Genomic DNA, 225,345 nt, shown 5'->3' with positions numbered 1-225,345 from the left:
CACCGGCTACGAGCTGAACGTCGTCGCCGCGGCCGTCGTCGGCGGGGTCGCGGTGTTCGGCGGCAGCGGCTCGGTCTGGGGCGCCGGCCTCGGCGCGCTGCTGCTGACCGTCATCGGCAGCGCCCTGGCCGTGCTCGACATCAACCAGTTCTGGCAGCAGGCGATCGTCGGCGCGCTGATCCTGCTGGCCATCGGCGCCGACCGGCTGGTCGCGGTCCGGGTCCAGAAAACACTGTCAAGGCGCTCAGTGTCACAGAAGAGGGACGCTCATGTCTGACCGACCGAACCCGCTCGGGCGGCTGCTCGGCTGGGACGCCGCCGTCGTGCTCGTGACGGTGCTCGTGCTGATCGTCGCCTCGGGCGCCGTCGAGAACTTCGGCACCAGCCGCAACTTCACCTTCCTGCTGCTCGACCTGCTGCCGATCGCACTGGTCGCGCTGCCGATGACGTTCATCATCGTCACCGGCGAAATCGACCTCTCGGTCGCGAGCACGCTCGGGCTGACGTCCGCGGTGATGGGCTCGCTGTGGGACGCGGGCCTGTCGATCGAGACGATCATCCCGCTCTGCATCGTGCTCGGCGCGGTTCTCGGCGCCCTGAACGGCTTCTTCGTCACGGTGCTGAAGCTGCCGTCGCTGGCGGTCACGATCGGCACCCTGGCCCTCTACCGCGGCCTGGCGTTCGTGGTCCTCGGCGACGGCGCGGTCGCCGACTTCCCGCGCGACTACACGAGCTGGGTCACCGGGACCATCGGCGACGGCCCGATCCCGAACGTCCTGGTCCCGCTGGCCGTGGTGGCCCTGATCTTCGGCGTCGTGCTGCACGCGACGCCGATCGGCCGCGGCGTGTTCGCGGCCGGCGCGGGCGAGCAGGCGGCCCGGTTCGCCGGGATCCGCACCGGGCGGCTCAAGTTCTGGCTGTACGTCGTGAGCGGCGCGGTCGCCGGGATCGCCGGGGTCCTGTGGACCCTGCGCTACTCCAGCGCCCGGGCCGACAACGGCTACGGCATCGAGCTCGCCGTCGTGGCCGCCGTGCTCCTCGGCGGCGTGTCCATCTTCGGTGGCAAGGGCACGCTGCCCGGCGTGCTGGCCGGGGTGGTCCTGCTGGCGTCGCTGCAGAACGCCCTGCGCCTGCAGGACGTGTCCAACGAGGCGCTCAACATCGTGACCGGCGTGCTGCTCATCGTGTCGGTCCTGCTCCCCAACATCGTGACTTCGGCCCGCACGGCAGTGCGACGCCGTCGGCAAGCGGTAACTCCGGAAAGGTGACGAAGATGTCCCGACGGTTCCTCACCGGCGCAGTGTCGGCCGGGCTGGTGCTGGTCCTGGCCGCCTGTGGCGGTACGACCAAGAACGACTCCGCGGGCTCCGGTGCCCAGCAGTCGACGGCCACGGCGAACCCGAACGCCACAGCCGCGACCGGGGTCAAGATGGCCTTCCTGCCCAAGCAGCTCAACAACCCCTACAGCGACATCGAGGTCAGCGGCGGCAAGGCGGCGCTCGAGGAGCTGAAGGGGGAGTACAAGCTGGTCGGGCCGAACGACGCCAGCGCGTCCTCGCAGGTCAGCTACATCAACACGCTGATCCAGCAGCAGCAGGACGTCATCGGCATCGCCGCGAACGACCCGAACGCGGTGTGCCCGTCGCTGAACCAGGCCCGCAGCGCGGGCATCAAGGTCGTCGCGTTCGACTCCGACGCCGCCAAGGACTGCCGCGACGTCTTCATCAACCAGGCCACCACCCAGGGCATCGGCGAGGCGCTGGCCAAGCAGGCCAAGGACCTCTCCGGCGGGTCGGGTGAGATCGCGGTGCTGTCCGCTACGCCCAACGCCACCAACCAGAACGCCTGGATCGACGTTCTCAAGAAGGAGCTGGCCAAGCCGGAGTACGCGGGCCTGAAGCTGGACAAGATCGCCTACGGCAACGACGACGACCAGAAGTCGTTCCAGGAGGCCCAGGGCCTGCTGCAGTCGTTCCCGAACCTGAAGGTGATCGTCTCGCCGACCACGGTCGGCATCGCGGCCGCCGCGCGGTACGTCAGCACGTCGAGCTACAAGGGCAAGGTCGCGGTGACCGGGCTCGGCACGCCGAACCAGATGCGCGCGTTCGTCAAGGACGGCACGGTCAAGCAGTTCGCGCTGTGGAACCCGGCCGACATCGGCTACCTCGCCGCGTACGCGGGCGTCGCCCTCAAGTCGGGCCAGATCACCGGCAAGGAGGGCGAGACGTTCAAGGCGGGCAAGCTCGGCGACTACAAGATCGGCGCGAGCGGCGAGATCGTCCTCGGCCCGCCGACGACGTTCGACGCGAACAACATCGACAAGTTCAACTTCTGACGGTTTTCGCCTGAGCCGGGCCGGATCGCCGCCCCGGCCCGGCTCAGGCGAGTCCACTAAGGACGGACAGTGCCCCGTTACTGCTTCTGCCTCCAGGTGAAACCCGACCGGAAGGCCGAATACGCCGAGCGGCACCGCGCGGTGTGGCCCGAGATGCGGCAGGCCCTGCACGACACCGGCTGGCGCAACTACTCGCTCTTCCTGCGCGACGACGGCCTCCTGATCGGCTACGTCGAAGCCGACGACCTCGGGGCCGCGCAGGCGGCCATGGCGAAGACCGAGGTCAACGGCCGCTGGCAGGCCGAGATGGCCGGGTTCTTCACCGGTCTCGACGGTGGCCCGCCCGACGAAGGCTTCCGGCTCCTCGAAGAGGTCTTCCACCTCGAACCCCCCACCGTCGCGGAAGGACAGTGATCGCCATGGCTGAGTTGACAGCCGTCAAAGCGGCTTTGCGGGCCCAGCGCATCGAGACGCCGTCGTGGGCGTATGCGAACTCGGGCACTCGGTTCAAGGTGTTCCCGCAGCCGGGTGTGCCGCGGACGCCGGAGGAGAAGATCGCCGACGCGGCGACCGTGCACCGGTTCACCGGGGTGGCGCCGAGCGTGGCGCTGCACATCCCGTGGGACAAGGTCGACGACTACGGTGCCCTGACGGCGTACGCGCGGGAGCAGGGCATCGAGATCGGTGCGATCAACACCAACGTCTTCCAGGACGAGGACTACAAGCTCGGCTCGGTCACCAACCCGGACCCCGGGATCCGCCGCAAGGCCACCGACCATCTCCTCGAGGCGATTTCCATCATGGACGCCACGGGCTCGCGCGACCTGAAGCTGTGGTTCTCCGACGGCATCAACTACCCGGGCCAGGACGACATCCGCGACCGGCAGGACCGGCTCGCCGCGGCGCTTCGCGAAGCCTACGACCGGCTCGGCGACGACCAGCGGATGCTGCTGGAGTACAAGCTGTTCGAGCCGGCGTTCTACGCCACCGACGTCCCGGACTGGGGCACGTCGTACGCGCACTGCGTCGAGCTGGGGGAGAAGGCGACCGTCTGCATCGACACCGGTCACCACGCCCCGGGCACGAACATCGAGTTCATCGTGGCCTTCCTGCTGCGGGCCGGGAAGCTCGGCGCGTTCGACTTCAACTCGCGCTTCTACGCCGACGACGACCTGATGGTCGGAGCGGCGGACCCGTTCCAGCTGTTCCGGATCATGTACGAGATCGTCCGCGGCGACGCCCTCGACCCGGCCTACGGCATCGCGTTCATGCTCGACCAGTGCCACAACATCGAGGCCAAGATCCCGGCGATCATCCGGTCGGTGATGAACGTCCAGGAAGCGACCGCGAAGGCGCTGCTCGTCGACCGGCCCGCGTTGCGCGCCGCCCAGCAGTCGGGTGACGTGCTCGGCGCGAACGCCGTGCTGATGGACGCCTACAACACCGACGTGCGGCCGCTGCTGGCCGAACTGCGGGAAGAGTCCGGGCTGGACCCGGATCCGATTGCCGCGTACCACCGCAGCGGGTACCAGGAGAAGATCGTGGCCGAGCGGGCCGGCGGCACGCAGGCCGGATGGGGAGCATGAGCATGACCGTGCCGGAGCAGCTCATCGCGCGCAGCAACGCGCTCGGGGCCGACCCGCGCAACACCAACTACGCCGGCGGCAACACCTCCGCCAAGGGCGCCGTCACCGACCCGGTGACCGGCGCGCCGACGGAGGTGCTGTGGGTCAAGGGTTCCGGCGGCGACCTCGGGACGCTCAAGGAGTCCGGGCTCGCCGTGCTGCGGCTCGATCGCCTGCGTTCCCTGGTAAACGTGTACCCGGGCGTCGAGCGCGAGGACGAGATGGTCGCCGCGTTCGACTACTGCCTGCACGGCCGGGGCGGGGCGGCGCCGTCGATCGACACGGCGATGCACGGTCTCGTGGAGGCCCCGCACGTCGACCACCTGCACCCGGACTCCGGCATCGCCCTGGCCACCGCGGCCGACGGCGCGGCGCTGACGAAGGAGTGCTTCGGCGACCGCGTCGCGTGGGTGGACTGGCGGCGGCCGGGGTTCCAGCTGGGCCTGGACATCGCGGCGGTCAAGGCCGCGAACCCGCAGGCCATCGGCGTCATCCTCGGCGGGCACGGCATCACGGCGTGGGGCGCGACCTCCGAGGAGTGCCAGCGCAACTCCCTCGACATCATCCGCACGGCCGAGAAGTTCCTCGCCGAGCGAGGGAAGGCGGAGCCGTTCGGTGCTGCGGTGCCCGGCTTCGAGGCGCTGCCTTCGGAGGAGCGCCGGGCGCGGGCGGCCGCGTTGGCGCCGGTGATCCGCGGGCTGGCCTCCACCGACCAGCGGCAGGTCGGCCACTACACCGACAGCGACGTCGTCCTGGAGTTCCTGTCCCGGGAGAAGCTCGCGCCACTGGCCGCGCTGGGCACGTCCTGCCCGGACCACTTCCTGCGCACGAAGGTTCGCCCGCTGGTCGTGGACCTACCGGGTTCTGCGCCGCTCGAGGACGTCGTCGCGCGGTTGAAGGAGCTGCACGCGGAGTACCGCGACTCCTACCGCGCCTACTACGAACGGCACGCCACCCCGGACTCGCCGGCGATGCGCGGCGCCGACCCGGCGATCGTGCTCGTCCCGGGCGTGGGGATGTTCTCCTTCGGCAAGGACAAGCAGACCGCGCGCGTGGCGGGCGAGTTCTACGTCAACGCGATCAACGTGATGCGCGGCGCGGAAGCCGTCTCGACGTACGCCCCGATTCCGGAGAGCGAGAAGTTCCGGATCGAGTACTGGGCGCTGGAAGAGGCGAAGCTGCGGCGGCTGCCGAAGCCCAAGCCCCTCGCCGGGCGGATCGCGCTGGTCACCGGCGCCGGTTCGGGCATCGGCAAGGCCATCGCGGTGCGGCTCGCCGCGGAAGGCGCGTGCGTGGCGATCGCCGACCTGAACGCCTCGGCCGCCGCGGAAACGGCGGCGGAGATCGGGAACGCCGACAAGGCCATCGCGGTCACCGCCGACGTCACCGACGCCGACGCGGTCCAGGCCGCGATCGACGCCACCGCGCTGGCGTTCGGCGGGGTCGACCTGATCGTCAACAACGCCGGGCTGTCCATCTCGAAGCCGCTGCTGGAGACCACCGAACGCGACTGGGACCTGCAGCACGACGTCATGGCCAAGGGCTCGTTCCTCATCGCCCGCGCGGCGGCGAAGGCGATGATCGACCAGGGCATCGGCGGCGACATCGTCTACATCTCGTCCAAGAACTCGGTGTTCGCCGGCCCGAACAACGTCGCCTACGGCGCCGCCAAGGCCGACCAGGCCCACCAGGTCCGGCTCCTGGCCGCCGAACTGGGCGGCCACGGCATCCGCGTCAACGGCGTCAACCCCGACGGCGTCGTCCAGGGCTCCGGCATCTTCGCGGGCGGCTGGGGCGCCCAGCGCGCCGCGGTCTACGGCGTCGAGGAGTCGAAGCTCGGCGAGTTCTACGCCCAGCGGACCATCCTCAAGCGCGAGGTGCTGCCCGAGCACGTCGCGGCCGCGGTGTTCGCCCTCACCGGCGGCGACCTCACCCACACCACCGGCCTGCACGTGCCGGTGGACGCCGGGGTGGCCGCCGCGTTCCTGCGTTAGGAGTTCCGATGACCCTCGACCGCATCACCCCGCGCCGGACCCGCGTCGGCCTGGTCGCGGGCGGCCTCGGCGCGTACTGGCCGCAGTTCCCCGCGTTGCTGCCCCAGCTGGAAGCTTCGGCGCGACGCGTCGCGGAACGGCTGTCCGGAATGGACTGCGAGGTCGTCGACGCCGGGTTCGTCTCGGACGCGGTCGAAGGCGCCGCCGCGGCCGAGAAGCTCCGGGTCGCCGGCTGTGACCTGATCATCGGGTTCCTGACGACGTACCTGACGTCGAGCATGCTGGCCCCGGTCGCGCAGCGCTCGGGCGCGCCGGTGCTGCTGCTGAACCTGCAGCCGACCGAGGCGATGGACCACGAGTCGTTCGACACCGGCGCGTGGCTGGCCTACTGCGGGGCCTGCCCGCTGCCGGAGATGGCGAACGCGTTCCGCCGCCTGGGTGTCGAGTTCCGCTCGGTGTCCGGCTACCTCGAGGACGCCCGCGCCTGGACGAAGATCGAACGCTGGATCAAGGCGGCCGGGGTGCGCGCGGCCCTGCGGCACGGGCGCCACGGCCTGCTCGGGCACCTCTACCCGGGCATGATGGACGTGTCTACCGACCCGACGCTGGTGTCCGGGCAGCTCGGCGGGCACGTCGAGGTCCTGGAGATCGACGACCTGCGGGTGCGCGTCGAGAAGGTCTCCGACGACGAGACGGCGGCGCGCGTCGCACTGGCCCGCGAAGTGTTCACTGTGGACGAGTCCGTAGTGGACGATGACTTCGCCTGGGGTGCGAGGGTTTCGGTCGCCCTCGACCGGCTCGTCGAGGACTTCTCGCTCGACTCACTGGCCTACTACCACCGCGGCCTGGACGGCGAGACGCACGAACGCGTCGGCGCCGGGTTCATCCTCGGCGCGTCCCTGCTGACCGCGCGCGGCATCCCGGCCGTCGGCGAGTACGAGCTGCGGACGTCCCTGGCCATGCTGGTCATGGACCGGCTCGGCGCGGGCGGCTCGTTCACCGAGCTGCAGGCGCTGAACTTCCGGGACAACGTCGTCGAGATGGGCCACGACGGCCCGGCGCACCTCGGCATCAGCGCGCGCAAGCCGCTGCTGCGCGGCCTCGGCGTCTACCACGGCAAGCGCGGCTGGGGCGTGTCGGTCGAGTTCGACGTCAAGCACGGCCCGGTGACGCTGTGCGGGCTCGGGCAGCGCCGCGACGGGACGTTCACGCTCATCGCCTCCGAAGGCACGGTCGTTCCCGGGCCGCTGCTGCGGATCGGCAACACGACGTCCCGCGTCGACTTCGGCTGCGACCCGGGGGAGTGGACCGACGCGTGGTCGGCCAGCGGCATCGCGCACCACTGGGCGCTGGGCACCGGCCACCGCGCCGGCGAGCTGGCGGCCGTCGCGGACCTGCTCGGCCTGGAGCTGACCGTGGTGAACCCGTGAAGCGGGTGGCCGCGGTCGACCTGGGCGCGTCCAGCGGGCGCGTGATGGCCGGGACCGTCGGCCCGTCGGTCCTGGAGGTCGCGCAGGTACGGAGGTTCGCCAACGGCGGGGTCCAGGCCGGACCGGTGCTGTACTGGGACGTCCTGGGGCTCTACCGCGAGACGTTGACCGGCATCCGGGAAGCCGGGGCCGTCGACGGCGTCGGCATCGACTCGTGGGCGGTCGACTACGGCCTCCTGGACGAGCGGGGCGCGTTGCTCGGCAACCCCGTCCACTACCGGGACCCGCGCACGGCCGGGATCACCGTCCCGGTGCCCGATCGGGAACTGTACGACGTGACGGGGTTGCAACAGCTGCCCTTCAACACGCTGTACCAGCTGGTGGCCGAAGGCGAGCGGCTCGAGGCGGCGCGGACGATGCTGCTCATCCCGGACTTGCTGAACTACTGGCTGACGGGGGAGATCGGGGCGGAACGCACGAACGCGTCGACCACGCAGCTCTACGACGTGCGCGCGCGGACCTGGGCCGACACGCTCGCGGCCCGCGTGGGGATCCCGTCGCGGCTGCTCCCGCCGCTGCGCGATCCCGGCACGGTGGTGGGCAAGGCCCGCGAACTGTCCGGCATACCGGTGATCGCGGTCGGCTCGCACGACACGGCGTCCGCGGTGGTCGCCGTCCCCGCTTCGCCGGGAACGAACTTCGCGTACATCTCCTCGGGAACGTGGTCGTTGGCGGGCCTGGAGCTGCCGGCGCCGGAGCTGAGCGACGCGGCGCTGGCGGCGAACTTCACCAACGAGGGCGGCGTCGACGGCACGATCCGGTTCCTGCGCAACGTGATGGGGCTGTGGGTGCTGTCGGAGACGCTGCGGACGTGGTCCACTTCGGACCTCCCGGGCCTGCTCACGGCGGCGGCCGCCGCGCCCGGGCTGGCGGCGGTGGTGGACATCGACGCACCGGAGTTCCTGCCCCCGGGCGACATGCCGTCGCGGATCGTCGCGGCTTGCGAGGCGACGGGCCAGCGCCCGCCGTCCTCACGCGGTGCGCTGGTCCGGTGCATCCTGGACAGCCTGGCCCTGGCGTACCGCCGCACGCTCCGGGCGGCGGCTTCGATCACGGGCCGCACGGTCGACGTGGTCCACATCGTCGGCGGCGGCGCCCGCAACGAGCTGCTGTGCCGGTTGACGGCGGAGGCGTGCGGGGTCCCGGTCCTGGCGGGCCCGGTCGAGGCGGCGGCACTGGGCAACGTGCTCGTCCAGGCCCGCGCGCTGGGGGAGGACGTGCCGGACCTGGCGTCGATGCGGGCGCTGGTCCGGGAGACGCAGGAGGTCCGCCGCTACGAGCCGTCGGGTGCCGGCGACTGGGACGCGGCGGAGGCCCGGCTGCGCGCGAACGCCTAGCTCGTCACCGGGCGGCTGCGGCCCCGCTTCAGCTCGAAGAACCCGGGCGTGCCGGTCACGAGCAGCACGCCGTCCCACAACCGGCCGGCCTCCTCGCCGCGCGGGACCGGGCTGACCACCGGGCCGAAGAACGCGTTGCCGTCGACGTGGATCGCCGGGACGCCGAGGTCCTCGCCGATCGGGTCGAGCGCCGCGCGGTTGCCGGCGCGCAGGTCGGCGTCGAGGTCCGGCGAGTCGGCGGCGTCCGCCAGGGACGCGGGCAGGTCCACCGAAGCCAGTGCGGCGACGATCGTTTCGCGCGAGACGGGCTCGGTGTCGCGGTGGAAGCGCGTGCCGAGCGCGGTGTAGAGGTCGCGCAGCACCTCGTTGCCGTGCGCCCGCTCGGCGGCCAGCGCCACGCGCGCCGGGCCCCAGCGCTCGTCGAGCCAGCCGCGGTACCACTCGTCCACTTCCCGCCCTTCGTTGTGCACCGGCAGGCTGAACACGTGGAACCGCGTCCGGACTTCGCGGACGGCCTCCACCTCCAGCAGCCACCGGGAGGCGATCCACGCCCACGGGCACACCGGGTCGAACCACAGGTCAACGGTTTTCACCCGGCCAACCTAAGGCGGCGATCGGCCCGGCGGAAGATCCAATTCCGGCACACTGGACCGGGCCAATCAGAGCCAGCCGCGCTCGTCGGCGATGCGCACCGCCTCGACGCGGTTGCGTGCGCCGGTCTTGGCGATGGCCGCCGACACGTAGTTCCGGACCGTGCCTTCGGACAGGTACAGCCGCGACGCGATCTCGGCGATCGTGGCGCCGGTCCGGGCGGTGACGAGCACGTCCCGCTCCCGCGCGGTCAGCGGCGACTCGCCCGCGGCGAGCGTGGCGACCGCCAGCGCCGGGTCGACCACCCGCTCGCCCGCCCGCACGCGGCGGATCGCGTCGGCGAGGACGTCGGCCGGGGCGTCCTTGACCACGAAGCCGGCCGCGCCCGCCTCCATCGCGCGGCGCAGGTACCCCGCACGGCCGAACGTCGTGAGCATGACGACGCGGCAGCCCGGCACCTGCGCGGCGAGCACCGCCGCGGCGGACAGCCCGTCGAGGCCCGGCATCTCGATGTCCAGCAGCGCCACGTCGGGCCGGTGCTCGCGGGCGGCGTCGACGACCTCGTCGCCGCGGCCCACCGACGCGACCACCTCGAAGTCGTCCTCGAGCGCGAGCAGCGCGCACAGCGCCTGGCGGACCAGCTCCTGGTCGTCGGCGAGCAGCAGGCGGATGGTCACACCGTCACCCGCAGCCGCCAGCCGCGCGGCCGCACCGGCCCGGCCCGGAACTGCCCGCCGGCGGCGCGGACGCGTTCGCGGAGCCCGGCCAGCCCGGAGCCTTCCTCGGGCGAGCCGCCCACGCCGTCGTCCACGACCTCCACAGTGGACTCCGAGACGGTGACCGTGCAGCGGGTCGCCCGGGCGTGCCGGGCGACGTTGGTCAGGCCTTCCCGCACGACCCACCCGAACAGCTCCTGGTGCGCCGGGCCGACGACGTCGGTCGCGGTCGGGAGGTCGGCTGCTACACCGCACGCGCGCAGCAGTTCGCGGCCGCGGGCCAGCTCGCCGGCCAAGGTGACCTCGCGGTAGCCGGACACCGCCGCCCGCACGTCGGTCAGCGCCTGGCGGGCCAGGGTTTCCACGGCGGTCATCTCCTCGCCCGCGCGGGCGGTGTCGGCGTCCACGAGCCGCCGGGCCAGCGTGCTCTTGACGGTGATCGCGGTGAGCGAGTGGCCCAGCAGGTCGTGCAGGTCCCGGGCGATGCGGGTGCGTTCGGCCTCCGACGCCAGCCGCGCGACCTCGGCGCGCGCCTCGACGAGGGCGGCGTTGGCCCGGACCGCCTCGGCGAAGACGTACACCACCAGCACGGTGAAGACGAGCGCGACCGCCTGCGTCCACCCCGCCGTGCCCCACAGCACCCACGGGACCACCAGCGCGGCGACGGCGGCGACGACCACGAGCGCACCGCCGTGCCGCGGCAGCCGCGGCACGGCCAGGGAAACGACGACGATGGCGAGGAAGAACGCCTCGGCGTGGGCGAAGGGAAGCGTGGCGGCGAACAAGGCGGCCAACACCCCCAGGAGCGGCCAGAACCGACGCGTCGCCCGTCGCGCCGCGGCGCGCGCCGCGAGGAGGTAGCAGCCGGCGAAGACGGCGACGAGCACGCACCCGGCGGCAGCGGCGCGGCCCGCCGAGTGCTGCAGCACGCCGGGCACGGTCACCGCGGGGTAGACGAGCATCCCCGTGTCGAGCGCCATCACCCGCCAGCCGCGCACCCAGCGCTGCACGTCGGCCGGTTCCGTCCTGTCCACCTCCGGCACGCTACCGGGCCCGCGCCCGCCGGCCGTTGACGAGCACCGTGACGGCGAGCAGCAGCAGGCCGCAGCCGGCTTGCTCGATCCGCAGCCACGCGGGGAACAGGCCCGGTAGGGCCACGACGACGGCGATCGCCACGAGCATCACGGCGGCGACGATCCGCAGTCTCAGCAGGCCCTTGCGCGACCCGCGGGCCGCGCCGCGGGCGAAGGCGAACGTCAGCAGCGAGCTGGCGGCGACGAGGGTGGCGCGCACCCAGACGGCGTCGGTCACCAGCGCGTGGTCGTTCCGGAGGAGCACGATTGCGCCGAGCGTGAGCACGCTGAGCACGGCGTAGCCGCCGGTGAGCAGGAGGACGGGCCGGAAGCCGGTCGTGGTGGGAGTGGTCATGGCGGAAATGCTCGTCGCGCGCCCGCCCGGCGGGCAGTGCCGTCCCGCACCGGCCACCCATGACATTTGTCAGCGGCGCGGGACTGGGAGAGCGCTCTCACAGCGTGCTACAAAGAAGGGGTGACGACGCACCCGCCCTCGGCGCCGCCGACCCTGGAGGACGTCGCGCGGGTCGCCGGCGTCTCGCGGGCCACGGTGTCCCGCGTGGTCAACAGCGTGCGCAACGTCGACCCGAAGCTGCGGGAGACCGTCGAACGCGCGATCGCCGCCACCGGGTACGTGCCGAACCGGGCGGCCCGGTCGCTGGTGACGCGCCGCACCGGCGGCGTCGCGCTGGTGGTGTCCGAGCCGGACCGGCACATCGAGGCCTTCGGCGGTGTGTTCGGCGACCCCTTCTTCGGGCGGGTGGTCGAGGGGGTCGTGGCGCACCTGCGCCCGCTGGGGCTGCACCCGCTCCTGATGCTCGTCGACAGCGACGAAGAGCGGGAGAAGCTCGTGCCGAAGCTGCGGCAGGAGCAGGTGAGCGGGGTGCTGCTGATCTCGCTGCACCCGGCCGAGGACCCGCTGCCGCGGATGCTGACCGACGCGGGTGTCCCGACGGCGTTGTTCGCGCGGCCCGGCCGTCCGGCACCGGTGAGCTACGTCGACGTCGCCCACCAGGACGGCGCCCGCCTGGCGGCGGACCGCCTGGTGTCCCGCGGGTGCCGCCGGGTGGCGACGATCGCGGGCCCGGCCGGGACACCGGCGGGCCAGGACCGGCTGGCCGGCTTCCGCGACGCGATGGCCCGCCACGGCCACGCGTACGTGGCGGTGGCGGAGGGCGACTTCACCGAGCACGGCGGCGAGCGCGCGATGGAACGGCTGCTGGCCGAGGAACCGGAGCTGGACGGGCTGTTCGTGGCCAACGACCTGATGGCCTACGGCGCGTTGACCGTGCTGCGCGAGGCCGGCCGGCGGGTCCCGGACGACGTGGCGGTGATCGGCTTCGACGACAGCCGGGTGGCGTTGAGCTGCCGCCCCCGGCTGACGACGGTCCGCCAGCCGGTGGAGGAGATGGGCGCGGCGATGGCCCGGATGGTCCTCGAGCGCATGGGCGACCCCGAGCGGCGCGCGGAGTCGGTGATCTTCGACCCGGAGCTCGTGGTCCGCGACTCGGCCTGAGCACGCGCGATCCGCGCCGTACCACCCGTGGCACCGGTTCGTCCCGATGCTCCGCCCGCGTGGCCTGCCGGGCACGGACTCCGGCCTGTCCGGACAGTTCCGCTCGCCGGTCTGGACACGTACCCACCCGTTGTGCTCAGATCGAAAACGCCTTTTCCAACGTTGTAAAACTGGTCCCCAGACCGGAACGGAGCTCCGCCGTGCGGCCGAGAGCAGTGAGAACCCTCCACCTGGTGAGCGTCCTGGCGGTGGCCGCCGGGATCGTCACCGTCGCGGCACCCGCCGATGCCGGGCCGGCCGCGCGCCAGACCGTCACCGCCGGGAACGCGCGCTTCCAGGTCCTGTCCCCGACCCTGATCCGCACGGAGTACGCGGGCGACGGCCGGTTCACCGACGCCGCCACGTTCAACGCCGTCGGCCGCGGCTCGTTCACGCCCCCGCCGTTCACCGCCACGACGTCGAACGGCGTCCTGACCATCCGCACGAGCGCGACGACCCTGACCTACAAGGTGGGCTCCGGCCCGTTCGACTCCGGCAACCTGCAGGTCAAGACCACGGCGGGCGCGCCGGTGACCGCGGCGCCGTGGCGGCACCTGACCTGCGCGACCGGCGCGCTCTGCGAGGCCGAAGACCTGACCGCCGACGGGCTGGGCGTCGCCACCGACCACACCGGCTACACCGGCGAGGGCTTCCTGGCCGGCTTCGAAAGCACCGGCACCTCGGCCACCGCCGACGTCTCGGCCGCCACGGCCGGGACGTACACCCTCACCGCCCGCTACGCCAACGGCACCGGCGGGGACGGCCAGCACGTCACGCGCACCCTGAGCGTGTCCGTCGACGGCGGCGCACCGCAGAAGCTGACCCTGCCCACGACGGCCGACTGGAACAGCTGGGCCACCGCGTCGGTGCCGGTCACCCTCACCGCGGGACGCCACAACCTCCGCCTCGAGCGGACCGCGAGCGACTCCGGCAACGTCAACGTCGACGCGATCGCGGTGCTGCCGTCCGGCGCGTCCTTCCCGCCGGCGTCGGCCCGCGCGTTCACCGGCTGCGCCCTGGATGTCAGCTGTGAAGCCGAGTCCGGCCTCCGCGCCGGGTCCGCCGTCGTCGCGACCGACCACGCCGGGTACGCCGGCCGCGGGTTCGTCGCCGAGCTGAACCGCGGCTCGTCGCTGACCCACCGCGTCGTCGACGTCCCGGCCGCCGGCACGTACCAGCTGGACGTCCGCTACGCCAACGGCACCGGCGGCGACGGCCTGCACCAGACGAGGACCGCGACGGTCGGCTCGGCGGGCGTGACGCGGACACTGTCGATGCCGGCCACCGCGAACTGGGACACCTGGGGGACCGCGTCGGTCCCGGTCGACCTGCGGGCGGGCACGAACGACGTCGTCCTCGGCTGCCCCGACGACGCGAGCTGCCACGTCAACCTCGACACCGTCGCGGTGACGCGCACCGGGGCGGCGGTCCCGCAACCGCACCTCACCCTCGGCGGCTACCGGCGCGGCCTCGACGGCGTCAACGGCGACAACGGCACGCCGTCGCTCACCGAAGGGCTCCTGCACTCCGACGGCTGGTACCTGCTCGACGACAGCCCGTCCGCGCTGTACGACACCGCCACCGAAAAGGTCACGCAGCGGCCGTCGCACGGCGGCAACCCCTACCAGGACGGCTACGCCTTCACCTTCGGCCACGACTACAAGGCGGGGCTGCGGGACCTGGCGACCCTGACCGGGCCGTCGGAGCTGCTGCCGCGCTGGGCCTACGGCGTCTGGTACTCCGAGTACATCGACCGCACCGCGGCCGACTACCGCGACAAGATCCTGCCGAAGTTCCGCAGTGAGGGCGTCCCGCTGGACGTCCTGGTGACCGACACCGACTTCAAGGCGCCGGACACGTGGAACGGCTGGCAGTTCGACACGAACAAGTTCCCCGACCCGGCGGCGTTCTTCGCCTGGTCGCACTCGCAGGGCCTGCACAACACGCTGAACATCCACCCGAGCATCATGGGTTCGGACCCGCAGTTCGCCCGCGCGCAGGCGACGGCGAAGGGCAAGCTGGCGAAGTCGAACTGCGGCACGGACTGCTACGTCTTCGACTGGGGCGACCCCGACCAGCTCAAGGCGTACCTGGACCTGCACGGCCAGATGACGAACCAGGGCAACGACTTCTGGTGGCTCGACTGGTGCTGTGACGGCTCGAAGTCCAGCCTGCCGGGCGTCACGCCGGACTCGTTCATCAACCAGAAGTACGCCGACCTGTCCGCACCGGCGATCGAGCGGGGCTTCGCGACTTCGCGGGCGTACGGCTCGTTGCAGGCCGGCGGGTACGGCGGCCCGGTCGGGCTGTCGACCGGCCCGTGGGCCGACAAGCGCAGCACCGTCCACTTCACCGGCGACACGTCGTCGACGTGGGGCACGCTGCGGATGGAGGTCGGGATCACCCCGGCCGAGTCGGCCGCGACGGGCCTGTCGCCGATCAGCCACGACATCGGCGGCCACAACGACACGACCGGGTTGCGCGGCAGCGAGACCTACACCTCCGGCGGGCAGCAGCACCAGACTTTCAAGCTGCCCGACGACCTGTACGCGCGGTGGGTCCAGCTCGGCACGTTCCAGCCGATCGACCGGCTGCACAGCAACCACAGCGACCGGTTGCCCTGGCAGTACGGCGACGCGGCGAAGGCGTCGGCGACGAAGTTCCTGAACCTGCGCGAAAACCTCGTGCCCTACACCTACACGCTGGCCCAGCAGGCGGCGACGACGGGCGTGCCGGTCGTGCGGCCGACGTACGTGGAGTACCCGGACGACCCGGCGGCCTACGCGGCGGCGGCGAGCGAGTACTTCTACGGGCCGGACATGCTGGTGGCGCCGGTGACGTCCCCGGGAACGTCGGCGACGACGTCGGTCTGGTTCCCGCCGGGGCAGTGGACGGACTACTTCAGCGGCAAGGTCTACCAGGGCGGATCGACCCAGCAGGTGACGTCCGACCTCGGGACCATGCCGGTGTTCGTCCGGGCGGGCGGCATCACCGTGACCCGCACGGCGGACGTGCCCAACGACGTCCAGAACCCGCTGAACCGCGCGACGGTGACGGTGGCGCCGGGCGCGCCGGGTTCGTTCTCGCTGTACGAGGACGACGGGAGTTCGTCGAAGCACAGCTCGACGACCCGCATCACGTACTCGGAGCGGAGCGGCGCCCACACGGTGACGGTCGAGCCGACGCGGGGCCGCTCGCAGGTGGCCTCGCGCGAGTGGACGGTGAAGTTCCTCGGCGTGGCGTCGGCGCCGTCGCGGGTCCGGGTCGGCGAGGGCTGGGCGCCGTCGCAGAGCTGGAAGTGGGACGCGGCGACCCAGACGCTGACCGTGACGGCCCCGGCGGGACGGGGCCCGGTGACGGTCACGTACTGAGAGCCGCCGGCGGGCGGAGCCGGTGAATGCCGTCGGGGCCACCACGTGGGGTGGTGGCCCCGACGGCGCCGGCCCGGCCACCTTGTGGGGAGGTGGCCCCCACGGCCCGAAGCTCGGGCCGAGTCGTGTCCGATCGCTCCGCATCGAACGATCAATCCGCTTCACGCGCCCGACGGGTGGCAGCACGCCGCCGCCCCTCGCCGCGCATGGTCGAGCTGGTTCAGGGCCTCTCGTGCCGTGCGCTCGCCCTTTCCCACGGCGGTCGCTGGGGCCGGCGAATCAGCCCAGCCCGGCCAGCGCCGTCTCCTGCCGCGTCCCCTCGGCGCCGACCTCGCCGGCGAGTTCCCGCGTCTCCGCGTCCCCGCCCGACGTCTGCTCACCCCGCGCCAGCACCACCAGCTGCGCCGCATGCCCCCGCAGCAGTGCCACCAGCCGCCGGTCGAAGTCCGGCCCGGTCCCGGTCCGCAGCGCGACCAGGTCCGCCGCGGTGACCATCCCCGGCATCCGGTGTCCACTGTGGACGTCCCCGGCCGGGAGCCCCGCCCGGTCGCGGGTCGCGGTCAAGCGCGCCAGCAACCGCTCGGACGGTGCCGCGACCGAGTCGGCGGCCGCGCGCACCGCCGGGCTCGTCGCGTGCGACGGTGCCAGCCGGGCGGCCACCAGCGCGTTCTCGGTCATCGGCACCACCAGCTGCAGCCACGCCACGTCGGTGGGGTTGAAGGGCGAGGCGGTGGGGGCGGGGCCGGTGGTGGCGCACCCGCCCAAGGTCAGCGCCACCACCGCCGCCCCCAGGAGCGGCCGTCTCACGGACGGCCGGGCAGCCGGTAGTTCGGCCCGAGCACCGTGCCGCGGTCCGGCTTGTAGAGGTCGAACCCGCGCGGGTCGCACTGCAGGCCGCCGTTGATGCAGTGCTTGACCAGGGCCTCCAGCGTCGGCGGGTCCCACGCGTTGAAGAAGTCGTAGTGCCACGAGTACCCGCGTCCGCTGGCCAGGTGCACCCCGGACATGTCGCCGCTGACCGGGAACGCCATCTTGAACTCGAGCATCGGCACGGCCACCGGGTGGTCGGCCGGGCACGTCAGGGTCGTCCGGTCCGGGTACGCCAGGTGGCTCTTGTGGTCGGCCGAATCGAGGTGGACGCCGTCCCAGCAGCTCGGGGCCTGGTAGCGGATGTTGAGCTGGCTGCCCGCCACGCACTGGACGGGGATGTCCCAGTTGTGGAAGCTGTCGCCGCACTCCCAGCCCTCGATCGCGCCGGGCGCGTGCTGGAACTCGTCCTGGGTGGCCGTGACGCTGCCGGCGACGTACCGCAGGCCGGGCGGGAACGGCACGACCTTCGTGTAGTCGAGGATCCCGGACTTGTAGTAGACGACCTGCGCGAAGTTCGGCAGCACCACCTGGTTCCCGTTGTAGACCGTCGGGAACCAGTACGCCGAAAGGTCGTCCGGCGCCAGGCACGTCGTGTTGCCGACGCCCGCGCCCTGCAGCGACTGCAGGGTCGTCGCCGCGTTGGTGGTCTTGTTGCCGAGGAACGTGTGGTCGTGCGACGCGCCGGGCAGCCCGGGGAAGACGATCGGGTCGTCCGGCTGGTGGTGGCTGGGGGAGCAGTTGACCTGGAACTCGTGGTGGGTCACCAGATCGTCCGCGCCGGCGGGCGACCAGGTGGCCGTGGTGAGGAAGGCGCCTGCCAGCACGGTGGCGGCGGTGCAGGCGAGGAGCGCGATTTTCGATGCCAAGGGTCCTCCACGGTGAGGTGCCAAGGGTGGGAGAGCGCTCTCCCACAGCATGCGCAGCCTGCCCCGGCCCTGTCAAGGAGTACCGGGATCGCCCGTCGGACAGTCATTGTCGGGTTCGCGAGCCCGTCTTGACAACGCGGGGGCGCGTGCCGAACCATCGATCGCGCCGGAGAGCGCTCTCCGTCTCCGTTCCCCTGTCGTACGGGAGTCATCGTGGACCGACCGTCGCTCCTCCGTGCCGTCCCGGCGCTGGTGGCCCTGCTGGTGCTGGGCCTGCTCGCCGGCCCCTCCCCGGCACACGCCGCCACGCTGCTGTCCCAAGGAAGACCCGCGACCGCGTCGAGCAGCGAGGGTGCCGGCACCCCGGCGTCGGCGGCCGTCGACGGCGACACCGGAACACGCTGGGCGAGTGCCTGGAGCGACCCGCAGTGGCTGCAGGTCGACCTCGGCGCGCCCGCCGACATCACCCAGGTGACCTTGAACTGGGAAGCCGCCTACGCGACCGCGTACGAAATCCAGGTTTCGGACGACGCCGGTACCTGGCGGACGGTGTACAGCACGACGACGGCGGGAGGCGGCATCCAGAACCTCGCCGTCACCGGCCACGGCCGTTACGTGCGCTTCTACGGAACCCACCGCGTCGGCGGCTACGGCTACTCGCTGTGGGAATTCCAGGTCAGCGGCACGCCGGGAACGCCGACGCAGGACGGCCCCGGCGTCACGCGCGTGACCGGGTCGCAAGGGAACTGGCAGCTGACGGTCGACGGGACGCCGTGGACCGTCAAGGGGCTGACGTGGGGCCCGCCGGTGAGCGAGGCCGGAACGCGGATGCCGGAGCTGCACTCGATCGGCGTCAACACCGTCCGCACCTGGGGCACCGACGGCACCAGCCGGCCGCTGTTCGACGCCGCCGCGGCCAACGGCATCAAGGTCGTCGCCGGCTTCTGGCTGCAACCCGGCGGCGGCCCGGGCAGCGGCGGCTGCGTCGACTACACGACGGACACCACATACAAGAACTCGATGCTCGCCGAGATCCAGAAGTGGGTTACCGCCTACAGAACACATCCCGGCGTGCTGATGTGGAACGTCGGCAACGAGTCGATCCTCGGCATGCAGAACTGCTACTCCGGCACGCAGCTGGAGCAGAACCGGATCGCCTACACCCGCTTCGTCGACCAGGCCGCGCAGGCGATCCACGCGATCGACGCGAACCACCCGGTCACCTCGACCGACGCCTGGACCGGTGCGTGGCCGTACTACAAGGCGTACGCGCCGAGCCTCGACCTCTACTCCGTCAACTCCTACGCCCAGGTCTGCCAGGTGAAGCAGGACTGGCTCAACGGCGGCTACACGAAGCCGTACATCATCACCGAGACCGGCCCGGCGGGCGAGTGGGAGGTGCCGAACGACGGCAACGGCGTGCCGGCGGAGCCGACCGACCAGCAGAAGCGCGACGGGTACGTCAACGCCTGGAACTGCGTGCTGGCCCACCCGGGCGTGGCGCTCGGCGCGACGCTGTTCCACTACGGCACGGAGGGCGACTTCGGCGGCGTCTGGTTCAACATCACCACCGGCAACGAGAAGCGGCTCTCCTGGTACGCCGTCCGCAGGCTCTACAGTGGACAGACGGGTGGCAACACGCCGCCGGTGATCTCGTCGATGACCCTCAGCCGCGTCACCGACGTCCCGGCCGGTTCGACGTTCACCCTCACGGCGAACGTGTCCGATCCCGACGGTGACCCGATCACCTACACCATGGGCTACAACAGCAAGTACATCAACAACGCGGCCGGCCTGATCCCGGCGCAGTTCACCGGGAACGGCACGTTCACCGTCACCGCGCCGCAGCAGCTGGGCGTCTGGAAGATCTACCTCTACGCCCGGGACGGCCACGGAAACGTCGGCATCGAGACGCGGTCGCTGCGCGTGGTCGCCCCGCCGGTGCCGGGCACGAACCTGGCCCGCGGCAAGGCGACCACGGCGTCGACCTACCAGGCCGACGGCCCCGGCGCGCCCTACCCGCCGCAGGCCGCCACCGACGGCGACACCGCGACGCGCTGGGCGAGCGCGTGGGCCGATCCGCAGTGGCTGCAGGTGGATCTGGGCAGCAGGCAGGCGTTCGACCACGTCCAGCTGATCTGGGAGGCCGCCTTCGGGAAGGCGTACGAGATCCAGGTCAGCGACGACGCGGCGAACTGGCGGACGGTGTATTCGACGACGTCCGGCGACGGCGGTGCCGACGACCTCGCGATCGCCGGCACCGCCCGGTACGTCCGGATGTCGGCGACCCAGCGCGGCACCGCGTACGGCTATTCGCTGTACGAGTTCGGCGTGTACCGGTCCTGATCAGGCCGGGACCAGGCAGAAGAGGTGGCCTTCGGGGTCCTGCAGCACGACCCAGTCGGCGCCACCGGGCTGGAAGTCCGGCTTGGTGGCGCCGAGCGCCTCGAACTCCGCGACGGCGGCGGTCAGGTCGTCGACGCGGAGGTCGAGGTGGGCGTGCTTGGCGTCGTCCGGCCAGGACGGACCCCGGTAGCCGGCGACGCGCTGGAAGCCGAGGAGGCCGAGCTGGACGGTGTCGTCGTCCTCATAGGTCACCTCCAGGCCGAGGGCCTTGGCGTAGAAGGCGGCGAGCGCGGCCGGGTCGGCGCAGTCGAGGACGATCGTCGTGAGTTCCGCGGGCATTTCCCGACTCCTTTCGTTCGGTGCCCACCCTTCCGCGTGCGCCGGGCGCGGTCTTGAAGATCCTTGCGGAAACTGTCGGACCCCCGGCGTAGCGTCCGAGCCGTGTTGGAAGCGGTGGAGGTCGCGGCGGGCCCGGGGTACGCGGTGAGCGTGGTGAAGTGCGCGGAGGACCATCCGGGCTGGTCCCCGCCCGAGGTGGCGGACGGCCACCGGATGGTGCTCGTCCGCCGCGGCCGGTTCCGCCGCCACGCGCGCGGGATCGTCGCGGACACCGACCCGGCGGTGGGGTACGTCGCCGCGCCGGGGGACGAGGAGCGGTTCGCCCACCCGGCGGGCGGCGACGTCTGCACGTCGGTGACGTTCGGGGAGGAGCGCTGGCACCAGCTGGCCGGGCCGTCCCGTCCGACGGTGTACGTCGACGCCCGGCTCGACCTGGCGCACCGGCGGGTGGTGGCGTCGGTCGCCGACCCGGACTACGCGCTGGCGGAGGGCTTGCTGGAGCTGGTGGGCCGCGCGCTCACCCAGGCGGCCGGGAAGCCGACACCGGCATCCGCCGGCCGGGGCGGCGACGGTGCGTTGGTGGCGCGCGCCCGCGAGGCCATCGCGGCGGACGTGCCCGCCGCGGCGGGGTTGTTTCCCCTGGCCGAGATGCTGGAGGTGTCGCCGTACCGGTTGAGCCGGGCGTTCCCCCGTGAGGTGGGGGTTTCGCTGACGCGGTACCGCAACCGGGTCCGGGTCGGCCGGGCGCTCGACCGGCTGGAGGCGGGGGAGCGGGAGCTGGGGGTGCTGGCGGCGGAGCTGGGGTTCGCGGACCAAGCCCATTTGACGCGGACGGTCCGCGAGCACACGGGAGCGACGCCGGCCGTCCTGCGGCGCCTGCTCTCCGAGGAGCGAACGGGAGGTGCCTGCTTGGCCGAGTGAGCTGCTCTCACGCGCCGGACCACCGGCCGAAGTCGCTTGCGACGGCGGTACTTTTGCCGAACCGCGCCACCACCCGCCCCGCTACCTTCTCGCCACGGCGGACACGACGACCCGGGCGGTCCCGCACCGACGCCGTCCCTGGCCACGGCCAGGAGAGTGGGCTGAGGTGGGGCGGCGCGGCGGGAACACGGTGCGGCGCGTGGCCACCCCCAGCGACCACGTGACACCACCCTGCGGCCGCAGCGCCACCCCGGGATCCGGTGTCCTGTTTTCGAAACACCGAACAGGGGTATCGTAGTCTTTACGGGACAGCCTGTGTCAAGTTTTCAGGACAGCTAGGCTGACGGTTGTCACGTTTCCTGGCCGAAGGTGGTGTGTGGTGAGCGACGAGCGCAGTTTCGCGGAACGGCTGGCGCACTTGATCGCGACCGTGCACCCGCCGGACCGCAAGCCGTACTCCTATCGGGAGATCGCGCACGGCGTCGCCGAGCAGACCGGCGTGACGATGTCGGCGACCCACGTCCAGCAGCTGGCCGTCGGCGCGCGCAAGGACCCCAAGCGCTCGCACATCCAGGCGCTCGCCCAGTTCTTCGGCGTGCCGGTGACCTACTTCTTCGACGACGAGGTCGCCGGGCAGGTCGACCGCCAGGTCGAGGACGTCGTGGCGTGGCGCGACAGCGAGGCGCGCCACCTGGCGCAGCGGGCCATGCGGCTCTCCCCGCGCGACCGCGAAACCGTGACGGCGCTGCTCGACCAGCTGGCCGGCTACGACGAAACCCGGCACCGCGAGGGCCGGCGCCGGAAGCCGGAGTGACCGCGCGCGGTCGGCTACGATGACCTCGTCCGTGATCGCGCCCCGGTGCACCCGGCTGGCGCCCGGTGGCCGGGGAGGACTCATCGACGAGCGCGGCTTGACGAACCTCCGGGCCGGCGCCCGGGAGCGGGTGCGCGCGCTGCTCGTTGCCGTTCCGGTGCCCCGTCCGTGGTCGATGAACGCCTGGGTGGACCGCCTCGAAGCCTGGCGCGGGCGCGAAATCGACCTCGTCCCGGTCGAATACCGGCCCGGCCGCCCGTCCGGCGCGTGGCAGGCCCGCCCGGACTACGACCTGATCGCCTACGTCGAGCACACGTCGGCGCTGCACCAGGACCACATCATCGCCCACGAGCTCGCCCACATGCTGTGCGCGCACACGGGGACCTGCCAGATGTCGGAGTCCGAAGCCGCGCGGCTCGCCCCGGACCTCGCGCCGCAGGCTCTGTCCCACCTGCTCACCCGCGTGACGACCGGCACCGACGAGTACGAGGCCGAGCTGATCGCCGTGCTGCTGATGAGCGCCGCGACGAGCGAGCCGCCCGCCGTTCAGCCGGGCGCGTCCGGCCGGGCGGCGGAGCAGGCTAGGCGGCTGGCGGCACTCCTGGGATAGTGCCGTCTCGTGATCGACATTCTGTTCGTCGGGGTCGGGCTCTTCGCGTTGGCGGTCGGGATCTGGCGCGCGGTCCGCGCCCGGCGCACCGGCGCGGGGGCCGGGCTGGCCGTCTCGCTCATCGCGCTGGGGGCGGCGTTCTGCTTCCTGTCCAACCGCGCGCAGCTCTTCGAGAGCGAGCTCTACCCGAGCCTCGGCCGGCTGCTGTCGAACCTGGCGACGATGATCGCGGCCTACGGCATCGGCCTGACGGTCGCGGAGATCAGCGGCACGCGCGACCGCGGTGGCCGGCTCCGGCTGGGTGCGCTCGGCGTCGCGCTGGTCCTGCTGACCGTGATGTTCTTCAGCACGCCGGACCTGCCGCGCGGCATCGGCGTGTTCGACGAGCTGTACCGCACGCACCCGACGTTGGTCGTGTACGTCTTCGTGTACACCGTCTACCTCGGGTTCGCGGTCATCGACATCGGCGTGGTGTCGGCGGTGACGATCCGCGCGAGCGGCGGCGCGCTGCGCACCGGGTTGACGTTGCTGCTGCTGGCCTCGGCGTTCGCGGTCGCGTACCTCGCGGGCAAGGTCGTCGCGACGATCGGCGCCCTGCAGGCCGACCACCCGGTGAAGGCGTTGTGCCGCGGGCCGTTCTCGACGCTGCCGTGCACGCTCGACGTCGGTTTCCCGGCGGTCTCGGTGCTGCTGATCGTCGTGGGGTTGACGATCCCGTCGGTCCCGGGCCTGGTGGCCGGTCGCCGCGACGCGAAGACGCTTCGCCTGCTTCGGCCGTTGCGGACGCACTTGACGCGGCGGTTCCCGGAGATCGTCCGCATCGACCCGGGCGGGCCGTCCCGGCGCGAGCGGCTGCTGACGGCGATGAGCGAGACGAACGACGGCTTGATCCTGGCGGGGGTGACGCCGGAGCTGCCGGCCCCGGCGGCGGCGCGGCTGGTGCGCGACCTTCCGGACGAGCCGACTGAGGAGGAGCCGCCGGCCGCGCCGGCGGAGCCGTTCGCCGCCGACGTCGCCCGGTTGCGGGCGATCGCGCGCGCGTACCGGAAGCTGGACGGCGCGGCGGTCGGCGGAGTGACTCCGCAAGTGCAGCGATAAAGAACGTGTAGTCGCTACACCTTCGCGGCCATGAAGAAAGTGTAGTCGCTGCACATCCGCAGTGACTGAGCTTGGGTAGGCACTACGCGGACGTTCACCCGCCGAATGGTGCCTCCAGCCGAGGCTCCCACCCGCGATCGGTCAACGCGACGAGCTGGAGGGCTTCGGCGCGGCCGGTCACCGGCAACAGCGGCCGGACTTCGGCGGCCACCCGCGAGAGGGTCTCGTCGTCGCCGCCCATCGCCACGGTCACGTGCGCGGGCGGTCGCGGCCCGAACCGCCCACCGTACGGCGGGATCTCCGGCCAGCGAGCGCACACCGCGTCGGCGACCACCTGGAGCGACGGAGCGGGCAGCGCCAGGAACCCGGGCGCGACCAGCACCTCGGCCAGTCGGACCGAGACCGGCGAAACCCCCGCGGCCAGCGAACGAACGGCCGCCGTGACCTCATCGGTCAGGGAGGTGTCGGGGAGGAACGGGTACAACGCGGTCACGTGGGCGGGCAAGCCGGGCCGGACCAGGCCGGGGGAGATCCGGCGGGCCGCGTCGAGCGCGGGCTCGGCGGCGGGCAGCAGGATCACCAGCGCGGTGGTTCCGGTGTCGGGCACCCCGGCATCATGGCAGTCCCGGGACGGCGGTCCCCGGGAACCCTCACGCGACGGCGGTCTCCGGGAACCGTCCCGCGTGGGCCAGCGCCAAGCTCCGCCGGCACAGCGCCACCAGTTCCAGGTTGGCCCGGCTGCGCGGGCTGCGGCCGCAGAGCCCGCAGTGGATCGCGACCTCACCGGTCAGCTCGTCCACCGCCACCAGCGCCTGGTGGTCGCAGCGGCGGCACCAGCGGTAGCCGATCGCCGGGTTGGTGTGCACCGGCGACGAGACGCAGTCGTGCAGCCACCGGCGGTGCGTGCGGCACGTGACGCGGCCGGTCGGGTCGAGCCGGCCGGCGTCTTCGTCGCGGTCTTCGCCGGCCAGCGTCGTGGCCAGCAGCGGCTGCCGCGCCGCGGCCGGCCGGTCGTCGGGATTCGGGCTGGCCCACGCGTGGTGGTCGCCGCATCGGCACTTCTCGGACATGTCGCCCCCAGTGGTCGGGCTGATCGATCCGTCGAGTGTGACCGGGGCAACAGAGCGGCGACAACCGGGAAAACGCTCAGTTTCGCCCGGCGGCAGGGGTGCCGCGGCGGACGGATGAGCGGACTTCGGCGCCCGCTTATGCGAACATATGTTCTATGACCGTCCCCGAGGGGCCCATCCTCCACGCCGACCTCGACTCGTTCTACGCGTCGGTCGAGCAGCGCGACGACCCGGCGCTGAAGGGGCGCCCGGTGATCGTCGGCGGCGGGGTCGTCCTGGCCGCGAGTTACGAGGCCAAGGCCTATGGGGTGCGCACCGCGATGGGCGGCGCGCAGGCCCGGCGCCTGTGCCCGCACGCCGTCGTCGTGCCGCCGCGGATGTCGGCCTATTCGGCCGCGAGCAAGGTCGTCTTCGACGTCTTCCACGACACCACGCCGTGGGTGGAAGGCCTCTCGATCGACGAAGCCTTCCTCGACGTCGGGGGGTTGACGAGGATCGGCGGACGGCCGCGCGACATCGCCGAACGGCTGCGCGCCACCGTCGCCGAGCGCGCCGGGCTGCCGATCACGGTAGGGGTTGCGCGGACGAAGTTCCTCGCGAAGGTCGCCAGCCGGGTCGCGAAGCCGGACGGCCTGCTCGTCGTCCCGCACGACGCCGAGCTCGAGTTCCTGCACCCGCTGCCGGTCGGCGCGCTGTGGGGCGTCGGCAAGGTCACCACCGAGAAGCTGCGCGCGCGGGGCATCACGACGGTGGGTCAGCTGGCCGCGTCCGAGCCGGTCGACCTGGTGAGCATGCTCGGCCGGGCGGCCGGCGGGCACCTGCACGACCTGGCGCACAACCGGGATCCGCGCCGCGTCGAGGTCGGCCGCCGCCGGCGGTCGATCGGCGCCCAGCGGGCCCTCGGGCGCGGCAGGCGGACCCCGGCGGAGCTCGACGTCGTGCTCGTGGCGCTGATCGACCGGATCGCCCGCCGGCTGCGCGCCGCCCGCCGGGTCTGCCGGACGGTGACGATCCGCCTGCGCTTCGCCGATTTCACCAGGGTCACCCGCTCGCACACGCTCGCCGACCCGACCGCGGGCACCGGCGTGCTGCTCGCGGCGGCGCGGGAGCTGCTCGTGGCCGCGCTGCCGATGATCGCCGACCGCGGTCTGACGCTGCTCGGGGCGGCGTTGTCCAACCTGGCCGACGAAGACCCGTTCCAGCTGGCGCTGCCGTTCGAGCGCCGGCGGGCGACTCAGCTCGACACGGCGCTGGACGCGGTGCGGGACCGCTTCGGCAAGGCGGCGGTCACCCGGGCGATCCTGCTCGGCCGCCCGGACGACCTCGAAGTGCCGATGCTGCCGGATTGACCGGAAAACCGGCCGGATTCACGGCGATCCGGGAATGCGGGCGTGGGCCAGCGCGGAAAGCGCGGCGGGGCGCAGCGCGTCGGTGCGCTTCCACAGCTCCGGGGCGATGCTCTCGCGCTGCCCGGCCTGTTCGACGACTTCGAAACCGGCCTCGCGCAGGAGGCCGGCCATGGCCGCGGGGGAGAGGAACGTGCGCCACGGCTCGCCCTGTTCCGCCGCGACCGGGCCGACGGCTTCGGCGTAGCCGTTTCCCGCCGCGTCCCGCAGTTCCGCGGGAACCAGGTGATCGGTCACGATTTCCGATCCCGGTGCGAAACCGCCGAGATCCGTCAATGTGGCGAGAATCGCCTTCCGGGTCAGGTAGACGGTGACACCGAGCCAGCTCACGAACACGGGGCGAAACGGGTCGAGTCCACTCTGGACGAGCCGTTCCCGGAGCGGATCGGCCTCGAAGTCGACCGGGACGAAGGTGACCGACGCGGGGACGGCGACGCCGGCGCGGTCGAGCAGTTCCCGTTTGACGGCCTGGGTTGCCGGCTGGTCGACCTCGAACACGCGGAATCGGCCGGGTGCGCTCCGATAGGCGAACGAATCCAGCCCGGCACCCAGAATCACATACTGGTCTATACCGGAATTGTCGCGAAGCAGCCGGTCTTCGGTGAACCGGCTGCGGCACACGGCTTGGGCGCGGGCGCCGGCCAGGACCGGATGCGTGCCGTGGACGTGGTGGTAGGCCAGGAGTTCCTCGGCGCGGTCGCCGAGGAGCGGCGCGGCGAGGGGGTCGGAGAAGATGACGGGGCCGGTGTCGACGAGCAAATGTGCCGCGCGCGCGGCGGCCGCGGTGAAGGCGGTGCGGCTGGCGCGGGGAGCAATACCGGGAAAGTCGGCGGTGGTCATGCGGCCACGGTACCGATTTGATTTCAAGCATATCACAAAAACAAATATTCGACAAGACGGCGCGCATTCCGGCTCGGTTGCGGTCACTCTGGACGAGGGCGACGCGGTCGCCCGGGCGGCCATTGTGGACGCTTCACGGGTGTCGCGCGTGCCGGACGGGATTCGACAGGTTAGGGTCTGTCCGACCGTGTTCTGGAGAAGATGAGGAACGACGAACCATGGCGCAACGGGTGCACGTCGAGATGGTGGACGACCTCGACGGGAGCGAGGCTTCGCAGACCGTCCCCTTCAGCCTCGACGGGGTGACATACGAAATCGACCTGTCCGAGGACAACGCTTCCGCGCTCCGTGACGAACTCGCCCGCTACGTCGCCGCGGCGCGGCGGACCGGCGGCCGCAAGGTGCGCCTAGCGACCGGCCAGTCGCTGTCGGGCTCGTCCGGCTCGGGCACGGACCGCGAGCGCAACCGCCAGATCCGCGAGTGGGCGCAGGCGAACGGCTACGAGGTGGCCGAGCGCGGCCGCCTGTCGAGCGAGATCATCGCGGGCTTCGAGGCCGACCAGGCCGCGGCCGCCGAGCCGGCCGAAGCCAAGCCGGCGCGCAAGCGCGCGACGCGCAAGAAGGCCTGACGCCGGAACCGGTTGCCGGAGAAGGAATGCCTTCGCCGGTCCCGCCACGTGGGGTGGACCCATGTGGTGTTCGGCTGGTTTCGCGCGCCCGGAGCCGGGGGAGCTCCCGGCGCGCGAAATGGGGTTGGCGGGCCGGAAGCCCGCGCGGGCAGTGCTGTTGCGCCGGAGGCTTCGTCGAATCCGCGCGCGATCGGCAGCTCGGCCGAACCGGCGCGCGGCAGTTGCCTGGCTCGTAGGCCGCGCGGGCAGAGGTGACGTGACCCTCGTCCGCAACCCCTCGCGGCCGGTCTGCATTGCGCGCTGTCGCGTGTGGATCTTCGCCCGAACCCGGACCACTCGGTAGCCGGGTGTCACGCGCCGTCGTCCTGGTGCGAAAAAGCCACCGCATGCGGACATTTCCCCGCCGGTAAAGCTTGTCGGAGGGTGGCTCCGATCGCCAGACTGTCAGTGCTCCGCGCGGCCGGTACCGCGCCGGAGCACGGCCCGGTGGCCGCCTCCTCCCTCGATGGCCACCGGGCCGCCTCCAAGCCCGCGAACACGGGAAGCACCGCCCAGTGGCGTGAAGCGTTCCCCCTCCGATCGGGCCCAGCCTGTAGACAAGCGGCCGCGACAAGCGCACACTCAGACTACTCCATACTGCATACAATCTTCAGTCGAGGGTTCTGAGGAGGCGGTCACCATGACCGAGGTCCGCGAGCTCCGGGACGTCTACGGACGGCGCTACCGCGTCGGCGAGTCCGACCGGGAGCTGCTCGGCCGCCCGCGGACGTGGATCACCTGGCTGGCCGGGGCGGCGATGCTGACCGCCGGGGTGCAGCAGTACGGCTTCGGCGCGCTCGTCCCCGCACTGACCCGGGCGCACGGCTGGACGTTCGGCGCCATCGCGCTCTCGCTCGCGGTCTGGGCGATCTGCCAGGCCGGAGTCGCTTTTCCGACGGCGTGGCTGCGCGAACGGGGCCTGCTCCCCGCACCCGCGGCGATGGCCGCCGGCGCGGTGCTCTGCGCCGCCGGGCTCGTGACGCTCGGCCACGCGACCAGCCTGCTCACCGTCTTCCTCGGCTACTCCGTCCTCGGCGGCCTCGGCACCGGCCTGGTCTACGCGACCTGTGTCGGCGCGGTGCTGGCCTGGTTCCCGGACCGCACCGCACCCAGCGCAGGCATCGTGAGCGGCGCGTTCGCCTACGGGAGCGTGCCCTTCGTCGTGCTCGCCGCCGCCCTGCCGGCCGCGCGGCCGGTGCTCCTCGACGCCACCGCGGGCGTCGTCCTCGTCGTGATCGCCGGGTGCGCCCTGCTCCTGCGCTACCCGCCGCGGCACTGGTGGCCCGCGACGCCCGAGCCGCGCACGTGGGCCCTCGACCGGGTGCACAACCGGCGCCCGGCCGTCCGCCACTACCGGCCCGCGGAACTGTTCCGGTGCGGGACGACCCTCGCGCTGTACCTGGTCGTCGTGCTCGCGGCCGCCGTGCTGCTGTTCGACCTCGCCTACCTCGCGACGTTCGTCGCCGAGCGCAGCGGGCCCGGGCTCGCCGCGGCCGCGCTGGCGCTGCTCGCCGCGGCGACCGGCAGCGGCCGGGTGCTCATCGGCAGGCTCGCCGACCGGCTCGGCCGGCACCGGATCCTCCGGTTCGCGCTGTTCGCGGGCGGCGTCGCGCAGTTCGTCCTCTTCTACTCGGGCGAGCACCGGCACGCGGCCGGGCTGCTGCTCGGCGTCGCGCTCGCCGGGCTCGGCAACGGCTGCTGCTACACCCTGCTGGTCGGTCTGGTGCGCGAGTACTTCGGCGAAGAGTCGGCCGCGCAGAACTTCGGGATCCTGTACTCCGCCAAGGCCGTCGGCGCGGTGGTCGGGATCGGGCTCGCGGCGCTCGTCGTGACGTCGCACGGATTCGCCGGCGCCTTCGCCGCGGCGGGCGTGCTGAGCCTGGCCGGCGCGGTGCTGTCGGGGCGGCTGACCCAGCCGGGCCGGCCCAAGTCGCTGCTGCCGGCGGCCTGACGTGGGACGGATGACGAGCCGGCGCCGGGTGCTGCGCGTCCACGACGGCGGGCACACCGCGCGGCCGGACACGCTGACCGTCGAAGAACCCCTCGAGATCCGGGTCGCCGGGAAAGCGCTGTCGATCACGATGCGGACCCCCGGCGACGACTTCGACCTCGCCGCCGGGTTCCTGGTCGGCGAGGGCGTGGTGCGGTCCGCCGTGGACATCCACTCGATCCGCTACTGCGCCGGGGCCACGGCCGACGGGAGCAACACGTACAACGTCCTGGACGTCGTGCTCGCGCCGGGCGTCGCGCCGCCGGACGCGTCGGTGGAGCGCAACTTCTACACGACGTCCTCGTGCGGGCTGTGCGGCAAGGCGAGCTTGGACGCCGTCCGGACCACGGTGACGTGGCCGGTGGCCGCGGACCCGTTCGGCACCGACCCGGCGACGCTCGCCGGGTTCCCGGACGAACTCCGTGCGGCGCAACGGGTCTTCGACCGGACCGGCGGGCTCCACGCAGCGGGGCTGTTCGACGCCGACGGCAAGCTGCTGTGCCTGCGCGAGGACGTCGGCCGCCACAACGCGGTGGACAAGGTGGTCGGCTGGGCGGCCCGCGAGGGCGGGCTGCCGCTGTCGGGGACGGCGCTGATGGTGAGCGGGCGGGCATCGTTCGAGCTGGTGCAGAAGGCGGCGATGGCCGGGATCCCGTTGCTGGCGGCGGTTTCCGCGCCGTCGTCGCTGGCGGTGGACCTGGCGGCCGAGCTGGGGCTGACGCTGGTGGGGTTCCTGCGGGGCACGTCGATGAACGTCTACACGCGACCCGACCGGCTGGGCCTTCAGCCGAGCTGAGCGAGCAACGCGGCGACGGCGGGGGAGACGTCGGTCCGGTGCACGGCACCGAGCCGCCAGACCGGCGGCCGGTCGAACCGCCGGACGGTGAGATCGGGAAACCGCGCGGCGGCGGAGGAGGGCAGCACGCAGGCGGCGAGGCCGGCCCGCAGCAGCCCGGCGGCCACGGCGAGATCATCGACTTCCAGGGAAAGCCGCCGGCCGGGGAAGGCGCGGTCGACGGCCTCGCGAACGGCCCAGCCGGGCGGGAAGTCCACGAGGGACAGCTCGGAGAGGTCGGCGGGCGCCGAGGGGGAACCACCCGGCGCGGTGACGAGGACGAGTTCTTCACACGGCAGAGGGGCGATGGCCAGCCCGGGCCCGAGCGGGCGGGCAGTGCCGGCGGCGATCGGGGAGACGCCTGGGATGAGATCGGAGGTGGCGGGCGCGGCTTCGGGACGCCGGCCGCGAGAGGCAGGTCCCGCGGCGGTGCCGGGATCGGCCGGGGTGAGGTCGGGCGTGGCTTCGCGATGCCGGCCGCGAGCGCCGGGTCCCGCGGTGATGCCGGGCTCGGCTGGGGCGAGGTTGGGCGTGGGTTCAGGATGCCGGCCGCGAGAGGCGGGTCCCGCGGTGGTATCGGGATCGGCTGAGGCGAGGTCGGCCGCCCCGAAGCCGTTCTGCGCCGAGTCGCCCTGGCGGATCGCCTCACCGCAAGCACCCTCCGCAACCGCCGTCAGCACCACATCCACTGTGGACTCCGCGACCGCCCCAGTCCCGTCGCACGCCGGGACCTGCCGGACCTCCACCGCCAATCCCGGGTGCACGTGCCGCAGCGTGGCGAGCACCCGGTGCCAGTCCGCCAGCAACCCCGGGCACACCCCCAACCGCACCCGGCCGCTCACCGGTGTCACGGCCGCCCGTGCGCGGGCGGCCGCCTCCAGTGCCGCCCGCGCGGCGGGCAGGAACGCCTCGCCGGCGGGCGTCAGCTCCACCCGGTGGGTCGTGCGGTGGAACAACGGTGTCCCCAGGTCGCGTTCCAGTGCGCGGACCACTGTGGACACCGTCGACTGGACCGTCCGCAGCCGGTGGGCGGCCGCCGTGAAACCGCCTTCCTCCGCGACCGCCACCACCACTGCCAGCTGACGGAGTTCCATCAGCCGAGCACCTCGTCGAGCGTGCCGGTCCGCTCGTCGAGGACGTAGCCGCGCACCGTCTCCGTGTGCCGCAGGAATGGCGAAGCCCGCAGCCTCGCGATGCACTGGCGGACGTCCTGGGCCGGGTCGGTGAACGCCTCCGCCGCCCAGCCCGGCCGGACCCCCGTCGACGATTCCAGCCGCCGGGTGAAGTCGGTGTCCGTGAACCTCCGCATCCCGCAGTCCTGGTGGTGGATCAGCACGATCTCCCGCGTGCCCAGCAGGTGCTGGCTCACCGTCAGCGACCGGATCGCGTCTTCGGTGACCGCGCCGCCCGCGTTCCGGATCACGTGCGCGTCGCCCTCCCGGAGGCCGAGCAGCCGGGAGACGCTGATCCGCGCGTCCATGCACGCGAGCACCGCCAGCTTCAGCCGCGGGATCGCCGACGTCATCCCAGTACCTCGCGGGCCAGCGCCGCCGTCTCGCTCGGGGTCCTGCCGACCCGGATGCCCGCCGCTTCCAGGGCTTCCTTCTTCGCCGCCGCCGTCCCGGCAGAACCGGAGACGATCGCGCCCGCGTGGCCCATCGTCTTGCCCTCCGGCGCCGTGAAACCCGCGACGTACCCGACGACCGGCTTCGACACGTTGGCCCGCACGAACTCCGCCGCCCGCTCCTCCGCATCGCCGCCGATCTCGCCGATCAGCACGATCAGGTCCGTCTCGGGGTCCTTTTCGAACGCTTCGACGGCGTCGATGTGCGTGGTCCCGATGATCGGGTCGCCGCCGATGCCGACACACGTGGAGAACCCGATGTCGCGCAGCTCGTGCATGAGCTGGTAGGTCAGCGTGCCGGACTTGGACACCAGCCCGATCCGGCCCGGGCCGGTGATGTCGGCCGGGATGATGCCGGCGTTGGACTTGCCGGGGGAGATGATGCCCGGGCAGTTCGGGCCGATGATCCGGGTCCGCCCGCCCGCCGCGACGGCGTGGGACCACAGCCGGGCGGTGTCGTGCACCGGGACGCCCTCGGTGATGACCACCGCGAGCCCGATGCCGGCGTCGACCGCTTCGATGACGGCGTCGGCGACGAACGGCGGCGGCACGAACAGCACGCAGACGTCGGCGCCGGTGGACGCCATCGATTCCGCGACACTGCCGAACACGGGAAGGTCGGCCGAGCCGATCGAAACGTGCTGCCCGGCTTTGCGCGGGTTGACGCCGCCGACGACGTTCGTGCCCGCCGCCAGCATCCGCCGGGTGTGCTTGGCCCCTTCGGAGCCGGTGATGCCGGAGACGACGACCCGGCTGTTCTCGTCCAGGAAGATGGCCACGGTTCAGACCTCCGCGATCGCGAGCTTCGCCGCCTCGCGGGCGGCGTCGTCCATGGTGGCCACCACGGTGACCAGGGGATGGGCGGCGTCGGCGAGGATCCGCCTGCCTTCGGTGACGTTGTTGCCGTCGAGCCGGACCACCAGCGGCCTGGTCGCCCGCAATCCCAGGATCTCCAGCGACCGCACGATCCCGGTCGCGACGGCGTCGCACGCGGTGATGCCGCCGAAGACGTTGACGAACACGCTGCGCACCTGCGGGTCGCCGAGGATCACGGTCAGCCCGTCGACCATCACCTGCGCCGACGCGCCGCCGCCGATGTCGAGGAAGTTCGCCGGGCCGCGTGCGCCCGCCTCGGCGGCGGCCGCCGCCACGACGTCCAAAGTGGACATGACCAGCCCGGCGCCGTTGCCGATCACGCCGATGTCGCCGTCGAGCTTGACGTAGTTGAGGCCCTTCGCCCGCGCTGCCCGCTCCAGGGGATCGCCGTCCGAAGTGTCGTCGAACGTCGCGGACCGCCGGAAGGAGGCGTTGTCGTCCAGGGTGATCTTGCCGTCCAGCGCGACGATCCCGGCCGACGTACTCGCCAGTGGGTTCACCTCGACCAGCGTGCAGTCCTCGGCGACGAACACGTCCCACAGCTTCTCGACGACGCCGGCGACCTCGCCGCGGACGTCGGCCGGAAACGCGGCGGCGACAGCCGCCGCGTCGACACCGACCAGGGGGTCGACCGGCACGCGGACCAGGGCGTCCGGCCGGGTCGCCGCGACCTCCTCGATCTCCATGCCGCCTTCGGTCGACGCCATGGCGAGGAACGTGCGCCCGGCGCGGTCCAGCAGGAAGGACAAGTAGTACTCCTCGGCGATTTCGCTTGCCTCGGTCACCAGGACGCGGTGCACGGTGTGGCCCTTGATGTCCATGCCGAGGATGTCGTCTGCGGCCTGTTCGGCGTCGTCGGGCGTGCGCACCACGCGGACGCCGCCCGCCTTGCCGCGGCCGCCGGTCTTCACCTGGGCCTTGACCACCACCGGGCCGCCGAGCTCGGCGGCCGCGGCGCGGGCCGACGCGGGGTCGGCGGCGACCCGGCCGCGGGGCACCGGCACGCCGTGCTTCTCGAAGAGATCGCGGGCTTCGTGTTCGAAGAGGTCCATGCGGGGGCGTCCTTTCCGCGACGGGGCAGGGCGAAGGGCGTGGAGTGGTGGTCCGCGGGGGCCGGTTTCGAGTCCGGAAAAACCCTGCGGATGGCCCTGGACACGGGCTGCTTGAAGAGTGACTATATGCCTACCCCATACGGTATGCAATCTACAGTCTGCCGCGAAGAGGTCGCTGACCTCGACGGACGCCGGTGACGGCGACGAGCGGACCGGAGTACGCACCGCCGGACAAGAGAGATCCGGCGGCGAACCAGAGGAGTTGAGCAATGGCGCTGACAACGACCGGCACCACCGCGGGGGAGAGTGCCGCGGCGACGAACGGCGCCGAGCCCGCGCCCGCCGAAATCTCGGGCGGCCACCTCGTGGCGAAGGCGCTGAAGGCCGAAGGGGTCGACACGATCTTCACCCTCTGCGGCGGCCACATCATCGACATCTACGACGGCTGCGTCGACGAAGGCATCCAGGTCATCGACGTCCGGCACGAACAGGTCGCGGCCCACGCGGCCGACGGCTACGCGCGGATCACCGGCAAGCCCGGCTGCGCGGTGGTCACCGCCGGGCCCGGCACCACCGACGCCGTCACCGGGGTCGCCAACGCCCTGCGCGCGGAAAGCCCGATGCTGCTCATCGGCGGCCAGGGCGCCCTGACCCAGCACAAGATGGGGTCCCTGCAGGACCTCCCGCACGTGGACATGATGGCGCCAATCACCAAGTTCGCCGCCACCGTCCCGCACACCGCCCGCGTCGCCGACCTCGTGAGCATGGCGTTCCGGGAGGCCTACGCCGGCGCGCCCGGCCCGTCGTTCCTGGAGATCCCGCGCGACGTCCTCGACGCGCGCGTACCCCTGGAGCAGGCACGTATCCCCGAAGCCGGCCGCTACCGCGCGTCGACGAAGAACGCCGGCGACCCCGCCGACATCGAGAAGCTCGCGGACCTGCTGGTGCACGCGAAGAAGCCGGCCATCCTGCTCGGCAGCCAGGTCTGGACCACGCGGGCCACCGAGCCGGCCGTCGACCTGGTCCGCACGCTGAACATCCCGGCGTACATGAACGGCGCCGGCCGCGGCACGCTGCCGCCGGGCGACCCGCACCACTTCCAGCTCTCGCGCCGGTACGCCTTCGACAACGCCGACGTCATCGTCATCGTCGGCACCCCGTTCGACTTCCGGATGGGCTACGGCAAGCGGCTGTCCAAGGACGCCACCGTCGTCCAGATCGACCTCGACTACCGCACGGTCGGCAAGAACCGGGACGTCGACCTCGGCATCGTCGGCGACGCCGGCCAGGTCCTCGCCGCCGTCGCCGAGGCCGCGTCCGGCCGCGGCGACAACGGCGCCGTCGGCCGCAAGGCCTGGCTCGAAGAACTCCAGGCCGTGGAGGAAAAGGCGAAGCAGAAGCGGCTGCCGCTGCAGCACTCCGACGCAAGCCCGATCCACCCGTACCGGCTGGTCCACGAGATCAACGAGTTCCTCACCGAGGACTCCATCTACATCGGCGACGGCGGCGACATCGTCACCTTCTCCGGCCAGGTCGTCCAGCCGAAGTCGCCCGGCCACTGGATGGACCCCGGTCCACTCGGGACACTCGGCGTCGGCATCCCGTTCGTCATGGCGGCCAAGCACGCCCGGCCGGACAAGGAGGTCGTCGCGCTCTTCGGCGACGGCGCGTTCAGCCTCACCGGCTGGGACTTCGAGACGCTGGTGCGGTTCGACCTGCCGTTCGTCGGGATCGTCGGCAACAACTCGTCGATGAACCAGATCCGCTACGGCCAGGCCGCGAAGTACGGGCTGCCGCGCGAGCGCGTCGGCAACACCCTCGGCGACGTCCGCTACGACGAGTTCGCGCGGATGCTCGGCGGCTACGGCGAAGAAGTCCGCGACCCGGCCGACATCGGGCCGGCACTGCTGCGGGCGCGGGAGTCGGGCAAGCCGTCGCTGATCAACGTCTGGGTCGATCCCGACGTGTACGCCCCCGGAACCATGAACCAGACCATGTACAAGTGAGCGGAGGCCAAGGCATGGGTAAGGCACTGGAGGGCGTCCGCGTCCTCGACATGACGCACGTGCAGTCCGGTCCGTCGTCGACGCAGCTGCTCGCCTGGCTCGGCGCGGACGTGATCAAGCTCGAGACCCCCGGCCGGGGCGACATCACGCGCGGGCAGCTGCGCGACCTGCCCGGCGTCGACAGCCTCTACTTCACGATGCTGAACGCCAACAAGCGCAGCATCACGCTCAACATGAAGAGCACCGAGGGCAAGGAAGTCTTCGAGAAGCTCGTGTCCGGAGTGGACATCCTGGTCGAGAACTTCGGCCCGGGCGTCGTCGACCGGTTCGGCTACCCGTGGGAGAAGCTCGCGGCGCTCAACCCCCGGCTGATCTACGCCTCCATCAAGGGGTTCGGACCGGGCCGCTACGCCGACTTCAAGGCCTACGAGGTGATCGCGCAGGCCATGGGCGGCGCGATGAGCACCACCGGGTTCGAAGACGGCCCGCCGACCGCGACCGGCGCGCAGATCGGCGACTCCGGCACCGGCATCCACCTGGTGGCCGCCATCCTCGCCGCGCTGTACCAGCGGACCTCCACCGGCCGCGGCCAGCGCGTCGCGGTCGCCATGCAGGACGCCGTGCTCAACCTCTGCCGGGTCAAGCTGCGCGACCAGCAGCGCCTGGCGCACGGCCCGCTCGGCGAGTACCCGAACGACCAGTTCGGCGACGAGGTCCCGCGCTCGGGCAACGCGTCCGGCGGCGGCCAGCCCGGCTGGGCGGTCAAGTGCGCGCCCGGCGGGCCGAACGACTTCATCTACGTGATCGTCCAGCCACCCGGGTGGGCACCGCTCGCGCGGCTGATCGGCAGGGAGGAGCTGGCCGAGGACCCGGCCTGGGCCACCCCGGAAGTCCGGCTGTCCAAACTGGACAAGATGTTCGCCCTCGTGGAGGAGTGGACCGAGAAGCACACCAAGTGGGAAGTGATGGAGAAGCTCAACGCCCACAACATCCCGTGCGGCCCCATCCTGTCCACGAAGGAGCTGATCGAGGACGAGACCCTGGCCGAGCTCGGCTCGGTCGTGGAGGTGGCGCACCCGGAGCGCGGCACCTTCAAGACCGTCGGCTGCCCGCTGAAGCTGTCCGACTCGCCGGTGGAGATCGAACGGTCGCCGCTGCTCGGCGAGCACAACGACGAGGTGCTGACCGAACTCGGCTACAGCGCGGCCGAGCTGGACGAGTTCCGCGCCGCGGGGGTGATCTGAGTGGGGGATCGCGCGGCGGTCGAAAAGGTCCTCGCCGAGGCGGCGGCCGAAGGCCGGTCCTCGCTGACCGCGCCCGAGGGGCGTGCGGTCTGCGAGGCCTACGGCATCCCGACGCCGGCCGAGCGGCTGGCGACGACGGCCGAGGAGGCCGTGACGCACGCGGAAGCCATCGGGCTGCCGGTGGTGCTCAAGATCGTCTCGCCGGACATCCTCCACAAGACCGAGGCCGGCGGCGTGCTCGTCGGCCTGCGGGACGCCGAGGCGGTGAAGGCGGGGTTCACGAAGATCGTCGAGAACGCGAAGGCGTACAACGCCGACGCGCGCGTCCTCGGCGTCCAGGTGCAGCAGATGCTCACCGAGGGCCAGGAGGTGATCATCGGCTCGGTCACCGACCCGACCTTCGGCAAGGTCGTCGCGTTCGGCCTGGGCGGTGTCCTCGTGGAGGTGCTCAAGGACGTCACCTTCCGGCTCGCGCCGACGAGCACGGAGGAAGCGCTCTCCATGATCGACGGCATTCAGGCGGCGGAGATCCTCCGGGGCGTCCGCGGCGCGGACCCGGTCGACCGGGATGCACTGGCCGCCGTGATCACCGGGCTGGGCGAGCTCGTCTCCGACTTCCCCCAGCTGTCCGAAGTGGACCTCAACCCGGTGCTCGCGACCCCGCACGGCGCCATCGCGGTCGACGTCCGGATCCTGGTCGACCCGGCCGCGGCGAAGGAGCCGCACCGGTTCACCCAGGAGGAGATCCTCGCCTCGATGACCCGGATCATGAAACCGGCGTCGGTCGCGGTGATCGGGGCGTCGGCCGAGGCCGGCAAGATCGGCAACTCGGTGATGAAGAACCTGGTCAACGGCGGCTACGCCGGGGAGATCCACCCGATCAACCCCAAGGCCGCCGAGATCCTCGACCGCAAGGCCTACGCGAGCATCACCGACGTCCCCGGCGACGTCGACGTCGCGGTCTTCGCCATCCCGGCGAAGTTCGTCCCGGCGGCGCTGGAAGAGGCCGGCCGCAAGGGCGTGGCGGGCGCGATCCTCATCCCGTCCGGCTTCGGCGAGACCGGCAACGTCGAGCTGCAGGACGAGGTCGTGGCGATCGCGCGCCGGCACGGCGTCCGCATCCTCGGGCCCAACATCTACGGCTACTACTACACGCCGGAGAACCTGTCGGCGACGTTCTGCACCCCGTACGACGTCAAGGGCGGCGTGGCGCTGTCGTCGCAGAGCGGCGGGATCGGGATGGCGATCCTCGGCTTCAGCCGCTCGGCGAAGATGGGCGTGTCCTCGATCGTCGGCGTGGGCAACAAGGCCGACATCGACGAGGACGACCTGCTCACCTTCTTCGAACAGGACGACAACACCCAGCTCGTCGCGATGCACCTCGAAGACCTCAAGGACGGCCGCTCGTTCGCGGAGACGGCGAAGCGGGTCTCGAAGCGCAAGCCGGTCGTCGTCCTCAAGGCCGGGCGGACGTCGCAGGGCGCCAAGGCGGCCAGCTCGCACACCGGCGCGCTGGCCGGCGACGACAAGGTGTACGACGACATCCTCCGCCAGAGCGGCGTCATCCGGGCGCCCGGGCTGAACGACATGCTCGAGTACGCCCGCGGCATCCCGCTGCTGCCCACGCCGAAGGGCGAGAACGTCGTCATCATCACCGGCGCCGGCGGGTCGGGGGTGCTGCTGTCGGACGCCTGCGTCGACAACGGGCTCGGCCTGATGGAGATCCCACCGGACCTCGACACGGCGTTCCGGAAGTTCATCCCGCCGTTCGGCGCCGCGGGCAACCCCGTCGACATCACCGGCGGCGAGCCACCCTCGACCTACCGCAACACCATCGCGCTGGGGCTCGAGGACGACCGCATCCACGCCCTGATCCTGGGCTACTGGCACACCATCGTCACCCCGCCGATGGTGTTCGCCGAACTGGTCGCGGAGGTGGTAGAGGAGTACCGCGCGAAAGGGATCCACAAGCCTGTTGTCGCGTCGCTGTCCGGCGACGTCGAAGTCGAGGAGGCGAGCGACTACTTGTACGACCGCGGCGTCGTCGCGTACCCCTACACCACCGAGAAGCCCGTGGCGGTGCTCGGTGCGAAGTACCGCTGGGCGCGAGCCGCCGACCTGCTGCCGAACCTGAGTCAACGCTGACGAAGGAGAACCTTCATGACCGCAGCCACTTATCAGGAGATCACCGACGAGAACGGAAGAGTCTACCGGGTGGGCGAGTCCCCGCAGGACATCATGGGGCGCTCACGCAGCTGGATGGTCTGGCTGCCCTGGATCGCCATGATGGCGGTCAGCGTGTTCGAGTACGGCTGGGGCGCCGTCGAGGGCACGCTGGAAGAGAAGTACGGCTGGACGCTCTCGGACGCGTTCTGGCTGGCGAGCATCTGGGCCGTGTTCCAGGCCGGGGTCGCGTTCCCGGCCGGGCGGCTCCGGGAACGCAACGTCGTCTCGGCGAAGACGGCGATGCTGCTCGGCGCCGTGTTCAGCGGCATCGGCTACTTCACCATCGCGCACAGCGGGAACCTCACGCTGGCGTTCATCGGGTACTCGGTCCTCGGCGGCACCGGCGCCGGGCTCGTGTACGCGACCTGCATCAACATGGTCGGCAAGTGGTACCCGGAGAAGCGCGGCGCGCGGACCGGGTTCGTGAACGGCGGGTTCGCCTACGGCTCGGTGCCGTTCATCTACCTGTTCAGCGCGTTCCTCGGGCACGAGAACGTCACCGGGGTGCTCGACGGCATCGGCCTGTACATGCTGGTCGTCGTCGGCGTGTGCGGGTTCCTGTTCAAGGACCCGCCGAAGAGCTGGTGGCCGAAGGAGGTCGACCCGATCTCCTGGGCGAAGGGCAAGACCGGGGTCAGGAGCCTGGCGAAGAACCCGCCGGCGGTCCGCCAGTTCACGCCGATGGAGGCGATCCGGACCGGCATGCTCCCGCTGATGTGGGTGTGCCTGGTGATCATCGGCGGGGTCTCGCTGTTCGGCATCAACTTCCAGGTGCCGTTCGCCAAGGAGAGCCACTTCGGCGCGTTCGTCGCCGCTTCCTCGGCCGGCGTGCTGGCCATCGTGAACGGCACCGGCCGCGCGGTCGTCGGCTGGGCGTCGGACAAGATCGGGCGGCGTCAGACGCTGACGCTGGTGCTGGTGATCGCGGCCGGCGCGCAGTTCGGCGTGCTGTACGCCGGGAACACGCACAACCTGGTGCTGTTCATGGTGTTCGCGTTCCTGACCGGGTTCGGCGGCGGCGCGTTCTACCCGCTGTTCGCCGCGCTCGTGCCGGACTACTTCGGCGAGAACAACAACGCGTCGAACTACGGCCTGGTCTACAGCGCGAAACTGGTCGGTGGCGTCGGCGGCGGCGGGCTCGCCGCGGGCGTCATCAGCGCGTGGGGCTACACCGGCGCGTACGTCCTCGCCGGGTGCATCGCGCTCCTGTCCGCGGTGCTGACGCTGTTCCTGCGCCAGCCCGGCCGGACACGCCACCAGCTCGCCGAAACCGAGCTGGTGGCGCGGCCGTCGGCCGCGGCCGGCGGCTAGTCCGGTTTCCCGCTCCCCGGTCCTGCGGCAATCAGGATCGGGGAGCTTCCGGACGTTCGTGGTAGGCCTGGCGGGTCCGTTCGGTGTGCTTGGCCATGATCTGTTCCGCGGCTTCGGTGTCGCCGTCGGAGATCGCGTGGATCAGCTCGTCGTGCTCGTTCCACGCGTCCCGCCCGCGCGGCCGGGCGATCGGCGTGTAGTACCAGCGGACCCGGCGGTCGACCAGGCCGATCAGCTCCGCGAGCACCGCGTTCCCCGACAACTGCGTGATAAACGCGTGAAGGGCCGCGTTGGCCGCGACCAGGCCTTCGGTGTCCTCCGCCTTCAGCGCCTCGACGCCCACCTGCTGCAGCTCCCACAGGCGGCGGACGTCGTCGGCGGTCGCGTTGCCGGCGGCGAGCTTGGCGGAGTGCGTCTCCAGCACGCTGCGGACGCTCAGCAGCTGGTCGGCCTCCTCGTCGGTCGGGAGGTGGACGAACGCGCCCTGGGCCGGCCGGAGGTCGACCCAGCCTTCGCTCTGCAGGCGCTGCAGGGCTTCGCGGACGGGCTGCCTGCTGACGCCCAGGTACTCGGCCAGGTCGGCCTCGACCAGGTGCTGCCCGGGCTCGAGGGTGCGGTTGATGATCAGCTCGGCGAGGGCCTCGTAGACGACCTGCCGCAGCGGCGCGGGCCGTTCGACGCGCTTGGCGGCGGTCGAGCTGAGCGAGCCCTTGGCCGTGCGGCGACCGGTCGGGCCGCGGTCGGGAAGGGGAGAAGCGGGCTGGCTCACGGGACACCTCGAAGGGGAGAGGAACGCGACGATCTCTGATCAGGATACAGGTTTTGGTATGCAAAATCCCAGAACCTCACCCTGTCGGGAGTTTCACGGTCTCTCCGGGCGGTAAGGCCTGGTCTCGTGAGCGGATCCAGGATACTGTATGCAATCGAGTCCTCGACCAGGGAGGCACATCATGAAGGTGGCTGTTCTCGGGGCCGGGGCGATCGGTGCCTACGTCGGCGCCGCGCTGCACCGCGGCGGGACCGAGGTGCACCTGATCGCCCGGCGCGCCCACCTCGCCGCGATGCGCGAGCACGGCGTCCGCGTGCTCAGCCCGCGCGGCGACTTCACCGCCCACCCGCACGTCACGGACGACCCGGCCGAAGTCGGCCCGGTCGACTTCGTGTTCCTGGGCCTCAAAGCGAACTCCTACGCTTCCTGCGGGCCGCTGCTCGCCCCGCTGCTCGGCCCGGACACCGCGATCGTGGCGGCGCAGAACGGCATCCCGTGGTGGTACTTCCACGGCCTGACGGGACATCCGCTCGAAGGCAGGCGTGTCGAGACCGTCGATCCGGGCGGCTCGGTGACCGCCGTGCTCGAGCTGCGCCGCGCGATCGGCTGCGTCGTCTACTGCTCCACCGTCATCGAGGAACCGGGCGTGATCCGGCACCTGGAAGGCACGCGGTTCTCCCTCGGCGAGCCCGACGGGGAGATCTCCGCGCGCTGCAAGGTACTGAGCGCGGCGATGATCGCCGGCGGGCTCAAGGCGCCGGTCGAACCGCGGCTGCGCGACGACATCTGGATCAAGCTGATGGGCAACGTCGCCTTCAACCCGCTCTCGGCGCTGACTCGGGCGACCATGGCCCAGATGTGCGAGCACGACGACACGCGCGCGCTCGTCGCCACGATGATGACCGAGACCCTCGAAATCGCCCGCGCGGCGGGCAGCGATCCCGGCGTCTCGGTCGAGAAGCGCATCGACGGGGCCTGGCGCGTCGGCCACCACAAGACGTCGATGCTGCAGGACCTCGAAGCGGGCAAGCCCCTCGAGATCGACGCGATCATCGGCGCGGTCGTGGAGCTGGCCGGCCTCACCGGCGTGCCCGCGCCCGCGCTGCGGCACGTCCACGCCGCCATCTCGCTGCTCGACCACACCAGCAACCCGCCCGTCCCCGTCGGGGCGCACTGAACCGGAGGTGCCCGTGAAGCGCAGGAACACCGAGCCGTACGTGCGGCTCACCCAGCCACTGGTGCGCGACTCCGGTGTGCTGCGGCCGGCGACCTGGGAGGAGGCCCTCGACCGGGCCGCCGCCGGGATCCGCCGGACCCTGGAGACCAGGGGACCCGAGGCCTTCGGGATGTTTTCGTGCGCCCGCGCGACCAACGAGATGAACTTCGTCGCCCAGAAGTTCACCCGCGCGGTGATCGGCACGAACAACGTCGACTCGTGCAACCGCACCTGCCACGCGCCGAGCGTCGCGGGCCTGGCCCGGGTGTTCGACAGCGGCGGCGGCACGTCGTCGTACCAGGAGATCGAGGACGCCGACGTCATCGTCATCTGGGGCGGCAACCCCCGCGAAGCACACCCGATCTTCTTCCAGCACGTGCTGAAGGCCGTCCACAAGGGAGCGAAGCTCTTCGTCGTCGACCCGCGGCGGACCAGCACCGCGAGCTGGGCCCATCGGCAGCTGCAGCTGGAAGTCGGCACCGACATCCCGCTGGCGCACGCGATCGCCCGCGAGATCATCCACTCGGGGCTCGCCAACACGACGTTCGTCGAGCGCGCCACCGAAGGGTTCGCGGAGTTCGCCGCGTCGGTCGAGCCGTGGACCCTGGAGGTCGCCGAGAAGACCACCGGAGTCCCGGCCGGGCTGATCCGCGAGCTGGCCCACGCCTACGCCCGCGCCGACCGCGCGCAGCTGTCGTGGACCCTCGGCATCACCGAGCACCACAACGGCACCGACAACGTCCTCGCGCTGATCAACCTCGCGCTGCTGGCCGGACAGGTCGGCCGCTACGGCGCCGGGCTGAACCCGTTGCGCGGTCAGAACAACGTCCAGGGCGGCGGCGACATGGGCGCCATCCCGGACCGGATGCCCGGCTTCCAGGACGTCCTCGACGCGGAGGTCCGGGCGAAGTTCGACGCCGCGTGGGGCTCGTCGATCCCGCCGCACAAGGGCCTCAACCTCACCCAGATGCTCGACGCGATGGAACGCGGCGACCTGACGTGCGTGTACATCATCGGCGAGAACCCCGTCCAGTCCGAAGCGGACTGCGAGCACACGATCAAACGCTTGTCCAATGTGGACCACCTGGTGGTGCAGGACATCTTCCTCACCAAGACCGCGCAGCTCGCCGACGTCGTGCTGCCGGCGTCGGCGGCCTGGTGCGAGAGCGACGGCACGTTCACCAACTCCGAACGCCGCGTCCAGCGCGTCCGCAAGGCCCTCGAGCCGCCGGCGGGCGCGCGCGACGACATCGAGCTGCTCTCGGAACTGGCCCGCCGGCTCGGCCACGACTGGCACTACACCGGCGGCGAGGAGGTCTGGGACGAGCTGCGTTCGCTGTCGCCGATGCACGCCGGGATGTCGTACGCGCGGCTGGAAGAGCTGGGCGGCATCCAGTGGCCGTGCTACTCCGAGGACACCCTCGAACCGACCTTCCTGCACGGCCGCCTGTGGGCCGACGACCCGGCCGAGCGCGGCCGCCCGGCGCCGTTCACGGTGATCGAGCACAGCCCGCCGGTCGACCTGCTCACCGAGGAGTTCCCCATCCGGCTCACCACCGGGCGGCGCCTGGACTCCTACAACACCGGCGTCCAGTCCGGCGGGTTCCCGTCTCCGCTGCGGCAGGGCGAGACCCTCGACCTCTGCCCGGAGGACGCTCGTTCGCTCGGCGTCGCCCCGGACGAGCTGGTCCGCATTTCGTCGCGGCGCGGGGAGATCGTCGCCCCGGTGCGGCTCGACAAGGGCCTCAAGCCCGGGCTCGCGTTCATGACCTTCCACTTCCCGGACGAGGTCGACGTCAACGTCATCACCATCGAAGCGACCTGCCCGATCGCCGGGACCGCCGAGTACAAGGCCGCGGCCATCCGCGTCGAGAAGCTCTCGGCAGCGGGAGTCTGAAGTGGACCTCAAACTCCTGGACGCCGTCGCGTCGCGTGCAGAACGGGCGGCGGTCGCCGGTTTCGAGGGCGGTGGCCGCGACCAGCTGCTGCCCGCGCTGCACGCGGTCAACGACCGGGTCGGCTGGATCAGCCAGGGCGCCCTCAACCTGATCTGCGAGGCGCTGCACGTGCCGCCCGCCGAGGCCTACGGCGTGGCCAGCTTCTACTCGTTGTTCGCGCTGGAGGAACGCCCCGAACGTGTGGTGCACGTGTGCACCGACCTGGCGTGCCGCCTCAAGGGCGCGGACACGGTGTGCGACGTCCTCACCGAGCACGTCGGCGCCGCGGGGAAGGCGCGCGGCGGGGTCACGTGGCTGCGCAGCCCGTGCCTCGGCGTCTGCGAACGAGCCCCCGCGGCGCTGACGTTCCAGGCCGGCGACCCGGCCACCACCGAACTGCTCGCCCCGGCGACCGGCGCGTCGGCGGTGCTGGCCGCCCAGCGGGAACCTGCGGGCGACGGGCCGCCGCCGGTGCTCCACCAGAAGGAGGGACTGCGGCTGCTGCGCCGGGTCGGCGTCGTCGATCCGTCCAGTTTGGACGACTACCGCGCGGCCGGTGGCTACGCCGCGCTGCGCAACGCCCTGCGCATGGGCGAGGCCGCGGTGATCCGCGAGGTCACCGACTCCGGCCTGCTCGGCCGCGGGGGCGCGGCGTTCCCGACCGGGCGCAAGTGGGCGGCCACGGCCGCGCAGCCCGCCGGCCCGCACTACCTGGTGTGCAACGCCGACGAGAGCGAACCCGGGACGTTCAAGGACCGGGTGCTGCTCGAAGGCGACCCCTTCGCGCTGGTCGAGGCGATGACGATCGCCGCGTTCGCCATCGGCGCCCGGCAGGGGTACGTGTACCTGCGCGGGGAGTACCCGCGAGCGCTGCGGTTGCTGCGCAACGCGCTGGAGGTCTGCCGGGAACGCGGGTTCCTCGGCGTGGACGTCATGGGCCACGAGGGGTTCTCGTTCGACATCGAGATCCGGCGCGGCGCGGGCGCGTACATCTGCGGCGAGGAAACCGCGATCTTCAACTCGATCGAGGGTTTCCGCGGCGAGCCGCGCTCGAAACCGCCGTTCCCCGTCGAGCAGGGGCTGTTCGGCAAGCCGACGGTCGTGAACAACGTCGAGACCCTGGTCAACGTGCCGTTGATCCTGACCGAAGGCGCGGCCGCGTACCGTGCCCTCGGCACGGAGGCGTCGGCCGGACCGAAGCTGTTCTGCCTGTCCGGCAACGTCGAACGGCCGGGCGTCTACGAGGTGCCGTTCGGCACTTCGCTGCGTGAGCTGCTCGCGCTGGCCGGGGGAGTACCCGAGGGCCGCTCGCTGCGCGCGATCCTGCTGGGCGGCGCGGCCGGCGGGTTCGTCCGGCCGGACGAGCTGGACCTGCCGCTCACCTTCGAGGACGCGCGGGCGGCGAAGACGACGCTCGGCTCGGGCGTCGTCCTGGTGCTGGACGACCTGGCCGACCTCGGCGGGTTTCTGCTGCGGATCGCGGAGTTCTTCCGCGACGAGTCGTGCGGGCAGTGCGTCCCGTGCCGGATCGGGACCGTCCGGCAGGAGGAGGCGATCCGGCGCGTCCTCGCGACGGGCTCGGAGGAGCGGCCGCTGCTCCGGGAAGTGGGCGGGGTGATGCGGGACTCGTCGATCTGCGGCCTCGGCCAGACGGCGTGGAACGCGATCGAGTCCGCCATCGACCGGCTGGGAGCACTGCAGTGACCAGCGACGACACACGCTTCCCCGTGGAGGAGCAATGACCACAGTGGACATCGGAATCCCGAAGCGGCTGGTCGAGTTCACTGTGGACGGCTCGGTCGTCCGGGTCCCGGAGGGGTCGACGATCCTCGACGCGTGCACGGCGGCGGGCAAGGACATCCCCACGCTCTGCTACGGCGACACTCTGGAACCGGCGAACGCCTGCCGGGTCTGCATGGTCGAGGTCGAGGGCTCCCGGACGCTCGTGCCGTCCTGCTCCCGCAAGGCCGAGCCGGGGATGGTGGTGCACACGGATTCGGAGCGGACGCGCACGAGCCGCAAGGTGGTGCTGGAACTCCTGGCGTCGGCCACGGACCTGTCGACAACGCCGGGCGTGGCGGAGTGGCTGGCGGAAACCGGCGCCGACCCGGACCGCTTCGGCCCGGACGCGGCGACGGTCGCCCAGCCGGCCCTGGTGGACAACGAGCTGTACGTCCGGGACTACGGGAAGTGCATCCTCTGCTACAAGTGCGTCGACGCGTGCGGCGACCAGTGGCAGAACTCGTTCGCGATCAGCGTGGCCGGCCGCGGGTTCGACGCGCGGATCTCGACGGAGTTCTCGAACCCGTTGCCGGACAGCGCGTGCGTGTACTGCGGCAACTGCGTCGAGGTCTGCCCGACCGGGGCGCTGAGCTTCAAGCGCGAGTACGACAAGCGCGCGGACGGCACCTGGGACGAGTCCCGCCAGACCGAGACGACGACGGTGTGCACGTTCTGCGGGGTGGGCTGCAACCTGACGCTGCACGTCCAGGACAACGAGATCGTCAAGGTGACTTCCCCGCACGAGAGTTCGGTGACCCACGGGAACCTCTGCATCAAGGGCCGCTTCGGCTGGCAGCACGTCCAGAACCGGTAGCGGCACCCGTTCGCCCGAAGGCGCCGCGGCTCGTCGAGCCGCGGCGCCTTCGTCGTCGGTGCCCGCCGGCCCGGCTCAGGCGAACCGGACGGTGAACCGCTGCTCCGGCGGATGCGCCGCGTCGCGCTCCATCACCTCGACGAGGAGCGCGGCGATGCGTCCGTACAGCTCCTCGCCGAGGTGTTCCGCGCTGGTGGCGGCGTCTTCCCACACCAGCTCGACGGGCCGGGGCACGTCCCGGTAGAGCCGGTCCCAGAGGGCGTCGAGGTTGCGGCCGTAGTACGGGCCGAAGTCGAGTGGACCGGCCAGCCGGTCGTGCAGGTCCTGCTCGGACCGGATGGTCTTCCCGTCGAGGACGACGCGCATCGCTCACTTCCCGTCGGCAGCCGGACCGGCCGAACCTACCGCGGAGGCGGCCGCTCGCCGTTGACCCCGAGCCCGGCGACCAGCTATTCTCGATATGCGAAAGAAAGATTCCGGATAGCGAAATTTGAGGTCGCGATGCCAGAAGAGGGGCACTCCCTGCCGTACGTCGCCAACCTGTCGATCCTGTTCAAGGAGGTACCGCTGCTCGAGCGGGCCGCCGCCGCGCGGGAGGCCGGGTTCACCGACGTCGAGTACTGGTGGCCGTTCGACACCGCGGTCCCCGCGCGCGAGGAGGTCGACGCCTTCGTGCGGAGCCTCGACGGCGTTCGCCTGCGCGGGCTGAACTTCTACGCCGGCGACATGGCGGCGGGGGAGCGCGGCCTGGTGTCGTGGATCGGCCGCGAGGCCGAGTTCGCCGACAGCCTCGTCGTCGCGCTCGGGATCGCCGAACGCACCGGCTGCCGCAGCTTCAACGCGCTCTACGGCAACCGGCTCGACGGCGAAGACCCCGCCAAGCAGGACGACCTGGCGCTGGTCCACCTCGCGACGGCCGCCGAGGCCGCCGCGAAGATCGGCGCGCAGCTGGTCCTCGAACCGCTCTCCGGCGCGGACCGCTACCCGCTCAAGACCGCCGCGGACGCCGTGGCCGTGCTCGACGACCTCGGGCGCGACAACGTGCGGCTGCTGGCCGACCTGTACCACCTGGCAGTCAACGGGGACGACCTGGACGCGCTGGCGGCGAAGCACATCTCCCGGATCGGGCACGTGCAGATCGCCGACGCTCCCGGCCGGCACCAGCCCGGCACCGGCTCCCTGGACATCGACGGGCACCTCGCGAAGCTGCAGAACGCGGGCTACGCCGGGTTCGTCGGGATCGAGTACGTCCCGGAGCCCGACACCGAAACGTCGCTGACCTGGCTGCCGAAGACCCGAAGGGGACGAGCATGAAACTGGGATTCATCGGACTGGGCGTGATGGGCGCCCCGATGGCCGCGCACCTGGTCGCGGCCGGGCACGACGTCAGCGGCTACGACGTCCACCCGGCCGCGGGCGAGAAGCTCGCGGCCGCCGGCGGGCGGGCCGCGACCGGCGTCGCCGACGCGGTCGCCGGCGCGGACGTCGTCATCACGATGCTGCCGAACCACCCGCAGGTCGAAGAGGTCGTGCTGGCCGCGGGCGGGGTCCTCGACACCGCCGAGCCCGGCGCGCTCCTGATCGACATGAGCACCATCCGGCCCGAGACGTCGATCGCCGTCGCGGAAGCCGCGCGGGACCGGAAGATCCGCGTCCTGGACGCGCCGGTGTCGGGCGGGCAGGCCGGCGCCGAGCAGGCGTCGCTGTCCATCATGGTCGGTGGCTCGGAAGAAGACTTCGAGGCCGCGAAGCCGGTGTTCGACGTGCTCGGCAAGACCGTCGTGCACGTCGGCCCGCACGGTGCCGGCCAGGTCGTGAAGGCGGCCAACCAGCTCGTCGTGGGCGGGATCTACGGGCTGGTCGCCGAGGCGATCGTGCTGCTCGAAGCGTCCGGAGTGGACGCCGCGACGGGCCTCGACGTGCTCGCCGGCGGCCTCGCGGGCAGCCGGATCCTCGAACTCAAGCGCAAGTCCATGGTGGACCGGCAGTTCGCGCCCGGCTTCCGGATCGACCTGCACCACAAGGACATGGGGATCGCGCTCGCCGCCGCCCGGCAGGCCGACGTCGCGCTCCCGCTCACCGGGCTGGTCGCCCAGCTCGTCGCCGCCGGCCGTGCCATGGGGTACGGCTCCCTGGACCACTCGGCCTTGCTGAAGGTCGCCGAACAGTTGTCGGGCCGCGCCCCGGCGGAGGTGTGACATGCCCAGAATCCCCGCGATGCAGGCGGTCGTCGACGTCCTGGAAAGCGAAGGCGTCGACACCGTCTTCGGCTGCCCGGGCGCCGCGATCCTCCCGCTGTATAACGCCCTACAAGGCCGGGCGATTCAGCACCTGATCGTCCGCCACGAAGAGGGCGCGACGCACATGGCCGACGGCTGGGCCAGGACGAACGGCAACGTCGGCGTCGCCATCGGCACGTCCGGCCCGGCCGGGACGAACATGATCACCGGGCTCTACACCGCGCACGCGGACTCGATCCCGATGATCTGCATCACCGGCCAGGCGGCGTCGAACAAGCTGCACACCGAGGCGTTCCAGGCGGTCGACATCGTCGAGATCGCCAAGCCGGTGACGAAGTGGGCGGTGCAGGTCAAGGAGGCCGCGCAGCTGCCGTGGATCTTCCGCGAGGCGTTCCGGATCGCCCGCTCGGGCCGGCCCGGCCCGGTGCTCATCGACCTGCCGATCGACGTCCAGAAGCAGGACATCGAGTGGGACTCCTCGATCGACTCGCCGCTGCCCGTGACGGCGGTGAAACCCGCGCCCGCGCGGGTCGAGCGGGCGCTCGACATGCTGCTGGCGGCCGAACGCCCGATCATCCTGGCCGGCGGCGGGGTCGTCCTCGGCGAGGCGAGCGAGCAGCTGCGGGCGGCGGCCGAGCGGCTGGACGTCCCGGTGCAGGTGACGCTGATGGGCAAGGGCTCCTTCCCCGAGGACCACAATCTGTTTGCCGGGATGGCCGGCATCCAGACCTCGCAGCGCTGGGCGAACGCGGCCTTCCTGGAGTCCGACCTGGTGCTGGCGCTGGGCGCGCGGTTCGGCGACCGGCACACCGGCGAGCTGTCGGTGTACCGCGGGGACCGGAAGTTCATCCACGTCGACATCGAGCCCACCCAGCTGGGCAAGGTCTTCGGGCCGGACCTCGGGATCGTTTCGGACACGCGGGAGTTCCTCGACGCGCTCCTGGCCGCGCTGGACCGGCGGTCGGTGCCGCCTCGGCGTGCGTGGGTCGGCCGGATCGCGGAGCTGAAGGAGGCGCTTCCCCGCCGCGACGACTTCGACACCCTGCCGATCAAGGCGCCGCGGGTCTTCAAGGAGATCAACGAAACCTTCGGCGAGGACACGTACTTCGTCACCGCGATCGGGCTCTACCAGATCTGGTCGGGCCAGTTCCAGAAGGCGCACAAGCCGCGCCACTACCAGGTGTGCGGCCAGGCCGGCCCGCTCGGCTGGGAGATCCCCGCCGCCATCGGGGTCAAGAAAGCGCGCCCGGACGCCGAAGTCGTCGGTGTGGTCGGGGACTACTCGTTCCAGTTCCTCGTCGAGGAACTGGCGGTCGCCGCCCAGTACGACGTCGGGTTCGTGCTGATCATGCTCAACAACGAGTACCTCGGCCTGATCCGCCAGGCCGAAACCGGCTACGACATGAACTTCGAGGTCGACATCCACTACGACTCGAACGGCACGGACAACGTCAAGATCATGGAAGCCTACGGCTGCTCGGGCACCCGCGTGCTCGAACCCGGGGAGATCCGGACGTCCCTGGAGTGGGCCCGCAAGGAGGCCGAGCGCACCAGCCGGCCGGTCCTGGTGGAGATCATGATCGAGCGCGAGGGCAACGCCGCCATGGGTGCCGCCCTGGACGCCGTGAAGGAGTTCGAGCCCGCGTAACACCCGCGTGACCACGGCCGCCGCACGAGACCTGACCTCGTGCGGCGGCCTTTCCGCGTCCGCGATCGGGGTGTTGTCGGAAAGTACAAAGCGGGGCCGGAAATTCACCCGTCTTTCAGGGGTTTTGCCGTGGTCCCGGCCACACCCGAGCGTGTGTACTCCTTGCCGAAGCAGCCCCGAAAGGACGTCCACAGTGGAATTCCTCCGACCCGCCTCGCTGGCCGACGCGCTCGCCGCGCGTGCCGCGAACCCCGGTGCGGTCCCGATCGCCGGCGGCACGGACGTGATGGTCGAGCTCAACTTCGACCACCGCCGTCCGGACTCCCTGCTCGACCTCGGCCGTGTCGCCGAGCTGCACGAGCACGGCACCGACGGCGGCCGGATCCGGCTCGGCGCGGCCGTGCCCTACACCCGGATCATCGCCGAGCTCGGTACGCGGCTGCCCGGCCTGGCGATGGCCGCGCGGACCGTCGGGTCCCCGCAGATCCGCAACCGCGGTTCCGTCGGGGGCAACCTGGGCGCGGCTTCGCCGGCGGGCGACTCCCACCCGGCGCTGCTCGCGGCGGACGCCGAGGTCGAGATCGCCTCGGTCCGCGGCACCCGGGTCGTCGCGGCGAAGGACTTCTACGTGGGGGTCAAGCGCAATGTCCTGGCCGAGGACGAGCTGATCACCGCGGTGCTGCTGCGACCGGCCACCGGACCGCAGCAGTTCAGCAAGATCGGCACGCGCAACGCCATGGTCATCGCGGTCGCGGCCTTCGGGCTGGCCCTGCACCCGGAGGAGCGTCGGGTGGGCACGGGCGTCGGCTCGGCCGCCCCCACCCCGCGCCGGGCGTTCGACGCCGAAGAGTTCCTGGCCGGCGAGCTGGACTGGGAGTCGCGCCGGCCGGTGACCGACTCGGCCAAACGGCGTTTCGGCGACTTGGTCGCCGCGGCCGCGTCGCCGATCGACGACGTCCGGGGCAGCGCGGCCTACCGGCGCCATGCCCTGGGGGTCATGGCGCGCAGGACGCTGACCTGGGCCTGGACCGAATACTGCGGAGGGAGCGCGAAGTGCGCGTGAACGTCACCGTCAACGGCGAGTCCCGCCGGGCGGACAACGTCTGGGAAGGCGAGAGCCTGCTCTACGTGCTGCGCGAGCGGCTCGGCCTGCCCGGCTCGAAGAACGCCTGTGAGCAGGGCGAATGCGGTTCCTGCACGGTCTACCTCGACGGCGTGCCGGCGTGCGCGTGCCTGGTCGCGGCGGGGCAGGCCGAGGGCCGGGACGTCGTCACCGTCGAGGGCCTGGCGGAGGGGGACGACCTCGACCCGGTGCAGGAGTCGTTCGTCGAGAAGGGCGCCGTCCAGTGCGGGTTCTGCACGCCCGGCCTGCTGGTCGCCGCGCACGACCTGATCGAGCGCGTCCCGGACCCGAGCGACGTCGAGATCCGCGAGGCCCTGGCGGGGAACCTCTGCCGGTGCACCGGCTACGAGAAGATCCTCGACGCCGTCCGCGACGCGGCCGCGAAGAAGGCCGTCCGATGAGCGCCCCGGCCCGCTCCCCGCAGGAGCTGCACGACACGATCGCCGGCGGCATCGGCGAAAGCCCGCTGCGCCCGGACGGCACGCTCAAGGTCCGGGGCGAGTTCGCCTACTCGTCTGACCTGTGGCACGAGGACATGCTGTGGGGCGCCACGCTGCGCAGCCCGCACCCGCACGCCCGGATCGTCCGCCTCGACGTCTCCCGTGCACTCGCGCAGCCCGGCGTGCACGCGGTACTGACCCACGAGGACGTACCCGGCGAGAACGTCTACGGCCTCAAGTACCAGGACACCCCGGCGCTGGCCGACGGCCTGGTCCGCTACCAGGGCGAGCCGATCGCCATCCTGGCCGCCGACCACCCGGAGATCGCGCGGCAGGCGCTCAAGGAGATCGTCGTCGAGTACGACGTCCTCGAGCCGATCACCGACCCCGAGCGGGCCGCGCACGACGACACTCTGCCGAAACTGCACCCGGGCGGGAACCTGGTGCGCCACCAGCGGATCGTCAAGGGCGACCCGGCCGCGACGGCGGACGTCGTCGTCTCCGGCGTCTACGAGATCGGCATGCAGGACCAGGCGTTCCTCGGGCCGGAGTCCGGCCTGGCGGTGCCGGCCGAGGACGGCGGCGTCGACCTCTACCTGGCCACCCAGTGGCTGCACGTCGACCAGCGCCAGACGGCGAAGGCACTCGGCCTGCCGCTGGAGAAGGTCCGGCTGACGCTGTCGGGGGTCGGGGGCGCGTTCGGCGGCCGCGAGGACCTGTCGATGCAGATCCACTCGTGCATGCTCGCGCTGCGCACCGGGCGTCCGGTGAAGATGAGCTACAACCGGCTGGAGTCGTTCTTCGGGCACGTCCACCGCCACCCGGCGAAGATGTACTACGAGCACGGCGCCACCCGCGACGGCAAGCTCGTGTACGTCAAAGCGCGGATGTACTTCGACGGCGGCGCGTACGCGTCCAAGACCCCGGTCGTGGTCGGCAACAGCACCACGCTCAGCGTCGGTCCGTACGACGTCCCGAACGCACACATCGAGGGCTGGGGCGTCTACACGAACAACCCGACCTGCGGCGCGATGCGCGGGCTCGGCGCGGTCCAGCCGACCTACGCCTACGAGTCCCAGATGGACAAGCTGGCGTCCGCTTTGGACATGGACCCGGCGGAACTGCGGATCCGCAACGCGCTGAGCGAAGGGTCCACTGTGGTCACCGGCCAGGTAGTCGACTTCCCGGCGCCCGTGGCCGAGCTGGTGCAGCGGGTGCGCGACCTGCCGTTGCCGCCCGAGCCGACGGGGGAACGCGACATCCGCGAACTGCCCGGCGGCGCGTCCAACACCACCCACGGCGAAGGGGTCGTGCGCGGTGTCGGCTACGGCGTCACCATCAAGAACATCTCCTACGCCGAGGGTCTCGACGACTACTCGACCGCCCGCGTCCGCCTGGAAGTCCTCGGCGGCGAGCCGGTGGCCATGGTGCACACCGCGGCGGCCGAGGTCGGGCAAGGGCTGGTGACCCTGCAGCAGCAGATCGCCCGCACCGAGCTGGGCCTGACCCGGGTCAGCGTGCACCCGGCCGACACGAGCGTCGGCGACGCCGGGTCCAGTTCGGCGTCGCGCCAGACGTACGTCACCGGCGGCGCGGTCCGCAACGCGTGCCGCGCGGTCGCGGAGGCCGTCTACGCGCGGCTCGGGGTGCCCGCCGAGGGCATGTCCCTGGTGGGTGGGAAGGTTGTGGCGGCCGACGGCGAAGTCGTCGCGGACCTGGCCGAGCTGCTGGGGGACACCGCGATCGAGGAGACCCGCGAGTTCCACCACCGCCCGACCTACCCCCTGGACCCCGAGACCGGCCAGGGCGACGCCCACGTGCAGTACGGCTTCTCGGCCCACCGCGCGGTGGTCGACGTCGACCTGGACCTCGGCCTGGTCAAGGTCGTGCAGCTGGACTGCGCCCAGGACGTCGGCAAGGCGATGAACCCCGACGCGGTCGTCGCCCAGATCCAGGGCGGCTCGGCGCAGGGCCTCGGCCTCGCCGTGATGGAGGAGATCCTGGTGCAGGACGGCAAGGTGCGGAACCCGTCGTTCACCGACTACCTCATCCCGACCATCCTCGACATGCCGCCGATGCGCGTCGACGTCCTCGAACGCCCCGACCCGCACGCGCCCTACGGCGTCCGCGGCGTCGGCGAACCACCCACGATCTCCGCCACGCCGGCGATCGCCAACGCCATCCGCGCGGCCACCGGCCTCGAGCTGCCGTGCGTCCCGATCCGCCCCGAGCACATCACCGGAGTCTGAGATGACCACGTCGATTTCCGCCGAGACCGAATGGCTCGACGAAGCCGTCCGCATCGCGGAGACCAACGTCGCGAACGGCGGCGGCCCGTTCGGCGCGCTGATCGTGAAGGACGGCGAGGTCGTCGCGACCGGCGTCAACCGCGTCACCGCGAACCTCGACCCCACCGCGCACGCCGAGGTGGTCGCGATCCGCGCGGCCTGCCAGGCGCTCGGCACGTTCAAGCTCGACGGCTGCGTGCTCGTCTCCAGCTGCGAGCCGTGCCCGATGTGCCTGTCCTCGGCGCTGTGGGCGCGTGTCGACAAGGTCCTCTTCGCCGCCGACCGCGACGACGCGGCCAAGGCCGGCTTCGACGACCGCGCCTTCTACGAACTGTTCGACCGTCCCCGTGAAACGTGGACGGTGCCCGTGACCCGACTGTCCACAAAGGATGGGTTCGCCCCCTTTGCGGCCTGGCTCGACAAAGCCGACCGCACCGACTACTGACCCACAAGGCCAGCTGACCGGAGCACAACCGAATCGAACGTCCCGCTCGGCCAGGCACGGCGTGGTGCCTGGCCCTGGCCGAGCACACCCGATGAGGATTATTCAGCCGTCGCCCGGCGCAAAGTCCCTGTTGGGTTGCACGCGCAAGTCCGTTGCGCCGGGCTAGCCCGAATAACCCTCACCGGCAAGGGCAGGACGCATGACCCAGACCGAAGTCCCCACCCCAGTAGTCGACGAAGTACCCGCGCAACGCCGATCGCTGCTCGACAGGCTGTTCGAACTACGCGCCCGGCAGTCCACGATCGGCCGCGAAGTCCGCGGCGGCGTCACGACGTTCGTCGCGATGGCGTACATCGTGCTGCTCAATCCGCTCATCCTCGGCGCCTCCGCCGACATCACCGGCGCCCGGCTCTCCGCGGCGCAGGTGACCACCGCGACGGCGCTGGCCGCCGCCGTGATGACCGTCCTCATGGGACTCGTCGGCAACGCGCCCCTCGCGCTGGCCGCCGGGCTCGGCATCAACGGCATCGTCGCCTTCCAGATGGCTCCCTCGATGACCTGGGCGCAGGCGTTCGGGCTGGTCGTCCTCGAAGGCGTCTGCATCGTCCTGATGGCCGTCAGCGGCGTCCGCGAGCGGATCATGAACGCCATCCCGCGGCCGCTGAAGATGGCGATCACCGTCGGGATCGGGCTCTACATCGCCCTGGTCGGGCTGGTCAGCGCCGGGTTCGTGACCCGGATGCCGGACGCGGCGCAGACCACCGTCCCGGTGCGCCTCGGGGCGAGCGGGCACCTGCACGGCTGGCCGATCGTCGTGTTCTGCTTCGGGCTGCTGCTGATGATCGTGCTGATGGCCCGCAAGGTCCCGGGCGCGGTGCTGATCAGCATCGGCGTGGCGACGGTGTTCGCGGTCGTGCTGCACGAGGCCTTCGGCGTCGGCGGCTGGGGCCTGACCACCCCGGCCCTGCCCGACCACGTCGTCGCCGCCCCGGACTTCGGGCTCTTCGGCCACATCGACCTGTTCGGCGGGTTCGCCTCGGCGGGCGCGCTCGCGGCCACCGTCTTCCTGTTCACGCTGGTGCTGTCCGGCTTCTTCGACGCGATGGGCACGATCACCAGCGTCTCGGACGAAGCCGGGCTGTCGAAGAACGGCAAGGTCCCCCGGATGGGCCGGATCCTGCTGGTCGACGGCGCGGGCGCGATCGCGGGCGGCGTCACCGGCTCGTCACCGAACACGGTGTTCCTCGAGTCCGCGGCCGGCGTCGGCGAAGGCGCCCGGACGGGTTTGGCGAGCGTCGTCACCGGCCTGCTGTTCGCCGGGACGCTGCTGTTCACCCCGCTCGCCGGGGTGGTCCCGGCCCAGGCGGCGGCGCCTGCGCTGGTCGTCATCGGCGGCATGATGGTCGCCCAGTGCCGCAACATCCCCTGGAACGATCCCGACTACACGATCCCGGTGTTCCTCACCGCCGCCCTGATCCCGTTCACCTATTCGATCACCAACGGCGTCGGCGCCGGCCTGATCGCGTTCGTGCTCATCAAGATCGGCCGCGGCAAGTGGCGCGAGGCCGGCTGGCTGCTGTCCCTGCTGGCGCTGGTGTTCGCGGTGTACTTCGCCGTCGACGGCGTCGAAGCTCTCTTCCGCTAAGGAGATTCCCGTGGCCCTGATGTTCTTCAACGGCGGCGCCATGCGCGGCGAACCGCTGCACCACCTCCTCGACGGCTCGCCGTTCGTCGGCACCGCCCGGACGGCGGCGAAGTACCGCTTCTACGCCGTCGGTTCGCAATGCCCGGCGCTGTACCCCGTTTCGCACGGCGGTGCCGAGGTGACCGGTGAGGTGTACGACGTCTCGCTGGACGACCTGCGGGACAAGGTGCTGCCGTCCGAGCCGCACGAGCTGGAGCTGGGGGTGGTGGAGCTGGCGGACGGCAGTTCGGCGTTCGCGATGCTGCTGCGGCGGCCGTACACCTCGCACGTCGCCCTGCGGGACATCACCGAGATCGGCGACTGGCGGGCGTACAAGGCGAGCGCGTGAAGGTCCTGGTCGCGCCGGACAAGTTCAAGGGGTCGCTGACCGCGGCCGAGGTGGCGTCGGCGGTGGCTGCGGGCCTCGCCGACGCCTCGCTCGAGGTCGCCACCCTCCCGGTGGCGGACGGCGGCGACGGCACGGTCGACGCCGCCGTCGCCGCCGGGTACGAGCGGGTGACGGTCCCCGCCCGCGGCCCGACGGGTGTGCCCGTGACGGCGTCCTACGCGGTTCGCGGGGACACGGCGGTGGTCGAGCTGGCGGAAGCGTCCGGCCTGCACCGGTTGCCCGGCGCGCCGGCGCCGCTCACGGCGACGAGCGTGGGAACGGGCGACGTCATCGCGGCGGCGGTGGTCGCCGGGTGCCGCCGGATCGTGCTGGGCGTGGGCGGCAGCGCGTGCACCGACGGCGGTGCGGGCTTGCTGACCGCGCTGGGGGCCCGGCTCTCGGACTCCTCGGGTCGTGAACTTCCGTTCGGTGGTGCCGCCTTGGCGCGGCTGGCGTCGTTGGACGTGTCCGGTCTGTCCAGAGTGGACATCGAGCTGGCGTGCGATGTGGACAATCCGCTGTACGGGCCTTCCGGGGCCGCAGTTGTTTATGGGCCGCAAAAAGGCGCCTCACCGGCGGACGTCGAGACGCTCGATTCGGCCCTGCGGCACTGGGCGTCGGTCGCCGGGCCGGAGTTCGCGGACCGGCCCGGGGCGGGGGCCGCCGGGGGAGTGGGGTTCGCGGCGATGGCGGTGCTGGGGGCGCGGATGCGGCCGGGGATCTCGTTGTTGCTCGAGCTGCTCGGGTTCGAGTCCGCGCTGGCCGGGGCTTCGTTGGTGATCACCGGGGAGGGATCGCTGGACCGGCAGACGCTGTCGGGAAAGGCACCGGCCGGAGTGGCGCGGGCGGCGGCGGCCGCGGGGATCCCGTGCGTCGCCGTTTCTGGGCGGTGTCTGCTGTCGGCGTCCGAGCTGGCGAAGGCGGGCATCTCGGCCGCGTACGCGCTGACGGACCTGGAACCGGACCCGGCGCGCTGCATGGCGGAGGCGGCGCCGCTGCTGCGCCGCCTCGCGCGTCGCGTGGCGACCGACTACTTCTCGCTGTCCAGGTGAACGAGCTGGGCGGCGGCGTACCGGCCGCCGGCGGCGGCCCCAGCCGGGACGGCGGCCTCGATCTCCGCCAGGTCGGCGTCGGAAAGCTCGACGTCGGCGGTGCCGAGGGACTCGGCCAGGCGCGCCCGGGTGCGGGCGCCGACCAGCGGGACGATGTCGTCGCCCTGCGCGGCGACCCAGGCGATGGCGAGCTGCGCGGTCGTGACGCCCTTGCCCGCGGCGAGCTTGGCCAGCGCGTCGGTCAGGGCGAGGTTGCGGTCGAGGTTCTCGCCCCGGAACCGCGGGCTGTGGCCGCGGAAGTCGCCGGCGGCCAGCTCCCGCGACGGCGTCCAATGGCCGCTGAGCAGGCCGCGCGAAAGGACGCCGTACGCGGTGACGCCGACGCCGAGCTCGCGGGCGGTGGGCAGGATCTCCGCCTCGATCCCGCGGGAGAGCAGCGAATACTCGATCTGCAGGTCCGAGATCGGGTGCACGGAGGCGGCGCGGCGCAGGGTGCCCGCGCCCACTTCGGACAGTCCGATGTGGCGGATGTAGCCCGCCCGGACGAGGTCGGCCAGGGCGCCGACCTGGTCTTCGATCGGCACGGCGGGGTCGAGCCGCGCGGGGCGGTAGACGTCGACGTGGTCGGTGCCGAGGCGGCGCAGGCTGTAGGCGAGGAAGGTCTTGAGCGCCTCGGGCCGGCTGTCGTAGCCGAGCCAGGCACCGTCCGAGCCGCGCAGCGCACCGTACTTGACGCTGATCACGGCCTTCTCGCGAGCGCGGCCGCGGAGGGCGTCGCGCAGCAGCAGTTCGTTGTGGCCCATGCCGTAGAAGTCACCGGTGTCGAGCAGGGTGACACCGGCGTCGAGGGCGGCGTGGATCGTCGCGACGGACTCGGTGTCGTCGGCGGGGCCGTACAGGTCGGACATGCCCATCAGCCCGAGGCCGAGGGCGCCGACGGCCGGACCGGTCCGGCCGAGGGTGCGGGTGCGCATGGATTCTCCCGTGTTTCCGTTGATACGTGAATCAACGTATCACCGATACCGAACGAGTGCTACTGAGGATTTGTTATCATCGGAACCATGGCAACGAAGACGGCGACGGACACGCGCGAGCGCATCCTCGAAGCGGCGGCGGCACTGCTGGCGGCAGAGGGGCGCGACGGTCTGTCGACGCGCGCGGTGAGCGCGGCGGCGGGCGTCCAGCCGCCGGCGTTGTACCGCCTGTTCGGCGACAAGGACGGCCTGCTCGACGCGGTGGCGGCGTACGGGTTCGACGAGTACCTGACGAGCAAGCGAGCACTGGGTTCGACGGGCGACGCGGTGGAGGACCTCCGCCGCGGCTGGGACTTGCACATCGAGTTCGGTCTGTCCCGCCCGGAGTTCTACGTACTGATGTACGGCGACGCCCGCCCAGGCCGAACGTCCCCGGCAGCGCGCGAAGCGGAGGCGATGCTGCGAAGCATCGTCGAGCGAGTGGCGGAGGCGGGCAGGCTGCGGGTGAGCGTCGAGCGGGCGGCAAGACTGGTCCACGCAACGGGGATGGGCGTGGTCCTGTCGTTGATCGCAACACCGGAGGAGGACCGCGACGCGGAGCTGTCGCAAACGGCCCGCGAGACGGTGTTGGCCCGAATCCTGACGGGCACGGAGGAGCAGGCAGGCTCGGAACTGCCGGAGCGGGCAATAGCGTTGCGGGCGGGTCTGGAGGGCACGACAGCGCTGACCGAGGCAGAGCGGGTACTGATGGCGGAGTGGCTGGACCGCATCGCCAACGCGTAAAAGCAGGGGGCCAGCCGCCAGGGAACCGGCGGCCCCGGGCAAAACCCGGCCCTCTTGGGACCCAGGGCTCCCCGCAACCCCGATCCGAAGCCAGAACACGGCCGGCAGCGCCGGGTCAAGGCACGCTTTCCCGCCTTGACGCGGTGTTGCCGGCCGTAGTCACAATCGGCGTTCGGGGTGGCGGCGTTCGGGGTGGCGGCGTTCGGGGTGGCGGCGTTCGGGGTGGCGGCGTTCCCAGAGCTAACGAGCGCGAAGACCACGCAACCCGCCACCGACCACTAGCCCATCCACCCCAGGGCTGGATCGATAAAGTCCGATCGGACATTGCTTGCCACCCACCGGTACTCCAATATGTTGCGGCCAACAACATATAGACGACAACGCCGTCGGAGGCCCCCAATGATCAGGTGGAAAGCGGTCCTGGCCTGCGCGGGAGCAGCAACCCTGCTCAGCGCGGCAATCCCGGCGACAGCCCAAGCGAGCGGCACGGCAACGGACTGCTGCGGCGGCGGAGCATCCTGGGCGACAGGCAACAAATCCGCCCTGGGCACCTCGACGACCACCGCCAGCCCGGTCTGGTTCACCGTGGCGAACGGCGTGACCTCCGAGGTCTTCTACCCCCGGGCGGACGTCCCGAACACGCAGGACATGCAGTACGTCGTCACCGACGGCAGCACGTTCGTGGACCTCGAACGCGACGCCACGAACCACGTGGTGACGATGCCGGACGAGAAGGCCCTGCAGTACACGGTCACGAACACCGCCAAGAGCGGGAAGTACCGGATCACGACGGACTACGTCACGGACCCGTCCCGGGCCACGCTCGTCACGAACACGCGCTTCCAGTCCCTCGACGGCGGCACCTACCGCCTCTACCTCCTGGCCAACCCCTCCATGGCCGGCGGCGGAGCGAACGACAACGCGTGGTGGGACGGCAGCGGCCTGCTGGCGAGCGGAACCGAGACGCTGTTCGGCGGCACGGCCACCACGGTCGTCCAAGCCCTCCGCGTCTCGACCGGCTTCACCGCGCACGACAACGGCTACAGCGGCGCGGGCAGCGACTGCCTGACCGACCTGCGCGCCGACAAGACCCTGAACAACCAGTTCGACAACCTCTCCGGCACCGGCAACGTCGTCCAGTGTGGACAGATCCCGGTCGGGACGGACACGACGTTCACGGTCGCGCTCGGCTTCGGCAGCACGGCTGCGGCGGCCACCTCGAACGCGACCGGCTCGCTCGGCAGCGGGTTCAGCGCCGTCTCGAGCTCCTACCGCGGCGGCTGGAACTCCTATGTCGCCGGCCTGAAACCCGCGCCGGCGAGCGTCTCGGGCGACACGCAACGGCGTCGCGCCTACTACGTCGCGGCGATGGCGCTGAAGACGGCGGAAGACAAGCAGCACCCGGGCGCGAGCGTCGCGGGCCTGGCCACCCCCTGGGGCGACTACACGAACGGCGATCACCTCAACGACGGCTACCACCGCGTCTGGGGCCGCGACCTCTACCAGCAGGCCACCGGTCTCCTCGCCGCCGGCGACGGCGCGCAGGCCAAGCGGATGGCCCAGTTCCTCTGGAACTCCCAGTGGATCGGCAGCCCCACGGCCGGCGACGGCACGACGTACCCGGCAGGCTCCTTCCCGCGCTACAGCCCGGTTTCCGGGGTCGCCGGCGCCAGCGCGCAACAGCTCGGCTGCTGTGAACAGCTCGACCAGGACGCCGACGCGATCCTGCTCGCCTGGCTGACCGGGCTCACCGACGCCTCGACCTACGCCAAGGTCAAGACGACGGCGAACCACATCGTCTCGACCGGACCGGACACCACGGAGCGGTGGGAGGAGCAGTACGGCAAGTCGCCGTCGTCGGTGGCCGCCGAGATCGCCGGCCTGATCGCGGCGGGCGCGCTCGCGCGGGCCAACGGGGACACCGCGAGCGCGACGTCGTGGGAGTCCACAGCGGACTCCTGGCGCACCTCCCTGGCCGGCTGGACCGTCACGACGTCCGGCTACTGGGGCGGCCACACCTACTACGAACGCCTCGACCGCGCCGGCAACCCCAACGACGGCGCGACGATCTGCTTCGACGAAGGCTGCTTCTACGAGCACGACGTCACCGACTTCGGGTTCCTCGACCTCGTGCGGCTCGGCATCCGCCCGGCGGGCGACGCGACGATCGCGAACTCGGTCGCACCCACCGCCGCCGCGTCCGACGGCAACTCGCAGGTGCAGGTGACGCTGCCCAACGGCGACGTCTACTTCCACCGCTACCCGCACGACAACTACGGCGAGAGCACCGGCAACTGCAGTGGCTGGCCGGCGAACGGCAGCCAGCGGTTCGGCCGGCTGTGGCCGGTGCTGTCGGGGGAGCGGGGGCAGTACGAACTGGCCAACGGCCGCTCGGCCGCGGTCTACCTGAAGTCCATGGCGGACTCGGCCAACGACGGGTACTTCGTGCCCGAGCAGGTGTGGGACCGCGCCGACGTCGGCTGCTTCGGCCTGGGCCGCCCGACGGGCAGCGCCGGTCCGCTGATGTGGGCCGAGGGCCAGTACCTGCGGCTCGCGCAGAACATGGACGCGGGCCGCAACCTCGACACGCCGTCGATCGTCAAGTCCCGCTACGGCACCTGACGCGATCCCGGCCCGGCACGCCCCCTCGGTGTGCCGGGCCGGGATCACTTCACCAGGCGGACGGTCTTCGCCGCCGGGACGAACGTCGCCGTCTGGCCGCGGGTGAGGGCGACCGCGTCGGTCTCGAGGCCGTCGCCGAACGCCACCAGGCGGTCGGACTCGACCTCGACCGTCAGCGGCGCCCGCGTCAGTTCCCCTTCGGTGCACGAGGTTCCGGTCGTCGGCGACGGCCAGGCCTCGCGCACGAACCAGACCAGCCGGGCCTCACCGGGCGCGGGCAGGCGCAGCGCGCTGCCGCGTTCACGCCACACCGACCCGCACCAGCCGGTGGCACCGGTGCCCGTCCCGACGAGGATCCCCGACGACGCCTGGCGTTCCGCCGGCCCGCCACCGACCCCCAGCCGGTAGCGGGCCGTCTGGTGCCCGGCGTGCCCCAGGTAGATCTCGTTGAGCGCGAGCAGCTGCTGGCCGTCGTCCGCGGTGAGCTGGGCCATCGTCCGGTGCTCGACGTCGCCGGTGGACCGCACCAGGTCCGCGACCGCCGCCGGCGGGTGCCGCACGAGGACCCCGGGCGCGCCCGGGGCGATCCCGACCACCGGCTGCCCGTCGAGGTACTTGGCGACGTTGGCGACGAGCCCGTCCTGGCCGACCACCACGACGACGTCCTCGGGGGTGAACAGGAACCGGTCGAGGTCCGCCCGTTCGACGTCGCCGCGGCGCCAGTCGAGCGGGATCGCCGCCGATGCCGCGGCGAGCGCCGCCCGCACGGCGGCGTCCGCCTCGGTCACCTCGGCCAGGTCCCGCCCGCGCGTGCGCAGGAAGAACTCGGCCTGGCCGCGCGTGCCGTGCCGGGCGAGCAGCTCGGCCAGCTCGGTGCGCCGGTGCACCAGCACGACGCGCGGGGCGAGGCTCACGACCGCACGCCCAGCTTCGTCAGCAGCGGCGCGAGCAGGTCCGGGGTGACCGTCAGGCTGTCGATCTGCGGCAGGTTCCCCGCCAGTTCCTTCAGCGCCAGACCGGTCAGGACGCCCTCGGGCAGGTCGCGGTACGCGGCCAGCCGGGCGGCTTCCCCGGCCGCTTCCGCCTCGCCGAGCGCGCGCTTGCCTTCGGCTTCCACGAGCGTCAGGCGTTCCTTGCGCGAGGCCTGCGCTTCGGTCTCGATCCGGCTCGCGGCCGCGGCCTCTTCGGCTTGCCGGCGGGCGTTCGCCCCGCGCTGGGTCAGCAGCTGTTCCTCGCGGCGAGCCAGCTCGATCTGGTTCTGCAGCTCGTTTTCGCTGATCGCGCGTTCGCGTTCGACGGCGAGCGCCCGGCGTTCGTAGGTCGCCCGGTCGGCCTCCTGCTGGACCTTCTCCCGCGCGGTCGTCTGCAACGCCTTCTCGACTTCCGGCTCGGCCCGGATCGCGACGACGCGGACGTCGACGACGGCCGAGCCGGTCTGCGCGAGCCGGGTGTCCTCCTCGGCGAGCCCGGCGCGGATCCGGTCGCGGACCGCGCTCACGCCGTCGACCAGCGCCGTCGCCAGGTCGATGCGGGTCAGCACCTCGACCGCGTATTGCTGGACGTTCTCGGTGAGCAGCCCGCTGATCTGGGCGAGGGGATCGCTTCGCCAGCGCCCGGTGTCCGGGTCGATGGAGAAGTCGATGCGCTGCGCGGCCAGCGCCGGGTCCTCGATCCGGAAGGTCAGCGCCAGCTGGACGGTGACGTCCTGGAAGTCGGCCGTGCGGGCGTGGAACAGCAGCGGCAGCTCGCGGTCGTCGACCGGGACCTCCGAGACGACCGCCGTCAGCGGCCGGTACCAGAACGACAGCCCGACGCCGTCGTGCGCGAGCTTGCCGCGGCGGTAGTGGCGGATGTGCACGGTGGGTGCGCCGCGCAGGTGGCGGAACCCGAAGCGGCGGTCGATGTCGGCCATGAGCCCTCCTCTTATCGTCGGGGTGACGATATGCGGACGGACCGCTAATCGTCAAGCTGACGATTAGCGGGTAGGGTGGTGGTATGGGCCACCCGCCGTTCGCCGTCACCGTCGACCTCGTCGTGCTCACCCTGACCGGGGACGAGCTGTGCGCCCTCGTCGTGCGCCGGGGAGTCGAGCCGTACCTCGGGGAGTGGGCGCTGCCCGGCGGGTTCGTCCGCGAAGACGAGGACCTCTCGGACGCGGCGCGCCGCGAGCTGGCCGAGGAGACCGGGCTGGCGCCGGGGACCGTCCACATCGAACAGCTCGCCGGCTACGGCGCGCCGGACCGGGATCCGCGGATGCGCGTGGTCACCGTCGCCTACCTGGCGCTGGCCCCGGACCTGCCGACGCCGAGCGCGGGCACCGACGCGGCGGAGGCGCGCTGGGCGCCGGTGCGGTCACTGGCCCGCGAACACCTGGCGTTCGACCACGACCGGATCCTCGCCGACGGGGTGGAGCGCGCCCGCGCGAAACTCGAGTACTCACCGCTGGCCACGGCGTTCTGCGCGCCGGAGTTCACGGTCGCGGAGCTGCGGCGGGTGTACGAGCTGGTCTGGGACACGCGGCTGGACCCGCGCAACTTCCACCGCAAGGTGACCGGCGCCGAAGGCCTGCTGGAGCCGACCGGTCGCACGACCACCCGCGACGGCGGGCGGCCCGCGCAGCTGTACCGGCGCGGGAAGGCGGAACTGCTGTACCCGCCGATGCTGCGCGCGTGAGCAGTCTGCCGGGGGCGGGATGGTCGTCCTGCGGCTGGTGGTCAAGCGGCGCGGGTGGGGGTCAGCCGCCGGGCGGCGGTGACCAGGGGCAGCAGGCGCGTGCCGAAGTTGCGGATCGCCAGGCCGCCGCGGGTGGCCGGGATGAGCAGGGCCGCCGCCGTGGACACGGTGCGCTGCTTGGGTTCCACCAGCTTCCGGTGCGCCGCCTCGTACCGGCGGAACGCCGCGGCCGGGTTGCCCGGGGTCCGGCCCAGCTCCGCCGCCAGGGTGTACGCGCCGGCCATCGCCAACGTCGAGCCGTCGCCGAACAGGGACACGCACGACGCCGCGTCGCCGGCCAGCGCGATCCGTCCGGACGACCAGCCGGCCATCGTCACCCGGCTCACCGAATCCAGGTACAGGTCGCCGGCCTCGCGCACGCGCTCCAGCAGCTCCGGCACGCGCCAGCCGGCGCCCTCGTACGCCTCGGCGAGCATCCGCTTGTGCAGTACCACGTCCCGGTGGTCGAACCCCGGGACCGCCGCGCCGCGGAACAGGAACGCGGCGATCGCGCGGCCGCGCGACGGGTGCACCGCCACCGCCCGGCCGGGCGAGTTGTACATCACCAGCTCGGTGCGGTCGGCGGGCGGCTCGGCCAGCGGCAGCGTCGCGACGTAGACGCCCATGTGCTCGACGAACGCGTGCTCCGGCCCGAACGCCAGCCGCCGCACGCCCGAGTGCAGGCCGTCGGCGCCGAGCACCAGGTCGAAGCGCCGGGGAGCGCCCCGCTCGAACGTGACGTCGACGCCGCCGGCGTCCTGGTCCAGCTCGGTGATCGAGTCGTGGAAGACGAACTCCGCGTCCTCCCGCGCGGCTTCGTACAGGATCGCGGCGAGGTCGGTGCGCGGCAGCTCGATGCCGCTGCCGCCGCTCATCGCGACGCGGCCGGTCCGGCGCCCGGCGTCGTCGACGAACTTCAGCGACGTCACGGCGGTGCTCGCCGCGCGCAATTCGGCGGTGATGCCCATCCGGTCGGCGACGCGCGAGGGCGGCCCGCGGACGTCGACCGGGCTCCCGCTCGAGCGCAGCCCGGCGGCGCGCTCGACGACGGTCGGCCGGAAACCCGCGCGCGCCAGCCAGTACGCCAGCGTCGGCCCGGCGACGCCCGCGCCGGAGATCAGCACGGTCTGCTCGGTCATGGTGAAACCCCCATCGAAGTACTGACCATCGGTCAGTCCCGACCGTACGCTCCTGTCCACCGGTCAGGCAACCGGCTAGGCTCGGGCGATGACCGACGACACCCGCGCCCGGATCCTGCGCGCCGCGCTCGAGGAGTTCTCCGAGCGCGGCTTCCACGCGGTGTCGGTCCGGGAACTGGCCGAACGCGTCGGCGTCACGAAAACCGCGGTGCTGTACCACTTCCCCGGCAAGGCGGACATCGTGACGGCGCTGGCCGAGCCCCTGCTGGCCGACCTCGAAGCGGCCATGACGAAGGCCGCGGACGCCGCCGACCCGCGCGCCGCGGCGATCGAAGGACTGCTCGACGTGTGGCTGAGCCACCGCTACCTGCTCCGGATGAACCTGCGCGACCTCGGGCTCACCGCGTCGAAGGCGGTGTTCGACCGCTTCCGCGACGGCATGCTCACGGCGAACCACCTGGTGGCGGGCCCGGACGCGGACCTGCCCGGCCGGGTCCGCGCGGCGCAGGCGATCGCGATGCTCAGCGACCCGGTGGTGCTGTTCGCCGACGCGCCGGCGGACGAACTGCGCGCGGCCGTCCTCGACGGCGTCGACCGGCTGTACGCGCTCGCCGAACCGGAGGCCAGGCCCCGCGGCCGCCGCGGCAGGCCGCCGGTGATGAGCCCGGAGACGATCGAGGCGGCCCGCCGGCTCTACGACGCGGGACACGCGCCGGCCGACATCGCGACGGCGCTCGGCGTCTCCCGCGCCACGATCTACCGGCACCTGCCGGGCGCGGAATAATGAGACGCATTAATGAGACTTATTGAGACGTGACCTCGATCGACGGCAATTGCGCAAGCTGGGCGGGTGTCAGCTTCGACGCCGCCGCGAAGACTTTCTGCTGGTGGTCCTTGATCCGCTCGTCCACCAGCCGGCTCAGCTCGAAGGCCAGCCGGCCGGTCTGCTTCACCGTGACGTCGTCCACCAGCGGCCGCGCGGACGACGTGATGACCACGCCCGAGGCTTCTCCCGTCGGGGATTGGGCGACGCCCACCGCGTAGGCCTCGCGCGGGTTGACCGGACCGTCGATCGAGAAGTCGCGGATCCGGCCCAGCAGCGCGTGCCACTCGGCGACTTCGCCCGGAACGCCGGTGGCCGTGACGTCGTCGACCGTCAGGTGCAGGCCGCGGTCACCGGTGCGGAAGCAGCGGGCGTAGGAGTTGAGCGCCGACACCCACAGCGCCTCGACGAGCACCGCGTCGACCCGCGGGCGGCCCAGCTCGGCCACCAGCCGTTCGCAGCATTCGAGGGTGAACTGCAGATCGTCGAAGAGCGCGACGAGATCGGCCAGGCCCAGCGCACCGGGCGTGGTGAGCTGCCGGGCGCTCGTGGGGGTCGTCGTGGAACGGGTCATCCGGGACGCTCCTGTCGGCGGTCGGACCTCCACGACACCGCATCCGGGAGCGTCCCGGGGTCTCAATTTGCGACACCACCCGCCACGGGCCGGAAGGACAGGGTGAACGACGTCTTCTGCGGCACCAGCCGGTACGCCGGCAGCACGCCGGGCCCGCAGGCGGCCGTGCCGAGGCCGTGCTGGGCCGCGTCCAGCGTCAGGTACACCAGGGAGCCCGACTCCAGCTCGTCGGTGTGCCGCGCCGCCTCCAGGGCCGCCGCCGTCCAGCGGCGAGCCGTGAAGCCGAACACCGGGTCGCCGTCGATGCGGAGGCCCGTCCCGTCGGGGGTGGTCAGCCGGGCCCAGCGCACGTCCGTCCGGTGGCCGTTCTCCTGGGGGAAGACGTAGGGCGTCTGCAGGCCGTCGACGCTGCTGGAGAACCGCCCGATCCGCACCGCCTGTCTGCTGTCCGGGTACGCCTCGCCGGGGCCGCCGCCGAACCACTCGGCCGAGCCGAACGTGCCCGGCACCGCCATCGTCAGGCCGAGCCGGGGGAGGGTGCCGGGGAACTCGCCGTCGGGGGTGACGTCCACGCGCAGCCGCAGGCCGCCGTCGAACGCCGTCCACGTGTAGTCGGTGAACAGGCCGAACGGCTGCGCGGGCGGGGCGACCCGGGTGTGCACCACCAGCTCGTCGCCGTCGGCGTCCACCGCGATCACCCGGTGCTGCATCCGGTGCAGCCCCGCCGCCCGCCACTGCGACGCTTCGGACGGCCCCGGCGACGAGCCCCGGTCGTTGTCCGTCGTGGCGCGCCAGACGTCCAGCCGGGGCCCTCGCAGCGGATGCCCGTCGAGCGTCGTCAGCGTGCCCGTCGCCGCGTCGAACTCGCCCGCGCCGAGGACGAGCCGTCCGGACGTGCGGAACACCGGACCCCGCGCCGGCGGCACCGGCCGGGCGGGAGCCGGCGAAACCGGCAGCTGGCCCCAGCCGACGACATGGCCGGCGGGAGCCCACGCCGTTTCGGCCGTCAAAGACGCCGTGACGGTCAGCCACGACTCGCCGCGGGTCGGCGGCAACGGCGGCAGCGGCACCGAAACGCTGTGTCCGGAGTGGACGATCGGGACGTCGATAATGCCTTGGCCGACGGCGATTCCCTCGTCCTCGAGCACCCAGGCGAACGTCAGGTGCCCGGTGTCGACGAAGTCGTAGTGGTTCGAGACGCGGATGCCGGACGCGTCGGCGTCGATCCGGACCGGCTCGATGATCTTCGCGAACTCCGTCAGCCCCGGCGACGGCGTCCGGTCCGGGAAGAGCAGGCCGTCGATGACGAAGTTGCCGTCGTGGATCGGCTCGCCGAAGTCGCCGCCGTAGGCGAAGTGTCCCGGTGCCGCCAGGCCGTGGTCGATCCACTCCCACACGAAGCCGCCCTGGCAGTTCGGGTACCGCTCGAACAGCTCGCGGTACTCGAGCAGCCCGCCCGGCCCGTTGCCCATCGCGTGCGCGTACTCGCACAGGATGAACGGCAGATCGCGGCGACGCTCGTTGTCGTCCTCGCGGCGCCCGATCCGCTCCACTTCGGACGGTGTGGCGTACATGCGGCTGTGGACGTCCACATAGGCGCACTCGTGGTCGCCTTCGTAGTGCACCGGCCGGCTCGGGTCGCGCTCGTGCACCCACTCCGCCATCCGCGCCAGGTTGTCACCGGTGTGACTCTCGTTGCCCAGGGACCAGAGGATCACGCTGGGCCGGTTCTTGTCCCGCTCCACCGTGCGGCGCACCCGGTCGAGGCAGGCGTCCGTCCACATCGGCTCGGCGCTCGGGTTCCGGTCCCACCCGAGCGGCCCGAATCCGTGGGTCTCCAGGTCGCACTCGTCGATCACCCACAGGCCGTACTCGTCGCACAGCTCGAGGAACGCGGGATCAGGCGGGTAGTGGCTGGTCCGGACGGCGTTGACGTGGTGGCGCTTCATGAGCAGGACGTCGGCCAGCGCGGTCTCCCGCGACACGACCCGCCCGGTCCGCGGGTCGTGCTCGTGCCGGTTCACCCCGCGCAGCAGGATGCGCCGCCCGTTGACCTTGAGCTGCCCGTCTTCGATCGTCACGGTCCGGAACCCGATCCGCACCGGCACGCGTTCGGCCACCGTGGACAACGCGCCCTCGTAGAGCCGCGGTGTCTCGGCGCTCCACGGCTGGACGGGCAGTTCGAGGGGCTCCCCGGCCGGGTGCCCGGCGACGCCGAGCGCCGGGATGTCCAGCACGACGTCCGGGCCGGTGTCCACCCGGACCGTGCCCAGCCCGGTCGTGTGGTCGTAGTCCGCGTGGACCCGGTAGTCGCCGATGCCGCCCGCCGGCCGGGCGAGCAGCGTCACCGCGCGGAAGATCCCGGACAGCCACCACATGTCCTGGTCTTCGAGGTAGCTGCCGGCCGACCACTGGTGCACGCGCACCACCAGGACGTTGTCCCGCGGCCGCAGCAGCGCGCCGACCTCGAACTCCGCCGGCAGCCGGCTGCCCTTCGTGACGCCGAGTTCGGTGCCGTTGAGCCAGATGCGGCCGCACGAGTCGATCCCGTCGAAGCGCAGCAGAGACGACCCGGGAGGCCAGCCGGCGGGCAGGTCGAACCGCAGCCGGTGGTCACCGGTCGGGTTCTCCGACGGCACGTGCGGCGGGTCGACCGGGAACGGGTAGTGCACGTTCGTGTAGGCGGGCTTGCCGTGCCCGTGCAGCTGCCACAGCGACGGCACCGGCAGCTCGTCCCACGCGGAGTCGTCGAACCCGGGATCGGCGACGTCCGGGGGAGCGGCGGCGAGGCTCGGCGACAGGCGGAACCGCCAGGCGCCGGTCAACGACAGCGCCGGCGCGTCGGAGCCGAAGGCCGCGCGCGGGGCCACCGAGCCGTAGCCGGGGCCCGGGTCGTCGACGTACGCCATGCCACCTCCCGTGAGCGTTCCCGTGAACGTTCACGGGAGTAGCCGCAGTCTGCGGACCGCCCGCCCGGCGTGTCAAGGGATCAGGCGGATTCCCGCAGGTGGAGCCCGGCGCGGACGACCAGCTCGCCGGGTTCGAGGGGCGCGGCACCGGTCACGAGCCGCGCCGCCTGCTCGACGGCCAGCGCGCCGAGCGCGCGGGTGTCGATGGCGACGCTGGAGAGCTCCGGGTCGACGAGGGTGCCGAGGGCGAGCCCGTCGAAGCCGATCACCGCGAGGTCGTCCGGGACGCGCAGGCCGAACCGGCGGGCCTCCCGCAGGGCACCGATGGCGATCACGTCGTTGAAGGCGAACACCGCGGTGACGTCGGGGTGGGCGGCGAGCAGGCTCGCGAGGGCCGCGCCCCCGCCGTCGACGGTCTGGGCGGCGCGCGCGATCCACCCGGGCGCGAGGGCGATGCCGTGCTCGGCGGCGGCCCGGCGGAACCAGAGCTGGCGGACGCTGGGCTCGGGCCGGTCGTCGTCGAGCATCCCGATCCGCCGGTGCCCGCGCCCGGCGAAGTGGGCGACGGCCTCGCGGACGCCGTCCTCGCCGTCGATCGAGATGCCGCTGAACCGCGGCAGGCGCGGCTCGCGGCCGACCAGCACCACCGGGATCCCGGGGGTGAACCGGTCGAGGTCCTCCTCGGACCGGCTGAAGTAGCCGACGACGGCGTCGACCTGGGTGCCGATGACCCGGAGCGTGGCCAGCTCCTGCTCGTCGTCGCCGGCGGTGTCGTAGACGACGACGTGCCAGCCGCGCGCCCGGGCGGCCGCCAGCGCCCCGGAGGCGACTTCGGTGAAGAAGGGGTTGAGCAGGTCGGGCACGACCAGGCCGATGGTGGTGGTGTCCGGCCGGACCAGGCCGCGGGCGAACCGGCTCGGCCGGTACCCCAGCTCGCGGGCGGCGTCGAGGACGCGCTGCTTGGTCGAGCCGTCGATCTCGGCCTTGTCGTTCAGCGCGCGCGACACGGTCTGCCGAGAGACCCCGGCCGAGCGGGCGACGTCGTGGATCGTCACCCGACGGGGTTCCGTGCTGCTCGAGGACACCGCGCACCTCCTGGGGCACGAGTATGCCCGCCCGGGCCGGGAGGTCCGCAACCGGCGCGTGCCCGGAGGCCGCCACCGCGGGAGCGACCGGCCTGTGGGTGCCATCGGCGTCGACTGTCCACTTCGGCCACCGCGCCGGCCCTGTCAAATCGAAACCGGGCGGCACCAACGAAAGCGGGTGGTGATCTCCGGCACACCTTAAGTCTTCCTTAGCCTGCTTGGTGACTTGCCGCACAGCCTCTAGCGTCTGGCAACCATGGATTCCTCGCTCCTCACCGAAAAAGGTGAAAGCTACTCGAAAGCACTGGGCAACCGCCAAGTGCAGATGATCGCCATCGGCGGCGCGATCGGCGTCGGGCTGTTCCTCGGCGCCGGCGGCAAGCTGCACCAGGTCGGCCCGTCGCTGATCCTGTCCTACGCGGTCTGCGGGGTGGCCGCCTACTTCGTGATGCGCGCGCTCGGCGAGCTCGTCCTGCACGAGCCCAGCTCCGGCAGCTTCGTCACCTACGCGCGGAAGTTCATCGGCCCGTGGGCCGGGTTCGTGTCGGGCTGGATGTACTGGGTGAACTGGGCCATGACCGGGATCGCGGAGATCACCGCGGTCGCGATCTACGTCCACAAGTGGCTGCCGGACGTGCCGCAGTGGATCACCGCGCTGGTCGCACTCGGCGTGCTGCTCGCGGTGAACCTGCTGAGCGTCAAGCTGTTCGGCGAGCTGGAGTTCTGGTTCTCGGTGGTCAAGGTGCTGGCCATCGTCGTCTTCCTGGTCACCGCGCTCGGGCTGGTCCTCACCAGCGCCGACATCGGCGGCACGCCCGCCGGCGTGCACAATCTGACCGGCCACAGTGGATTCTTCCCGGCGGGCGTCGGCATCGCGCTGATGACGCTGCAGGCGGTCATCTTCGCCTATTCGGCCATCGAGGTCGTCGGCATCGCGGCCGGCGAGACGAAGGACGCCCGCAAGGTGCTGCCGAAGGCGATCAACGGCGTGGTGTGGCGGATCGGCGTCTTCTACGTCGGTTCGGTGCTGATGCTGGCGATGCTGCTGCCCTGGCCGTTCTACAACGGCGACGAGAGCCCGTTCGTGACGGTGTTCAGCCGCCTCGGCATCCCGGGCATCGGTGACGTCATGAACGCGGTCGTGCTGACCGCGGCGCTCTCCAGCGTCAACTCCGGGCTCTACTCGACCGGCCGGATCCTGCGCTCGCTGGCCGAGAAGGGCGAGGCGCCGTCGTTCGTCAGCCGGATGAGCAGCCGCCACGTGCCCTACGGCGGCATCCTGTTCACCTCGGTCGCCTACCTGCTCGGCGTGGTGCTGAACTACCTGGTGCCCAAGGACGCGTTCGACATCGCCATCGCGATCGCCTCGCTCGGGGTGATCACGACGTGGGCGACGCTGGTGTTCTGCCAGCTGCGCCTGCGCCAGGCCGCGCTGCGCGGCGAACTGGAGCGCCCGTCCTACCGGATGCCGTGGGCGCCGTACTCGGGCTGGGCGACGCTGGCGTTCCTGGTGCTGGTGGTCGTCCTGATGGGCTTCTCCGACGGCGCGGAGAAGATCGCGTTCTACTCGATCCCGGTGCTGGCCGTGGTTCTCGCGGTGGGCTGGCGGTTCGTGGCGAAGCGGCGGGAACCCGCGGCTCAGCGCAGGTAGTTGTAGACGCTGGCCCGGGAGATCCCGAGCAGGTCGGTCAGCGCCGGCACCGCGTTCTTCAGCTCCAGGAACCCGCGTTCCTTGAGCGTCCGGACGAGGTCCTTCTTGGCGGCGGCCGGCAAGCCGCGCGGGGTGTGGCCGCGCTCGGTCGCGTAGTCCTCGACCAGCGCGCGCAGCTCGTCGCCGGTGCGGGCCCGCAGCGACTCGGCCAGCGGGGCCGGTTCGTCGGTGCGGGCCAGCCGCGTCAGGGCGCGGGCCGCGGAGCCGAGCAGCGAGACGTCGAGGTTGAGGCACAGCGCCGCGACGTACTCGCCGCTCGCGTTGCGGATGCCGATCGACGTGCTCTTCGCCGGCCGGCCGTCCGGGAAGCGGTTCGGGTAGTTCTGGAGCACGTCCGGGAAACCGGGGTCGGCGATCCGGGCCAGGCCGAGTTCGGTCGCCGGGTCGCCGACGGCGCGCCCGGACAGGCCGCCTTCGATCGCGCGCACGGCGTGGGCCGGGTCGCGCAGGTCGTGCAGCACGACCTCGCACAGCCCCGGGAACATCCGGCCCACGGCGTGGGCGATCTTCTCGGCTTCGCGCAGCAGGAGCTCGTCCTCGGTCATCCGATCAGCTCCCGCAGCTTGTCGGCCGCCTTCAGCCCGGACCCGGTGAGGACGACGACAGTGGTTTCGCCGGGCCGGATCGCGCCGCGTTCGCGGAAGACGTCGATCGCCGCGGCGGCGGTCGCGCTGGTCGGTTCCGCGTAGAGGCCGAGCGACGCCAGCCGGCGGGCCGCGGCGGCGATGGCACCCTCCTCGATCGCGACGGTGTCGCCGCCGGACCGGCGGATCGCCGCGACGACCTCGGGCAGGCGGACCGGCTTCCGGATGGCGGTCCCCTCGGCGACGGTCGGGGCGAACGGCGGCGGCTGCCGGTCGTGGAAGGCGGCGTCGACGGGGGAGCAGTTGCGCGGCTGGGCGACCAGCAGGCGCGGCCGCCGGGTGATCGACCCGGCGGCCAGCAGCTCGCCGAACCCCAGGTCGCAGCCCAGCACGATGCTGCCGGCCCCGGCCACGGTGACGACGGCGTCCGGCGCGCGGAAGCCGAGGTCCTCCCACAGTTCGTACGCCAGCGTCTTGGTGCCCTGCAGGAAGAAGGGGTGCCAGTTGTGGCTGGCGTAGGTGGTCCGCGCCGAGCGGCGGACGGCCTCGGCGGCGGTGTCGTCGCGCGTGCCGGGGACCAGTTCGACGTCGGCGCCGTACGCGCGGGCCTGCAGAACCTTCGCCGGTGACGTCCCTTCCGGCGCGAGCACGGTGGTCGCGATGCCGGCCGCGGCGCTGTAGGCCGCGACCGACGAGCCGCCGTTGCCGGAGCTGTCCTCCAGCAGCCGCGTGACCCCGGCGCCGGCCAGCGCGGAGATCAGCACGCTGGAGCCGCGGTCCTTGAAGCTGCCGGTCGGGCTGAACCACTCGAGCTTGAACCGCACGTCACCCTCGCCCCACGGCCGCGGGACCAAGGGCGTGCAGCCCTCGCCGAGCGAGACCGGACGCATATCGCCGGGCAGAGCGGCCCGGTACCGCCAGAGCGACCGGACGCCGGTGTCGACGTCGCCGGGGGTGAGACCGGTCAGCGGGGCGACGGTCAAGGGCGCGCCGTCGTCGCCGCGCCACCGCAGCGGGTCGCCCGGGTAGCGCGTCCCCGACCGCTCGTCGGCGTACCAGTACTCCACGACCACCTCCGTGCTTGGACAGACAGTCCAAGTGTAGACGCAGTGTCCATCATTACCGGTGAGTATGCGAATCGCGTTCAGCTTCTTCTAAGGAAAATCTGTCACCGGAGAGTGGAAAATTCTTGGCGGCCGAGCTGGGGCGAGGGGAGTGGAGGTACCGATGGTGTCCGGCTGAATACCCGGAGTCGTGCTGGTGGGCCTGCCGCGGCCCGCGCGCGGCCGGGGCGGGTGAGGTCGCGTGAGCACGACGAATCCGGGACATTCGGGAATCCACAGTGGACGCTCGGGTTCCGGTGAGGCCAATCGGGCGGGGCCGGGCACTACTTTCGGCTGTGGGTAAAAATGCCGGGAGAATAGCGGACGCGCAATCCGGAATTCCGGGGATTCCGGATTGCGGGAGGAGTTCGTTCGTCGTGGCGGTTTTTACCGGCACGGCGCTTTGTGGTGCGCGCCGGAAACGACGGGACCGCCGGACGTCGTGGTCCGGTGTGGTCAGTCACACTGCGTCCGCCGGGTGAGAACGCTTGCCCCATCTGGTGGTGTGTGCCAAGTGGACCGCAGGTCGGGCCGTCCCGACCCGCGGAACGTGACGGCGGCGTTAAATTCTTGCGTCTTCCGGCTGGTCGATCCCGAATTTTCTGAACCTGCACGACGAAATCGCGGTGGGTTGTTGACGGCGGCGGTGCGAACCCGCTTAAGTACTCCCCGTTGCCATCACCCTTTCGTGCGTAGCGGGAGTTCCCATGCGTGTCCCGAAAGCCGACCGCGGATCGGCCGGCCTGATCGTCGCCGTGTCTCCGGTGCGGTGGCCGTCGGCTCGCGCGGTCGCCGCCGCCGCGCGCGGAGGCGGGCTCGGTGTCCTCGACCTGACCGGCGGCGCGGCCGCCGCGGACGAGCTCGCGCTGCTCACCGAGTGGGGCGTCCCGGACTACGGCGTCCGGCTGGCCGGCCCGGTCGCCGAGCTGCCCGAAGCCGCGACGACCGTGTTGCTGACCGAAGATTCCGCGTGCACCGCGCGGGACTTCCCGGACCGCCGGGTGCTGGCCGAAGTGACCAGCCGGGCGTCGGCCGCGCGAGCCGTCGACGGCGGGGCGCACGGCCTGATCGCGCGCGGGCACGAATGCGGCGGCCGGACCGGCAAGCTGAGCACGTTCGTGCTGCTCCAGGCCCTGCTCGAGAACTTCGCCGTGCCGGTGTGGGCGGCGGGCGGGATCGGCCCGCACACCGCGGCCGCCGCGATCGCGGGCGGTGCCGCCGGGGTCGTCGTCGACACGCAGCTCGCCCTGCTGCCGGAAGCCGAACTGCCCTCGGCGCTCACCCGTGCCCTCACCGGGCTGGACGGTTCCGAGACCACCGTCGTCGACGGCGTCCGCCGCCTCGTACGGCACGGCTGCGAGCCGCTCGAAGCCGGCCAGGACGTCTTCCTCGCGACCCGGTTCCGCGACCGGTGGGGAACCGTGACCGCGGCGGTGCGCGGCTTGGCCGACGCCATCGGCGACGCCCTGCGCGTCGAGACCCCCGTGCTCGGCCCCGGCAGCGCGGGCAGCCGCGCGCTCGGCACGGCGCTGCCGGTCGCGCAGGGACCGATGACCCGCGTCAGCGACCAGCCCGCGTTCGCCGCCGCGGTGGCCGGGGGCGGCGCCCTCCCGTTCATCGCGCTGGCCCTGTCCGGTCCGGACCAGACCCGCGATGTCCTGGAACGCACCCGGGAAGCCGTCGGCGCCGCGCCGTGGGGCGTCGGCGTCCTCGGCTTCGCCGCCGAAGACGTCAAAGCCGCGCAGCTGGCGGTGATCCGCGAGCTGCGGCCCACGCACGCCATCATCGCCGGCGGCCGTCCGGCGCAGGCCGCGGCGCTGGAAGAGGCCGGGATCTCGACGTTCCTCCACGTGCCCTCGCCGGGGCTGCTCAAGCAGTTCCTCGAAGCCGGAGCCCGCAAGTTCGTCTTCGAGGGCTCGGAATGCGGGGGCCACGTCGGCCCGCGCACCAGCTTCCCGCTGTGGGAGGCGCAGCTCGGCGTCCTCGCCGACTTCGTCGCGGCCACGCCGGACGCGGCCCCGGACCTGCAACTGCTGTTCGCGGGCGGGATCCACGACGAGCGGTCGGCCGCGATGGTGGCCGCCCTCGCCGCGCCGGTGGCCGCGCGCGGCGCCGCGATCGGCGTGCTGATGGGCACCGCCTACCTCTTCACCCGCGAGGCCGTCGACGCCGGCGCCGTGCTCCCGCTGTTCCAGCGCAGCCTGCTCGGCGCCGAGCACACCGACCTCCTGGAGACCGCGCCGGGCCACGCCACCCGGTGCGTCCGCAGCCCGTTCACCGAGGAGTACGCCGCCATCAAGGCCGCGCTCGCCCAGCAGGGCGTGCCCAGCCGGGACGCCTGGGAACGGCTGGAGCAGCTGAACGTCGGCCGGCTTCGCCTGGCCAGCAAGGGCATCGAGCGCGTCGGCGCCGAGCTGCGTGCCGTCGGCGAGGACCGGCAGCTCGCCGAAGGCATGTTCATGGCGGGCGAGGTCGCCGTGCTGCGTTCGGCCGTCACGACGATCGCCGACCTGCACACCGCGGTCGGCGAAGGGGCGAACGCGGTCCTGCGCGAGCGGGCGGCCGCCTTCGCCGTGGCGGCACCCGAGCCACCGGCGCCCGCGCCGCTCGACATCGCGATCGTCGGGATGGCGTGCATGTTCCCGCAGGCCCCGGACCTGGCGACGTTCTGGGCGAACGTCCTGGCCGGTGCGGACGCGGTCACCGAGGTGCCGCCGCAGCGCTGGGACACCTCGCTCTATTACGACGCGGGCGGCCAGGGCGAGAAGACGCCGTCGCGTTGGGGCGGGTTCCTGCCCGAGATCGGCTTCGACCCGCTGAAGTACGGCATCCCGCCGTCGTCGCTGGCCAGCATCGAACCGGTGCAGCTGCTGGCCCTGGAGGCGGCGCACCGCGCGCTGGTGGACGCCGGGTACGAGGACCGCCCGTTCGACCGGGCCCGGACGTCGGTCGTGTTCGGGGCCGAGGCGGGCAGCGACCTGTCGAACGCGATGTCCCTGCGGACCGTGCTGCCGTCCTATGTGGGCGAACTGCCGTCCGCATTGGACGACCAGCTCCCGCGGATCACCGAGGACTCCTTCCCCGGCGTGCTGGCCAACGTCATCGCCGGCCGGATCGCCAACCGGCTCGACCTGGGCGGCGCGAACTACACCGTGGACGCCGCGTGCGCGTCGTCGCTGACCGCCGTCGACGTCGCCTGCAAGGAGCTGACGGCCGGCACGAGCGACCTCGTGCTCTGCGGCGGCGCCGACCTGCACAACGGCATCAACGACTACCTGCTGTTCGCCTCGGCGCACGCGCTCTCGCCGACCGGCCGTTCGGCGACCTTCGACAGCGCGGCCGACGGCATCGCGCTCGGCGAAGGCGTCGCCTGCGTCGCCCTGAAGCGGCTCGCCGACGCCGAGCGCGACGGCGACCGCGTCTACGCCGTGATCAAGGGCGTCGGGGCGGCGTCGGACGGCCGCGCGCTGGGACTCACGGCGCCCCGGCCGGAAGGCCAGCACACCGCACTGACCCGCGCCTACCGCAACGCCGGTGTCTCGCCCGCGCGCGTCGGGCTGGTGGAGGCGCACGGCACCGGGACCGTCGTGGGCGACCGGACCGAGCTGGGCACGCTGACCAAGGTGTTCACCGAGGCCGGCGCCGCCCCCGGCGGCTGCACGATCGGGTCGGTGAAGTCCCAGATCGGGCACACCAAGTGCGCGGCGGGACTGGCCGGGCTGATCAAGACCGCGCTGGCGCTGCACACCGGCGTCAAGCCGCCGACCCTGCACCTGTCGTCGCCGAACCCCGCGTGGGACGCCTCGACGAGCCCGTTCGTGTTCCAGACGGCCCCGCAGCCGTGGGCCGCGCCGGCGGGCGAGCGGATCGCCGGGGTGAGCGCGTTCGGCTTCGGCGGCACGAACTTCCACGTCGTGCTCGGCGCGCACGACGGCGTCCCGCCCGCGCTGTCCGCCGACGAGTGGCCGGCCGAGCTGTTCCTCTTCGGCACGGACGCGGCGGTTCGCGACCTGCTGGCGCTGGCTTCCGACGTCCCGGCGGGACAGCAGCCGTGGCGGCTGCGGGACCTCGCCCTTTCCGCGACGCTGCGAGCGCAGGGCCGGCCGGTCCGCCTCGCGGCCGTGGCGTCCACTGTGGACGAGTTGACCGGGTTGCTGCGAAAGGCACTCGCGGGCGAGGACGCCCCCGGCCTGTACCGCGCCGGCGACGCCGAGCCGGGTGCGGTGGCGGTGCTGTTTCCCGGCCAGGGCAGCCAGCGGCCGGGCATGTTCGCCGAGCTGTTCGTCGCCTTTCCCGAGCTGCAGCGGTACCTGCGGCTGGACCCGCCGACCGCCGACGTCGTGTTCGGCCCGGCGGTGTTCGACGAGCCCGCGCGGCAGGCCCTCGCCGGCCGCGTCACCGACACCCGCGTCGCCCAGCCCGCGCTCGGCCTCACCGGCCTGGCCGCGTTCCGGCTGCTCACCCGCGCCGGCGTCCGGCCCGCGATGCTCGGCGGCCACAGCTACGGCGAGCTGACGGCCCTGGCCGCGGCGGGAGCGTTGACGCCGGAAGCCCTGCTGCACGCCAGTCATGCCCGGGCGGCGGCCATCCTCGGCGCCACCCCGGCGGACGACCCGGGCGCGATGGCCGCGGTTTCGGCGTCGGCTGCCGCGGTCGGCTCGGTGCTCGCCGGGTCCGCGGTGGTGCTCGCCAACCACAACTCTCCCGCGCAGACGGTGATCTCCGGCCCGACCGCCGACGTCGAAGCCGCGATCGCGCAGCTGCGCGCGGCGGGGTTCGGCGCCAAGCGGATCCCGGTCGCGTGCGCGTTCCACAGCCCCCTGGTCGCGGCGGCGGGGGAGACGTTCGGCCGCGACCTCGACGCGCTCGGCGTCGTCCGGCCCGCCGTCCCGGTCTACGCGAACCGGACCGCGGCGCCGTACCCGGAGTCCCCGGCCGAAATCCGCGGCGAGCTGGCCGCGCAGGTGGGCTCGCCGGTCCGGTTCGTCGAGCAGATCGAGGCGATGTACGCGGCCGGCGCGCGGGTGTTCGTCGAGGCCGGACCGGGCGTGGTGCTGGCGAGGCAGGTCGGCGCGATCCTCGGTGACCGGCCACACCGGACGGTCGGGTTCGAGCAGCCGGGCCGCCGCGGCCTGCCGGGCTTCCTGGCCGCGCTCGCGCAGCTGGCGGTCGCCGGGGTCGACGTCGAGACGGGCTGGCTGTTCCGCGGCCGCGACGCGGTCGACGCGGCTTCCGTCCCGCGGCCCAAGCGTCCCGGGTGGACGGTCGACGGCCACCTCCTCCGCACCGCGGACGGTGCCATCCCGGCGGGGGCGCTGCGACCGGCTTCGCGCGTCTCGCTCGAGTCCTCGGTCGCGGTGCCGGAGTCGACCGCGGAAGCCATGGTCACCGACTTCCTGCGGACGAGCCGGGAGATGATCGCCGCCCAGCGGGACGTGCTGCTGGGGTACCTCGGCAGTGAGGCGCCCGCCGTCGTGTCGGCGCCCGTGCCGGTGCCGGTGCCGGTCGTCGAGGCGCTTCCGGTGGTGGCGGCGCCGGCCGAGCGGCCGGTGCTGGAGACGATCGTCGAGGTGATCGGGGAGCGGACCGGGTATCCGGTGGAGATGATCGAGCCGGACCTCGACCTGGAAGCCGACTTGAGCGTGGACTCGATCAAGCGGGCGGAGATCGCGGGCGAGCTGGCCACCCGGCTGGGCCTGGCCGGCGGTGACGTCGAGGAGTTCGCGAAGGCCCGCACGGCGGCGGCGATCGCGGACCTGGTCGGCGCACAGCGCCCCAATGTGGCCTTGGTTGCGTCAGACGCACCCAATGTGGCCTTCGGTGCGTCTGACGCACCGAAGGCCACATTGGGGCGCTCGGTTCTGGAGACCGTGGTCGAGGTGATCGGGAACCGGACCGGGTATCCGGTCGAGATGATCGAGCCGGACCTCGACCTCGAAGCCGACCTGAGCATCGACTCGATCAAGCGCGCCGAGATCGCGGGTGAACTGACGGTTCGCCTCGGCGAAGGTGACGTGGAGGAACTCGCCAAGGCTCGCACGGCCGCGGGGATCGCGGAGATGCTCACTGCGGAATCCTCGACCGGACGCGCGGCGCAGGCGGCGGTCGGCGAGTCCTCCGTCGACCACTCCGGACCGCAGCCGGTCATCGTCGCTCCGAAGCGGTACGTCATGTCCGAAGTGGACCTCGCTCCCGCCACCACCCCCGACATCGCCGGGAGCCGGTTCCTCGTGCTCGGCTCCGGTCCCCGTGCCGAAGGCGTCCGTGCCGAACTCGCCGCCCACGGTGCCGACGCCGAACTCGGCGACGGCGTCCAAGCCGGCTTCGACGGCTATCTCCACCTGCCCGACGGCGATCCCGTCCTGCCCGCCGCCTTCCCCCTCTACCAGGCCGTCCTCGCGCAGAACCCCCGCTGGCTGCTCACCGCCGGCCCCGGCGAAGGCCTCCGCGGCTTCTACCGCAGCGTCTCCCGCGAGTACCCCGGCACCCTCGCCCGGGTCGTCGAACACGCCGGTCCCGCGCACCTCGTCGCCGAGCTGTCCACTGTGGACCGTGAACCCGTCGTGCTCCGGGACGGCACGAACCGGCGCGGACTCGAACCCACCGAAGAGCCCCTCGGCGTCCTCGGCAGCAGCGGCGCGGGCCCGGCCGGCGACGGCGCCGCCGAAGCGGCCGCCATCGGCCTCGACCGGGACTCCGTCGTCCTGCTCGTCGGCGGTGCCAAGGGCATCACCGCCCGCTTCGCCACCACCCTCGCCGGCGCGACCCGGTGCCGCGTCGAACTGCTCGGCCGGACCCCCGTCCCGGCCGGCGAGGACGACTACCCGCGCGCCCCCGACGCCAAAGCACTGCGAGCAGCTCTCCTCGAAAAGGGACTGAAGAGCCCCGCCGAGATCGAGAAGACCGTCCGTCGCCTCCAGAGCGAACGCGAGGTCCGCGCGACGCTGAGCCGGCTCGAAGACCTCGGCAGCCGCGTCCGCTACCAGTCCGTCGACATGCTCGACGCCGAAGCCGTGCACCGGGCCGTCAAGGAGATCCACGCCGAGTACGGCCGCCTCGACGGCATCGTCTACGCCGCCGGCGTCATCGAGGACAAGCTCGTCGCCGACAAGACGTCCGAGTCGTTCGCCCGCGTCTACGGCACCAAGGTCGACGGCGCCCGGACGCTCCTCGAGGCCACCGCCGACCTGCCCGACGAACCGAAGTTCGTCGTGCTCTTCGGCAGTATCGCCGCGACGCTCGGCAACCGCGGCCAGTCGGACTACGCCGCCGCCAACGACGCCCTCGAGACGCTCGGCCGGCGGTGGCCCGCCGGCCGGACGGTGACCGTCCACTGGGGACCGTGGGCACCGACCGGCGACCACGGCGGCATGGTCACGCCCGCGCTGATGCGCGACTACGCCCGCCGCGGCATCGAGCTGATCGACCCCGACGAAGGCACCCTCGGCCTGCTGCGCGAACTCGCCTGGGGACGCCAGGACGTCTCCGCCGTCGTCCACACCGCTTCCGGGTGGTGACCGTGGTGACCGACACGCGCGTGGCCATCGTCGGGATGTCGGTGCTGCTGCCCGGCGCCCCGGACCTCGCGGCGTACTGGCGCAACCTCGTCGGCGGCGTCGACGCGATCACCGAAGTGCCGCCCGAGAAGTGGGACAGCCTCCACTACGCACCGGACGAGCGGCGCGCCGACCGCGTCTACTGCCGCCGCGGCGGGTTCGTCGACGAACTGGCCGAAGTGGACGTCACCGGCTTCGGGATCATGCCGAACTCGGTGCCCGCCACCGAACCCGACCAGCTGATCGCGCTGCGGGTCGCGGCGCAGGCCGTCGCCGACGCCGGTGGCCCGGACCGGCTGCCGCCGGATCGCACGAAGGTGGGGGTCGTCCTCGGCCGCGGCGGCTACCTGACGCCCGGGCTGGTCCGGCTCGACCAGCGCGTCCGGACCGCGAGCCAGCTCGTCCGCACGCTCGGGCAACTCCTGCCGGAACTCGGTGAAGACCGGCTCGACGCCGTCCGGCAGGCCTTCACCGACCAGCTCGGTCCGGAGGCGCCGGAGTCGGCGATCGGGCTGGTGCCCAACCTCGCCGCGTCCCGGCTGGCCAACCGCCTCGACCTGCGCGGCCCGGCGTACACAGTGGACGCCGCCTGCGCGTCGTCGCTGATCGCCGTCGACCACGCCGTGCGCGAACTCGCCTCCGGCCGCTGTGACGCCGTGCTCGCCGGCGGCGTCCACCACTGCCACGACATCACCTTCTGGAGCGTGTTCACCCAGCTCGGCGCGCTGTCGCCGTCCGAGCGGATCCGGCCGTTCCACCGCGACGCCGACGGCGTGCTCATCGGCGAGGGCACCGGCGTCGTCGTGCTCAAGCGCCTGGCCGACGCCGAACGGGACGGCGACCGCGTGTACGCCGTGATCACCGGTACCGGCGTCGCCTCCGACGGCCGGACCGCCAGCCTGGCCAACCCGGACTCCGGTGGCCAGGTCCGCGCGGTCCGCCAGGCCTGGGCCGCCGCCGGCCTCGACCCCGCGCAACCGGACTCGCTCGGGCTGCTGGAAGCGCACGGCACGGCGACCCCGGCCGGCGACGCGGCCGAACTCGCGACCCTGGAAGAGGTCTTCGGCCCTGCGGGCGCCGCGGTCCTCGGCTCGGTCAAGTCGATGATCGGGCACACGATGCCCGCCGCCGGCATCGCCGGGCTGGTCAAGGCAGCCCTGGCCGTGCACCACGGCGTCCTGCTGCCCACCCTGCACTGCGACGACCCGCACCCCGCGCTCGCCAGGACCCGGTTCTCCACTTTGGACACGGCGAAGGAGTGGGACGCGCCGGTGCGGCGGGCGGGGGTCAACGCGTTCGGGTTCGGCGGCATCAACGCGCACGTCGTCCTCGAACAAGTTCCCGGACGCGCGAAGCCGGTCGTCGTCCGGGAACCCGAACGCGTGCTGCGGCTCGCGGCCCGCAGCGTCGACGAGCTGCGCGAGCTGCTCGACCGGCCCGGACCGCGGGGGACCGGCGACGGGCCCGTCCGGCTCGGCGTCGTCGACCCGACCGAAAAGCGCATGGCGCTGGCCCGCAAGGCGGTCGGCCGCGGGAAGCCGTGGCGCGGTCGCAACGACGTCTGGTTCGCCGACCGCCCGCTGCTCGGCCCGGGCGGCGGCAAGCTCGCCTTCGTCTTCCCCGGCCTGGAGTCGGAGCTGACGCTCAACTGCGCCGACGTCGCGCGCCACTTCGGCCTGCCGTGGGACCACGGCGACGTCGAAATCGGCGACGTCGGCCGCCAGGGCACCGCGGTGTTCGAACTGGGCAGGCTGCTCGGCTCCGCACTCGAGCGGATGGGCGTCGTCCCGGACGCCGTGGCCGGGCACAGCCTGGGCGAGTGGACGGCGATGGCGGTCGCCGGCGTGCACGCCGAGGACGAGGTCGACGCGTTCCTCGCCGGGTTCGACCCGGACGCGCTCGTCGTCCCCGGCCTCGCCTTCGCCGCGATCGGCGCGCCCGCGCCCCGGGTGCTCGAAGAGCTGGCCGGGCGCACCGACGTCGTGCTCTCCCACGACAACTCGCCCAACCAGGCCATGATCTGCGGCCCCGCGGCGGCGGTCGAGACGCTAGTGACGGGCTTCCGGGACGCCGGGATCGTGGCCCAGGTGCTGCCGTTCCGCTCCGGGTTCCACACGCCGATGCTGCGCCCCTACCTCGGCCCGATCCGCGAGGCGGCGGCGCGGTTCACCCTGCACCCGCCGCGGGTGCCGCTCTGGTCGGCGACCACGGTGTCGGAGTATCCGGCCACCGAGGCGGGGATCCGCGAGCTGTTCGTCCGGCACCTGCTGGAGCCGGTCCGGTTCCGGCCGCTCGTGCGCGCACTGCACGCGGCCGGGGTCCGGGCGTTCGTGCAGGTCGGCGCGGGCCAGCTCGGCTCGCTGGTCGGCGACACCCTGCACGGCGAGGACCACCTGGTCGTGGCCGCCCACTCCGCACACCGGCCCGGCCTCGCCCAGCTGCGCCGCGTCGCGACCGCGTTGTGGGCCGACGGCCTCGACATCGACTTCACGCGCCTGCCCGGCGACCGCCCGGCCGCGCACAAGGCCGCCAAGCTGGATCTCGGCGGCCGGCTGATCTCCCTCGACGACGAGGTCCGCGCGCGCATCGCACTGCCCGCCGTCCGCAGGTCCACTGTGGACGAACTGGCCGCGAAGGGCCCGCTCGCCGCGGAGTTCGCGGCCCTGCTGGCCGACACCGCCGAGCTGGCGTCCACGGTGCTCGCCCGGCCGGGCCGCCGCCTGCCGGCGCCGAAGCCGCTCGACACCACGCTCATCGTGTCGGTCGAGGCGATGCCGTACCTGCTCGACCACTGCTTCTTCAAGCAGCCGCCGCAGGCCGAGCCGGGGGACCGCTGGCCGGTGGTGCCGGCGACCACCGTGATCGACCACCTGATGGGCTTCGCCGAGCAGGCCGCGCCCGGCCGCCGCGCGGTCGCGGTGCACGACGTCCGGCTGACGCAGTGGATCACGGCCGTGCCGCCGGTCACCGTCGGCGTCCGCGTCCGGCCGCAAGGCCCCGACCGGGTGCTCGCGACCCTCGACGGCTACTCCCAGGCCACCGTCGAACTCGCCCCGGCGTACCCGGCGGGCGCGCCCGCACCCTGGGCGTTCCCCGCGTCGGCCGAGCAGGTCCCGGAGACCACGGCGGCGCAGCTGTACGACGAACGCTGGATGTTCCACGGCCCGCGCTTCCAGGGCGTCACCGAGCTGACGGCGGTCGGCGAGCGGCACGTCCGGGCCGTCCTGACGACCCCCGCCGCGCCCGGCGCGCTGCTCGACAACGTCGGCCAGGTACTCGGCTACTGGATCATGTCCCGGCTGACCGAGCGCACCACCGTCTTCCCGGTCGGCATGCGCGAGATCCGGTTCCACGGCCCGCACCCGGCGCCGGGGGAGCGGCTGGAGTGCCTGGTGAAGATCACCGGGCTGAGCGAGGAGTTCCTCGACGCCGACATGCAGCTCGTCCACAACGGACAGGTCTGGGCCGAGTTCGCCGGCTGGCGCGACCGCCGGTTCGACAGCACCCCGCACATCCGCCAGGCCGACCGGACCCCGGAGCGCTCGACGCTGTCGGTCGAGCAGCCGGGCGGCTGGGCGCTGGTGCACGAGCAGTGGCCGGATCTGGCGACCCGCGAGCTGATCATGCGCAACTACCTGGCGGGCGCCGAACGCGACGCCTACGACCGGCGTCCGCCGCGCGGCAGGCGCCAGTGGCTGCTCGGCCGGATCGCGGCGAAGGACGCCGTCCGGCAGTTCCTCTGGGCCCGCGGCGAAGCCGAGATGTTCCCGGCCGAGCTGCGGATCGGCAACGACGAGGCCGGCCGCCCGCTCGCGACCGGCGCGTACGGCCGCGTCCTGCCGCCGCTGACGGTTTCGGTGGCCCACCGCGGCGAGGTCGGCGTGGCGATCGCCCGCCGCGGCCGGTGCGGCATCGACGTCGAAGAGGTCGCCGCCCGCACCGGGTCCACTGTGGACGCCGCACTGGGTGCCGGCGAACAGGAACTGTTCGCCGGCCTGACCGGCGACCCGGAGCGCTGGTTCGCCCGGTTCTGGACGGCCAAGGAAGCGGTGGCGAAACTGCTCGGTACCGGCCTGCGCGGCGAGCCCCGGGACTTCGAGGTCGTCGCGGCCGCGCCGGACGAGCTGACCGTCCGCGCCGCCGGAGCCGGCTTCCTCGTGCACTGCACCGACGTCGAGAGCCTGCCCGGCGCACCGCCGCGCCGCTACGTCGTCGCCTGGACCGAAGAGACGAAGGAGACCGCGGAATGAGCATCGAGACGACGGCAACGGACGAAGCGGCCGTATTGGCTCAGCTCGGCGGCATGCTGCGTGAGCTGCTCGAGGAGTACGGCCTCGACGGGGAAGACACTGCGGAAATCACGATGGACACGACGTTCCACGACGACCTCGAGCTGGAGAGCGTCGACCTGGTGGCGCTGTCCGGGCAGCTGCGGGAGCACTACGGCGAGCGCGTCAACTTCGCGACGTTCATCGCCGAGCGCGACCTCGAGGAGATCATCGCGCTGACCGTCGGCGAGCTCGTCCGCTACATCGTCGCTTCGCTGCGGGCGACGGCGTGAGCCGGATCCGCGCCGGCGAACTGGACGTCCACGTCCAGCGGCTGAACGCCGACGTCCCGCTCGACGGCGACGCACCGCTGGTGGTGTGCGTCCACGGCCTGCTCACCGACAGCCTCGCCAGTTACTACTTCACGCTCGGCCCGGCGTTCGCCGAGCGCGGCTTCGACGTGCTGATGTACGACCTGCGCGGGCACGGCCGCACGACCCGCCCGAAGTCCGGCTACCACCTCGAGGAGTTCGTCGGCGACCTCGTCGCGGTCCTCGACGCGTGCGGGGTGACGCGGCCGGTGCACGTCGTCGGCAACTCCTTCGGCGCTTCGGTGGCGTTCGGGCTCGCCGCGGCCCGGCCGGACCGGGTCGCGAGCGTCGTCGTCATCGAAGGCGAACCGCCGACGGAAGAGTGGACGCGGCACATGGCCGACGGGCTCGCCGACGCGAAGACCCGGCTGGCGATCGACGAGGTGATCGGCTGGATCGCCGACAACCACGGCGCGCACACCGCGCGGCTGTCGAAGGCGGCGAACAAGATCCTGCAGACCACCACGATCGCCGAGGACATCCCGCGCAGCGCGACGATCGCCGCCGACCTCTCGGCCGTGCGCTGCCCGGTGTTCGCCGTCTTCGGCGGCGACTCCGGCCTCGCCGAGCAGGTGCCGCACTTCGAGGCGCACCTGGACCGCTGCCGCTGCGTCGTGCTGCCCGAGCAGGGCCACTCGGTGCTGGTCGAGCGGACCGCCGAGGTGATCGAGCTGATCTTCGGCTGGGTCCGCGACACCTCGCGCGTCCCGGCGCGGACGCGGTAGTGGCCCGCTTCCTGTTCGTCGTCCCGCCGCTGGTCGGGCACGTCAACCCGGCCGCCGGCGTCGCCGCCGAACTCACCGCGCGCGGCCACGAGGTCGCCTGGGCCGGGCACGAGGAGCTGCTGTGGCAGCTGGCCGGTCCGGACGCGCTCGTCTTCTCCTGCGGCCTGCCGGCCGGGGCGCCCGCGCGCCCGGCGGCGCTCAAGGGACCGGCCGCGCTGCGGTTCCTCTGGGAGGACTTCCTCGTCCCGCTGGCCGACGCGATGGCCCCCGGCGTCGCGGCGGCGATCGACGCGTTCGCCCCGCACGTCGTGGTCGCCGACCAGCAGGCACTGGCCGGCGGGCTGCTGGCCGACGCCCGCGGGTTGCCGTGGGTGACCTCGGCGACGACGTCGGCCGAGCTGGTCGACCCCCTGGCGGGCATGCCGAAGGTCGCCGACTGGGTCGGTTCGCTGCTGCACGACCTGCGGGCGCGGATCGCCGGCGGCCGCGGTTCGGTCGACCCGCGGTTCTCCCCGCACGGCGTCCTGGCGTTCACGACCCGCGAACTGCTCGGCGCGGCCACGCTTCCGCCGCGGGTGCGGCTCGTCGGGCCCGCGCTCGGCTCGCGTCCGTCCACAACGGACTTCCCGTGGGAGTGGCTCGACCCGCTCCGCCCGACGGTGCTGGTTTCCCTCGGCACGGCGAACACCGACGCTGGCGGCCGGTTCCTGGCCACCGCGGCCGAGGCGTTCGCCGGGCTGGACGCACGCGCGGTGCTCGTCGACCCCGGCGGGGTGCTGGGCCCGGTGCCGCCGAACGTCCTGGCGCTGCCGCGGGTCCCGCAGCTGACGCTGCTGCCGCGGGTGAACGCGGTGCTGTGCCACGCGGGCCACAACACCGTCTGCGAAGCGCTGTGGCACGGCCTGCCGCTGGTGGTCGCCCCGATCCGCGACGACCAGCCGATCGTGGCCGCCCAGGTCGTGGCCGCGGGGGCGGGCATCCGGCTGCGGTTCGGCCGCGCCGACGCCGAGCGGGTCGCGGCGGCGGTCGGGGAGGTGCTCACCGAGCCGTCGTACCGGCGGGCGGCGGCGACCGTGGCGGCGTCCTTCCGCGCCGCGGGCGGAAGTGCCGCCGCGGCAGGCCATCTGGAGCAGCTCGCCTTGGAAAGCCTGGCTCGCCTGCAGCCTTGAAGATTGGCATTTACTCCGAAAAAACACGCGGTTACCGTGCTGGGTATGACTGTTTCCGTCGAAGTCACCGAAGACGTTCCCGCACTCGTCGCCTCGGCCGCCGCGCTGTTCGCCGAAGACGCCGGAAGCCGTGACCCGCGCATGGACCTCGGCTGGCCGGATCGCGAAGGCGCGGCGTACTACCGGGGCCTCGTCCGGGACGAGAAGGCGTTGTGCCTGCTGGCCCGCGCGGACGGCGCGGCCGCCGGCCACCTGATCGGGCGGCTGCTGCCGATCGGTTCGCTGTGCCCCAAAGCCGTGCGGGCGGCACTGGAGAGCATGCGGGTCGCTGCGGAGCACCGGCGCCGAGGAGTGGGAGAGGCGCTGGTGTCCGCGTTCGTGGACTGGGCGCGGGACCGCGGCGCGAACGAACTGGTCGTGCAGGCGTACGCGGCGAACGACGGTGCAGTGGCGTTCTACCGGGCGCAGGGCTTCCGGCCGTTCGAGGTGACACTGACCAGGGAAGCGTGAGCCGCGCGGCTGGGTCACACTGGGACACATGGGAATCCTGGACGGGCGGGCGGTGGTGATCACCGGGGCGGGACGCGGGCTCGGGCGGGCGTTCGCGCGGCACGCCGCCGGAGCGGGCGCCGCGGTCGTGGTCAACGACATCGACGCCGGGCCGGCCCACGAGACCGTGGCCGCGATCGAAGCGGACGGCGGCACGGCCGTGGCGAGCATCGGCTCGGTGGCCGACGCGGAGTACGCCCGGGCACTGATCACCCTGTGCCGCAACCGGTTCGGCAAGCTGGACGGTCTCGTGAACAACGCCGCCGTCGGCTACCACGCCCCGCCGTGGGAAGACGACGACGCCGAGCGGACCCGGGCGCTGATCGAGACCAACGTCCTCGGCCCGCTCCACTGCGGCACGGCGGCGGCGAAGGTGATGGTTGCCCAGGGCAACGGTGTCCTCGTCAACGTGACGTCGGGGTCGATGATCGGGCAGCGCGGCGCCGCCGCGTACTCGGCGTCCAAGGGCGCGGTGGCCTCGATGACGTACTCGTGGGCAGCCGACCTGGCCGGACACGGGGTGCGCGTCAACGCCGTCAGCCCGATCGCCTGGACCCGCCTGATGGCCGCCGACCCGAACGGCAACCCGGACGCGCACCCGCCCGAACGGGTGGCGCCGCTGGTCACCTACCTCCTCAGCGACCTCTCCGCCGGCGTCACCGGGCAGGTGCTGCGGCTGGCGGACGGGCACCTGCACACCGTCCGCCAGCCCGCGATCATCCGCCCGGTGCTGCACCAGGACGTCTGGACGCCCGAGGAGATCGCCGCGGCCGTCGACGGCGAGCTCGTCCTCGAGGCGCCACCGCGGGACCGCTGGACCCTCTGACCCGCGCGGACCACCGGAACGGGTGGCTATCCACAGTGGACGGCGCGCACTAGCCTCGAAAGGCCGAGCGAGGAGGGGTGGGACATGACGGCCACCGCGGAGGTCGCCCGCGAGCCGGGACCCGCACCGCTGAGCAGGGGCCGGGTCAACGCGGTGTTCGGCGCAGTCCTGCTCGGGATGCTCCTGGCCGCGCTGGACCAGACCATCGTCGGCACCGCGCTGCCCACCATCGTCGGCGACCTCGGCGGTGCCGGGCACCTGTCCTGGGTCGTCACGTCCTACCTGCTGGCCGAGACGATCATGACGGTGGTGGTCGGCAAGCTCGGCGACCTGTTCGGCCGCAAGCTGATGTTCCAGCTGTCGGTGATCGTGTTCGGCATCGGCTCGTTCTGCGCCGGGTTCGCCGACAGCATGGTCTGGCTGATCGTCTGGCGCGCGGTGCAGGGCCTGGGCGGCGGCGGGCTGATGGTCACCTCGACGGCGTTGATCGCCGCCGTCGTCCCGCTGCGCGAGCGCGGCAAGTACCAGGGCGTCCTCGGTTCGGTGTTCGGCGTGGTGACCGTGGCCGGCCCGATGCTCGGCGGGTTCTTCGTCGACCACCTGTCCTGGCGCTGGGCGTTCTACGTCAACATCCCGCTGGTCGTCGTCGTGCTGGTCGTGGCGTCGTCGGCGATGCCGAACGCACGCGCCGCGGTCAAGCCGGTCATCGACTACCTCGGCATCCTGCTCATCGGCCTCGCCGCCACCGGGCTCACGCTCGTCACGAGCTGGGGCGGCACGCAGTACGCGTGGGGCTCGCCGGTCATCGTCGGGATGGCGGTGGGGTCGGTGGTGCTGCTGACCGCGTTCGTCTTCGTGGAACTGCGGGCGAAGGAACCGATGCTGCCGATGCGGCTGTTCCGCAACCCGGTGTTCACCGTCGGCGGGATCATGAGCTTCGTCGTCGGCTTCGCGATGCTCGGTGCGCTGTCCTACCTGCCGACGTACATGCAGTACGTGCAGGGCACGTCCGCGACGACGTCCGGGGTCCGGCTGCTGCCGATGGTGCTGGCGCTGCTCGTGGCGTCGATCGCCGCGGGCAACGCCGTGAGCCGGACCGGGCGCTACAAGATCTTCCCGCTGGCCGGGGCCGCGGGCATGACGACCGGGCTCTACCTGCTCTCGCGGCTCGACACCGACACCGGGTTCTGGGAGGCGTCGGCGTACATGGCGGTGCTCGGGCTGGGGATCGGGCTCGGCATGCAGGTGCTGACCATCGCCGTGCAGAACACCGTCGACTACGCCGACCTGGGCGTCGCGACGTCCGGGGTGACGTTCCTGCGCTCGATCGGCAGCTCGTTCGGCGCGGCGATCTTCGGCACGGTGTACGCCAACCAGCTGACGCCCAAGCTGGCCGCGCTCCCGGTGCCGCCGGGTACCGACCCGCGGGCGCTGCAGGTGCCGACGGCGTTGCACGCCCTTCCGGAGGCGGTTTCGGCGCCGGTGATCAAGGCCTACAGCGACTCGCTGCACGTCGTGTTCCTCGCGGCCGCGCCGGTCGGGCTCGTGGCCCTGGCCCTGGCGTTCTTCCTCAAGGAAGTCCCGCTGCGCGACACCGCCCGGGCGGCGGCACCGGACCTCGGCGACGGCTTCGCGATGCCGGAGGCCCGCACGGACGACCACGAACTGGAACGCGCGGTCGCGACGCTGTTCTTCCGCGAGCGCCGCAAGGTCGCCCCGGCGATCGTCTCGCGGGCCGGGACGGAACTCGACGAGGGCGGGATCTGGTGCCTGTTGCAGGTCCACCTGCGCGAACGCCGCCGTGAGCCGGCGACGCTGAAGGCGATCGGGGCGTACTTCGGCGTCCCGGCGCAGGTCCTCGAACCGGCGTTCAACCGGCTCGAGCTGACCGGCCACCTGCGCTACGCCCGTGACGGCTGGGAACTGAGCGAGCCGGGCCGCGAGGAGTTCGCGAAGGTGGCCGGTGCCTGGCACGACTGGCTGGCCGACCGCCTCGGCGACTGGGGAACGGGCAACCGGGCCGACCTGGACGCGGCGATCGGCCGGGTCGCGGCGCGGCTGCTGGACCAGAGCGCCGAGTCCCGCGCCCACGGCCGCCACGCCCTGGCCTGACGCCGGATCAGCGGCGCCAGAAGTCGTGCGGCGTGCGGCCCGGGCGGAAGCCGCACGACTCGACCAGCGCCGCCGCCTCCGCGAAGCCGTGGCCGACCAGTCCCGGCTCGTGCGCGTCGCTGCCGAACGCGACCGCCTCCCCGCCCGCCTCGAACCACCAGCGGACCACCTCGCCCGGCAGCGGCACCTTCGTGTTGACCTCCAGCGCGCGTCCGCTCGACGCCAGCGCACGCAGCACCGTGCGGAACTCCTCCTCGAAGTCCGCGGAGGCGAACGGCGGCCCCTCGGCCGGCCACGACCGCAGCGCGTAGTCGATGTGCGCCAGCACGGCGAAACCCGCCGTCGACTCGACCAGCCCGAGCACTTCGGTGAGGTACGCCCGCAGGAGGTCGCCGGGCGGCCGGCCGGTCAGTACGGTGACCTCGTGGTGGTGCCCGTGCTGTCCGGGCAGGGAGTGCACCGAGCCCAGCACCCGGTCGAAGTCGTGGGCGGCGAGCAGCGCGTCGGCGCGCGGCCGGTGCCAGTGCGGCTCGCTCAGCTCCACGCCGGAGAGGATCCGCAGCGAAGGGAACCGCGACCGGCACTCCGCGATGCACGCCAGGTAGCCGGAGACGTCCAGGTCCGGCGGCGCCAAGACGCCGTCCGGGCGCAGCCGCACCCGGAAGTGGTCGGGCAGCAGCGGCCGGACCGGCTCGGGGATCAGCCACGGCGTCAGGTCCGCGTGCTCGGTGAACGCCACCGACGGCAACCCCAGCTCGACGGCGCGTTCACACGACCCGATCATCGACCCGGTGACGGTGTCCCACGACCACTCGGTGTGGACGTGCCCGTCCGGTGGGAGGCTCACCGACCCACCGTAACGCGGTTTTTCGGCTACGGTCTGGCCATGGCGCAGAAGTCGGCGGCGGTGGAGCTGGAAGTCGGGCCGCACACGGTCCGGATCTCGAACCCGGACCGGGTCTACTTCCCGGCCCGCGGCGAGACGAAGCTCGACCTGGTCAACTACTACCTCTCGGTGGGCGACGGCATCGTCAACGCGCTGCGCGAGCGGCCGTGCATGCTGCACCGCTTCCCGTCCGGCGTGGCGGGGGAGAAGGTCCACCAGAAGCGCGTCCCGAACGGCGCGCCGCCGTGGCTGGAGACCGTCCGGGTGACCTTTCCGCGCTACCACCGGCATGCCGACGAGCTGTGCGTCACCGAGCTGGCGCACGTCGCCTGGGCGGTGCAGATGTCCACAGTGGAGTTCCACCCGTGGAACTCCCGGCGCGCCGACACCGAAAAGCCCGACGAGTGGCGCATCGACCTCGACCCGATGCCCGACTGCGGCTACGACCGCGTCCGCCGGGTCGCGCACGTGGCGCACGAGATCCTCGACGAGCTCGGCGCGGTCGGCTGGCCCAAGACCTCCGGCGGCCGCGGCCTGCACATCTACGTGCGGATCGAGCCGAACTGGGGCTTCAAGGACGTCCGGCGCGCCGCGCTGGCCTTCGCGCACGAGGTCGAACGCCGGGCCCCGGACGACGTCACGACCACCTGGTGGCGCAAGGACCGCGACCCGCGGCTGCTGTTCGTCGACTACAACCAGAACGCCCGCGACCACACGATCGCGAGCGCGTATTCCGTGCGCGGCAACCCGGAAGGCACGGTCTCGACGCCGATCCGCTGGGAGGAGATCGACGACGCCGAGCCGGGTGACTTCACCATCGCGACGGTCCCGGCCCGGTTCGCCGAGCTCGGCGACCTCCACGCCGGCATCGACAAGGCCGTCTTCTCGCTCGAACCGCTGCTGGAGTGGGCCGAGCGCGACGGCCTCGAGGAGCCACCCGAAGACTGACGTATTTCCCCGGCGGGCTCGGCGCTCTGCCCGGGGTGAAGGTCGTGCTGTCGGGATTGGACGCGGGCGCGTGGAGCCTCGTGGCCTTGCAGGTGGTCCTCGAACGCGAGGGTCACGACGTGCGCGTGGCGGGCGAGGTCGTCGAAACCTGCCGCCGGGAGCGCCCGGACTGCCTGGTGCTGTCCACTGTGCTCGGCGCGTCGGGAGTGGACGTCCTGCGTCGCGTGCGTGCCGACCCCGTGCTCGCCGGCCTGCCGGTGGTGCTCGGCGGCCGGCCGGCGAAGACGCGCGCGGAACTGCTGGCGCAGGGCTTCGACGAGGTGTTCCCGGTCGCCGCCGCGGATCCCGGGGGAGCCGTGGCGGCGCTGCGGGCGTACCTGGCCCGTCAGTCCAGGCGTTCGATGACCGTCGCGTTGGCGAGGCCGCCCGCCTCGCACATCGTCTGCAGGCCGTAGCGGCCGCCGGTCTGCTCCAGCACCGACAGCAGCGTCGTCATCAGCCGGGCGCCGCTGCCGCCGAGCGGGTGGCCGATGGCGATCGCGCCGCCGTTGACGTTGACCTTCGCCGGGTCCGCGCCGATCTCGGCCTGCCACGCGAGCACGACGCTGGCGAACGCCTCGTTGACCTCGAAGGCGTCGATGTCGCCCACCGACAGCCCGGCCCGGGCGAGCACCTTGCGCGTCGCCGGGATGACTCCGGTCAGCATGTACAGCGGGTCGTCGCCGGCGACGGCGAAGCTGTGGATCCGCGCCCGCGGCCGCAGGCCGAGCGCCTTCGCCGTCTCGGAACTGGTGAGCAGCAGACCCGCCGCGCCGTCGTTGATCGGCGAGGAGTTCCCGGCCGTCACGTGCCAGCCGAGGTCCGGGAACCGCTGCTCCCAGACGTCCGCGCGGAACGCCGGCTTCAGCCCGGCGAGGATCTCGGGGGTCGTCGACGGCCGCACGGTTTCGTCGGTCGTGACGTCGACGAGCACGCCGTCCGGTCCGGGTGCCTTGAGCGGCGCGACCTCGCCGGCGAACTTCCCGTCCGCCCAAGCGCGAGCGGCCCGCTGGTGGCTTTCGGCGGAGAACTCGTCGAGCTGCGCCCGGCTGAAGCCCCACTTCGCGGCGATCAGCTCCGCGCTGATGCCCTGCGGCACCAGGCCGTCGGGGTAGCGGGCGGCGACCTGCGTGCCGAACGGGTCGCGCCCGGCCACCTGGCTGCCCATCGGCACCCGGCTCATCGACTCGACGCCGGAGGCGATCACCATGTCGTACGCGCCGGCGATCACCCCCTGCGCGGCGAAGTGGACGGCCTGCTGGCTGCTGCCGCACTGCCGGTCGACGGTCACCGCCGGCACCGACTCCGGCAGGCCCGCCGCGAGCGCCGCCCAGCGGGCGGTGTTCATGCTCTGCTCGCCGATCTGGCCGACCGCGCCGCTGATCACGTCGTCGATCCGGGCCGGGTCGACGCCCGTGCGCTCGACGAGCGAGCGCAGCGCGTGGGCGTGCAGGTCGACCGGGTGCACCCCGGCGAGCGTTCCGGTCGGCTTGCCCTTGCCGATCGGGGTCCGTACCGCGTCGACGATCACCGCGTCCGTCATGGCGTCTGCCTCCTCGCAGATCGGGGATGTCTTCGGTATACGCTCGGTAAGTTGGATTACACAACTCACCTGTACGCCAGGTCACAGGCGACTGAAGTGCTAGGTTGGATTTTCAACCCCAGGGAGGTGGCATGACCCGGCGTGGTCGCGAATGCTCGGTCGCCGAGGCCCTCGAGGTCGTCGGCGAGCGGTGGAGCCTGCTCGCGCTGCGGGAGATCATGCTGGGGGAGCGGCGGTTCAACCAGATCGCCGAGAACACCGGCGCGAGCCGGGACATCCTGGCCGCGCGGCTGCGCAAGCTCGTCGACGCGGGCGTGCTCGAGAAGCGCCGGTACGAGGACCACCCGCCGCGCTTCGAGTACCACCCGACCGAGGCGGGCCGGGCGCTGCAGCCGATCCTGCTCGGCCTGATGGCCTGGGGTGACAAGTACGTCCACCAGGGCGAACCGCCCACGCTGTGGCGGCACGCCTGCGGTGAGGTGCTGCGGCCGGCGACCGTCTGCGCCCACTGCGGCGAGCCGGTCGACGCCCCGGGCACCCACGCGATCCGGCTGGGTGCCGTGCGCTGAACTCGATCCCCGGAAGGCCTCCTCGCATCCCCCGCGAGGAGGCCTTTTTCGTGGGCGGGCGTTGACTTGAGACCTCCGTCACGGTAACTCTTGAACGAATCAGTGCAAGAACCTGACAACAGCGCGAGAAATCGAAGCAGACGTCAGGAAGATTCCGCCCAGCCCTCGACGAAGAGGTGCCCATGACGGCTGTCCCGTGCTGCCCGCGCGCGCCCCCGGGTCCGGTTCCCGCGTGCTCCCGTTCCCCGGTTCCCGCACGGCCCCCGCGCCGGGCCCGTGCGTGCTCGACGCGTCTCCCCTCCTCCCCGGATCAGAGGACCCCATGAGAACGAAGCGACTCCTGTCGCGCGCGGCGACCTACGCCGCCCTGCCCCTCCTCCTGGCCGTACCCGCCGTCGCGGCGAGCGCCGCCCCGGCCACGCCGGCCGTCGCCGCCGTCCAGCCCGCCGCCCAAGCCGCCTCCGCGACCTACACCGCCAGCAGCCAGCTCGCCGGCTACCCCGTCGCGAACGTGGGCGACGGCAACCAGGACACCTACTGGGAGAGCACCAACAACGCCTTCCCGCAGTGGGTGCAGGCCGACCTCGGTGCACCCACCGACGTCGCGCAGCTCGTGCTCAAGCTCCCCGCCGCGAACTGGGGCGCCCGCACCGAGACCTTCAGCGTGCAGGGCAGCACCGACGGGACGAGCTTCACCGACCTGAAGCCCTCCGCCGGGTACGTGTTCGACCCGGCCAAGGCCAACACGGTCACCGTGGACGTCACCGGCAAGCCCCGGTTCGTCCGGCTGAACGTCTCCGCCAACACCGGCTGGCCCGCCGCACAGCTGTCGGAGTTCGAGGTGCACGGCCCGGCAGGCGGCGACACGCAGCCTCCGTCCGCGCCCGGCAACCTCGCCTACACGCAGCCCGCGAGCGGCCAGATCCGGCTCACCTGGTCCGCTTCGACCGACAACACCGGCGTCACCGGCTACGACGTCTACGCGAACGGCCAGCTCCGCGGCAGCGTCGCCGGGACCGTCCTGACCTACACCGACAGCCAGCCGGACGGCACGACCGTCGCCTACTACGTCCGCGCCCGGGACGCCGCGGGCAACCAGTCGGCGAACAGCAACACCGTGACCCGCACCGGCACCCAGGCCGGTACGAACCTGGCACTCGGCAAGCCGATCACGGCGTCGTCGACGGAGTTCACCTACGTGGCGGCCAACGCCGACGACGGCTCCCTGACCACGTACTGGGAAGGCGGCGGCGGGACGTACCCGAACCTGCTGACCGTCGCGCTCGGCTCGAACGCCGACCTGAACCAGGTCGTCGTCAAGCTCAACCCGGACGCCTCGTGGGGCCCGCGGACGCAGACGATCGCCGTGGAAGGCCGGGACCAGGCTTCGAGTGCCTTCACCACGCTCGTTCCCGCGCAGACCTACAGCTTCAGCCCGTCGAGCGGCAACACCGTCACCATCCCGGTTTCCGGCCGGGCCGCCGACGTCCGCCTGCGCGTCACCGCCAACTCCGGTGCCGGCGGCGGGCAGGCGGCGGAGTTCCAGGTCTTCGGCGTCCCCGCGCCGAACCCGGACCTGACCGTCTCGGGCGTGTCCTGGTCGCCGCAGAGCCCCGTCGAAACCGACGCGATCACCGCGTCGGCCACCGTCCGCAACGCCGGGACGGCCGCCTCGGGCGCGACGAACGTCAACCTCTACCTGGGCACCACCAAGGTCGGCACCGCGAACGTCGGCGCGCTCGCCGCCGGCGCGTCGACGACCGTGTCGGCGAACATCGGCACCCGCGACGCGGGCAGCTACCAGCTGACGGCGAAGGTCGACGAGGCCAACGCCGTCATCGAGCAGAACGAGGCCAACAACTCCTACACGGGCTCGACGGCACTCGTCGTCAGCCCGGTGCAGAGCTCCGACCTCGTCGCGGCCACGGCGTGGTCGCCGGGCAACCCGTCCGCGGGCAACACCGTCACGTTCACCACGACCCTGCGCAACCAGGGCACCGTGGCGAGCGCGGCCGGCGCCCACGGCATCACGGTGACGATCACCGACCAGAACGGCACCGTCGTCAAGACGCTGTCCGGCAGCTACTCCGGGGCCATCGCCGCGGGAGCCACCGCGGCGCCGGTCACCGTCGGCACCTGGACCGCGGCCAACGGCAAGTACACCGTCAAGACGGTCGTCGCGAACGACGCCAACGAGCTGCCGGTCAAGCAGGCCAACAACACCGGCACGCAGGCGCTGTTCGTCGGCCGGGGCGCGAACATGCCCTACGACATGTACGAGGCCGAAGACGGCGTCGTCGCCGGGGGCGCTTCGGTGATCGGGCCGAACCGCACCATCGGCGACCTCGCGGGCGAAGCGTCGGGCCGCAAGGCCGTGACGCTGAACTCGACCGGCTCGTCGGTGGAGTTCACCACCCGCGCGTCGACCAACACGCTCGTCACCCGGTTCTCCATCCCGGACTCCGCGGGCGGCGGCGGCATCAACGCGACGCTGAACGTCTACGTCGACGGCACGTTCCTCAAGGCCATCGACCTGACCTCGCACTACGCGTGGCTCTACGGCGCCGAAACCGGCCCGGGCAACTCGCCGGGCACCGGCCCGCGCCACATCTACGACGAGGCCGGCACGATGCTCGGCACGACCGTGCCCGCCGGGCACAGGATCAAGCTGCAGAAGGACGCGGCCAACAGCACGAACTACGCGATCGACTTCGTCAACTTCGAGCAGGCCACCGCGGTCGCGAACCCGGACCCGGCGCACTTCGCGGTGCCCACCGGGTTCACGCAGCAGGACGTGCAGAACGCCCTCGACAAGGTCCGCCAGGACGCGACCCTCACCGGCGTCTACCTGCCGGCCGGGAACTACTCGCTGTCGAGCAAGCTGAACGTCTACGGCAAGGCCGTCACGGTCACCGGCGCCGGGCCGTGGTTCACGAAGTTCTCCGCGCCTTCGGGCCAGGAGAACACCGACATCGGCATCGACGTGCAGTCGAGCGCGAACGGCTCGACGTTCAGCGGGTTCGCCGTGTTCGGCAACTACACCTCGCGCATCGACGGCCCCGGCAAGGTGTTCAACCTGACGAACGTCGCGAACCTGACGATCGACAACATCTGGGTGGAGCACCAGGTGGTCATGGTGTGGGGCACGAACGTGGACAACACCACGATCAAGAACTCCCGGATCCGCGACACCTTCGCCGACGGCGTCAACCTCACGAACGGGAGCACCGGCAACCACGTCACCAACAACGAGGCCCGGTCCACCGGTGACGACAGCTTCGCGCTGTTCGCCGCCACGGACATCAACCAGGGCAACCAGTACGACAACGTGTTCGAGAACCTGACTTCGCTCACCCCGTGGCGCGCGGCCGGGCTGGCGGTGTACGGCGGGTACAACAACACCTTCCGCAACCTCTACATCGCGGACACGCTGACGTACTCGGCGATCACGATCAGCTCGCTCGACTTCGGCTACCCCTTCCTCGGGTTCGGGCCGCAGCCGACGACGGTCCAGAACGCCTCGCTCGTCCGGGACGGCGGCCACTTCTGGGGCCAGCAGACCTTCCCGGCGATCTGGCTCTTCTCCGCGTCCAAGGAGTTCCGCGGCATCCGCGTGTCCGATGTGGACATCCAGAGCCCGACCTACAGCGGCATCATGTTCCAGACCAAGTACGACGGCACCACGCCGGAGCACCCGGTCGAGGACACCGTGCTGACGAACGTGTCGATCACCGGCGCGCACCGCAGCGGGGACGCCTTCGACGCCAAGTCCGGGATCGGGATCTGGGCCAACGAGCTGCCGGAACCGGGTCAGGGCCCGGCCGTCGGGTCGGCGACCTTCACCGGGCTGACGCTGAGCGACAACGACGAGGACATCCGCAACAAGACGACCACGTTCACCATCATCCGCAACTGAGAACACGTGTGGTGCCCGCCGGGAAACCGTTTCCCGGCGGGCACCGCCGTGCCAGGATGACGCCGGAGGTGGTCGACGTGCGGATCCTGGTCACCGGCGGCACCGGGCAGCTCGGCTCGGCGGTCGTGGCGCGGCTGCGGGCGGCGGGCGAGGAGGTCCGCGTGCTGAGCAGGCGGGCCGGGCCGGAGGTGGTCCGGGGCGACCTGCGGACCGGGCGCGGCATCGACAGCGCCGTGGCCGGCGTCGACGTCGTCGTCCACTGCGCCACCGACTACTTCGGGCGCGAGGCCACGCTCGCCCGGACGCTCGTCGAAGCGGCGCGCTGGGCGGCTGTCCCGCACCTGGTCTACGTCTCGATCGTCGGCGTCGACCGCGTCCCGCTCGGCTACTACCGCGCCAAGCACGAGACCGAGGAGCTCATCGCCTCCTCGGGCCTGCCGTACACGATCCAGCGGGCGACGCAGTTCCACGGCCTGGTCCGCACGCTGCTCGCGGGCGCGTCCCGGCTGCCGGTGGTGCCCGTGCCGCGGATCTCGTTCCAGCCCGTGGACGTCCGCGACGTCGCCCGCCGGCTGGCGGCGCTGGCCCAGGACGACCCGGCGGGACGGGCACCCGACTTCGGCGGCCCGGAGATCCTGACGGCGACCGAGCTGGCCCAGGCGGTCGGCGAGGCGACCGGGCGGGTCCGGCGGATCGTGCCGCTGAAGGTGCCGGGGGAGACGTTCCGGGCCTACGCCGACGGCGGCCACCTGACGCCCGGGCACCGCGAAGGCGAGATCACCTTCCGGGAGTACCTGAAGGAGCGGGTCGACGCGGGTGAGCCGCACGACCGGAGGCGTTAGTCCACCGGCGTGTAGTCACCGCCGAGCCGATCGGCGTGCGTCGATACGCGGGTGGCGAAGCGCCCTTGGACCACGCGGACGAAGGAGCCGTCCAGGGGGAACACGAGCACGAACTTGTTTCCCTCGTTCCCCCGCCGCAGGGCGCCCTCGACGAGGTTGCCGAGGAACTCGATGATGTCGCGTTCGACCTCCTCGGCGAACTCACGCTGGTCCGGCCGCGCGATGTCGTACAGGTCGGTGTCGATGTCGTAGGTGGCGCGCCTGCCGGTCACCGGATCCCGCGCCTCGAACTCCAGCCCGAGCCACCGGCGCGGCTCGACGACCACCGTGGCCCGCCACGTCGAGCCGCCGAGCCGCCACGTCGAGCCGGAGCCGGTCTCCTCGGCGGCCACCGTCCACGACGTGGTCGCCTGGAGTTCGCGCAGGAAGGCGAGGAGCCGCCGCCCTCGCGGCCGGGAGCCGGTCACGACGCACCACAGTACAAGCCGCTGAAAGTAACCGGATAATTACGAAGAATCTTGACCTCGGGTTCGGATAGGTCATATGTTTGGCGGGCTGCCCGCCGGTCCCGCCTTCAACGCCGAACGGATCCGACATGTCGAACCCTCCCTCTCGCCGTACCTTCTTCAAGCTCGGTGGCGCGGTCGGCGCCGGTCTCGCCTTCAGCGGCGCTCCTGCTTTCACCGCAAGCGCAGACGTGCTGCGTCCGGCCGCGGCGGACCTCGTGCCGGACGCATGGGCGACGACGCTGTGGTACCCGGCACCGGGGGCCGAGGGCAAGATCATCGAGCAGGGCCTGCCGATCGGCAATGGTCGGATCGGTGGCCTCGTCGGCGGCGACCCGGCCGCCGACTTCCTCTACCTCGCCGACGCGTCGCTGTGGACCGGCGGCGCCAACGACGTCCTCGACGACGACGGCCAGTTCCCCTACGACCGCGAGAAGTTCGGCACGCTCGGCCTGCTGGCGAAGCTGCGGATCTCGGTGCCGGCGCACACCGGCGTGACCGACTACCGGCGCACGCTCGACCTGAGCAACGGCGTCGTCGTGATCACGTACCGGCACGAGGGTGTGCGGTACCGCCGCGAGTACTTCGCGAGCCACCCCGACGACGTCGTGGTGATCCGGCTCAGCGGCGGGCCTGTCACGGGCTCGGTCTCGCTGGAGCCCACCCGCGGCGAGGCCATGTCCGGCGAGGCGGCGTTCACCGGCACCTTCGCCAACGGCTTGAAGTACGCGTGCACGGTCGCCGGCGAAACCACCTTCAGCGGCAGCCGGGACGTGGTCATCGTCCTGAGCGGCGGCACGAACTACGTGCCCGACGCGGCGCGGAAATTCCTGGACGCGTCCCTCGATCCCTTGGCGCTGGCGAAGCAGAAGGCGGCGAAAGCCTCGCGCGCCGGGGGAGCCGCGCTGCTGGCCACCCACGTCGCCGACTACCGGCGCCTCTACGACCGGATGACCGTCGACCTGGGTCAGTCGCCGCCGGCGAAGCGCGCGCTCGACACGTGGTCGCGCCTGGTGGCCCGCCACGACGACCCGGCCACCCCGGACCCGGAACTGGAGGCGAGCTACCTGCAGTTCGGGCGGTACCTGACGATCACGGGCTCGCGCGACGGGCTGCCGATGGGCTTGCAAGGGCTGTGGCAGAACAGCAACACGCCCGACTGGATGAGCGACTACCACACCGACATCAACGTCCAGATGAACTACTGGCTGGCCGACCGCGCGGCGCTGCCCGAGAGCTTCACTGCGCTGGCCGACTACTGCCTCGCGCAGCTTCCCGTGTGGACGGACAGCACCAAGCGGCTGTTCAACGACCCGAGGAACCGCTTCCGCAACACCAGCGGCAAAGTGGCGGGCTGGGCGGTCGCGTTCTCGACGAACATCTACGGCGGCTCCGGCTGGTGGTGGCACCCCGGTGGCAACGCCTGGCTGTGCAACTCGCTGTGGGACCACTACGCGTTCACCCAGGACAAGGCGTACCTCGCGCGGATCTACCCGCTGCTCAAGGGTGCGGCCGAGTTCTGGGAGGCCCGGCTGGTCCCGATGACCGTCGACGGCCGCGAGGTGCTCGTCGACGACCACGACTGGTCGCCCGAGCACGGCCCGCAGGACACCCGCGGCAACACCTACTCCCAGGAGATCGTCTGGGACCTGTTCGAGCACTACCGCGAAGCCGTCGCGATCCTCGGCCGCGACCGCGCCTACGGCGACCGGATCGCGGGACTGCAGAAGAAGCTCTACCTGCCGAAGGTGAGCCCGACGAGCGGCTGGCTCGAAGAGTGGATGTCGCCGGACAACCTCGGCGAGACGACGCACCGGCACCTGTCCCCGCTGATCGGCTTCTTCCCGGGCGACCGGATCGCCGCCGACACGGCGCCGCCGGAGCTGCTCGACGGCGTGCGCGCGCTGCTCGTCGCGCGCGGGATGGACAGCTACGGCTGGGCGACCGCGTGGCGCTCGGCGTGCTGGGCGCGGCTCAAGGACGCCGACCGCGCGTACCAGCTGCTGCTGACGGTCCTGCGGCCGTCGGTCGCCAACGGCAACGGCACCGCGCCGAACTTCTTCGACATGTACAGCCAGGGCAGCTACACGATCTTCCAGATCGACGCGAACCTCGGCGCGCCGGCGGCGATGGCCGAGATGCTCGTCTACTCGCGGCCGGGCGTGCTGGAGCTGCTGCCGGCGCTGCCCTCGGCGTGGGCCCGGTCGGGCCGGGTGACCGGGATCGGCGCGCGCGGCGGCTTCGAGGTGGACCTGGCGTGGCGCGACGGGAAGGTGACGCGGGCGGTGGTCCGCAGTGTCGGCGGGACGCGGACGGAGGTGCGCGCGGGGCGGTGGCGCCGGGCGATCACCCTGCGGCCGGGGCAGTCGGTCACGGTCCAGCCAAGTTGAGGAGTAACCTCCGGAAAGTGGTGTAGTGTTCAACCACTTTCTTCGGACCGGAGGTCATCGTGAACGTCGTCCTGTGGATCGCGGCGGGCCTGCTCGCCGCGCTGTACCTCGCCGCCGGCGGCATGAAGCTCGCGACACCGCGCGAAAAGCTGCTGGAGAACCCGAACATGGGCTGGGTGGCGGACTTCTCCGACGCGGCCGTCAAGGGCATCGGCGCGGTCGAGGTCCTCGGCGCGGTCGGGCTGATCCTGCCGTGGGCGCTCGACATCGCGCCCGTGCTGACGCCGCTGGCCGCCACCGGACTGGCGGTGATCCAGATCGGCGCGATCGTCGTGCACGCACGGCGCAAGGAAACCAAGGCGCTGCCGATGAACGTCGTGCTGCTGGTGCTGGCGGCGTTCGTGGCGGTGGGCCGGTTCGCCGGCTGAGACCTCCGGAGGGCCTAGCAGTTCGCCGGGGACCCGCTGTGGCGGACCTCGATCCGCCGGCCGGAGAACAGGGCCGCCCACAGCGCCGTCCACTGGCGGGGTTCCCGCCGCCGCCGGACGGGGTGGGGCGGCCCGGCCCGGTACTCCATCTCCACCCGCACCCAGTCGTAGATCCAGTCGCCGCGCATGGTCTCTTCCTCTCGTAGGTCTTCCGAGGAACTTCACGGTCGTCCTGAGGGGCCGGGCGCCGCATGGGGTGAACGCGCAGTCTCCGGCGTCGCGATCCCTTACTAGGCTCGGCGACGTGCCTGCGACCACTTACCTGTTCGTGCCCGGCGATCGGCCCGACCGCTTCGGCAAGGCCGTGGCGAGCGGCGCCGACGTCGTGCTCCTGGACCTCGAAGACGCCGTCGCCCCGGCGGACAAGGACTCCGCCCGCGCGGCGGTCGCGTCCTGGCTCGAGAACAACCGGGCCGCCGTCCGGATCAACGCCCCCGGCACGCCGTGGTTCGACGCCGACGCCGCCTTGGTGGCCGCGCGCGGAGTGCCGGTGGTCGTGCCGAAAGCGGAAACGCCCGGCGTGCTCGCCGGGTTCCGCGAGGTCGTGGCCCTGGTCGAGACCGCGCGTGGCGTCGAACGCGCCGGCGAGCTGGCCGCCGTCCCGTCGGTGAGGCGGCTGGCGTTCGGCCACGTCGACCTGGCCGCGGAGCTCGGCGTCGCACCGGAGGACCCGGAACCGTTCGCCTACGCGCGCTCGCGGCTGGTGATCGCGTCGGCGGCGGCCGGGCTCGCCCCGCCGCTCGACGGCGTCACGACGGACCTGCGCGACGACGACCGGCTCGCCGCCGACGTCCGGTACGCCCGCCGGCTGGGCTTCGGCGGCAAGCTGTGCATCCACCCGCGTCAGGTCGACCCGGTGCGGCTGGGCTTCGCGCCGACCGAGTCGGAACGCGAGTGGGCCCGCCGGGTCGTCACGGCGGGGGCGTCGGCGTCCACTGTGGACGGGTTCATGGTGGACCGGCCGGTGCTGGCCCGCGCCCGGCGCATCCTGGGGGACTAGGGGCGCCCTGGCGTGCGCGGAGCGAGTCGGCGAGACTGCCCCGATGGCTTCCGAATACGTCCAGAGCGACCAGTTCCGCGGTGCCCGGATCCACCTGTGCGACCTCGCGGGCCTCGAGATCCGCGATTGCGAGGTGACCGGCCTGAAGATCGTCGACTGCTACGGCAGCGACATCTCCCTCGGCGGCGACTTCGCACGCCTGGTCGTCAACGACGTCGACGTGACCGCCTACGTCGAGGCCGAGCTCGACCGCCGGCACCCCGCACGGGTGCTGGCCCGGGACGCGGCCACTCCCGAGGACTACCGGGCCGCTTGGGACGCCATCGAGAAGATGTGGAGCGCGACGCTCGACCGGGCGAGGCTCCTGCCGGAAGCCGCGCTGCACGAGCGGGTCGACGGCGAGTGGTCGTTCGTCGAGACCCACCGCCACCTGCTGTTCGCCTGCGATGCCTGGCTCGGCAACGCCGTGCTGGAGGAGGAAGCGCCCTACCACCCGCTGGGCTATCCCGCCGGCGGGACGCCGCCCGCCGAGGCGGCGAAGCTCGGCCTCACCCTCGAAGCCACCCCGACGCTCGACGAGGTGCTCGCAGCGCGGCTCGCCCGCATGGCGGTGATGCGGCGGGTCGTCGACGCGCTCACCCCGGCCGAGCTCGACCGGGTGTGCGGTCGCAAGCCGGCCGACCCGTACCCCGAGCAGGAGTACGTCGTGCGCCGCTGCCTCAAGGTGGTCCTGAAGGAAGAGGCCGAACATCACCGTTACGCGGTGCGTGACCTCGCGGTGCTCGAGTCGGGTGCGTCCTAGGGCCGGCGGCCCCGGAACGTACGGCGCAGGTCGTCCACCCAGGCGCCGGGGTTCTCCCACGGGATGAAGTGCCCGCCGTGGTCGTGGGCGGCGACGTTGACGTGGTTGAACCACGCCGCCTGCGGCCCGTTCTCGAACGCCCGCACGCGCTCCTCGGCGGAGTGGATGCCCGGCGGGTTCTCGTAGGTGACGAAAGTGAGCCCGGTCGGCGCCTCCACGCGCGGGGTGCGGTCGTGGGACGGCGTCCACGGGTAGCGGTTGGCGTTGGCGTAGTAGCGCATCGACGTGGCGATCGAGTTGGTCGCCCAGTAGATCGTGGCGTGGGTCAGCAGATCGTCCTTGGTGAACACGGACTCGACGTCGCCGCCGTTGTCGCTCCACGCCGTCCAGCGCTCGAGCAGCCAGGCGAGCAGGCCGGCGGGGGAGTCGCTGAGGCCGTGGGCGAGGGTGGCCCCGTCGAGCATGTGCACGGTGAGGTGCGCCGCCGAGCGGTGGTCCAGCTCGATGATCCGGGCGCGGATGTCGGCGGGCTGGTCGTCGGTCAGGGGCCGGTTGCGGGTGAAGCTCCACGCGCGCGGGCCGGTGAAGAAGTCGAGCGGCAGGCCGGAGCCGATGTGGATGCCGTACAGCTCGGCGGCGTACTTGTGGCCGAGCTGGCTCGTCACGATGCCGCCGATGTCGCAGCCCCCGGCGGCGTACTTCGCGTAGCCCAGGGTTTCGGTCATCAGCGTGTGCCAGAGGTCGGACACCTTCCAGAAGTTGACGTCCGGGAAGCCGGTGAGCGGGCCCGGGAACCCGAAACCGGGCAGCGACGGCACGATCACGTCGAACGCGTCCGCGGGGTCGCCGCCGAAGGCGGCCGGGTCGGCCAGCGGGTCGATCACCTTCGCCCAGTGCCAGAAGGTCCACGGCCAGCCGTGGGTGAGGATCAGCGGGACCGGGCGCGGGCCGCGGCCGGGCTTGCGCAGGAAGTGCACCGGGACGCCGTCGACGTTCACTTCGTAGTGCTCGTAGGCGTTGATGGCCGCTTCGGCCTTGCGCCAGTCGAAGCCGTCACGCCAGTAGGCGACCAGTTCGCCGAGGTAGCCGGCCGGGACGCCGTAGGACCAGTCCTCGTTGCCCTCGTCCACCGGCGGCCGGGTCAGCGCGAGCCGGGCGCGCAGGTCGTCGAGGACCTCGTCGGGCACGTGGATCGGGCTGGGCGCCAAGGGAAAGGCGGTCATGGCGGCCATTCTCGCAGACGGCCGCGGGCAAGATCACCTCCTTTACACGACGCCCCGGCGCCGCAGGTCCGCCGCGTCGAACCCGAACTCGGCCAGCACCGCGTCGGTGTGCTCGCCCAGCGCCGGCACCGGGTCCATCCGCGGCGCCCGGCCCGCGACGGTGATCGGCGGCAGCGTGGCCCGGACCGGCCCGCCCGGCGTCGCCACCTCCGCGAACCGGTCGCGCGCCGTGAGCTGCGGGTGCGCCAGGACGTCGGGCAGGTCGCGGCGGCGCGCGTGCGCGATCCGGCCCCGGCGCAGCCGCGACTCCAGTTCGGCGCCGGTCAGCCGCCCGAAGATCGCGTCGATCTCGCGTTCCAGCTCCGGCCGGTGGGCGACGCGGGCGCTGCCGGTGGCGTACCGCTCGTCGGTGACCCACTCCGGCCGCTCGACGGCGTGCTCGCAGAACGCCGCCCACTCGCGTTCGTTCTGCACCGCCAGCACGATCTCGGTCCCGTCGCCGGCGGCGAAGGTGCCGTACGGCGCGATCGCCGGATGACTCGTGCCGGTGCGCGGCGGGGGCGTGCCGCCGTAGCCGGCGTAGTAGAGCGGGAACCCCATCCACTCGACCAGCGAGTCGAACAGGCTGACCTCCAGCTCGGTCCCCTGCCCGGTGCGTTCGCGGTCGTAGAGCGCGGACAGGATGCCGGAGAACGCGTACATCCCGGCGCCGATGTCCGCGGCCGGGATGCCGCTCTTGGCGGGCTCGGTCTCCGAGCCCGTCACCGAGACCAGGCCGGCTTCGGACTGGATGAGCAGGTCGTACGCCTTCGCGTCGCGGTAGGGCCCGCTCGAGCCGTAGCCCGACACCGAGCACGTGATCAGCCGGGGCCGCGACGCGCGGACGGCCGCCGCCCCGAGCCCGAGCCGGTCCGCGACGCCGGGGGCGAAGTTCTGCACGAACACGTCGGCCCGGTCGAGCAGGGCCGTCATGACCGTTGCCGCGGCGTCGCTCTTGAGGTCGAGCGTGACGCTCTCCTTGGACCGGTTCAGCCAGACGAAGTGGCTGGACTGGCCGTGCACGGTTTCGTCGTACGCGCGGGCGAAGTCGCCGGTGCCCGGCCGCTCGATCTTGACCACCCGGGCCCCGAGGTCGGCCAGGTGCCGGGTCGCCAGCGGCGCGGCGACCGCCTGTTCGCAGGACACGACGGTGACGCCGGCGAGGGGCAGGGAGCGCATGGCCGCATCCTGCCACCGGAGGTCAGATCGCGCGGGCGATGGCGATGTTCCCGGCGAGCCGCTCGCCGGCCTCGTAGACCATGTATTCGCGGCCTTGGTAGGTGCCGAAGCTGGGCGCCGCGGACCGCCCGTTGTCCGGGGCGCCGGCGAGCGGGGTGTGGAAGACGCCGAGATGGTCTCGCTTGGAGAAGTCGGTGCCGACCTCGGTGATCATCAGCTTCCCGCCGTGGGCGATGTCGGTGTTGTAGACGACGTACGTGCTGCCGTTGCGGTACAGCAGGTGCGGGCCACCGATGTCGTTCGCGCCGACGTCGGTGTGGCGCACGAGCGGCGTCTGCGAGAACGTCCAGTTCAGCGCGTCGGGCGACCAGCCCCAGCCGATGTCGCGGTGGTTCGTGGTGTTGTTCAGCATGAACACCATGACGTACCGGGCGTTCTTCGCGGGCAGGTCCTGGCGGAACACCCGCGCGTAGGACGTCTCGGTGGTGCCGGCGGGCTGCAGCCGCGTCGAGAGGACTTCCTTTTCGTAGGTGAAGTGGATGCCGTCGGCGGAGCTGGCCAGCCGGGTGACGGTGTTCTCGCCGTGGAAGTACAGGTAGATCCGGTTGACGTCGTCGTTCCACAGCGCGTGCGGCGAGGAGACGTGGCTGACGGAGTACTCGCCGGGCCAGGAGTTCTCGATGATCGGGTTGCCGGCGTACTCGGTGAACTCCTCGTCGAGGGAGTTCGCGTAGGCCAGGCAGATCCCGCCCGGGGCGTCGTGGGGCGCGTAGTAGAGGTAGTACGCGGCGAGCGCGTCCGGGATGCGGCCCTTGGTGCCGCGGATGCACGGGAAGATCAGCTCGCCGGTCGGGTTGTAGCGCAGCTTGCTCTTGACGAGGGCGAGCCGCTGGTAGCGGTAGTCCGGGAAGCCGGCGGGGGCCGCGGTGGCGGTGGCGGGGAGGAACGCGCCCGCGCCGAGCGCGGCGGCGCCGGCCAGCAGGCCGCGTCGGGTGAGGGTCATGACCGCTCCTTCGAGGTCTCGGATGCGGCGACGGTGCCACGGCCACCCGGGCGATACAAGAGAGTAATACGTATTAGTACGGTCGGGACAGGTTTGCCGGAGTTTCGGGCAAACCCGTTGACTCCCCGCCGGGCGCGCTTGCAGGCTGGATCGGATCGGCTGACTCCGAGCGAGGTGGCGATGGGCAGGGTCCGGCAGGCCGACATCGCGCGCGTGGCGGGGGTCTCGCAGGCGACGGTCTCGGTGGTGCTGGGCGGCAACCGCGCCGGGGTCCGGCTTTCGGAGCGGACGCGGCTGCGCGTGCTGGAGGCGGCCGAACGGCTCGGGTACGTGCCCGATCCGGTGTCCTCACGGCTGATGTCCGCGCGCAACAACCTGCTCGGCCTCTACACGTTCACCCCGGCGTTCCCGGACATCGCCGACGGCTGCTACCCGATCCTGGCGGGTGTCGAGGCGGAGGCGGCCGCGCTCGGCAAGGACCTGATCATGTTCACGGCGTCGAGCGCGGCGCCCGACCGGATCCGCCGCACCCGCCTCGCCGACGGCTGCCTGTTCCTCGGCAGGCACGTCCCGGTGGACGCGCTCGCCGGCCTGCTGGACGCGGGCTTCCCCCTCGTCTGCATCGGACGGCGCACCGAGCTGGACGGCCGCATCCCGCACGTGGGCGCGGACTACGTGACGGCGTCGGCGGAGGTGGTCGGGCGGCTGGCGCGGGCGGGCCACCGGCGCGTCCGGTACCTGCGCGAGCCGGACGACGCGCCTTCGTCGGGCGACCGCGAACGCGGGGTGCGCGGCGCGGCGGCCGACGCGGGCCTGTCCCTGGCGGTGACCCGCACCGACGGCACGGACCTCGCGCCGGCGACGATCGCGGGCTGGCTGGCCGACGGCGTGACGGCGCTGGTCGTCGAAGAGACCGACACGTCCGCGGTGTTCGAGGGCACGCGCCGGGCCCTGCGCGCGGCGGGGGTTTCGGTACCGGGCGACGTCTCGCTGGCGGTGCTCGGGCGGCCCCCCGGCGGGACGGCGGGGCCGGTGGTCAGCGGGTTCGAGGTGCCGAGGCGGGCGCTGGGCCGGGCGGCGGTGCGGCTGCTGGCGTCGCTGGTCGAGCCGGGGACGGGGGAGCCGGTGCCGCACCGCCTGCTGCCGTGCCCGCCGGTGGCGGGCGAGACGATCGCGACGGTCGCCTGAGTCAGAGGCATTCCGCCAGCGCTGCCAGCAGCAGCGAGCCCCGCCGGTCGGTGTCTTCGGGCTGGAGCTCGCTCGTCGTGAACGAGAACCCCAGTTCCGCTTCCGGCCACGCCCCGTGGCGGCCGCCGCCGGCGCCCGAGTGGCCGAACGCCACGTTCGCCGGCCCGTACGTTCCCAGCGGGTCGGCCAGCTCGAAGCCCAGTCCGAAGTGGACCGGCCGGTCGTTGAGCGCGTCCGTGCCCGCCGCCCACGTCGACGTCGCTTCCGCCAGCACCGAAGCGGGGACCAGGCCCGCGCAGATCCGGTCGTACAGCCGCGCTACCGCCGCCGCGGTCCCGGTCGCGCCGCCCGCCGCCAGCTCGGCCCGGCGGTACGCCGCCGAGTTGATCGTCCCGGGATCCAGGAGCCCGCGGTACATCCGCTCCACGATCCGCCGCCGGGCCGGGTCGTGCAGGAACGTGCTGATCCGGTAGTCCGGCGACCGCGTCAGCCGCGCGACGCGGTGGTCCTCCGCCGCCGGCGTGCCGAGGTGGACGTCGAAGCCGCCCAGCAGGGAACGCACGACCGCGCCGGCCGAGGAGCCGGTGACCCGGCGGATCAGTTCCGTGCACAGGTAGCCGTACGTCGCCGCGTGGTAGGCGACCCGCGAACCGGGTGTCCACAGTGGACGCTGCGCGGCGAGTGCGACGGCGTTGGCCCGGTTGTCCAGGAAGGGCACGTCCGCCTCGACGTACGGCAGCCCGATCGTGTGGGACAGCACGTGCGCCACGTCCCCCGACGGGAACTCCGGCCAGTAGCGCGACACCGGCGCCGCCGGGTCGATCCGCAGCAGTGCCATGACCGTCGCGACGATCCCCTTGGTCCCGGAGAACAGCACGACGAGCGTGTCCCGCGTCCAGCCCGGCCCGCCCCACAGCTCGACCAGCACCTCGCCCCGGCGCACGACGCTGAACGCCGCCCCGCCGGACGTCCGGGCCAGCACCGTCGCGAACGCGTCCCGGACCGGCTCGAACCCCGGCGCCACCGTGCCCTTCACAGGCGCGGCGTCGCGGCCAGCAACTCGCGCGTGTAGGCGTGCGAGGGTGCGTCCAGCACCGTCCGGACGGGACCTTCCTCGACGATCGAACCGCCCCGCAGCACCGCGATGCGGTCGGCGACCTCACCGGCGAGGGCGATGTTGTGCGTCACGAACAGCATCGCCATCCCCAGCTCGCGCCGCAGTTCGCCGAGCAGCTCGACGATCGTCGCCTGCACCGAGACGTCCAGTGCCGACGTCACCTCGTCGCACACCAGCACGTCCGGGGTGGTGACCAGCGCCCGCGCGATCGCGGCGCGCTGGCGCTCACCGCCGCTGAGCTGCTCGGGCAACCGGTCGGCGAGCGCCCGCCCGAGCCGGACGCGGTCGAGCACCTCGCCGACCCGCGCGCGGCGCTCCGCACGAGACAGCGACGTCAGGCGCGTCAACGGCACCTCGATCGACTGGGCCACCGTCCGGCGCGGGTTGAGCGAGGAGAACGGGCTCTGGAACACGTACTGGATCCGGCGCCGCTGCTCGTCCGACCGCTGCCGCGTCGAAACCGCCAGGCTGGTACCGGCCAGCGACACCGTCCCGCGGTAGGCACGCGTGAGCCCCGCGATGCACTGCGACAGCGTGGTCTTCCCGGAGCCCGACTCGCCGAGCAGCAGCAGGCACTCGCCGCGCGCGACCGAGACGTCGACCCCGCGCAGCACGACGTGCTGTCCATAGGAGACGGACACGCCCTTCGCCGCGAGCACCGGCTCCTCGGCCGGCGGCGGCTCGCGGACCGCGTCCGGATCGGGCACCGCGTCGAGCAGCCGCCGCGTGTAGGCGTGCGACGGCGTCCGCAGCACGGCCGGAGCCGGCCCGCATTCGACGATCGAGCCGTGGTACATCACCGCGACCCGGTCGGCGATCTCGGCGACCACCGCCAGGTCGTGGGTGATGTACAGCGCGGCGACGCCGTGTTCGGCGGTCAGCGCCCGGACGGTCTTCAGCACCAGCGACTGCGTGACGACGTCCAGCCCGGTGGTCGGCTCGTCGAGCACGACGACGGCGGGCCGGCACGCGAACGCCATCGCGATGCCGACGCGCTGCTGCTGCCCGCCCGACAGCTGGTGCGGGTAGCGGCGCCGGTACCGCGGGTCCGCCGGCAGCCCGACCTCCGCCAGCACCGCGCCGACGCGCTCGTCGACCGAGCCGGGGTAGCCGTGGGTTTCGAGGACCTCGGCGATCTGCGGCCCGATCCGCAGCGCCGGGTTGAGCGACAGCGCCGGGTCCTGCGGGATGTAGGCGACCGTGCGGCCGCGCAACCGCCGCCGGGCCGCGGCGTCCAGCGAAAGGACGTCCTCGCCGTGCACGGTGATCCGCCCGCCGGACGCGGTCAGCCCGCGCCGGAAGTGCCCGAGCGCGGCGAGCCCGGCGGTGGTCTTGCCGGACCCGGACTCGCCGACCAGTGCCAGGACTTCGCCGGGCGCGACCGCGAAGGAGACGTCGTCCAGGACGGGCACCCCGGCGGTGGTGCGGACCGAGAGCCCGGTGACTTCCAGGGCGGCGTTCATGCGCGGGCCTCCCGCTTCCGGCCGGCGGCGGCCGTGCCCAGCGCGTCGGCCACCAGGTTGGTCCCCACGGTCAGCGCGGCGATCGCCAGCACCGGCAGCAGCACGCCCCACGGCTGGACGACGAGCGCGATCCGGTTCTCGTTGATCATCAGGCCCCAGTCGGCCGACGGCGGCTGGATGCCGAGGCCGAGGAACGACAGCGACGCGATGTACCCGATCGAGTAGGTCAGCCGCAGCCCGATCTCGACCATGAGCGGGCCGGTGATGTTCGGCAGGATCTCCCGCAGCAGGATCCGCGACCGCGGCACGGCGTACATCTCGGCCGCGCGGACGTAGTCCTGGCCCGCCACGGCGACGGTGGCCTGCCGCGCGACGCGGGCCGTGCGCGGCGCGTGCGTCAGCCCGATGACCAGCACCAGCAGCCAGCCCTCCGGCCCGATCACCGCGATCGCCAGCAGCGCGATCACCAGCTGGGGGAAGGAGAGCAGGACGTCGTTGCCGCGCATGAGGAAGCTGTCGAGCCGCCCGCCGCCGTAGCCGGCGACCATGCCGAGCAGCGCGCCCAGCACGATCCCGAGCACGGTGGCCAGCACCGCGTAGAGCAGCAGCGTCGTGCCGCCGGCCAGGAACCTCGTCAGCACGTCGCGGCCGAGGCCGTCGGTGCCGAAGACGCCGTCGTGCTTGAACGGCTTCCCGGCGAAGCCGGTCGTGGTGTGCCCGGTGAGCACCGGCCCCAGCCACGGCCCGAGCAGGGCGATCAGCACCACCACGAGGGTGAGCGCCGTGCCGATCTTGGCCTGCGGGAACGTCCACGCGGTGCGGAAGAGCCCGCCGGAGCGCGCGGGCGGGGCGGCTTCGGCGACGCTGCCGGGGAGTTCGACGGCGGTCATCGGCCGGCCTCCGTCCTGAGTTTCGGGGTGGCGAGGATGCCGACGACGTCGGCCAGCAGGTTCACCACGATGTAGACCGCGGCGATGAGCAGCGTGATCGCCTGCACGACGGCGACGTCCCGCTTGGCGACGGCGTCGATGAGCGCCTGGCCGATGCCGGGGTAGCGGAACAGGAACTCGACGACCACGACCCCGCCGGCGAGCCAGGCCAGCTGCAGCGCGACGACCTGCGCGACCGGGCCGATCGCGTGCGGAAGCGCGTGCCGGACCAGCACGGTCCGCTCGCGCATGCCCTTGAGCCGCGCCATCTCGACGTACCCGCTGTCGAGGACCTCGTTCATGGTCGCCCGCATCATCCGCGTGATGTACGGCGTGACGACCAGCACGAGCGTGAGCACGGGCAGCACGAGCTGGGCCGGCTGGTCCCACACCGCCTCGCCGGGCGCGGTGATCGTGACGGACGGGAAGATCTTGACCACCGTCGTCGAGAGCAGCACGACGAGCGCGACGCCGATGACGAACTCCGGCAGCGCGGCGATCACCAGGCTGACACCGGAAACGACCTGGTCGGTGGCGCGGCCGCGGCGGATCGCGCTCCACGTGCCCAGGCCGAGGCCGAGCGGGGTGGCCAGCACCGCGGCGACGGCCAGCAGCACGAGCGAAGCCGAGATCCGGTCGCCCAGCAGCGCCGTCACCGGGCCCTGGGTCGAGGTCGACGTGCCGAGGTCACCGGTGAACAGGCCACCGAGCCAGCCGAGGTAGCGCTGCCACACCGGCAGGTCCAGGTGCAGCTGGTGCTGCAGCGCGGCGACGCGCTCGGGGGTGGCCTGCTGGCCGAGGACGGCCCGCGCGGGGTCGCCGGGCAGTAGCAGCGTCGCGACGAAGACCAGCAGGGACACCACCCAGAGCACGAGCACGCTGACGAGCAGCCGGCGCAGGATCAGGCGGGTCATCTCAGGCCTCCCCGCTCGTGCCGAGCCAGGCGTCGCGGAACCGGTAGCCGCTCAGCGAGACGCCGGTGCGGTCCGGGACGAGCCCGGCGACGTACTTCCGGTGGGCGTCGACCTGGTTGACGAACCCCCAAACGATCAGCCCGCCGCGCTCGTACTCGATCCGCTGCGCCCGTTTGAGCAGTTCGGTCCGCGCGGCGGGGTCCACTGTGGACCCGGCACGGGTGACGAGGTCGACGAACTCCGGGTCGTGCCAGTGCGTCTCGTTGTACGGCGACTTCGGCAGCGAGCCGTTCGCGACCTGGGGCAGGTAGTTGCGGGTGTACCAGAAGTCCTGCGCGAAGTCCCAGGAGAGGTAGTTCTCGCCGTAGAACGTCGTGGTGTCGAGCTTGCGGATCCGGACGGTGACGCCCGCGGCCTTGGCCTGCTGCTGGAACACCTGCGCCGCCTCGACCGCGCCCGCCTGGATGGGCGCGGTGACCAGCTCGACGTCCAGTGCGGAGTGGCCGGCCTCGGCGAGGAGCCGCTTGGCCGCGGCGATGTCCTGCCTGCGCTGCGGGAGTTCCTTCGCGTAGGCGGGATCGAAGGGTGCGTAGAGGTCGTTGCCGAGCCTGCCCTGTCCGCTGAGGACCTGGTTGATCATCTGCTCGCGGTCGACGACCAGCCGCAGGGCCTGGCGCACCCGGACGTCGTCGAAGGGCGGCCGGTCGACCCGCATGGTGAACGGCAGCCACGTGCCGGTCTGGGCGGTGAGCACCTGGATCCGCGGATCGCTGTTCAGGACGTCCACCAGCGCCACCGGCACCTGGTCGATCGCGTCCACCTGGGAGGAGAGCAGCGCGTTGATCCGGGCGTCGTCGTCGGCGAAGTTGATCAGCACCAGCTCGTCGAGGTAGGGCTGTCCCGGCCGCCAGTAGTGCTCGTTGCGGCGGAACGTGCTCTGCAGCCCGGGGCTGAACGAGCCCGCCCTGAACGGGCCGGTGCCGATCGGGCGCGCCAGGTCGAAGTCCGCCGGGACGATGCCGAGCGAGTACTGGCCGAGCAGGTCGTCGAACCCCGCGTTCGGCGTGCTCAGCCGGAACTCGACGGCCCGGTCTCCGCTCGGCACGACCTCGGCCAGCATGCTCAGGCCGGCCGCGCCGCTCTTGGGGTCCTTCGGGTCCGTGATCCGCTTGAAGGTGGCGACGACGTCGGCCGGCGTGACCGGGCGGCCGTCGTGGAACCGGACGCCGTCGCGCAGGACGGCCGTCCACGTCCGGGCGTCCGGCGACGCGGTGAGCGACCGCGCCACGAGCGGCTCGAGCCGGTAGTCGTGGTCGCGGGCCAGCAAGGGCTCGTACAGGTTGATCACCCGGGCGATGTCGGGGTTGGTCGCCGGGGTGTGCGGGTCGAGGGTGTCGGAGGCGCCGCCGCCGGTGACGCCGACGCGCAGCCGGCCGCCGGAGCGCGGCGGCCCGGTCGGCACGGGCGCGGCGTACGTCGTGCCGCAGCCGGCGGCCAGCAGCGTGACGCCGGTGGCCGCGAGGAACCTTCGTCGGGTGAGGGGGCTACATCGCTCTTCCATGGTGGGGACTTCCGGTGGGAGCGGGTGTTCGGGTCAGGCGATGGCGCGCCCCGCGTAGTCCGGGACCGGGTTCAGGTACCGCTCGAGCCGCTCCACGGCCGCGGCCGGGAGCGGCGAGGCTCTGCTGCCCGTGACGTGGATCGCGAGGATCTCCTCGGTGGCGACGAGGTCGCCGTCGACGCGCATCTCGTGGCAGAGCCGGACCTTCTTGCCGCGGGCGGCGAGCACCCGGGTCGTGACCTCGAGATCGGCGTCCGGGCCCACTTCCCGGAGGTACCGGACGTGGGCCTCCACGGTGTACAGCGAGGAGCCGCTGAGGTGCGGGCCCAGGCCGGCGGTGTCCATGAGGAACGTGGTCGCGTCGCCGAACACCAGCACGTAGTACGGCTCGGACAGGTGGCCGTTGTAGTCGATCCACTCCGGACGGACGCGGTCGCGGTAGGACAGTTCAGCCATCGCGGGCCTCCCGGACGGCGCGCTGGATCGCGATGACGGCCCGGTCGCGCTCGGCGACGAGGTCGGCGATCGTGCGTCCGCCGGCCTCGTCTTCGCAGCCCTCGACCACGGCGTCCCGCAGCGCGGTGGTCAGTTCCGGGGCTTCGAGGCGGGTCCACGGCGACTTCAGCGACGGCCCGAAGTGGTCGAGCATGTGGGCCATGCCGCCTTCGCCGCCGGCGAGGTGGAAGGTGAGCATCGGGCCCTGGACCGGCCAGCGCAGGCCGGGGCCGTCGGTGATGGCGGTGTCGATCTGCTCGACCGTGGCTTCGCCGTTCGCGACCATGTGCAGCGCCTCGCGCCACAGCGCTTCCTGCAGCCGGTTGGCGATGAAGCCGGGGACCTCGCGGTCCATGGTGATCACCGTCTTGCCGACGCGCCGGTAGAAGGCGGCGGCGTGCTCGACGGCCCACTTCCCGGTGCGGCCGCCGCCGGCCACTTCGACCAGCGGGATCAGGTAGGGCGGGTTGAAGGGGTGCCCGACGACCAGGCGGTCCGGGGTCGCGGCGTCGGCCTGCATCTCGGTCATGCCGTAGCCGGACGTCGAGGACGCGACGACGATCCCGGGCGCGGTGACGGCGTCGATCTCGGCCAGCAGCTTTTGCTTGAGGGCGAGGTCCTCGGGCGCGCTCTCCTGGACGAACACGGCACCGTCGACGGCTTCGGCGAGGGTGGCCGTGACGACGAGGTTGTCCCGGCTCGCTCCTTCGGCCAGGCCGAGCGAGGTGAGGGCGGGCCAGGCGGCGTCGACCAGCCTGGTCAGCTTCGCCTCGGCGGCCGGCTCCGGATCCCAGGCGCGGACGTGGAACCCGCGGGCGAGGAAGTGCGCGACCCAGCCGCCGCCGATCACGCCGGCGCCGACGCAGGCGACCGTCTCAGGCATGGACGCGCTCCTTCAGGCCGAGGATCTCGCGGGCGCGGGAAGCGCTTACCACCGTGGCGCCGAGGTCCTCGACGATCCCGGTGGCGCGCTCCACGAGCTGGCCGTTGGTGGCCTTGACGCCCTTGGCGAGGTACAGGTTGTCCTCCAGGCCGACCCGGACGTGCCCGCCCAGCAGGACCGACTGCGCGACCCAGGGCATCTGGTCCCGCCCGATGGCGAAGGACGCCCACTGCGCGTTCGCGGGCAGCAGGTTCACCATCGCCTGCAGCAGCCCGGGGTCCGGGGGAGCGCCGTAGGGGATGCCCATGCAGAGCTGGAAGAGCGGGGGAGCGTCGATCAGCCCTTCTTCGACCATTTTGGACGCGAACCACAGGTGCCCGGTGTCGAAGATCTCCAGCTCGGGTTTGACGCCGAGCTCCTGGATGCGCTTGGCGCCGGCGCGCAGCATGTCCGGAGTGGACACGTAGAGCTGGCTGCCTTCGCCGAAGTTGAGCGACCCGCAGTCCAGGGTGCAGATGTCCGGAAGCAGCTCTTCGACGTGCGGAAGGCGATCCAGAGCGTTGACGAGGTCGGTGCCGTCGACCGGCTTGAGCGGGTCCTCCCGGTCGATGACCAGGTCGCCGCCCATGCCCGCGGTCAGGTTGACGACGACGTCCACTTCGGACTCTTTGACCAGCCGCACGACCTCGCGGTAGAGCGCGACGTCCCGCGAGGGCGCGCCGGTTTCGGGGTCCCGGACGTGGATGTGGACGACGGCGGCCCCGGCGTTGGCTGCCTCGACGGCACTCGCGGCGATCTGCGCGGGCGTGACGGGCACGTGCGGGCTGCGGCCGACGGTGTCGCCGGCCCCGGTGAGGGCGCAGGTGACGATGACCTCGTGGTTCATCATTCCCCTTTCACGATGGACCTCTCGATGAAGTCGTGCAGGTGCGCGCGCATGCTTTCGGCGGTGCTGCCCGGGCGGCCGGTCAGCACCTGGATGCCGAGGCCGTCGATCAGCGCCGTGAGCCGGGTGGTCGCCACGTCCGGGTCGACGACCGAGAAGACCCCCTGCTCGCACCCCGAGCGGATGGTCATGGCGATCGTGCGCTCCCAGCGGCCGATCGAGTCGTGGTACAGCGAACGGAAGGACGGGTCGAGCGCGACCTCGTTCCACACCTGCAGCCACACCGACCACTCCGCGCGCAGGACGCCGTCGGCCGGGAGCTGCAGCTCGACCAGCCGCAGCAGCCGGTCGTGCGCGTCGGCGATCGAGTGCAGCTCGGCCACCTGGCGGTCGAACGCGAGCTTCACGTTGCGCCGCAACGCTTCGTTGAGGACTTCGGTCTTGCTCGGGAAGTGGTAGTGGATGGCCGCGGTGCTCGTGCCGCACGCCTCGGCGATGTCGGCGATGCGCACCTTGTGGTAGCCGCGTTCGGCGATCAGCGCCCAGGCCGTCTCCAGGATGCGGCGGCGCGGTTCGGACTGGGCGAGGTGGTCGGGGTCGTCGCTCGCCGGGCGGGCGGCCGGCGCGGGCACCGCCGTGACGGTGACCGCGTCGTCGCTGCCGTTGAGCAGCCAGTTGACCGTGACGCCGCAGTACTCGGCGACGCGGACCAGTTCGTGCGGCGAGAACCGGCGGGTGCCGTTCAGCGCCTTGGACAGCTTCGTTTCGTCGAGCCCGATCGCGGCGGCGAACTCCCGCTGGGCTCCCGGCATGGCCTTGACCAGTCCGCGGACCCGGTCCCGCAGCTCGGCGGTTTCGTCCATGCCAGGAGACGGTAACCCCGCGTTGCGATAATCGCAATCCTTGACTGATGAGTCAGTCGAAGCGCAAGATTGCCGGAGTTCAGCGCGGCACCACGGTGAACCGCCGCAGGGCCAGCGCCGGGTTCTTCGCGCGCACCTCGGCGATCCGCTCGGCGGACACCTCGCCGACGGCCACCGCCGTCTGCTCGCCGAGCGAGGTGACGACGACACCCATGGGGTCGACCAGCATGCTGGTGCCCGACCCCGTCGGCGCGGCCTGGCCCGCCGCGGCGACGTACAGGGTGTTCTCGATCGCGCGGGCGCGGATCAACGTGCTCCAGTGGTATTCCTTCAGCGGCCCGGGCACCCACTCGGCCGGCAGCAGCACGACGTCGGCGCCGGCGTCGGCCAGCCGCCGCGTGACCTCCGGGAAGCGCAGGTCGTAGCAGGTCTGGAGGCCGAAGCGGATGTCCTCGACCTCGAAGGTCTCCGGCTCGGTGATCTCACCGGCGCGCACGACGTCGGACTCGCGGAAGCCGAACGCGTCGTACAGGTGGATCTTGCGGTACAGCGCCGCGATCCCGCCCGGGCCGGCCGCGACGAGGGTGTTGGAGATCCGCGAATCGTCGAGCCGCTCGTTCATGCCGCCGACGATCGTGACGTCCCGGGCGGCGGCGAGCGAGCGCAGGCCCGTCACGAACTCGCCGTCGAGCGCCTCGGCGGACCCGACGAACCGGTGGTCCTTCGCCGGGACGGTGAACATCGCGTACTCGGGCAGTACGACGACCCGCGCGCCGCGGTCGGCCGCGTCGCCCACCAGCTTCGTGATCAGGGCGAGGTTGGCGGCCTTGTCGTCGCCGGGCGCGTACTGCGCCAGTGCCACGTGCGTCATGCGGTTTCCTTCCGGGGAGCGGCGGGCATGCGGTCGAGCTTGCCGAGTACGACCGTGTAGCAGAAGATCCCGGCGAGCAGCACCACGCCGGTGACGAGGAACGCGCCGGCGAACGAGCCCGTCACGTCCACGACGGCGCCCGTCACGATCGGGGCGGCGATGCCGATCATGTTGGCCACGAAGTTGACCAGCCCGCCGAGAGTGCCGGAGCAGCCTTCCGGCGCGATGACCGCGACGATGCTGGACCCGGCGGGCACCGACACGGCGAGCCCGGCGGCCCCGATCGAGAGGAACACCAAGGCCACCGCGACGGATCCGGCGTAGGCGGCCCCCGCGACGGACAGCGAGACCAGCATGCTCACGACGAGCACGATCCGCCGCGCCTTGGTCTCGTCGCCGCTGCGGGCGATCAGCCGGTCCAGCACGATCCCGCCGACGAGGAACTGTGCGAGCACCGCGACCAGCCACGGGATCATCGTGTAGAAGCCGCCGGCCAGCAGCTTCACGCCGAACTGCTTCTCCAGGTAGCCCGGGAGCCAGGTCAGCAGCACGTAGTAGGCGTAGGTGTAGGACGCGTACCCGAGCGCCAGACCCCAGGTCTTGCGGCGGCGCAGCAGGTGGCCCAGGCCGGTGAGCGAACTCGGCGCGGGCGCGTCTTCGTCGTCCGCGCCGCCCTCGCGCAGGTACGCGAACTCCTCGGGCGACAGGCGCCCGCGTTCGAGCGCCTGCTTCGGCGTCAGGTAGAGCAGCCACCAGACGAGGAGGTAGCCGAGGCTGAGGACGCCGGTGAAGACGAACGCCGCGTGCCAGCTGAACACCGTCACGAGGAACGCCATCACCGGGATGCCGAGGACGTTGGAGATCTTGGCGCAGCCGTCGAAGATCGCCGTTGCCCGGCCGCGTTCGGAGCGCGGGAACCACTGGCCGATCGCCTTCCAGCCCGCCGGGATCGTGGGCGCTTCGCCGAAGCCGAGCACCAGCCGCGAGACCAGGAGCAGGCCGAGGCCGCCCGCCGACGCCGTCAGGAACGACGCGATCGCCCAGAGCGCGGCGGCCGCGCGGTTGACCCAGCGGACGCCGATCCGGTCGAGGATCGCGCCGATCGGCAGCTGCAGCACCGCGTATGTCCAGAGGAACGCGGAGGCGACGACGCCGAGCTGGGCCGCGCTGAGGTGGAACTCGCGCATCATCTCGGGCCCGGCGATCGAGAGGTTGACGCGGTCGACGTAGTTGACGAACGACCCGACGCCGAGGACGCCGGCGATCGTCCAGCGGGCCTTCTTCCGGGTCGCCGTGCGGACCGTGGTCGTCATCGCGCCCGCTCCGCGAGCGACGTGGTCTCCTCGAACGCGGCAGTGAGCCCGGCGAGGAGGGCACCGTGCTGCATCGTCAGTGCGAGCTGCCCGGCGCCGTGGGCGAGGGCGAACTCCTTTTCTTCTCGGCTCCACGCGGGCAGCACCCACGGCTTCCCGGCCGCGCGGGCGGCGTCGGCGACGCGCTCGAGGTCGGCGAAGTCGCCTTCTTCCCGCGTGTACGCCCCGCGTTCGCGGCGCAGCGACAGGTCGGACGGGCCGACGAAGACACCGTCCACTGTGTCCAGTGCGAGGATCTCGGCGACGTCCTCGAGGGCGCCGGCGTCCTCGATCATCGGCAGGCAGCGGGTGCCGCGGTCCTGCGCGGTGACCCATTCGTCGGTGAAGCCGCGGTAGCCGGTGGTGCGCCCGCCCGCGAAGCTGCGGTCGCCCAGCGGCGGGAACTTCGCGAACGCCGTCACGGCCTTGGCGTGCGCCGCGTTTTCGACGTGCGGGATGACCACGGCGTCGGCGCCGAAGTCGAGGGCCTGCTGGATCGGCCCGCGTTCGGGGCCGAGGACCTTGGCGAGCACCTCCAGGCCGAGCGCGCGCAGGAACGGGACGAACCGCTCGAGGTCGGCCAGGCCGAACGCGCCGTGCTCGATGTCGAGGACGGCGGCGCCGTAGCCGATCCCGCGGGCGATCTCGGCCGCGGCGAACGAGGGATCGGAGAGCCAGACGGCGTAACGCCGGTCGGCGGGGACTGGGGACATCGGGAACCTCCTGCGCGCTCACGACGGTAGTTCCGGTCGTTGTGTGCACCGTGTATACACGATGGATATCTGTGGGTCCAGACGCTAAGCTGGCCGCCGGGACGACGAGGGGAGAGGTATGACGACCAGCGCACCGGCCGGGCCGGCGCGGGACCGCGTGTACGCCTGGCTGCGCGACGGGATCATCGCGGGCGAGCTCGAAGGCGGCCGGTTCCTGGACGAGCAGTGGGTGTCCGGCGTGGTCGGGGTGTCCCGGACGCCGGTCCGCGAGGCGTTCCACCGCCTGGAGGCCGAGCGGTTCATCAGCCTGCTGCCCCGCAAGGGCGCGCAGGTCCGCACGGTCACCGCCCGCGAGCTGGAGGAGGTGTACCAGAGCCGCCGGCTGATCGAGGGGCACGCGATCGGCGAGGTCTGCGCGGCCCGGGCGGGGGCGCCCGCGGAGATGGCCGGGTTGATCGAGCAGATGGACCGCGCCGGGAAGGCCCGCGACTGGTTCGCGGTGTCCGGCTTGGACCGCTCGTTCCACCGCGCGATCGTCAACGCGGCGGGCAACTCCGTGCTGACCGAGCTGTACGACACGCTGCGTTCGCGCCAGCAGCGGGTCGCGGTGCGGGCCCTGGAGGCCCGGCCGGAGCGGCTGCCGGTGATCGACGCCGAGCACCGCGCGCTGGTGGCCGCGCTGGACGCGCACGACGCCGAAGAGGCGCTGCGGATCCTGAACCAGCACCTGCGCCCGGTGTCCGAAGTGGTGTCGGCCCTGGACCGCGGCTGAATCCGTTGCGGTACTAGGGTGTCCGCGCATCGACGGTGGGCGGACAGGAGCGCGCGAGTGGAAACCCGGAGAACCGAAGGTGCGGGGCGCGTGGCCCGCGCGGGACTGCTCGCCGTGGCGGGCGCGGTGCTGCTGCCGGTATCGGCCGGCTGCACCGCGGAAACCGTGGGGACCGGGGTGCCGGCTCCCGCGGCGGTCTCGTCCGCCGCGGCTCCCGCGCCGTCCTCGGCCGGCGAGGTCGCCGCGAGTGCCGCACGGACCCCGGAAGCGGCGGTGACCGGCTGGGTCTCGCAGATCTTGACGAAGGACTACGCCGCGGCCTGCCGATCGAGCGCCGTGGTGGCCGCGGCCGGCGCGGCGGATCCGGAGAAGCTGTGCGCGAGCGACGGCAAGGCCGTGAAGACGCTCGGCAAGCTGCACGACGCCTGGGCGAAACCGGGCGTCGACACCGGCGCGGCGGTGGAAACCGAGGGCGTCGAGGTGAACGGGGACACCGCGACCGCGTCGGACACCTCGATCAAGATCGGCGGCAGGTCGCTGCGCGAGCTCGAGCTGGTCGGCTCCACGGGGGACACCGGTTCGTTCCGGCTGACCCTGAAACTCACGAAGAAGGACGGCGCCTGGTACGTGAGCGACTTCGAACTGGCGGTGTGATCGGCTCGCCGGGCAGCGACGGTCCCACCAGGCGCGCGGCCAGCGGTACCGGCCCCGCGAATGATAGGAATGGCCGGTGACCGAACCGAACCTGATCGAAGCCGCCGCGGCCGAGGCCGTCACGCTGACCAGCGAGCTCATCCGCATCGACACGACCAACACCGGCGACCCCGACACGCTGGTCGGCGAGCGGGCGGCGGCCGAGTACGTCGCGGAGAAGCTGACCGACGCCGGCTACGAGATCACCTACGTCGAGTCGGGCGGGAAGAACCGGCACAACGTGATCGTCCGGCTGCCCGGGGCGGATTCGAGCAGGGGCGCGCTGCTCATCCACGGCCACCTCGACGCCGTGCCCGCCGACGCCTCGGAGTGGTCGGTCCACCCGTTCTCCGGCGCGATCCAGGACGACTACGTCTGGGGCCGCGGCGCGGTCGACATGAAGGACATGTGCGGGATGGCGCTCGCGCTCGCCCGGCACTACAAGCTGAACGGCGTCGTCCCGCCGCGCGACCTCGTCTTCGCCTTCCTCGCCGACGAAGAAGCCGGCGGCAAGTACGGCGCCCAGTGGCTCGTCGAGCACCGCCCCGAGCTGTTCGAGGGCGTCACCGAGGCGATCAGCGAGGTCGGCGGCTTCTCGATCACGCTCAAGGACGACGTCCGCGCGTACCTGATCGAGACGGCCGAAAAGGGCATCCGCTGGATGAAGCTGCGCGTGCGCGGCACCGCCGGGCACGGCTCGATGATCCACCGCGACAACGCGGTCACGAAACTGTCCGAGGCCGTCGCGAAGCTCGGCAACCACCGCTTCCCCCTGGTGCTCACCGACTCGGTGAAGGAGTTCCTCGCCGGCGTCACCGAGATCACCGGCTGGGACTTCCCCGAGGACGACCTCGAAGGCTCGGTCGCCAAGCTGGGCAACATCTCCCGGATGATCGGCGCGACGCTGCGAGACACGGCCAACCCGACCATGCTCACCGCCGGGTACAAGTCGAACGTCATCCCGTCGGTCGCCGAAGCCGCGGTCGACTGCCGGATCCTGCCGGGCCGGCTGGAGGCGTTCGACCGGGAGCTGGACGAGCTGCTCGGCCCGGACATCGAGAAGGAGTGGATGGAGCTCCCGCCGGTCGAGACGACCTTCGACGGCGCCCTCGTCGACGCCATGACCGCCGCGGTGCTCGCCGAGGACCCGGGCGCGAAGACGCTGCCGTACATGCTTTCCGGCGGTACGGACGCGAAGTCGTTCCAGGAGCTGGGCATTCGCAACTTCGGGTTCGCGCCGCTCAAGCTGCCCGCGGACCTCGACTTCTCGGCGCTGTTCCACGGCGTCGACGAGCGCGTCCCGGTCGAGGCGCTGAAGTTCGGCACTCGCGTGCTGGACCGGTTCCTGCGCACGAGCTGATGACCGCGTTCGCGCTCGCCGACGGCACGTCCCTGCAGGTGGTGCGCAGGGGCGACCCGGCCGCGCCGGTGACCGTGGTGTTCGTCCACGGCTACGCGCTCGACCAGCGCAGCTGGGGCCGGATCGCGCCGCTGGTGCCGGACGCCGCCGACGGGCCGGTGGCCGTGCTGACCTACGACCAGCGCGGCCACGGCGGGTCGGGACGGGCGCGCCGCGGCACCGCGACGATGGCGCAGCTCGGCGACGACCTCGCCGAGCTGCTCGCCCGCGAAGTGCCCGAGGGCCGGGTGGTCCTGGTGGGACACGACATGGGCGGGCTGGCGATCATGTCGCTGTCCCAGCGGCACCCGGCGTTGTTCGAGGCGCGCGTGTCGGGGCTGGTGCTGCTCGCGACGTCGTCGGGCACGCTCGCGACGGAGGTCTCGGCGGCGTGGCCGAACGCGCTGGGCAAGCTGGCCCGCGATCTCGAGGCGGTGCTCGGTTCGAAGCTCTTCGGCGTGGTGCGCGAGCACACGAGCCGGGCGGTCAGCGCGGGCCTGCGATGGTGGCTCTTCGGCGACGACCCGGACCCGGAGCTGGTCGAGCTGACCGTGAAGATGATCCGCGGCAACTGGCCGCACACGGTGGCGCTGTTCCGCCCGGCGCTGGACGCCTATGCCCGGGACGCGGCGTTGGCGCAGGTCAGCGGGGTGCCGGTGACGGCGATCGTGGGGGAGCGCGACCGGATCGTGCGCGCGTCCGACGTCGAGCAGTGGGTCGGCGGCCTCGACGACGGGACGGCGGTGGTGCTGCCCGGCGTCGGCCACGTCGTGCCCCTGGAAGCCGCGGCGCAGGTGCTGCCGCGGGTCGTCGCCCTGGTCAACGCCGGTCACCGACAAGGCGAGAGTTCTTGACAACATAGTTGTTCGGCGACGATGCTGGGCCCATGTTCTCCGTGGCGGTGATCGAAGACCCGGCCGCGGCCGAGGTGTCGCTGGACCCGATCCGCGCCCGGCTGCTGGCCGAACTGGCGGAGCCGGCATCGGCGACGATGCTCGCCGCGCGCGTGGACCTGCCGCGCCAGAAGGTCAACTACCACCTGCGGGCCCTGGAAGCGCACGGCCTGGTGGAGCTGGTCGAGGAACGGCGCAAGGGCAACGTCACCGAGCGGATGATGCGGGCGACGGCGTCGTCGTACGTCATCTCGCCGGCCGCGCTCGCCGCCGTCCAGCCCGACCCCGCCCAGTCGCCCGACCGGCTTTCGGCCCGCTGGTTGCTCGCCGTCGCCGGCCGGCTGGTGCGGGACGTCGGCGTGCTGATCACCGGCGCGGCCAAGGCCAAGCAGCGCGTCGCGACCTTCGCGCTCGACGGCGAGATCCGGTTCGCCTCCGCGGCCGACCGCGCCGCGTTCGCCGAAGAGCTCGCGACCGCGGTCACCACCCTGGTCGGCAAGTACCACGACGAAACGGCCGAGAAGGGCCGTCCGCACCGGGTGGTCGTGGCCGTCCACCCGAGCGTCCCGGAGGAGACCGCCAGTGGGGCATGAGTTCGAGCTGACCGACGTCGCCGAGGTCGACGCGACGCCGGCGCAGGTGTGGGACGCCATCGCCACCGGGCCGGGCATCGACTCGTGGTTCATGGGCCGCAACGAGGTCGAAGGCGGCACGGGCGGCGTCGTCCGCGGTGCCTTCGGCGCGTACCGGCCGGAATACCGGATCCGGGAGTGGGAGCCGCTCGAAAAGCTCGTCTACGGCAGCGACCCGGCCCCGGACGGGCGGACGATCGCCTACGAGTTCCTCATCGAGGGCCGCGACACGGGGAGCACGGTCGTCCGGTGCGTCACCAGCGGCTTCCTGCCCGGCGACGACTGGGAGGACGAGTTCGAGGCGATGACGACGGGGAACGCGATGTTCTTCCGCACGCTGGCCGAGTACGTGACCCACTTCGCCGGGCGGACGGCGGTCCCGGTGACGGCGTTCGGCCCGCCGGTGGGGGACTGGGACGCGGCGTGGGCGCGACTCGGCACGGCGCTGGGCCTGCCTTCGCGGCCCGCGGCGGGCGACCGGGTGCGGTTCGTCCTCGACGGCCGCGCGCCGGAAGACGGCGTCGTCTACGCGGTCAACGACCAGACGGCCGGCATCCGCACGGCCGACGCGATGATCCGTTTCCTCCGCGGTTTCCACGGCCCGATGGTCGCCTCCCACCACCTCTTCACCCCGGGAGCGGACGCCGAAGTCGAGGAGAAGAACTGGAGTGCGTGGCTGGCCCGCGCGCTCGGGTGACGGGTCAGTAGCGCAGTTCGGCCAGCACCGCCCCGGCGGAACGACGTCGAGAAGACGTAGTCGACGCGCCGGTCACGGGGCAACGCCGCCGGGGCCCACGGATTCGCGGTGGACCAGGTGTGCCCCGGGCCGGTGCCGGCGAACTCCCAGGCGTCGTGCCGGCACACCCCGGCGCCCGCGGCCCGGCCGGTGAGCAGCCGGATCTCGTCGCGGTCCGGTGCGGCGTTGAAGTCGCCGCACACCACGGTCAACGCGCCGCGGCCGGCCTCGCGCACCCGCCGCCGTCGATGTCGACCCGGACCGCACTGCCCTCGTGCCCGGCGGGGCCGGGCAGGACCCACGGTTCGACGGTGCCGATCGGCCGGCGGGAAAGCACCGCGCTGCCCGACGACACGCCGCCTTCCGCGCGGTCGCCGGAGAACCGGTGGTGGGGCAGCCCCGCCGCGGCGAGCTCCCGCGCCTGATCGCGCTCGGCCGCCGACCACGCCTCCTGGAGCGCCACGACGTCCGGGGCGTGCTCGGCGAGCGCCGCGGCGATGGCGGCCTGCCGGTGTTCCCACGGCCCGAACCGGCCCCAGACGTTCCAGGTGACCAGCCGCAGCCGCGAGCCGATCAGCGGCCCGTACGGCTGGAGGGGATCGGCCATCGCCTAGGTCGGCAGCGCGCCCGGCAGGCTTTCCTTCGTCTTCTTGCGGCGCAACCAGACCCTGCGCGTGCCGTCGGCGTAGAGCCGCACCGTGCGCAGTTCCCAGCCCGCGAACTCCGCGTGGATGGAGAGCTGGATCGCCGCCGCACGCCGGGACACGCCCGGGGGGAGGTGCAGGCGGCGATACTCCCAATCCCCTTCGACCACCGCCTCGCTGACCGTCGTCATGGCTGGATCACCTGGGTCCCTTCTCCGGCGGCCGAGCCGACGAACACCCGGCCGCTCTTCTCGTCCACCCCGACCGAGTCCGGCTGGCGCACGGTGGGGAACCGGTACTTCTCGACGGGCTCGCCGCCGCGGACGTCGAACCCCACCACCTCGTTGCGTTCGGTGAGCGTCACCCAGGCCAGGCTCCGCCGCGCGTCGTAGGCGATCCCGTACGCGCCCCCGGGCACCGGGTAGCGCTGGCGCATGATCAGCGGCGACGCCGAGAACGCGATCAGCGCCCCCGCGCGCGCGTCCGTCACCAGCACGCGCCCGTAGGAGTCCGCCACCGCGTTCGCCGCGCCGTCGCCCGCGCGCAGGCCCTCGTCGACCTTCCCCGCGGCGACGTCGACCGAGAACACCGCGGTCCGCAGCCGGTCCAGCACGACGACACCCTTCCCGGTGTCGACGACGTCGTCGGCGCTGTAGAGCTGCCCGCCGATCGTCCGCGCCGGACCCGTCGCCGGCAGCACCTGGATGTCCTTCGCCGGCCCCATCGCCACCAGCCGGTCGGCGCCGTAGGCGATGCTCGACGCCGGCTGCCCGCCCGTCTTCGTCTCCGTGAGCTTCCGGTCCGGCAACGACAGCTGCTGCACCACACCCTGCGCCGGCTCCGCGATCTCGACCCGCCCCGGCGCCACGCTCAGCTTCTCCGCCTTGCCGTATAACGGCATATTCACTGGGGCGGATGCGAGCGCGTTCAAGTCGTAGAGCCGCAAAGACGGCGGCTGGTCGAGGGCGACGACGAGGGTCCCGTCGGCGACCGCCAGGGCGGACACCGGCCCGGTCGCGAGCACCTGACCGGCGGGCTGCACGGTCACGGCGGGGGAGACCGCCGGCTTCGCCGCCACGGGGTTCGCGACGATCTGCAGTTCGTCGCTGTTGTCGGTCTTGGCCGACGAGCAGCCCGAAAGCGCCAGGACACCGGCGAGCGGGATCGCGATCCACGACACGGCGGCGAACCGACGCACGTTGCTGCCTCCAGGTGTCCCTCGACGGGCGGTCAACACCAGCATCCTCCACGATCGTCTTGCCGTCACGTGCATGTCACCCAACAGACACCTAGCGCGGCCAGCGCTCCGGGTACCCGACCTCGATGGCGCTGACGTCGTCGAGCGCCGAGCGGATCGCGGGCGGGAGGGTGATCTCCTCCGCCGCCAGCGAGCCGGTGAGCTGACCGGTGTCCCGCGCGCCGACGACCGGGGCGACGACGCCGGGCCGGTCGCGGACCCACGCCAGCGCCACGGCCAGCGGCGACGTGCCGAGCCCGTCGGCGGCGGTCGCGACGGCCTGCACGATCCGGGCGGCCCGGTCGGTGCGGTGGTGCTCGACGTAGCCGGCGTACGCGCTGTTCGCGCCGCGGGAGTCGGCGGGCGTGCCGGTGCGGTACTTGCCGGTCAGCACCCCGCGGCCCAGCGGCGCCCAGGGCAGCAGCCCGATGCCGTGGTGCTCGGCGGCCGGGACGACCTCGCGGTCCACCCCGCGTTCCAGGAGCGAGTACTCGACCTGGGTGGAGACGATCGGGGCGACCGCGGCGGCGCCGGCGGCGGCCGTCGCGAGCTGCCAGCCCGCGTAGTTGGAGACGCCGACGTAGCGGACCTTCCCGCTGGTCACGGCGTATTCGAGGGCGGCGAGGGTCTCGGCGATCGGCACGCAGGTGTCCCACGCGTGCAGCTGCCAGAGGTCGATGTGGTCGGTGCCGAGCCGCTTGAGCGAGCCGTCGAGCGCGCTGAGCAGGGCGCCGCGGGAGGCGCCGCCGCCGAAGGGGCCGTCGGTGCGCCGGGCGACCGCCTTCGTCGCGAGGACGACGTCGTCGCGGGGCACGAGGTCGCCGAGCAGCGAGCCGAGCACCCGCTCGCTTTCGCCCTCGCCGTAGATGTCGGCCGTGTCCACCAGGGTGCCGCCGGCGTCGACGAAGGCGACCAGCTGGCTGGCGGCCTCTTCCGCGTCGGTGTCGCCACCCCAGGTCATGGTGCCGAGCGCCATCCGCGAGACGCGCAGTCCCGAGCGGCCGAGCAGTCGCTTTTCCACGACCGCCGAGCCTAGTGGGCTGCCCCGTCCGGAGGAGACCAAGGTGAGTCGTGTCGCGATCAAGGCCCCCGTTAGGGTCTGGCCCCGTGCGACTCGGACTGAATCTCGGCTACTGGGGAGCGGGGAACGACCCCGCGAACCTGGCCCTGGCGAAACAAGCGGACGACCTGGGCTACGCCGTCGTGTGGGCCGCGGAGGCCTACGGCTCCGACGCCGTGACCGTGCTGACCTGGATCGCGGCGCGGACGGCGCGGATCGACGTCGGCGCCGCCGTGCTGCAGATCCCGGCCCGGACCCCGGCGATGACCGCGATGACCGCCGCGACCCTCGACACGCTCTCGGGCGGCCGGTTCCGGCTCGGCCTCGGCGTCTCCGGCCCGCAGGTGTCGGAGGGCTGGCACGGCGTGCGGTTCACCTCGCCCCTGGGCCGCACCCGCGAGTACGCCGCGATCGTCCGCTCGGCGTTGCGGCGGGAACGGCTGAAGTTCGAGGGCGAGCACTTCACGCTGCCGCTGCCGGACGGACCCGGCAAGGCGCTGCGGCTGACCGTCCGGCCCGCGCGCAAGCAGATCCCGCTCTACCTGGCCGCGATCGGCCCGAAGAACCTGGAGCTGACCGGGGAGATCGCCGACGGCTGGCTGCCGGTGTTCTTCTCGCCGGCGCACGCGGGGGAGCAGCTGGCGCAGCTGCGGGCCGGTGCCGAGCGGGCCGGGCGCACGCTCGACGGCTTCGACGTCGTCCCCACGGTGCCGCTCGTCCCCGGCGACGACTGGACGGCGTGCGCGGACGCCGTCCGCGGGTACGCGGCGCTCTACCTCGGCGGCATGGGCAGCCGGGAGAAGAACTTCTACAACCGGCTGGCCTGCCGGATGGGCTTCGCGGCCGAGGCCGCGGAAGTGCAGGACAAGTACCTGGACGGCGACCGCGCCGGGGCGATGGCGGCGGTGCCGCTGGAGTTCCTCGACGCGACGTCGCTGCTGGGCCCGAAGGAACGGATCGCGGAGAAGATGACCGAATTCGCCGAGGCCGGCGTGACGACCCTGTCGGTGTCGCCGTTCACCCCCGACCCGGCAGGCGCGCTGACCACCGCCGTCGAGGCGCTCGAGCTGGCGGGGGTGGCCTGACGTGGGCTGGTTCGAAGCACTGGTCCTGGGCCTGGTCCAGGGCCTGACCGAGTTCCTCCCGATCTCCTCGAGCGCGCACCTTCGGATCGTCGCGGCGCTGGCCGGCTGGGACGACCCGGGCGCGGCGTTCACCGCCGTCACCCAGATCGGCACCGAGCTGGCGGTGATCATCTACTTCGGGAAGAAGATCGGGAAGATCCTGCAGGCCTGGTTCTTCTCGCTGTACAAGCCGGACTGGCGCCGCGACCCGGACGCCCGGCTCGGCTGGCTGATCATCGTCGGCTCGCTGCCGATCGTGGTGCTCGGCCTGCTGCTGCAGGACCAGATCGACAGCGCGTTCCGGGACCTGCGGATCACCGCCACCGTGCTCATCGTGTTCGGCTTGATCCTGCTCTACGCCGACCGCGTCGGGAAGCAGGAGCGGACGCTGGACCACCTGACCGTGCCGCACGGTCTCGGCTTCGGCTTCGCCCAGGCGCTGGCGCTGATCCCGGGCGTCTCCCGCTCGGGCGGCACGACCAGCGCCGGCCTGCTGCTGGGCTACACCCGCGCGGAAGCGGCCGAGTACTCGTTCCTGCTGGCGCTGCCGGCGGTGTTCGGGTCGGGGGTGTACAAGCTCAAGGACATCGGCTCGGGCGACGCGCCGGCCCAGTGGGGCCCGACGATCCTGGCGACGCTGGTGGCGTTCGGGGTCGGGTACGCGGTGATCGCGTGGCTGATGGCCTACATCAAGAAGCGCAGCTTCGTGCCGTTCGTGGTGTACCGGCTGGTCCTCGGCGTGCTGCTGTTCGTGCTGATCTTCACCGGCGTGCTCGATCCGAACGCGGGCCCGGTCGGCCACTGATCTCCGCCACGTAGGGTGGGGGCCGTGAGTACGGTCATTCTGCTCCGGCACGGCAAGTCGACGGCCAACGGGTCCGGGATCCTGGCCGGGCGTTCGCCCAAGGTGAACCTCGACGACACCGGCCGCGCCCAGGCGGAGAAGCTCGTCGAACGGCTCGACGGCGTGCCCCTCTCGGGGCTCGTCGTTTCGCCCATGCTGCGGTGCAAGCAGACCGTCGGCCCCCTCGCCGCCGCGCGCGGTCTGGACAAGGTCGTCGAGCCGGGGCTGTCCGAAGTGGACTACGGCGACTGGACCGGCAAGGAGCTCAAGCACCTGGCGAAGGAGCCGCTGTGGCGGGTCGTGCAGGCGCACGCCTCGGCCGCGGTCTTCCCCGGCGGTGAGGGGCTCGCGGCGATGCAGGCGCGGTCGGTGGCCGCCGTGCGCGCGCACGACCGGCGGATCGCGGCCGAGCACGGCGACCACGCCGTGTGGCTCCTGTGCAGCCACGGCGACGTGATCAAGTCCATCCTCGCCGACGCGCTCGGCCAGCACCTCGACGCGTTCCAGCGGATCGTCGTCGACCCGGCGTCGATTTCGGTGGTGCGCTACACCGAGACGCGGCCGTTCGTCATGCGGGTCAACGACCACAGCGGTGACCTGCGGGGGATCGTGCCGCCCGAGCCGAAGCCGAAGCGGGGCAAGAAGGCCGCTTCGAGCAGCGACGCCGTCGTGGGCGGTACCACCGGCCGGTGAGCTTGGCCACCTCCGGAAAGCGCTGACATCCGCACAGGTGGACCACGTAGGGTGGCGGGACCGAGTGTTGTACCCCCACCAGGAGCCTGCCCCGATGATTTCGCCGGACAACCCGTTCGCCGCACCCAGCGAGCTGCCCTACGCACTGCCGCCCTTCGACCGGATCGCCGACGAGCACTACCGGCCCGCGTTCGAGGCCGGGCTGGCCGAGCACGCGGCGGAGATCGAGCAGATCGCGGCGCAGGACGCCGAGCCGACGTTCGAGAACACCATCGTCGCCCTGGAGCGCGCCGGTGAGCTGCTCGGCCGCGTGGCGAGCGTGTTCTACAACCTCTCCGGCTCCAACAGCACCGACGAGATCCAGGCCATCCAGGCCGAGTTCGCGCCGAAGCTGGCCGCCCACCACGACGCGATCCACCTGAACCCGAAGCTGTTCGCCCGCATCGACGCCTTGCACGCGAAGCGGGACGAGCTCGGCCTCGACGCGGAGTCGCGGCGGCTGCTCGAACGCCGGCACCTCGACTTCAGCCGCGCGGGCGCCGGGCTGGGCGAGGCCGAGCAGGCCCGCCTGCGCGAGCTGAACGCGCAGCTGTCGACGCTGCAGACGAAGTTCCAGCAGAACCTGCTCAAGGACACCAACGACCTGGCCGTCGTCATCGAAGACCGCGCCGAGCTGGCCGGGTTCGGCGACGGCGCGATCGCCACCGCGGCCGAAGCGGCCGCCGCCCGCGGCGAGGACGGCAAGTACGTCATCCCGCTGACGCTGCCGACGAGCCAGGCGTCGCCGCTGGAGACGCTGAGCGACCGCGAGGTCCGCGCGCGGATCCACGCCGCGTCGATGGCGCGGGGCAACCGCGGCAACGAGTTCGACAACAACGCGCTCGTCGCCGAGATCGCGCACCTGCGGGCGGAGCGGGCGGTGCTGCTCGGCTACCCGAACCACGCGGCGTACGTCATCGCCGACGAGACGGCGAAGACCGCCGAGGCCGCGGCCGGTCTGCTGGAGCGGCTCGCGCCCGCCGCCGTCGCGAACGCCCGCACCGAGGCAGCGGAACTGCAGCAGCTGCTGGAGGCCGATGTCCCCGGCGCGACGCTGCGCCCGTCGGACTGGCCGTACTACGCCGCCCAGGTCCGCCGTGAGCGTTTCGACGTCGACACCGAGGCGCTGCGCCCGTACTTCGAGGCCGACCGCGTGTACCTCGACGGCGTCTTCTTCGCCGCCACCAAGCTCTACGGCCTCACGTTCACCGAGCGGACCGACCTTCCCACCTACCACCCGGAGGTCCGGACCTTCGAGGTGTTCGACGCCGACGGCACACCGCTCGGGCTGTACCTGCTCGACCTCTACGCCCGCGACGCCAAGCGCGGCGGCGCGTGGATGAACACCTTCGTCGACCAGTCCGAGCTGCTCGACCGCAAGACGGTCGTGGTCAACGTCCTCAACGTCGGCAAGCCGCCGGCGGGGGAGCCGACCCTGCTGACGTTCGACGAGGTCGTCACCGCGTTCCACGAGTTCGGCCACGCGCTGCACGCCCTCGTCTCGGCGGTCCGCTACCCGACGTTCTCCGGCACCAACGTGCCCCGCGACTTCGTCGAATACCCGTCCCAGGTCAACGAAATGTGGATGCTGTGGCCGGAAGTGCTGGCCAACTACGCCAAGCACCACGAGACGGGGGAGGCCCTGCCGCAGGAGCAGGTCGACAAGCTCCTCGCCGCCCAGCAGTACGGCGAAGGCTTCGCCACCACCGAATACCTGGCGGCGTCGCTGCTCGACCAGGCCTGGCACCGCCTCGGCGTCGACGACCGCGTGGAGGAGGTCCAGCGGTTCGAGACGGACGCGCTCGTCAAGGCGGGCGTCGCCGTCGACGCCATCCCGCCGCGCTACCGCACGACGTACTTCGCCCACGTCTTCAGCGGCGGCTACAGCGCCGGGTACTACTCCTACATCTGGAGCGAAGTCCTCGACGCCGACACCGTCCAGTGGTTCCGGGAGAGCGGGGGACTGACCCGCGAGAACGGCGACCACTTCCGCCGCACCCTCCTGGGCCGGGGCGGCAGCATCGACCCGATGGACGCGTTCCGCGCCTTCCGCGGCCGCGACCCGGAGATCGAGCCGCTCCTGACCCGTCGCGGGCTCAGCGGAGTCTGAGTCTTCTAACTGTATAACGACCTATACTGCGGCGCTGGTTTTATCGAAACCAGCCCCGCAGTCGTGTCTACCGCCCAAAAAGACCGCAAGGGAAGGACGGGGCCCGATCACGCACGGCGGTGACCCGAAGTTCGTGCGGGGCACGATGAAGAACCAGTGGACGTGGTGGTTCGACGCGGGGTCGTTCGACCCGGCGTGGTTCGACCGGATCCAGAGCATGAGGTTGACGAGCCACTGCTGATCGCGGCGGCTGCTCGCCCCGGTGCCGCACGGGCACCGGGGCGGGTGCCGTGGGTCAGGCGCCGGCGACGATGTGGTCGACGAAGCCGTACGACAGGGCTTCCTCGGCGTCGAACCAGCGGTCGCGGTCGGCGTCGGTGGTGATGCGTTCGACGCTCTGGCCGGTCTGGCGGGCGGTGATCTCGGCGATGCGGCGCTTCATCTTGCCGAAGACCTCGGCCTGGATGGCGATGTCGGTGGCGGCGCCGCTGATGCCGGCCGACGGCTGGTGCATGACGATGCGGGTGTTGGGCAGGAGGTAGCGCTTTCCGGGGGTGCCGGAGGAGAGCAGGAACTGGCCCATGGAGGCGACGAAGCCGAGGCCGTAGGTGGCGACGTCGGGTTTGACGAGCTGCATGGTGTCGTAGATGGCCATGCCGGCGGTGACCGAGCCGCCGGGGGAGTTGATGTAGAAGGTGATGTCCTTCGCCGGGTCGTCGGCGGCGAGCAGGAGGAGCTGGGCGATGAGGCGGTTGGCGACGTCGTCGTTGACCTCGGAGCCGAGGAAGACGATGCGGTCGCGCAGGAGCTGCTGGTAGACCGAGTCTTCGGGGGCGGTGCTCGGGGCCTGCATGTCGGGTGCGGCGAGAAGGGTCATGGGGCTGACGGTAGGGCTGCGGGGCGGGTCGGCGGTGGTGGTTTCGCTGTGAGCGTGCGGTGTTCGCCGGACGCGAAAGGGCCGCCGTCCGATGTGGACGGCGGCCCTCGGCGGGGAGCAGGCTCAGATGAGGCCGAGCTTCTGCACGGTGTCGCGTTCCTCGACGAGCTCGGCGACGGAGGCGTCGATGCGGGCGCGGGAGAAGTCGTCGATCTCGAGGCCCTGGACGATCTCGTACTTGCCGTTCTTGGCGGTGACCGGGAAGGAGGAGATGATGCCTTCGGGGACGCCGTAGGAGCCGTCGGAGACGACGGCGGCGGAGGTCCAGTCGCCGGCGGGGGTGCCGTTGACCCAGGTGTAGACGTGGTCGATGGCGGCGGAGGCGGCCGAGGCGGCGGAGGAGAGGCCGCGGGCTTCGATGATGGCGGCGCCGCGCTTGGCGACGGTGGGGATGAAGTCGTTCTCGAGCCAGGCCTGGTCGACGTCGACGGCCTTGCCGGCGACCTCGGCGTGCTGGACCGAGGGGTACTGGGTGGCGGAGTGGTTGCCCCAGATGGCGAGCTTCTTGATCTCGGTGACCGGTACGCCGAGCTTCTTGGAGAGCTGGGCGAGGGCGCGGTTGTGGTCGAGGCGGGTCATCGCGGTGAAGCGGTCGGCGGGCACGTCGGGGGCGTGCGAGCGGGCGATGAGGGCGTTGGTGTTGGCGGGGTTGCCGACGACGAGGACCTTGACGTCGTCGGCGGCGCCGGCGTTGATGGCCTCACCCTGGGGCTTGAAGATGCCGCCGTTGGCCTCGAGGAGGTCGCCGCGCTCCATGCCCTTGCTGCGGGGGCGGGCGCCGACGAGGAGGGCGACGTTGGTGCCTTCGAAGGCCTGCTTGGGGTCGTCGAAGATGTCGGTGCCTGCCAGGAGGGGGAACGCGCCGTCTTCGAGCTCCATGGCGGTGCCCTCGGCCGCCTTGACCGCCTGCGGGATCTCGAGGAGCCGCAGCTTCACCGGGACGTCCTGGCCGAGGAGCTGACCGGACGCGATGCGGAAGAGCAGCGCGTAGCCGATCTGGCCGGCGGCGCCGGTGACGGTCACGTTGACAGGGGCTTGGCTCATTGCGGTACTCCAGCTTGAGACGACTTTGGCTAGTGGTGTGGAGCCTATCCCTCCTGGGCGTTGCCGGTCGGGTGCGTCCAGTCACTGTTGCGTGGATCGCTTTCAGTTGTCGGTGACGTTGGCGGCGAGGCGGTGGAGGAGGTCGGCGAGCTGGGCGACCTCGGCGTCGGTGAGGCCTTTTCGCATGCGTTCGTCGTGGGCGATGGCCGCCGAGGCGAGGCGGAGGAAGAGCTGTTCGCCCTCCGCGGTGAGGGTGACCAGGTGGACGCGGCGGTTCTCCGGGTCGCGGCGGCGGGTGACGAGTCCGGCGGTCTCCATGCCGTTGAGGTGGTGGGTCAGGGTGGCGCCTTGGATGCCGACGGCGTCGGCGAGTTCGCGCTGGTTGGCGACGGGGCGGGTTTTGAGGGAGATGAGGATCTGCCAGACGGGTTGGGAGCCGCCGGCGGCGGCGAGGGCCTGGTCGAACGCGCGGCCGGCGGTCTTGGCGGTGCGGGCGAGGACGACGCCGATGGGGGCGGTGGTGGGTGCTGGCACGGACGGCACTCTACCGCAGAGATCTAAGCGTTTGACATCTAATCATTAGACATCTAACGTTGTGCTCGTCGAACCGGAAAGGGGAACGCGATGAGCACCGAAGAGCAGGTCCGCGAGTTCGGCCGGGTCTGGGCCGCCGCGGAGGAGCGCGGGGACACCGCGGTGCTGGCCGGCCTGGCTGCCGACGGCTTCCGCCTGGTCGGCCCGCTCGGCTTCGTCCTGGACCGCGACCAGTGGCTGGCGCGCTACGGCGGCGGCGCGCTGGTCACGGAGAAGCTGGACTGGGCCGACGTCGAGGTCCGCGACTTCGGCGACACCGCCATCGCGATCGGCGTGCACGACCAGGTCGCCACGCACCGGGGCAACCCGGCGAACGGCCGGTTCCGCGCCACCCACGTGCTGGTCCGCGCCGGTGACCGGTGGCACCTGGCCGGTATCCACCTCAGCCCGATCGGCGGCCCGCCGCCCTTCACGCCGGGAGGGAATGAGCGATGAGCGTCGAACTGAACCACACGATCGTGTGCGCCACCGACCGGGAGAAGTCGGCGGAGTTCCTGGCCGGGATCCTCGGCCTGCGCACCGAGCCGGTCGCCGGTCCGTTCGTGCCGGTCCGGCTCGCGAACGGCGTCACGCTCGACTACCTCCAGGTCGACGTCGTCACCAGTCAGCACTACGCGTTCCTGGTCGGCGAAGACGACTTCGACGCCGCGATGGTGCGGATCGAGCGGGCCGGCGTCGCGTACTGGGCGGATCCGTTCCACGAGCGGCCCGGTGAGGTCAACTCCATGAACGGCGGTCGCGGGGTCTACTTCGCGGACCCGGACGGCCACAACCTGGAACTGCTGACGAGGGGGTAGCCGTGCGGCTGAGCATCGGGGTCACGGACTTCTCGTGGCCGGACAAGCTGACCGACGAGCTGGCGGGTGTCGCGGTGGCGGCCGAGGACGCCGGGCTCGACACGCTGTGGGTGCCCGACCACCTGCTGCAGGCCGATCCGAACAGCACGCCGGATTCGGCGATGCTGGAGGCGTACACGACGCTGGGGTTCCTCGCCGCCCGCACCAGCCGGATCGGGCTGGGGACGATGGTGTCGGCGGTGACGTTCCGGCCGCCGGCGCTGCTGATCAAGGCGGTCACGACCCTCGACGTCCTCTCGGGCGGGCGGGCCCGGTTCGGGATCGGCGCCGGGCACCACGACGGCGAGGCGCGGGCGATGGGTCTGCCCTTCCCGCCGGTGGGCGAGCGCTTCGAGCGGATGGCGGAAACCCTCCGGCTGGCGCGGCGGATGTGGGACGGCGATTCCTCGGCGTTCGAGGGCAGGCACTACCGGCTCGAGCGGCCGATCGGGAACCCGCGGCCGGTGCGCCGCCCGCGGGTGCTGATCGGCGGGGCGGGTGAGCGCAAGACGCTGCGGCTCGTCGCGGAGTACGCCGACGCGTGCAACGTGTTCGACATCCCGGACGGCGGTAGGACGGTGCGGCACAAGCTGGCTGTCCTCGCGCGGCACTGCGAGGAGGCCGGGCGGCCGTACGAGTCGATCGAGAAGACGATCAGCACGCGCCTGGCGCGGGGGGAGGCGGCGGAGTCGTTCGCGCGGCGGTGCGCGGAGTTCGCGGAGTGGGGGATAGAGCATGCGGTCGTGATCACGGCCGGGCCGTGGTCGGCGGCGGGGGTCGCGACGCTGGGGCGGGTCGCGGGGCTGCTGGCGGAGTGAAACGATCAAGCCCGGACGTCGCGAGGTGATCGCGGACGGCGGGCGGCGGTCCGGCGGCGCGAAATCGTTTTCCGGTCCCTTTCATTCGTGCCCGGCTAAATGACGGCTCGAAATTATCGGTATACCGCGTGGCGGGACGGCTACTGCGTGTTGCTCCGTTCAGCGGGGTTTCGGACCATGATCCATTCGCTACCATGGTCGGCGCCCCCGTACCCAATTCGAATGTATTGGGAAGGATTCCGATGCTTTCTGCGGTCGTTGCTGCCGTTGTGGCGCTGTCCTCTGTGGTCGCCCCGCATTCGTGGAACACCCCGCCGCCGCCCGACAAAATCGTCATCGACGTCGCGACCGTCAACGGCACCGGCTGTCCGCCCAATTCGGCCGCGGTCTCGGTGTCGCAGGACAACACGGCGTTCACCGTAACTTACAGCACTTACACGGCGCTGGTGGGTGTCGGCGCCGGCCCGCTGGATGCCAGGAAGAACTGCCAGATCGGCCTGCGGGTGCACGTGCCGCAGGGGTTCACGTACGGAATCGCGTCGGCGGACTACCGCGGTTTCGCGCACCTGGAGCGCGGTGCGACCGGACTGGAGCGAGCGAACTACTATTTCCAGGGTAATTCGCCGACGGCCTACGTCCAGCATCCGCTGACGGGTCCGTTCGAGAACGACTGGCAATTCACCGATTCCACGGAAGTCGGTGCGATCGCATTCAAGCCGTGCGGCGAGGAACGGAACCTGAACATCAACACGGAATTGCGGGCCGCGGCCGGGACGTCGGATCCGAAGAAGACGACGAGCTACGTCACGATGGACTCCACCGACGGCAGCATCACCACGACGTACCACTTCGCGTGGTTGTCCTGTCCGTGAGTTGAGCACCGCGGGGCGGCGCTGCGGGCGCCGCCCCGCGGTCACTTCTTCGCCGGGGCGCGGGGGTCGGTGGCCTGGAGGTCGAAGACGCGGCCGAGGGAGACGAGGGCCTCGTCGAGGTGGCTGAGGCTGGAGAGGACGGCGCGGGTTTCGGCCTGGTCGACGCGGTCGGAGACCGGGGTGCCGTCGTCGCGCACGAGCGTGCCGGGTGTGGGGCCACCCGGTGCGTCGAGTGCTTTGCGCAGGACGTCGAGGTTGGCCAGCAGCCGGCCGGTGAACTGGCGCAGGCGGTCGGTGTCGGGGCCGGCGAGCATCCCGGGCTGGGCGCGGGCGGCGACGTGGCGGGCGCGGAAGGCGATGGTTTCGAGGGTGGTGAGCACGTGCCAGCCGTAGTCGCGGCGGGCGCTGCGGAGGTTCACCGGGTGGGTGAGCGGTTCGACGGTGGTGCGGACCTGTTCGACGGCGCGGTCGAGGTCGCGGGAGAGTTCGATGATGTTGACGTTCTCTTCGCCGGCGAGCAGGTCGCGGGTGTGCTGGAGGAACTCTTCCAGTTCGTCGAGGACGGCGCCGATGTCGTCGAGCATGACCGAGCGGGTGCGGACCGGGACGATGACGACGGCGGCGAGGATGCCGGCGGCGGCGCCGACCGCGGTTTCGGCGACGCGGATCCAGAGGACTTCGAGGCTGAAGGTGCCGAGCAGGCTGTAGAGCAGGCCGAGCATGCTGGTGATGAAGAAGGCCATCACGACCTGGGAGACGCGGGCGGTGTAGACCATCCCGAACACGCAGACCAGGATCAGCGACAGGGTCGCCGGGGTGTTGCCGCCGACCAGCAGGGCGAGCAGGACACCGCCGACGATGCCGATGAGGGTGCCGCCGAGGCGGCGGACGCCCTTGACGAAAGTGGCGCCGGCGCTGGAGGCGCCGATGAACACGACGAAGACCGTGAGCACGGCCCAGTACCACCGCTGGTGGGAGACGAGTTCGCCGCCGAGGACGGCGAGCCCGCCGCCGACGACGGCCTGGATGGCGCTGCGGGTGCGGTTGTCGTAGGCGAACGCCGGGGTCGGGTCGTCGGCTTCGGCGTCGAGGGGGTCCACTGTGGACTCGGGCGCGGCGGCGCGCTGGGCGCGGTCGTCGGCCAGGGCGAGTTCGGCGAGTGCCTTGCGGACGCCGTCGCCGGGGGCGGCGTGTTCGTCGATGCGGCTGCCTTCGACGAGCATCCGGCTGTATTCGCCGGTCTGGCTGATCAGCGGGAGCTCGCGCGGGTCGCGTTCCATCAGGGCGCGGAAGCGGGCGAGCCGGGCGATGAGGTCGTCGCGGACGTCGGCGGTGAGCTCGTCGGAGCAGGTGCGCTGGACGGTGATGGCGAGCCACTGGACGGCGAGCTCGACTTCGATGGCGCGGCGGCGCAGCCGGTCGGCGGCGCGGGCGTCGACGACGTCGGGGGCGGCGTCTTCGATGAGCAGGACGCATTCGTGGAGCCGGGCCAGTGCGTGGCGCAGCTGCTTGCGGGTGCGGTCGCTGCCGTTGACGGCCAGGTAGGCCTCGGTGGCGCGGACGACCGCGGCGAGGCGGGCGCGGAAGGCGCGGCGCACGCGCAGGAACTCGGCTTCGGCGTTGTGGCGCAGCAGGACGAACCGGACGGCGGCGTTGGCGAGCACGCCGACACCGAGGGCCATCAGCAGCTGCGGCACCTGGGCGAGGTGGGCCTGCAGGAACATCGGGAAGAAGAACAGGAAGAACCCGATCGACCCGAGCGCGGTGCCGCGGGCGCCGAAGCGCTGGGCGTAGACGGCGACGAAGATCAGCAGGACGAACACGACGCTGTCCATCGGCGGCAGCGCCGAGCCGAGGCTGGCGACGGTGATCGACGCGGCCCCGGTGAGGAAGGCCAGCACGAGGGTGACGGCTTGGCCGCCGGGGGTGGCGTCGTTGACGGTGAACGCGGTCATCATCGCGGCGATGGCGCCGACCAGCATCACGGTGAGCGGGACGTGCGTGGGCAGCAGCGCGGCGACGGCCAGGACGATGCCGAGGACGGCGGACCCGGCCAGCCGCAGCCGGACCAGGCCGGGGTCGGCCGCCGCGAGCCGGTCGAGCGCGGCGGTGCGGAAGTGGTTCATCGGGCGAGCAGCTCCCACTGGGCGAGGGTGGCGCGGCCGCCGCGGGTGGCGATGATCCGCAGCCGGTAGTGCGGGCGGGCCGCCGGGGCGGCGAGGGTGAAGGGACGGGTCTGGCGGCGCCAGCGGAACTGTTCGCCGTCGCGTTCGTCCAGGGTGGTCCAGTGGGTGCCGTCGTCGGAGCCTTCGAGGACCCACGCGCTGGGGTCGCCGCGGCGGGTGCCGGAGGTGAGCGTGTACATGGTGACTTCGCGGGGTTCGCCGGTGACGGTGAACGTGACGGCCGGGGTGGCGGCGTGGAAGGTGACCTGGGTGCGGGTGGTGTCGTCGAAGAGCGCGTCGACGTTCGTGTGGTCGGAGGCGGTGGCGGTGCCGGTCAGGTCGGTCACCGGGGCCGGGTGCGCGGCGGGTGGCGGCGGGGCGCCCCAGCCGGTGGGTTCGGTCGTGAGGTCGAAGACCAGCTCGGCGCCGGCGGCGAGGGTGGCGTGGGCGATGGTCGTGGCGTCGTGCGGTTCGCCGTTGACGGTGAGCCCGCGGACGTAGACGGTGTCGTCGGTGTTGCCGGGGGCGTGGACGACGAGTTTCCGGCCGTTGCCGAGGTGCACGGTCGCCTTCTCGAACAGCGGTGACCCGATCGCGTAGCGCGGGCTGCCGACGGCCAGCGGGTAGCAGCCGAGTGCGCTGAGCACCCACCAGGCGGACATCTCGCCGTTGTCCTCGTCGCCGGGGTAGCCCTGGCCGATCTCGCTGCCGAGGTAGAGCCGTCGCAGCACTTCGCGTACGACGCGTTGGGTCTTCGCGGGCGCGCCGGCGTGGTTGTAGACGTAGGGGATGTGGTGGGAGGGCTGGTTGGAGTGGCCGTACTGGCCCATGCGGACGTCGCGGGCCTCGGTCATCTCGTGGATGAGGCCGCCGTACGCGCCGGGGCGCCGTCCGGTTTCCGGGGTGGCGAAGAAGGTGTCGAGCTTGGCTTCGAGGCCGGCGTTGCCGCCGTGCAGCGCGGCGAGGCCGGGGCCGTCGTGCGGTGCGGTGAAGGCGGTGTTCCAGGCGTTGGTCTCGACGAAGTCGCCGCCCCACGCGGCCGGGTCGTAGCCGGCGGGGGCGAACTTGCGGCGGCCGTCGCGGTGGCGGCCCTGGAAGAAGCCGATCGCCGGGTCGAAGTGGTGGACGTAGTGCTTGGCGCGCTCGCGGAAGTAGGCGGCGTAGTCGGCGTACATCCGGGCGCGTGGCCCGGAGCTTTCCCGGGAGAGCTCCGCTGAGAGGTTGGCGAGGCCGAAGTCGTTGACGCACCCCTCCAGCGCCCAGGACAGTCCTTCGTGGACGGAGGCAGGGGTGTAGCCGAGGAAGATCGACTCCTCGAGGCCCTTGCGGCCGACCGAGCGGCGCGGCGGGGTGACGGTGGCGTTCTTCAGCGCGGCGTCGTAGGCGGCTTCGACGTCGAAGTTGCGGACGCCTTTGAGGTAGGCGTCGGCGAACGCGACGTCCGAGCTGGTGCCGGTCATCAGGTCGGCGTAGCCGGGGGAGGACCAGCGGGAGATCCAGCCGCCCTCGCGGTACTGCTGCACGAACCCGTCGATCATCCGGCCGCACCGGTCCGGGGTGAGCAGCGCGTAGGCGGGCCAGGTGGTGCGGTAGGTGTCCCAGAAGCCGTTGTTGACGTACATTTCGCCGTCGACGACCTTCGCGCCGGTGCGCGTGCGGGTGCTCGGCCACCACCGGCGCCGCACCGGGCTCGCGTGCCGGATGCCGTTCGGGGTGTTCTCGTGGGCGGCGTTCGGGTAGAGGAACAGCCGGTAGAGGTTGGAGTACAGCGTGGTCCGCTGGTCGTCGGTGGCGCCTTCGACCTCGATCTTGCCCAGGTGTTCCTGCCAGAGGGCGCGGGCTTCGTCGCGGACCTGCTCGAACGTGGTGCCGGCCGGGATCTCCAGCTCGAGGTTGCGCTTGGCCTGCGCGAGGCTGATCAGCGACGTCGCGATCCGCACCGTCACCTCGGGCGCGTCGAACTCGAGGGCGCCGGTGACGGTCCGCCAGAACGGACGCCGGATCTTGCCGCCGCGGGCGGCCGGCACGTCGGTTTCGGCGTAGACGAACATCCGCCGCGCGCCCGCGGACAGGCGGCTGCGGACCCAGGTGTGCCCGGTGACGACCCCGGTGGCCGGGTGCAGGCGCAGGCCGCCGCGGTTGGCGGTGTTGTCGAACAGCAGCCAGCCGCGGCCGTCGGGGAAGGTGCAGCGCAGGATCGCCGCGTGCGACGTCGGGGCGAGGTCGGCGGTGATCCCGCCGGCGAACCGGACGCCGTAGTGGTGCGGCGAGTCGGTTTCGTCGTCGTGGGAGAAGGCCAGCGCGCGCTTGCGGCGGTCGGGCTCGACCGGGCCGGTGCCGGGCATGATCTGGAAGGTGTGCCGGTCGCCCATCCACGGGCTCGGCTGGTGCGACAGCGCGAACGCCTGCAGCGCCGGGCGGTTCTCCTCGTCGTTGTGGCGGTGGTAGGAGTAGATCCAGTTCGTGACGCTCGCGTCGGTGACCGGGGTCCAGAAGTTGAACCCGTGCGGCACCGCCGTGGCGGGGAAGTTGTTGCCGCGGGAGAAGTCCGCGCTGGAGTGCGTGCCGCGGGTCGTGCGGACGCAGTCGACGGGGTCGCGCGGCGGGTCGGGGCGTTCGGCGACGCGGACGTCGTCGAGCCAGCCGGTGATCTCGCCGGGCGCGTCGGTGCGCAGCACGATCCGGGCGATCCGGCGCCCGGCGAACGCCCCGAGCGGGCGGCGGACGGGGTTCCACTGGTCCACCCACAGCGTCTTGTCGTCGACGGGGGCGAAACCGGCGGTGGTGCCGTCGGCGAACTCGACGTCGAGGCTCACCCGGGTGGCGTGGTAGGCGGGGATGTCGCCGTCGGAGCGGGGGAAGACCACATAGGACAGCTCGGTGCGCTCGGTGACCGGCACGTCGAGTTCGAACAGGACACCGCGGGCACGCGCGGTGTAGCGCAGGGCCTTGACGCCGGTGAAGCCGACGCCGGTCTTGGCCGTGGGGGAGCGGTCCGGGCCGCCGTCGACCGTCAGGGTGGCGTCCGCGGGCTGCGGGTCACCGGTTTCGAAAGACGAGAAGAACACGGCGTCGGGCATGCGCCCACCGTATCGGCCGAACGGCGTAGCGTGTGCTCGACGCGGGGGGAGGAGATCGCGGTGAGCACGCACACCGTTGGCAACGAGGGGGCCGAGCTGCGCTGCGAGCTGCGGGGCGAGGGCCCGCTCCTGCTGCTGATCCCCGGCCGCGGCGGTTCCGGCGCCCGGTACACCGCCCTCGCGCGACGGCCAGCCGGCATGTAGACGCGGCGGCGGCGATCCGCGCGGCGGTGTTCGGCCAGGGCGGCGGCACGATGGCGTTCGAGCTGCCGGCACAGCTCCCCGACGCGGTGACCGACGTGGACGCCTTCGCTCCGGCACTGGCCACGACATTGGCGCGGCTGCGCCGTTTCGAGCGGATCGCCGGGGAAGAACTCCATGACGCGAGGATGCCCTCCCCGCCGGTCCGGCGGGGAGGGCATCCTCGGCACTACGGGACTAGATCTTCGCGCACTGCCCCGCGGCCGGGCCGCGGACGGTGTTCGGCAGGTCGTAGTCCGTCGGCACCGGCGAGTTGGCCGCGCACGCCAGCGGGCCGCCGATCGTGCTGGACGTCAGCACCGGCCCGTGGTCGGCCGTCAGCGCGACCGGGCCGTCCACCTGGGTCAGCTCGATCGACACCGTCCCCGTCGCTCCGGTGATCGCCACCGGACCGCCCACCTTCGTGCGGTTCAGCACGACCTGGCCGGCGCCCGTGGCCGAAAGCGGGCCGTTGATCGCGCCGCCGCGGACGACCAGCGACGCGCCGGGAGCGACCGTCACCGGGCCCGACACCGTCGCGTCCTGCAGGCACACCGTGCCCGACGAGACCGCCAGCGGCCCGTTCGAAGCGCCGGTGATCGTGCGGGTGCAGGACGCGTCCGGCTTGCCCAGCAGCTCGAACTCGGCCAGCTGCGCCGGGGCGCCGGTGCTGGTCGCGGTGACTTCGAGCTTGTAGTAGGCGTAGTGCGCCGGGTTGGCGACCTTGAACGCGCGGGTCTGCTGCCGCCAGGTGAACGCCTGGTTCGCCTGCTGGTCGGCCACCGCCCAGGTCTTGCCGTCGTAGGAGCCCTTCAGCGTCCAGCTCTTCGGGTCGCCCGCACCGGTCTGGGACGTCAGCGTGTAGTGCGTGACGGCCTCGTCGGTGGAGTTGAGCTGGTACTGCAGGGCGCCGGTGACGGCGGCCTGGGTGCGCGAGGTGTTGTCGATCAGCGCCACGGCGTTGGAACCGTCCGAAGTGGACAGGGTGCCCTTGCCCGCGCCGGTCTCGTCGTGCAGCGGCGTCGGCACCGCGTCACCCGTGGTGATCGACTTCGGCGCGTCGTTCGGGCCGGTACCCCACGAGGAGGGGTTCGGGCCCATGTCGAAGTCGATGACCCCGCCGCGGGCGATCAAGTCCTGCGGCAGCGACGTCGAGGAGTACGCCTTGCCGTTGACCTTCACGCCCTGGACGTAGACGTTCTTCGCGCTGTTCTTCGGCGCGTTGATCACCAGGTTCCTGCCACCGGCCAGGTGGATGGTGGCCTTCTTGAACAGCGGCGACCCGATCGCGTAGTTCGGGCTGCCCATCTGCAGCGGGTAGAAGCCCAGCGCGCTGAAGATGTACCAAGCGGACATTTCGCCGTTGTCCTCGTCGCCGGCGTAGCCCTGCCCGATCTCGCTGCCGTTGTACAGCCGCGACAGCGCTTCACGGACCTTCGCCTGCGTCTTCGCCGGCTGACCGGCGTAGTCGTACATGTAGAGCAAGTGGTGCGCCGGCTGGTTGGAGTGGCCGTACTGGCCCATCCGCACGTCCCGCGCCTCCCGCATCTCGTGGATCACCCCGCCGTAGGAGCCGGGGAAGGTGGCGGTCTCCTGGTCGGCGAAGAACTGGTCGAGCTTGTTCGCCAGCCCGGCCTTGCCGCCGTAGAGGTTCGCCAGGCCCTGACCGTCCTGGGGCACGGTGAACGCCATGCCCCAGCCGTCGGTCTCGGTGTAGTCCCCGCCCCACGAGCGCGGGTCGTACTGGTCCTTGGTCTTGGTGAACTTGCCGTTCGCGTCCTTGCCCTGGAAGAACCCGACGCTGGGGTCGAACAGGTTGACGTACTGCTGGGCGCGGCTGGTGAAGTACTCGTAGTTCTCCTGGTACTCGGCCTTGCGCGGGTCGTTCGGCGCGGCTTCGTCGGCCAGCTTCTTCGACAGGTTGGCGATGCCGAAGTCGTTGACGTAGCCCTCGATCGCCCACGAGAAGCCCTCGCTGGCGGTGTTGGGCGTGTAGCCGAGGAAGATGCCCTGGTCCAGGCCCTTCCGCCCGACCGCGGAGTTCGGCGGGGTGACCGTGGCGTTCTTGATCGCCGCGTCGTAGGCCGACTTCACGTCGAAGTTGCGCACGCCCTTGAGGTAGGCGTCGGCGAACGCGACGTCCGAGCTGGTGCCCGTCATCAGGTCCGCGTAGCCGGGGGAGGACCAGCGCGCGATCCAGCCGCCGTCGCGGTACTGCTGCACGAACCCGTCGACCATCTTGCCGGCCATGTCCGGCGTGAGCAGCGAGTACGCCGGCCAAGTCGTCCGGTAGGTGTCCCAGAAGCCGTTGTTGACGTACATCTGGCCGTCGACGATCTTCGAGCCGGTCTGGGTCGCGGTGTCCGCGCCGGTCTTCGGCGACACCGGGCTCGCGTACTTGTACGCGGGCTTGTCGGCGGTGCCGGTGTTCTCGAACGCGGAGTTCGGGTAGAGGAACAGCCGGTAGAGGTTCGAGTAGAGCGTCGTGAGCTGGTCCTTCGACGCGCCCTCGACCTCGATCACCTTCAGCTGGTCGTCCCACGCCTGCTGCGCCGCGTCGCGCACGGTGTCGAAGGTGGCGGCTGGGGCGATCTCCTGGGCGAGGTTCTTCTTCGCCTGCTCGACGCTGATCAGCGACGTCGCGATCCGCATGTTGACGGTCTTGTCCGCGCCGGCGTCGAAGCGCAGGTAGCCGGTGACGTTGTCGCGGCCCTGCCCGGTGAGCTTGCCGCCCGCGGTGACCGGCTTGTCGAACGTCGCGTAGACGAACATCCGGCCGGCGCCGGCGTACACGCCGGTCTCGGTGTAGCCCGAGAGCGTGCCGGTCGCGGGGTCGAGCGTCAGCCCGCCCGCGTTGGTGGCGTTGTCGAAGATCAGGCTCGAGTCGCTGCCCGGGAACGAGAAGCGGAACATCGCCGCGTGGTCGGTCGGGGCGATCTCGGTCTTGATCCCGTTCTGGAACTGCACGCCGTAGTAGTGCGCCCGCGCGGTCTCGTCGCTGTGCTTGAACGGCAGCGCCCGCGCGTCCCGGTTGGCGTCCGGCACGCCGGCGGCGGCGGACGGCATCACCTGGAAGACGTTCCGGTCGCCCATCCACGGGCTCGGCTCGTGGCTGACGCTGAACGCCTGCAGCTGCGGCAGGTTCTGGTTGTTGTTCTGGGTGCTGTAGTTGTACAGCCAGCGCGGCGAGCCGCCGTTGTCGGCGCCGGCGTCGGTGACCGGGGTCCAGAAGTTGAACCCGTGCGGCACCGCGGTGGCCGGGAAGTTGTTGCCGCGGGAGAACGTGCCGTTGGCCATCGTGCCCCGCGTGGTGACCACGTTGTCGCTCGGGCGGAGGCTCGCCGGCGGTGTCGGTGTGGCCGAGATCTTGACGTCGTCGAGCCAGCCCTGCAGCGAACCCGGCCCGTTCGGGTTGTCGTAGCCGACCAGGATCCGGTCGACCGTCTTGCCCTTCGCGACCTGCCCGATCGCCGAGCGCACCAGGTTCCACTGGTTGGCGTAGAGCACCTTCGACGCGCCCTGGCCCTCGGGGGTCAGCGGGAAGCCGTACTGGTCGGACGCGCCGAGGTTGCGCAGGTAGGTGCCGTCGGTGAAGGCCAGGTCGATCGCGACGTTGGTGCTCGGGTACTTCAGGTCGCCGGTGATGAACTGCGGCTGCACCTTGTAGGACAGCTCGGTCGAGGCGACGACCGGGATGTTGACGTCGAAGATCTTGTTGTAGGACCAGCCGTGTCCGGTGGCGGTCTGGCTGCCCGAGTAGCGGAACGCCTTCATGCCGGTGAAGCCGGCGCGGTTCTTGTTCGTGTAGCCGCTGGTCGGGCCGGAGTCGACGAAGCTGCGCATGTTCGGCAGCGGCGGCTGCACCGGCTCGTCGTTGGCCAGCAGCAGCTCCGACATCTGCAGGATCGGCCCGCCGTTGTTGCCCGTGACGTTCAGCCGGAAGTACTTGTACGCCGCGCTCGGCGCGGCGAGCTGGTAGTTGTTCGTCTGGAACCGTTCGGCGAACGACTGGCCGGTCCGGGTGTCCAGGTCGGTCCACGCGCTGGCGTCGTTCGACCCCTGCAGCGTCCAGTCCTTGGGGTCGCGCTCGGCGAAGTCGTTGGCCGAGGAGATCGCGTAGTGCGTGATCGACGTCGGCTCCGACAGCGTGATCTGCGCCCACGCCGTCGGGTCCCAGGACAGCCACTTCGTGTCCGTGGTGCCGTCGACGAGGTTGTCCACCACCTCGCCGCCGCCGGTGTTCTCGCTGCTGGCGCTGGTCTCGGTGACCTTGCCGCGGATGTCGCCGGGGATGGCGGTGCCGTTCGCGCCGTTGACGCCGTAGGCGCGCGGCTTGCCCGCCGCGTCGGTGTCGACGGTGTCGGTCCAGGTCGGCTGGACGTCACCGGGCTCGAAGGAGGACGAGAAATCGGCGGGGAGGGCGTCTTCGGCGGCGGACGCCGTGGCGGGGAGGGCGACCAGGCCGGCGGCGACCACGGCGGCGGTCACCAGGAAAGCGACCGGCGGTCTGGCGCTTCGGGGCATCGTTGCTCCAAGCTCTGGAGGGTGAACTGGGGACCGACGGACGGGGGACCGGCGGCGCCCAGAGAGCGAAACGCGCGGGTGACATCGATGTCAAGACCGGTCGCCAAACCTGGCCAGAACTGGACAACCGAGGGAACGGGGAGCCCGATGAGACCAGCCCGGATCCGCACCGCACTGACCGCACTCCTGCTCGCCACCACCGGGTTCGCCCCGGTGACCGCCACCGCCGCGACGGCCTCACCCGTCCGGCCGATCACCGCCTGCGGCGACCTGGTCCGCGGGTTCGCCCTCCCGGGCGCCGCCACCCACGTCACCTCGGCGACGGTCGTCGCCGCGACCGCCACCGACCCCGAATACTGCGGCGTTCAGGGCTACGTCGAACCCGCCGTCCGCTTCGAGCTGCGGCTGCCCACCAAGACCTACGCCGGCCGCTACCTGCAGTACGGCTGCGGCGGCTTCTGCGGCCTGGTCAACCCGCCCGCCTTCGCCGACTGCGGCCTGCCCCACGGCGGCGACGTCGCGGTCGCGGCCACCGACGACGGGCACGTCGGCACGACCCCCGCCGTCGTCGACGACGGCAGCTGGGGCGCGGACGACCAGGCCGCGCGCGACGACTTCGAATTCCGCGCACCCCACGTCGTCTCGCGCGCCTCGAAGGCGATCATCCAGGCCTTCTACGGCTCCCCGCCGCGCAAGTCCTACTTCACCGGCTGCTCCGACGGCGGCCGCGAAGGCCTGCTGCTGGCCCAGCGGTACCCGGCGGACTTCGACGGCATCGACGCCGGCGCCCCCGCGAACTACTGGAGCCCGCTGCTGGAGTTCCAGGCCTGGCTCGCGCGGGTCAACACCGCCGCCGACGGCACCCCGATCCTCACCGCCGCGAAGCTGCCCGCCCTGCACAACGCCGTGCTCGCCGCCTGCGACCGCCTCGACGGCCTCACCGACGGCCAGCTCGACGACCCGCGCGCCTGCCACTTCGACCCGGCGAGCCTGACCTGCGCCGGCCCGGACACCCCGGCGTGCCTCACCCCGGCCCAGGTCGCCGCGACCCGCCGGATCTACTCCCCGCCCACCGACGGCCACGGCACCCTGCTCTACCCCGGCGGCGAGCAGCCGGGCTCGGAACTGTCCTGGGCCGGCTGGATCATCCCGACCCCGGAGACCGGCGGCGTCGCCTTCGCCCGCAGCCTCGCCGACAACTACCTGCGCTACCTCGGCTACCCGATCGGCGCGCCGGCCTCGACCGTGGACACCTTCGCCTTCACCCGGCGCGAGTTCGACCGGCTCACCCCCGTCGGCGTCCGCTACAACGCGCTGAGCCTGGACCTGTCGGCGTTCCAGCGCCGCGGCGGCAAGCTGCTGCTGTGGCACGGCTGGGCCGACGAGGCCATCCCGCCGGCCGGCACGCTCGACTACTACCAGCGGCTCACCCGCGGCCACGCCCAGGACTGGGTCCGGCTGTTCATGGTCCCGTCGCTCTACCACTGCGGCGGCGGCACCACGCTCACCGAGTTCGACCCGCTCAAGCAGCTGGTCGCCTGGGTCGAACGCGGCACCACGCCGACGGTGGTGACCGCGACCGGCCGCGACGCCGCCGGGAACGTCACCCGGACCCGGCCGGTGTTCGCCTACCCGCAGCGCGCGGTCTACGACGGCACCGGCAGCGTCGACGACGCCGCCAACTTCCGCCCGGCGCCGCCGTCCTCGCCGGTCCGCGACGTCGTCCACTGGGCCGGTGAGTACCTGTACCCGATCCCGGGGCCCGTAGCGCGGTAAACCGGTCACGCGGGTCCGGCGCCGCCGCTAAGGTCACGCCCATGACGACGCCGGAACCCGCCGACCGAGTGCTTTCCCGCGCTTCCCTCGCCGAGGGCAGCCCGACCCGCTGGTTCGACGAGCTCTACACCGCCGCCGCCCGCGGCGAGGCCGAGGTCCCGTGGACCCGCGGCGCACCCAACGCCGACCTGGCCGACTGGGTGGAGCCCGGCGAGGGCCGCCGCGCCCTGGTGGTGGGCAGCGCGCTGGGCGACGACTCGGAGCTGCTGGCGGCGGCGGGCTGGGCGGTGACGGGCTTCGACGTCGCCCCGGCCGCGGTCGAGGCCGCCCGCGCGCGGTTCCCCGAGTCGAGCGTGGACTACGTCGTCGCGGACCTGCTGAATCCGCCGGCGGAGTGGCACCAGGCGTTCGACCTGGTCGTGGAGATCATCAACATCCAGGCGATGCCCCGCGACTTCCGCGCCGCGGCGATCACGTCCCTGGCCGGCTTCCTCGCCCCCGGCGGCACGATGCTGGTGTCGGAGGTGGCGGAGGAGAACGTGGCACCGGAACCTGGCCCGCCGTGGCCGTTCAGCCGCGCGGAGATCGAGTCGGTCGCCCAGGACGGCGTGAAGCTGCTGAGCCTGGAGACCATCCGCGACGGGGCGCGCTACTGGGCCGAGTTCACCCGCTGAGGAAGCGATGGGCAGGCACCGCAAGGTCGCGCGCCCAACCCGCCGGTCGGCTGAGGCGGGCGCGGGTCAGCAGGTCTCGAGGAACCGCGAGAGCACGCGGGTCCCGAAGTGCAGCCCCTCCACCGGGACCCGCTCGTCGACCCCGTGGGCCATCGCGCGGTACGGGAAGCCCTTCGGCAGCCACAGCGGCGCGAACCCGTAGTTGGCGATCCCCAGCTGCGCGAACGCCTTCGCGTCGGTCCCCCCGCCCAGGCAGTACGGCACCACCACCGCCTCGGGGTCCTCCGCCCGCAACGCGGCAGCCATCGCGGAGAACCACGGCGAGTCCACCGGCGCCTGCACCGGTGGCTGGTGCGCCACGAACTCCCGCGTCACGCCCTCGCCCAGCAGCTCGTCCAGCGCCGCGAACAACGCCTCTTCGGTCCCGGGCAGCACCCGTACGTCCACCTGCGCCGACGCCGTCGACGGGATCACGTTCACCTTGTAGCCCGCGTCCAGCATCGTCGGGGTCGTGCTGTTGCGGACCGTCGGCAGCACCAGCGACCCCGCCGGACCCAGCGCGGCCACCGCCGCGTCCACGGAGTCCGAAGTGGACAGATCAACCGGCACGCCCAGCGCCGCGCCGGTCCGCTCCAGGAACGCCCGCACCGCCGGGGTCAGCGACACCGGCCAGCGGTGCGCCGCGATCCGGTGCAGCGCGCCCACCAGCCGGGTGACGGCGTTCTCGTCGTTGGGCCGCGACCCGTGCCCCGCCCGGCCGCGTGCGGTCAGCTTCAGGTGGGCGGTGCCGCGCTCGGCCGTCCCGACCGGGTACAGGTGCACGTCACGGCCGTCGGCCGCCGGGACGTGGTAGGTGTAGCCGCCCGACTCGCTGATCGCCGCGGCACAGCCTTCGAACAGCGAAGGGTGCCGGTCCACCAGCCAGTGCGCGCCCCACTCGCCGCGGTCCTCCTCGTCGGCCACGAACGCCAGCACCAGCTCACGCCGCGGCCGCACCCCGCCGGCCAGCGCGGCCAGCACCATCGCCACGAAGTCCTTCATGTCGGTCGCGCCGCGGCCCCACAGGCAGCCGTCGTGGACCTCGCCGGCGAACGGGTCCACCGACCAGTCCGCGGCGTCGGCCGGGACGACGTCCAGGTGGCCCTGCACCAGCAGGGCCGGCAGCGCCGGGTCCGTGCCCGGCACGCGCGCGATCACGCTGGCCCGGCCCGGCGCGGCCTCGAGGATCTTCGACGGGATGCCCAGGCCGTCCAGGAACGCCGCCACGTACTCGGCCGCCGGCCGCTCCGGGTTGGCGTCGTTGTTCCCGCGGTTGGTCGTGTCGAACCGGATCAGGTCCGCGCACAGCTCGACGACGTCAGCCATAGATGCCCTGCACCGCCCCCGCCGCGATCGCCGTGACGACCTTGAACGCCTTCATCGCCTCGGTCATGTTCGGCGCGTCGAACCCGACCCGGCGCGTCCCGATCTGCTCCACCGTCGGGATCACCGCCGTCGCCTGCGCCAGGTGGCTCGCGTCGAACTCCACCTCGATCCGGTGTGCCCCGACCCGGCGCTCCTCGCGCCCGGCCCGCGCCATCGCGTCGGCCGCCGCGCCGGTCAGCAGGTCCGCCGTGCGCGCCGGCGGCAGGCAGATCGCCGCGTACCGGCTCACGCACTCCTTCACCTGGACCAGCTCCGCCTCCGGAGCGTAGTCACGGGCGTCGTCACACGTTTTGTCGTCACCCGAAACGAGCAGGACGGGGACGCCGTACTCCGCGGCCATCGCCGCGTTCAGCCTGCCCTCGCTCGCCGGCACATCGTCCAGCCACACCCCGGTGATCTGGTTCTCCAGGTAGGTGTGGGAAAGCACCCCGTCGAACCCGGCGCCGGCGTGGTAGCCCAGGAACACCACACCGTCCACACCGGAGTCCACGCCCTGCATCATCGACAGCGGCTTGTGCCGCCCGGTCAGCATCCGCGCCCGCGGGTCCAGGTCCTCCAGCAGCAGGTTCCGCTGCGACGAGTGCGCCTCGTTGACCAGCACATCGCCCGCGCCGGCCTCGTACAGCCCGGCCAGCACCGCGTTGACGTCACCGGTGAACAGCCGCCGGAAGCGGTCCCACTGCGGCGAACCGGGCACGACGTCGTCGGTCCAGGTGACGCCGGTGGCGCCCTCCATGTCCGCCGAGATCAGGATGCGCATGCCCGGCACTCTAGCCAGGCGCCCGCGGCCCCGAGCACGCCTCCCCGATCACGCAGCGTCACCGAAAGCGATCGATAACGATCGGACACCTGCCGCGGTCGCAACATATTGCGCGGTTGTGGCGGTATGTGGTTACTTCTCGTCCTTGGGGAGGCTCACAGCGAGAACGATGGGGTGGTTTTTGGTGCATTTCCAACGCAGAATCGGGCGGTTCGGCCGCGTGGGCGCGGTCGTCGCCGCCGCGGCGCTGGCGGGGATCCCGCTCGCCGTGCCCGCCCAGGCCCAGCAGGGCAAGGTGCTGCGGGTCGCGCTGACCACCGGCATCGACCACCTGAACCCGTTCACCGCCGTGCTCTCGGCGTCCACGCAGATCGGCCGGTTCACCTACGAGTTCCTCACCGTCCCCGACGCCGCGAAGGCCGAGGCCTCGCCCGCGCTCGCCGAGTCCTGGACCCCGTCGGCGGACAAGCTGACCTGGACGTTCAAGATCCGCAGCGGCGTCAAGTGGAGCGACGGGCAGCCGGTGACCGCCAAGGACGCCGCCTACACGTTCAACCGGATGCTCACCGACGAGAACGCGCGCACCGCCAACGGCAACTACGTGGCCAACTTCGAGACGGTCACCGCGCCCGACGACACCACCCTCGTCATCAAGACCAAGGCCGTGCAGGTCAACATGAACCTGCTCGACGTCCCGATCGTGCCGCAGCACATCTGGGAGCCGGTCAAGGACCTCAAGGCCGCCGAGACCGACGACCTCAAGATCGCCGGCGTCTCCGACGGCCCCTTCCAGGTCACCGAGTACAAGCCCAACGAGTACGTCAAGCTCAAGGCCAACAAGGACTACTGGCGCGGCGCCCCGAAGATCGACGAACTGCAGCTGCTGCAGTTCAAGGACACCGAGGCCGCGGTCAACGCGCTCAAGCAGGGCGAAGTCGACGTCATCAACCGGCTCAACCCCAACCAGTTCGCCGCGCTGCAGGGCCAGCAGGGCATCACCACCAACGCCGCGCCCGGCCGCCGCTACGACGAGCTGTCGATCAACTTCGGCGTCACCGACAACGCCAACAACCCGATCGGGGACGGCAACCCGGTCCTCAAGGACATCAACGTCCGCAAGGCCATCACCCAGGCCGTGGACACCCAGGCCATCGTGGACAAGGTCCTCAAGGGCCTCGGCCAGGTCGGCGGCGGCGTCGTGCCCGCCATCTACGCCGACTACCACTGGGACCCCAGCGACAGCGAGAAGGTCAAGTTCGACCTCGCCGCCGCCAACAACACCCTCGAGCAGGCCGGCTACAAGAAGGGCGCCGACGGCGTCCGCACCGCCCCCGGCGGCGCCAAGCTGGAACTGCGCCTGACCGGCCACGCCAACCGCAGCTACGACCAGGGCGTCGCCCAGTACGTCACCGGCTGGCTCAAGGACATCGGCATCACCGTCAAGCAGGACCTCGTCTCCGACGACGAGCTGTCCGACCGCACCGCCGTCGGCAAGTACGACCTCGCCATCGGCGGCTACGGCACCAACCCCGACCCGGACTACGTGCTCTCGCTGCACACCTGCGGCGCGCGGCCGGCACCGGACGGCAAGGGCGGCAGCACCGACACGTTCTTCTGCGACCCGCAGTACGACGACCTCTACAAGAAGCAGCTGACCGAAACCGACGACGCCAAGCGCGCGGACTACGTCAAGCAGGCCCAGGCCCGGCTCTACAGCCAGTTCCCGACGATCGTGCTCGACTACCAGAACGCGCTCGAGGCCTACCGCTCCGACAAGTTCTCCGCCTTCACCACCCAGCCGCAGCCCAAGGGCGCGATCCTCGAGCAGACCGGCTACTGGGGCGTCTACGGCGCCACCCCGGCCGGCGCGGAGGCCACGGCCGACTCCGGCGACAGCGGCACCGTCGTGTGGATCGTCGTCGGCGCGATCGTCGTGGTGATCGTCGTCGTCGGCGGCGTGATCATCAGCCGCCGCAACAAGACCACAGAGGACCGCGAGTAAGCATGACCACGCCCGACCAGGCCGCGGTGCTCGTCGACCCCGACGAGCACCGCGGCGGGACCGGCACCGCCCGGTTCGTGCTCCAGAAGGTCCTCGAAGCCGTCATCAGCGTCGTGCTGGTGATCGTGCTGTTCTTCTTCCTCTTCCGGATGCTGCCGGGCGACCCGGTCGCGGCGATGACCCGCGACCGCGTCACCAGCCCCCAGCAGATCGCCGAGCTGCGCGAGAAGATGGGCGTCGACAAGCCCGTCTTCGTCCAGTTCGGCACCTACTTCTGGAACCTGCTGCACGGCGACCTCGGCGAGTCCCGGCTGCTCAACAACGGCCGCCCGGTCGCCGACATGATCGGCGAACGGCTCTGGCCGACCATCCTGCTCGTCGGCAGCGCCACCGTCCTCGCCGTCGTCATCGGCCTGTGGCTGGGCATCCGCGCCGCCTGGCGCCGCGACAGCTTCTTCGACCGCGCCCAGACCGGGATCGCGCTGACCCTCTGGTCGGTCCCGCAGTTCTGGCTCGGCCTCATGCTGCTGGTGGTCTCAGGCGGCCTGTTCCCCAGCCGCGGCATGCACTCCCCGGACGCCGCGCCCGACTTCTTCTCCCAGACCCTCGACGTCCTGCACCACCTGGTGCTGCCGTGCGTGACGCTGCTGGCGGTGTTCTACGCCCAGTACATGCTCATCATGCGGTCGTCGCTGCTGGGGGAGATGAACGCCGACTACCTCACCACCGCCCGCGCCAAGGGCCTGCGCGACGACCTCGTCCGCCGCCGCCACGCCGTCCCCAACGCCCTGCTGCCGACCACCACGCTGGTGTTCATGCAGTTCGGCATGGTCGTCTCCGGCGCGGTCACCGTCGAGGCCGTGTTCAGCTGGCCGGGGCTCGGCCAGCTGACCTACGACGCCCTGCACGGGCCCGACCTGCCGGTGCTCCAAGGCGTGTTCACCGTGCTGGCCGGCGCCGTGGTGCTGATGAACCTGCTCGCGGAGCTGCTCTACCGCGTGCTCGACCCGAGGGTGCGTACCTCATGACCACCGCCGAGACACCCCGGCAGATCGCCTGGCACCGCCGCCGCGCGGCGATCGTCCGGACCTGGCGGGAGTTCGCCGCCCAGCGCGCCGCGCTCGCCGGGCTCGTCCTGCTCGGCGCCACCGTCGTCGTCGCCCTGCTGCTGCCGCTGATCAGCGACCAGAGCGGCCTCGACGTCACCAAGGCCACCGGGCAGCCCCTGTCCCCGCCCACCGGCGACTTCTGGCTCGGCACCGACAACTTCGGCCGCTCGGTGCTGCTGATGACCGTCTGGGGCAGCCGGATCTCCCTGCTCGTCGGGTTCTCCGCCGCGCTGCTGTCGGTCGTCATCGGCACGCTCATCGGCATCACCGCCGCCCACTTCGGCGGCTGGGTGTCGGCGACCCTGCTGCGGTTCACCGACTTCTTCCTGGTCCTGCCGTCGCTGATCCTCGCCATCGCGCTCTCGGCGGTGCTGCCGAAAGGTGTCGGCACGATCATCGTCGCCATCGGCCTCACCGCCTGGCCCAGCACCGCCCGGCTCGTCCGCGCCCAGACGCTGACCATCGAAAGCCGCCCCTACATCGAGCGCGCCCACGCCCTCGGCGGCGGGCACCTGCACGTCATCGGCAAACACGTCCTGCCCGGCGTGATGCCGCTGGTGCTGGCCAACACGACGCTGGTGGTCGGCAACGCCGTCATCGCCGACGCGACCCTGTCGTTCCTCGGCGTCGGCGACCCCAACTCCGTCACCTGGGGCCTGGTGCTCGAAAGCGCGCTCAACAACGGCGCCATCAGCCGCGGCGCCTGGTGGAATGTGCTCCCGCCGGGCATCGCGATCGTCCTCGTCGTCCTCTTCTTCACCCTGGTCGGCCGGGGCCTGGAGACCGTGCTCAACCCGAGGTTGAAGAAGTGACCACCCCGCTGCTGCAGCTCACCGACCTCAACGTCACCTACGCGGTGGGCGAGCAGGACGTGCCCGCCGTCCGCGGGGTCGACCTCACCCTCGACCCCGGCGGCACCCTCGGCGTCGCCGGCGAATCCGGCTCGGGCAAGTCCACCGTCGCGATGAGCGTGCTGCGCCTGCTGCCGCGCACGGCGAAGATCACCGGCGAGATCGTCCTCGACGGCGAAGACGTCACCGCCATGAAGTGGGGCCGCCTGCGCGCGGTCCGCTGGGCCGAGGCGTCGGTGGTCTTCCAGGGCGCCATGCACGCGCTCAACCCGGTCCGCAGGATCGGCGAGCAGATCGCCGAACCCATCCGGCTGCACCCGCCTTCGGGAGGAGCCCTCACCGACGCCCAGGTCGACGCCCGCGTCGCCGAGCTGCTCACCCAGGTCGACCTGCCCCCGAGCCGGGCGGGCGCCTACCCGCACGAGCTGTCGGGCGGGCAGAAGCAGCGCGTCATGATCGCCATGGCCCTGGCCTGCTCGCCCCGGCTCATCATCGCCGACGAGCCGACCACCGCCCTCGACGTCATCGTCCAGGCCCAGGTCCTCGCGCTGCTCTCGCGGCTGGTCGCCGAACAGGACATCGGCCTGATCATGATCAGCCACGACCTGTCCGTGCTCGCCGCCACCTGTGAGCGCATCGCCGTGATGTACGACGGGCAGATCGTCGAACAGGGACCCAGCGCCGAGGTCATGGGCGCCCCGAAGCACGAACACACCCGTGCGCTGGCCGCGGCGTTCCCGACCGTCGGCGACCCGGTGTCCCGCTTCGCCCCGGCCACCAGCAACCCACTCCCGCCCGAACCCGCGGACCGCGTGGTGGGTGGCGAGCCGCTGCTGGCCGCGGAGAACCTGCGGGTGTCCTTCCGCGACCGCACCGGCAAGCGCATCAACGCCGTCGCCGGCGTCGACCTCACGGTGTCGCGCGACGAGATCGTCGCCCTGGTCGGCCAGTCCGGGTCCGGCAAGACCACGCTCGCCCGCACGCTGCTCGGCCTGCAGAAACCCGACTCCGGCGTGGTCCGCTACGACGGCAAGCCGGTGCCCGCCGGGGGAGCGGGCCTCAAGGCCTACCGCCGCCAGGTCCAGCTGGTGCTGCAGGACCCGACGAGCGCGCTGAACCCGGCGCACACGGTGTACGAGGCCGTCGCCGAAGGCCCCCGGATCCACAAGCTCGCCGACGAACGCGCGGTCGTCCACCGGGCCCTGGAGGCCGCGGAGCTGCGGCCGGCGGAGAAGTACGCCGACCGGCTCCCGCACCAGCTCTCCGGCGGCCAGCGCCAGCGGGTCGTCATCGCCGGCGCACTGGCGCTGGAGCCGTCGGTGGTGGTGGCCGACGAACCGGTCGCCTCGCTCGACGCGTCGGTGCGCGGCGAGATCCTCGGGCTGCTGCTGCGGCTGCGGCGCGAACTCGGCCTCGCCGCGCTGGTGATCACCCACGACCTGGGCCTGGCCTGGAACATCGCCGACCGCGTCGCCGTGATGTACCGCGGCGAGCTGGTGGAAACCGGGACGGTGGAACAGGTCCTGCTCGACCCGCAGCACGAGTACACGAAGTCCCTGCTGGCCGCCCTCCCGGGTGGGACCGCCCAGCGGCGGACCGTCGAAACCTGACACTGCGGGAACTCGACACGAGCGCGGTGTGTAATCTCCGAACGGAAATGGCGACCACCACCGACCCCACACAGACGCCCTCGGCCGGACTGGCCGAGCGGATCCGCGTGCCCTCGCGCTTCCCGTACCGCACGATCGCCATGGGCACGGTCGGGAGCACCCTGCTCATGCTGGCCGCCTTCGGCGCCGGCGGCATCCTGATCAAGGACCCCGTGCTCGGCCACGGCCCGCTTTCGTGGATCCGCTACGGCCACGGGCGCATGCTCGCCAACGCCGTCCTGTACGTCGGCTTCGGCCTGGTCGTGTGGGCCTGGGTCCGCCTCGGCCGCTACGTGCTGGCCGGGCGCATCGGCAGCCGCCCCATCCTGGTCGCCGCCGGGTGCTGGATGGCGCCGCTGCTCATTTCGCCGCCGCTGTTCACCCGCGACGTCTTCTCCTACCTCGGCCAGGGCGCCCAGCTGCTCTACGGGCTCGACCCGTACGCCAACGGCCCCGCCGAGCTCGACGTGCTGCCCAACGTGGTGCAGAACGTCCACCCGCTCTGGCAGACCACGCCGGCCCCGTACGGGCCGCTGTTCCTGCTCATCTCCAAGGGCGTCGTCGCCACCACCGGCGACAACATGATCCTCGGCGTCATCCTCATGCGCGTCGTGCTGCTGGCGGGGCTCGCGGGGACGCTGTGGGCGCTCCCGCGGCTGGTCAAGCACCTCGGCGGCAAGCTCCCGGTCGCGCTGTGGCTCGCGGTCGCCAGCCCGATGATGGTGATCCACCTCTTCGGCGGCCCGCACAACGACCTGATGATGCTCGCGTTCCTCACCATCGGCGTCCTGGCCGCCCTGGAGCGCAAGCACGTGGCCGCGGTCGTCCTGGTCACGATCGGCATGCTCATCAAGCCGACGGCGGCGATCGCGCTGCCGTTCATCGTCTGGATGTGGGCCAACCACCTCGAAGGCGAATCGAAGGTCCGCAACTTCCTGCGCGCCGGCGCGGCCTCGGTCGGGCTGTTCCTGCCCGTGTTCGTCGCGGGCACGTGGATCTCGCTGGGCTCGCTGAACATGGGCTGGTGGTCCGGGCTCAAGGCCCCGCAGCTCATCGCGAACTGGCTGAACATCCCCACCGGCATCGGCGAGGTGTTCTACAACCTCGTCCACCTGGTCGTCGACGTCCAGGTGTCCCCGTTCGTCACGGTCGCCCGCGCGGCGGGCATGCTGGTCCTGATCGCCTTCGGTATCCGCCAGTGGTGGCTCGGCCGCGGCGGCGGCACCGAGGCGGTCTACCGCGCGGGCATCTCGCTGCTGGCGGTCGCGATCCTCATGCCGCCGACCCTGCCGTGGTACCTGACCTGGGGTTTCGTGCTCCTGTCGGCGTTCAAGTGGCAGCCGAGGCACCTGGCGCTGGTGGTGGCGGTGTCGGTGTTCGTGACGCTGGTCTACTACCCGACGGGCGAGCAGGCCCTCTACGACTGGTGGTTCATCGCACTGGTCGTGGTGGCGAGCCTGTACTCGGCGGCCTCCCTGCTGCGCCCGGACCCCCTGGGCATCATCGACGCCTGGCGCCGCCCGGAGAAGTTCCTCCGCGACTGACCGGTCACGACCCGGACCAGCCTCGCCAGGTGTGGACGTCCGTCAGCACCACCGCGTGCTCCGGCGGGCGGTCCGCGTACTGCGCGTACTTCGCCACCAGCCACGACACCGGCTCGGAGCCCGGCGGCAGCACCCGAGCCGTGCCGTCCGCCCGGGCCCACCACAGCCGGGACCAGTCCTCGTCGTAGCCGTCGGCCAGGAAGCACACCGCCGGGTTCTCCGCGATGTTGCGCAGCCGCCGCAGGGCCACCGAGGTCTTCGGCTTGTGGTCCACCGCGAACACCACCTGATCACCCCGCACCGCGAACGTCACCGGCACCAGGTGCGGCACCCCCGCCGCCGACACCGTCGCCAGCCGCGCGACCCGCGCCCGCGCGAACCGCCCCCGAGCCTCTTCGGGTGTCATGTCAACGCGGGGGAGTCGAAGGTGAGCGTCCCCAGGTCCGCGTCGAGGGTCACCGGCACCCCCAAGGGCAACGTCGGCGACGACGCCACGTGGCCGAACCCGAACTCCTCCACCACCGGCACCCCCAACGGCCCCAGCCGGTCCAGCAGCAGCGCCCGCACCTCCGCCGGGTCCCCGCACGCCGCCCAAGACCCCAGCACGATCCCGCGGACCCCGGCGAACCAGCCGCTGCGCAGCAGCTGCGTCAGCATCCGGTCCAGCCGGTACACGCTCTCCGTGACGTCCTCCAGCAGCACCACCGCGTCCCGCGCCGACCCCTGCTCCGGCGTCCCGATCCCCGCCGCCAGCAGCGACAGGTTCCCGCCCGTCAGCACACCCGACGCCCGGCCCGGCACCAGCGCCGAACCGCCGCGCACCACCACGTTCAGCTCGGGCTCGAACAGCGACCGACGCAGGTGCTCGACCGCGAAGTCGTCGAACAGCACGCTCGCCGGCATCGGCGAGAACAAAGTGGACAGTCCCAAGTGGACGTCCACCGCCTGGTGCAGCGCCGTGATGTCCGACGACCCGGCCAGCACCTTCGGGCCCGCTTCCCGCAACGCCGCCCAGTCCACCAGGTCCAGCATCCGCTGCACGCCGTAGCCGCCGCGCGCGGCCAGCACGCACCGCACGCCCGGGTCCAGCCACGCCTCGGTGAACTCCGCCGCCCGCGCGGCATCCGAACCCGACAGGTACGGCGGCGACCCCGGCTCGGCGCGCACGCACGGCCCGATCCGCAGCTCGACACCCCAGCCGCGCAGCACCGGCACCGCCTTCTCCAGCAGGTCCGCCGGCACCGGCCCGGCCGGCGCCACCACCGCGACCGTGTCACCCGCCCGCAACCGAGGCGGCCTCACCGCGACAGCTCCAGCTTCGCCACACCCGGCGTCTCGAACCCGAGCACCTGACCGTAGAACGACAGCTCCGCCTCCAGGGCCGCGACGATCGTCGAAGCCTGCCGGAACCCGTGCTGCTCCCCGGGAAACCGCTGGTAGGCGTAGGGGATCCCGCGTCCGGCCAGCCCGGCCACGAACCGGTCGGCCTGCTCCGGCGGGCAGATCCGGTCCTCCAGGCCCTGCTGGAACAGCACCGGCCCGGCCAGCGACGCCGAGTTCGCCAGCGGCGACCGCTCGACGTACCGCTGCCGCGCCGCGGGCAGTGGCCCGATCAGCCCGTCCAGGTACCGCGACTCGAAGTCGTGGGTGTCGCCCTCGGTGCCGGTCCAGCCGGCCAGGTCCAGCACCGGGTACATCACCGTGCCCGCCCGGTAGGTCTTCGTCGTCGTGAGCGACGCGGCCGCGGTGAACCCGCCCGCGCTGCCACCGCGGACCGCCAGCCGGTTGCCGTCGGCCAGCCCGGCCGCCACCAGCGCCTCGGCCACCGCGACGCAGTCGGCGACGTCCACCACGCCCCACTGCTCCCGCAGCCGCTCCCGGTAGGCCCGCCCGAAACCGGTCGACCCGCCGTAGTTCACCGCCGCCACCGCGATACCCCGGCTGGTGAAGTACGCCAGCTCCAGGTCCAGCACCGGCAGGTACTGCCCGGTCGGCCCGCCGTGGACGTGCACCAGCAGCGGCGGCCGTTCACCCTCGGGCGCGGCGAACTCCGGGTTCGCCGGCAGGTACAGCACCACCGGCACGGTCTCCCCGCCGGCGGTGGTGAACACCCGCTCCTGCGGCACCGGCAGGAACGCCGACGGCAGCTCCGGCTGCGGCGTCAGGTCCGTGACCCCGCCGTCGAGCGAGACACGAACGACCCCCGGCTCCCGGACCGGGCCGCCGGCCACCCCGGCGACCGCGTCGCCGAGCACCGCGAAGCTCGTCGACGACCACGCCGTCAGCTCGTCCGCCACGTGCGTCACCGAGCCGTCGGCCTCGTCGAGCACGGCCAGCCGCCCCGACACCAGCACCGCGTGCCGCCCGCCGCCGAGCGGGGCGAACCACCGCGACCCCGGCTTCCACAGCGGCCCGCCCAGCTCGCGCTCCACCGGCGCCAGGTTCACCACCGACCCGTCGAGGCCGACGCGGTGCAGGTTCCACCAGCCGTCCGGGTCCAGCAGCGCCAGCAGCGACGCCGTCGACTCCCATTCGACCTGGCACACCGAGACGTCCGGACCGCCGGCCAGCACCCGGTGCGGCCCGAACGAACCGTCTTCGGCGACGGGCGCCACGCACAGCTCGGTCCCGTCCCACGGCATCGCCGGGTGGTCCCAGCCGAACCACGCCGCGTGCCGGCCGTCCGGCGCGAGCTTCGGCGCGGTCAGGAAGTGGTGGCTCGCGGCCAGCACCCGCTCGCCGCCGCCGTCGAGCGCGATCGCCACCAGCTCCCGCGAGACGTCGGTCGGCCGCGGCCCGACAGCGCGCTCCCGCACGGCCCACACCTCGCCCGGCCGCCCGGCCACCAGGTCGCCGTAACGGACCCCCTGGGGCTCCGCGGGCTCCGGCGTGATCGGGACGACACCGGTTTCGCCCACGGCGTAAACCCGCTGATCCGCCCAGTGCGTGAAGACCACCACACCCCCGGCGACCGCCCACGGCCGCCCGCCGTACTCGTGCAGCCGGTTGCGGACGTTCCACGGTGCCGGCAGCACGTCCTGCGTACCGCCCGGACCGGCCTTCACCAGGGCGACCCGCCCCTGCTCACCGGGCCGCGCCTCGGCCCACCACACCTCGCCGGAGACGACGTCGAGCCACTGCGGGCCGCCACCGGCGGCGGCCACCTCGGCGGCGGTGATGGGCGAGGACCAGGTTCCGTACGGGGAGATCCGAGACACCCCCAGAGGCTAGCGGCCCGCGAAGGTGGGGCGGCGGATGCCGATCATGCGGCCGTGGCCTAGGGTCGACAGTGCTATGTCTCGCGTAATCCACGTCTTCCGCCAGCCGGATCGGTTCGTCGCCGGCACCGTCGGCGAGCCCGGCGATCGCACGTTCTACCTCCAGGCTTCCGAGGACGTGCGCACCATCAGCGTCACCATCGAAAAGCAGCAGGTCGTCGTCCTCGCGGAGCGCCTCAGCTCACTGCTGGAGGAGGTCGCCAGCCGCTTCGGCGCCGACGTGCCCGACGACGTCCCCGAGGACCTCGTCGACGTCGACCCCCTCACCGTGCCGGTCGAGGAGGAGTTCCGCGTCGGCACCATGGGCCTGGGGTGGGACGCCGACAGCAGCGCCGTCGTCATCGAGCTGCTCGCCATCACCGAGGGCGAGGTCGACGAAACGGTCGTGCTCGACGACACCGAGGAGGGCCCGGACGCCGTCCGCGTCTTCCTCAGCCCGGCCGCCGCCCGCGCCTTCGCCGAACGCGCCGACCGCGTCGTCAACGCCGGCCGCAAGCCGTGCCCGCTGTGCGGGGAGCCGCTCGACCCGAACGGGCACATCTGCCCCCGGCAGAACGGCTACCGGCGCGAGACCGAGGCGGACGAAGACTGACCATGGCCACGACCCCCGATCCGGCCGACCCGGCGTCCCGCGAGCTGGTCACCCACGGCCGCATCGACGTCGAAGGCCGCCTGGTCGACGCCTCCAACGTCACGCTCTTCTGCGCCATCGAGCTCGACGGCGTCACCGGCCGCGTGGTCTACAAGCCGGTGTCGGGGGAACGGCCGCTGTGGGACTTCCCCGACGGCACCCTGGCCGGGCGCGAGGTCGCGACCGCGATCATCAGCGACACCGCCGGCATCGGCGCCGTCCCGCCGACCGTGCTGCGCGACGGCCCGTTCGGCCCCGGCATGGTCCAGCTGTGGATCGAGACCACCGACGACGACCTCGTCGAAGTCCTCCCGCCCGACGAAGTCCCCGACGGCTGGCGGCCGGTGCTGCACGCCCACGACCGCCTCGGCGAGCCCGCGGTGCTGGCCCACGCCGACCACGCCGGGCTGCGCGACCTCGCCGTGCTCGACATCGTCGTCAACAACACCGACCGCAAGGGCGGCCACCTGCTGCCGGGGGTCGACGGCCGCGTCTACGGCTGCGACCACGGCATCTGCCTGCACGCCGACCCGAAGCTGCGGACCGTGCTCTGGGGCTGGATCGGCGAGCCCGTGCCGCCGGACACCGTCGAGAAGCTGCGCAAGCTGCGCTCGGAACTCGACGGCGGCCTCGGCAAGACCCTCGCCGAGCACATCACCAGGTTCGAGATCCGGGCCCTGGCCGAGCGCACCGACGTGCTGCTGGCCGAGGGCATCTTCCCCGAGCCCGGCGACGACTGGCGCGCCATCCCGTGGCCGCTGTTCTGATCGACCCCGCCGCCCGCGCGCGGCTGGTCGACCGCTTCGGCGCCGAGCTGGCCGAACCGTGGTGCGACGCGCTCCCGGACCAGGTGGCCCGGTTGAGCGCCCGGTGGAACCTCGAGGTCCGCGAGGCCCGGCCCGGCAACACCGGCCGCACGCTGCTGTGCACCGGTCCCGGCGGCGACCTGCGCGTCCTCAAGCTGACCCCGGACCCCGAGGTCGCCCGCCTGGAGTTCGCCGGGCTGAGCGCCTGGGCCGGCTGCTCCCGCGTCGTCCAGGTGCTCGACGCCGACCTCGACGCGAACGCGATCCTCCTTGAAGGCCTCGTCCCGGGCACCCAGCTGGACGGCGACGTCCCGTGGGCGGAGATCGGCGAGCTGCTCGACCAGCTGCACTCGGTCGAGCCACGCGGCGAGTTCCGGCGGCTGGCCGAGGGCATCGAGTTCATCTTCACCCTCTCCGAACGCCGCCGCCGCGAAACGGCCGCCGCGGCGCACATGAGCGCCGAGCTCCTCGAAAAGGGCCGCCGGCGCGCTCTCGAACTCGCCACCAGCGGCCCGGTCACGCTCGTCCACGGCGACCTGCACCCGGCGAACGTCCTCGACGCAGGCCCCGGCCGCGGCGCCGTCGCCATCGACCCGCGGCCCGGCCTCGGCGACCCGTCCCTCGACGCCATCGACTTCGTCTACGTCCCCATGGCGCACGGCGGCACGATCGACGACGGCATCAAGGCGCTCGCCCCGCACGTGACCGGCTTCGACGCCGACCGCGTCCGCGCCTGGTGCGTCGCGATGGCCCCGCTGATCGCGCTCGCGCCACTGCGCCGCGGCGAGCGCACACCGTTCACCGACGCGGTCCTCGAACTCGCCCGCTGACGGCGTGGCATGCCTCGCCCGAGTCCCGATCACCACTAGGTTGCCTGGTCGTGCGCTCCCACTCGTATGACGACGTGCTCGCCGGCCCGCGCCGCAAGAAGGTGCCCGAGGTCCCGGCCGAACCCGGCCTGGTCGTCGAGGACCCGGCCAGCGGCTACTGCGGCGCGGTGGTGAAGATCGAGTACGGGAACGTCGTGCTCGAGGACGCCAAGGGCCGCCACCGCGTCTTCCCGCTCGCCCCCGCCGGGTTCCTGCTCGAAGGCAAGCCGGTCACCCTGGTGCCGTACCGGGCCCCGGCGAAGGCACCGGCCCGGCAGGTCTCGGCGTCCGGGTCGGTCCGCGTCCAGGGCCTGAAGGCCCGCGTCGCCCGCGACTCGCGCATCTGGGTGGAAGGCAAGCACGACGCCGAGCTGGTCGAACGCGTCTGGGGCCACGACCTGCGCGTCGAAGGCGTCGTCGTGGAACCCCTCGACGGCGTCGACGTGCTGGCCGACCGGATCGCCGAGTTCGGCACCGGCCCCGGGCGGCGGCTGGGCGTGCTCGTCGACCACCTCGTCCCCGGCAGCAAGGAGTCCCGGCTCGTCGAGGCGATCCGCGACGAGAACGTGCTGGTCACCGGCCACCCCTACATCGACGTCTGGGAAGCCGTGCGTCCCGCCGCCGTCGGGATCCGGGCGTGGCCGAAGATCCCGCGCGGCACCGAGTGGAAGCAGGGGATTTGCGACGCGCTCGGCTGGGGGCAACCTTTCGAAGGCTGGCAACGTGTGCTGAGTGGGGTGAGCAGTTTCCGCGACCTCGAGACCCCGCTCATCGGGGCCGTGGAACGGCTCATCGACTTCGTCACCGAGCCGGCGAAAGAGGGCTGAATGTCCGAATTGTCCAAGGTCACGCGAAGGTTACGACCCGTCACCGCGCCGGTGCGAACCGGCGCTTTCTGAGAGCATCGACCCATGGCATGGGCAGTGGTCTGGTTGGTCGTCGGCATCGCCCTGATGATCGCGGAAGTCCTCTCCGGTGACTTCGTGCTGATCATGCTCGGCGTCGGCGCGCTGTTCGGCGCCGGAGCCGACGTGCTCACCGGGAACGTCTTCGTCGACGTCGCCGTGTTCGCCGTCGCCTCCGTCGGCATGCTCGTGCTGGTCCGGCCCGCGCTCAAGCGCCGCTTCCTCGCCGGCACCGGGCACCGCACCGGCATCGAGGCCCTGATCGGCGCCCGCGCGGTCGTGGTGTCCACAGTGGACTACGAGACGGGCCAGGTGAAACTGGCCGGCGACGTCTGGTCCGCCCGCAGCCTCTCGGAGCACAGCCCGCCGATCCAGCCCGGCACGTCCGTCACCGTCGTCGAGATCTCCGGCGCCACCGCCGTCGTGTCGGCCGAGCCGTGAGCCTCGGCCTCGTCACCGTTCCCGAAGGCCGGGCCGCGGTGATCGAACGGCTCGGGAAGTTCCGCGCCGTGCTCGGCCCCGGCCGTCACTTCGTGCTGCCGTTCGCCGACGCCGTCCGGGCGCGCGTCGACCTCGGCGACCAGATCCTCTCCGCACCGCCCCGCGTTATCGAAGCCGGTGACGGCCGTGAGGTCCTCATCGGCTTCGAGGTCGTCTTCGCCGTCACGGATCCGCGGCTGGCGACGTACGGGATCAGCAACCCGGCCATCGCGATCGAACAGCTGACCACCACGGCGTTGCGGCAGGAAGCGAGCCTGACCACGGCCGAGCGCGCCGTGACCGCGCCGGGGGAGCTGCACCGTACAGTGTGGACGGTCCTGCACGACACCACCGGGCGATGGGGCGTCGTCACCCGGCAGCTGAAGCTCGACGTGCGCCCGCCCGCGGCGCCCGGACCACCGTCAACCGCGCAAGAATGGTACTAGGTAAGGGGAAGATCTCTTGACCACCACAGTAGCGATCGTCGTGGTCGTCTTACTGGCTCTCTTCGTGATCATCACGGTAGCCAAGGCGATCATGGTCGTGCCGCAGGCGCAGTCGGCGGTGATCGAGCGGCTGGGCCGGTTCCGCACGGTGGCCTCACCCGGCCTGACCTTTCTGGTGCCGTTCCTGGACAAGGTGCGCGCCCGGATCGACCTGCGCGAGCAGGTCGTCTCGTTCCCGCCGCAGCCGGTGATCACCGAGGACAACCTGACGGTGTCGATCGACACCGTCGTCTACTTCCAGGTGACCGACTCGCGCGCCGCGGTGTACGAGATCTCCAACTACATCGTCGGTGTCGAGCAGCTGACCACCACCACGCTGCGCAACGTGGTCGGTGGCATGAGCCTCGAGCAGACCCTGACCTCGCGCGACTCCATCAACAGCCAGCTGCGCGGCGTGCTCGACGAGGCCACCGGCCGCTGGGGCATCCGCGTCGCCCGCGTCGAGCTGAAGGCGATCGACCCGCCGCCGTCCATCCAGGACTCGATGGAGAAGCAGATGCGCGCCGACCGCGAGAAGCGCGCCATGATCCTCACCGCCGAAGGCCAGCGGGAGTCCGCGATCAAGACGGCGGAAGGCCAGAAGCAGAGCCAGATCCTCGCCGCCGAAGGTTCCAAGCAGGCCGCGATCCTCGCCGCCGAGGCCGAGCGGCAGTCCCGGATCCTGCGGGCCCAGGGTGAACGCGCCGCGCGCTACCTGCAGGCACAGGGCCAGGCGAAGGCGATCGAGAAGGTGTTCGCCGCGATCAAGGCCGGCCGCCCGACGCCCGAGGTGCTGGCCTACCAGTACCTGCAGACGCTGCCGCAGATGGCGCAGGGCGACGCGAACAAGGTCTGGATGATCCCCAGCGACTACGGCAAGGCCCTCGAAGGCTTCGCCCGCGCGCTCGGCGCTCCCGGCGACGACGGCGTGTTCCGCTACGAGCCGCCGAAGGACGACGACGTCCCGGACAAGCCGGAACTCGAGGACGAGGAGGTCCAGGGCTGGTTCGACACCTCCAGCGACCCGAAGGTCGCCGAGGCCGTCGCCGCCGCGGAAGCCGTGGCCCGCAAGGAGGTCCCGGCCCTCGGGGCCCCGTCCGCGCCGCCCGCGCGGCCGTCGATCCCGCGCCCGGTGCAGCAGCAGCCCGAGCCGGAGGCGGACGAGGAGCGCGGCACCGAGGTGGCGCCCGCCCCGCAGCAGCCGCAGCCCCTGCAGAACCCGCCCACCCCGCAGAGCGGCCAGCCGCTCCCGCAGCCGCAGCAGCCGCCCCAGGGCGGCCAGTACCAGGGCCCGCCGCCGCAGTCCCCGCCGCCGGGCCAGTTCGGCGGCCCGCAGAACCCGGGCAGCGGCCCGTTCCCGCAGCAGCCCCCGTTCGGCGGCCCGCGCCGCTGACGTGCCACCCCGAAAAAGGGCCCGCCCACCGAGCTGGTGGACGGGCCCTTTTTCGCGGAATCAGCGCTGGTAGACCGTCACGTCGTCGATGTCGGCCTTCGACCGGTCGCGCAGGAACACCACGCACAGCACGGTGACCACCGCGGACAGGATGATGTAGCCCGAGATCGAGTACGGCGTCCCGGTCGTGTGCAGCAGCCAGGTCGCCAGCAGCGGCGCCGGGCCGCCCGCGAACACCGACGCCAGCTGGTAGCCCAGCCCCGCGCCGCCGTACCGCAGGTGCGTCGGGAAGCTCTCGCCGATCAGCGCCGCCTGCGGCCCGTACTGCAGCGCGTGCGGGATGAACGACACCACGACCGCCACGAACACGAGCGCGTGGTTGCCGTGCGCCAGGATCGTGAAGTACGGGAACGCGATCACCCCGGTGAACACCGCGCCGGCCAGGTACACCCGCTTGCGGCCGATCCGGTCCGACAGCGCCGAGAAGAACGGGATCAGCGCCAGTTCGCAGGCGGCGCCGACGAGCACCGCGTTGAGCACGAACGTCTTGCTGAACTCGTGCCGCGACACGACGTAGATCAGCACGTAGCTGGTGAACAGGTAGAACGGCATCTGCTCGCTGAAGCGCACGCCGGCCGAGAGCAGGATTTCGCGCCAGTGGTGGCGGATCGCGTCGAGCACCGGCGTCCGCGCGGTCTGCCGGTTCTCGATCAGCTTGGCGAACATCGGCGTCTCGAGGATCTTCAGCCGGATGACCAGGCCGACCGCGACGAGCACCAGGCTGAGCAGGAACGGGATCCGCCAGCCCCACGAGTCGAACGCGGCGGGGGAGAGGGTCGCCGACAGCAGCGTCATCCCGCCGGTGCCGAGCACCAGCCCGACCGGGACGCCGATCTGCGCGAAACTGCCCAGCAGCCCCCGTTTGCGCTGGTCACCCCATTCCATCGCGAGCAGCACCGAACCGCTCCACTCACCGCCGATGGCGATGCCCTGCACCAGCCGCAGCAGCACCAGGATCAGCGGCGCGGCGAACCCGATCGCCGACGTCCCGGGCAGCAGCCCGACGATGCCGGAGGAGATGCCCATCAGCAGCAGCGTGACGATCAGCGTGGCCTTGCGGCCGATCCGGTCGCCCCAGTGCCCGAAGATCGCGGCACCGACCGGGCGCGCGGCGAACCCGACCGCATAGGTCGCGAAGGACTGCATGGCGCCCGCGTAGGCACTCGACGCGGGGAAGAACAGGTGCGGGAAGACCAGTGCCGCCGCGGTGTTGTAGAGGAAGAAGTCGTACCACTCGATGGTCGTGCCGATCGCGCTCGCCAGCGCCGCACGCCGTACCTGCACTTTCCCGGACCTGTTGTCCGGTTCCACCTTGTGAGTGACCCCGTTGTCGCCCAAAACCATCTCGCAACACCTCCGGTGACTGATGTCACACAACAGTGTGACGCCCGTCGACGGTTTCGGCGATCGATGGCCGGTATCTCGTCCGGTCGGTGATGAACGACCCTTTCGATCTTGCCGAATCTGCAACTTTGCAGATTCGGCAAGATCCGCTACGCTGGTCCCATGGACGCCAAAGGGCTGCGTGAGCGCAAGAAGCACGAAACGCGCATCGCGCTGAGCTGGGCGGCCATCCGGCTCACCGTGGAACGCGGCTACGACAACGTCCGGATCGAAGACATCGCCGCCGAGGCCGGGGTCTCCACCCGGACGTTCAGCAACTACTTCGGCAGCAAGGGCGAAGCCATCGTCGCCCGGCACCACGACCGGGCGCGTGCCATCGCCGAAGCGCTGCGGCAGCGTCCCGAAAGCGAGCCGATCTGGACGGCCGTCACCGAAGCCGCGCTGGCCGGGTTCGCCCTCGGTGAGCCGGTCACCGAAGGGCGGCCGCCCGAGCAGTCGTGGGTCGAAGGCCTGCGGTTGATGGTCGCGGAACCCGCACTGCAGGGCGAGTTCCAGAAGGCCGGCGCGGCGGCCGAAACCGAGATCGCGCTCGTCGTCGCCGAACGCACCGGCACCGACGCGGCCAAGGACGTCTACCCGCGGCTCGTCGCGGGGGTCGTCGGGGCCGCGCTCAACACCGTCACGCAGCAGTGGCTCCTGGCCGACCGGCCGCAGTCCATGGAAGAGCTCCTGCGGGACGTCTTCGGCCGGCTCGCCGCCGGCCTGCCCGAACCGCGCTGAACCACACCGCTGCACGCCCGGCAAGGGTCGCCGGGTTTCTTCGTCATGCCCTTTCACCGCAAGGAGTTCCGTCATGGAAGACGTCGTCATCGCCGGCGCCGGGCCCAACGGCCTGATGCTCGCCTGCGAACTCGCCCTCGCCGGCATCCGCCCGCTCGTGCTGGAACGGCTGCCCGAGCCGACCGAGGAGAACCGCGCCAACGGCCTGGTCGGCCAAGTCGTGCGCCTGCTCGACCGCCGCGGCCTGCACGAGCGCCTCGCCGGCCCGATCGGCCCGCCCGTCCCCGCGTTCGTCTTCGGGGCGATGCGCCTGGACCTGACGCTGGCCGAGCGCAACCCACTGAACATCCTCGGCGTGCCCCAGCGGCGCGTCGCGGCGATGCTCGCCGAACGTGCGGCCGAACTCGGCGTCGAGATCCGCCGGGGGCACGAGGTCACCGGTCTCACCCAGGACGCCGACGCCGTCACGATCGACTTCACCGGCCCGGACGGCCCCGGCCGGCTCACCGCGCGGTACCTCGTCGGCGCCGACGGCGGGCGCAGCATCACCCGCAAGCTCGCCGGCATCGGCTTCCCCGGCGTCACCGAAGACCGCACGCTCTCCCTCACCGCGCACGCGACCGTCCCGGCGGAGTTCGTCGACCCCGCGTCGGGCGGGCTGAACGTGCCCGGCCACGGCGTCGTCCCGCCGTTCTTCCACTACCGCACCGAAACCGGGCTCTTCGTCTACGCACCGTTCCCTACCGGGCCGCTCGTCACGACCATGGAGTGGACCGACGACGAAGAGCCCGCCGACGAGCCGCCAATGACGCTCGACGACCAGCGCGCGAGCATCGAGCGCGTGCTCGGCTTCGCGCTGCCGATCGGGCCGCCGGAAGGCGACGGGCCGCACCTGCTGCGGCGGCTGCGCGGGCGCAACACCCGGCTGGCCGACCGGTTCCGCGAGGGGCGCGTGCTGCTGGTCGGCGACGCCGCGCACGTCCATTCCGCGATCGGCGGCCCGGGCCTGAACCTCGGGCTGCAGGACGCGGTCGCCCTCGGCTGGAAGCTCGCCGCCGAGCTGCACGGCTGGGCGCCCGCCGGCCTGCTCGGCACCTACGAGAGCGAACGCCGCCCGGTCGCCGAGCGCGTCGTCATGCACACCCAGGCCCAATCCGCGCTGATCGCGCCCGGCGGCGACGTCACGGCGCTGCGGGAGCTGTTCGGCGAACTGCTGCGGCTGCCGGGCACCGTCCAGCACATCGCCGACCTGATGTCCGGCGCCGACGTCCGCTACGAACCCGGCACCGACCACCCGCTCGACGGCCGGTGGGCCCCGGACCTGGTCCTGGCCGACGGTACCCGGCTGGCCGAGCTGACCCGGACCGCCCCGGCCGCTGCTGCTGGACTTCACCGGCACGCTCGGCGAGGAGCTGCGCGGCTGGTCCGACCGCGTCGACCTCGTCACCGGCCGGGCGGAGGCGGAGGCGACCGCGTTGCTGATCCGGCCCGACGGCTACGTCGCCTGGGCGTCGAGCTCGGCCGAGCCCGATGACACCGAGCGGAAAGCGTTGCGGGCGGCCCTCGAACGGTGGTTCGGCACTCCGATTGACATGTAGGAGATCTCCTACGTATTGTCGGCGGCATGACGATCACCCACGTGCAGTTCCTGACCCTGCCCGTCGCCGACCACGCCCGCGCGCGCGAGTTCTACGTCGGCAAGCTCGGCTTCGAAGCGCTCGTCGACCGCCGCACGCCCGAGGGCGGCCGGTTCGTGCTGGTCGCCCCGAAGGGCGGGAAAACCGGCGTGGTGCTGACCGACCAGCAGGTCACCGGGATCGAGCCGGGCCCGCGGCACTTCCAGCTGCAGACCACCGACCTCGACGCCGATGTCGCCGCGCTGCGGGCGGCCGGCGTCGAGGTCGCCGATCCGGAGGAACGGCCGTGGGGGCGGACGACGTCGCTGCGGGACCTCGACGGCCACGCGATCGGCCTGCTCCAGCCGTCGGACTTCGGGAACGTCCCGAACTGATGCCGGTCAACGACGACGTCTTCGCCGCCCTCGCCAGCCCGGCGCGGCGGGAGGTCCTGCGGCTGCTGCTGGACGGCCCGATGGCGGCCGGGGCGATCGCCGAGCGGTTCGCCATGGCCCGGCCCAGCCTCTCGGAACACCTTCGGGTGCTTCGCGAAGCGGGCCTGGTCAGCGAGCAGCGGCAGGGCCGCAACCGCGTCTACCGGCTGGACGCGGCCCCGCTCGAAGAGGTCGCCGACTGGCTGACGCCCTACGAGCGGTTCTGGCGCAGCAAGCTCGCGAACCTGCGTGACCTGCTCGACGAGGAGGAGGACCTGTGACCGACGACGACCCGACCGCGATCCACGTCGACCAGTTCCTCGCCCACCCGGCCCGCAAGGTCTGGCGCGCGCTCACCGAACCGGACCTGCTGGAGCGCTGGATCACCATGCCCAACGACATCAAACCCGTGGTGGGGCACCGGTTCGAGCTGCTGGCCGAGCCGGTGCCCGCGGCCGGGTTCACCGGCGGCCCGGTGGCGTGCGAGGTCCTGGAAGTCGAGCCCGAGCGCAAGCTCACCATCCGCTGGGGTCCGCAGTGGACGGTCACCTGGCGGCTTGAGCCGGAGGGCACCGGCACCCGGCTGTTCCTCAGCCACGAGGGCTTCGACCCCGACGACGAGTTCCAGCGCGTCTCCCGGCGCATCATGGGCGGTGGCTGGCGCTCCCACGTGCCGCGCGCACTGGCCCGGTTGCTGGACACCCTCGACGACCCGGCCCCGATACGATCGGAAGGTGACCCCCGCCGCCGCTGACCCGACCGAATCGAAACCACTGCGCGCCGACGCCCGGCGCAACCGGGCGCGCGTGCTGGAGGCGGCCGAGAGCGTGTTCGCCGCGAAGGGCACCGGGGCACCGACCGAAGAGGTCGCCCGCGCCGCCGGCGTCGGCATCGGCACGGTGTTCCGGCACTTCCCGACGAAGGAAGCCCTCCTCGAGGCCGTGCTGGTCGCCCGCCTGCACCGCTTCGCCGACGAGGCCGAAGCCGTCGTGGCGGCCGACTCGGCCGACCCGGGGGCGGCGTTCTTCACCTTCCTCGCCGGCTGGATCGAGATGTCCAGCGCGAAGAACGCCTACTTCGAGGCGCTCACCGCCGCCGGGGTCACCGTGCCGAAGGCGAAGTCGGAGATCGGCGACCGGCTGCTCGGCGCGCTCGGGGTGCTGCTGTCGAGGGCCCAGGCCGCGGGCGCGGTCCGTAAGGACCTCGTTCCCGGCGAGCTGATCACGGTCATCATCGGCGTGGCGAAGGCCGCGGAGTACGCGGGCCCGGACGCGCGGCTGCGCGACCGGGCCGTGACGATCCTCTTCGACGGCCTGCGCCCGTTAGCGGGGGAGCGGCGCTGAGTCCACCGGCGCCAACGTCGGGCGCTTCGCGGTGAGCGTGTCCCCGGAAGATTCGCCGCGCAGCCGGCGGCGCACCCACGGCAGCGCGTGTTCGCGGGCCCACTGCAGGTTCTGGCTACGGCGCGCGGCCGGGCTGAGCACCTCGCGCGGCCCCAGTTCGGCGCCCTTCAGCGGGTGCTCGACGCCCAGGGCGGCCAGGACCGCGATGGCGATCTCGGTGTGGCCGTAGGCGTTGAGGTGCAGGCGGTCCGGCGCCCAGAACCGCCGGTCGCGCAACTGGCGCATCGCCCACATGTCCACCAGGTGCGCGCCGTGGCGGGTGGCGATGGCGCGGACGAACTCGTTGTAGATCGCGACCCGGCCGCGCATCTTGCGGAACAGCGCGTCCTCGACGCCGTCGACGCCGGTGAACAGCACCAGCTCGGCCCCGGTCGCGCGGATCCGGGCCACGGCGGTTTCGTAGTCGGCCATGAGCGCGTCGATGTCGACCTTCGGCCGCATCAGGTCGTTGCCGCCGGCGTAGAGGGTGACGAGGTCGGGTGCCATGGCGAGGCCCGGTTCGAGCTGCTCGCCGAGGATCTGCGGCAGCAGCTTCCCGCGGATGGCGAGGTTGGCGTACCGGAAGCCGGGCTCGCGCTCGGCGAGCTGTTCGGCGACGCGGTCGGCCCAGCCGCGCACACCGTTCGGGGCGGCCGGGTCGTCGTCGCCGACACCTTCGGTGAACGAGTCCCCCATGGCCACTAAGCGCTTGCTCATGTCAGCAGTCTAAGCGGGCCCCTGCCACGAGCCTTCCGCCGGATCGCTGCCCGCGGTCGCGGCGCTCATGGTGCACACCGACGCACCCACGCCGACGGTCGTGGGGGTGGCGAGCCGTCAAGCGCCGACCTGCCGGGCCCGGTGCTCGGCGACGTGCACCCGCGTCGCGCAGCGGGTCGAGCAGAACCGGCGGCGGCCGTTGCGGGACGTGTCCACGTACGCCACTTCGCACCCCTCGCGGCCGCAAATGCCCAAGCGGTCCGGCGCCTCGCACACCAGGTGGGCCAGCCCGCCCGCGGTGTACGCGCGGACGCGCCCCACCGGTCCGGCGTCGGCGGCCGAGTAGTGCAGGTGCGGGGGCTTGCCGTCGTGGGTCGTGATGTACGGGCGGCACGCCGCTTCGGCCAGCAGGTCGTTGACCAGCTGCGGACGGTCGGCCGGCTCGGCGGCGAACACCGGTCGCAGCCGGCCTGCCCAGTCCGCGATCCGCGTCGCCTCGGCGTCGGTCAGCGCCGGGATGGCCATGCCGTTGCGGACCATCCCGGCCAGCAGCTCGCTCGCCGACCCGGCGTTGACCAGGTCGGCGGCCACGAGCGCGGCCGGGCCACCGTAAGGGTTGAAGTGCACAATGCCATTACAGCACGATCGGGGGCATGGACGGAAACCGCTGCCCCCGCTGCGGCTGGCCGCTGGCCGAACTGCCGGCGACCGCGGCCCGGCCCGCCACCCACCGGCTCGAGTACGTGCGCTGCGTCTGCGGCAGCTGGCTCGCCCGCCTCGACGGCGAGGTCGTCGGCGCCACGCGGACGCCGTGACTCACAGGTCGAGCACGCCCGCGGCGTTGTCGTTCCACTGGTCGACGCGGCGGATGTACTCGTACAGCGCGCGGCTGCCGCGCACCCACCGGCCCTGGTCGGCGATCGCCAGGTCGTCGGCCCCGGCCCGGCGGGCCTCGGTGGCGAACCCGGACCGCAGCGAGTGCCCGGTCACCGGGTACGGCAGGCCCGCGCGGACACCCGCCCGGGTGAGGATCTGGTTGACGCCGGTGGTGCTCAGCGCCGGCTCGCCGACGTTGCCGTGCCGGTCGACCCGGCGGAACGCGGGCCCCTCGGTGATCCCGGCGCCGGAGCGCCACGCGTGCCACGCCCGCACCGGGTCGGTGTCGGGGCTCTCGCGCCGCGGGACGACCATGGCGCCGGTGCTCTTGCCGTGCCGCACGGTCACCGCCAGCCCCCGGTCGTCGACCGGTTCGACGTCGGTGACCAGCAGGTTCGCCAGGTCGGAGCACCGGGCGGCGATCGGGAACCCGATCAGCAGCATCGCCCGGTCACGGGCGCCGGCCAGGGTGTCCGGGCAGGCCCGCGACATCGCCCGCAGGTCGGCGAGGGTGACCATGGTGGCCTTGCCGCGGCCGCGCTGGATCCCTTCCCGGGCCAGCCGCTGCCGATAGCCCTTCAGCGCTCGCCACGCCGCGCGGCTCGCTTCCGGGTCGACGACGACCTTGTGGTGGCGCAGCCCGGCGAGGGCGCCGGTGAGCCGCCGTTCGATCGTCGACGGCGCCGCCGGGGCGGCCCGCTCGGGCACTTCGGGCACGGCGCGTTCGTCCGGCCGCAGGGTCCGGCCGCGTTCGAGCCACACGACGAACCCGGTGAGCGCGCCGATCGACGCCGACAGCGGCGGGATCCCGGCCTCGGCGGTGTAGTCCTGCCAGACCTGCCAGTCCTGGGCGTAGGCCTTGAGCGTGTTGGGCGGCCGCTGCTCGTCGACGTGCCGCGCGGCGGCCTCGTCGAGCAGGGCGAGCCGGTCCTGCGGGCTCAGGGCGGCGGCGGTCACCGGTTCCAGCTCGGGCACGCGCCGAGGTTACGGGATGTCGATCTCCGCGGGCAGGAACCGGTCCAGGGCGTCGGCCACCTCGTCCGGGCGTTCCAGGGTCTGCAGGTGCGGGGCCCCGGCGACGACCTCGAACTTCGCGCCACCGCCGATCCGGCCGGCGATGGCGGCCATGCCCTCGACCGGGATCGACGCGTCCGCGTCCCCGGCGAGCGCCAGCACCGGCGCCGGGAAGTCCCGCAGCCGTTCGTAGACGTCGAGCCCGCCGTAGCCGCGCCAGATCGAAGCCCAGATCGCCGGATCGAACGAGGCGACGCACTCGCGGGCGTAGCGCACGCCCTCGGTGTCCGCTTCGAGGGCTTCCGGGGTGAACCAGCGGTCCAGCGTGGGCGCGACGAGCGCGGTCATGCCGTCGGTTTCGGCGAGCCGCGCGCGCTGCTCGAAGGCCTCGGGCACCGGCCGGTCCGGCGCCGCCATCAGCGTCAGCGAGGCGAAGCGCTGTGGCGCGGCGACGGCGGCGGTCTGCGCGATCGCCCCGCCCAGCGACAGCCCGGCGACGTGGGCGGTGTCCAGCTCGAGCGCGTCCAGCACGGCCACGAGGTCGGCGCCGGCGGCCGCCATGGTGAACGGCAGCGGCGCTCCGGCGGCGCTGCCGTGCCCGCGCACGTCGTAGGCGAACACGCGGCGCCCCCGGGCGAGGCGGTCGAGCACCGGGTCCCACATCCGGCGGTCGACGCCGAGGGAGTGGACGAGCAGCACGGCGGGCCCGCGGGTGCCGCGGGCGGTGACGGTGGTTTCGTGGTCGGACGCGCGGAGCCTCATGTCTTGATCCTTCCAGCGGCGTCCACGCAAAATTCGTCCGCGGAGGTTGTCGATCCGGCCGGGCGGCGTTCGTATGGGCGGTGACGGCAGCGAAAGGAGCCGACGTGAAGCAGTACCTGCTCAGCATCTACCAGCCCGACGGGCCGACCCCGCCACCGGACGTCCTCGACGGCGTGGTCAAGAAGCTCGACGCGCTCAACGCCGACCTCAAGGCGGCCGGGGCCTGGGTGTTCGCCGGCGGGCTGCACCCACCGTCGACCGCGACCGTGCTGCGCGCGGACAACGGCGACACCGTCGTCACCGACGGCCCGTTCACCGAGGGCAAGGAACACCTCGGCGGGTTCACGATCATCACCGCGCCCGACCTCGACGCGGCGCTCGCCTGGGGCAGCCGGCTCGCCGACGCCGTCGCGCCGCTGCCGGTCGAGGTGCGGCCGTTCGCCGGATGACCGTCGAGGAGGTCTTCGCCGCGGAGTACGGCCGCGCCGTATCGGTGCTGGTGCGCGTGTTCGACAACATCGACATCGCCGAGGAGGCCGTGCAGGACGCCTTCACCGAGGCGGTCCGGCGGTGGCCGGAAACCGGGATCCCGCCCAGCCCGGCGGGCTGGATCATCACCACCGCCCGCAACCGCGCGATCGACCGGCTGCGCCGCGAGGCGGCCGGCGCGGACAAACACGCCCAAGCGGCGTTGCTGCACGCCGAACGAGAGCCAGTGGAGGAGGGCGCCGTGCCCGACGAGCGGCTCCGGCTGATCTTCACCTGCTGCCACCCCGCACTCGCCCGCCCCACCCAGGTCGCGCTGACCCTGCGGCTGCTCGGCGGGCTGACCACCGCGGAGATCGCCGGCGCGTTCCTGGTCGCCGAGCCCACGATGGCCCAGCGGATCGTCCGGGCGAAGAACAAGATCCGCGACGCGGGCATCCCGTACCGCGTCCCGCAGGACGCCGACCTGCCCGCGCGGCTGTCGGCGGTGCTCGCCGTGCTGTACCTGATCTTCAACGAGGGCTACACGGCCAGCGCGGGGGAGGATCTGGTCCGCGACGACCTGTGCCGCGAGGCGATCCGCCTCACCCGCGTCCTGGCCGGCCTGATGCCCGACGAGCCGGAGGTGCAGGGCCTGCTCGCGCTGATGCTGCTGATCGACGCCCGCCGCGCGACCCGCACGACCGCGTCCGGCGAGGTGGTGCTGCTGGCCGAGCAGGACCGGTCCCGCTGGGACGCGGACTTGATCGCCGAAGGGCAGGGAATCGTCCGGCGGTGCCTGCGCCGCGGCCGGCCGGGTCCGTACCAGATCCAGGCGGCGATCCAAGCGGTGCACAGCGACGCGCCGACGGACTGGTCGCAGGTCAAGGCGTTGTACGACCAGCTGCTGGCGGTCACGCCGACGCCGGTGGTGGCGTTGAACCGGGCGGTGGCCGTCGCCGAGGTCGACGGTCCTGCCGTCGCGTTGGCACTGGTGGACGAGCTGGAACTGGCGCGGTTCCCGTTGTTCCACGCGATCCGGGCGGACCTGCTGGCCCGGCTGGACCGGAATGGGGAAGCGGTGGCGGCTTACACGGCGGCCATCGATCTCACGCACAACTCGGCCGAGCGGGCTCTGCTGGAACGGAAGCGCGCGTCAACGCTCGGTTGACGATCGGAGGGGTCCCAGTTTTTCGCGGCCCCGATTCTCCCCTCTTGAACCCCAAGGTCCTCCTGCCTGGTTCTGGGTTCGGATATGTGACCTTATCCAAACTCAGCCAGCTTGGACATTCTCTTCTAATTTTGAACAGATGCTTCTAGTTTTCATTAGAAGCTTTGATAGGCTCTCGATCATGACAGAAGATGCTGGTCAGCCGCGGATATGCGAGTACCGACGCTGCGGAGCGCCGCTGCCGCCGGCCGTGGGCCGGGGGAGCCGGGCGCGGTTCTGCCAGGACGGGAAGACCTGGGGACGGCGGAACCTGTCCTGCCGGGACGCCGAGGCCGTCCTGTCGGACGCCGAATCGCTGCGGGAGAGCGACACCGAGCTGGACGACACCGCCGTCACCGCGCTCGCCGGGCAGGTCGACCGCGTGCTCGAACCCGCGCGCGGCCTCGTCGAGACGCTCACGACCCTGCGCCACCAGCTGGACGCCACCACCGCGACCGCCCTCGCCGAACGGGACGCCGCCTTGGCCGAGGCCGACGAGCACCGCCTCCGGCGCGGGCTGGCCGAAGCCGATGCCGCCCAAGCCCGCGAGACCGCCCAGGAAGCCTCCGCCGCCGCGGCGACCGCCGAGAAGGAGAAGGCGGCGGCGATCCGGGAGCGGGACGCGGCCCGCGGCGCCCAGCGAGAGGCCCTCCACGAGCGGCAGCGCGCCGAAGGGCAGCTGGCCGCCGTCCGCGACGAGCTGGCCCGGGTCGCCGAACGAGCCGATGCCGCTGCCGCCCTCGCCGGCGAGCGCGCCGGGACGATCGCGACGCTGACCGCCGAACTCGCGGCCGTCCGGGTGGCCCTCGACGAGGAACGCGGCCGCAGCCAGGCCGCGGAGAGCCGCGCCGAGACGACGGCGCTGCGGCTCGAGGCGGCCGAATCGCGGGCCGATGCCGCCACCGCGCGGCTCGACGCCGCCCACGAGGAGCTGACCAAGGCAGCTACTGCCCACCAAGCCGCCCAGGACCAGGCGCGGACGGAGGCCGACCGCCTGCGGGCCCGGTTCGACGAGCGCCTGGCCGAGCTACAGGCGACGCACGAGCAGACCGTCCGGTCGATGCACGAGACCGCCACGAACCTCGGCGCCGAACTGCGGGACTGCGCCGGCCGCGCCGATGCCGCGGAACGGGCGCTGACCAGGGTGTTGACGGTCCTGCGCGAGACGCCGGGACTGGACCTGCCGGAAGAGGTCGCGGCAATGCTTAAGTAGTTACTTGACTATCGAGCTCGACGGTCATAACTTAAGTACATGCTTGACCATGAGCTGGATCTGGTGTTCCGCGCCCTGGGTGACCGGACGCGGCGGGCGCTGGTGGAGCGGCTCGTGCGCGGGCCGGCGTCGGTCAGCGAGCTCGCCGAGCCGTTGACCATGTCGCTCGCCGCCGTGGTGCAGCACCTGCAGGTGCTCGAATCCGCCGGGATCGTGCGGTCGGAGAAGGTCGGCCGGGTCCGCACCTGCCGGATCGAGCCGGCCGTGCTGCGCGACGGCGAGCACTGGCTGGGCCGTCAGCGCACGACGTGGGAGAGCAGGCTCGACCGGCTCGGCGACTTCCTCGCCGAGCCGCCCGGTACCTCGGAAGGGAGCACGACATGACCGTCACGCACGCCACCTTCACGCTGGAACGCACCTACCCCGTCCCGCCGTCGCGCGTGTTCGCCGCGTGGGCGGATCCGGCCGCGAAGGGCCGCTGGTTCGTCCCCGAGGGATCGCACGAGCTGGACTTCCGGGTCGGCGGCCGGGAGACCGTCGAGGCCGCGGGCCCGGACGGCACGCCGCTGTCGGTCGTCTCGACCTACCACGACATCGTGCCCGACCAGCGCATCGTCTACGCCACGACGCTCGCCGGCGGCAAGACGCTGGCCACGGTCTCGATCACCACCGTCGAGCTGGCGGCCGACGGCGAGGGCACCCGGCTGGTCCTGACCGAGCAGGGCACGTTCCTCGACGGCGCCGAAGAGCCGGCGTGGCGCGAGCAGGGCACGGGCGACTGGCTCGACCGGCTCGGCGAGGCCCTCCGATGACCGCGGCGCTCACCGCCCTCGTCGAATCCCGGGTCGCGGCCGTGGCGGCGAAGGACGTGGAGACGCTGGTGGCCCAGTACGCCGAGGACGTGACGCTGTTCGACGCGCTCGGCCCGCTTCGCGACACCGGCCAGGACGTCGAACGGAACCGGCTGCGGGAGTGGTTCGGCGCCTACCGAACGTCGATCGACCTGCGGATCCGGGATCTCGAAGTGGTCGCCGACGGGGATGCCGGGTTCGCGCACTACGTGTTCCAGGTGCGCGGCACGATGACCGACGGCACCGACGTGGACATGGCGGTGCGCGCCACCCTCGGGTTCCGCCGCGGCGAGGCGGGCTGGAAGATCGTGCACGAGCACAGTTCGGTGCCGCTCACGCCGTCCGGTACCGCTGCGGGCTGACGCCGAACTCGCGTTTGAAGGCCGCGCTCAACGCGAACGCGCTGCCGTAGCCGACCTGGCGGGCGACCGCGGCGATCGTCGCTTCCGGGTGCTGGCGCAGGAGGTCCGCGGCGAGGGCCAGCCGCCAGCCGGTGAGGTAGGCCATCGGTGTCTCGCCGACGGTCGTGGCGAAGCGGCGGGCCAGCGCGGCCCGGGAGACGCCGGTGTTCGCGGCGAGCTTCGCGACCGTCCACGGCTCGGCGGGCTGGTGCTGCAGCAGCCGCAGGGCCTGCCCGACGACCGGGTCGCGGTGGGCGCGGTACCAGGCGGGTGCGGGGGTGCCGGGCCGGTCGAACCACGCGCGCAGCGCCGCGATCAGCAGCACGTCGAGCAGCCGGTCGAGGACGGCTTCCTGCCCCGGCACGTCCCGGCCGATTTCGCCGGCCAGCAACGCGACCAGCGGTGTCGGCCAGTCCGCGGCCCGCAGCACGATCAACGCGGGCAGCGCGGCCAGCAGCTTCTTGCTGATCTCCCCCGCCATGCCGTAGGTGCCGGTGAGCAGCACGACCGGGCCGCCGGTGCCCCAGGTGCGGACGCCGAGGTCGGCGTAGTCGGTCAGGTGGGCGCCGTCGGGGGTGCGGCACTCCTGGCCGGGCAGGATCAGCGCCTGCGGCGGGGTCGAGGGGTGGTCGGCGACCAGGTACGGGTCCGGGCCGCGGGCGATGGCGACGTCGCCTTCGCCCAGCAGGACGGCCTCGCCGGTGTCCGGGACGATCCACGCCTCGCCGCGCACCACCGGCACCACGGTCAGCGGCGCCCGGTCCTCGATGCGCAGCGACCACGGCGGGGTCAGCACCGAGCGCAGCAGGAACGCGCCGTGGGCGCGGGGGCCGTCGAGGAGCGCGGCGAGCGGGTCCATGGCTGCAGTGTAGACGCTGGAACATGCTTTCTAGCCTGTGAACTATGGAGAGTCTCACTGCGACGGGGTTGACTCGAGGGCATGACTACGAGGAGGGAGCGCCGGATGTCCACTGTGGTGCTGGTGGCCGCGCTGGTCGCGGCCGGGTTGGTCGCCGGGTTGTTCTATGCCTACGCGTGTTCGGTGATGCCGGGGATCGGGCGCGGGGACGACAGGACGTTCGTGGAGGCGATGCGCGGGATCAACGCCGCGATCGTCAACCCGGTCTTCCTGCTGACGTTCCTGGGGGCCCCGCTGCTGGCTGGGGTGGCGATCTTCCTGAACCCGGGGCCGCGGCCGTGGGTGATCGCCGGGTTCGCGTGCCTGGTGGCGATGCTGGTGATCACGGGGGTGGTGAACATCCCGCTGAACAACGCGCTGGAGTCCGGCGGTGACGACTACGCGGCGGTGCGGGCGGGCTTCGAGGCCGGGTGGGTGCGGTGGAACGTGCTGCGGGCGGTGGTGAGCACGGCCGGTTTCGGCTGCCTGGTCGCGGCCGTGCTCACCGACCGCTGATCAGTCCGCGAGGCGGAAGAGCAGGTCGGTGACCCACTGGGCGGGGTCGGGCACTTCGAGGGGGTTGGTGCGCAGCACTTCCAGCCGCCCGCCCCACTCTTCGCCGTCGGGGCCTTCGGTGACGTCCCACGTGACGCCCTCGGCGGCGCCCCAGGCCAGGACCGCTTCGGTCGCGGCGGCCAGGCCGTCGGGGGCGCCGACGTAGGTGTCGAGCACGTACTTGCCGGCCGGGACGTCGCCGCGGAACGCCGGTTCGTCCGGGGTGAAGCCGCCCTCGATCGGGACGCCGGCTTCGACGGTGAACCGCATGCCGGGGTGCAGGACCCGGTAGCGGAAGAACGGCGCCCCGGCGGGGACGATCCCGTGCCCGGCGAGGGTGCCGATGAGCGGGGGCAGCCGGTCGGCGATGCGCGGGAACTCCTCGAGGCCGAGGGTGGCGCGCTCGGCGACGTAGGGCTGGGCCGACCGGTCCACAATGGACGGCATCAGGGCTCCTCCGGGACGAAGACGGGACGGACCTCGATACTGCCGTAGGTCGCGGCGGGGTGCTTGGCCGCGATCTCCAGGGCTTCGTCGAGGTCGTCGCAGTCGAGGACGACGTAGCCGCCGATCTGTTCCTTGGCTTCGGTGAAGGGCCCGTCGGTGAGCAGCACTTCCCCGTCGCGGACGCGGATCGTGGTGGCTTCCGACGGCGGGCGCAGGCCGCCGCCGCCGTGGATCTTGCCGCGGCGGGCGAGGTCCTCACCCCAGCCGTCGCAGCCGTCGTACTGGTGTTCTTCGGCGGTTTCGTCGCCGGCGATCAGGAGCAGGTACCGCATTCAGCGTCCTTCCAGTACGTCGCGCAGGCGCGCGGCGAAGGCGTCGGGTTCGGCCGCGAAGCCGCCGTGGTCGCCGGGGAACAGTTCCGGCTTCAGGGCGAGGTCGGCGGCCAGCCCGAGGCCGGCTTCGTGGGCGAGCTGCCCGCCGGACTCCGCGCCGACGGCGACGACGAGCCGCGCGGACGTGGCCCGCAGCGCGTCGAGGTCGGGGTCGTAGGCGCCGGTGGCGGGCATCAGCCGGCCGAAGAAGTAGGCGAAGTTGCCTTCGGCGTGCGGGTCCAGCGGCGGTGCGGGGTCGATGCCCAGGAGTGCCATGAACGCGGCGAAGGCCGTCGCGAGGCCGTGGTCGCGGTAGAGGGCGGGGATGTCGGGGCCGTCCGCGGCGGGTGCGTAGCGGGTGACCGGCGGTTCGTGCAGGACGACCGTGCGGACGTCGCCGGGGTGGCGGATGACGTGGTCGAGCATCGTGATGGCGCCGCCGCTGCTGGCGAACACGTCCGCGGGTCCCACCTCGGTGAGCAGGCGGTGCACGTCGTCGGCGTGTTCGCCGATCGTGTCGCCGTCGGATTCGCCGTCGAGGGGGCTGCGTCCGAGACCGCGGGGGTCGAACGTGACGACGGTGTGGTCCTCGGCCAGCACCGGCCGGATGGCGGTGAAGACGGCGGCGTCGGCGGGGCCGCCGGGGACCAGCAGCAGGGCGGGGCCGCGGCCGGTGACGTCGTAGGTGAGCGTGGCGCCGGGGACGGCGAGGGTGGTCATGGGCGTTCCTCCGGTTTTCGTGGTTCGCCCGACCGACGAACGGGCTCGCCCGGGACCGACACCACCTCCGAGATTCTTCGTGTGAGGTAGTCGCGCTCGGCGTCGGTCGGTGCGAGGTCGCGTGCGGCGGCGTACCACTCGGCGGCTTCGGCGGACCGGCCGAGGCGGCGGAGGAAGTCGGCGCGGGTGGCGGGCAGCAGGTGGTAGCCGGGCAGGTCCAGCTCGTCGAGCAGGGTGAGACCGGCGAGCGGGCCGTCGGCCATGCCGACCGCGACGGCCCGGTTGAGCTCGACGACGGCGCTGGGGACGTACTTGCGCAGCTCGCCGTAGAGGCCGGCGATCTGGGCCCAGTCGGTGTCGGCGGGCCGGGCGGCGGTGGCGTGGCAGGCGGCGATGGCGGCCTGGATCTGGTACGGCCCGGGCCGGCGGCGCCGCAGCGCGGTTTCCAGCAGCCGGGTCCCTTCGGCGATTTCGGCCGCGTCCCAGCGGGTGCGGTCCTGTTCTTCGAGCGGGACGAGTTCGCCGTCGGGGCCGGTTCGGGTGGTGCGGCGGGCGTGCTGCAGCAGCATCAGCGCGAGCAGGCCGAGGACCTCGGGTTCGTCGGGCATGAGCCGGGCCAGGACGCGGGCGAGGCGGACGGCTTCGGCGGCGAGGTCGGGCCGCAGGAGGGCGGGTCCGGCGCTGGCGGAGTAGCCCTCGTTGAACGTCAGGTACAGCACGCCGAGGACGGCGTTGGTGCGTTCGGGCAGCAGGTGCGCGGGCGGGACGCGGTAGGGGATCCCGGCGCCCTTGATCTTGCGCTTCACCCGCACGAGCCGCTGGGACATGGTGGCTTCCGGGACGAGGAACGCCCGCGCGATCTCGGCGGTGGACAGGCCGGCCAGCGTGCGCAGGGCGAGGGCGACCTGGGCTTCGGTGGCCAGCGCGGGGTGGCAGCAGGTGAAGATCAGCCGGAGCCGGTCGTCGGTGACGCCGGAGTCGTCGGTGTCCGGGGAGTCGGGGACGTGCATCAGCGCGGCCTCCCGCAGCTTGGCGGCGCCGGCGGTGTCGCGGCGGAGCCGGTCGGTGGCGCGGTTGCGGGCGGCGGTGGTCAGCCAGGCGCCGGGCCGGTCCGGGACGCCGTCGCGGGGCCAGGTGCGCAGGGCGAGGGCGAACGCGTCCTGCGCGCACTCCTCGGCGAGGTCCCAGTCACCGGTGATCCGGATGAGCGTGGCCACGACCTGGCCCCACTCCTCGCGGAACGCCTCCGCGACCGCGGTCTCGACGTCCACCGTGCCTCCTTCGCGCCGGGTCACCCACCCGACGAACGACCGGGGCCGGAACCGACAGCCGCGGCGTGGCAGGCGCCGAACCCTTCGGCTCGGGCGACGATCCGGCCGGCTTCGACGCGGACGGCGGTTTCGGTGGCGTCGCTGACCGCGGTGACGCCGGCGGCCGCGGCGAGTTCGCCGGCCGGGTCGCAGACCAGCCGCAGCCGGGGCCGGGCCGGGGGCGGGACGGCCTGGTCGAGGCAGCCGCGCAGGTCGGCGACGGCGAGCCGGGCCAGGGGTGTGAGTTCGCCGGGGTCGCTGGTGACGAGCACGGTGGTGACGTCGGCGCCGGTGCGCACGGCTTCTTCGAAGGCGGACGCGCGGTGCAGCCCGAGGACGGTGACGACGCCGTCGCCGGGCCGGAAGGTCTCGCCGGTCAGCAGGTCGGTCGCCGCGGGTGGGGTCCAGGGCTCGTCGGCGGGCCGGGCCCGGGTGGTGATGGGCGGGGTGGCCGGCCAGTCGTCGTCGAGGTCCAGGTCGAGCAGGGCGGTGCAGGCGGTGACGATGTGGAACGGTTCGCCGAAGCCGGGTGCGGCCGCGGCGAGCTGGCTCGCGCCGTGCAGCGTCGTCAGCGCGGCTTCGGCGACGCGCACGAGGCGCCGGTCCGGGCGCAGCCGTTCCAGTGCGAGCCCGAGCAGGATCGCGTCGACCCGCATGAGCTGCGCGAACGGCCGGCGGGTGTGCTCGTCGGCGAGGATTTCGGGCAGCAGGTCGCGGCCGAGGCGGGCTTCGCCGCTGTCGGTGTCGGTGGCCAGGGGCAGGCGGGCGACCCAGGCGCGGGCGAACGCGGCCAGCGCGCCGGCGGCGGTGGGGTCGGCCGGCGGGGTGGCGGCCCGGGGGGCGCGTTCGGCGAGGTCGGCCAGGACGGCGAAGTACAGGGCCCGTTTGCCGGGGAAGTTGGAGTAGACCGCGCCGCGGGTGAGCTCGGCGCGTTCGGCGATGACGTCGATCTTGGCGTCGCGGAAGCCGCGCCGGGCGAACTCGTCGCGGGCGGCGGCGAGCACCTTCGCGCGGTTGCGTTCCTGGGTTTCCGCTCTGCTGAGCCTGACCATCGTCCTCCTTGCCGCGGCGTCGCGAGCCAAGATACCGTGACCACTGAAATGATAAGAACATCTGATATCAACATCTGGAGTGGTGGATGACCCCCGAGATCGACCTGACCGACGTCACGGTCCTGACTGACCCGTTCACCGCTTACGACCAGGCCCGTGAGGCGAGTGCGCTGGCCAAGCTCGTCATCCCCGGGTTCGGCCCGTTCTGGGCCCTGACCCGCTACCGCGAGGCGCGGGCGATGCTCGCCGACCCGCGGTTCGAGGTCCGGTCCGAGAGCTTCCTGCGTCCACCGGGCATCCCCGAGCACTGCCTGGAGTACATGCGGACCATGGCGGAGCAGGACGGCCCCCAGCACCTGCGGCTGCGGCGGCTGGTCGCGCCGGCGTTCACGCCGAAGCGCGCGGCGCAGCTGCGGCCGCGACTGGCGGCACTCACCGACCGGCTGCTCGACGAGCTGCCCGGCCACGCCGAGGACGGCGTGGTGGACCTCGTGCCGCACTTCGCCCGGCCGTTGCCGATGGACGTCATCTGCGAGCTGGCCGGTATCGCCGAGGCCGACCGGCCGCGCTGGCGCGAGTACGGCGCCGCGGTCGCCGGCGGCATGGGCCCGGACTTCGCGGCCGCGATCCCGGCGATCATCGAGGGCGCGAAGGAGGCGGTGGCGCGCAGCCGGGCCGAACCGGGTGACGACCTCATCGGCGACCTCGTCCACGCCCAGGACGGCGACCGGCTCACCGACACCGAGCTGGTCACGCTCGTCTGGCACCTGGTGCTGGCCGGGCAGACGCCGGTGAACCTGATCGCCAACGCCGTCGAAGCGCTGCTGCGCCACCCCGAGCAGCTGGAGCTGCTGCGCGCGGACCCCGGGTTGTGGCCGGGTGCGGTCGAGGAGCTGATGCGCTTCTGCAGCCCGCAGCTGCTGACCACGCCGCGGTTCGCCCGCGAAGACGTCGAGATCGACGGGCAGCTGATCCGTGCGGGCGAGCGGGTGACCGCGGCGATGGTGGCCGCCGACCGCGACCCGCGCGTGTTCGGCGACGCGGACCGCCTCGACGTCACGCGCACCGGGCCCGCGCAGCTCGGGTTCTCCCACGGCCCGCACTTCTGCCTGGGCGCGTCGATCGCGCGGGTGGAGACGGAAGTGGCGCTTTCGGCGCTGTTCGGGCGGTTCCCGGACCTGGCGCTGGCCGGCGACGTCCCGCGCGCTCCCGACGGCGGGACGTGGCGGCCGGCGAAGCTACCGCTGACGCTCTGACACCAGTACCTCGATGCCGTCGAGGACGCGGGCGAGGCCGAAGCGGAAGGTGTAGGCCGGGTCTTCGGCGGCGTTGTGGGCTTCGCCCGCGGCCTGGCCGACGCGGGAGGCCAGGGGGTAGTGCTCGGCCGCGGCGGCCGGGATGCCGGCGAGCACCGGCGCGGCGCGTTCCCACCACTGCGCGTCGGTCAGGCCGCTGGTGCGGACCAGGCGGGCGGCGTCGAGCGAGCTGCGCGCGGTGGTCCGCACCAGCCCGGTGACGAGGCCGACGGCGGCGTCCATCTCGACGTCGTCCAGTCCGATGCCCTCGACCGCGCGCAGTTCGTGCTCGTACTTGGCGAAGCTGTGCGGGCCCAGCGCCGAGCGGCTGGTGGTGACCTGCAGCAGCCAGGGGTGGCGGTGGAACAGTGCCCACTGGTCTTCGGCGATCGCGGTCAGCGCGTCGCGCCAGCTCAGGCGCGGGTCGGGGACGGGCAGTTCGCCGTGGGCGTGGTCGATCATCAGGTCCAGCAGCTCGGCCCGGCCCGGCACGTAGGTGTAGAGGGACATGGGGGAGACGCCGAGCTGTTCGGCGACGCGGCGGATGGTGACGGCGTCGATGGTGTCCGCGTCGGCCAGCGCGATGGCCGCGCGGACGACGTCGGCCGTGGTCAGCTTCGGTTTCGGGCCGCGCCGCGGGGGCGCGGAGACGCCCCAGAGCAGCTCGATCGCCCGTCGCGGGTCGCCGTCGCCGTTGTCCTCGGTGCTCACGCCGCTCATTCTGCCCACCGGATTCTCGTACGCCGTACAGAGTTGTGCTACGCTTTTCTTCGTACACAGTACAGAGTTAAGGGGCTTGATGACTCCGCAGATCCACGCCGAGGGACTTCGCAAGCGCTACGGCGACGCGTACGCCCTCGATGGGTTCGATCTCTCCGTCCCGGCCGGCTCGCTGCACGGCCTGCTGGGACCCAACGGCGCGGGCAAGACCACGGCCGTGCGCGTGCTGTCCACGCTGCTGCGCCACGACGCGGGTACCGCGCGCGTGGCCGGCTTCGACGTCGCCGCCGAACCGGCGAAAGTGCGGTCGGCGATCGGGCTGGTCGGCCAGCAGGCCGCGGTCGACGAGATCCTGTCCGGGCGGCAGAACCTGGTGCTCTTCGGCCGGCTGCACCACCTGGGCCGGCGCGAGGCCGCGCGCCGCGCCGACGACCTGCTCGAGCGCTTCGGCCTGGCCGGCACCGGCTCGAAGCCGGTCTCGGCCTACTCCGGCGGGATGCGGCGACGGCTGGACCTGGCCGCGTCGCTGCTGGCCGCCCCGCGGGTGCTGTTCCTCGACGAGCCGACGACCGGCCTCGATCCGCGCAGCCGCACCGAGGTCTGGCGGGCCGTGCGGTCGCTGGTCGCCGACGGCACCACCGTCCTGCTCACCACGCAGTACCTGGAGGAGGCCGACCGGCTGGCCGACCGCATCTCACTGGTCGAACACGGCCGCGTATTCGCCGAAGGCACTCCGGCCGAGCTGAAGGGTTCGCTCGGGGCGACGCGGATCGAGCTGGCGCTGACCGATCCGGACGCCGTGGCCGCCGCGACGGCGGTGCTGGCCCGGGTCACCGGCGCCGAGCCGGTCACCGAGGAGCTGCGGGTGAGCGCCCCGGCCGAGCCGTCGATGCTGACCGACCTCGTGCGCGAGCTGGCCGCGACCGAACTGGCCGTCGCCGACGTGGCGCTGCGGCACCCGACGCTGGACGAAGTGTTCCTGGAGCTGACCGGAAAGGCGGCGCGATGAGGTGGGCTCTCGCAGACGGCTGGACGCTGACCGGGCGCTACCTCGCGCAGCTGGCCCGGCGCCCGGCGCGGCTGGCGACGGTGGTGGCGTTCCCGATCCTGATGGTGCTGATCTTCGCCTACCTGCTCGGCGGTGGGATGACCGTGCCCGGCGGTGGCTCCTACCGCGAGTTCCTGATGCCGGGGATGTTCGCGATGACCATGGCCTTCGGACTGTCGGGCACGATGGTCGCGGTGCTCGACGACGCCGGCAAGGGCGTCACCGACCGGTTCCGGTCGCTGCCGATGGCGCCGTCGGCGGTGCTCACCGGGCGGGTCGCGGCGGACCTGGTGAACGCCGTGCTCGCCCTGGCGGTGCTGCTGGGGTGCGGGTTCGCCGTCGGCTGGCGCCCGCACGGCAGCCTCGCCGAGACGCTCGCGGCCCTGGGGCTGCTGCTCCTACTGCGCACCGCGCTGGTGTGGGCCGGGATCTACCTGGGGCTGCTGACCACGGACCCGTCGATGGTGACGCTCGCGCAGACGCTGGAGTTCCCGTTCGGGTTCCTCTCCAGCGCGTTCGTCGCGACCGCGACGATGCCGGCGTGGCTGGGAACCGTGGCCGAGTGGAACCCGTTGTCCTCGACGGTGACCGCGGCGCGGGTGCTGTTCGGCAACCCCGGCGCGGCCGGGACGTCCTGGGTGAGCGCGCACCCGGTGCTGATGGCGGTGGTCTGGCCGCTGGTGCTGCTCGCGGTGTTCGTGCCGCTGTCGGTCCGTCGATACGGGAGGCTGGGAAACTGAACGCCGATTTCGAACCGGGCGAACCACCGCGCGCGGGACGGCTGGTGCTCGACGGGCGCCGGGTGTCCCTTGTGGACGGTCTGCCGGAGCTGCTGACCGCCACCGGCCCGGCCGCGGAGTTCTGGGCGACGGCGGCGAAAGCGGCACTGCGGCTGGTCGCCGCCGGCCGGCTGCTGCCGGGGGTCACCGACGCCGGGCACGACGCCTGGCGCGTCGGCCCCCTGGAGCCGGGGGAAGCGGCGTGGCTGCGGGACCTGGCGGCGGCGATGCCGGTGGACGAACGCGCACCGGGCCCGCTGCTGCGGGCGTTCCTCGACGCCGTCGCCGACACCCTGCCCCGCACACCGGCCGCCGCGAAGGCGGCCGGGACGCGGTTGTTCGCCGCGGTGGCCCCGCAGCGGGCGGAGCCGCTGCGGGACTGGGCCGACGAGCTGGCGGCCGGGCTCGACTCGGGGATCCGGGTGTCGCTGCGCGTCGAGGCGCCGGACGGGTTCGACACCGGCCGCTTCCACGCCGTGGTGCAGGTGCACAGCCTGGCCGAGCCGGGCGAGGTCGCCGACGCGGCACAGCTGTGGGAGACCGGCCGGTTCGGGCCGCGGGCGCGCATCGACGTCGTGCTGGCGCTGCGGCGGGGCGCGCAGGTGTGGCCGGCGTTGAGCCCGTTGCTCACCTCGGCCGTGCCCGACGAGCTGGCGCTGGCCGGGGACGAGGTGACCGAGCTGGTCGCGACCGCGGCCCCGCGGCTGGCGGCGGCCGGCATCGACGTGCACTGGCCGGCGGAGCTGACGGCGTCGCTGACCGCGCGGGCGGTGGTGCACGCCGGGGACGCGCCGGGCGACCTGCCGTCGTTCTTCGGCGGCGGCCGGGCCCTGGCCTTCGACTGGCAGCTCGCGCTGGGTGGGCAGGTGCTGACGGAGGCGGAGCTGGACGCGCTCGCCGAGGCCCGCCGCCCGGTCGTGCGGCTGCGCGACCGCTGGGTGCTGGTCGATCCCGCGTTGGCGGCGAAGGCGCGGGACCGGTCGCTCAAGCCGTTGACGCCGGTCGACGCGCTGGGTGCGGTGCTGACCGGGACCACCGAGGTCGACGGCGAACACGTCGACGTCGTCACCGAGGGCTGGCTGGCGCGGCTGCGGGAGCGGCTGTCGGCGCCGCCGGAGCCCCAGGCGCCCCCGGCCGGGCTGGCGGCGACGCTGCGGGACTACCAGCTGCGCGGGCTGCAGTGGCTGGCCACGGTCACGGGCCTGGGGCTCGGTGGGTGCCTGGCCGACGACATGGGGCTGGGCAAGACGGTCACGCTGATCGCGCTGCACCTGCACCGGGCGTCGGGGGCGACGCTGGTGGTGTGCCCGGCGTCGCTGCTGGGCAACTGGGAACGCGAGATCCGCCGGTTCGCCCCGGGGGTGCCGGTGCGGCGCTTCCACGGCACCGCCCGCTCGCTCGAGGACGTCGAGGGGTTCGTGCTGACCACCTACGGCACGCTGCGGGCCGATCCAGCGCCGCTGGCCGGGATCCGGTGGGGGCTGCTGGTGGCCGACGAGGCCCAGCACGTGAAGAACCACCGGTCGGGGACGGCGAAGGCGCTGCGGCTGGTGCCCGCGGCCGCGCGGGTGGCGTTGACCGGCACGCCGGTGGAGAACACGCTCTCGGAGCTGTGGGCGATCCTCGACTGGTCCGCGCCGGGCCTGCTGGGGTCGTTGCCGGAGTTCCGGGCGCGCTGGGCGAAACCGATCGAGGCCGGGGACGCGGTCGCAGCCGACCGGCTGGCGCGGTTGCTGCGGCCGTTCCTGTTGCGGCGCCGCAAGTCCGATCCGGGGATCGCGCCGGAGCTGCCGGCCAAGACCGAGACCGACCATCCGGTGGCGCTGAGCCCGGAGCAGGTGGCGCTGTACGAGGCCGTGGTGCGGGAGATGATGGCCGACATCGCCGCGAGCGACGGGATGGCCCGGCGCGGCCGGATCGTCAAGCTGCTGACCGCGCTCAAGCAGATCTGCAACCACCCCGCGCAGTACCTCAAGGAGCCCGGTGGCCGGTCGGGCAAGCTCGACCTGCTCGACGAGCTGCTCGACACGATCCTCGCCGAGGGCGGCGCGGTGCTGGTGTTCACCCAGTACGTCGCCATGGCCCGGCTGCTCGAGCAGCACCTCACCGCGCGTGGGATCGGGACGCAGCTGCTGCACGGCGGCACCCCGGTCTTCCGCCGGGAACAGCTCGTCCAGCGCTTCCAGGACGGTGAGGTGCCGGTGTTCCTGCTGTCGCTCAAGGCGGCCGGGACGGGACTGAACCTGACGCGCGCCGACCACGTCGTGCACTTCGACCGCTGGTGGAACCCGGCGGTCGAGGACCAGGCGACCGACCGGGCCTACCGGATCGGGCAGACGCGGCCGGTGCAGGTGCACCGGCTGGTGGCCGAGGGCACGGTGGAGGACCGGATCGCGGCGATGCTGCGGGAGAAGCGGGCGCTGGCCGAGGCGGTGCTGGCCGGCGGTGAGGCGGCGTTGACGGAACTGACCGACACCGAGCTCGCGGAGCTCGTCGAGCTGAGGAGCCGCGGATGAGCGAGGAGGCGGTACGGGGTTTCCCCGCGTTCGGCGCGGGCGGGCGCCTGGCCCGGACGTGGTGGGGGCGGGCGTGGGTGCGCGCGATGGAGGACACCGCGCTGGACCTGCGGCAGCTCAAGGCCGGGCGCAAGTACGCCGCGGCCGGGCTGGTCGAGCCGATCACGGTGAGCCCGGGCCGGATCGCGGCGGCGGTCGACGACGCCGACGGTGGCCCGTTCCGGACCGAGCTGCGGCTGGCGGTGCTCTCGGATGCGGACTGGACGCGGTTCCTGGACCGGGTGGCTTCGCGGGCCGGGCACCTGGCCGCGCTGCTGGACCGGGACATGCCCCACGACCTGGTGACGGCGGCCGACGATGCCGGCGTTCACCTGCTGCCGGGGATCGGGGACCTGGATCCCGAGTGCGACTGCCCGGGCTGGGAACTGCCGTGCCGGCACGCGGCGGCGTTGTCGTTCCAGGCGTCGTGGCTGCTGGACGCGGACCCGTTCGTGCTGCTGCTGATGCGTGGCAGGGGCGAACGGGAGATCCGGGAGGAGCTGGAGAGCCGCACGGCGCCGCGGGAGGAGCCGGCGGTCGGGGACCGGACGCCGGGTGTGCTGCCGGACCTGGCGGAGTTCACCCCGTCCGGTGCGCCGTCGATCCCGGCCGCGCCGGGTGTGCCCGCGGAGGTGTTCGCGCTGCTGACGGCTCATGCCGCGGCGCAGGCCCGCGCGGTGCTGGCGGGGGAGCCGTGGCCGGGGCGGCGGGCCGACGCCGTCCGGCTGGCCGCGGAGTTCCCTTCGGTGGCCGCGCGGCTGGGCGGGGGGCCGGAGTTCGAGCGGGCGGTGGCGGCCTGGACGCACGGCGGGCGGGCCGGCCTGGAGGTCCTGGATTCGGCGTGGACTCCGCCGAAGGCGGCACTGGCGGCGGCGCGGGCCGCGCTCGCCGACGAGGAGCCGGTGTTCGAGCGCAACCGGTGCACGGCCGGGGAGGTGCAGCTGCGGCTGGACCGCGCGGGCCGCTGGCACCCGTACCGCCGCGAGGGCGGTGAGTGGTGGCCGTCGGGTCCGCCGGAGTCCGATCCGGGACTGCTGATCGGCTGAGGGTTCTTCACGGGGCCGGTTCGCGTCCGGCCAGGGATTTTCGTCGGATTCCGCGGTATCCAGCGTGATCCTCGTTGTCTCCTCTCCGCGACGGCGGCCTTTTCCGCCGGGGCCCACTGGGGGTGCGGGCGCGCGGGGCCGGTCTTCCCGCGCGCCCGCCCGGTTTCCGGCGGTCTACGCGGCGGCGCGATCGGCGAGCGGCCGGCGGCGCAGGCCCGGCTGCCGCAGTGCCGGGGGCTGGTAGGTCTGGTCGAGGACGCCGATGTCGGTGCCGGGCGGGACGATCTCGTCGATGCGGTCGAGGAGGTCGTCGGAGAGGGTGACGTCCACGCCGGCCAGCAGGTCGTCGAGGTGAGCGAGTGTGCGGGCGCCCAGGAGCGCGCTCGTCACGCCGGGGTGGGTGATGGTGAACGCCATCGCCAGGTGGGTCAGGGGCAGGCCGGCTTCCGCGGCGAGGGCGGCGAACTTCCCGGCGGTGCTCACCCGGGTTTCGTCCTCGAAGTGGCGGACCAGGCCGGCGCGGCGCAGCTCGCCGGGTGGCCGGCCGGTGAGCAGTCCCTGGCCGAGCGGGCCCCAGACCAGGGTGCCCATGCCGAAGTGCTGGGTGGTGGGCAGGACTTCGCGCTCGATGCCGCGGTTGAGCAGGGAGTAGACCGGCTGCTCGGTGTGGAATCCGGTCAGGCCGCGCCGGGCGGCGGCCCACTGGGTCTCGACGATGCCGCCGGCGGAGGTTCCGGACGCGCCGATCGCGCGGACCTTCCCGCTGCGCAGCAGGTCGCTCAGCGCGGAGAGCGTTTCTTCGATGTCGGTGCCGGGGTCGGGGCGGTGCAGCTGGTAGAGGTCGATGTGGTCGGTCCGCAGGCGCCGCAGGGAGTTCTCGACGGCGGTGACGATCCAGCGCCGGGACGCGCCCTGGTGGTTGGGGTCCTGGCCGGTCGGGCGGCCGAACTTCGTGGCGAGCACGACGTCGTCGCGGCGGCCTTCCAGTGCCTTGCCCACGACCTCCTCGGAGTCGCCGTAGGCGTCGGCGGTGTCGACGAAGTTGATGCCGGCGTCGAGCGCTTTGTGCAGGACGCGGGCGGAGTCGCCCGGGTCGGCGTTGCCGATCGACGTGGCGAACATCAGGGTGCCCAGCGCGTAGGGACTGACCTGGATGCCGGTCCGGCCCAGGGTGCGGTACTGCATGGAGACTCCTCGGGAGTACGCTCGAATGAAAGCGGAAAGCTTTTCCGCAACTATACGGAAAGCCTTTCCGCTTAGCTACCCGCGAGGAGGACCGTGACCGAGAGCAGTACGCCGCGGCGTCGCCGGGCCGACGCGCAACGCAACGTCGATGCGCTGCTCGAAGCGGCGAAACGCGTGTTCGCCACCTCAGGGGTGGACGCGCCGGCGAAGGAGATCACCGACCTGGCCGGACTCGGCGTCGGCACGCTCTACCGGCACTTCCCGCAGCGCGCCGACCTGGTCGCGGCCGTGCTGCAGCGCGAGATCGACGTCCTGGCCGACGCGGGCCCGGCGATCAGCGCCGGGCACCCGCCCGGCGCGGCGCTGCGGGAGTGGCTGCGGCGCTACACCGAGCTGGTCGGCACCAAACGCGGGCTGGCCACGGCACTGCACTCGGGCGACCCGGCGTTCGACGCCCTGCCGGGCTACTTCATGGAGCGGATGGAACCGGCGCTGGCCGCCCTGCTCGACGCGGCCGCCACGGCGGGGGAGGTCCGCGCCGACGTCAGCGCGAAGGACCTCCTGCACGCCGTGGCCCTGCTCTGCCAGCCCGTGCGCGGCGAGGACCTGGAGTACAACCAGCGCATGGTCGCGATCCTCGCCGACGGGCTCAGCCCACGGGCGTGACGGCGTAGTCCTCGACCCGCATCGAGTCGTGCATCCGCACGCCGCCGGTGTTGAGCTTCGCCAGCGCCGTCGTGACCCGGCTCGGCAGTGCCGACACCAGCTGGCCGCCACGCGCCAACGCCCAGACTCCCGCCCGGGAACCGGGGATCAGGCTGCGGGCCGCGCCGACGGCGAACGCGCGGCTCTTGCGGACCAGCTCGCCCATTTCCCGTTCGTAGGCGGGGAAGGCGCGCTCGTGGTCCCCGCCCGCGGCGGCCAGCTCGCCGGCCAGGACGTACGCGCCGAGCACGGCGAGGCTGGTGCTGCCGCCGACCGCGGGGCCGGGGCAGTACCCGGCGTCCCCGACGAGCGTGACCCGCCCGCGCGACCAGCTCTCGAGCCGCAGCTGGGTGATCGAGTCGAAGTAGAACGGGCCGGGGCCGTCCAGGCCGGCGAGCCAGCCGTCGACCCGCGGGTGCATCCCGGCGTAGGCCTCGCGCAACAGCTGCTTCTGCCGCTCGACGTCGCGGTGGTGGTAGTCCAGCTGCTCGTCGCGGCGGAAGAGGAACACCGCCCGGGTCTCGTCGAGGTGGCGGGCGCGGTAGATGCCGGCGGTGCGGCCGGGGCCGAGGTGCATGACGGTCTCGCCGTCGCCGAGACCGGAGGTGCCGGGCAGGGACAGCACGGCCAGGTAGGCGCCGATGAACTCGGTCAGCCCGGCCTCCTCGCCGAAGATCAGCCGCCGGACGTTCGAGTGCAGCCCGTCGGCGCCGACGACGAGGTCGAACTTGCGCGGCGCGGCGTGCTCGAACGTGACCTCGCCGTCGGGGGAGAGGGCGGTGATCGAGTCGCCGAAGAGGTACTCGACGTCGTCGCGGCCGGCGTCGTAGTAGATCTCGCTGAGGTCGTCGCGCATGATCTCGACGTGCCGGTCGGAGGTGGCGCGGTAGATCTTCGACAGGTCCACGCGCACCGGGCGGCGCCCGCCTTCGCGGTGCAGCGTCATCCGGGTCGTGCCGGTGGCGTGGGCCTCCACGCGCTGCAGCAGGCCCATCCGTTCGGTGATGTCCATGGCGGGCCGGAACAGGTCGACGGCGTGGCCGCCGGTCTTGCGCAGCACCGGGGCGCGCTCGACGACGGTGACGTCGAAGCCGTGCCGGGTCAGCCAATAGGCGAGCACCGGGCCGGCGATGCTGGCGCCCGAGACGAGGATCCGCATGAGTACCTCCCTGACTTAACGGTAGGTAAGTTGTACCACAGCTCCTTACCTATCGTTAAGTCGGTTATGCTGGGCGCGTGCCGAAACCCTCCGACACCAAACAGCGCATCCTCGACGTCGCCCGCGAGCTGTTCACGAGCCAGGGCGTGCAGCGCACGAGCCTGCAGGACATCGCCGACCGGCTGGGCATCACCAAACCCGCGCTCTACTACCACTTCCCCTCGCGCGAGGACCTGGTGCGCAGCATCGTCACCCCGATGCTCGAAGACGGCGAAAGGTTCCTCCTCGACCAAGAGGCCCGCGGCGACGCCCAGGTGAGGGAACTGATCGAAGGGTTCTTCGACTTCAACTACCGCCACCGCGCGGACGTGATCATGCTGCTGGCCGAGATGCCGACACTGGCCGACCTCGGCCTCATCGACAAGGCCCTGGGCTGGCGCACCCGGCTCACCGCGCTGATCTGCGGCCCGTCGCCGACCCTCGAGCAGCAGGCCCGCGCCATCCTCGCCCTCGGCGGCCTGCAGGACGTCTGCATGCAGTTCCCCGACGCCCCCGTCGAGGACCTGAAAGCCGCCGCGGTCGCCGGCGCGTTGGACGCCCTCGGCCGCTAACGCACCGCCGCGCGCTCGATGATCGCGGCCGTGTCCACCCCGGCCGGCAGCGTGCCGAACGCGATGCCCCAGTCGCCACCGAACCGCGTCGCGCAGAACGCGTCCGCGACCGCCGGGTGACCGTGGCGCACCAGCAACGACCCCTGCAGCACCAGCGCCATCGCCTCGACGACCCGCCGCGCCCGGTACTCGATGCCGTCGAGGTCGGTCAGCTCCTTGCGGACCCGGTCCACGGCGTCGTCCAGCCGCGCGTCCCCGCCGGCCGCCTGCTCGACCTCGGCGAAGAACGCCGCGACCGACTCCGGCTGCTTACCCATGGCGCGCAACGCATCCAGCGCCGCGACGTTGCCCGAGCCCTCCCAGATCGACGACAGCGGCGCCTCGCGGTAGAGCCGCGGCATGCCCGACTCCTCGACGTACCCGTTGCCGCCGAAGCACTCCAGCGCCTCGGCCGCGTGCATCGGCGCCCGCTTGCACACCCAGTACTTCGACACCGCCAGCCCCAGCCGCCGGAACGCCTGCTCCTGCGCGTCGTCACGCCGGTCGCCCGCCGCGGCCAGCCGCATCGCCACCGTCGTCGCCGCCTCGGACTCGACCACGAGGTCCGCGAGCACGTTCGCCATCAGCGGCTGGTCGACCAGCGCCTTGCCGAACGCGTGCCGGTGCGTCGCGTGGTGCACCGCGCGCACCGCACCCAGCCGCATCCCCGACGCGCTGCCCAGCGTGCAGTCCAGCCGCGTGTTGTTGACCATCTCGATGATCGTGCGGACCCCGCGGCCCTCCTCGCCGACCAGCCAGCCCACGGCGTTGTCGTACTCGATCTCCGACGACGCGTTCGACCGGTTGCCCAGCTTGTCCTTCAGCCGCTGCAGCCGGATCGGGTTGCGCGAGCCGTCGGGCAGGACCCGGGGGAGCAGGAAGCACGAGAGCCCGCCGGGCGCCTGGGCCAGCGTCAGGAACATGTCCGACATCGGCGCCGAGGTGAACCACTTGTGCCCGACGAGGGTGTAGCTGCCGTCGGCGCTCGGGGTCGCGGTGGTCGTGTTGGCCCGCACGTCCGAGCCGCCCTGCTTCTCCGTCATCGACATGCCCGCGATCAGGCCGCGCTTGGTGCTCGGCTCGCGCAGCCCGAAGTCGTACTCCGTCGCCGCCAGCAGCGGCTCGTACCGCGCGGCCAGCTCCGGGTTCGCCCGCAGCGCGGGGATCGCCGCGTATGTCATCGAAATCGGGCAGCTGTGCCCGGCCTCGACTTGGCCCCACACGTAGAACTTCGCCGCCCGCGCCGCGTGCGCGCCCGCGCGCGAGTCCTGCCACGGTGTGCCGTGCAGCCCGTGCGACACCGCGACGGTCATCAGGTCGTGCCAGTGCGGGTGGAACTCGACCTCGTCGATGCGGTGGCCGTAGCGGTCGTGGGTACGCAGCACCGGCTCGTTCTCGTTGACCAGCCGGCCCCACTCCTGGGCCTGCTCGCTCCCGGCGAGCCGGCCCAGCTCGTGCAGCTCCTCCGACGCCCAGCCGGCCCCGGCGCGCTCCAGCCCGGTCAGCAGCGCGGGGTCGTCGGCGACGTCGTGGCCGGCCAACGGCGGAACCTGGTTGGTGACTTCATGCGTGGCGGGCATCGGAACCTCCTAAAGCGCGGACGACGAACGTGCGGAGCTCGGCGACGTCACCGGCGTTACCGCTGGTCAACGGGCCGATCAGAACCTCGGCGGCCGCACCGACCAGCGCGGCGGCGGTGAGCCGGCCGTCCTGCGGCGGCAGCGCGCCTTCCTTGACGCCCGCCGCGACGTGCTCGGCGACGACCTCGGTGAACGCCCGCCGGAACTCCAGCCGTTCGGCATCGATCAGCGGATCGACCGGCTCGGCGAGCAGGGCGTAGGCCTGCCTCGGGGCTTTCAGGGCGCGCTGGGCGAAGGTCTCGAACACCGCCAGGACCCGCTCGGCGGGCTCGCCGGGCTGGGCGGACACGGCCCGGACGGCCTCGACCTCCCGGGTCACGACCTGCCGGAACACGTGCACGACCAGGTCGGCCTTGGTGGGGAAGTGCCGGTAGACGCTCCCGACGGCAACCCCGGCGCGCTCGGCCACCGCGGCGACGGAGCAGCCACCGTAGCCGTGCTCGGCCAGCTGTTCGGTCGCGGCGGCGACGATCGTCGCGCGCTGGGCGTCCAGGCGTTCCTGCACCTTCGGGGTGCGGCGGTAGGGCACGTCAAGAAGTGAAGCACTGATTCATTGCTTCAGTCAACGCTCCAGCAGCCGCTTCGCACCCCGGATCTCCGCCTCGACGTCGGCCGGCAGCTTCCGCCGCAGAAGCGGTTCGACCAGCGGACGCAGGGGAGCGGCGAACCCGAACGCGATCCGCCGCGTCACCCGGATCCCGCCGCCGGCCGGCACGCACGTGAAGCCGGCGTCGAACGTCGAGAGCCTCCTGGCCAGCCGGTTTTCCGCCCGGTCGGGGAGCTGGACGTCGACGCGCTCGCCGGGCGTCAGCGTCATCCGCGACACGATCTTCGGGCCCGGCCCCAGCCCCGGCAGCACCGACCGGAACCGGAACTCGGTGACGTCACCCTCACGGCGCACCCAGCCGATCCGCCCCAGTTTGCGGTCGACCTCCGCGTACCGCCGCGGGTCCATGACCAGCGCGAGAAAGGCGTCCGGCGAGCACGACACGAACTCTTCCACGGTCACTTCCACCATAGAAAGAGAGTATTCTCTCACTATGGCGCGAACAACTCCCGGCGTCACCCGCCGCCGCATCCTCGACGAAGCCGTCCACCTCTTCGCCACCCGTGGCTACGACGCGACCTCCGTCGCGGACATCCAGACCGCGTGCGGCCTCAACCCCGGCTCCGGCGCGCTCTACAAGCACTTCCCGTCCAAAGCCGCGGTCCTGGAAGCGGCCGTGCACGACAACCTCACGCGGCTGACCGCCCGCACCGCCGAAACCGCCGACGCCCAGCTCCCCGACGACCCCCGCGAAGCCCTGCGCGTACTGGCGGACGTCGTCTGGGCGTTCATGGCCGCCGACCGCGACCTCATCCGCCTGATGATCCGCGAGTTCACCGGCTTCCCGGAGCTGTTCGAGCGGATGTGGCAGGGCGTCCTCGCCACGGTGTACCGCCGGGGAACCGACTGGATCACGACCCTGCGCGACTCCGGCAGAGCGACGGTCACCGACCCCGAAGCGACCGCCGCGGTGCTCGTCGCCTCTCTGACGTACTACCCGATCCTCGACGTCCTCATCGGCCACACCCCGGGAGACCTGCCACCGGAACGGTTCCTCGAGGCGTGGCTCGACTCGTCGATCGCCACACTCAAACCGACCTGAGGAACTCCCGCACCGCTCGCGGCGAGCGCAGTTCCACGACGTCCACATCGGACGCCGCCAGCACTCGCCGCACGCCCGGCAGGTGCCGCCACCGGTAGGTCAGCACCCACCACCAGAAGTCCCACCGCTCCCGGCCCCGCCGCAGCGCCCGCCACCCGCACCGCACCGGCGACAAGTTCAGCAGCACCACCGTGTCCGCCGCCGCCAAGCGCACCTCGAGCACGTCGTACGGCCCGAGGTCGCCGTCCAGGATCCACTTCGGACCCGCGACCAGCTCCCGCTGCCGCGCCACCCACTCCGGCCGCGACAGCCCCACCGGGCCCGGCCGCCAGAACACCGTGTCCAGCTCCACCACCGGCAACCCCGTCCGCGCCCCCAGCCGCCGCGCGAACACCGACTTCCCCGAACCGCCGCAGCCCAGCACCAGCACCCGCTCCACGCCGGCCATTCTCGCTACTTCCCGGTGATCACACCCACCGCGATCCCAACCACGCTCACCAGCAGCGTCCGCCCCCTCGTGACGGCACCCGGGATCACCCGCTCAGGTGGCCCGTTTCACCAGCGCCACCAGGTACCGGCAGGGGAGCGGACCCGGGTTCACGAACACGCAGTCCGCCGCCGGCCCCAGCTGCAGGCAGTCCCCGGCGTCCAGCTCGTGCACGACCGTGTCCTCGTAGAACCGCAGGTGCCCCGCCAGCACCCAGATCTGCTGGTGCAGGAACGCATACGTCCCCGCCGCCAACGGCACCTCCGCCCCCGGCGGCAGCTCGACCTCCACCAGCTCCAACGGGCGCCCGCCCGCGGGGGAGACCGCCCGCCGCCGGTACCCCGTGTCCGGGTCCACCCACACCGGCTGCTCCGCCGCGCGCACCAGCCGCCGCTCGTCACCCTCCGCGCGCGCGATCAGCTCCGACAACGTCATGCCCAGCGCAGCCGACAGCTTCGCCAGCAACGCGGCCGTCGGCTGCACGTCACCCCGCTCGATCTTGCCGATCATCGCGCGCGAAACACCGGACTGCTCCGCCAGCGCCGCCGCCGACAGACCTCGGGACGCGCGGGCCGCGTGCACGGTGGCCGCCAGGCGGGCGGTCAGGGGATCGGTCATAAACCTGGATACTATACGAACCAATCTGGCTACCATATGAGCCATGATTCGAGACGCCCTCCCGGCCGACGCCGCCGCCTGCGCCGCCATCTACGCGCCCTACGTCACCGACACCGTCATCTCCTTCGAAACCGAACCACCCTCCGCCGCCGACATGGCCCACCGCATCGCCCACGCGCACGCCTGGTTCGTCCTCGACGACGACGGCCACATCGCCGGCTTCGCCTACGCCCACCCCTTCGCCGAACGCGCCGCCTACCAGTGGTCCTGCGAAACCAGCATCTACCTCGAACCCGGCCGCCGCCGCACCGGCGCCGGCCGCGCCCTCTACGAAAAACTCTTCGAACGCCTGCGGGACAAGGGCTTCTGCCGCGCCTTCGCCGGCATGACCCTGCCCAACGACGCCAGCGCCGGCCTGCACCGCGCGCTCGGCTTCGAGCCCGCCGGCGTCTACCGCCGCGTCGGCTGGAAACACGGCGCCTGGCACGACGTCGCCTGGGTCCAGAAGGACCTTCAAGCAACCGATGGTTGCGCGTCGCCGCCGGTCCGGCTACCGTAACGAGCAACCAAACGTTGCACGAGGAGCCGACATGGACCACGGAACACTCGAACGCGAAATCCACATCGACGCCACCCCCGACGTCGTCTTCGACGTCGTCAGCAACCCCGAACACGTCCGCGAATGGTGGACCGACGAAGCCGAATACCCCGTCGAACCCGGGGGAGACGGCCGCATCGGCTTCGGCGGCACCTGGGTCCGCTTCACCGTCGTCGACGCCGTCCCGCCCAAGCTCTTCTCCTTCCGCTGGACCCACGCCGAAGGGGAGACCGCCGCACCCGGCAACTCGTTCCTCGTCGTCTTCGAACTCGAACCCACCGCGACCGGCACCCGCCTGCGGATGACCGAAACCGGCTTCCGCGAACGCGGCTGGGACGAAGCCAAGATCGCCGCCGAATACGCCGACCACGTCAGCGGCTGGGACCACTTCCTGCCCCGCATCCCCGCCTGCGCCGCCAAGGCGGGAGCCGCCCGGTGAGCACCGCCGTGGACGACGACCTCTGGTCCGCCATCGGTGACCCCACCCGCCGCCGCATGCTCGACTTGCTGCTCACCGAGGGTGGGGGAACGGCGACCAGCCTCAGCGAACACCTCCCGGTCACCCGCCAGGCCGTCGCCAAGCACCTCGCGGTCCTCGACCGCGCCGGCCTCGTCCACGCCCGGCCCGAAGGCCGCGAAAAGCAGTTCCGCGTCGACGAGACCCAGCTCGCCCGCGCCGCCGCCCAGCTCGCCGACGTCGGCAAAACCTGGGACGCCCGGCTCCAGCGCATCAAGCGCATCGCCGAAACCATCGAACGGAAGAAGAAGTAGAAAATGGACATCCTGCACCGCATCGGCATCCAGAAGACCTCACCGGAGAAGGTCTACGAAGCGCTCACCACCCTCGACGGACTCTCCGGCTGGTGGACCGAGAAAACCGTGGGGGACACCGACCTCGGCGGCGTCCTCGCGTTCCGGTTCATCCCCGGCGGGTTCGACATGAAGGTCGTCGAGCTCGACCCGGGCAAGCTCGTCCGCTGGGAAGTCGTCGACGGCCCGCCGGAGTGGATCGGCACGACGATCCGCTGGGACGTCGAGCAGCGCGGCGACCACACGATCGTCCTGTTCAAGCACGAAGGCTGGCGCGAGGCCGGCGAGTTCATGCACCACTGCAGCACGAAGTGGGCCATCTACCTGATGAGCCTCAAGCAGCTGCTGGAGACCGGGGAGGGCGCCCCGGCACCGCGGGACGTCATGATCAGCGACTGGCACTGACTTTACTTGACATAATGTACATTATCGGCACTTGGGCACACGCTGGGCCGGCGAGCCGGGAGGGGTGCCGAAGCCGGCTCGCCGGGAGGCGAGTTCGGTTCGCCAGGACGACTTCTCCTGAGGTTTCCGGGTGAACCTTCCGTCGCCTCGGCCGCCCGGCTGTCTCCGATGACACCTCCAAAGGCCGCCGGAGCATCCCCTGGAGCCGCGGAGCCGATGCGCCACCACCCGACCTCAATACGTCACGGTGACGAAACTCTGGGGTTGATCCGGTGTTCATGAGGCAGATTGGTGAACACTGGATCGGCGACTTCCGGCCTCCCGACGCCGCAGTCTCGCTGGAGCGACCCAGATCCTCGAACATACGTGCGCATCCCCGCTGTGCGCATGAAGGGGCGGTTCAAGGGCGAAATCGGACCCTGAGAGAGTCCGGGATCCCCCGAGGAGCCGATCCGGGCTAAACCGACATTTCATGCATAATGGCAATTATGCATGAAACTGGGAGAGTGACCCGGCGACCGAAACTGTCGGTGGTGTGCGGTACAAGATCCACATGAAGGTTTCCGAGGCCCAGCAAGCCTTCTTCGCGGCCCGCCGGCCCCGCAAGGACTCTCCGCACACCACCGACGCCTACCGCCGGGACCTCGCCGGGATCACCACTCTCCTGGTTTCGGAGCTCGGGCGGCCGGCCGAGGACCTGGACGTCGCCGACCTGACCGGGCCGGCGCTGCGGGCGGCGTTCGGGGTGTTCGCCGACGGGCACGCGAAGAGCTCGGTGCTGCGCGCGTGGTCGACGTGGAACCAGTTTCTGACGTTCTGTGTGGCGGACGGGCTGCTGGAGGGCAATCCGATGGGGGCGGTGGCGCGGCCGCGGACGCCGGCGTTGACGCCGAAGCCGTTGCGGGGTGAGGAAACCCCGGAGCAGCTGTTGTCGGCGGCGGCCGCGGGTTCGCGGCGGGCGCGGGATCCGTGGCCGGAGCGGGACGTGCTGGTGATCGCGCTGGGGCTGGTGGCGGGGTTGCGGGCGGCGGAGATGCGGGCGCTGACGGCGCGGTCGCTGGTGGGGCGCGCGGGTGAGCTGCGGTTGCACGTGAAGGGGAAGGGCAGCCGGGATCGGTCGATCCCGGTGCAGCCGGTGCTGGCGGAGCTGATCGAGCGGTACCGGGAGTCGTGCCGGGTGCGGTTCCCGAGTGTGCGGTTCTCCCTTGGTTCGCCGTTGCTGCTGGATCGGTCGGGTGAGCCGATCGGGCGGGGTGCGCTGGAGTACCTGGTGAAGTCGTGTTACCGGGGTGCGGGGTTGCACGACCGGGTGCCGGTGGGGGCGAATCTGCACGCGTTGCGGCACACGTTCGCGACGCGGTTGGCGGAGGACGGTGCGTCGGCTTCGGAGATCATGGCGTTGCTGGGGCACGCGAGTTTGGCGACGAGCCAGAACTACATCGAGGCGACGGGTCGTGAGCAGCGCGCGGCGGCGGCGAGCAACCGGACGTACCGGGCGTTGGACGGGTTGGGCTGACTCCGTGGTCAGCGGAGCTGTTCGAGGTCCTTGGCCGCGCGGGCGATCTCTTCGGCGAGTCCCCTCAGTTCCCGGGGGTCGGCGCCGTCGTCGGCGGCGGTGACGATGTCCTCGGCCGCGCACCGGAGCTGGAAGAGGCGGTCCTGGAGGGCGGCGATTTCGGTGTCGGAGAGCACGACGGCGTCTTCGGGCAGGCCGCTTCGCTGCAGCGCGGTGCGGCGTTCGTAGGCGCGTTGGCGGCAGGATTGGCCGCAGTAGCGGCGGCGTCGGCCGACGTTGCCCGCTTCGGGCAGGCGGCGGCCGCACCAGCCGCAGTGCTTCGGGGCGCCGCGGCGGGCGGGCACGGGTTCGAGCTGGGTCAGTTCGGCGGCTTCCCTCACCCGGGAGACCCTAGCTGGCCACCGGTTGCTCATGCCGGGGTCATGGCGGAAGGGCACACTTGGGGGATGCAGGCGTCGTTCCCGTACCTGGCCGATCCGATCCCCCGTGCGTTCGCCCACCGGGGGTGGCACCTCGACGAGCTCGACGGGTTGGAGAATTCGCTGCCGGCGTTCCGGCGGGCGTGCGAGGAGGGGTACCGGTACCTGGAGACGGACGTGCACGCGACGGCGGACGGGGTGGTCGTGGTGCACCACGACGCGAACCTGGACCGGACGACGGACGGGTCGGGGCCGATCGCGGCGCAGACGTGGGCGCAGCTGAAGAACGTGAAGGTCGGGGGCAGGGCTCCGCTGTCGCGGCTGGAGGACGTGCTGGAGGAGCTGCCGAACGCGCGGTTCAACGTGGACGTGAAGGCCGATCGGGCGGTGGAGCCGTTCGTCGAGGTGCTGGAGCGGACGAAGGCGCACGACCGGGTGGCGGCGGCGGCATTTTCGGACGCGCGGCTGGTGCGGTTGCGGAAGCTGGCGGGGCCGAAGCTGGTGACGGCGATAGGGCCGCGGTCGGCGTTCGCGTTGTGGGCGCGGGGGAAGCTGCCGCTGCTCCCCCTGGGCCGGCTGGTGCTGGGGGCGATGGCGCAGGTGCCGGTGCGCCAAGGTGCGTTGCGGGTGGTGGACAAGGCGTTCCTGTCGATCGCCGGGCGGTCCGGGATCGAAGTGCACACGTGGACGATCGACGATCCGGCGGAAATGCGGATGCTGCTGGACCTGGGGGTGCACGGGATCGTGACGGACCGGCCGGACCTGCTGCGCGAGGTGCTGATCGAGCGGGGTGCGTGGCGGCGGTCGCAGGAGCCGTGAGCGTCAGCGGGGTGCTTTGCCGTTCCAGGCGGCGTCCCAGGTCTTGGGGCCGAGCAGGCCGCTGTCCTTGATGCCGTTGGCGCGTTGGAGGTCCAGGACGGCGGTGCGGGTCTTTTCGTAGTAGCAGCCGGTGCCGGTGAAGCCGTAGCCGAAGGCGTTCATGCGCAGCTGGAAGGCCTTGAGCGGGGCGGCGCAGTCGCCGTACTGGTAGACGACGCCGGGCCAGGCGGGTTTGGGGCCGCCGGGTCCCGGGACCGGGGCGGGCAGTCCTCCCCCGCCGATGTAGGCGGATTCGGCGTAGGTGGGGACGCGCTTGCTGCGGGCGTCGGCGTCGCCGGTGAGCTTGAGCATGCCGGCGCACTGCCAGGGTTGCCAGCCGCGCATGCGGTAGAGGTAGAGGGCGCGGTAGTCCTGTTCGGCGGGGGCGGCCTGGTCGGGGCGGCCGGTGCCGCCGACGCTGCGCCAGGTGGGCAGGTCGAACTGGTAGGCGCCGTAGTAGCCGTTGCCGGTGTTGGTGGCGTAGCGGCCGCTGGACTCGCACATGCGCAGCTTGGCCCAGGCGCTCGACGCGGGGTCCGCGGAGGCGACGGCGGGGATGGTGAGCTGCAGACCCAAGGCGGCGAAGGCGAGGAGCAGGACTCTCGCGGCGGTGCGGCTCCGGTTTTGGATCATGCGTGCACAGTAGGAGCGAGTCCCACTGACCACAAGAGACACACTGCGCGCCTCAGTCTCACATGGAACACCGTTCACATTGGTTTCGACACGCCGTGTGGGTGCGGATCGTGGTTGCCCCGGAAGTGGTGGATGCGCGTGAAGCGACAAAGCGGACACGGTTTGGGCGGGGCGGGTCCTTCGCGTTGCGAAGCACCAGTAGTCTCCGCGCTGACCTGGAAGTTTCCGACCTCGAGGAGCCGTGGATGACGCTGGCCGGGACGCGCTCGACCAGGCGCGAGCGCTGGGGCTGGTATTTCTACGACTGGGCGAATTCGCCGTTCTATTCGTCGTCGACGACGGTGTTCGGGGCGCTGTCGATGAGCGGGATCGCGGCGGCGGACGCGAAGACGAACTTCACCCTTAACGGGGACCGCCCGTGCGTCGACGCGGCGGGCAAGGCGGACACGTTGCACAACTGCGACGTGACGTTGTTCGGGCTCCACTTCCCCGCCGGGTCGGTGTGGGGATACCTGCTGTCGGTGGCGACGGTGGTGCAGGTGCTGGTGCTGCCGATCGCGGGTGCGGTGGCCGACCGGAGCCACAACAAGCGGCGGATCCTGGGTGGGTTCGCGTTCCTGGGTGCGGCCGCGGCGGCGGCGATGTTCTTCCTGGCGGGGTCGGACTGGCAGCTGGGGGTGGTGCTGTTCGTCATCGCGAACATCGGGTACGGCGGTTCGCTGGTCGTCTACTACTCGTTCCTGGTGGACATCGGGGGCCCGGACGAGCGGGACGACATCTCGGCGAAGGGCTGGGCGTTCGGGTACCTGGGTGGCGGGCTGGCGCTGGCGTTGCAGCTGGGGTTCTACCTCGGGCACGACACGTTCGGCGTGAGCGAGGGCATGGCGGTGCGGATCTGCTTCCTGACCTCGGGGTTGTGGTGGGCGGCGTTCACGGTTCCGGCGGTGCGGGCGCTCCCCCGGCGGCACACGCCGGTCGACGTCGTGCCGGGGAAGTCGGTGGTGCGGGCGGGGTTCGCGGAGCTGCGGCAGACGCTGGTGTCAGCGAAGGCGTTCCCGTTCACGCTGGCGTTCCTGGGCAGCTACCTGGTGTTCACCGACGGCATCAACACGGTGGTGACGGTGTCGGCGCAGTACGGCAAGGACGAGCTGGGCTTCGGCAACAGCGTGCTGATCGTGACGATCCTGGTGATCCAGTTCGTGGCGTACCTGGGTGGGACGCTGCACGGGCTGGTGGCGCGGCGGATCGGGGCGAAGCGGACGATCCTGGGCAGCCTGGTGGTGTGGGTCGCGGTGCTGGCCGGGGCGTACTTCGTGCAGCCGAAGCAGCTGCTGCAGTTCCTCGCGGTGGCGGTGGGGATCGGGCTGGTGCTGGGTGGGACGAACGCGTTGTCGCGGTCGTTGTTCAGCCAGATGATCCCGGCGGGCAAGGACGCGCAGTACTACTCGCTCTACGTCGTGGGCGAGCGGGGGACGTCGTGGCTGGGGCCGCTGGTGTTCGCCGGGGTCGGGCAGGCGACGGGGTCGTTCCGGCTGGCCATCGTGGCGCTGGTGGTCTTCTTCGCGGTGGGTTTGGTGCTGGTGTGGCTGGTGCCGGTGCGGCGGGCGATCGTGGCGGCGGGCAACACCCCGCCGGAGGTGCTGTGATGAGGCTTGTTCAGCCGTCGCCCGGCGCGAGGTGACGGCCGGCGGGCAAACCGGCGGTCCGTTGTGCCGGGCTGACCGGAACAAGCCTCAAGCCACCGATAGGGTCGGGCGTCGTGACCTTGTTGAACGACCGTCCAACCGGCCCTGATCCCACGGATGCGCTGTCGTCGGTTCCCGCGGCCGGTTCGCGGCGCGGGACGCCGCCGGTGGGCAGGCTGAAGTTCTGCTACGGGCCGATGGACTGCGGGAAGTCGACCCTGGCGCTGCAGATCGACCACAACCACGCGCGGCAGGGCCGGCGGGGGCTGGTGCTGGTGCGCCACGACCGGTCGGGTGCGCCGCAGATCTCGAGCCGGATCGGGCTGACCCGGCAGGCGGTGGAGGTCGGCGAGGACACCGACGTGCGGGACCTGGTGCGGCAGGAGTGGGCGCGCGGGCAGCACGTGGACTACGTGGTGGTGGACGAGGCGCAGTTCCTCTCCCCCGGGCAGGTCGACCAGCTGGCGGAGCTGGCCGACGAGGTCGAGATCGACGTGTACTGCTTCGGCATCGCGACGGACTTCCGGAGCCGGTTGTTCCCGGGTGCCGCTCGTTTGTTCGAACTGGCCGACGAGTTGCAGCCGGTTCAGGTGGAGGTGCTGTGCTGGTGCGGGCTGCCGGGGCGGTTCAACGCGCGGGTGCTCGACGGCGAGGTGGTGCGCGAGGGCGACACCGTTGTGGTGGCAGATACCGAACAATCCGTAGTTGAATCTTCAGCTTTGGTCGGTTTTGAGGCCGAAAACGCTACTGTGCGTTATCAGGTATTGTGTCGCCGCCACTTTCGATCGGGTGACTTGGGGCCCGTTACTGGTCGTCACGGTCAGTTACGGTTGACCTGACGTGGGTGCCAGTAGCCCATCCGGGGGATATCAGCACTAAGAAGGCCGTATTGACGTCACGCCGGAGCGCGAAACGCCTCCTACTAGAGGAAGCTGATGCCGTTGGGTGACGCAGCTCATCGTGAGCAACGACATGGTGTCCCGGGAATCCTCGGGGCCGTCAGGTCGTTGCATAGGGTGAGCATCACCCTGGCTCCACCCGGAGCTGACTGAAAGGACCCCATCATGGCCGACCGTGTTCTTCGTGGAAGCCGGCTGGGAGCGGTCAGCTACGAGACCGACCGCAACCACGACCTCGCTCCCCGCCGTACCGTGCGCTACGCCTGCCCGAAGAACCACGAGTTCGAGGTGCCGTTCTCCGACGACGCCGAGATCCCGACGGTCTGGGAATGCCGCCTGCACGGCAGCGAGTCGGAGATCGTGGATGGCGGGCAGCCCGAGCAGAAGAAGGTCAAGCCGCCGCGCACCCACTGGGACATGCTGCTCGAGCGGCGCACGATCCCCGAGCTCGAGGACCTGTTGAACGAACGTCTCGCCGAGCTGAAGGGCCGGCGGACCTCCCGGTCCGCGTAACGCCCTCGAGCGTCGGCCCGTAGCCACCGCTCCCACCACAACGGAAAGGCCCCCGCGACCTCCCCCCGCGGGGGCCTTTCGCATGCCCGGCGGCACCGATCAGAAACCCTCCGCCGCGTCGTCAGTACTGTCGGCCCCTCGCACCGGTGGAAGGAACGACGACCATGACCGACTCGGCTCGGTTCGTGCTGCTCGCGGAGCGCCACCGGCGTGAGCTGCTCGTCCACTGCTACCGGATGCTCGCGAACTACGAAGACGCCCAGGACCTGACGCAGGAGACGTTCCTGCGAGCCTGGCACAAGCGCGAGTCGTTCCAGGGCCACGCGACCCTGCGGACCTGGCTGTACCGGATCGCGACGAACGCCTGCCTCGACTTCCTGGAGAAGCGCAAAGACCGCACCCCCGTGCCGGCGGAGGGCTGGGAGGTGCAGTACCTGCAGCCCTACCCCAACCGGATGCTCCCCGAAGACCCGCACGAAGCGGCGGTGGCGCGGGAGACGATCGAGCTGGCCTTCATCGTCGCCGTCCAGCACCTGCCGCCGCGGCAGCGGGCCGCGTTCATCCTGCGTGACGTCCTCGGCTGGCCGGCGTCGACGACCGCCGACGCCCTCGAGCTGACCGTCGCCTCGGTGACCAGCGCACTGCAGCGGGCGCGGGTGACGGTGCGCGAACGGCTGCCCGGCCGCCGCCTCGACTGGCGCGGCCCGGCCACCCACGAGCTGTCGGAGGACGAGCGCGGCGTGGTGAAGGCCTACATCGACGCCCACGAGCGCAACGACCTCGCCGGGCTGGCGGCCCTGCTGCGCGCCGACCTGCGCTTCGCGATGCTGCCCGATCCGGGCACCGTGACCACGACGGCCACGGACGCGGTGGACGGCTGGGTCTCCGGCGGGCTGTTCCGACGCGGTCACGACGACTGGCGCGGTAGTGCCACGACGGTCAACCGCATGCCCGCCGCGGCGCTCTACCTTCGCACCCCCGGGGACCCGGAGCACCGGCTGTTCGCCGTCGCGTGCCTGCGCATCGTCGACGGGAAGATCGCCGAGCTCACCGGGTTCGACGCCGCCGGCACGCCCTGGCTGGGCCTGTCCCCGACGCTGTGATCACCTCGTCTCGTACCGGGTCAGCACCACGCCGCCGTCGAACGTCCGCGTCTCGACCAGGTTCAGGTTCACCCAGCCGTCCAGTGCCGTGAAGAACGGCGTGCCGCCGCCCACCAGGACCGGGTGGGTGACCAGGAGGTACTCGTCGATCAGCCCGGCCCGCATGGCGGCCCGGGCGAGCGTCGCGCCGCCGATGCCCATCGGGCCGCCGTCGCCGGCCTTGAGCCGGGTGATCTCGGCGACCGCGTTGCCGGTGACCAGCCGGGTGTTCCAGTCGACCTTCTCGAGCGTCGAGGAGAACACCACCTTCGGCGTGTCCCGCCAGTTCCGCGCGAACTCGATCTCCGCCGGCGTGGCGTCCGGCCGCTGGTCGCCGGTCGGCCAGGAGGAGCTCATCGTCTCCCACAGCTTGCGCCCGTACAGCGACAGAGTGATCGCCCGTTCCCGGTCGAGCCACCACCGGAACAGGTCCTCGCTCCGCCCGCCGCTCCAGCCGATGTCGTCGCCGGCCGCGGCGATGTAGCCGTCCACGGTGAGGTTCATGCCGAAGATCAGTTTCCGCATCGTGCTGGGCCTCCTGTGAGTCGATCTCCCCCGTACAGACGGGTGCGGCGCGGAAACCTAATCGGTGCGGAACGGGCCGCTCAGCGCCGCCCACTGCAGCAGCAGGATCGTCTTCGCGTCGGCGATCTCGCCGGTCTCGATCATCTTCAGGGCGTCCCCGAAGCGCAGCTCGAGCACCTCGATGTCCTCCCCCTCCGCCGCTACGCCACCGCCCGCTCCCCGGTCCGCCGGGTCGTACGGCGCCGCGTAGCAGTGGAGGCGCTCGGTCACCGAGCCCGGGCTCGTGTAGACGTCGAACACGTGCTCCAGCGCGCCGATCCGGACGCCCGTCTCCTCCTGCGCCTCCCGGCGGATCGCCGTCTCCGGGTCGTCGGCGTCGAGCAGGCCCGCCGCCGTCTCGACGAACATGCCGTCCGGGTGGTCGTTGACGTACACCGGGTAGCGGAACTGGCGCGTCAGCAGCACCGTGCCGCCCGCGGTGTCGTACAGCAGCACCGTCGCGCCGTTGCCGCGGTCGTAGGTCTCGCGCTGCTCGGTCGTCCAGCGGCCGTCGCGGTGCCGGAAGTCGAACGTCGTGCGGCGCAGGACGTACCAGGCCGAGGACAGCAGCTCCACGTCCCGCACCCGGACGCGCGGATTGCGGGACAAGCTTGTCGAAGAGGTCATACCGCGACCATAATGTGCACGACTCGGCAGAAACAAGGAGGACTGTGCATGCTGGTCGGGGAACGCCGTGACCTGCTGCTGGCCCGGCTCGCGACGGAGGGCAAGGTGCTGGCCAAGGACGTCGCGGCCGAGCTGGGCGTCTCGGAGGACAGCATCCGCCGGGACCTGCGCGACCTCGCCGCCGCCGGGCTCTGCCAGCGCGTCTACGGCGGAGCGCTGCCCGTCTCCCCCGCCGTCGCCGACTACGCGAGCCGCACGGCCATCGCCGTCGACGGCAAGGACCGGGTCGCCGCGGTCGCCGCCGGGCTCGTCCGGCCCGGCTCGACCGTCGTCCTCGACGGCGGCACCACCACCCTCGCCGTCGCGAAAGCCCTGCCCAGAGGCCTCGAAGCGACGGTCGTCACGCACAGCCCGACCGTCGCCGTCGCCCTGCTCGACCACCCGGGCGTCGAGGTCTTCCTGCTCGGCGGCCGCCTGTTCCGGCACTCCGCGGTCACCTGCGGCGCCGCCGCGGCCGAGGCCGCCCAGGCGATCAGCGCCGACGTCTTCCTGCTCGGCGTCACCGGCGTCCACCCCGAAGCCGGCCTCACCACCGGGGATGCCGAGGAAGCCGCGATGAAACGCACGCTGGCCCGGCGCGCGGCCGACACCTACGTCCTGGCCAGCGCCGAGAAGATCGGCGCGGCCTCCCGGTTCACCGTCCTGCCCCTCGCCGACGTCGCCGGCGTGATCACCGACGCCGAGAACGTGCAGGAACTTGCAGAGCGGGTGCCGATCCTGCCTGCGTGACCTCGACGTACCACTCCCGGCCCGCCACCACCGCGAACAGCGGCGCCGGCAGCCACACGAGCAGCCGCAGCACCGCCGCGAGCCGCCCGGTGCCGCGGACGTCGGACACGTGCGCCGCCAGCGCCGCCTGCTTGCGCCCGGCGAAGCGGCGCACGTCGAACCGGTGGGTGACCGACGAGGCCGGGCTGTAGGCGCGCTCGAGCGCTTCGGCGTCGTAGTCGAACGGGATCCGCAGCGCCCGCAGGACCCGGACGAACCGCAGCGCGAAGTCACGCGGCATCGTGGCCTCCAGCAGCCGCGTCCCGGTCAGCCGGGCGGCGCGCCGGGCGACTTCGTGCACCTTGACGTGGTCGCGGTGCCCGTAGCCGCCGCCTGCGTCGTAGCCGAGCAGCAGGTCGGCGTGTTCCTCGTGCAGGATCGCCGCGAGCCGGTGCGCGGCCTCCTCGGTGTCGGCGCGGGCGAAGCGCTGCCGGCCGGGCGGGTCCGGGTACAGCTCGGGGCCGTGGCCGCTGTCGGCGTAGCCGAGGTGCACGACGCGCCGGACGCCGAGGATGGCCGCGCTCGCCTCCAGCTCGGCCCACCGCGGGGTCGGGTGCTGCGCGGCCATGCCGTCGGTGGCCACGACGACCACCACCCGGTGCCCGTCGGCCGCGGCGCGGGCCAGGGTGCCGCCGCTGAGCAGCACGGGGTCGTCGGCGTGCGCGTGGAAGGCCACGATGGTCGTCATCGGCCCCATGATGGCCGAGAACGGGAGAAGACGGCATGAGTGAACACCGGGTCCGGTTCGCGGCGCTGTTCGACGCCGAGGTGCGCCCGCACAACGAGCGGTTCCGCGCCGCGGCCGCCGTCCGGCCGGGCGAGGACGTCCTCGACGTCGGCTGCGGCACCGGCGAGTCCACGCGCGAAGCCGCGCAGGCGGGCGCGCGGGCGCTCGGTGTCGACGTCTCGGAGCAGGCGATCGCCAAGGCCCGCGAACTCGGCGGGGCGCGGTTCGAGGTCGCCGACGCGCAGACCTACCCGTTCCCGGCGGCGGCGTTCGACGTCGTGCTCAGCCGGTTCGGGGCGATGTTCTTCGCCGACCCGCCCGCCGCGTTCGCCAACCTGGCCCGCGCCCTGCGTCCCGGCGGGCGGCTGGTGCTGCTCGTGTGGCAGGAACGGGACCGCAACGAGTGGTACTCGGTGCTGCACGACGCCGTCGCACCCGGCACCACCCCGCCACCCGCCGGGCCGCACTTCTCCCTCGGCGACCCCGGCCGCACGCGTGCGCTGCTGGAAGGGGCCGGGTTCGGCGACGTCGAGTTCACCGAGCTGCGCGAGCCCGTCTGCTACGGGCCCGACGCGGCGACGGCGTGCGAGTTCGCCCTCGGGCTCAAGGACGTCCAGGAGCTGCGGCCCACCGAGCAGGCCGCCCGCCGGCTCAAAGAGGCGTTCGCCGCCCACGAAACCGCGGACGGCGTGCTGCTGGGCGCCCGGACGTGGATCGTGACCGCGCGGCTCAGCCGCGCTTGACCAGCCGGCGCAGCTGCTGCCAGCGGCGCTCCACGCCCCACGTGGCCACCCGCAGAAACGCCTCGCGGATGATCGAGCCGCTCATCTTCGACTCGCCGATCTCGCGCTCGGTGAAGGTGATCGGCACCTCGACGATCTCGAACCCGGCGTCGGCCGTGCGGATGGTCAGGTCGATCTGGAAGCAGTAGCCGTGCGAGTTGACCTCGTCCAGCGCCAGCTTCTCCAGCACCGGGCGGCGGTAGGCCCGGAAGCCCGCGGTGATGTCGCGGGTGCGCATGCCCAGCGCGATCTGCGAGTAGACGTTGGCCCCGCGCGAAAGGATCTGGCGGTTGAGCGGCCAGTTCACCACCGCGCCGCCCGGCACGTACCGCGACCCGATCGCCAGGTCGGCGTCGCCGACGGCGTCCAGCAGCCGCGGCAGGTCCTCCGGCGCGTGCGAGCCGTCGGCGTCCATCTCGACGATCGTGTTGTACTCCCGCGCCAGGCCCCACCGGAACCCGGCGATGTAGGCGGCGCCGAGGCCGGCCTTCTCAGTGCGGTGCAGAACGTGGACGTGGTCGTTGGCGGCCGCGCGCTCGTCGGCCAGCTCGCCGGTGCCGTCCGGGCTGCCGTCGTCCACCACGAGCACGTGCACGTCCGGGAGTACCTTGTGCAGGCGATCCAGGATCGGGCCGAGGTTCTCCCGCTCGTTGTACGTCGGGATCACCACCAGCACCGGCTCGATTTCCCGGGCCCCCCGCGGCGCCTGCGACATCCGTGCTCCTCCGATATCCGCGGCGGTCAGTCCGCCGCTTCCCCTGCCGTGCCGGCGCTGCCGCGCCGGGTGCGAAAACGGAGCACGAGCCCGCCGGCCACCCCGGCGATCGCCAGTGCCAGCAGCCCGTACTCCGTCCACGCACCGAGTCGATCCGACAGCGTAGTCTGCGTCCGCAGCGGGACGCGTCCGACCAGGGAATCGGCGGTGAAAAGGCCCGTTGAGCTGGTAACCGTCCCGTCGGGGGCGACGATCGCGCTCACTCCGGAGACGGCGGACACCACGACCGCGCGGCCGTGTTCGACCGCCCGCAGCCGCGACATGGCCAGCTGCTGGACGCTCATCTCGCTCTCGCCGTACCACGCGTTGTTGGTCGGCACCACGAGCAGCTCGGCGCCGTCGCGGACCGCGTCGCGGCCCGGGTAGTCGAACGCCGCCTCGTAGCAGACGAACACGCCGACCTTCGTCCCCGCGATCGCCATGGCCTGGTTCGCACCGTCGCCGGGGACCATGTCCACCGTTTCCTGGTCGAGGAACGGCGTGACCAGCTCGGCGACCTTGCGGGCGGGCACGTACTCGCCGAAGGGCACCAGCTGCTGCTTCGCGTAGCGCTGGCCGGGCCCGGTGGCCGGGTCCCAGGCGATGACGGAGTTCTGCAGGTGCCCGTCGGGCAGCTCGTAGAGCGCGCCGATCAGGGCGGGCACGCCGAAGCTCGCGACGAGCTGGTCGACCTCCGGGTCGGGCCCGGTGACGGTGGTCGCGCTTTCGGGCCACAGCAGCAGGTCCGGCTTCGGGACCTTGCCGGCGTGGACGGCGTCGAGCAGCCGCCGGCTTTCGGCGATGGTGTTGCGGCGCAGCAGCACGCGCTCGCCCTGCAGCGCGAGGCCGATGTTCGGGGCGTTGCCCTGCACGGTCGCCACGGTGAGTTCGCCGTCCTGCGCGCCGGTGCCGACGGCGGGCCACAGCGCCGGCCCGGCCACCACGGGCAGCAGCGTTCCGACGGCGGCGAACACGGCCGGGCGGGTGAGCTTGCGCGTCTCCCACAGCCGTGCCGCGAGGGCGGCCAGGCAGAAGCCGCTGAGGACCACGGCGAGCCCGACCAGGGGCGCGCCGCCGATCGAGGCCAGGGGCAGGAACGCGCCTTCAGGCTGGCTGAACGCGACCCGGCCCCACGGGAAGCCGCCGAAGGGGAACCACGCGCGCGGGGTCTCCAACGCGATGAACACCAGGGCGCCCCACAGCGGCGCGAGCGGCAGGCGCGCGACCCAGGTGATGAGGCCGCCGGCGAGGCCGTAGTAGAGCGCCAGCGCGAACGACAGGCCCAGCCACGGCCAGGGGCCGAAGTCGGGGCCCAGGAAGTCCAGCAGCCACGTCAGCAGCGGCAGGAAGAACACGAACCCGAACGCGAAGCCGTAGCCGAACGCGCCGCGGAAACCCCGGCCGCGCAGCACGAGCGCGAACCCGGCGAACGCCAGCGGCGCGAGCCACCACAGCGGGCGCGGCGCGAAGCTCAGGTAGTAGGCGAAGCCGGACACCAGCGCCGCGGCCAGGCGCAGCAACCAGGCGCGCGGGAACGGCCGGGTTCGCGAGGATTGGTGCGGGGCGCCCGGTTCGGGGTCGGCCACGGTGACTGCCACAGGTGCCAACTCTAGGAGATCGCGTCGTGGAGGACCGCACCCGCGCGGACCGTGCGCAGGCAGCGCGGCAGCGGGGCGTCCGGTTCCAGGCGCGGCAGGGGCGGCACGCCGGCGCGGGGGTCGGTCGACCAGCGCTGCACGCGGCTGTCCGGGGTCGCGACGACGAGGTCGGTCGCGTCCCAGATCGCGTAGTGCGCGGGCGCTCCCGGGACGAGGCTGCCGGTGACGCCGTCGTTGACCCCGGCCGCGCGGTGCCCGGCCCGGGTGTGGGCGGTGAACGCGGCGCGCGGGGACAGGCCCGCGCCCGGCGTCCGGTGGTAGGCGGCCGCGCGGACGCTCGCCCACGGGTCCAGCGGCGTCACGGGGGCGTCGGAGCCGAAGGCGAGCAGGACGCCTTCGGCGGCGAGCGCGGCGAACGGGTTGAGGCCGGCCGCGCGGTCCGCGCCGAGCCGTTCGGCGTACATGCCGTCGGTGCCGCCCCACAGGGCGTCGAACAGCGGCTGCATCGAGGCGACGACGCCCCATCCCGCCAGCTGCCTGGCCTGCTCGGCGGTGACCATCTCGACGTGCTCGAGGCGGTGGTGGCGGGCCGCGAGCGCCCGCTGCCCGACCTCCTTCTCGGCGAGCCGGAAGCCTTCGACGACCTCGGCGACGGCGGCGTCGCCGATGACGTGGAACCCGGCCTGCAGCCCGGCTTCGGTGCAGGCGGCCAGGTGCTCGCCGATGCGGTGGGCGTCGAGGTAGAGCGTCCCTTCGCTCGCGTGGTCGGCGTAGGGCCGGGTCAGGGCGGCGGTGTGGGAGCCGAGGGCGCCGTCGACGAACAGGTCGCCGGCCAGGCCGCGGGCGCCGAGCTGCTTCGCGGTGTCGACAGCGCCGAGTTCGCCCCAGTAGCCGACGACTTCGGGGGTGCCGGGGCCGGCGAGGGTGAGCAGGGCGGCGAGGTCGTCGCGGCCGGAGATGTCGGGGCCGGCGCATTCGTGGACGCTGACGATGCCGTTCTTCGCGGCTTCGGCGAGGAACGCACGCTGGGCGCGGTCACGCTGCTGTGGGGTGATGGCGGCGCGCACCGCCGCGCGGACGGCGTGGTGGGCGGCGCGGGTCAGCGGGCCGTCGGGCGACCAGCCGTCGGCGTCCCGGGCGGCCGGGGCCAGTTCGACGAGCGCGGTGGAGACCAGCGCGGAGTGGACGTCGACGCGGCTGAGGTAGACGGGCGTGCCGCCGGCGGCGGCGTCGAGCTCGGCGCGGCTGGGCAGCCGCGGGTCGGTCCAGCCGCTCTCGTCCCAGCCGTGGGCGAGCAGGACCTGCCCGGGGACGACGGCGTCGCGCACGCGCGCCAGCAGCTCGGCACCGCCGCGGACGCCGGTGAGGTCGAGGCCGGTCAGGTGCAGGCCGGTGGCGGTGGCGTGGACGTGCGCGTCGACGAAGGCGGGGGTGACGAAGGCGCCGTCGAGGTCGACGGTTTCGGCGCCCGGGTGCAGCGCGCGGGCCGGGGCGTCCTGGCCGATCCAGACCACGGTGCCGCCGGTGACCGCCATGGCCGTGGCGTCCGGGCCGGCGGGGGTGTAGACGCGTCCGCCGAGCAGGAGCGTCGTGTGTTCGTCCGTCACGCCCCTGAGTCTGCCCCGGCGCGCCGGGGCTGCTGCACCTGGGGGAAGCGACCCCGACATGCAGGAAGATTTACGCCGTGAGAGCGTTGTGGCAGGATAATTTAACGCGTTCCCGACGACTAGGAGTACAAGTGACTGCGATCCAGGAACCTGTGACGCCTGCCGCCGCCTTTGACCAGCCCTACGAGTACGCCCGCGCCGAGCTGGTGGAACCCGACTGGCGCCGCTTCCCCGGCTGGCACGACGTGACCGAGGCCGAGTGGCGCGACGCGCAGTGGCAGCGCGTGCACTGCGTCCGCAACGTCAAGCAGCTGCGCGCCCTGATGGGCGACCTGCTGGAGGAGCGCTTCTACGACGACCTGCTCGCCGACCAGCGCGAGCTGGCGACGATGTCGATGCTGCTGCCGCCGCAGATGCTCAACACGATGGCGCCCACGGCGGGCACCGACCCGGCGAAGGTCACCGAGGCGTTCTACGCCGACCCGATCCGCCGCTACATGCTCCCGGTGCGCAGCGACCGCGACCCGGTCTGGACGAGCCACCCGCACGCCGAACGCGACTCCCTGCACGAGGCGGAGATGTGGGTCGTGGAGGGCCTGACCCACCGCTACCCGACCAAGGTGCTGGCCGAGATGATCTCGACCTGCCCGCAGTACTGCGGCCACTGCACCCGGATGGACCTGGTCGGCAATTCGACGGAGACGGTCGAGAAGCACAAGCTGACCCTCAAGCCGGTCGACCGCCAGGACGCGATGATCGCCTACCTGAAGAAGACCCCGGGCGTGCGCGACGTCGTGGTGTCGGGCGGCGACGTCGCCAACGTGCCGTGGCCGCAGCTGGAGTCGTTCCTGATGCGCCTGATGGACATCGACACCGTCCGCGACATCCGCCTGGCGACCAAGGCCCTGGCGGCACTGCCCCAGCACTGGATCCAGCCGAAGGTCGTCGAAGGCCTCGAGCGCGTGGCGGTGACGGCCCAGCGCCGCGGGGTCAACCTGGCGATCCACACCCACGTCAACCACGCCCAGTCGGTGACCCCGCTGGTGGCCGAAGCGGCCCAGACGGCGCTCAACGTCGGCGTCCGCGACGTCCGCAACCAGGGCGTGCTGATGCGCGGGGTGAACGCGACCCCGGCGGCCCTGCTGGACCTGTGCTTCGCGCTGCAGGGCGAGGCGAACATCCTGCCGTACTACTTCTACATGTGCGACATGATCCCGAACGCGGAGCACTGGCGCGTGGCGGTGTGGGAGGCGCAGGAACTGCAGCACGCGATCATGGGGTACCTGCCGGGGTATGCGACACCGCGGATCGTGTGCGACGTGCCTTATGTGGGGAAGCGGTGGGTGCACCAGCTGGCCGAGTACGACCGGGAGCTGGGGATTTCCTACTGGACGAAGAACTACCGCACGGGGATCGAGCTGGAAGACCCCGAGGCGTTGCAGCGCCGGTACCCCTACTACGACCCGATCTCGACGCTGCCGGAAGCCGGCCAGGCCTGGTGGGCCAATCAGGATCGCTGACGCCGCCAGGTCACCGTCCAAGAGATGCGCCGAGTGGTGGGGGGGGGGGGGGGCCGGGGGGGGGGCCGCCCGCCCCCCCCCCCAAAAACAAAACG

Annotated in this window: 209 protein-coding genes and 2 pseudogenes (1 of these 211 only partly in view); 125 read left to right on the top strand and 86 right to left on the bottom strand. The window is 72.2% G+C overall.

Annotated features, from left to right (window positions below):
- The 8 genes from AB0J40_RS24105 to AB0J40_RS24070 form a co-directional block, all read left to right on the top strand.
- Window positions 1-277, top strand: the final stretch of a protein-coding gene (locus AB0J40_RS24105; RefSeq protein ID WP_364456675.1) for an ABC transporter permease. It extends 782 nt beyond the left edge of the window; only the last 277 of its 1,059 coding nucleotides appear in the window; the start codon falls outside the window, past its left edge; it ends in the stop codon at window positions 275-277.
- Complete coding sequence (locus tag AB0J40_RS24100) at window positions 270-1,268, top strand: ABC transporter permease (RefSeq protein ID WP_364456674.1); 999 nt, start codon at window positions 270-272, stop codon at window positions 1,266-1,268. The genes AB0J40_RS24105 and AB0J40_RS24100 overlap by 8 nt, the downstream gene beginning before the upstream one ends.
- A gap of 5 nt (window positions 1,269-1,273) precedes the next feature.
- Window positions 1,274-2,335, top strand: coding sequence for a rhamnose ABC transporter substrate-binding protein (gene rhaS / locus AB0J40_RS24095; RefSeq protein ID WP_364456673.1), 1,062 nt, complete (start codon window positions 1,274-1,276; stop codon window positions 2,333-2,335).
- Window positions 2,336-2,404: 69 nt separating this feature from the next.
- Window positions 2,405-2,749 (top strand): L-rhamnose mutarotase, encoded by a 345-nt coding sequence (locus AB0J40_RS24090; RefSeq protein WP_364456672.1) that lies wholly within the window; start codon window positions 2,405-2,407, stop codon window positions 2,747-2,749.
- A 5-nt stretch (window positions 2,750-2,754) separates the two neighbouring features.
- The gene (gene rhaI / locus AB0J40_RS24085; protein WP_364456671.1) at window positions 2,755-3,921 is read left to right on the top strand and encodes an L-rhamnose isomerase; all 1,167 of its coding nucleotides are present in this window, start codon (window positions 2,755-2,757) and stop codon (window positions 3,919-3,921) included.
- 2 nt (window positions 3,922-3,923) lie between these two features.
- Complete coding sequence (locus tag AB0J40_RS24080; protein ID WP_364456670.1) at window positions 3,924-5,954, top strand: bifunctional aldolase/short-chain dehydrogenase; 2,031 nt, start codon at window positions 3,924-3,926, stop codon at window positions 5,952-5,954.
- Between the two features lie 8 nt (window positions 5,955-5,962).
- A complete protein-coding gene (locus AB0J40_RS24075) occupies window positions 5,963-7,384 on the top strand; it encodes an L-fucose/L-arabinose isomerase family protein (RefSeq protein ID WP_364456669.1) in 1,422 nt (473 codons plus the stop codon).
- 5 nt (window positions 7,385-7,389) lie between these two features.
- Window positions 7,390-8,781 (top strand): rhamnulokinase family protein, encoded by a 1,392-nt coding sequence (locus AB0J40_RS24070; protein WP_364456854.1) that lies wholly within the window; start codon window positions 7,390-7,392, stop codon window positions 8,779-8,781.
- Here AB0J40_RS24070 and AB0J40_RS24065 read toward each other — a convergent pair.
- From AB0J40_RS24065 to AB0J40_RS24050, 4 genes are all read right to left on the bottom strand, one after another.
- Window positions 8,778-9,374, bottom strand: a complete 597-nt coding sequence (locus tag AB0J40_RS24065; protein ID WP_364456668.1) for a DsbA family protein — start codon at window positions 9,372-9,374, stop codon at window positions 8,778-8,780. The genes AB0J40_RS24070 and AB0J40_RS24065 overlap by 4 nt on opposite strands.
- Window positions 9,375-9,440: 66 nt before the next feature.
- Window positions 9,441-10,049 (bottom strand): response regulator transcription factor, encoded by a 609-nt coding sequence (locus tag AB0J40_RS24060; protein WP_364456666.1) that lies wholly within the window; start codon window positions 10,047-10,049, stop codon window positions 9,441-9,443.
- Window positions 10,046-11,122: a sensor histidine kinase gene (locus AB0J40_RS24055; protein ID WP_364456664.1), complete on the bottom strand. Its 1,077-nt coding sequence runs from the start codon at window positions 11,120-11,122 to the stop codon at window positions 10,046-10,048. The genes AB0J40_RS24060 and AB0J40_RS24055 overlap by 4 nt, the downstream gene beginning before the upstream one ends.
- A 10-nt stretch (window positions 11,123-11,132) precedes the next feature.
- Window positions 11,133-11,516 (bottom strand): hypothetical protein, encoded by a 384-nt coding sequence (locus AB0J40_RS24050; protein ID WP_364456662.1) that lies wholly within the window; start codon window positions 11,514-11,516, stop codon window positions 11,133-11,135.
- A 120-nt stretch (window positions 11,517-11,636) separates the two neighbouring features.
- On the opposite strand from AB0J40_RS24050, the gene AB0J40_RS24045 reads away from it, so the two are divergent.
- Window positions 11,637-12,677, top strand: a complete 1,041-nt coding sequence (locus AB0J40_RS24045; RefSeq protein WP_364456660.1) for a LacI family DNA-binding transcriptional regulator — start codon at window positions 11,637-11,639, stop codon at window positions 12,675-12,677.
- 233 nt (window positions 12,678-12,910) lie between these two features.
- Entirely contained in the window at window positions 12,911-16,087 is a 3,177-nt protein-coding gene (locus tag AB0J40_RS24040) for a TIM-barrel domain-containing protein (protein ID WP_364456658.1), read from the top strand.
- A 279-nt stretch (window positions 16,088-16,366) separates the two neighbouring features.
- Here the strand turns inward: AB0J40_RS24040 and AB0J40_RS24035 are convergent, their stop codons facing one another.
- Window positions 16,367-16,894, bottom strand: a complete 528-nt coding sequence (locus AB0J40_RS24035) for a DUF305 domain-containing protein (protein ID WP_364456656.1) — start codon at window positions 16,892-16,894, stop codon at window positions 16,367-16,369.
- On the bottom strand, window positions 16,891-17,823 hold the full coding sequence (locus AB0J40_RS24030) for a DUF1996 domain-containing protein (protein ID WP_364456655.1): 933 nt from the start codon (window positions 17,821-17,823) through the stop codon (window positions 16,891-16,893). The genes AB0J40_RS24035 and AB0J40_RS24030 overlap by 4 nt, the downstream gene beginning before the upstream one ends.
- 213 nt (window positions 17,824-18,036) lie before the next feature.
- On the opposite strand from AB0J40_RS24030, the gene AB0J40_RS24025 reads away from it, so the two are divergent.
- Complete coding sequence (locus AB0J40_RS24025; protein ID WP_364456653.1) at window positions 18,037-20,169, top strand: discoidin domain-containing protein; 2,133 nt, start codon at window positions 18,037-18,039, stop codon at window positions 20,167-20,169.
- Here AB0J40_RS24025 and AB0J40_RS24020 read toward each other — a convergent pair whose 3' ends face one another.
- Window positions 20,170-20,508: a VOC family protein gene (locus AB0J40_RS24020; RefSeq protein ID WP_364456651.1), complete on the bottom strand. Its 339-nt coding sequence runs from the start codon at window positions 20,506-20,508 to the stop codon at window positions 20,170-20,172.
- 102 nt (window positions 20,509-20,610) lie between these two features.
- On the opposite strand from AB0J40_RS24020, the gene AB0J40_RS24015 reads away from it, so the two are divergent.
- From AB0J40_RS24015 to AB0J40_RS24000, 4 genes are all read left to right on the top strand, one after another.
- Window positions 20,611-21,429 (top strand): helix-turn-helix transcriptional regulator, encoded by an 819-nt coding sequence (locus AB0J40_RS24015; protein WP_364456649.1) that lies wholly within the window; start codon window positions 20,611-20,613, stop codon window positions 21,427-21,429.
- Window positions 21,430-21,808: 379 nt separating this feature from the next.
- Entirely contained in the window at window positions 21,809-22,243 is a 435-nt protein-coding gene (locus AB0J40_RS24010) for an XRE family transcriptional regulator (protein WP_364456648.1), read from the top strand.
- Window positions 22,244-22,262: 19 nt separating this feature from the next.
- The gene (locus AB0J40_RS24005) at window positions 22,263-22,853 is read left to right on the top strand and encodes a hypothetical protein (RefSeq protein WP_364456646.1); all 591 of its coding nucleotides are present in this window, start codon (window positions 22,263-22,265) and stop codon (window positions 22,851-22,853) included.
- A gap of 9 nt (window positions 22,854-22,862) precedes the next feature.
- Entirely contained in the window at window positions 22,863-23,951 is a 1,089-nt protein-coding gene (locus tag AB0J40_RS24000; protein ID WP_364456644.1) for a hypothetical protein, read from the top strand.
- Window positions 23,952-24,045: 94 nt separating this feature from the next.
- On the opposite strand, the gene AB0J40_RS23995 is transcribed toward AB0J40_RS24000, so the two are convergent.
- On the bottom strand, window positions 24,046-24,558 hold the full coding sequence (locus AB0J40_RS23995) for a 2'-5' RNA ligase family protein (RefSeq protein ID WP_364456642.1): 513 nt from the start codon (window positions 24,556-24,558) through the stop codon (window positions 24,046-24,048).
- A gap of 43 nt (window positions 24,559-24,601) precedes the next feature.
- Window positions 24,602-25,021, bottom strand: coding sequence for a hypothetical protein (locus tag AB0J40_RS23990; RefSeq protein ID WP_364456640.1), 420 nt, complete (start codon window positions 25,019-25,021; stop codon window positions 24,602-24,604).
- Between the two features lie 155 nt (window positions 25,022-25,176).
- On the opposite strand from AB0J40_RS23990, the gene dinB reads away from it, so the two are divergent.
- Window positions 25,177-26,370, top strand: coding sequence for a DNA polymerase IV (gene dinB, locus AB0J40_RS23985; RefSeq protein ID WP_364456638.1), 1,194 nt, complete (start codon window positions 25,177-25,179; stop codon window positions 26,368-26,370).
- An 18-nt stretch (window positions 26,371-26,388) separates the two neighbouring features.
- Here the strand turns inward: dinB and AB0J40_RS23980 are convergent, their stop codons facing one another.
- Window positions 26,389-27,267, bottom strand: coding sequence for a class I SAM-dependent methyltransferase (locus tag AB0J40_RS23980; protein WP_364456636.1), 879 nt, complete (start codon window positions 27,265-27,267; stop codon window positions 26,389-26,391).
- Between the two features lie 218 nt (window positions 27,268-27,485).
- On the opposite strand from AB0J40_RS23980, the gene AB0J40_RS23975 reads away from it, so the two are divergent.
- The 3 genes from AB0J40_RS23975 to fdhD all read left to right on the top strand — a co-directional run bounded on the left by AB0J40_RS23975 (window position 27,486) and on the right by fdhD (window position 30,721).
- On the top strand, window positions 27,486-27,896 hold the full coding sequence (locus AB0J40_RS23975; RefSeq protein ID WP_364456634.1) for an Lsr2 family protein: 411 nt from the start codon (window positions 27,486-27,488) through the stop codon (window positions 27,894-27,896).
- Between the two features lie 679 nt (window positions 27,897-28,575).
- Window positions 28,576-29,886, top strand: coding sequence for an OFA family MFS transporter (locus tag AB0J40_RS23970; RefSeq protein ID WP_364456632.1), 1,311 nt, complete (start codon window positions 28,576-28,578; stop codon window positions 29,884-29,886).
- Between the two features lies 1 nt (window position 29,887).
- Window positions 29,888-30,721 carry a formate dehydrogenase accessory sulfurtransferase FdhD gene (gene fdhD / locus AB0J40_RS23965; RefSeq protein WP_364456630.1) on the top strand — a complete coding sequence of 278 codons (834 nt, stop codon included), beginning with the start codon at window positions 29,888-29,890 and terminating at the stop codon, window positions 30,719-30,721.
- On the opposite strand, the gene AB0J40_RS23960 is transcribed toward fdhD, so the two are convergent.
- Genes AB0J40_RS23960 through sucC form a run of 4 tightly spaced genes read right to left on the bottom strand, consistent with a single transcriptional unit; the run spans window position 30,709 to window position 34,312 of the window.
- A complete protein-coding gene (locus AB0J40_RS23960; RefSeq protein WP_364456628.1) occupies window positions 30,709-31,854 on the bottom strand; it encodes a LysR family transcriptional regulator in 1,146 nt (381 codons plus the stop codon). The two genes, fdhD and AB0J40_RS23960, sit on opposite strands and share 13 nt — an antisense overlap.
- On the bottom strand, window positions 31,854-32,285 hold the full coding sequence (locus AB0J40_RS23955) for a carbonic anhydrase (protein ID WP_364456626.1): 432 nt from the start codon (window positions 32,283-32,285) through the stop codon (window positions 31,854-31,856). The genes AB0J40_RS23960 and AB0J40_RS23955 overlap by 1 nt, the downstream gene beginning before the upstream one ends.
- Window positions 32,282-33,163, bottom strand: a complete 882-nt coding sequence (gene sucD / locus AB0J40_RS23950; RefSeq protein WP_364456624.1) for a succinate--CoA ligase subunit alpha — start codon at window positions 33,161-33,163, stop codon at window positions 32,282-32,284. The genes AB0J40_RS23955 and sucD overlap by 4 nt, the downstream gene beginning before the upstream one ends.
- Window positions 33,164-33,166: 3 nt before the next feature.
- Window positions 33,167-34,312, bottom strand: coding sequence for an ADP-forming succinate--CoA ligase subunit beta (gene sucC, locus AB0J40_RS23945; protein WP_364456622.1), 1,146 nt, complete (start codon window positions 34,310-34,312; stop codon window positions 33,167-33,169).
- A 269-nt stretch (window positions 34,313-34,581) separates the two neighbouring features.
- Here sucC and AB0J40_RS23940 point away from each other — a divergent pair, with 269 nt between their 5' ends.
- Genes AB0J40_RS23940 through AB0J40_RS23925 form a run of 4 tightly spaced genes read left to right on the top strand, consistent with a single transcriptional unit; the run spans window position 34,582 to window position 41,099 of the window.
- The gene (locus tag AB0J40_RS23940) at window positions 34,582-36,318 is read left to right on the top strand and encodes a thiamine pyrophosphate-binding protein (RefSeq protein WP_364456620.1); all 1,737 of its coding nucleotides are present in this window, start codon (window positions 34,582-34,584) and stop codon (window positions 36,316-36,318) included.
- 14 nt (window positions 36,319-36,332) lie between these two features.
- Window positions 36,333-37,562, top strand: a complete 1,230-nt coding sequence (frc, locus tag AB0J40_RS23935; protein WP_364456618.1) for a formyl-CoA transferase — start codon at window positions 36,333-36,335, stop codon at window positions 37,560-37,562.
- Complete coding sequence (locus AB0J40_RS23930; RefSeq protein ID WP_364456617.1) at window positions 37,563-39,707, top strand: acetate--CoA ligase family protein; 2,145 nt, start codon at window positions 37,563-37,565, stop codon at window positions 39,705-39,707. It begins immediately after the preceding gene.
- Between the two features lie 15 nt (window positions 39,708-39,722).
- Window positions 39,723-41,099, top strand: coding sequence for an OFA family MFS transporter (locus AB0J40_RS23925; protein ID WP_364456616.1), 1,377 nt, complete (start codon window positions 39,723-39,725; stop codon window positions 41,097-41,099).
- Window positions 41,100-41,130: 31 nt separating this feature from the next.
- Here the strand turns inward: AB0J40_RS23925 and AB0J40_RS23920 are convergent, their stop codons facing one another.
- The gene (locus AB0J40_RS23920; protein ID WP_364456614.1) at window positions 41,131-41,868 is read right to left on the bottom strand and encodes a GntR family transcriptional regulator; all 738 of its coding nucleotides are present in this window, start codon (window positions 41,866-41,868) and stop codon (window positions 41,131-41,133) included.
- A gap of 181 nt (window positions 41,869-42,049) precedes the next feature.
- Between AB0J40_RS23920 and AB0J40_RS23915 the strand changes: the two genes are divergently transcribed.
- Genes AB0J40_RS23915 through AB0J40_RS23900 form a run of 4 tightly spaced genes read left to right on the top strand, consistent with a single transcriptional unit; the run spans window position 42,050 to window position 47,617 of the window.
- Window positions 42,050-43,045, top strand: coding sequence for a 2-dehydropantoate 2-reductase (locus AB0J40_RS23915; protein ID WP_364456612.1), 996 nt, complete (start codon window positions 42,050-42,052; stop codon window positions 43,043-43,045).
- Between the two features lie 13 nt (window positions 43,046-43,058).
- Window positions 43,059-44,981 carry a molybdopterin-dependent oxidoreductase gene (locus tag AB0J40_RS23910; protein WP_364456611.1) on the top strand — a complete coding sequence of 641 codons (1,923 nt, stop codon included), beginning with the start codon at window positions 43,059-43,061 and terminating at the stop codon, window positions 44,979-44,981.
- Window position 44,982: 1 nt separating this feature from the next.
- The gene (locus tag AB0J40_RS23905) at window positions 44,983-46,725 is read left to right on the top strand and encodes an NAD(P)H-dependent oxidoreductase subunit E (protein ID WP_364456609.1); all 1,743 of its coding nucleotides are present in this window, start codon (window positions 44,983-44,985) and stop codon (window positions 46,723-46,725) included.
- A 34-nt stretch (window positions 46,726-46,759) separates the two neighbouring features.
- Complete coding sequence (locus AB0J40_RS23900) at window positions 46,760-47,617, top strand: 2Fe-2S iron-sulfur cluster-binding protein (RefSeq protein ID WP_364456607.1); 858 nt, start codon at window positions 46,760-46,762, stop codon at window positions 47,615-47,617.
- 75 nt (window positions 47,618-47,692) lie between these two features.
- Here the strand turns inward: AB0J40_RS23900 and AB0J40_RS23895 are convergent, their stop codons facing one another.
- The gene (locus tag AB0J40_RS23895; RefSeq protein ID WP_364456605.1) at window positions 47,693-47,983 is read right to left on the bottom strand and encodes a barstar family protein; all 291 of its coding nucleotides are present in this window, start codon (window positions 47,981-47,983) and stop codon (window positions 47,693-47,695) included.
- Window positions 47,984-48,118: 135 nt separating this feature from the next.
- Between AB0J40_RS23895 and AB0J40_RS23890 the strand changes: the two genes are divergently transcribed.
- From AB0J40_RS23890 to AB0J40_RS23845, 10 genes are all read left to right on the top strand, one after another.
- Window positions 48,119-48,931: a TIM barrel protein gene (locus AB0J40_RS23890; protein ID WP_364456604.1), complete on the top strand. Its 813-nt coding sequence runs from the start codon at window positions 48,119-48,121 to the stop codon at window positions 48,929-48,931.
- Window positions 48,928-49,815 carry a 2-hydroxy-3-oxopropionate reductase gene (locus AB0J40_RS23885; protein WP_364456602.1) on the top strand — a complete coding sequence of 296 codons (888 nt, stop codon included), beginning with the start codon at window positions 48,928-48,930 and terminating at the stop codon, window positions 49,813-49,815. Before AB0J40_RS23890 ends, AB0J40_RS23885 begins: the two co-directional genes overlap by 4 nt.
- Before the next feature lies 1 nt (window position 49,816).
- Window positions 49,817-51,505 (top strand): glyoxylate carboligase, encoded by a 1,689-nt coding sequence (gcl, locus tag AB0J40_RS23880; RefSeq protein ID WP_364456600.1) that lies wholly within the window; start codon window positions 49,817-49,819, stop codon window positions 51,503-51,505.
- A gap of 193 nt (window positions 51,506-51,698) precedes the next feature.
- Complete coding sequence (locus AB0J40_RS23875) at window positions 51,699-52,568, top strand: FAD binding domain-containing protein (protein WP_364456598.1); 870 nt, start codon at window positions 51,699-51,701, stop codon at window positions 52,566-52,568.
- Window positions 52,559-53,029, top strand: a complete 471-nt coding sequence (locus tag AB0J40_RS23870) for a (2Fe-2S)-binding protein (protein WP_125316582.1) — start codon at window positions 52,559-52,561, stop codon at window positions 53,027-53,029. Before AB0J40_RS23875 ends, AB0J40_RS23870 begins: the two co-directional genes overlap by 10 nt.
- Window positions 53,026-55,317 (top strand): xanthine dehydrogenase subunit D, encoded by a 2,292-nt coding sequence (gene pucD, locus AB0J40_RS23865; protein ID WP_364456595.1) that lies wholly within the window; start codon window positions 53,026-53,028, stop codon window positions 55,315-55,317. The genes AB0J40_RS23870 and pucD overlap by 4 nt, the downstream gene beginning before the upstream one ends.
- Window position 55,318: 1 nt before the next feature.
- On the top strand, window positions 55,319-55,801 hold the full coding sequence (locus AB0J40_RS23860) for a nucleoside deaminase (protein WP_364456593.1): 483 nt from the start codon (window positions 55,319-55,321) through the stop codon (window positions 55,799-55,801).
- 199 nt (window positions 55,802-56,000) lie between these two features.
- Window positions 56,001-57,446: an NCS2 family permease gene (locus AB0J40_RS23855; RefSeq protein ID WP_364456591.1), complete on the top strand. Its 1,446-nt coding sequence runs from the start codon at window positions 56,001-56,003 to the stop codon at window positions 57,444-57,446.
- A gap of 10 nt (window positions 57,447-57,456) precedes the next feature.
- Complete coding sequence (locus AB0J40_RS23850) at window positions 57,457-57,834, top strand: gamma-glutamylcyclotransferase (RefSeq protein ID WP_364456590.1); 378 nt, start codon at window positions 57,457-57,459, stop codon at window positions 57,832-57,834.
- Window positions 57,831-58,925 (top strand): glycerate kinase, encoded by a 1,095-nt coding sequence (locus AB0J40_RS23845; RefSeq protein ID WP_364456588.1) that lies wholly within the window; start codon window positions 57,831-57,833, stop codon window positions 58,923-58,925. Before AB0J40_RS23850 ends, AB0J40_RS23845 begins: the two co-directional genes overlap by 4 nt.
- Here AB0J40_RS23845 and AB0J40_RS23840 read toward each other — a convergent pair.
- Window positions 58,904-59,899 carry an aldo/keto reductase gene (locus AB0J40_RS23840; protein ID WP_364456586.1) on the bottom strand — a complete coding sequence of 332 codons (996 nt, stop codon included), beginning with the start codon at window positions 59,897-59,899 and terminating at the stop codon, window positions 58,904-58,906. The genes AB0J40_RS23845 and AB0J40_RS23840 overlap by 22 nt on opposite strands.
- Window positions 59,900-59,986: 87 nt before the next feature.
- Between AB0J40_RS23840 and AB0J40_RS23835 the strand changes: the two genes are divergently transcribed.
- Entirely contained in the window at window positions 59,987-60,682 is a 696-nt protein-coding gene (locus tag AB0J40_RS23835; RefSeq protein ID WP_364456584.1) for a TetR/AcrR family transcriptional regulator, read from the top strand.
- 399 nt (window positions 60,683-61,081) lie between these two features.
- A complete protein-coding gene (locus tag AB0J40_RS23830; RefSeq protein ID WP_364456583.1) occupies window positions 61,082-63,304 on the top strand; it encodes a glycoside hydrolase family 15 protein in 2,223 nt (740 codons plus the stop codon).
- Window positions 63,305-63,348: 44 nt separating this feature from the next.
- Here the strand turns inward: AB0J40_RS23830 and AB0J40_RS23825 are convergent, their stop codons facing one another.
- Both AB0J40_RS23825 and AB0J40_RS23820 read right to left on the bottom strand, forming a co-directional pair.
- Window positions 63,349-64,218 (bottom strand): hypothetical protein, encoded by an 870-nt coding sequence (locus tag AB0J40_RS23825; RefSeq protein WP_364456581.1) that lies wholly within the window; start codon window positions 64,216-64,218, stop codon window positions 63,349-63,351.
- On the bottom strand, window positions 64,215-65,216 hold the full coding sequence (locus tag AB0J40_RS23820; protein ID WP_364456579.1) for an SPFH domain-containing protein: 1,002 nt from the start codon (window positions 65,214-65,216) through the stop codon (window positions 64,215-64,217). The genes AB0J40_RS23825 and AB0J40_RS23820 overlap by 4 nt, the downstream gene beginning before the upstream one ends.
- 83 nt (window positions 65,217-65,299) lie before the next feature.
- Here AB0J40_RS23820 and AB0J40_RS23815 point away from each other — a divergent pair, with 83 nt between their 5' ends.
- Window positions 65,300-65,977 (top strand): NUDIX domain-containing protein, encoded by a 678-nt coding sequence (locus AB0J40_RS23815; RefSeq protein ID WP_364456577.1) that lies wholly within the window; start codon window positions 65,300-65,302, stop codon window positions 65,975-65,977.
- Between the two features lie 41 nt (window positions 65,978-66,018).
- Here the strand turns inward: AB0J40_RS23815 and AB0J40_RS23810 are convergent, their stop codons facing one another.
- Window positions 66,019-67,155, bottom strand: coding sequence for an FAD-dependent monooxygenase (locus AB0J40_RS23810; protein WP_364456575.1), 1,137 nt, complete (start codon window positions 67,153-67,155; stop codon window positions 66,019-66,021).
- A gap of 88 nt (window positions 67,156-67,243) precedes the next feature.
- Between AB0J40_RS23810 and AB0J40_RS23805 the strand changes: the two genes are divergently transcribed.
- Window positions 67,244-67,939, top strand: coding sequence for a TetR family transcriptional regulator (locus AB0J40_RS23805; protein ID WP_364456573.1), 696 nt, complete (start codon window positions 67,244-67,246; stop codon window positions 67,937-67,939).
- A gap of 19 nt (window positions 67,940-67,958) precedes the next feature.
- On the opposite strand, the gene AB0J40_RS23800 is transcribed toward AB0J40_RS23805, so the two are convergent.
- The 3 genes from AB0J40_RS23800 to AB0J40_RS23790 form a co-directional block, all read right to left on the bottom strand.
- Window positions 67,959-68,552, bottom strand: a complete 594-nt coding sequence (locus AB0J40_RS23800) for a hypothetical protein (protein ID WP_364456571.1) — start codon at window positions 68,550-68,552, stop codon at window positions 67,959-67,961.
- A 62-nt stretch (window positions 68,553-68,614) separates the two neighbouring features.
- Window positions 68,615-71,461 (bottom strand): glycoside hydrolase family 2 TIM barrel-domain containing protein, encoded by a 2,847-nt coding sequence (locus AB0J40_RS23795; protein WP_364456569.1) that lies wholly within the window; start codon window positions 71,459-71,461, stop codon window positions 68,615-68,617.
- 80 nt (window positions 71,462-71,541) lie between these two features.
- Entirely contained in the window at window positions 71,542-72,516 is a 975-nt protein-coding gene (locus AB0J40_RS23790; RefSeq protein ID WP_364456567.1) for a LacI family DNA-binding transcriptional regulator, read from the bottom strand.
- 286 nt (window positions 72,517-72,802) lie between these two features.
- Here AB0J40_RS23790 and AB0J40_RS23785 point away from each other — a divergent pair, with 286 nt between their 5' ends.
- Window positions 72,803-74,197, top strand: a complete 1,395-nt coding sequence (locus AB0J40_RS23785) for an amino acid permease (protein ID WP_364456565.1) — start codon at window positions 72,803-72,805, stop codon at window positions 74,195-74,197.
- Here the strand turns inward: AB0J40_RS23785 and AB0J40_RS23780 are convergent.
- Together AB0J40_RS23780 and AB0J40_RS23775 are read right to left on the bottom strand one after the other, a co-directional pair.
- A complete protein-coding gene (locus tag AB0J40_RS23780) occupies window positions 74,185-74,802 on the bottom strand; it encodes a PAS domain-containing protein (protein ID WP_364456563.1) in 618 nt (205 codons plus the stop codon). The genes AB0J40_RS23785 and AB0J40_RS23780 overlap by 13 nt on opposite strands.
- Entirely contained in the window at window positions 74,799-75,908 is a 1,110-nt protein-coding gene (locus AB0J40_RS23775) for a pyridoxal-phosphate dependent enzyme (RefSeq protein WP_364456561.1), read from the bottom strand. Before AB0J40_RS23775 ends, AB0J40_RS23780 begins: the two co-directional genes overlap by 4 nt.
- Before the next feature lie 743 nt (window positions 75,909-76,651).
- Here AB0J40_RS23775 and AB0J40_RS23770 point away from each other — a divergent pair.
- The 8 genes from AB0J40_RS23770 (at window position 76,652) to AB0J40_RS23735 (ending at window position 93,520) form a co-directional block, all read left to right on the top strand.
- A complete protein-coding gene (locus tag AB0J40_RS23770; RefSeq protein WP_364456559.1) occupies window positions 76,652-83,461 on the top strand; it encodes an SDR family NAD(P)-dependent oxidoreductase in 6,810 nt (2,269 codons plus the stop codon).
- Window positions 83,458-87,750: a beta-ketoacyl synthase N-terminal-like domain-containing protein gene (locus AB0J40_RS23765; RefSeq protein WP_364456557.1), complete on the top strand. Its 4,293-nt coding sequence runs from the start codon at window positions 83,458-83,460 to the stop codon at window positions 87,748-87,750. Before AB0J40_RS23770 ends, AB0J40_RS23765 begins: the two co-directional genes overlap by 4 nt.
- Window positions 87,747-88,061, top strand: a complete 315-nt coding sequence (locus AB0J40_RS23760) for a phosphopantetheine-binding protein (RefSeq protein ID WP_364456555.1) — start codon at window positions 87,747-87,749, stop codon at window positions 88,059-88,061. The genes AB0J40_RS23765 and AB0J40_RS23760 overlap by 4 nt, the downstream gene beginning before the upstream one ends.
- Window positions 88,058-88,864: an alpha/beta hydrolase gene (locus AB0J40_RS23755; protein WP_364456553.1), complete on the top strand. Its 807-nt coding sequence runs from the start codon at window positions 88,058-88,060 to the stop codon at window positions 88,862-88,864. Before AB0J40_RS23760 ends, AB0J40_RS23755 begins: the two co-directional genes overlap by 4 nt.
- Window positions 88,864-90,033 (top strand): nucleotide disphospho-sugar-binding domain-containing protein, encoded by a 1,170-nt coding sequence (locus AB0J40_RS23750; RefSeq protein ID WP_364456551.1) that lies wholly within the window; start codon window positions 88,864-88,866, stop codon window positions 90,031-90,033. The genes AB0J40_RS23755 and AB0J40_RS23750 overlap by 1 nt, the downstream gene beginning before the upstream one ends.
- A 45-nt stretch (window positions 90,034-90,078) precedes the next feature.
- Window positions 90,079-90,543, top strand: coding sequence for a GNAT family N-acetyltransferase (locus tag AB0J40_RS23745; protein WP_364456549.1), 465 nt, complete (start codon window positions 90,079-90,081; stop codon window positions 90,541-90,543).
- 28 nt (window positions 90,544-90,571) lie between these two features.
- Entirely contained in the window at window positions 90,572-91,408 is an 837-nt protein-coding gene (locus AB0J40_RS23740; RefSeq protein ID WP_364456547.1) for an SDR family oxidoreductase, read from the top strand.
- Window positions 91,409-91,492: 84 nt separating this feature from the next.
- Window positions 91,493-93,520 (top strand): MDR family MFS transporter, encoded by a 2,028-nt coding sequence (locus tag AB0J40_RS23735; protein ID WP_364456545.1) that lies wholly within the window; start codon window positions 91,493-91,495, stop codon window positions 93,518-93,520.
- Between the two features lie 7 nt (window positions 93,521-93,527).
- Here the strand turns inward: AB0J40_RS23735 and AB0J40_RS23730 are convergent, their stop codons facing one another.
- The gene (locus AB0J40_RS23730; protein ID WP_364456543.1) at window positions 93,528-94,367 is read right to left on the bottom strand and encodes a PHP domain-containing protein; all 840 of its coding nucleotides are present in this window, start codon (window positions 94,365-94,367) and stop codon (window positions 93,528-93,530) included.
- Window positions 94,368-94,406: 39 nt separating this feature from the next.
- On the opposite strand from AB0J40_RS23730, the gene ligD reads away from it, so the two are divergent.
- Both ligD and AB0J40_RS23720 read left to right on the top strand, forming a co-directional pair.
- Complete coding sequence (ligD, locus tag AB0J40_RS23725; protein ID WP_364456541.1) at window positions 94,407-95,354, top strand: non-homologous end-joining DNA ligase; 948 nt, start codon at window positions 94,407-94,409, stop codon at window positions 95,352-95,354.
- Window positions 95,355-95,398: 44 nt separating this feature from the next.
- Window positions 95,399-95,809 carry a hypothetical protein gene (locus AB0J40_RS23720; RefSeq protein ID WP_364456539.1) on the top strand — a complete coding sequence of 137 codons (411 nt, stop codon included), beginning with the start codon at window positions 95,399-95,401 and terminating at the stop codon, window positions 95,807-95,809.
- On the opposite strand, the gene AB0J40_RS23715 is transcribed toward AB0J40_RS23720, so the two are convergent.
- Entirely contained in the window at window positions 95,740-96,936 is a 1,197-nt protein-coding gene (locus AB0J40_RS23715) for a thiolase family protein (protein WP_364456537.1), read from the bottom strand. The two genes, AB0J40_RS23720 and AB0J40_RS23715, sit on opposite strands and share 70 nt — an antisense overlap.
- A 131-nt stretch (window positions 96,937-97,067) precedes the next feature.
- On the opposite strand from AB0J40_RS23715, the gene AB0J40_RS23710 reads away from it, so the two are divergent.
- The 3 genes from AB0J40_RS23710 (at window position 97,068) to AB0J40_RS23700 (ending at window position 102,263) form a co-directional block, all read left to right on the top strand.
- Window positions 97,068-97,505 carry a helix-turn-helix domain-containing protein gene (locus tag AB0J40_RS23710; RefSeq protein WP_364456536.1) on the top strand — a complete coding sequence of 146 codons (438 nt, stop codon included), beginning with the start codon at window positions 97,068-97,070 and terminating at the stop codon, window positions 97,503-97,505.
- 322 nt (window positions 97,506-97,827) lie between these two features.
- Window positions 97,828-101,421: a discoidin domain-containing protein gene (locus AB0J40_RS23705; RefSeq protein ID WP_364456534.1), complete on the top strand. Its 3,594-nt coding sequence runs from the start codon at window positions 97,828-97,830 to the stop codon at window positions 101,419-101,421.
- Window positions 101,422-101,477: 56 nt separating this feature from the next.
- Window positions 101,478-102,263: an NmrA family NAD(P)-binding protein gene (locus AB0J40_RS23700; RefSeq protein WP_364456532.1), complete on the top strand. Its 786-nt coding sequence runs from the start codon at window positions 101,478-101,480 to the stop codon at window positions 102,261-102,263.
- Here the strand turns inward: AB0J40_RS23700 and AB0J40_RS23695 are convergent.
- Window positions 102,260-102,730 carry a hypothetical protein gene (locus AB0J40_RS23695; protein ID WP_364456530.1) on the bottom strand — a complete coding sequence of 157 codons (471 nt, stop codon included), beginning with the start codon at window positions 102,728-102,730 and terminating at the stop codon, window positions 102,260-102,262. The genes AB0J40_RS23700 and AB0J40_RS23695 overlap by 4 nt on opposite strands.
- A 128-nt stretch (window positions 102,731-102,858) precedes the next feature.
- Here AB0J40_RS23695 and AB0J40_RS23690 point away from each other — a divergent pair, with 128 nt between their 5' ends.
- Both AB0J40_RS23690 and AB0J40_RS23685 read left to right on the top strand, forming a co-directional pair.
- The gene (locus AB0J40_RS23690) at window positions 102,859-105,159 is read left to right on the top strand and encodes a glycoside hydrolase N-terminal domain-containing protein (RefSeq protein WP_364456529.1); all 2,301 of its coding nucleotides are present in this window, start codon (window positions 102,859-102,861) and stop codon (window positions 105,157-105,159) included.
- A 59-nt stretch (window positions 105,160-105,218) separates the two neighbouring features.
- A complete protein-coding gene (locus tag AB0J40_RS23685) occupies window positions 105,219-105,587 on the top strand; it encodes a DoxX family protein (protein WP_364456527.1) in 369 nt (122 codons plus the stop codon).
- A gap of 14 nt (window positions 105,588-105,601) precedes the next feature.
- Here the strand turns inward: AB0J40_RS23685 and AB0J40_RS23680 are convergent, their stop codons facing one another.
- Window positions 105,602-105,775 (bottom strand): hypothetical protein, encoded by a 174-nt coding sequence (locus AB0J40_RS23680; RefSeq protein WP_364456525.1) that lies wholly within the window; start codon window positions 105,773-105,775, stop codon window positions 105,602-105,604.
- Window positions 105,776-105,891: 116 nt separating this feature from the next.
- On the opposite strand from AB0J40_RS23680, the gene AB0J40_RS23675 reads away from it, so the two are divergent.
- Entirely contained in the window at window positions 105,892-106,647 is a 756-nt protein-coding gene (locus tag AB0J40_RS23675; RefSeq protein ID WP_364456523.1) for a CoA ester lyase, read from the top strand.
- Between the two features lie 43 nt (window positions 106,648-106,690).
- On the top strand, window positions 106,691-107,449 hold the full coding sequence (locus AB0J40_RS23670; RefSeq protein WP_364456522.1) for a DinB family protein: 759 nt from the start codon (window positions 106,691-106,693) through the stop codon (window positions 107,447-107,449).
- Here the strand turns inward: AB0J40_RS23670 and AB0J40_RS23665 are convergent.
- From AB0J40_RS23665 to AB0J40_RS23655, 3 genes are read right to left on the bottom strand one after another with little or no spacing between them, the layout of a single operon-like run.
- A complete protein-coding gene (locus AB0J40_RS23665; RefSeq protein ID WP_364456521.1) occupies window positions 107,446-108,672 on the bottom strand; it encodes an epoxide hydrolase family protein in 1,227 nt (408 codons plus the stop codon). The two genes, AB0J40_RS23670 and AB0J40_RS23665, sit on opposite strands and share 4 nt — an antisense overlap.
- Window positions 108,673-108,714: 42 nt before the next feature.
- Entirely contained in the window at window positions 108,715-109,890 is a 1,176-nt protein-coding gene (locus AB0J40_RS23660) for a CaiB/BaiF CoA-transferase family protein (RefSeq protein ID WP_364456519.1), read from the bottom strand.
- 22 nt (window positions 109,891-109,912) lie between these two features.
- On the bottom strand, window positions 109,913-110,893 hold the full coding sequence (locus tag AB0J40_RS23655; RefSeq protein ID WP_364456517.1) for a hypothetical protein: 981 nt from the start codon (window positions 110,891-110,893) through the stop codon (window positions 109,913-109,915).
- 180 nt (window positions 110,894-111,073) lie between these two features.
- Between AB0J40_RS23655 and AB0J40_RS23650 the strand changes: the two genes are divergently transcribed.
- Window positions 111,074-112,081, top strand: coding sequence for a LacI family DNA-binding transcriptional regulator (locus tag AB0J40_RS23650; RefSeq protein ID WP_364456515.1), 1,008 nt, complete (start codon window positions 111,074-111,076; stop codon window positions 112,079-112,081).
- Between the two features lies 1 nt (window position 112,082).
- Here AB0J40_RS23650 and AB0J40_RS23645 read toward each other — a convergent pair whose 3' ends face one another.
- The 12 genes from AB0J40_RS23645 to AB0J40_RS23590 form a co-directional block, all read right to left on the bottom strand.
- Window positions 112,083-113,117: a serine hydrolase domain-containing protein gene (locus tag AB0J40_RS23645; protein WP_364456513.1), complete on the bottom strand. Its 1,035-nt coding sequence runs from the start codon at window positions 113,115-113,117 to the stop codon at window positions 112,083-112,085.
- Window positions 113,114-114,661 (bottom strand): ABC transporter ATP-binding protein, encoded by a 1,548-nt coding sequence (locus AB0J40_RS23640; RefSeq protein ID WP_364456512.1) that lies wholly within the window; start codon window positions 114,659-114,661, stop codon window positions 113,114-113,116. Before AB0J40_RS23640 ends, AB0J40_RS23645 begins: the two co-directional genes overlap by 4 nt.
- Window positions 114,658-115,551: an ABC transporter permease gene (locus AB0J40_RS23635; RefSeq protein WP_364456510.1), complete on the bottom strand. Its 894-nt coding sequence runs from the start codon at window positions 115,549-115,551 to the stop codon at window positions 114,658-114,660. The genes AB0J40_RS23640 and AB0J40_RS23635 overlap by 4 nt, the downstream gene beginning before the upstream one ends.
- Window positions 115,548-116,504 (bottom strand): ABC transporter permease, encoded by a 957-nt coding sequence (locus AB0J40_RS23630; protein ID WP_364456508.1) that lies wholly within the window; start codon window positions 116,502-116,504, stop codon window positions 115,548-115,550. The genes AB0J40_RS23635 and AB0J40_RS23630 overlap by 4 nt, the downstream gene beginning before the upstream one ends.
- A 1-nt stretch (window position 116,505) precedes the next feature.
- Window positions 116,506-118,065, bottom strand: coding sequence for an ABC transporter substrate-binding protein (locus tag AB0J40_RS23625; RefSeq protein ID WP_364456506.1), 1,560 nt, complete (start codon window positions 118,063-118,065; stop codon window positions 116,506-116,508).
- A 33-nt stretch (window positions 118,066-118,098) separates the two neighbouring features.
- Window positions 118,099-118,521 carry a thioesterase family protein gene (locus AB0J40_RS23620; RefSeq protein WP_364456504.1) on the bottom strand — a complete coding sequence of 141 codons (423 nt, stop codon included), beginning with the start codon at window positions 118,519-118,521 and terminating at the stop codon, window positions 118,099-118,101.
- Window positions 118,514-119,443 (bottom strand): 3-hydroxyacyl-CoA dehydrogenase NAD-binding domain-containing protein, encoded by a 930-nt coding sequence (locus AB0J40_RS23615; RefSeq protein ID WP_364456502.1) that lies wholly within the window; start codon window positions 119,441-119,443, stop codon window positions 118,514-118,516. Before AB0J40_RS23615 ends, AB0J40_RS23620 begins: the two co-directional genes overlap by 8 nt.
- Window positions 119,436-120,329, bottom strand: a complete 894-nt coding sequence (locus AB0J40_RS23610; RefSeq protein ID WP_364456500.1) for a 3-keto-5-aminohexanoate cleavage protein — start codon at window positions 120,327-120,329, stop codon at window positions 119,436-119,438. Before AB0J40_RS23610 ends, AB0J40_RS23615 begins: the two co-directional genes overlap by 8 nt.
- Window positions 120,329-121,192: a TetR/AcrR family transcriptional regulator gene (locus AB0J40_RS23605; protein ID WP_364456498.1), complete on the bottom strand. Its 864-nt coding sequence runs from the start codon at window positions 121,190-121,192 to the stop codon at window positions 120,329-120,331. The genes AB0J40_RS23610 and AB0J40_RS23605 overlap by 1 nt, the downstream gene beginning before the upstream one ends.
- A gap of 79 nt (window positions 121,193-121,271) precedes the next feature.
- Window positions 121,272-122,063, bottom strand: coding sequence for a carbon-nitrogen hydrolase family protein (locus AB0J40_RS23600; protein ID WP_364456497.1), 792 nt, complete (start codon window positions 122,061-122,063; stop codon window positions 121,272-121,274).
- Entirely contained in the window at window positions 122,060-123,376 is a 1,317-nt protein-coding gene (locus AB0J40_RS23595; protein WP_364456495.1) for an MFS transporter, read from the bottom strand. The genes AB0J40_RS23600 and AB0J40_RS23595 overlap by 4 nt, the downstream gene beginning before the upstream one ends.
- The gene (locus AB0J40_RS23590) at window positions 123,373-124,128 is read right to left on the bottom strand and encodes an aldolase/citrate lyase family protein (RefSeq protein ID WP_364456493.1); all 756 of its coding nucleotides are present in this window, start codon (window positions 124,126-124,128) and stop codon (window positions 123,373-123,375) included. The genes AB0J40_RS23595 and AB0J40_RS23590 overlap by 4 nt, the downstream gene beginning before the upstream one ends.
- A gap of 118 nt (window positions 124,129-124,246) precedes the next feature.
- Here AB0J40_RS23590 and AB0J40_RS23585 point away from each other — a divergent pair, with 118 nt between their 5' ends.
- The 6 genes from AB0J40_RS23585 (at window position 124,247) to AB0J40_RS23560 (ending at window position 129,214) form a co-directional block, all read left to right on the top strand.
- Window positions 124,247-124,900 carry a GntR family transcriptional regulator gene (locus AB0J40_RS23585; protein ID WP_364456491.1) on the top strand — a complete coding sequence of 218 codons (654 nt, stop codon included), beginning with the start codon at window positions 124,247-124,249 and terminating at the stop codon, window positions 124,898-124,900.
- A gap of 90 nt (window positions 124,901-124,990) precedes the next feature.
- A complete protein-coding gene (locus AB0J40_RS23580; RefSeq protein ID WP_364456489.1) occupies window positions 124,991-125,554 on the top strand; it encodes a hypothetical protein in 564 nt (187 codons plus the stop codon).
- A gap of 76 nt (window positions 125,555-125,630) precedes the next feature.
- A complete protein-coding gene (locus tag AB0J40_RS23575) occupies window positions 125,631-126,953 on the top strand; it encodes a M20/M25/M40 family metallo-hydrolase (RefSeq protein ID WP_364456487.1) in 1,323 nt (440 codons plus the stop codon).
- Window positions 126,953-127,846, top strand: a complete 894-nt coding sequence (locus tag AB0J40_RS23570; RefSeq protein ID WP_364456485.1) for an alpha/beta hydrolase — start codon at window positions 126,953-126,955, stop codon at window positions 127,844-127,846. Before AB0J40_RS23575 ends, AB0J40_RS23570 begins: the two co-directional genes overlap by 1 nt.
- A gap of 32 nt (window positions 127,847-127,878) precedes the next feature.
- The gene (locus tag AB0J40_RS23565; protein ID WP_364456483.1) at window positions 127,879-128,478 is read left to right on the top strand and encodes a helix-turn-helix domain-containing protein; all 600 of its coding nucleotides are present in this window, start codon (window positions 127,879-127,881) and stop codon (window positions 128,476-128,478) included.
- Window positions 128,468-129,214, top strand: coding sequence for an SRPBCC domain-containing protein (locus AB0J40_RS23560; protein ID WP_364456481.1), 747 nt, complete (start codon window positions 128,468-128,470; stop codon window positions 129,212-129,214). The genes AB0J40_RS23565 and AB0J40_RS23560 overlap by 11 nt, the downstream gene beginning before the upstream one ends.
- Window positions 129,215-129,315: 101 nt before the next feature.
- Here AB0J40_RS23560 and AB0J40_RS23555 read toward each other — a convergent pair.
- The 4 genes and pseudogenes from AB0J40_RS23555 to AB0J40_RS23540 form a co-directional block, all read right to left on the bottom strand.
- A pseudogene (locus tag AB0J40_RS23555) lies at window positions 129,316-129,860 on the bottom strand (endonuclease/exonuclease/phosphatase family protein); the annotation flags it as partial.
- A 3-nt stretch (window positions 129,861-129,863) separates the two neighbouring features.
- A complete protein-coding gene (locus AB0J40_RS23550) occupies window positions 129,864-130,088 on the bottom strand; it encodes a DUF5703 family protein (protein WP_086678081.1) in 225 nt (74 codons plus the stop codon).
- Window positions 130,085-131,095, bottom strand: a complete 1,011-nt coding sequence (locus AB0J40_RS23545) for a hypothetical protein (RefSeq protein WP_364456479.1) — start codon at window positions 131,093-131,095, stop codon at window positions 130,085-130,087. The genes AB0J40_RS23550 and AB0J40_RS23545 overlap by 4 nt, the downstream gene beginning before the upstream one ends.
- A gap of 91 nt (window positions 131,096-131,186) precedes the next feature.
- Window positions 131,187-132,155 carry an aldo/keto reductase gene (locus tag AB0J40_RS23540; RefSeq protein WP_364456477.1) on the bottom strand — a complete coding sequence of 323 codons (969 nt, stop codon included), beginning with the start codon at window positions 132,153-132,155 and terminating at the stop codon, window positions 131,187-131,189.
- 86 nt (window positions 132,156-132,241) lie between these two features.
- Between AB0J40_RS23540 and AB0J40_RS23535 the strand changes: the two genes are divergently transcribed.
- The 5 genes from AB0J40_RS23535 to AB0J40_RS23515 all read left to right on the top strand — a co-directional run bounded on the left by AB0J40_RS23535 (window position 132,242) and on the right by AB0J40_RS23515 (window position 137,245).
- Window positions 132,242-133,279: an LLM class F420-dependent oxidoreductase gene (locus AB0J40_RS23535; protein ID WP_364456475.1), complete on the top strand. Its 1,038-nt coding sequence runs from the start codon at window positions 132,242-132,244 to the stop codon at window positions 133,277-133,279.
- A gap of 1 nt (window position 133,280) precedes the next feature.
- Window positions 133,281-134,123, top strand: a complete 843-nt coding sequence (locus tag AB0J40_RS23530; protein WP_364456473.1) for an undecaprenyl-diphosphate phosphatase — start codon at window positions 133,281-133,283, stop codon at window positions 134,121-134,123.
- A 24-nt stretch (window positions 134,124-134,147) separates the two neighbouring features.
- Window positions 134,148-134,855 carry a histidine phosphatase family protein gene (locus AB0J40_RS23525; RefSeq protein WP_364456472.1) on the top strand — a complete coding sequence of 236 codons (708 nt, stop codon included), beginning with the start codon at window positions 134,148-134,150 and terminating at the stop codon, window positions 134,853-134,855.
- A 94-nt stretch (window positions 134,856-134,949) separates the two neighbouring features.
- Window positions 134,950-137,004 carry a M3 family metallopeptidase gene (locus AB0J40_RS23520; protein ID WP_364456470.1) on the top strand — a complete coding sequence of 685 codons (2,055 nt, stop codon included), beginning with the start codon at window positions 134,950-134,952 and terminating at the stop codon, window positions 137,002-137,004.
- A 13-nt stretch (window positions 137,005-137,017) separates the two neighbouring features.
- Complete coding sequence (locus AB0J40_RS23515) at window positions 137,018-137,245, top strand: DUF6294 family protein (protein WP_364456852.1); 228 nt, start codon at window positions 137,018-137,020, stop codon at window positions 137,243-137,245.
- Between the two features lie 54 nt (window positions 137,246-137,299).
- Here the strand turns inward: AB0J40_RS23515 and AB0J40_RS23510 are convergent, their stop codons facing one another.
- The 3 genes from AB0J40_RS23510 to AB0J40_RS23500 all read right to left on the bottom strand — a co-directional run bounded on the left by AB0J40_RS23510 (window position 137,300) and on the right by AB0J40_RS23500 (window position 139,519).
- On the bottom strand, window positions 137,300-137,881 hold the full coding sequence (locus tag AB0J40_RS23510; RefSeq protein ID WP_364456468.1) for an ATP-dependent Clp protease proteolytic subunit: 582 nt from the start codon (window positions 137,879-137,881) through the stop codon (window positions 137,300-137,302).
- Between the two features lie 123 nt (window positions 137,882-138,004).
- On the bottom strand, window positions 138,005-138,985 hold the full coding sequence (locus AB0J40_RS23505; protein ID WP_364456466.1) for a malate dehydrogenase: 981 nt from the start codon (window positions 138,983-138,985) through the stop codon (window positions 138,005-138,007).
- Window positions 138,986-139,087: 102 nt separating this feature from the next.
- Window positions 139,088-139,519 carry a MarR family winged helix-turn-helix transcriptional regulator gene (locus tag AB0J40_RS23500; RefSeq protein WP_364456465.1) on the bottom strand — a complete coding sequence of 144 codons (432 nt, stop codon included), beginning with the start codon at window positions 139,517-139,519 and terminating at the stop codon, window positions 139,088-139,090.
- Window positions 139,520-139,609: 90 nt separating this feature from the next.
- On the opposite strand from AB0J40_RS23500, the gene AB0J40_RS23495 reads away from it, so the two are divergent.
- From AB0J40_RS23495 to AB0J40_RS23480, 4 genes are all read left to right on the top strand, one after another.
- Window positions 139,610-140,014, top strand: coding sequence for a nuclear transport factor 2 family protein (locus AB0J40_RS23495; RefSeq protein WP_364456463.1), 405 nt, complete (start codon window positions 139,610-139,612; stop codon window positions 140,012-140,014).
- Window positions 140,011-140,376: a VOC family protein gene (locus AB0J40_RS23490; protein WP_364456461.1), complete on the top strand. Its 366-nt coding sequence runs from the start codon at window positions 140,011-140,013 to the stop codon at window positions 140,374-140,376. The genes AB0J40_RS23495 and AB0J40_RS23490 overlap by 4 nt, the downstream gene beginning before the upstream one ends.
- A gap of 2 nt (window positions 140,377-140,378) precedes the next feature.
- The gene (locus AB0J40_RS23485) at window positions 140,379-141,233 is read left to right on the top strand and encodes an LLM class F420-dependent oxidoreductase (protein ID WP_364456459.1); all 855 of its coding nucleotides are present in this window, start codon (window positions 140,379-140,381) and stop codon (window positions 141,231-141,233) included.
- Window positions 141,234-141,475: 242 nt separating this feature from the next.
- Window positions 141,476-142,105 (top strand): DUF4360 domain-containing protein, encoded by a 630-nt coding sequence (locus AB0J40_RS23480; RefSeq protein ID WP_364456457.1) that lies wholly within the window; start codon window positions 141,476-141,478, stop codon window positions 142,103-142,105.
- A gap of 41 nt (window positions 142,106-142,146) precedes the next feature.
- Here AB0J40_RS23480 and AB0J40_RS23475 read toward each other — a convergent pair whose 3' ends face one another.
- Together AB0J40_RS23475 and AB0J40_RS23470 are read right to left on the bottom strand one after the other, a co-directional pair.
- Entirely contained in the window at window positions 142,147-144,231 is a 2,085-nt protein-coding gene (locus AB0J40_RS23475) for an FUSC family protein (RefSeq protein WP_364456455.1), read from the bottom strand.
- Window positions 144,228-147,350 (bottom strand): GH92 family glycosyl hydrolase, encoded by a 3,123-nt coding sequence (locus AB0J40_RS23470; RefSeq protein WP_364456453.1) that lies wholly within the window; start codon window positions 147,348-147,350, stop codon window positions 144,228-144,230. Before AB0J40_RS23470 ends, AB0J40_RS23475 begins: the two co-directional genes overlap by 4 nt.
- Before the next feature lie 60 nt (window positions 147,351-147,410).
- On the opposite strand from AB0J40_RS23470, the gene AB0J40_RS23465 reads away from it, so the two are divergent.
- The gene (locus AB0J40_RS23465) at window positions 147,411-147,554 is read left to right on the top strand and encodes a hypothetical protein (RefSeq protein ID WP_364456451.1); all 144 of its coding nucleotides are present in this window, start codon (window positions 147,411-147,413) and stop codon (window positions 147,552-147,554) included.
- 234 nt (window positions 147,555-147,788) lie between these two features.
- On the opposite strand, the gene AB0J40_RS23460 is transcribed toward AB0J40_RS23465, so the two are convergent.
- Window positions 147,789-152,114, bottom strand: coding sequence for a GH92 family glycosyl hydrolase (locus tag AB0J40_RS23460; RefSeq protein WP_364456449.1), 4,326 nt, complete (start codon window positions 152,112-152,114; stop codon window positions 147,789-147,791).
- A gap of 147 nt (window positions 152,115-152,261) precedes the next feature.
- Between AB0J40_RS23460 and AB0J40_RS23455 the strand changes: the two genes are divergently transcribed.
- Together AB0J40_RS23455 and AB0J40_RS23450 are read left to right on the top strand one after the other, a co-directional pair.
- Window positions 152,262-153,890, top strand: a complete 1,629-nt coding sequence (locus tag AB0J40_RS23455) for a tannase/feruloyl esterase family alpha/beta hydrolase (protein ID WP_364456447.1) — start codon at window positions 152,262-152,264, stop codon at window positions 153,888-153,890.
- A 41-nt stretch (window positions 153,891-153,931) separates the two neighbouring features.
- On the top strand, window positions 153,932-154,564 hold the full coding sequence (locus tag AB0J40_RS23450; RefSeq protein WP_364456445.1) for a methyltransferase domain-containing protein: 633 nt from the start codon (window positions 153,932-153,934) through the stop codon (window positions 154,562-154,564).
- A gap of 66 nt (window positions 154,565-154,630) precedes the next feature.
- On the opposite strand, the gene AB0J40_RS23445 is transcribed toward AB0J40_RS23450, so the two are convergent.
- Window positions 154,631-155,929, bottom strand: a complete 1,299-nt coding sequence (locus AB0J40_RS23445; RefSeq protein WP_364456443.1) for a M20/M25/M40 family metallo-hydrolase — start codon at window positions 155,927-155,929, stop codon at window positions 154,631-154,633.
- A complete protein-coding gene (locus tag AB0J40_RS23440; RefSeq protein ID WP_364456441.1) occupies window positions 155,922-156,749 on the bottom strand; it encodes a M55 family metallopeptidase in 828 nt (275 codons plus the stop codon). Before AB0J40_RS23440 ends, AB0J40_RS23445 begins: the two co-directional genes overlap by 8 nt.
- 169 nt (window positions 156,750-156,918) lie before the next feature.
- Here AB0J40_RS23440 and AB0J40_RS23435 point away from each other — a divergent pair, with 169 nt between their 5' ends.
- From AB0J40_RS23435 to mptB, 5 genes are read left to right on the top strand one after another with little or no spacing between them, the layout of a single operon-like run.
- The gene (locus tag AB0J40_RS23435; protein ID WP_364456439.1) at window positions 156,919-158,751 is read left to right on the top strand and encodes an ABC transporter substrate-binding protein; all 1,833 of its coding nucleotides are present in this window, start codon (window positions 156,919-156,921) and stop codon (window positions 158,749-158,751) included.
- Between the two features lie 2 nt (window positions 158,752-158,753).
- Window positions 158,754-159,779, top strand: a complete 1,026-nt coding sequence (locus tag AB0J40_RS23430) for an ABC transporter permease (protein ID WP_364456437.1) — start codon at window positions 158,754-158,756, stop codon at window positions 159,777-159,779.
- Window positions 159,776-160,672 carry an ABC transporter permease gene (locus AB0J40_RS23425; protein WP_364456435.1) on the top strand — a complete coding sequence of 299 codons (897 nt, stop codon included), beginning with the start codon at window positions 159,776-159,778 and terminating at the stop codon, window positions 160,670-160,672. The genes AB0J40_RS23430 and AB0J40_RS23425 overlap by 4 nt, the downstream gene beginning before the upstream one ends.
- On the top strand, window positions 160,669-162,321 hold the full coding sequence (locus tag AB0J40_RS23420; RefSeq protein ID WP_364456433.1) for an ABC transporter ATP-binding protein: 1,653 nt from the start codon (window positions 160,669-160,671) through the stop codon (window positions 162,319-162,321). Before AB0J40_RS23425 ends, AB0J40_RS23420 begins: the two co-directional genes overlap by 4 nt.
- Before the next feature lie 47 nt (window positions 162,322-162,368).
- On the top strand, window positions 162,369-163,904 hold the full coding sequence (mptB, locus tag AB0J40_RS23415; RefSeq protein ID WP_364456431.1) for a polyprenol phosphomannose-dependent alpha 1,6 mannosyltransferase MptB: 1,536 nt from the start codon (window positions 162,369-162,371) through the stop codon (window positions 163,902-163,904).
- A 4-nt stretch (window positions 163,905-163,908) separates the two neighbouring features.
- Here mptB and AB0J40_RS23410 read toward each other — a convergent pair whose 3' ends face one another.
- The 3 genes from AB0J40_RS23410 to AB0J40_RS23400 are packed head-to-tail and all read right to left on the bottom strand — an operon-like array spanning window position 163,909 to window position 167,122.
- Complete coding sequence (locus AB0J40_RS23410; RefSeq protein WP_364456429.1) at window positions 163,909-164,310, bottom strand: TIGR03668 family PPOX class F420-dependent oxidoreductase; 402 nt, start codon at window positions 164,308-164,310, stop codon at window positions 163,909-163,911.
- The gene (locus tag AB0J40_RS23405; RefSeq protein WP_364456427.1) at window positions 164,307-165,206 is read right to left on the bottom strand and encodes an LD-carboxypeptidase; all 900 of its coding nucleotides are present in this window, start codon (window positions 165,204-165,206) and stop codon (window positions 164,307-164,309) included. The genes AB0J40_RS23410 and AB0J40_RS23405 overlap by 4 nt, the downstream gene beginning before the upstream one ends.
- Complete coding sequence (locus AB0J40_RS23400) at window positions 165,203-167,122, bottom strand: prolyl oligopeptidase family serine peptidase (protein WP_364456425.1); 1,920 nt, start codon at window positions 167,120-167,122, stop codon at window positions 165,203-165,205. The genes AB0J40_RS23405 and AB0J40_RS23400 overlap by 4 nt, the downstream gene beginning before the upstream one ends.
- Window positions 167,123-167,198: 76 nt before the next feature.
- Here AB0J40_RS23400 and AB0J40_RS23395 point away from each other — a divergent pair, with 76 nt between their 5' ends.
- The 7 genes from AB0J40_RS23395 (at window position 167,199) to AB0J40_RS23365 (ending at window position 172,751) form a co-directional block, all read left to right on the top strand.
- Window positions 167,199-167,774, top strand: a complete 576-nt coding sequence (locus AB0J40_RS23395) for a DUF3090 domain-containing protein (protein WP_364456423.1) — start codon at window positions 167,199-167,201, stop codon at window positions 167,772-167,774.
- Between the two features lie 2 nt (window positions 167,775-167,776).
- Window positions 167,777-168,580, top strand: a complete 804-nt coding sequence (locus AB0J40_RS23390; protein ID WP_364456421.1) for an SCO1664 family protein — start codon at window positions 167,777-167,779, stop codon at window positions 168,578-168,580.
- Complete coding sequence (locus AB0J40_RS23385) at window positions 168,565-169,449, top strand: aminoglycoside phosphotransferase family protein (protein ID WP_364456419.1); 885 nt, start codon at window positions 168,565-168,567, stop codon at window positions 169,447-169,449. The genes AB0J40_RS23390 and AB0J40_RS23385 overlap by 16 nt, the downstream gene beginning before the upstream one ends.
- A gap of 50 nt (window positions 169,450-169,499) precedes the next feature.
- Window positions 169,500-170,315: a DUF3097 domain-containing protein gene (locus AB0J40_RS23380; protein ID WP_364456417.1), complete on the top strand. Its 816-nt coding sequence runs from the start codon at window positions 169,500-169,502 to the stop codon at window positions 170,313-170,315.
- An 84-nt stretch (window positions 170,316-170,399) separates the two neighbouring features.
- Complete coding sequence (locus AB0J40_RS23375) at window positions 170,400-170,834, top strand: NfeD family protein (RefSeq protein ID WP_364456415.1); 435 nt, start codon at window positions 170,400-170,402, stop codon at window positions 170,832-170,834.
- Window positions 170,831-171,319 carry an SPFH domain-containing protein gene (locus AB0J40_RS23370; protein ID WP_364456413.1) on the top strand — a complete coding sequence of 163 codons (489 nt, stop codon included), beginning with the start codon at window positions 170,831-170,833 and terminating at the stop codon, window positions 171,317-171,319. Before AB0J40_RS23375 ends, AB0J40_RS23370 begins: the two co-directional genes overlap by 4 nt.
- Before the next feature lie 91 nt (window positions 171,320-171,410).
- Window positions 171,411-172,751, top strand: coding sequence for an SPFH domain-containing protein (locus AB0J40_RS23365; protein WP_364456850.1), 1,341 nt, complete (start codon window positions 171,411-171,413; stop codon window positions 172,749-172,751).
- A 60-nt stretch (window positions 172,752-172,811) separates the two neighbouring features.
- Here the strand turns inward: AB0J40_RS23365 and AB0J40_RS23360 are convergent, their stop codons facing one another.
- Window positions 172,812-174,155 carry an MFS transporter gene (locus AB0J40_RS23360; RefSeq protein ID WP_364456411.1) on the bottom strand — a complete coding sequence of 448 codons (1,344 nt, stop codon included), beginning with the start codon at window positions 174,153-174,155 and terminating at the stop codon, window positions 172,812-172,814.
- A 162-nt stretch (window positions 174,156-174,317) separates the two neighbouring features.
- Between AB0J40_RS23360 and AB0J40_RS23355 the strand changes: the two genes are divergently transcribed.
- The 6 genes and pseudogenes from AB0J40_RS23355 to AB0J40_RS23330 all read left to right on the top strand — a co-directional run bounded on the left by AB0J40_RS23355 (window position 174,318) and on the right by AB0J40_RS23330 (window position 178,328).
- On the top strand, window positions 174,318-174,935 hold the full coding sequence (locus AB0J40_RS23355; protein ID WP_364456409.1) for a TetR family transcriptional regulator: 618 nt from the start codon (window positions 174,318-174,320) through the stop codon (window positions 174,933-174,935).
- 73 nt (window positions 174,936-175,008) lie between these two features.
- Window positions 175,009-176,533: pseudogene (locus AB0J40_RS23350) on the top strand (FAD-dependent monooxygenase).
- 26 nt (window positions 176,534-176,559) lie between these two features.
- Window positions 176,560-176,946: a VOC family protein gene (locus AB0J40_RS23345; protein ID WP_364456408.1), complete on the top strand. Its 387-nt coding sequence runs from the start codon at window positions 176,560-176,562 to the stop codon at window positions 176,944-176,946.
- The gene (locus AB0J40_RS23340; RefSeq protein ID WP_364456406.1) at window positions 176,946-177,266 is read left to right on the top strand and encodes a metalloregulator ArsR/SmtB family transcription factor; all 321 of its coding nucleotides are present in this window, start codon (window positions 176,946-176,948) and stop codon (window positions 177,264-177,266) included. The genes AB0J40_RS23345 and AB0J40_RS23340 overlap by 1 nt, the downstream gene beginning before the upstream one ends.
- Window positions 177,263-177,739, top strand: coding sequence for an SRPBCC domain-containing protein (locus AB0J40_RS23335; protein ID WP_364456404.1), 477 nt, complete (start codon window positions 177,263-177,265; stop codon window positions 177,737-177,739). Before AB0J40_RS23340 ends, AB0J40_RS23335 begins: the two co-directional genes overlap by 4 nt.
- On the top strand, window positions 177,720-178,328 hold the full coding sequence (locus tag AB0J40_RS23330; RefSeq protein WP_364456403.1) for a TetR/AcrR family transcriptional regulator: 609 nt from the start codon (window positions 177,720-177,722) through the stop codon (window positions 178,326-178,328). The genes AB0J40_RS23335 and AB0J40_RS23330 overlap by 20 nt, the downstream gene beginning before the upstream one ends.
- On the opposite strand, the gene AB0J40_RS23325 is transcribed toward AB0J40_RS23330, so the two are convergent.
- On the bottom strand, window positions 178,308-179,084 hold the full coding sequence (locus AB0J40_RS23325; RefSeq protein WP_364456401.1) for an SGNH/GDSL hydrolase family protein: 777 nt from the start codon (window positions 179,082-179,084) through the stop codon (window positions 178,308-178,310). The genes AB0J40_RS23330 and AB0J40_RS23325 overlap by 21 nt on opposite strands.
- Window positions 179,085-179,201: 117 nt before the next feature.
- Window positions 179,202-179,711 carry a CGNR zinc finger domain-containing protein gene (locus tag AB0J40_RS23320; protein ID WP_364456399.1) on the bottom strand — a complete coding sequence of 170 codons (510 nt, stop codon included), beginning with the start codon at window positions 179,709-179,711 and terminating at the stop codon, window positions 179,202-179,204.
- 26 nt (window positions 179,712-179,737) lie between these two features.
- Between AB0J40_RS23320 and AB0J40_RS23315 the strand changes: the two genes are divergently transcribed.
- Window positions 179,738-179,899 carry a hypothetical protein gene (locus tag AB0J40_RS23315; RefSeq protein ID WP_364456397.1) on the top strand — a complete coding sequence of 54 codons (162 nt, stop codon included), beginning with the start codon at window positions 179,738-179,740 and terminating at the stop codon, window positions 179,897-179,899.
- Window position 179,900: 1 nt separating this feature from the next.
- Here the strand turns inward: AB0J40_RS23315 and AB0J40_RS23310 are convergent, their stop codons facing one another.
- A complete protein-coding gene (locus AB0J40_RS23310; RefSeq protein WP_364456395.1) occupies window positions 179,901-180,935 on the bottom strand; it encodes a site-specific integrase in 1,035 nt (344 codons plus the stop codon).
- A 9-nt stretch (window positions 180,936-180,944) separates the two neighbouring features.
- A complete protein-coding gene (locus AB0J40_RS23305; RefSeq protein WP_364456393.1) occupies window positions 180,945-181,736 on the bottom strand; it encodes an alpha/beta fold hydrolase in 792 nt (263 codons plus the stop codon).
- A gap of 104 nt (window positions 181,737-181,840) precedes the next feature.
- Here AB0J40_RS23305 and AB0J40_RS23300 point away from each other — a divergent pair, with 104 nt between their 5' ends.
- The 6 genes from AB0J40_RS23300 to AB0J40_RS23275 all read left to right on the top strand — a co-directional run bounded on the left by AB0J40_RS23300 (window position 181,841) and on the right by AB0J40_RS23275 (window position 185,837).
- Window positions 181,841-182,185 (top strand): YciI family protein, encoded by a 345-nt coding sequence (locus tag AB0J40_RS23300; protein WP_364456391.1) that lies wholly within the window; start codon window positions 181,841-181,843, stop codon window positions 182,183-182,185.
- Entirely contained in the window at window positions 182,182-183,372 is a 1,191-nt protein-coding gene (locus tag AB0J40_RS23295) for an RNA polymerase sigma factor (RefSeq protein WP_364456389.1), read from the top strand. Before AB0J40_RS23300 ends, AB0J40_RS23295 begins: the two co-directional genes overlap by 4 nt.
- A 250-nt stretch (window positions 183,373-183,622) precedes the next feature.
- Window positions 183,623-184,624: a hypothetical protein gene (locus AB0J40_RS23290; protein ID WP_364456387.1), complete on the top strand. Its 1,002-nt coding sequence runs from the start codon at window positions 183,623-183,625 to the stop codon at window positions 184,622-184,624.
- A gap of 39 nt (window positions 184,625-184,663) precedes the next feature.
- Window positions 184,664-185,008 carry a metalloregulator ArsR/SmtB family transcription factor gene (locus AB0J40_RS23285; protein ID WP_364456385.1) on the top strand — a complete coding sequence of 115 codons (345 nt, stop codon included), beginning with the start codon at window positions 184,664-184,666 and terminating at the stop codon, window positions 185,006-185,008.
- Entirely contained in the window at window positions 185,005-185,436 is a 432-nt protein-coding gene (locus AB0J40_RS23280; protein ID WP_364456384.1) for an SRPBCC family protein, read from the top strand. The genes AB0J40_RS23285 and AB0J40_RS23280 overlap by 4 nt, the downstream gene beginning before the upstream one ends.
- Window positions 185,433-185,837 carry a nuclear transport factor 2 family protein gene (locus AB0J40_RS23275; protein WP_364456382.1) on the top strand — a complete coding sequence of 135 codons (405 nt, stop codon included), beginning with the start codon at window positions 185,433-185,435 and terminating at the stop codon, window positions 185,835-185,837. The genes AB0J40_RS23280 and AB0J40_RS23275 overlap by 4 nt, the downstream gene beginning before the upstream one ends.
- Here AB0J40_RS23275 and AB0J40_RS23270 read toward each other — a convergent pair.
- Window positions 185,809-186,735 (bottom strand): AraC family transcriptional regulator, encoded by a 927-nt coding sequence (locus AB0J40_RS23270; protein ID WP_364456380.1) that lies wholly within the window; start codon window positions 186,733-186,735, stop codon window positions 185,809-185,811. The genes AB0J40_RS23275 and AB0J40_RS23270 overlap by 29 nt on opposite strands.
- Window positions 186,736-186,840: 105 nt before the next feature.
- Here AB0J40_RS23270 and AB0J40_RS23265 point away from each other — a divergent pair, with 105 nt between their 5' ends.
- Complete coding sequence (locus AB0J40_RS23265) at window positions 186,841-187,290, top strand: anthrone oxygenase family protein (protein WP_364456848.1); 450 nt, start codon at window positions 186,841-186,843, stop codon at window positions 187,288-187,290.
- Here AB0J40_RS23265 and AB0J40_RS23260 read toward each other — a convergent pair whose 3' ends face one another.
- Genes AB0J40_RS23260 through AB0J40_RS23240 form a run of 5 tightly spaced genes read right to left on the bottom strand, consistent with a single transcriptional unit; the run spans window position 187,291 to window position 191,229 of the window.
- A complete protein-coding gene (locus AB0J40_RS23260; protein WP_364456378.1) occupies window positions 187,291-187,776 on the bottom strand; it encodes a GyrI-like domain-containing protein in 486 nt (161 codons plus the stop codon).
- Entirely contained in the window at window positions 187,776-188,108 is a 333-nt protein-coding gene (locus tag AB0J40_RS23255) for a YciI family protein (RefSeq protein WP_364456377.1), read from the bottom strand. The genes AB0J40_RS23260 and AB0J40_RS23255 overlap by 1 nt, the downstream gene beginning before the upstream one ends.
- On the bottom strand, window positions 188,109-188,867 hold the full coding sequence (locus AB0J40_RS23250) for an alpha/beta hydrolase (protein ID WP_364456375.1): 759 nt from the start codon (window positions 188,865-188,867) through the stop codon (window positions 188,109-188,111).
- Complete coding sequence (locus AB0J40_RS23245) at window positions 188,864-190,138, bottom strand: sigma-70 family RNA polymerase sigma factor (protein ID WP_364456373.1); 1,275 nt, start codon at window positions 190,136-190,138, stop codon at window positions 188,864-188,866. Before AB0J40_RS23245 ends, AB0J40_RS23250 begins: the two co-directional genes overlap by 4 nt.
- 20 nt (window positions 190,139-190,158) lie before the next feature.
- Window positions 190,159-191,229: a TetR/AcrR family transcriptional regulator gene (locus AB0J40_RS23240; RefSeq protein ID WP_364456372.1), complete on the bottom strand. Its 1,071-nt coding sequence runs from the start codon at window positions 191,227-191,229 to the stop codon at window positions 190,159-190,161.
- Between the two features lie 86 nt (window positions 191,230-191,315).
- On the opposite strand from AB0J40_RS23240, the gene AB0J40_RS23235 reads away from it, so the two are divergent.
- Window positions 191,316-192,485 (top strand): cytochrome P450, encoded by a 1,170-nt coding sequence (locus AB0J40_RS23235; protein ID WP_364456370.1) that lies wholly within the window; start codon window positions 191,316-191,318, stop codon window positions 192,483-192,485.
- Here the strand turns inward: AB0J40_RS23235 and AB0J40_RS23230 are convergent.
- Window positions 192,468-193,244 (bottom strand): TetR/AcrR family transcriptional regulator, encoded by a 777-nt coding sequence (locus tag AB0J40_RS23230; RefSeq protein WP_364456368.1) that lies wholly within the window; start codon window positions 193,242-193,244, stop codon window positions 192,468-192,470. The genes AB0J40_RS23235 and AB0J40_RS23230 overlap by 18 nt on opposite strands.
- Window positions 193,245-193,323: 79 nt before the next feature.
- Between AB0J40_RS23230 and AB0J40_RS23225 the strand changes: the two genes are divergently transcribed.
- From AB0J40_RS23225 to AB0J40_RS23210, 4 genes are read left to right on the top strand one after another with little or no spacing between them, the layout of a single operon-like run.
- Window positions 193,324-194,253, top strand: a complete 930-nt coding sequence (locus AB0J40_RS23225; RefSeq protein WP_364456366.1) for an ATP-binding cassette domain-containing protein — start codon at window positions 193,324-193,326, stop codon at window positions 194,251-194,253.
- Entirely contained in the window at window positions 194,250-195,032 is a 783-nt protein-coding gene (locus AB0J40_RS23220) for an ABC transporter permease (RefSeq protein ID WP_364456364.1), read from the top strand. Before AB0J40_RS23225 ends, AB0J40_RS23220 begins: the two co-directional genes overlap by 4 nt.
- 44 nt (window positions 195,033-195,076) lie before the next feature.
- On the top strand, window positions 195,077-197,587 hold the full coding sequence (locus AB0J40_RS23215; RefSeq protein ID WP_364456362.1) for a DEAD/DEAH box helicase: 2,511 nt from the start codon (window positions 195,077-195,079) through the stop codon (window positions 197,585-197,587).
- Window positions 197,584-198,672 carry an SWIM zinc finger family protein gene (locus AB0J40_RS23210; protein ID WP_364456360.1) on the top strand — a complete coding sequence of 363 codons (1,089 nt, stop codon included), beginning with the start codon at window positions 197,584-197,586 and terminating at the stop codon, window positions 198,670-198,672. The genes AB0J40_RS23215 and AB0J40_RS23210 overlap by 4 nt, the downstream gene beginning before the upstream one ends.
- Before the next feature lie 174 nt (window positions 198,673-198,846).
- Here AB0J40_RS23210 and AB0J40_RS23205 read toward each other — a convergent pair whose 3' ends face one another.
- A complete protein-coding gene (locus AB0J40_RS23205) occupies window positions 198,847-199,857 on the bottom strand; it encodes an aldo/keto reductase (RefSeq protein ID WP_364456358.1) in 1,011 nt (336 codons plus the stop codon).
- Between the two features lie 93 nt (window positions 199,858-199,950).
- Between AB0J40_RS23205 and AB0J40_RS23200 the strand changes: the two genes are divergently transcribed.
- Window positions 199,951-200,523: a helix-turn-helix domain-containing protein gene (locus AB0J40_RS23200; RefSeq protein ID WP_364456357.1), complete on the top strand. Its 573-nt coding sequence runs from the start codon at window positions 199,951-199,953 to the stop codon at window positions 200,521-200,523.
- Here AB0J40_RS23200 and AB0J40_RS23195 read toward each other — a convergent pair.
- On the bottom strand, window positions 200,507-201,721 hold the full coding sequence (locus tag AB0J40_RS23195; RefSeq protein WP_364456355.1) for an FAD-dependent monooxygenase: 1,215 nt from the start codon (window positions 201,719-201,721) through the stop codon (window positions 200,507-200,509). The genes AB0J40_RS23200 and AB0J40_RS23195 overlap by 17 nt on opposite strands.
- Before the next feature lie 77 nt (window positions 201,722-201,798).
- Here AB0J40_RS23195 and AB0J40_RS23190 point away from each other — a divergent pair, with 77 nt between their 5' ends.
- Complete coding sequence (locus AB0J40_RS23190; RefSeq protein WP_364456353.1) at window positions 201,799-202,332, top strand: helix-turn-helix domain-containing protein; 534 nt, start codon at window positions 201,799-201,801, stop codon at window positions 202,330-202,332.
- Here the strand turns inward: AB0J40_RS23190 and AB0J40_RS23185 are convergent.
- From AB0J40_RS23185 to AB0J40_RS23175, 3 genes are read right to left on the bottom strand one after another with little or no spacing between them, the layout of a single operon-like run.
- The gene (locus AB0J40_RS23185; RefSeq protein ID WP_364456351.1) at window positions 202,329-203,951 is read right to left on the bottom strand and encodes an isovaleryl-CoA dehydrogenase; all 1,623 of its coding nucleotides are present in this window, start codon (window positions 203,949-203,951) and stop codon (window positions 202,329-202,331) included. The two genes, AB0J40_RS23190 and AB0J40_RS23185, sit on opposite strands and share 4 nt — an antisense overlap.
- Window positions 203,935-204,540 carry a TetR/AcrR family transcriptional regulator gene (locus tag AB0J40_RS23180; protein ID WP_364456349.1) on the bottom strand — a complete coding sequence of 202 codons (606 nt, stop codon included), beginning with the start codon at window positions 204,538-204,540 and terminating at the stop codon, window positions 203,935-203,937. Before AB0J40_RS23180 ends, AB0J40_RS23185 begins: the two co-directional genes overlap by 17 nt.
- 33 nt (window positions 204,541-204,573) lie before the next feature.
- Window positions 204,574-205,029, bottom strand: a complete 456-nt coding sequence (locus AB0J40_RS23175) for an SRPBCC family protein (RefSeq protein ID WP_364456348.1) — start codon at window positions 205,027-205,029, stop codon at window positions 204,574-204,576.
- Window positions 205,030-205,051: 22 nt separating this feature from the next.
- Here AB0J40_RS23175 and AB0J40_RS23170 point away from each other — a divergent pair, with 22 nt between their 5' ends.
- Complete coding sequence (locus AB0J40_RS23170) at window positions 205,052-205,660, top strand: TetR/AcrR family transcriptional regulator (RefSeq protein WP_364456346.1); 609 nt, start codon at window positions 205,052-205,054, stop codon at window positions 205,658-205,660.
- Here the strand turns inward: AB0J40_RS23170 and AB0J40_RS23165 are convergent.
- Both AB0J40_RS23165 and AB0J40_RS23160 read right to left on the bottom strand, forming a co-directional pair.
- A complete protein-coding gene (locus AB0J40_RS23165; protein WP_364456344.1) occupies window positions 205,647-206,108 on the bottom strand; it encodes a DNA topology modulation protein FlaR in 462 nt (153 codons plus the stop codon). The two genes, AB0J40_RS23170 and AB0J40_RS23165, sit on opposite strands and share 14 nt — an antisense overlap.
- A 93-nt stretch (window positions 206,109-206,201) precedes the next feature.
- Entirely contained in the window at window positions 206,202-206,765 is a 564-nt protein-coding gene (locus AB0J40_RS23160; protein ID WP_364456342.1) for a helix-turn-helix domain-containing protein, read from the bottom strand.
- A gap of 43 nt (window positions 206,766-206,808) precedes the next feature.
- On the opposite strand from AB0J40_RS23160, the gene AB0J40_RS23155 reads away from it, so the two are divergent.
- The 5 genes from AB0J40_RS23155 (at window position 206,809) to AB0J40_RS23135 (ending at window position 210,094) form a co-directional block, all read left to right on the top strand.
- Window positions 206,809-207,324, top strand: a complete 516-nt coding sequence (locus AB0J40_RS23155; protein WP_364456340.1) for an N-acetyltransferase family protein — start codon at window positions 206,809-206,811, stop codon at window positions 207,322-207,324.
- Between the two features lie 31 nt (window positions 207,325-207,355).
- Window positions 207,356-207,802: an SRPBCC domain-containing protein gene (locus AB0J40_RS23150; protein ID WP_364456338.1), complete on the top strand. Its 447-nt coding sequence runs from the start codon at window positions 207,356-207,358 to the stop codon at window positions 207,800-207,802.
- Window positions 207,799-208,134 carry a metalloregulator ArsR/SmtB family transcription factor gene (locus AB0J40_RS23145; protein WP_364456336.1) on the top strand — a complete coding sequence of 112 codons (336 nt, stop codon included), beginning with the start codon at window positions 207,799-207,801 and terminating at the stop codon, window positions 208,132-208,134. The genes AB0J40_RS23150 and AB0J40_RS23145 overlap by 4 nt, the downstream gene beginning before the upstream one ends.
- A 3-nt stretch (window positions 208,135-208,137) precedes the next feature.
- The gene (locus tag AB0J40_RS23140) at window positions 208,138-208,578 is read left to right on the top strand and encodes an SRPBCC domain-containing protein (protein ID WP_364456334.1); all 441 of its coding nucleotides are present in this window, start codon (window positions 208,138-208,140) and stop codon (window positions 208,576-208,578) included.
- 535 nt (window positions 208,579-209,113) lie between these two features.
- Window positions 209,114-210,094 (top strand): tyrosine-type recombinase/integrase, encoded by a 981-nt coding sequence (locus AB0J40_RS23135; RefSeq protein WP_364456332.1) that lies wholly within the window; start codon window positions 209,114-209,116, stop codon window positions 210,092-210,094.
- 8 nt (window positions 210,095-210,102) lie between these two features.
- On the opposite strand, the gene AB0J40_RS23130 is transcribed toward AB0J40_RS23135, so the two are convergent.
- Window positions 210,103-210,474 (bottom strand): hypothetical protein, encoded by a 372-nt coding sequence (locus tag AB0J40_RS23130; protein WP_364456331.1) that lies wholly within the window; start codon window positions 210,472-210,474, stop codon window positions 210,103-210,105.
- A 66-nt stretch (window positions 210,475-210,540) separates the two neighbouring features.
- Between AB0J40_RS23130 and AB0J40_RS23125 the strand changes: the two genes are divergently transcribed.
- Window positions 210,541-211,332 (top strand): glycerophosphodiester phosphodiesterase, encoded by a 792-nt coding sequence (locus AB0J40_RS23125; protein ID WP_364456329.1) that lies wholly within the window; start codon window positions 210,541-210,543, stop codon window positions 211,330-211,332.
- Between the two features lie 3 nt (window positions 211,333-211,335).
- On the opposite strand, the gene AB0J40_RS23120 is transcribed toward AB0J40_RS23125, so the two are convergent.
- On the bottom strand, window positions 211,336-212,004 hold the full coding sequence (locus AB0J40_RS23120) for a transglycosylase family protein (RefSeq protein ID WP_364456327.1): 669 nt from the start codon (window positions 212,002-212,004) through the stop codon (window positions 211,336-211,338).
- A gap of 245 nt (window positions 212,005-212,249) precedes the next feature.
- Between AB0J40_RS23120 and AB0J40_RS23115 the strand changes: the two genes are divergently transcribed.
- The 4 genes from AB0J40_RS23115 (at window position 212,250) to AB0J40_RS23100 (ending at window position 216,204) form a co-directional block, all read left to right on the top strand.
- A complete protein-coding gene (locus AB0J40_RS23115) occupies window positions 212,250-213,650 on the top strand; it encodes an MFS transporter (protein ID WP_364456325.1) in 1,401 nt (466 codons plus the stop codon).
- Window positions 213,651-213,763: 113 nt separating this feature from the next.
- Window positions 213,764-214,528: a thymidine kinase gene (locus AB0J40_RS23110; RefSeq protein WP_364456323.1), complete on the top strand. Its 765-nt coding sequence runs from the start codon at window positions 213,764-213,766 to the stop codon at window positions 214,526-214,528.
- Window positions 214,529-214,753: 225 nt separating this feature from the next.
- Window positions 214,754-215,101: an RNA polymerase-binding protein RbpA gene (locus tag AB0J40_RS23105; RefSeq protein WP_003081521.1), complete on the top strand. Its 348-nt coding sequence runs from the start codon at window positions 214,754-214,756 to the stop codon at window positions 215,099-215,101.
- A gap of 164 nt (window positions 215,102-215,265) precedes the next feature.
- Window positions 215,266-216,204 carry an RNA polymerase subunit sigma-70 gene (locus AB0J40_RS23100; RefSeq protein WP_364456321.1) on the top strand — a complete coding sequence of 313 codons (939 nt, stop codon included), beginning with the start codon at window positions 215,266-215,268 and terminating at the stop codon, window positions 216,202-216,204.
- On the opposite strand, the gene AB0J40_RS23095 is transcribed toward AB0J40_RS23100, so the two are convergent.
- Window positions 216,205-216,768 carry a dihydrofolate reductase family protein gene (locus AB0J40_RS23095; RefSeq protein ID WP_364456319.1) on the bottom strand — a complete coding sequence of 188 codons (564 nt, stop codon included), beginning with the start codon at window positions 216,766-216,768 and terminating at the stop codon, window positions 216,205-216,207.
- A gap of 57 nt (window positions 216,769-216,825) precedes the next feature.
- The gene (locus AB0J40_RS23090; protein ID WP_364456317.1) at window positions 216,826-217,434 is read right to left on the bottom strand and encodes an NUDIX domain-containing protein; all 609 of its coding nucleotides are present in this window, start codon (window positions 217,432-217,434) and stop codon (window positions 216,826-216,828) included.
- Window positions 217,435-217,482: 48 nt separating this feature from the next.
- Between AB0J40_RS23090 and AB0J40_RS23085 the strand changes: the two genes are divergently transcribed.
- A complete protein-coding gene (locus tag AB0J40_RS23085) occupies window positions 217,483-218,223 on the top strand; it encodes a DeoR/GlpR family DNA-binding transcription regulator (RefSeq protein ID WP_364456316.1) in 741 nt (246 codons plus the stop codon).
- Here AB0J40_RS23085 and AB0J40_RS23080 read toward each other — a convergent pair.
- Complete coding sequence (locus AB0J40_RS23080; protein WP_364456314.1) at window positions 218,165-218,950, bottom strand: PIG-L family deacetylase; 786 nt, start codon at window positions 218,948-218,950, stop codon at window positions 218,165-218,167. The genes AB0J40_RS23085 and AB0J40_RS23080 overlap by 59 nt on opposite strands.
- A gap of 35 nt (window positions 218,951-218,985) precedes the next feature.
- Between AB0J40_RS23080 and AB0J40_RS23075 the strand changes: the two genes are divergently transcribed.
- Window positions 218,986-219,732 (top strand): class I SAM-dependent methyltransferase, encoded by a 747-nt coding sequence (locus AB0J40_RS23075; protein ID WP_364456312.1) that lies wholly within the window; start codon window positions 218,986-218,988, stop codon window positions 219,730-219,732.
- Here the strand turns inward: AB0J40_RS23075 and AB0J40_RS23070 are convergent.
- The 3 genes from AB0J40_RS23070 to AB0J40_RS23060 are packed head-to-tail and all read right to left on the bottom strand — an operon-like array spanning window position 219,719 to window position 223,730.
- Window positions 219,719-220,486 (bottom strand): polyprenol monophosphomannose synthase, encoded by a 768-nt coding sequence (locus AB0J40_RS23070; RefSeq protein ID WP_364456310.1) that lies wholly within the window; start codon window positions 220,484-220,486, stop codon window positions 219,719-219,721. The genes AB0J40_RS23075 and AB0J40_RS23070 overlap by 14 nt on opposite strands.
- 26 nt (window positions 220,487-220,512) lie before the next feature.
- Complete coding sequence (lnt, locus tag AB0J40_RS23065) at window positions 220,513-222,123, bottom strand: apolipoprotein N-acyltransferase (RefSeq protein ID WP_364456308.1); 1,611 nt, start codon at window positions 222,121-222,123, stop codon at window positions 220,513-220,515.
- An 11-nt stretch (window positions 222,124-222,134) separates the two neighbouring features.
- Entirely contained in the window at window positions 222,135-223,730 is a 1,596-nt protein-coding gene (locus AB0J40_RS23060; RefSeq protein WP_364456306.1) for an amidohydrolase, read from the bottom strand.
- A gap of 131 nt (window positions 223,731-223,861) precedes the next feature.
- On the opposite strand from AB0J40_RS23060, the gene AB0J40_RS23055 reads away from it, so the two are divergent.
- Window positions 223,862-225,250: a lysine 2,3-aminomutase gene (locus AB0J40_RS23055; protein WP_364456304.1), complete on the top strand. Its 1,389-nt coding sequence runs from the start codon at window positions 223,862-223,864 to the stop codon at window positions 225,248-225,250.
- Window positions 225,251-225,345: the final 95 nt, after the last annotated feature.

It is taken from the genome of Amycolatopsis sp. NPDC049691 (genome assembly GCF_040675005.1).
Classification (GTDB): Bacteria; Actinomycetota; Actinomycetes; order Mycobacteriales; family Pseudonocardiaceae; genus Amycolatopsis.
The sequence above is the reverse complement of the archived record's forward strand: the minus strand, read 5'-3'. Positions and strand labels throughout refer to the sequence as shown.

What these genes read in the sequence shown, in the direction of transcription:
- AB0J40_RS23315 (WP_364456397.1), top strand. Translation starts at nt 179,738, where the DNA reads ATGGACGGAAACCGCTGCCCCCGCTGCGGCTGGCCGCTGGCCGAACTG.
- AB0J40_RS23230 (WP_364456368.1), bottom strand. Translation starts at nt 193,244, where the DNA reads ATGAGCGGCGTGAGCACCGAGGACAACGGCGACGGCGACCCGCGACGG.
- AB0J40_RS23770 (WP_364456559.1), top strand. Translation starts at nt 76,652, where the DNA reads ATGCGTGTCCCGAAAGCCGACCGCGGATCGGCCGGCCTGATCGTCGCC.
- AB0J40_RS23940 (WP_364456620.1), top strand. Translation starts at nt 34,582, where the DNA reads ATGGCGCTGACAACGACCGGCACCACCGCGGGGGAGAGTGCCGCGGCG.
- AB0J40_RS23295 (WP_364456389.1), top strand. Translation starts at nt 182,182, where the DNA reads ATGACCGTCGAGGAGGTCTTCGCCGCGGAGTACGGCCGCGCCGTATCG.
- AB0J40_RS23470 (WP_364456453.1), bottom strand. Translation starts at nt 147,350, where the DNA reads ATGCCCGACGCCGTGTTCTTCTCGTCTTTCGAAACCGGTGACCCGCAG.
- AB0J40_RS23710 (WP_364456536.1), top strand. Translation starts at nt 97,068, where the DNA reads ATGACCCGGCGTGGTCGCGAATGCTCGGTCGCCGAGGCCCTCGAGGTC.
- gcl (WP_364456600.1), top strand. Translation starts at nt 49,817, where the DNA reads ATGCCCAGAATCCCCGCGATGCAGGCGGTCGTCGACGTCCTGGAAAGC.
- AB0J40_RS23170 (WP_364456346.1), top strand. Translation starts at nt 205,052, where the DNA reads ATGGCGCGAACAACTCCCGGCGTCACCCGCCGCCGCATCCTCGACGAA.
- AB0J40_RS23155 (WP_364456340.1), top strand. Translation starts at nt 206,809, where the DNA reads ATGATTCGAGACGCCCTCCCGGCCGACGCCGCCGCCTGCGCCGCCATC.
- AB0J40_RS23815 (WP_364456577.1), top strand. Translation starts at nt 65,300, where the DNA reads ATGGGCCACCCGCCGTTCGCCGTCACCGTCGACCTCGTCGTGCTCACC.
- AB0J40_RS23120 (WP_364456327.1), bottom strand. Translation starts at nt 212,004, where the DNA reads ATGATCCAAAACCGGAGCCGCACCGCCGCGAGAGTCCTGCTCCTCGCC.
- AB0J40_RS23125 (WP_364456329.1), top strand. Translation starts at nt 210,541, where the DNA reads ATGCAGGCGTCGTTCCCGTACCTGGCCGATCCGATCCCCCGTGCGTTC.
- AB0J40_RS23610 (WP_364456500.1), bottom strand. Translation starts at nt 120,329, where the DNA reads ATGAACCACGAGGTCATCGTCACCTGCGCCCTCACCGGGGCCGGCGAC.
- AB0J40_RS23240 (WP_364456372.1), bottom strand. Translation starts at nt 191,229, where the DNA reads ATGGTCAGGCTCAGCAGAGCGGAAACCCAGGAACGCAACCGCGCGAAG.
- AB0J40_RS23960 (WP_364456628.1), bottom strand. Translation starts at nt 31,854, where the DNA reads ATGGAACTCCGTCAGCTGGCAGTGGTGGTGGCGGTCGCGGAGGAAGGC.
- AB0J40_RS23435 (WP_364456439.1), top strand. Translation starts at nt 156,919, where the DNA reads ATGGGGTGGTTTTTGGTGCATTTCCAACGCAGAATCGGGCGGTTCGGC.
- AB0J40_RS23595 (WP_364456495.1), bottom strand. Translation starts at nt 123,376, where the DNA reads ATGACGACCACGGTCCGCACGGCGACCCGGAAGAAGGCCCGCTGGACG.
- AB0J40_RS23680 (WP_364456525.1), bottom strand. Translation starts at nt 105,775, where the DNA reads ATGCGCGGCGACTGGATCTACGACTGGGTGCGGGTGGAGATGGAGTAC.
- AB0J40_RS23835 (WP_364456584.1), top strand. Translation starts at nt 59,987, where the DNA reads ATGGCAACGAAGACGGCGACGGACACGCGCGAGCGCATCCTCGAAGCG.
- AB0J40_RS23070 (WP_364456310.1), bottom strand. Translation starts at nt 220,486, where the DNA reads ATGTCGCAGGCGCCGCGGGGGGCCCGGGAAATCGAGCCGGTGCTGGTG.
- AB0J40_RS23105 (WP_003081521.1), top strand. Translation starts at nt 214,754, where the DNA reads ATGGCCGACCGTGTTCTTCGTGGAAGCCGGCTGGGAGCGGTCAGCTAC.
- AB0J40_RS23820 (WP_364456579.1), bottom strand. Translation starts at nt 65,216, where the DNA reads ATGGCCGACATCGACCGCCGCTTCGGGTTCCGCCACCTGCGCGGCGCA.
- rhaS (WP_364456673.1), top strand. Translation starts at nt 1,274, where the DNA reads ATGTCCCGACGGTTCCTCACCGGCGCAGTGTCGGCCGGGCTGGTGCTG.
- AB0J40_RS23705 (WP_364456534.1), top strand. Translation starts at nt 97,828, where the DNA reads ATGAGAACGAAGCGACTCCTGTCGCGCGCGGCGACCTACGCCGCCCTG.
- AB0J40_RS23085 (WP_364456316.1), top strand. Translation starts at nt 217,483, where the DNA reads ATGCTGGTCGGGGAACGCCGTGACCTGCTGCTGGCCCGGCTCGCGACG.
- AB0J40_RS23375 (WP_364456415.1), top strand. Translation starts at nt 170,400, where the DNA reads ATGGCATGGGCAGTGGTCTGGTTGGTCGTCGGCATCGCCCTGATGATC.
- AB0J40_RS23970 (WP_364456632.1), top strand. Translation starts at nt 28,576, where the DNA reads ATGACCGAGGTCCGCGAGCTCCGGGACGTCTACGGACGGCGCTACCGC.
- AB0J40_RS23495 (WP_364456463.1), top strand. Translation starts at nt 139,610, where the DNA reads ATGAGCACCGAAGAGCAGGTCCGCGAGTTCGGCCGGGTCTGGGCCGCC.
- AB0J40_RS23800 (WP_364456571.1), bottom strand. Translation starts at nt 68,552, where the DNA reads ATGACCCGTTCCACGACGACCCCCACGAGCGCCCGGCAGCTCACCACG.
- AB0J40_RS23570 (WP_364456485.1), top strand. Translation starts at nt 126,953, where the DNA reads ATGACCGCGTTCGCGCTCGCCGACGGCACGTCCCTGCAGGTGGTGCGC.
- AB0J40_RS23305 (WP_364456393.1), bottom strand. Translation starts at nt 181,736, where the DNA reads ATGAGGCTCCGCGCGTCCGACCACGAAACCACCGTCACCGCCCGCGGC.
- AB0J40_RS23195 (WP_364456355.1), bottom strand. Translation starts at nt 201,721, where the DNA reads ATGCGGATCCTCGTCTCGGGCGCCAGCATCGCCGGCCCGGTGCTCGCC.
- AB0J40_RS23390 (WP_364456421.1), top strand. Translation starts at nt 167,777, where the DNA reads ATGGCCACGACCCCCGATCCGGCCGACCCGGCGTCCCGCGAGCTGGTC.
- mptB (WP_364456431.1), top strand. Translation starts at nt 162,369, where the DNA reads ATGGCGACCACCACCGACCCCACACAGACGCCCTCGGCCGGACTGGCC.
- AB0J40_RS23355 (WP_364456409.1), top strand. Translation starts at nt 174,318, where the DNA reads ATGGACGCCAAAGGGCTGCGTGAGCGCAAGAAGCACGAAACGCGCATC.
- AB0J40_RS23665 (WP_364456521.1), bottom strand. Translation starts at nt 108,672, where the DNA reads ATGACCGCCTTTCCCTTGGCGCCCAGCCCGATCCACGTGCCCGACGAG.
- AB0J40_RS23455 (WP_364456447.1), top strand. Translation starts at nt 152,262, where the DNA reads ATGAGACCAGCCCGGATCCGCACCGCACTGACCGCACTCCTGCTCGCC.
- AB0J40_RS23340 (WP_364456406.1), top strand. Translation starts at nt 176,946, where the DNA reads ATGCCGGTCAACGACGACGTCTTCGCCGCCCTCGCCAGCCCGGCGCGG.
- AB0J40_RS23620 (WP_364456504.1), bottom strand. Translation starts at nt 118,521, where the DNA reads ATGGCTGAACTGTCCTACCGCGACCGCGTCCGTCCGGAGTGGATCGAC.
- AB0J40_RS23915 (WP_364456612.1), top strand. Translation starts at nt 42,050, where the DNA reads ATGAAGGTGGCTGTTCTCGGGGCCGGGGCGATCGGTGCCTACGTCGGC.
- AB0J40_RS23220 (WP_364456364.1), top strand. Translation starts at nt 194,250, where the DNA reads ATGAGGTGGGCTCTCGCAGACGGCTGGACGCTGACCGGGCGCTACCTC.
- AB0J40_RS23475 (WP_364456455.1), bottom strand. Translation starts at nt 144,231, where the DNA reads ATGAACCACTTCCGCACCGCCGCGCTCGACCGGCTCGCGGCGGCCGAC.
- AB0J40_RS23325 (WP_364456401.1), bottom strand. Translation starts at nt 179,084, where the DNA reads ATGAGCAAGCGCTTAGTGGCCATGGGGGACTCGTTCACCGAAGGTGTC.
- AB0J40_RS23395 (WP_364456423.1), top strand. Translation starts at nt 167,199, where the DNA reads ATGTCTCGCGTAATCCACGTCTTCCGCCAGCCGGATCGGTTCGTCGCC.
- AB0J40_RS23655 (WP_364456517.1), bottom strand. Translation starts at nt 110,893, where the DNA reads ATGACCCTCACCCGACGCGGCCTGCTGGCCGGCGCCGCCGCGCTCGGC.
- AB0J40_RS23520 (WP_364456470.1), top strand. Translation starts at nt 134,950, where the DNA reads ATGATTTCGCCGGACAACCCGTTCGCCGCACCCAGCGAGCTGCCCTAC.
- AB0J40_RS23780 (WP_364456563.1), bottom strand. Translation starts at nt 74,802, where the DNA reads ATGACCGAGGACGAGCTCCTGCTGCGCGAAGCCGAGAAGATCGCCCAC.
- AB0J40_RS23140 (WP_364456334.1), top strand. Translation starts at nt 208,138, where the DNA reads ATGGACATCCTGCACCGCATCGGCATCCAGAAGACCTCACCGGAGAAG.
- AB0J40_RS23505 (WP_364456466.1), bottom strand. Translation starts at nt 138,985, where the DNA reads ATGAGCCAAGCCCCTGTCAACGTGACCGTCACCGGCGCCGCCGGCCAG.
- AB0J40_RS23625 (WP_364456506.1), bottom strand. Translation starts at nt 118,065, where the DNA reads ATGGAAGAGCGATGTAGCCCCCTCACCCGACGAAGGTTCCTCGCGGCC.
- AB0J40_RS23955 (WP_364456626.1), bottom strand. Translation starts at nt 32,285, where the DNA reads ATGACGTCGGCGATCCCGCGGCTGAAGCTGGCGGTGCTCGCGTGCATG.
- AB0J40_RS23990 (WP_364456640.1), bottom strand. Translation starts at nt 25,021, where the DNA reads ATGTCCGAGAAGTGCCGATGCGGCGACCACCACGCGTGGGCCAGCCCG.
- AB0J40_RS23410 (WP_364456429.1), bottom strand. Translation starts at nt 164,310, where the DNA reads ATGACACCCGAAGAGGCTCGGGGGCGGTTCGCGCGGGCGCGGGTCGCG.
- AB0J40_RS23735 (WP_364456545.1), top strand. Translation starts at nt 91,493, where the DNA reads ATGACGGCCACCGCGGAGGTCGCCCGCGAGCCGGGACCCGCACCGCTG.
- AB0J40_RS23425 (WP_364456435.1), top strand. Translation starts at nt 159,776, where the DNA reads ATGACCACCGCCGAGACACCCCGGCAGATCGCCTGGCACCGCCGCCGC.
- AB0J40_RS23785 (WP_364456565.1), top strand. Translation starts at nt 72,803, where the DNA reads ATGGATTCCTCGCTCCTCACCGAAAAAGGTGAAAGCTACTCGAAAGCA.
- AB0J40_RS23660 (WP_364456519.1), bottom strand. Translation starts at nt 109,890, where the DNA reads ATGCGCTCCCTGCCCCTCGCCGGCGTCACCGTCGTGTCCTGCGAACAG.
- AB0J40_RS23360 (WP_364456411.1), bottom strand. Translation starts at nt 174,155, where the DNA reads ATGGTTTTGGGCGACAACGGGGTCACTCACAAGGTGGAACCGGACAAC.
- AB0J40_RS23490 (WP_364456461.1), top strand. Translation starts at nt 140,011, where the DNA reads ATGAGCGTCGAACTGAACCACACGATCGTGTGCGCCACCGACCGGGAG.
- sucC (WP_364456622.1), bottom strand. Translation starts at nt 34,312, where the DNA reads ATGGACCTCTTCGAACACGAAGCCCGCGATCTCTTCGAGAAGCACGGC.
- AB0J40_RS23275 (WP_364456382.1), top strand. Translation starts at nt 185,433, where the DNA reads ATGACCGCGGCGCTCACCGCCCTCGTCGAATCCCGGGTCGCGGCCGTG.
- AB0J40_RS23630 (WP_364456508.1), bottom strand. Translation starts at nt 116,504, where the DNA reads ATGACCCGCCTGATCCTGCGCCGGCTGCTCGTCAGCGTGCTCGTGCTC.
- AB0J40_RS23510 (WP_364456468.1), bottom strand. Translation starts at nt 137,881, where the DNA reads ATGACCCTTCTCGCCGCACCCGACATGCAGGCCCCGAGCACCGCCCCC.
- AB0J40_RS23585 (WP_364456491.1), top strand. Translation starts at nt 124,247, where the DNA reads ATGACGACCAGCGCACCGGCCGGGCCGGCGCGGGACCGCGTGTACGCC.
- AB0J40_RS23285 (WP_364456385.1), top strand. Translation starts at nt 184,664, where the DNA reads ATGCTTGACCATGAGCTGGATCTGGTGTTCCGCGCCCTGGGTGACCGG.
- AB0J40_RS23760 (WP_364456555.1), top strand. Translation starts at nt 87,747, where the DNA reads ATGAGCATCGAGACGACGGCAACGGACGAAGCGGCCGTATTGGCTCAG.
- AB0J40_RS23745 (WP_364456549.1), top strand. Translation starts at nt 90,079, where the DNA reads ATGACTGTTTCCGTCGAAGTCACCGAAGACGTTCCCGCACTCGTCGCC.
- AB0J40_RS23270 (WP_364456380.1), bottom strand. Translation starts at nt 186,735, where the DNA reads ATGGACCCGCTCGCCGCGCTCCTCGACGGCCCCCGCGCCCACGGCGCG.
- AB0J40_RS23925 (WP_364456616.1), top strand. Translation starts at nt 39,723, where the DNA reads ATGACCGCAGCCACTTATCAGGAGATCACCGACGAGAACGGAAGAGTC.
- AB0J40_RS23175 (WP_364456348.1), bottom strand. Translation starts at nt 205,029, where the DNA reads ATGGTGGAAGTGACCGTGGAAGAGTTCGTGTCGTGCTCGCCGGACGCC.
- rhaI (WP_364456671.1), top strand. Translation starts at nt 2,755, where the DNA reads ATGGCTGAGTTGACAGCCGTCAAAGCGGCTTTGCGGGCCCAGCGCATC.
- AB0J40_RS23650 (WP_364456515.1), top strand. Translation starts at nt 111,074, where the DNA reads ATGGGCAGGGTCCGGCAGGCCGACATCGCGCGCGTGGCGGGGGTCTCG.
- AB0J40_RS23075 (WP_364456312.1), top strand. Translation starts at nt 218,986, where the DNA reads ATGAGTGAACACCGGGTCCGGTTCGCGGCGCTGTTCGACGCCGAGGTG.
- AB0J40_RS23550 (WP_086678081.1), bottom strand. Translation starts at nt 130,088, where the DNA reads ATGACGACGGTCAGCGAGGCGGTGGTCGAAGGGGATTGGGAGTATCGC.
- AB0J40_RS23700 (WP_364456532.1), top strand. Translation starts at nt 101,478, where the DNA reads ATGACGCCGGAGGTGGTCGACGTGCGGATCCTGGTCACCGGCGGCACC.
- AB0J40_RS23185 (WP_364456351.1), bottom strand. Translation starts at nt 203,951, where the DNA reads ATGCCCGCCACGCATGAAGTCACCAACCAGGTTCCGCCGTTGGCCGGC.
- AB0J40_RS23605 (WP_364456498.1), bottom strand. Translation starts at nt 121,192, where the DNA reads ATGGACGAAACCGCCGAGCTGCGGGACCGGGTCCGCGGACTGGTCAAG.
- AB0J40_RS24050 (WP_364456662.1), bottom strand. Translation starts at nt 11,516, where the DNA reads ATGACCACTCCCACCACGACCGGCTTCCGGCCCGTCCTCCTGCTCACC.
- AB0J40_RS23565 (WP_364456483.1), top strand. Translation starts at nt 127,879, where the DNA reads ATGTTCTCCGTGGCGGTGATCGAAGACCCGGCCGCGGCCGAGGTGTCG.
- AB0J40_RS23095 (WP_364456319.1), bottom strand. Translation starts at nt 216,768, where the DNA reads ATGCGGAAACTGATCTTCGGCATGAACCTCACCGTGGACGGCTACATC.
- AB0J40_RS23795 (WP_364456569.1), bottom strand. Translation starts at nt 71,461, where the DNA reads ATGGCGTACGTCGACGACCCGGGCCCCGGCTACGGCTCGGTGGCCCCG.
- AB0J40_RS23365 (WP_364456850.1), top strand. Translation starts at nt 171,411, where the DNA reads ATGGTCGTGCCGCAGGCGCAGTCGGCGGTGATCGAGCGGCTGGGCCGG.
- frc (WP_364456618.1), top strand. Translation starts at nt 36,333, where the DNA reads ATGGGTAAGGCACTGGAGGGCGTCCGCGTCCTCGACATGACGCACGTG.
- AB0J40_RS23890 (WP_364456604.1), top strand. Translation starts at nt 48,119, where the DNA reads ATGCCAGAAGAGGGGCACTCCCTGCCGTACGTCGCCAACCTGTCGATC.
- AB0J40_RS23165 (WP_364456344.1), bottom strand. Translation starts at nt 206,108, where the DNA reads ATGGCCGGCGTGGAGCGGGTGCTGGTGCTGGGCTGCGGCGGTTCGGGG.
- AB0J40_RS23810 (WP_364456575.1), bottom strand. Translation starts at nt 67,155, where the DNA reads ATGACCGAGCAGACCGTGCTGATCTCCGGCGCGGGCGTCGCCGGGCCG.
- AB0J40_RS23975 (WP_364456634.1), top strand. Translation starts at nt 27,486, where the DNA reads ATGGCGCAACGGGTGCACGTCGAGATGGTGGACGACCTCGACGGGAGC.
- AB0J40_RS23670 (WP_364456522.1), top strand. Translation starts at nt 106,691, where the DNA reads ATGGCTTCCGAATACGTCCAGAGCGACCAGTTCCGCGGTGCCCGGATC.
- AB0J40_RS23690 (WP_364456529.1), top strand. Translation starts at nt 102,859, where the DNA reads ATGTCGAACCCTCCCTCTCGCCGTACCTTCTTCAAGCTCGGTGGCGCG.
- AB0J40_RS23090 (WP_364456317.1), bottom strand. Translation starts at nt 217,434, where the DNA reads ATGACCTCTTCGACAAGCTTGTCCCGCAATCCGCGCGTCCGGGTGCGG.
- AB0J40_RS23460 (WP_364456449.1), bottom strand. Translation starts at nt 152,114, where the DNA reads ATGCCCCGAAGCGCCAGACCGCCGGTCGCTTTCCTGGTGACCGCCGCC.
- dinB (WP_364456638.1), top strand. Translation starts at nt 25,177, where the DNA reads ATGACCGTCCCCGAGGGGCCCATCCTCCACGCCGACCTCGACTCGTTC.
- AB0J40_RS24100 (WP_364456674.1), top strand. Translation starts at nt 270, where the DNA reads ATGTCTGACCGACCGAACCCGCTCGGGCGGCTGCTCGGCTGGGACGCC.
- AB0J40_RS24080 (WP_364456670.1), top strand. Translation starts at nt 3,924, where the DNA reads ATGACCGTGCCGGAGCAGCTCATCGCGCGCAGCAACGCGCTCGGGGCC.
- AB0J40_RS23900 (WP_364456607.1), top strand. Translation starts at nt 46,760, where the DNA reads ATGACCACAGTGGACATCGGAATCCCGAAGCGGCTGGTCGAGTTCACT.
- AB0J40_RS23255 (WP_364456377.1), bottom strand. Translation starts at nt 188,108, where the DNA reads ATGCGGTACCTGCTCCTGATCGCCGGCGACGAAACCGCCGAAGAACAC.
- pucD (WP_364456595.1), top strand. Translation starts at nt 53,026, where the DNA reads ATGAGCGCCCCGGCCCGCTCCCCGCAGGAGCTGCACGACACGATCGCC.
- AB0J40_RS24005 (WP_364456646.1), top strand. Translation starts at nt 22,263, where the DNA reads ATGACCTCGTCCGTGATCGCGCCCCGGTGCACCCGGCTGGCGCCCGGT.
- AB0J40_RS23885 (WP_364456602.1), top strand. Translation starts at nt 48,928, where the DNA reads ATGAAACTGGGATTCATCGGACTGGGCGTGATGGGCGCCCCGATGGCC.
- AB0J40_RS23860 (WP_364456593.1), top strand. Translation starts at nt 55,319, where the DNA reads ATGACCACGTCGATTTCCGCCGAGACCGAATGGCTCGACGAAGCCGTC.
- AB0J40_RS23250 (WP_364456375.1), bottom strand. Translation starts at nt 188,867, where the DNA reads ATGACCACCCTCGCCGTCCCCGGCGCCACGCTCACCTACGACGTCACC.
- AB0J40_RS23345 (WP_364456408.1), top strand. Translation starts at nt 176,560, where the DNA reads ATGACGATCACCCACGTGCAGTTCCTGACCCTGCCCGTCGCCGACCAC.
- AB0J40_RS23205 (WP_364456358.1), bottom strand. Translation starts at nt 199,857, where the DNA reads ATGCAGTACCGCACCCTGGGCCGGACCGGCATCCAGGTCAGTCCCTAC.
- AB0J40_RS23450 (WP_364456445.1), top strand. Translation starts at nt 153,932, where the DNA reads ATGACGACGCCGGAACCCGCCGACCGAGTGCTTTCCCGCGCTTCCCTC.
- AB0J40_RS23160 (WP_364456342.1), bottom strand. Translation starts at nt 206,765, where the DNA reads ATGACCGATCCCCTGACCGCCCGCCTGGCGGCCACCGTGCACGCGGCC.
- AB0J40_RS24020 (WP_364456651.1), bottom strand. Translation starts at nt 20,508, where the DNA reads ATGCCCGCGGAACTCACGACGATCGTCCTCGACTGCGCCGACCCGGCC.
- AB0J40_RS23150 (WP_364456338.1), top strand. Translation starts at nt 207,356, where the DNA reads ATGGACCACGGAACACTCGAACGCGAAATCCACATCGACGCCACCCCC.
- AB0J40_RS23210 (WP_364456360.1), top strand. Translation starts at nt 197,584, where the DNA reads ATGAGCGAGGAGGCGGTACGGGGTTTCCCCGCGTTCGGCGCGGGCGGG.
- AB0J40_RS23590 (WP_364456493.1), bottom strand. Translation starts at nt 124,128, where the DNA reads ATGTCCCCAGTCCCCGCCGACCGGCGTTACGCCGTCTGGCTCTCCGAT.
- AB0J40_RS23600 (WP_364456497.1), bottom strand. Translation starts at nt 122,063, where the DNA reads ATGACGCACGTGGCACTGGCGCAGTACGCGCCCGGCGACGACAAGGCC.
- AB0J40_RS23260 (WP_364456378.1), bottom strand. Translation starts at nt 187,776, where the DNA reads ATGCCGTCCATTGTGGACCGGTCGGCCCAGCCCTACGTCGCCGAGCGC.
- AB0J40_RS23615 (WP_364456502.1), bottom strand. Translation starts at nt 119,443, where the DNA reads ATGCCTGAGACGGTCGCCTGCGTCGGCGCCGGCGTGATCGGCGGCGGC.
- AB0J40_RS23080 (WP_364456314.1), bottom strand. Translation starts at nt 218,950, where the DNA reads ATGACGACCATCGTGGCCTTCCACGCGCACGCCGACGACCCCGTGCTG.
- AB0J40_RS23265 (WP_364456848.1), top strand. Translation starts at nt 186,841, where the DNA reads ATGTCCACTGTGGTGCTGGTGGCCGCGCTGGTCGCGGCCGGGTTGGTC.
- AB0J40_RS23640 (WP_364456512.1), bottom strand. Translation starts at nt 114,661, where the DNA reads ATGAACGCCGCCCTGGAAGTCACCGGGCTCTCGGTCCGCACCACCGCC.
- AB0J40_RS23830 (WP_364456583.1), top strand. Translation starts at nt 61,082, where the DNA reads ATGATCAGGTGGAAAGCGGTCCTGGCCTGCGCGGGAGCAGCAACCCTG.
- AB0J40_RS23235 (WP_364456370.1), top strand. Translation starts at nt 191,316, where the DNA reads ATGACCCCCGAGATCGACCTGACCGACGTCACGGTCCTGACTGACCCG.
- AB0J40_RS23855 (WP_364456591.1), top strand. Translation starts at nt 56,001, where the DNA reads ATGACCCAGACCGAAGTCCCCACCCCAGTAGTCGACGAAGTACCCGCG.
- AB0J40_RS23430 (WP_364456437.1), top strand. Translation starts at nt 158,754, where the DNA reads ATGACCACGCCCGACCAGGCCGCGGTGCTCGTCGACCCCGACGAGCAC.
- ligD (WP_364456541.1), top strand. Translation starts at nt 94,407, where the DNA reads ATGGCGCAGAAGTCGGCGGCGGTGGAGCTGGAAGTCGGGCCGCACACG.
- AB0J40_RS23805 (WP_364456573.1), top strand. Translation starts at nt 67,244, where the DNA reads ATGACCGACGACACCCGCGCCCGGATCCTGCGCGCCGCGCTCGAGGAG.
- AB0J40_RS23980 (WP_364456636.1), bottom strand. Translation starts at nt 27,267, where the DNA reads ATGACCACCGCCGACTTTCCCGGTATTGCTCCCCGCGCCAGCCGCACC.
- AB0J40_RS23445 (WP_364456443.1), bottom strand. Translation starts at nt 155,929, where the DNA reads ATGGCTGACGTCGTCGAGCTGTGCGCGGACCTGATCCGGTTCGACACG.
- AB0J40_RS23635 (WP_364456510.1), bottom strand. Translation starts at nt 115,551, where the DNA reads ATGACCGCCGTCGAACTCCCCGGCAGCGTCGCCGAAGCCGCCCCGCCC.
- AB0J40_RS23895 (WP_364456605.1), bottom strand. Translation starts at nt 47,983, where the DNA reads ATGCGCGTCGTCCTCGACGGGAAGACCATCCGGTCCGAGCAGGACCTG.
- AB0J40_RS23100 (WP_364456321.1), top strand. Translation starts at nt 215,266, where the DNA reads ATGACCGACTCGGCTCGGTTCGTGCTGCTCGCGGAGCGCCACCGGCGT.
- AB0J40_RS23840 (WP_364456586.1), bottom strand. Translation starts at nt 59,899, where the DNA reads ATGCGCACCCGCACCCTCGGCCGGACCGGTCCGGCCGTCGGCGCCCTC.
- AB0J40_RS23740 (WP_364456547.1), top strand. Translation starts at nt 90,572, where the DNA reads ATGGGAATCCTGGACGGGCGGGCGGTGGTGATCACCGGGGCGGGACGC.
- AB0J40_RS23115 (WP_364456325.1), top strand. Translation starts at nt 212,250, where the DNA reads ATGACGCTGGCCGGGACGCGCTCGACCAGGCGCGAGCGCTGGGGCTGG.
- AB0J40_RS23480 (WP_364456457.1), top strand. Translation starts at nt 141,476, where the DNA reads ATGCTTTCTGCGGTCGTTGCTGCCGTTGTGGCGCTGTCCTCTGTGGTC.
- AB0J40_RS23440 (WP_364456441.1), bottom strand. Translation starts at nt 156,749, where the DNA reads ATGCGCATCCTGATCTCGGCGGACATGGAGGGCGCCACCGGCGTCACC.
- AB0J40_RS24075 (WP_364456669.1), top strand. Translation starts at nt 5,963, where the DNA reads ATGACCCTCGACCGCATCACCCCGCGCCGGACCCGCGTCGGCCTGGTC.
- AB0J40_RS23715 (WP_364456537.1), bottom strand. Translation starts at nt 96,936, where the DNA reads ATGACGGACGCGGTGATCGTCGACGCGGTACGGACCCCGATCGGCAAG.
- AB0J40_RS23280 (WP_364456384.1), top strand. Translation starts at nt 185,005, where the DNA reads ATGACCGTCACGCACGCCACCTTCACGCTGGAACGCACCTACCCCGTC.
- AB0J40_RS23225 (WP_364456366.1), top strand. Translation starts at nt 193,324, where the DNA reads ATGACTCCGCAGATCCACGCCGAGGGACTTCGCAAGCGCTACGGCGAC.